Genomic DNA, 177,196 nt, shown 5'->3' on the forward strand with positions numbered 1-177,196 from the left:
CCCCGGGAGAGTCGACTCTCCCCCACGGGGAGGGGCGAGAATATCGACATGAACGGATTGCTCACGATCGGCGAGTTCTCGCGAATCACCCATTTGTCGGTGAAGACCCTGCGTCGCTATCACGAGTCGGGTTTGCTCGAGCCCGCGACGGTCGACGACTACTCGGGCTACCGGTACTACGCCACCGATCAGGTCGGGGTCGCGCAGATCATCGGTCGATTCCGGAAGATGCAGATGCCGGAGCGGGAGGTGCGGGCAATCGTGCAGACACCCGATCCCGATGCCCGCGCTCGACTGATCACCGAACATCTCACTCGACTCGAGCGTCAGTTGGACGACACCAGATCAGCGGTGACGGCGCTGCGCCGGTTGCTCGATCCCACTCCGCCCGCGATCGATGTCCGACGCATTCTCACTGAACAGTGTTCTGTCGCAGCCATTTCCGAGATGGTCGACGCGTCCGACGTGCTGGGCTGGTACTCGGACGCGATGGCCGAGATCGACGCGGTCGTATCGGACACCACGGGGCCGCCGGGCGGGTTGTACGACAACGATCTCTTCACCGACGGGCGGGGTGAGTTGACCGTCTACGTTCCCACCGTCGATGCGCCATCCGTCGGCAGAGTTCGGCCGATGACGCTGCCTCCCGTCGAACTCGCGGTGACGGTTCATCACGGACCCCACGACGACATCGACGTCACGTACGGTGCGCTCGGGGTGCACGTGGAGACCAACGGCCTCGCCATCGCGGGGCCGGTTCGCGAGGTCTATGTCGTCGGGCCGCGGGATACCGAGAATCCGACGCTCTGGCATACCGAGATCGGATGGCCGGTGTTCACGGCATCACCGGCCACGTAGCAGTCAGCGGCCCAGCTGCCGGCTTGCTCCGCCGATCTCTGCGTGGGCACCGATCTTCGCGTTTCGTCCCGCTCGATCTCCGGCCTTGCGTGCGCCCTCGGAGTACCCGGCGTTCGCGCTCTGGCCTCGCCAGTGCCCGCGTGCAGTGGACGTCTGCCGGTAGTAGTCGCGTAGCTCGATCTCCTTGTCTCGCAACACCAGAGCGGTTCCGGCACCGGAGGTCTCCTGCGCGATGGCCTTGGCCTCGGTGTCCTTCTTGACCTCCGCGAGCCGTTGACCGATGCGCGACGCGAATGCCGTCTGAAAGTTCAGACGCGCCGTCACGGCGGCGACGGGCACTTCCTCGCGTCGGGTGTAGCGGCGACGATTCTTGACCTCGGTGACGGTGCGGATGGCCGTCTCGGATTTGTAGGCACCGGACTTGATGTACGCGTCGGACACTCGGACCATCTGAATCAGCAAAGAGGAGTACAGGGCTTCGGTGGTCTCGATGTCCGAGTCGAAACCGTAGGCGAACACCTGCGTCGACGATCTGGCGACATCGCACCGGACATCGTTTGCATGAGCGATGGCGACGAACAGTTGAACGTAGGTCTTGAGTCCACGCTTGCCCGGTTCACCGATGGGGATGACCTTCTGAGTCGGCGTCGCCTGCCGTTCGCGGGATGCGCTGTGCGAACGCGCCACCGCCAGGTCCACCGACGCCGACGTGGCCAAACGCTGCGCGGCCTCCATGAAGGCCTCGGCCTCGTGGGGGTTGTCGGTGGACTCCGCCTGACGCAGCAATCCGCCGATTCGCGTCAGCATCTTGTCCGAACTCATGAGCGAAAGGGTACCGGGCACCTCCGACACGTCCGGGTTGACCGATTCAGGAACTCGATAATGACCCCTACGCGGTGAGTTGTGTGCCACAGTACCCATCGACATATGTGTCGGGGGAGCATCACAGCACGATTCTGCGTGCCCATCTCCGGGCGCATACCACCGCGTAGAAGTAAGTGGAGAAAACAATGGCGTCTTTGATCACGAAGGTGGCAGTGGTTGCGACAGCAGCCACGCTGCTGACGCTCACCGGATGTTCGAGCGACAGCGGTTCGAGCGGCGATTCGGGTGCTGCATCCGAAAATGCCGACGGCCGTGGACCTATCACGTATGTAGAGGGCCAGGACACCACCGAGACCGGTGTCGTCCAGCAGATCATCTCGGAGTGGAACGCCGCCAACCCTGATCAGCAGGTCACCTTCAAGGAGCAGTCCGCCGACGCCGATCAGGCCCACGACGACTTCGTTCAGCAGCTCCAGGCGCAGCAGAGCGACTACGACGTCATGGCACTCGACGTCGTCTGGACCGCCGAGTTCGCGGCCAAGGGCTGGCTCGTGCCGCTCGAGGGCGAATTCGCACTCGACAACGCAGGCGTTCTTCCGGCGACCGTCGCGAGCGCGACCTACAACGGCAAGCAGTACGCCGCACCGAAGAACACCAACGGCGGACTGCTCTACTACCGCAGTGATCTGCTCCCCGAAGCACCCACCACCTGGGCCGAGCTCACCGAGGACTGCCAGGTCGCCCGCGACAACAACATCGACTGCTACGCAGGGCAATTCGCCCCCTACGAGGGTCTGACGGCCAACGCGTCGGAGATCATCAACGCGCACGGCGGATCGATCGTCGGCGAAGACGGCAAGACCCCCACCGTCAACAGCCCGGAAGCCAAGGCCGGACTGCAGACTCTGGTCACCGCGTTCGAGACCGGCGTCATCCCGGCCCAGGACACCACGTTCAAGGAGTCCGACAGCCAGCAGGCGTTCCAGGACGGAAAGACACTGTTCCTGCGCAACTGGCCGTACGTCTACGGCACCGCCGCAGAAGAAGGTTCGGCTGTGGTCGGAAAGTATGCGGTCGCACCGCTTCCCGGCGTCACCGGAGTGGGCACCTCGACGCTCGGCGGATACAACGCCGCGATCAGCGCGTACTCCGAGAACAAGGCCACTGCTGCCGACTTCCTGCGCTTCATGCAGGGCGAGAAGGCGCAGCGCATCATCGCCGAGGGTGCTTTGCCGCCCGTGCTCTCCTCGCTGTACGACGATCCCGCACTGATCGCCGCGATGCCGTACCTTCCCGCATTGAAGGCATCCATCGAGAACGCCGTTCCGCGTCCCGTCACCCCGTTCTACCCGGCCGTCTCGAAGGCCGTGCAGGACAACGTCTCTGCCGCCATCAAGGGTGAGAAGAGCGTCGACCAGGCGATCACGGACATGCAGGCCGGTATCGAAACCGCCGGCGCCAACTGATTTCGGGAGAACCAATGGCTGTACCTGCTGGTGTGACCAGTGGGGCCGCCGCAACCACCGCGGCCGGGGGCTCGTCCCCCGGCCGCGGTCGGCATGTGCGGTCCAAGAACAAGCGGTTCGGCCTGACGCAGGGTCGGGCCTGGCTGTTGATCGCACCGACGATGGTGATCCTCGCGATCGTCATCGTCTACCCGGTGATCCGAGCCCTGGTGATGTCCTTCTCCAAGGATCCCGGTCTCGATCCCGCCACCGGCATGTTCGTCACCGGTGGATCTGCCGGCTTCGACAACTACACGCACTGGATTCTGCAGCAATGCACCTCGGCGTCGGGCACATCGGTGCCCTGCCCGCCGGGAACGCTGGGGTCGCAGTTCTGGGGTGCCGTCGGAAACACCGCGTTCTTCACGGTCGTCACGGTGTCCATCGAGGTGGTCATCGGCTTCGGAATGGCCGTCATCATGGGCAAGACCTTCGCCGGACGCGCCCTGTTGCGCGCGGCAATCCTGATCCCCTGGGCGATCCCGACGGCGGTCACGGCCAAGCTCTGGTACTTCATCTTCGCGTACGACGGTGTCGCCAATCGCATTCTGGGAACGAACATTCTGTGGACCGGTGACGCGTGGCCCGCTCGTTTCGCCGTCATCATCGCCGACGTGTGGAAGACGACGCCGTTCATGGCGCTGTTGATTCTGGCCGGGTTGCAGATGATTCCCGCCGACGTCTACGAGGCGGCTCGCGTCGACGGTGCGTCGGCGTGGCAGCGGTTCACCAAGATCACACTGCCATTGGTCAAGCCCGCGTTGATGGTGGCAATTCTGTTCCGCACCATGGACGCGCTGCGTATGTACGACTTGCCGGCCATCCTCACCGAGGGCAATCCCGCCACCCGGACCATCTCGATCCTGGTGGTGGATCAGATTCGGCAGGGATTCAACAGCGCTGCCTCGCTGTCGACGATCTCGTTCATCATGATCTTCGTCGTGGCGTTCATCCTGGTGAAGTTCCTCGGTGCCAATGCCGTTGCCACTCAGGACAATCAGCGCAAGGGGCCCGGCCGATGAAGCAAGCTCGCATCTATCTCGGCGTCGTCGTCATTCTCGTCTGGGGACTGGCACCGTTCTATTGGATGGTCGTCACCGCATTCCGCGACCCGCGCTACACCTTCGACACGACGCCGTGGCCGACGCACGTCACGTGGGAGAACTTCGAGAACGCGTTGTCGACGGCGAACGGCAACAACTTCCTGCGTGCGGTGGGCAACAGTCTGATCGTGGGCGGCGCGACCACACTGATCGCGTTGGTCATCGGCATCTTCACCGCATACGCACTCTCGCGCATCGACTTTCGCTTCAAGTACGTGGTGACGGGCATCATCTTGGGTGCGTCGATGTTCCCCGTCGTCGCATTGGTGACCCCGCTGTTCCAGTTCTTCACCAACATCGGCTGGATCGGCAGCTACCAGGCGATGGTCATCCCGAACATCTCGTTCGTCCTACCGCTGACGATCTATACGCTGGCGGCGTTCTTCGCCGAATTGCCCTGGGAGCTCGAAGAAGCCGCGCGGATCGACGGTGCCGGACGATTCCAGGCATTCCGCCTGGTGATGCTCCCGCTCGCCGCGCCTGCCTTGTTCACCACCGCGATTCTCGCGTTCATCGCCGCAGTGAACGAGTACCTGCTCGCCAGTCAGCTCTCGAGTGACAAGACCGAACCGGTGACCGTCGCCATCGCGCGGTTCACCGGCAACGATCCGCTCGTGGTGCCGTATGCCGCGATCATGGCCGCGGGCACCATCGTTGCGATTCCACTGGTGATCATGGTGCTGCTGTTCCAGCGCCGCATCATCTCCGGACTGACGGCGGGCGGCGTCAAGTCGTGACAGCGCAGGACCACCTGCAGTTGTTGGCAGGCATTCTCGGGTTCTTCGCGCTGGTAGCTCTCGGTTTCGCCGTAGCCGGGATCATCGGAGGTGATCCCGGCGTGCTGCCGTCCGTAGCGCTGCTCGGCTTGCTGGTCGCACTGTGGTTCACCGTCAAGAAGATTCGCTGAAACTCGTCGTCGCGATACCCACCAGTTCGGCCAGTGCCGGACTCATCGCGCTGCGCCACACCAGGGCCAGCAGGGCGGCGGTGTGCGAGTCGGTCAGCTCGATCGCGACGAGCCGGTCGCCGTAGAACTCGGCCATCGACCGGCTGAGAATCCCGACCCCCAAACCGCGGGCTGCGAGGTCTGCCACCGCGTCAGGTGCGCTGGCCTGCAACGTGATCGATGGTGTCAGACCTCCCCCGGCGCAGTCCCTGTCGAACACCGCACGAATTCCGGTGCCCGGCGGAAGGGCAACGATCGGATACTCGCACACCTCGGCGAGTGTCGCGTCCTTCTGCGCTGCCAGTGGATGCTCCGCCGGCACGGCTGCAACAATTCGTTCGTCGATCACCACCATCGATTCGAGTCCGGCGGGGGTCCGAGAAGCGAGACCGACCAACGCAAGATCGATCTCGCCGGATCGAACATTTGCGACGAGATCGTCCGAATTACCCTCGCGCAAAGCAATGTCGACGCCGGGATGTGCCGCGTGGAAGCCCGCCAACGCGTCGAACAGTGGGGGAACGGTGCAGGCGGTGACCATACCGATGCTCAGTGTGCCGCGCAGCAGGCCCGTCACATCGTCGACGGATTGTTTGACGGATCCGGCCGCGGCGAGTGTCGCGCGGGCCTGCGGCAACGCCGCGTGGCCGGCTGTGGTCAAAGTGGCTGTGCCACCGGATCTGTCGATCAGCTCGGTACCGAGTTCGCGCTCGAGCGCCCTGATCTGCGCGCTGACCCCCGATTGGCTGATGTGCACGCGGGCGGCAGCGCGGGTGAAGTTCGCTTCCTCGGCCACCGCGACGAAATACTCGAGCTGCCTCAGTTCCATTGCTGTACTCCGAGATCGGGACCTTCGCCGGCGTCGAGGCGGGCTATCGCGCGCTTCGGTGCGGTGACGCGGTAGCTGCAGTCGATCAGTTCGGCGGCTTCGGCCCAGACATCGCTGTCGGCCTTGTCTTTGCGGTCACTGCTCAGGTCGAATCCCACCCAGCCTGCGGGTCCGAGGTAGGCGGGATGGAAGTAGCGCGGCTCGAGTTCGCAGGCTCGCTGCTCCTCGGCGCTCTCGCATTTGACGATGATCGACAGATCGAACTGATCGCCGCCTTTGACGCCGCCGCCGAAGTAGACGAACACCGAGGTCGTGCGGAAGGTCGGCCTGCCGTGCGAAACCTTCTCGGTCACGTCGGGATACGCGAACGCCAGAGCGCGAACGCGTTCGAGGATCGGATGCTTCGAGGTGGGATCGATGGCCACGCGAGAACTTTAGCGCGTATTGTCTAGCTGCGGCTATGAGTAGAAGTTCTGGCGATGATCGGAACCAACTGTTGGACTTCTGAATGCGCCGGTTCGAGACTCGAATCCATGACACAGACACCCGCACAAATTGCAGCAACCTACTTCGAGGCCTGGAAGGCGAAGGACTTCGACACTCTGGCGTCGATCCTGCACGAAGACGCCACGTTTCGGGGGCCACTGGGCACCGCCGACAGCGGCGAAGAATGCGTCGCCGGGTTGAAGGGAATGTCGCAGATCGTCACCGACATCGACATCGCGCACGTCTTCGCCAATGGCCCGAACGTGCTCACGTGGTTCGACCTGCACACGTCCGTCGCACCCCCGGCCCCCACCGCGAACTGGCAACGAATCGAGAACGGCAAAATCACCGAAATCAGGGTGACCTTCGACCCGCGCGCCATCGTCGAGGCGGGATAGACGAACGCCCGCCGGTACTCAATGTGACATTTGGTGGCCTTTTCGGGGGTCAATGTCACGTTGAGTGGACCGGCGGGCGTCAGTGCCGCGGAGATTTACGCGTCGATGATGAATGCTTCGAGTTGTTCGCGAGCGACGTCGTCGGCCAGCTGCTTCGGCGGGCTTTTCATCAGGTAGGCGGAAGCCGGGATGACCGGTCCACCGATGCCGCGGTCCTTGGCGATTTTCGCGGCGCGGACTGCGTCGATGATGACGCCGGCGGAGTTGGGCGAGTCCCAGACCTCGAGCTTGTATTCGAGGCTCAGGGGAACGTCACCGAAGGCGCGGCCTTCGAGGCGGACGTAGGCCCACTTGCGGTCGTCGAGCCAGCCGACGTGGTCGGACGGTCCGATGTGGACGTCCTTGGCGTTGAATTCCTTCTGCAGGTTCGACGTGACGGCCTGGGTCTTGGAGATCTTCTTCGACTCGAGGCGGGTGCGCTCGAGCATGTTGAGGAAGTCCATGTTGCCGCCGACGTTGAGCTGCATGGTGCGGTCGAGCTGCACGCCGCGGTCTTCGAACAGCTTGGCCATGACGCGGTGGGTGATGGTGGCACCGACCTGGCTCTTGATGTCGTCGCCGACGATGGGGACGCCAGCGTCCTCGAACTTCTTGGCCCAGACGGGGTCGGAGGCGATGAAGACGGGGAGGGCGTTGACGAAGGCGACGCCTGCGTCGATGGCGGCCTGTGCGTAGAACTTGTCGGCTTCTTCGGATCCGACGGGGAGGTAGGACACGAGGACGTCGACCTTGGCGTCACGCAGTGCCTGTGCGACGTCGACTGCTTCGCCGTCGGCCTCGGTGATGGTCTCGCGGTAGTACTTTCCGAGGCCGTCGAGGGTCGGTCCGCGCAGGACGTGGACGTCCTTCGGGGGCACGTCGGCGATCTTGATGGTGTTGTTCTCGCTGGAGAAGATGGCCTCGGAGAGGTCGAAGCCGACCTTCTTGGCGTCGACGTCGAACGCGGCGACGAACTCGACGTCGCGGACGTGGTACTTGCCGAACATGACGTGCATCAGGCCGGGAACGGTGGCGTTCTCGTCTGCGTCCTTGTAGTACTCGACACCCTGGACCAGGGATGAGGCGCAGTTGCCCACACCCACAATGGCCACGCGGATTGCGTTGTTGTTCTCACCCATGGTCGGGTTCTCCTTCTGTCTTGACTGTCCTGTTTGGTGCTGTGTGGGACGGTGCTGGGTTGGGGGCGGCTTGCTCGGCTGCGATGACTTCGTTGAGCCAGCGCACCTCGCGTTCGCTCGATTCGAGACCGAGCTGGTGGAGTTGCCGGGTGTAGCGGTCGAGTGTTCCGTTCGCCTTGGCCACAGCGTCGCGGAGGCCTTCTCGGCGCTCCTCGACCTGGCGTCGTCTGCCTTCGAGAATGCGGACCCGAGCTTCTGCCGGGGTTCGACTGAAGAAGGCCAGATGTACGCCGAATCCGTCGTCGGTGTAGTTCTGCGGTCCGGTGTCGGCCACCAGTTCGGCAAATCGTTCCCTGCCGAGGGGGGTGAGCACGTACACCCGTTTTGCTCGTCTTTTCACGAGCAGTTCGGGACCGGCGTCCTCGGCGATGAGCCCGTCGGTTTGTAGTCGACGGAGCGCCGGGTACAGCGATCCATACGAAAACGCACGAAATGCTCCGAGCAGGCCGGTCAGCCGCTTGCGAAGCTCGTAACCGTGCATGGGTGATTCGAGAAGCAGTCCGAGAATTGCGAGCTCGAGCATGCAACTCCCCCTTCTCGAATCCAACTATCACATCCTGGCGATGCGATGAGCCACACTATCGGAGAATGTATCGCGCCGATACATGAAGTGACAAACCAATGGCCGGTTACATCGCGCGAATCGGCATTTGTGGGCGTGTTTTTCGGGGTCCTTCGCGGGTATCGACACAGGACGGCACTACATCGAAGGAGCGCATCATGCACGAATACGATCAACCGCCCCCGCTGTCGAACGGCGAGTCCGAGCGCGGTTCCCACGTGGCGGACCTGTCGACGGTGCAGCTGATCGAGCGACTGACTACTCAGGTCTCGACGCTCGTCCGGACCGAGATCGACGCCGGACTCGCCGAAGTCAAGAGCAAGGGAAGCCGCCTCGGGGTAGGCGTCGGAATCTCCGGCGCGGGTGCGCTGCTGCTGTTCCTCGGGCTCGCCACCTTGATCGCTACCGCAGTGCTCGGACTGGCGACAGTGCTGTCCGCATGGCTCGCAGCGCTGATCGTCGCGATCGTGGTGCTGGCGATCGGGGGCATCCTGGCCGCAGTCGGCGCGTCCCGGGCCAAGAAAGCCTTGCCACCGATTCCCGAGGACACCGCAGCACGTATCGGCGACGACATCACCGCGGTGAAGGAAGGAATCCGATGACCGACACACCGGCCCACAGCGTTCCCGGCAACTCCGATCAGCCGCCCAGCATCGAGGAGCAGCGTTCCGAACTGGCCGACACCGTCGCCGCTCTCGCGGCCAAAGCCGACATCCCCACCCGAGTGGGCAACGAGGCCTCTCGTCAGGCGACACGTGCCTCCGATGCGGTGCGCAGTAGGCCCGGCACTGCCGCAGGGGCCGTGGGCTTCGTGGTGACCGCAGTGTTGGTGACGGTTCTTCTTCGTCGCCGACGTGCGAGAAAGGTGTTTCGATGAGTGCAGTATCGAAGGCGTTCTACAGACCGATGTCGTTGGCGACGAGTGTGCTCGGCGGGCTGGCGGCCGGCGCGGTGTTCAAGCAGGTGTGGAAGCACGTCGGCGACGACGACGCGGCGGCCCCCGACCCGAAGGATCTGAATCGCTCCGTCGGAGAGGTGCTGATCGCGGCAGCTGTCCACGGTGCGGTGTTCGGCGTCGTCAAGGCCGCAGTCGACAGGGCAGGGGCAACCGGTTACCGCGCCATCACGCACGAGAGCCCGAAGTAGCTGACACGCAACATGATTCGCGGCGTCTATCGGCTTACTGAGACGATGTTGCCCGCGAAGTCCGCTTCGACACGGCCACCCTGATCGTCGTAGTTCTTTGCGGTGATCGAGATGCGCTGCTCACCGCGGGAGTCGGTGATCATGACGTACTCGACGGCGGCGTCCGGGACCCCGACGGCCTCGGGCGTTCCCGCGACGAGGCCTGCCAGAACCGCGGAATCGATTGTGGTCCAGTCGAAAAGAGCCTCCTGTGCGTCTGGCGCGTCGGTTTCGTGATACACCTCGAACCCCCCGGAGACGAACACGCGCTCTCGTCGGCCCTCTGCCGTCGGGCGATAGACGTCGGCACGGTTGCCGTCCATCTGAATGAACACCTCGAGAACCTGCGAACTGCCGAAACGTTGCACGTAGCGTTCTCGGAAATCGTCGAGTCCGGCTGCCGTGTCGAAAACTAACGGGCGAGCGACTATCGGGGTGACGTCGACCGGCAGGTCCATCGGCACGGTGGGGGTCACGCTGCGCGTCGTCGTGGACGCGACGACGGCAGCAGTCGGAACCGGTTCTTCGCTGGTCCTGGTCGACAGAAACACCACCAGCCCTACAGTCACGATGACGACCGAGCCGAGTGCCAGCAGTAGCCGGTTCTTCGGTTCGGATGTTCGCGGCGGTGGTTCCGGAAGGTCGACGTCGATTTGTAGGTCGGAGACCAGGCGTCGTAGGTCGCGCAGGGTGATGGCCACCCGCGCACGTTCGCTGCGTAGGCGGTGCTCGTCGAAGGTGAGCTGGCCGTCGGCGTATGCGGAATCCAGAACGGTGGCGGTCAGCGCGCGGTCGATTTCACGGGCGCGAAAATCGGGTCGTTGTGCCATCATGCGGCCTCCTTTCCGGACACATCAGCCGAACGAAAACGGCGTGACACGCAGGAAGTTGCCTGCGGGATCGAATAGGAGAGTTCCGCTTTCCTGGTCGGTGTTGTCGGCGGAGACGGAAATTTGCGGACCGTTGTCGCTGCCGTGGAAGCTCACGTTGTAGCTGTCGATGCGACTCATGTTCAAGCTCTCGCGGGCACCGGCGATGATTCCCGCTGCCTTCGTCAGATCGACCGTCGCCAGGTCGATCTGAGGTTCGTCGAAGTCGCGGGTGCTCGAGAAATTGTCGTCGTAGTCGTCGATCACGCCGTTGCGATAGGTGTAGCTGACCTGCTTCTGTGGCACCCCGGGTGCAGGTGCCGAAATGACGGCGTAGTCCTCGTACAGCCCGAGTCTGTCGACCACCGACGTGCCGATCTTCTGTTGCAGTGCATCGACGATATCCACGACGACTGCAGGATTCTTGTACCCAGCCGACCCGAGACTCGATTCGGGGTCATTGGTGTTCGAGCACGCGCGAATGCCGAATGTGAGCGCCACGAGTGCGGCAACGGCAGGGACCGCGACGGCCATGAAGCCCAGGCGTGAGCCCTTTGCCGTCGTGATCGGATGCGCGAACTCGATCGGGTCGGCCATCGGCGGCAGATCGGTGTCGTTCTGAAGGTCCTCGATGAGGGCGTGCAGATCGGCGATCGTGTCGGCTTCCTTCGCCAGATCGATCCTTGCGGCGTGCTCGAAATCGGACAGCTGGCCATCGGCGAGTGCTTCGTCCAACGTGGCGCAAGTATCGGTGCGATCCACATCACGCGCTCGCGTACTGGGTGACAGTCGCGTCGGCACAGGTGGAGCATAGTTTCTCGGCCAAGGAATGGGGGTCGATCGTCGTCCAGGCGGGGATCGCAGGTCTCCATCGACACTGCCGCACGTACTCTGGTTCTCGTGCGACTTCAGCGACAGGTGGTGGACTACGCCCTTCAGCGTCGGTCGCTGCTGGCCGAGGTCTACTCCGGTAGGACGGGCGTGGCAGCGGTCTGCGATGCAGATCCCTATCTTCTACGTGCCGCCAAGTTCCACGGCCGCGGCAGCGACGTAGTGTGCCCGATCTGCCGGAAGGAGCAGCTCACGCTGGTGTCGTGGGTGTTCGGCGAGAAGCTCGGACCCCTGTCCGGCTCCGCGAGAACGGCCGACGAACTCGGCCGGCTGGCTGCCACCCAAGAGGAATTTTCGGTCCATGTGGTCGAGGTCTGCCGCTCGTGCAGCTGGAATCACCTCGTCCAGTCCTACGTCCTCGGGGCCGTGCCCGCACCCAAGCAACCCCGTCGCCCACGATCGGGATCCCGTCAACCGAACCGTCGAACTGCGAGTGAATGACACAATCGCTTCGCTGAACCCAGCCACCGAGAATTCGACGCGGCCGCCGAGATTACTGGAGATTCGTACGTGAGTTCCCCCTACGACAACAACCCGGGTAACAACGAACCTGGCCGTAGCGACTCCGGACGGCGCCCCGACGTGCCCGGACCACCGCGCGGCAGCCGCCATTCCGATCCACCCGGACGTCGTCCGGTACCCCCACCGGGACAACGTCCGCTACCGCCTCCGGGTCAGCGCCCCGGACCGCCTCCCGGGCAGCGTCCGATGCCACCGCAGGGGCGACCGCCGATGCCACTTCCGGGCCAGCGTCCCGGGCCCCCTCCTGGGCAGCGTCCGATGCCACCGCAGGGTCGACCGCCGATGCCTCCCGCCGGCCAACGCCCGGGTCCGCCTCCCGGGCAGCGTCCGATGCCACCGCAAGGTCGACCGCCCGGTGACGGTCGCTACGCCGCGGCAGGTGTCACCCGATCGGGATCCGTCCCGCCGCCACACGAACCGAACGATCCATCAGCTAGCTCCTCGGGCAACGAACCGCCCGAGCCCCCCGAAAGAGGTTCCGCCGCGAAAACGAAGAAGAAATCCAAGTGGCGGGTAGTTCGACGCACGTTGTATGCGTTGGTCGCCTTGGGCCTGATAGTGCCGATTCTGCTGTTCATGGTGGCGTACACGCTGGTGGACGTCCCGCGGCCCGGTGACCTCAGGACCAATCAGGTTGCGACGATCTTCGCCTCCGACGGGTCGAGCGTGCTCGGCAAGGTGGTGCCACCCGAGGGCAACCGAACCGATGTCACGATCGACCAGATTCCGGAGCACGTACGTAACGCCGTGCTCTCGGCGGAGGATCGCGACTTCTATTCCAATCCCGGGTTCTCGGTGACCGGCTTCGGCCGTGCCCTGCGCGACAACGTGCTCGGACGTGACAGCGCGGGCGGTGGTTCCACGATCACCCAGCAGTACGTCAAGAATGCGGTGGTCGGCTCCGAGCGGACGTTGACGCGAAAGATGCGGGAGCTGGTCATCTCGTCGAAGATGGCTCGCCAATGGTCCAAGGACGACATTCTCGCGGCGTATCTGAACACCATCTATTTCGGTCGTGGCGCTTATGGCATCGCTGCCGCGTCGACGGCGTACTTCGGCAAATCCGTCGATCAGCTCTCGGTCGAGGAAGGCGCAGTACTGGCTGCGACCATCCAGCAGCCGTCCGGACTCGATCCGGAAGTCAACCCCACCGGGGCTCAGTCGCGGTGGAACTACGTGCTCGACGGCATGGTCTCGCAGGGCCAGCTCGATGCGACTCAGCGTGCGGCGATGCAGTATCCGCAGTGGGTCCCCATTTCTCAGGTCGATTCGGGTGATGCCGCCGACGCAGGTCCCAACGGTCTGATCAAGGCGCAGGTACTGCGTGAGTTGTCGGCTGTCGGGGTCAGTGATCAGGATCTGAACACCGAGGGTCTGCAGATCACGACGACGATCGATCCGAGGGCGCAGGCCGCCGCGGTCGAGGCCGTGGACAACAACCTGCAGGGTGAGCCGTCGGAGCTGCGCACGGCGTCGGTGTCGATCGATCCGCGCAGTGGCGCGGTCCGCTCGTACTACGGCGGCGCGGACGGGCGCGGTTTCGACTTCGCTCAGTCCGGGTTGCAGACCGGATCGTCGTTCAAGGTGTTCGGCCTCGCCGCTGCCTTGGACCAAGGCATTCCGCTGTCGAAGATGTACGACAGTTCCTCGCTCGACGTCAACGGCATCCAGATCAGCAACGTCGAGGGCGAATCCTGTGGCACGTGCACCATCGCCGAAGCCCTCAAGCGGTCGCTGAACACGAGCTTCTACCGCATGATGCTGGGCATGGACAACGGCCCGCAGGCGATCGCGGACATGGCACACAAGCTCGGTATCCCGCAGGAGATCGAGGGCGTCGGCCCCACGCTGACCGAGCCCGACAACGCGGGCCCGAACTACGGAATCGTGCTCGGCCAGTACCAGTCGCGGGTGATCGATATGGCGTCGGCCTACGCCACACTGGCAGCCTCCGGCGTCTACCACACCCCGCACTTCGTGCAGAAGGTCGTCACGGCCGACGGCACGGTGTTGCTCGATCGTGCACCCGAGGCCGGTCAGCAGGTCGTCTCGGCGGCGGTGGCCGACAACGTGACGTCGGCGATGCGTCCGATCGCCGGGTACTCCAACGGTCACAACCTCGCGGGTGGTCGTCAATCGGCGGCGAAGACCGGTACCGCGCAGCTCGGTGATACCGGGCAGAACAAGGACGCCTGGATGGTCGGGTACACCCCGTCACTGTCGACGGCGGTGTGGGTCGGTACCGAGCAGGGCTTGCCGCTCGAGAACAGTTACGGCGGTCCGATCTACGGATCGGGCATACCGTCGGACATCTGGAAGGCGACTATGGACGGCACGCTCGAGGGCACCTCGAACGAGACGTTCCCGACGCCCGAGGCCATCGCCGGTCAGGCAGGTGTCCCGCAGTACTCGGCACCGGCCGCCCCGGTCACGACGGTGGCTCCGTCCGCGCCGCCGCCCGTGACTCTGCCGATCCCGACGGAGATCTCGCCGCCGGTGGTCATCACGCCGCGTCAGGTCGAGATTCTGCCGGGCGTCACCATTCCGCTGCCGGGTCTGGCCCCGGCTCAGCCCGCACAGCCACCGGCAGCACCCGAGCCGGCAGCCCCCGAACCGGCGACTCCCGGCCAGTAGCACCGAACGGTGACGACCGAACCCGAGCGCAAGGGCAGAACCCTTGCCAGTCCTGGTCGCCTGGACACGGCGAGTGCAACGGACCGTGACGCACCCAGCCGTACCGATCCGATGACCGAGGAACTGTCCTCGGTCATCGGCGGGCCGGTGGGCGCGCACGCTCTGGTCGGTCGGCAACGGTGGTTCACTGCGCTGCGGGTCATCCTGTTGCTCGCGGTGGTCTTTCTCTGCTTCGGTTGGTTCGCCAAGGCGGCGTGCATTCAACAGGCACCGGTGGGTCCGAACGGTGAACTCGGTCTCGACTGGAGCGGCAGTCGCCAGTACGTGGCGATGTGCTACTCGGACACCGTGCCGCTCTACGGTGCCGAGCGGCTCGACCAAGGCGCGTTTCCGTACAAGAAGTCCTGGGAAGAAACGAAGGCCGACGGGTCGAGTCAGATCCGGTACATGGAGTACCCGGTCATTGCCGGCCTGTACCAGTACGGCTCGATGGTCGTCGGAAAGGCATGGAACTCACTGAGTTTCCTGCCGCAAGCCCTGCCTGTGGTCGTCTACTTCAACGTCGTCGCTCTGGGATTGGCCGTCGCGTGGCTGGTCACCGTGTGGGCGACGGCGATCTCGGCGGGACGACGCATCTGGGACGCTGCCCTGGTGGCTGCCTCACCGCTGGTGATCGTGCATGGATTCACCAACTTCGACGCTCTCGCAACGGCATTCGCGCTCACCGGTCTGCTGGCCTGGGCCAAGAAGCGGCCCGTACTGGCCGGTGTACTGCTGGGCCTCGGCGGTGCCACCAAGCTCTATCCCCTGTTGTTCCTCGGACCGCTGCTGGTGTTGTGCTGGCGGGCCGGCCGCATGCGCGAGTGGGGGCTGACCGCAGTGGCTGCCCTCGGGGCCTGGCTTGCGGTCAATCTTCCACTGGCCCTGCTGTATCCGACGGGGTGGTACGAGTTCTTCCGGCTCAACTCCGAGCGCGGAGCCGACCCCGATTCGCTGTACAACGTCGTCACTTCCTTCACCGGATGGACGGGCTTCGACGGCCCCCTCTATCCAGGGGACAAGCCGCTGGTTCTCAACGCAGTCACGCTGCTGCTCTTCGCCGCCGTGTGTGCGCTGATCGCCTACATCGGTACGACGGCTCCGACCCGGCCGAGGCTGGCCCAGTTGGTATTCCTGGTGGTGGCCGGGTTCCTGCTGACCAACAAGGTGTGGAGTCCCCAGTACTCGCTGTGGCTGGTCCCTCTCGCGGTCCTGGCTCTACCGCATCGTCGAATCCTGTTGGCGTGGATCGCAATCGACACGTTCGTCTGGTTCCCCCGGATGTACTACTACCTGGGCGTGGACAACAAGGGTCTGCCCGAACAGTGGTTCACAACCACCGTGGTCGTGCGCGATATCGCAGTGATCGGCTTGTGCGCGTTGATCGTTCGGCAGATCTACCGGCCGTCGGAGGATCTCATTCGAAACGGCAGCGCCGTCGACCCGCTCGGTGGCGTACTCGACGGCGCTGCAGATCGAACCGGTCGGCGTGCGGTCACATATAGCGGCCGAGTTGTTTGACGGCTTCACCGGCGTGCTTGGCCTGGATGCCGTCGCCGATGGCCTGTAGCTTCCATTCACTGCCCTGGCGGTAGACCTTCGCCATCACCAATCCGGTGAACGGCATGCCGCCCTGCAGGGTGAAGCGGGCGAGTTCGGTGTTGGTGGTGTTGTCGACCAGCCGGCAGAACGCATTGGCGACCTGCTCGAACGTCTGGCCGCGGTACGAGGTGACCGTGAAGACGATGCCGGTGACGTGCTGGGGTACTCGCGTCAGATCGACGACGATGACCTCGTCGTCGCCCTCACCCTCGCCGGTCAGGTTGTCTCCCTTGTGCGTGATCGACCCGTCCTTGGCGTTGAGCTGGCCGTAGTACACGACATCGTTGACGTTGCGATCTGCCAGCATGATTGCCGACGCGTCCAGGTCGATGTTCGCCGCACGGCCTCCGCCGCCGAACAGTCCACCCTTCTTCGGGGTCGTCACCGGGTCCCAGCCGAGGCCCATGCGAATCACCGTCAGGGCCACGCCGCCGTCCTTGCGGAGAGTGACCTTCTGGCCCTTGGACAGACTGACGGGCTTGGACTTGGTGAGGCTGACTTCCGGAGCTTCGGAGCGAACCGGGGCGGGAGGGGCTGCGGGAGGCGCGGCCGGGGCGGCCGGGGCGGGTGGCGTCGGCGGTGCAGGGGGCGGGGTGGGTGCCGGAGCCGGCGCGTCGTCCACGGAGACACCGTGATCGGTCACCAACGCAGCGAAACCGCCCGCGTATCCCTGCCCCACGGCGCGCACTTTCCAGCTCCCCTGGCGGCGGTAGATCTCCAGCGCGATGACGATGGATTCGGAGCTGAGACCGTCGATCGTGTACTCGTACAACACATTTCCCGCTGTGTCACTGACTCGCGCGACCGGGGGTGCCGATCGGCCGAAGTTGCTCGATGCGTCGTCGAGGGTGATGACCGCACGGATCTGCTCGATGTCGGACGGAACTGCGACGAGCGAGACGGCGAGCCGCGCCGGCCCGCCCTGCCCTGGTTCGAGGCGAACACCGGGACCGGTCGGCTGATTGAAGAACACGAAATCGGCGTCCGTGCGCACCTTTCCGGCGTCGGTGACCAGAAGTGCAGACAGATCGGCCGGCACTGCCAGGGCGATGGACACGACGACGTCGCCGACGGTGAGGGGGCCGTTCTGACCCTTGGACAACGGTTGACCGGCCGGAGCAGACAATGTGGTGGACTCTCTCTCGAAGTGCTGGTTACCGTCATCCAATGTACTTGGTCGATTTGTCCGACTGATGTGACCGCGAAGGCCTGTCGGTCAGATCTGGCGGAGGGTGAACAGGTCGCCAGGGGTGCAGCCGAGCACCCGGCACACGGCGGTCAAGGTGGAGAATCGGATGGCCTTGGCGCGGTCGTTCTTGAGTACCGACAGATTCACGACGCTGACCCCCGCCAGACGCGACAGCTCGGCGAGCGTCATGCCGCGGGCTTCGAGGATATCGCCGAGATGACACACGACGAGATGGTCGACGAACTCCTCGGCCATCAGACCAGACCATCGGCATCACGAGCGAGCTTGGAGCCCTGGGCGATGGTGGCGTAGACGAATTGCAGGAATGTGGACACGAAGATTGCGATCCAGAGACCGGTGGCCGGTCGAGCGGTGTCCACGGTCCCGCTCAGCTCGAGCGCACCGACGACGCTGTTGGTGCCCAGCATGTTCATGAACCCAGTGATGATGGGGTAGGCGAGAATGCACGCGCCGATCACTACGACGTCGGTGCGTGCGGCGTTGGTGAAGGGATTCCCGGCGATGACGCGATCGCAGAAGCGGTAGAAGAACAGCAGGCCCACCAGGATGATCACCAGTCCGACGGCGAGGGATCCGTAGCGCATCACGTCGATGAAGCCCAGCAGTCGTACGATTTCGGCTTTCGGGACGCTCAGCTCGACCGAGTTCCCCGGTTGCAACTGGCCTCCGAACAACTCCACCGGCGGGGTGTTCCACTCGGGTTCGACCGTGGCGCTGACGTAGTCCGAGGAGTGGTATTTCCACATTTTCCAGCCGGTCCAGCCCACGGCCAGTGCTCCGTAGAACACCATCGCCCACTTGTTGGTCCTCATGGAACCCAGTCCGTATGCCATCCCGCCGCCTCCATATCGATAGTCGATAACAACGAATATCGATAACCTATCGAAAATCGATACGGTGTCAAGGGGTGGGCTGTGTCATCGGCGTAAGGCCGACTCCAACTGCCGCCCGATTTCCGCGACCAATCGGGTGGAATCGGCGGGTACTACGTCGATCGACGCGTGGGACCGAACGAGGTAGCGGCCGTCCCCGTCGAAGTCCATCCAGAAGAACGAGACGGCATCGGTATCGCGGCGGTGGTCGTAGGTGGCGCCGCGCGCGACGATCACCTCGCCGACTGCCGATCGCGGTCGGGCGAAAAACGCCTCGAATTTCTCGTCCGCAGTCGCGTTTCGAGTGGCCGTGGACAGGATTGCTCCGCTCGATGTGGTTGCAGTGCAGGGATGTTCGAGGGTGGCGGCCGCACGGCGTCCGGCCTGCACGGTCGGCACGGACTCGGCGATCCGTACGGGGGCAGATGCCGGGGTCACCGTGTCGATCGTGACCGAACAGTCCGGCCCAGGTCGTTGGGTGAGGACGACCGCGAGATCGTGGGTCACCGCTGCATGAACGCGCACCGGGCTGTGCCCGAAGTCGTGTGTGTCGCTTCGGCATTCGATGCGCACAGCGGGGTCGATCACCACTCCGATGGCTGCCTCGAGCCGCTCGTCCACCAGCGCGTCGATCCTCGCCGACGCTTCGCACCGCAGCTGTCGGAGCTGATCCTCGGTATCGACGTCGACGGTGACGGCCAGAGGGTAGGGCAACCGATCCCGTCCGAATCGACTGCAGAGCATCGCGAAATCCATGCCGTGCATGGTCCACTGCGTCACCGTCAACCGCCGAGCACCGGGGGTGCGACGAGTGGCAGGTCACCGATCAGTTCGCTGCCGTTGCCGACGTCGATCAAATAGCCGGGGGTGGTGTGTTCTCCGTCGTTGTCGCCGGTGCCACGACCTCCTGCCGCGCCCATGCCGCCCACTCCGGGCATACCGTGAGCCCCTGCTCGACCGGCCGCCGCCGCACTCGCGCCGCCCGGGCCGCCGCTGGAACCGCCGGAACCGATCGGAGACCCGAGAACAGAGCCGCCGAAACCTGCACCGGAACCCACACCGCCACCGGATCCGTTGTAGCCCGAGCCGCCGTAGTTGGAGCCGCTGTAGCCCGAGCCGCCGTAGCCGGCACCCGGGGAGCCTGTCCCCGAGGAACCGCCGCCTCCCACGTTGCTTCCGAGTCCCCCGGGAGCATTTCCGGGGCCACCGGCTGCGGCGGCCCGGGTTTCCCCGGACCGATCTGCAGGCGGCAGCGGTCCGGATGGACTCGAACCCGGTTGCCCGGGGCCCGATTGTCCAGGCGTCGCGGTGCCGGCATCGGTCTGCTGCGCAGCCGACTGCGCTGCGGGATCGACGGCTCCTGCCGAGCCTGCGCCCCCACCGGACGTCGCACCGCCGCTCCCACTGGCGGCCGGGAAACTGCCCGGCGGGAAACCGCCTGCCCAGCCGCCGGTGGAACCACCGCCTCCGCCGTCGACGGGATTGTGCGCCGTCGGCAGCACCGGAACGTTGGTGTCCGACAGCACCACGCCCGGTACGTACACCGATCGCATGATCCGGCGCGCTTCGTTCTGCTGCTCCTCCTGCACAGCCGTCGCCGTTTTCGTGGCGAACGGAACGGGGAGCAGGGAACCGATCAGGGTGCTGCTCTCGGACGCGACCACCGGCGGCATTCTCGACTTGGTCTGCTCGAATCCCGCGTGTGCTTCGAGCAGCTTGTTCCCGATCAGACTCATCGACGTGGCCAGCGCGGACGCCGACGAGACGTAATCGCCCACGCCGCCCCGAACGGCGTCGGACATCGGCCCGGACCAGCCCGACGCCATGGCCGCCTCGATACCCGTTCGGAAGCCGTCGGATCCGGAGCCGGCGGCGGCCGAGAGGTCGTTCCAGTTCTTCGACGAAGTCGCAATGGGCCCGATGGCCAACGACCCGACCATGCCCGCGATGTCCTCGTGTGACATCACCTCGAACGGTTCGGTGATCGTCACTTCGTTGGGTTCGTAGTCACCGCGGTAGTCGAATGCCCCGTTCGCTTTCTCGAACGCCTCCCCGAGCATGGTGCCGACGAGCTCGGGCCCCACCGGGGTCACGAATATGTTGGTGACTATCCCGTCGATCGTCGCTTCGAGTTCCTCGTACGGATTCGCCATGCCCACCCCTTGCCACGCGCCTGTCCCCCGACGAAGTGTTAGACGCGGTGCGCGGTGGTTCGGTTCCGCAGCCACTCGAGAATTTCCTCGCTGGCCCGCACGCCGGAGGAATCGGTGACGGTCAACCCGGGCCGGGCGAACCCCAGCAATTCGAGCTCGCCGTGCCGCGGCCTAACTGCCTCGTCGGCGGCCATGAGCATCTCGGCGTCGAGTGCGCCGTCACCGGCAGCGAACACGCCGGCCTCGGCATCCAGGGAACCGTCCTGAACCAGCCTGGCACGGACCTCGGCCACGGCGGAGCTCTTGCACACCGCGTTGGGCATCGTGTAGATCTTGCGGCCTTGCTGGGAGACGTTCCAGTCGCGTGCCGCGCACCACTGCGACCAGTCCGAGACGAAGTCCGGCGGGACGGCGGTGACGTCGACGACGAGGTAGCAGAACAGGCCGTCGGCCTCGCGGTATTTGAGCACCCAGTCCTCGGAGACCCTCGATCTCAACTCTGCCCCGATGCCGGCCAGGTCCAGATCGAAGCCCTTGCGCCAGGCCGTATCCGGCTCACCGTCGACGAGAATGTTGCCACCGTTGCTGGTGATGGCGTACCGCCACGGGGCACCCGGCAGGTCGATACGCTGGAACTGTTCGATGGTTCGCGTCGTCGTCGGAACCACGGTGACGCTCTCGCTCAACCCGCGGAGCAGCCACATGGACCGAGTGCTCATGTACGACAACGGTTTACCCTCGTACACCTCCACGCACTCGAACGTCTCGTCCAGGGGCACACCGAGCGCGCCTTCGGAGAAGATCATCGTGCGATCGAGGTCGACGGCGACGAGGGCGCTCACGAGGCATCCTCGGTGGAGACGTTCTTGATCAGACCCATGCACGAGTAGGCGAGGTCGGGTACCACGTCGACCGGTACTCCCCTGGCTTCGGCGAGCATCCGAATATGTTGGTGCTCCGGAGCATTCGCGTCGCGCACCAACACGCGCCACGGTACTCGGCGTAGCAGCACCCGCGTGGTCTCGCCGACACCGGGCTTGACGAAGTTGACGTGCGAGATGCCGTACTCCTGGCGGACCTTCTCCACCGATGCCCATCCCGACCAGGTGGGAGTTCTGTCGGACGCGAGCACCGACGACACCGTCTCCGCGACCTCGTCACGCACGTCGTCGAATCGAGCCGTCACCGCGTCGAGTAAGTGCCGCGACACATCGTCGGGAGCAAGGTCTGCGTAGTATTTCGCGCCGTGGAAATCACCCGGCCGGATGAGACTGTCGTTGAGTACAGTTCGCGAAACGAGGCCCGAGACGGTCGAATTCAGGCAGGCCGATGCGATGAGGAAGTCGTCTCGGGTCCCGTAGGTGCGAGCGCAGTGTCCGGGATCGGCGAGCACGGCCAGATCGTCGTCGAAGTCCGCCCCAGGGAAGTCGCGTAGTGCCGCTGTGAGTTCGCGTGCGATGGCACCTTTGCCGGTCCAGCCGTCCACGAACACCACCGAGCGTGAATCGTGGTGCTCGGCGAGGTAGCGCAGAGCGACGCTGTCGATACCCCGATCACGCACGATCGAGACGGCGTAATGCGGTATCTCGATGCCGTGGGCCGCGAAAGCCCAGCGCCGCATCAGAATTCCCACCGGAGTACCGGCCCGCGCCAGTGATGCGAGCACGATGTCGTGTCCGCGCTCGGCGAGCACCACCTCGGTGACGGTTCCGACGGCGACCGCGAGCCGCGCCGCACTCTCGTGCAGTACCTTCTCGAACAGTTCGCGATACGCAAGATCGGGTTGGTATTCCACCGGCAGCGATTCGGCATAGTGCGCCGTGCCGGCCTGAATCGCCCTCTCGCGCTCCGCCGTTGCCGCTTCCAGCGAGATCCCCGACAGATCTTTGAGTAGCCAGGTCACCTCGTCCGGCGCGTACGAGCCGAACTCGGGCCCACGCAGCGGACGGGCGCGTCTGGCGATCTCGAGCGCCTGCGGATCGGCACCGGTCACGACCACGACCAGCACGTCGGTGCCCGCCGCCGCGAGTGTCTCCGCCGCGGCGGTGAGTGCGTCGGTATCCGCGGGGGCATCGGCGACGAACACCAGGGTCGAGCCGGCCGGCGCGTCGGCGTTGTAGAGGTAGCGCAGAGAGGATTCGTCCTCGGGCGCTGCGAACTCGAAGCCCCGGCGCAGTGGGTAGCCCGCCACGTCGAGTACGTAGGCGGGCGAGCGGGTGGTCGTCTGGAACAGGGCGCTGTGTCCGCGTCGTTGCAGCGCTGCCGCCAGGCGTAACGGCAGGTACATCAGCTCCTCGTGGCCGACGACCACGACGGCACCCGAGTCGGGGAGCGACGCGTCGACGGTGGCCGCGACTGCTTCGATCGCGTCGTCGAACCCGGCTGCATCAGACCTGAGGAAGCCGTGGCGGCCGCCGTCGGGTAGAGCTGCGGGCCAGTGCGCGTCGATGCGGTGTACCGAACCAGGTTGTACAGCAATCGGATTGAACGTCGGATCGGGAAGGTCCAGTACCGTCTCCACGAGCCCGGGTGCCAGCTCGACCGATCCCTGAGCGAGGCTGACGTTGTCGATCACGACGCCCAGTTCGGCGGCCGTTGCTGCGGTCGCGTCGAGATGCTCGGCGGTACGCATGTCCACCAGGGATGCGATGACGTAGTGGGAACGCGCAGCCGTGGAATGGATCTGGCGGAGCGCATCGAGTGCGGTGGCTCCGGTCGAGATCTCGTCGTCGACGAGAACGAGGGGTAGTTCGCCGCCGAGCAGGTCCGCCGAGGTCGGCATCAGCAGATGGTCGGTGGCGTGCGAGTGCCCTTCCTCGAACTCTCCGTGCACCGTCATGCCCGGGACCGTGCGGCGGGTCGAGTGCACATAGCAGCGCGCATCGAGGGCGGTGCCCACCGTGTGACCCAATCCCGTTGCCGTCTCGGCGAATCCAAGAACATCGACGTCGGAGCCGCCGACCGCCGCAGCGACCAGGCCGGCCAATTCATCGCCGGCACCGATGACGACGTCCGGATCCACGGGTATGTGTTTGCCGAGCACAGTGGACACCAACAGATGTGCCCGTCGGGGATTGCGGCGTAGGCCGGGACGCACCAGTTGTCGTGCCGTCCACGACGACGAGGAGCCGGTGTCGGTCAGGGCGATGCCGTCGGCCGGGTTGTCGGTCATCGCTGAGCCAGCGCCGTCAGTAGGTCCACGAACGTGATCCCTTCGTTGGTGACCCCGAATGCCCGGGCGCGAACCATCGTCTGTTTCGCCCAATTGCGATGTGGTCCCAGCTCGTTCATCTTGTTCCGGTAGCCGGAGGCCTGCGCGCCGCCCTGATCGGAGGCCAGAATGTCGAGGGCGTCGTGGTATTCCTCGTGCGTCACTGCGGACAATGCGTGCACGGCAGGAACGTGGGATGGATGGATGACCGTCTTGCCCTGGATACCGTTGGCGCGGTCGAGGGCGACCTCGCGCAGCAGTGCGTCCAAGTCGCTGCTGACCAGTTGCTGCCGGAAGCGCACGGCCTCCTGGTCGACGAACGGCGTCTGGCGCAGCAGTGGCCGGAACATGCGTTCGTGGTCTGCGAAGTACTCCCACACCGGCCCGGTGATGACGAATCCCGATCCGTCGTTGCGGCCCAGGTGATTGACGATCGCGCTGATGACGTCGGCTACGACGCGGACGTCGTAGATCGTCAGGTCACGGTCGCGGCGAATGCCGAAGGTGCCGCACATGTCGGTGGCTCCGATGCGGACGGCCAGCACGATGTCTCGGTATTTTCCCAGTAGTTCTCGGATGGCAACGAGTTCGGTGTCGCGTGTTTCGCGGTGGACCACCTCGGCCGACTCGAGAACCGGCATCGCCAACAAGCGGGTGTCGTGCGCAGTGGATGCGGCGAGAATCTCGTCGAGGTACTCGGCTCCGGTTGCCGAGGTGAACTTCGGTACGACGAATCCGGCAAGTCCAGCGGCCCCAGGAGCCAGACCGGCGCAGACCGTCCGAATCTGTTGGGCCGTGCGGGCTCGGACGAACACCAGTGCATTCGAACCCGAGAGTTCGTTCAGAGTTCGGATGGTGTTCTCCACCGCGTACTGCAGATCATGATCTGCGACTGCATCTTCGAGATCGATCACGATCGATCGAACGCCCTCGTCGGTGCGCTTGTGCACCGTCGCGGTCAGGTCCGCACGGGTCGCGGGAATGTACAGCGTCGCACCGAGTGCTGTTGCTACGACGTTGTTTCCGTCGCTGACCGCGATGTCCTCCGGTTGCAGGAAGAACATGCGTTCGCGGGTGTCGGCGTCGAGATGGCGAAAGTGTTGCACCATGATCCTTCGTGTGAATGCGGTCGGTGCTAGCTGCGCATGCGTTCGATCACGCCTGCGATGAAGTCCGAAATGGTAGCCAGATCCTGCAGATATGACCAGTAGTCGGGATGGGTACCCGTCAGTGCGTTGCTCGCCCTGTCGATCCGGGCGAGCTGAGCATCCAGCACCGAGCCCCATTCGGCAACCAGACCGCGATTGATCGCGAGTTGTTGAGCGTCACGAAGTTTGAACCGGACCTTGCTCTCGGTCTCGCTCGGATCGGCTTTGACTGCGCGCAGCAGGCGAACACGATCGGTGACGGCATCGACCAGGTGCTCGGCATCGGTCAGGTGCGACCGGGCCTGGGCGACGAGATCCAAGGCCTGCTCGGGGTTGCCCGTGTCGAGCGCCGAACGGGCCGCTCGCAGATCCTCGTCGGCCTGTTCGATGTGGCGTGTGCTCGATCGTTCGTTGTGCGATAGATCCGCCGAGCTCTTGGCATTGAATTCGCGAAGCAAACTCGAGAAGGCCGGCGCGATCCCCTCGGATCTCGTTCGTACGGCTTCGATTCGGGTCCGCACCGAGACCAGTGCGGTCCGGGCCTCCTGCTGGCGTCCGGGGGCCGAGCGAACCGCCTCGCGCAACGCAGTGGATCTGTCCCGGACGACGGCAGCCTGCTCTCGCGCACGCAGCGGATCCCGTCGAACATCGTTCAATTGTGTTGTGGCGGCGTCCAGTTCGTTCCAGGCCTGCCGTAGTGATGGATAGGTGGCGTACTGCTCGTCGACGGTGGACCGCGCAGCGTCCGCCTCGGCCAGTGCGTCCTGCACCAGGCGCGGGGTGGCCGCGAACTGTGCCGAGGCGTGCTCGAGAGTGCTGCGATGAGCCTCGTAGAAACGGTCGACGGCGACACTGGCGTCGTGGAGCAGTCGCGTCGCGTTGTCGAATGCCGACCTGGCGGCGGCAGTGGTGATTCCGTCGAACTGTTCGACGGCAGCGAGATACGCCGCTCCCGCGTCGAAACACAGCTTCTCGGTATCGAACCATCGGCGGGCGAGTCCGTCCTCCGGACGCAGCGCGGTGGATGCCTCGACGCCGGCGGATGCGATGGACTGTCGCTTGTCCATGTCGAGAAAGGCGGCGACAGCGGCGTCCTGGGAACGACGCGCGGCGGCGTCCGATTCGGAACCTCGGCGAAACACCCCAGGCCAGCGACTTGTCACCTGTTCGATACTACCGACGGGAACCTCCGCATCACCGCGCTCGTTGGTCGAGTACGTCCAGAAACCGGACATTCCCACTACGGTTGTACCCGTAACGGGAAACCAATTGCGAAAGGACCTCTCAATGGGCGTCAGCCTCAGCAAGGGTGGCAATGTCTCGCTCACCAAGGCAGCACCGAACCTGACCGCGGTCGTGGTCGGCCTCGGTTGGGACATCCGCACGACGACGGGCACCGACTTCGACCTCGATGCCAGCGCCATCGCATTGAACTCGACGAAGAAGGCCCTGAGCGACGGGCACTTCGTGTTCTTCAACAACTTGAAGTCTCCCGACGGCTCCATCGAGCACACCGGGGACAACACCACCGGTGAAGGTGACGGAGACGACGAGCAGATCAAGGTCGATCTCGCCGCTGTGCCGCCGGAGATCGAGACCATCACGTTCCCCGTGTCGATCTACGATGCGGACGCTCGCTCGCAGTCGTTCGGTCAGGTGCGCAACGCGTTCATCCGCGTCATCAACCAGGCCGACAACTCCGAGCTTGCTCGCTACGACCTCAGCGAGGATGCCTCGACCGAGACCGCGATGGTCTTCGGCGAGCTGTACCGCAACGGCGCGGAGTGGAAGTTCCGCGCAGTCGGCCAGGGCTACGCGTCCGGACTCGCAGGCATCGCCCGGGACTTCGGAGTAAACGTCTAGTAAAGGCACTCCCAAGATTGGGGATACCCCCGCCTCGTCATTCATGATGGGCGGGGGTTTTTCCGTTTCGTCCCCCAACTTGGTCGCGCCTGCGGGCTCTGCTCCTAGCCAGAAAGGCCACTGACGTGGTTATGAGAATCTTCGGCTGGTCGATTGCGGTCACCATCGTGTCCGTCATCGTGGCCTTCTTGTACGGCGGACTCGAGGCGATGATTCTCGTCCTCATCCTCGGTGTGCTCGAAGTGTCCCTGTCCTTCGACAACGCCGTCATCAACGCCACCGTGTTGCGACGGATGAGTGAGTTCTGGCAGAAGATCTTCCTCACCATCGGCATCGTCATCGCCGTGTTCGGCATGCGGTTGCTGTTCCCGCTGGTCATCGTCTGGGCTGCGTCGGGCCTCGGTCCGGTCGCCGCCATCGACCTGGCGCTCAACCCGCCCGCCGACGGTGCCGCGACCTTCCCGGACGGTTCGCCGAGCTACGAAACGCTGCTGACCGACGCACATCCGCAGATCGCAGCCTTCGGCGGCATGTTCCTGCTGATGCTCTTCCTCGGCTTCATCTTCGAGGATCGCGAGATCACGTGGCTGAGCTGGCTGGAGAAGCCTCTCGCCCGGATCGGTCGCCTCGATCAGCTGTCCGTTGTCGTCGCGGGCCTGCTGCTCGTGCTCAGCGCCGAATTCCTCGCCGACGACGACAAGATTTCCACCGTCATGGTCTCCGGCGTGCTCGGCATGATCACTTACATTGCCGTCAACGGTCTCGGCGAACTGTTCCACATCGAGGAAGAGGGCGAAGAGTCCTCCGGCGGCCCGAGCGAACTGGCGAAGGCGACCGGCAAGGCCGGCTTCTTCCTGTTCCTCTACCTCGAGGTCCTCGACGCATCGTTCTCGTTCGACGGTGTCATCGGAGCCTTCGCCATCACCGCGGACCCGATCATCATCGCGCTCGGCCTCGGCTTCATCGGTGCCATGTTCGTTCGCTCGATCACGGTGTTCCTCGTTCGCAAGGGAACGTTGTCGGACTACGTCTACCTCGAGCACGGCGCGCACTGGGCAATCGGTGCCTTGGCCCTCATCCTGCTCGTGTCGATCGGCGTTCACATCAACGAACTGATCACCGGCTTCGTCGGAATCCTCTTCATCGGTGCCGCGCTGATCAGCAGCATCCGACGCAACAAGCGTCTCGAGAGCGAAGGCGTGGACACCGAAGTCCACGTCTGACCTTCGCTTCGAACTACAACAGCTCGAAGACTCACAGCTCCGAGATGTCGATGAGTCCGTCCTGCAGGGCCCGGGCCACCAGGGCGGCCTTGGTCGGGGCGGACCGTCCGACGGAGGTGTATTTCGCGCGGATGCGCGTCAGGTGGGTGTTGACGGTTCCCAGCGACAGGAACAGTGCCTTGGCGACCTCGGTCTTGGAGTCGAGGCGAATCCAGCAGAGCAGTACCTCGATCTCACGGTCGGTCAGGCCGGGCCGCGTAGGGAACGTGTCCAGCTGCTCAGCGGGCGGCACCAGGCTGATCAGTCCGCGAGCGAGCGGTGCGGCAGAGATGGAGTCGCTTTGTTCCGAGGGCATGGGATCGAGCAGTGCGGACATCAGTTCTCCCGAGGGCCGAGGCAGGTTGAGACGGTCTAAACCTGAGTCGACTCATTCTCACAGGTCGATCACAGACTCGCTGCCCTGATTTCTATGGGCATTTGAACCGTCAACTCCGAGGATGCGTCATGAATCGCGTTCCAACCGGTCATCAGTCCTGCGAGGGGAGCTCGGGCATCGGGAGCCACCCGTCTTCGACCGCGCGTTTGTACAGGTCGGTTTTGGTCGGTGCCGGACGCCCCGCCTCGGCGTATTTGTTGCGGATGCGCACGAGGTAGTCGTTCACGGTCTGTTCCGACAGTCCGGCCAGGCGGGCGACGCGTCCTGCCTTCTCGCCCGACGCGTAAAGGGCGAGCACCTCGCGTTGACGTGGGCTCAGACCGACGTCGGGCAGTTGCGGATCGCCGTCGATCGCCGCGGCCCAGTCCGTGGTGACCACCTGCCCGCCGCTCGCGGCTCGCCGGATCGCAGACACGATGGCCGATGCGGGCGCGGACTTGCGCACCACGCCGAGTACTCCCGCGCGTGCAGCGGACCGAACCAGGAATGCGTTCTCGGCACCGGTGTACACCAGCACTCGTGATCCCGCGGCGTGCAACTGTTCCACGTTCGAGCGCGGAGACGATCCGTCGCCGAGGCGCAGATCGAGTACCACCAGGTCGAGCGGCTTTCGCTGGGCGAGCAATTCGTCCACGGTGGAGGCCATGATCACGAGATCGAGATCGGGTTCGTCCGCCAGCATGGCCTTGAGGCCGAGCGCGACGGATTCGTGGTCCTCGATCAAACCGATCCGACGTACCGCGGCAGTGCCGTCCTCGGTACTTCCCTGAGTTTGCGACACCTGTGCCATGTCCCCGCCCCGCTCTGCGCGCTATTTCCCCAGCGCCCTGTTGCCCGAAGCTTTAGTGCCTCGGTGATGCCGTCACAGATGTCGTCGACGAACGAGGCGACGTTACCGACTCCGAGTCGGTTTCGCCCGGTTGGGCGAACCGCAGGCGAGCGCGGGCGAACACCACGAACAGCACCACCAGCAGCAGCGCTCGCCCCCAGACTCCGACGAGGACGAAGAATTCCTCGTCGTTGGCGTCGACGCCGGAGGCCAGCGCAGCGAAGTACTTGAACACGCCGATCCCCATCGACAGATCGACCATCAAGTACGCGGCGACAATCCCCCAGGGGACCCGAAGCAACACGAGGAAGGGAAGCAGCCACAGCGTGTACTGGGGTGAGTGCACCTTGTGCAGCAGCATGAAGCCGCACAGCATCGACCCGCTCACGGCGACCCAGGGATAGGTGCCGATCACGTTCGCGCGCCGGAAGCCGAGCCACAGCGCGAGCGCGAACGCGACGAACACCAGGAGCGGCGAGGCCACGTCGACGACTTTCTGGAACGACGCTTCGGCGTCGTTGTACGCGTCGGGCGTCATGCGGTCGTTGACGTAGAGATGGCGCAGCCCCCAGTACCAGATGGAGTTCGTCGTCAGATCCGCCTGGCGCAGCGACTGGAAGGTGAAGGACGCGCGCCAGCCCTCGTAACCGATGACGGCGAACGGCAGGTTGACTGCGACGACGGTGGCGATCGCGGCTCCCGCGACCTGCAGGCCGCCGCGTATGTCGTAGCGGCCACGGACGGTCTCCGGTTTTTCTCGACCGTTCGTTCCGCCGGTGACGACATAGGCAATGAGCGGGAGCACGAACGCGCCCGGATAGATCTTGAGGCAGAATCCGATCGCCAGCAGTACCGAAGCCACAATTGCCTTGCGCCGCAATGCAATCGGCAATGTCATGACGAAGATCGCACCTACCGCAGAGGCGACGACCGGTAGTTCCCAGTTGTGGAAGGCGTACATCACCAGGGGTGGGGAGATGGACCACAGCAGCGCCGGCCAGCCGGCCATCCGCCCGAGCATCCAGGCGGTGAGAAGCCCGAACGGCGCAAGGATCAGTGCCGAGGTCAACAGGAACTGCGCGTCGGTGTGGGCCGGGATCGCGCCGAGCCACATCAGCAGACCGCTCAGAACCGGATACTCGACGGTCCCTCCGGTGAGGATTCCATCGCTCGTGATTGCCCCGTGGATGTAGGGAAATATGTGATTGTCGATATCGCGCCCGAGCCACAGGAACTGGATGTCGGAGTAGCAGACGGACGAGTCCTTGATGACGTCGAACACCGTGCTGCGTCCGGACTCGTCGAACGGTGCGACGGCGCAGCGGGCCTTGTTCAGATATCCCAGAATCAACCCGATTGCTGCCATCGCGACGACCACGACAACCGTCGTCGGACTGGCGCGGACCCCGGATCGCATGGTGCAAGAGTATGACGAGCGAATGCCCGACTGTGCGCCCAGAGGGAATTAGCAGGTCAGGGCCCTGTCGTGTATCTTCGAGGGGTTGCTGACGCAACGACCCTCCTGCCACGGATAGTCCGTGGCCGTTTTCACTAGTCCACAGGAGGTGATGAGGTCTTATGCGTCATTACGAATTGATGGTCATTCTCGACCCCAATCTGGACGAGCGCACTGTCGCTCCGTCGCTCGATACGTTCCTCAACGTCGTTCGCAAGGATGGCGGCACCGTCGACAAGGTCGATGTATGGGGCAAGCGTCGTCTGGCTTACGAGATCCTCAAGCATGCCGAGGGCATCTACGCCGTTGTGAACCTCAACGCCGAGCCTGCCACCGTCAGCGAGCTGGATCGTCAGCTCGGACTCAACGAGTCCGTGTTGCGTACGAAGGTCCTGCGACAGGGCAAGTAATTGTCGGTGTCCGGCCCTAGGCTGGCACTCACAACGCTTACTACTGAAAGAGGAACCATGGCAGGCGAGACCGTCATCACCGTCATCGGAAACTTGACGGCTGATCCAGAACTTCGATTCACCCCCGCCGGTGCGGCAGTTGCCAACTTCACGGTTGCATCCACCCCGCGCACATTCGATCGTCAGACGAACGAATGGAAAGACGGCGACGCGCTCTTCATGCGCTGCAACATCTGGCGCGAGGCAGCGGAGAACGTTGCCGAGAGTCTGACCCGAGGCTCACGAGTGATCGTGAGCGGACGGCTGCGGCAGCGTTCGTACGAGACGCGCGAGGGTGAGAAGCGGACAGTCGTCGAGCTCGAAGTCGACGAGATCGGACCTTCACTTCGCTACGCCACCGCAAAGGTCAACAAGGCCAATCGCGGTGGAGGTGGCGGCGGAGGCGGCTTCAACTCCGGCTCGGGTTCCTCCGGCGGATCGGGCGGCGGCCGCTCGAACTCCTCGTCCAACTCCGGTTCCGGTGGAGACGATCCCTGGGGCAGTGCCCCGGCGGCGTCGGGCTCCTTCGGCGGACGTGGCGGAGACGAAGAGCCACCGTTCTAGATCCTTCGATCGAGAACAACCAGATGTAACGGAGAAAGACCCATGCCCAAACCGCCATTGCGCGACAAGGTGCTCAAGAAGAAGGCGTGTTCCTTCTGCAAGGAAAAGAACACGGCGATCGATTACAAGGACACGACGTTGCTGCGTAAGTACGTCAGCGATCGCGGAAAGATCCGTGCTCGCCGTGTCACCGGCAACTGCGTCCAGCATCAGCGTGACGTGGCCGTTGCCGTGAAGAACTCGCGTGAGGTAGCACTGCTGCCCTACGCCGCGACGGCTCGATAGAAAGGGGCGATTGGTATGAAACTGATCCTCACCGCTGATGTGGACAACCTCGGTGCGCCTGGCGACACCGTAGAGGTCAAGGACGGCTACGGCCGTAACTTCCTGCTGCCCCGCGGATTGGCCATCCAGGCCACCCGTGGAGCTCAGAAGCAGGTCGACGGCATTCGCCGCGCTCAGGAAGCTCGGGCCGTTCGCGGCCTCGAGCACGCCAACGAGCTCAAGCAGGCCATCGAGGGCCTCGAGTCCGTCACGCTGTCTGTCAAGACTGCCGGCGACTCGGGCAAGCTGTTCGGCTCGGTCACCGCGTCGGACGTCGCTTCTGCACTCAAGGCTGCCGGTGGACCGGTCGTCGACAAGCGCAGCATCGATCTGCCGAAGGCTCACGTCAAGAGCACGGGCAAGCACGACATCGTCGTGAACCTGCATCCCGACGTGACCGCCAAGTTCAAGCTGGAGGTCGTCGGAAGCTGATTTTCAGCTTTCGGCCCGAAACGGCTGCAAGAAACCCCACGAACTTCGGTTCGTGGGGTTTTTTCGTGCCATCTCACAAAATTCAACTGTCACAACGGTTTCCAAATTGTGAAGGATCTCTCTCGGTGCCACCTTCGGCCGAGGTTTGCGTACCCTTTACTTGGGGGCGACATTCCAAGCCGGAACACGATCGACCGACCTGACGCCTAGACGCCCGGAGGAACTGCCGTGACAACGACAGCAGAGCACGATTCAGAACCCAGTCCGAAGACCCGATCCGAGCCGCCGTCTCGGGTCGGGTCGATAATCAAGTACGACCTACCGGCCTCGCTGGTCGTTTTCCTTGTGGCAGTGCCACTTTCGATCGGTATCGCTGTCGCCTCCGGCGCTCCCATCATGGCCGGCCTCATCGCCGCTGTGGTCGGCGGCATTCTCGCCGGTATTCTCGGCGGATCGCCGTTGCAGGTCAGTGGTCCGGCTGCGGGTCTGACTGTGGTGGTCGCCGAGTTGGTCAACCAATTCGGTTGGGCCACAACATGTGCCATCACGGTGTTGGCCGGCCTCGTCCAGGTTCTACTGGGCATGAGCCGCATTGCTCGTAGTGCACTTGCCATTTCGCCGGTGGTCGTTCACGCGATGCTCGCCGGCATCGGTATAACCATTGCGCTGCAACAGATTCACGTGCTGCTCGGTGGAGAATCCGAAAGCTCCGCGGTGCAGAACCTCCTCGCCATTCCGCGTTCCGTGGCCGACGGCCAATGGCCGTCCATCGTCGTCGGCGGCATCGTCGTCGTGCTGATGTTCTCGTGGCCGCGACTGGCCGGCGTGTCCAGTGTGCTGGCCAAGGTCTCCAAAGTGCCTGCGGCACTGGTTGCAGTGGTCACCGCAACCGCGGTCTCGATCTTCTTCTCGCTCGACGTCGAGCGAATCGAATTGCCGGGCAACCTCATCCAGTCTCTGAGCTTCCCGATCATGCCCGACGGTCAGTGGGGTGCATTCGCCACCGGTGTCATCACCATCGCGCTGATCGCCAGCGTCGAGAGCCTGCTGTCCGCTGTGGCCGTCGACAAGATGCACAGCGGTGAGCGCACCAACTTCGACCGCGAATTGATGGCGCAGGGTGCGGGCAACATGGCCTCCGGTGCCATCGGTGGCCTGCCGATCACCGGCGTCATCGTGCGTAGCGCGACCAACGTCAAGGTCGGTGCCAAGTCTCGTGCGTCGGCGATTCTGCACGGCGTGTGGATCCTGATCTTCTCGGTGCTGTTCATCTCGATCGTCGAGCTCGTACCCTTCGCGGCGCTCGCCGGGTTGCTCGTGATGATCGGTGTGCAGCTCATCAAACTGGCCGACATCAAGATCGCGAACAAGACCGGTGACATCGCTGTCTACGCAGTCACGGTGCTGGGTGTCGTCGCGCTCAACCTGCTCGAGGGAGTGCTGATCGGCCTGGCGCTCTCGATCATCCTGGTTCTGCGACGCGTGGTGCTGGCGAAGATTCGGGCCGAGGAAACGGTCGACGGAACCTGGCGGGTGACTATGGAGGGCTCGCTGAGCTTCCTCGCGCTGCCGCGACTGACTCGTGTGTTGGCCACGGTGCCCGCAGGCACGTCTGTCACCGTCCATCTCGGAGTCGATTTCCTCGACCATGCTGTGCACGACGCGTTGAACGAGTGGGTCCGCCAACACGAAACGACCGGTGGTTCCGTGCGCGTCGAGGAGGTGGGCACGGCGTCGATGGCTGCGGCCACCGAAGGGCCACCGCGGCGCGGATCTGCCACGGTGCGCAGCTCGTTGGCACCGTGGCGGGCGTGGCAGCTCAAGAGCGACGACACGCAGGAGGATTCGCCTGCCGCTCTGCGTCCGGTGTTGAGCGGAGTGGCCGAATACCACCGCACTCATGCCCCCAACATTCGTCCGCACCTGGAAGGACTGACCGAGTCTCAGGACCCGGACACGCTGTTCCTCTGCTGCGTCGACTCACGCGTCATGCCGAACACGATCACCAGCAGCGGCCCCGGTGACCTGTTCACCGTGCGCAACGTCGGCAACATGATCCCCACCCAAGGTCAGGATTGTTCGGTGGAGGCAGCTCTTGCCTTCGGCGTCGACGAAGTGGGTACGTCGTCGGTTGTGGTGTGTGGCCATTCCGGTTGTGGTGCCATGAAGGCGATTCTCGGCGGGGCGGAGAACGCCGCCGACCCGTCGGTGGCCGAGTGGCTCGGGCACGGAAGAGCCAGCCTGGAGGCGTTCCGCAGTGGGCACGCGGTGGGCCGTCAAGCGGCGGAGTTGGGCTTCGGCGAGGCCGACCAGCTCGCGATGGTCAATGTCGCGGTGCAGCTGCAGACGTTGACCCGTCACCGGGTGGTGGGACGCGCGAACGCGGAGGGTCGTCTGCGGATCACCGGTCTCTTCTTCGACATCCCGTCGGCCCGGGTGCTGCAGATCGGTACGAAGGAGATCACTGTTCTCGACCCGGCGCTGTGCCCGCAGAAGGCCGATCTCTGACGGTCTGTTCGAGCGAAGTACGAGGGCCCGATTCCCGACGGGGATCGGGCCCTTCGGCTCGAAAACCAGCATTAAGACTTTTTCGGTGCCAATTTCCAGCCGGTGTGACGTACTTCACCACGGAGTTCACTCGGCATTTACTCAACACGCCCGAGTTGTCAATTCGGCCGACACGCCGCCCCCAGAACGATGCACAGGCAAAAAACTTTATGTACACGCCTTGACGTGCGGGAATGGTGCAAAGTCCAAAAGTTATACCCAGGTTATCCCCAGACGGTCAACACCGTTGTTCAACCTCGTCCACATTTCATCCACAGATCCATCCACAGCCTGTGTTGTGACTCCTGGCGATACCGCTTAACGTCCCTCCAGCGTCTCTCTCGATGCCGTCGAACGGTGCCGGGGCAGCGCGGATCCGGTACCGAACAGGACCTGTCGGTGCCCGGGGGTAGAACTTGCTTGACCGCACGTCCGGGTGTTATCCGGCCGTGCTCGGACTATGGGGAGAGGACGGCCGGTTCGCGTGGCAGTTGTGGACGATCGAGGACAGTCCGACTACTCCGGCTCCTCCTCCAGCGAAGGTCCGGGCGAAGACTTCGGGCGACAGCCGCCACAGGACATGGCCGCCGAACAGTCCGTGTTGGGCGGCATGCTGCTGAGCAAGGATGCCATCGCCGACGTGCTCGAGGTGCTCCGTCCGGGCGACTTCTACCGGCCGGCACACCAGAACGTCTACGACGCCATTCTCGACCTCTACAGCCGCGGTGAGCCTGCCGACCCGGTGACCGTCTCGGCCGAGCTGGATCGCCGCGGCGAGCTCAAGCGCATCGGCGGCCCGCCGTACCTGATCACGCTGACTCAGACGACGCCCACCGCCGCCAACGCCGGGTACTACGCCGAGATCGTGGCGGAGAAGTCCATTCTCCGGCGGCTCGTGCAAGCCGGTACCCGCATCGTGCAGTTCGGTTACGCCGGAGCCGACGGTCAGGACGTCGCCGAGGTCGTCGACCGCGCACAGGCAGAGGTGTACGAGGTCACCGAGCGACGTACCTCCGAGGACTTCCTCCCCCTCGAAGAGCTGCTGCAGCCCACGATGGACGAAATCGACTCCATCGCCAGCCGCGGCGGCATCTCCCTCGGCGTGCCGACGGGATTCGCCGAACTCGACGAGATCACCAACGGCCTTCACCCTGGTCAGATGATTATCGTCGCGGCGAGGCCTGGCGTTGGTAAGTCTACCCTAAGTATGGATTTCATGCGTTCGTGCTCCATCAAGCACGGCATGCCCAGTGTCATCTTCTCTCTGGAGATGAGTCGCACCGAGATCGTCATGCGTCTGCTGTCCGCAGAGGCGAAGATCAAGCTCGGCGACATGCGTTCAGGAAAGATGACCGACGACGACTGGACCAAGCTGGCCCGTCGAATGAGCGAGATCAGCGAAGCACCGCTCTTCGTCGACGATTCACCCAACCTGACGATGATGGAAATTCGAGCCAAGGCGCGACGCCTCAAGCAGCGCAACGGCCTGAAACTCATTGTGGTGGACTACCTTCAGCTGATGTCGTCCGGCAAGAAGGTCGAGTCGCGTCAGCAGGAGGTCTCGGACTTCTCCCGTCAGCTCAAGCTGTTGGCCAAGGAACTCGAATGCCCGGTGGTCGCGGTCTGCCAGCTCAACCGTGGTCCCGAGCAGCGAACCGACAAGAAGCCGATGGTCTCGGACCTCCGTGAGTCCGGCTCACTCGAGCAGGACGCCGACATGGTGATTCTGTTGCACCGGCCCGACGCCATCGAGCGCGACGACCCCCGCGGCGGTGAGGCCGACCTGATCCTCGGCAAGCACCGTAACGGTCCGACGGCGACAATCACTGTGGCGCACCAGCTGCACCTGTCCCGATTCGTGGACATGGCGCGGGGCTAAGGCGATGTTCTTTTGGGCTGAGCGCGTTCGTACGTGCATTCAGGTCGTTGCTGTTCGTCCGACTGCCATTTGACTGCCTTGACGCAACTTTCGGATCAGTTTGTCGGACCACGCTTGGAGTTCGCATACATCGACGAGTCCGGTGACACCGGCATGGGTACTGGCGGTTCAACGACGTTCACGCTCGGATGTGTCTTAGTTCCAGCCGACGATTGGACGACAAGGCTAGATCGTGTGATCGAAATGCGACGGGCCGTGCGCGATTTGTACCAGATTCCGATGAGGCAGGAAGCGAAGGCGAACCATATTGTCGGGGTGAAAAAGGTCTACCGCGATCTCGGTCTAGGAGATGGGCAAATGCGCGACCTGTACCAGCGGCATTTTAGAACTCTGGTCGCCGTGTCGTCCGGAGTCTTCGCAATCTCGATTCGCAAGGACCTCGTGCAGAAGCGTGACCTCGACGTATTCGATAGATCTTGGACGTATCTATTGGAACGATTGCGTAAGCGTAGTGATTCGAGCGGCGTTCCGATCGTGATCGTCCACGACATCGGTCAGAACGACGAGGTGCGAAAGTTGGTTCGCCGGTTTCGGCGCATTACATGGTCCGCAGTAGGCGACCGAGTCAATGCGCGTCACATCATCGAGGATTCTGTGCCTAGGGATTCGCAGCAGTCCTATTTCATACAGCTCGCGGACCTGGTTGCCTACGCTGCTTCCGTAAAAGTGCTTCCCCGCAACGGACGAACGGCGAAGATCTGCAACGACGAGATGTGGGACCTGCTTGCGCCGATTCATGTCAACAAAGTCTCGCAGCGAGGCGACGGAATCTACTTGTTTCCGCCGAAATGAAGAGGGGCCTCCTCTCGGAGGCCCCTTGACGGCTAACCTACCTCGGCCATGCGGCCGGCTCAGCTAGCAACTTCAGGACACCATGCTGGAGCCAAATTAGTCAAGCGGTGGCGTCACGGAAGTTCCGGAACGAGGGGTGCAGCTCAACCTGCTACGTCAGCGACGTGCAAGGCTTACGGACCGACTTTCTCCCGTCAGCTCAAGCTGTTGGCCAAGGAACTCGAATGCCCGGTGGTCGCGGTCTGCCAGCTCAACCGTGGTCCCGAGCAGCGAACCGACAAGAAGCCGATGGTCTCGGACCTCCGTGAGTCCGGCTCACTCGAGCAGGACGCCGACATGGTGATTCTGCTGCACCGGCCCGACGCCATCGAGCGCGACGACCCCCGCGGCGGCGAGGCCGACCTGATCCTCGGCAAGCACCGTAACGGCCCGACGGCGACAATCACTGTGGCGCACCAGCTGCACCTGTCCCGATTCGTGGACATGGCACGGGGCTAGGGACAGCGGCGCTGGTCCAACGTTAGGTCGCGTATTCTTCATGGGGTTCAGACCCCAGCACCCAACGCAGCACATCGACGAAAGTAATCATGCCCGAGGACCAGAACACAGACGTTCCACCGAACCATCTCTCGATCGATCCGAGCAGCCGCTTCTACAACGAAGAGGTTCTTCGCCGCGACGTGGGCATTCGCTTCAACGGCGTCGAGAAGACGAGCATTCGCGAATACAACGTGTCCGAGGGTTGGGTGCGTGTCGAGGTCCCGACCGCGAAGGATCGCTACGGAAACCCCATGCTCGTCAAGCTCAAGGGCACGGTCGAACCGTACTTCCGCGACGCAAAGTAGCGAAGTAGGTACCGGACACCTCGCCCTGGCGTTCGGTACCTACTGATCAGAGTCGGTATCGGATCAATCGCGAACTGTTGCCGACCACCGCGACCGACGAGGCGTTGTGCAGGATTGCCGCCAGCACCGGGGACAGCGCACCACCGGCGCTGACCGCCAAGCCGAGAGCGTTGACGGCGATGGACATTCCGTAGTTCTGACGGATGACCGACACCGAGTGCCGGCCGAGGTCACGTACGTCGAGCAGACGCGACAAGTCGTCGCTTGCCAGTGCCACGTCCGCGGTCTCGACGGCAACGTCGGTGCCCGCCAATCCCATTGCGATTCCGATATCGGCGACGGCCAACGCAGGAGCATCGTTGGTGCCGTCACCGACCATCGCCACGACGTAGCCTGCGTCCTGCAGTTCTCGGACGGCTTCGAGCTTTTCGTCGGGCATCACTTCGGCACGCCACTCGGTGATACCGAGTTCCGCGGCGACCGCCGCTGCCGTCTTCGGGTGGTCGCCGGTGAGCATGATGATGCGTTCGACACCGTCGGCACGGAGTGCGTTCAGAACGGTGGATGCGTTGGTACGGACTTCGTCGCGGAGACTGATCAAGCCGACGAGTACGCCGTCGACGGCCAACAGCAGCGGAGTCTCGGCCTCGTCCTGCAGCCGCGAAACCCATTGCTGCGCATCCTCGGACACCGCGACGTCCTCGCTGCGGAGGAGAGATGGACTGCCCAGGAGCAGCGTCCGTCCGTCTGCGACCGTCCGCATGCCGAGCCCGACGATCACCTCGCACTCCTCGTGCGGAGGGATGACGATGTGCCGTTCCTCCGTACTCCGAATGACTGCCTCTGCCAGAGGATGTCGAGAGTGGATCTCGGAACTCGCTGCGTAGGCCAGCACCTGCTCCGGTTCCCAATCATCCTGGAACGACACGACATTGGTCACCACGGGGCGTCCCACCGTCAGGGTTCCGGTCTTGTCGAACACAAAGGCGTCGACCCTGCCGGCCTGTTCGAGGTGAGATCCGCCCTTGATGAGAATGCCTCTGCGAGCACCGTTTCCGATGGCTGCGCTGATGGCGGTCGGCGTGGACAACCCCACCGCGCACGGGCACGCCACGAGCAGCATCGTCATGGCACGTCGTACATCGCGGGTGACGACGAGGGTCAGCGCCGACAGGATGAAGGACGCAGGGACGAAGCGTCGTGAAAAGTTCTCTCCCACAGTCTGAATCGGCGCACGGTCCTCCTGTGCCTCCTCGACGCGAGAAATGATGCGGCCGATCGTGGTGTCGCGACCGACGGCGGATGCGCGCACGACGAGGCGGCCACGGACGACGACGGATCCCGCATGAATACGGTCTCCGGCGACGATCGATACCGGCAAGGTCTCGCCGGTGATCGCGGACTGATCCACCACTGCGTCACCGTCGACCACGGTGCCGTCGACGGGAACGCCCACGTGGTCGTGGACGACGACCTCGTCGCCGATCTCGAGTCGATCGACGTCGACGGAGATCTCGGAGCCGTCGGGCAGCCTGATCCAGGCGGTGTCCTGTGTGCCGGTCAGCAGATCGGAGATCGCGCGTCGAGTTCGCTTGAGGGTCAATTCCTGCAGGTACTCGCCGATGTTCAGGAGCCACAGCACGGTGAGGGCGACGACGTTCTCGCGCAGCACGAGGCTGGCCACGGTTGCGGCGCTGACGAGTGCGTCGGTTCCTGCGGTCCTGTTGCCGGCCAGCGAGCGCACGGCTCCCTTGAGGAACGGGTAGCCGGTGAAGATCGTTGCGCCGGTGGCAACGAGACGGCTGGTGGGGCCGAGGATGGGCGGCCGACGGAACGCGTAGCGGCGAAGACCGAGAAGGACCAGTGCCGCGCCGCCGATGGTCATCCGCAGCACGTCGCCGCTGGTGACGTCAGCTGAGCGCGGACTACGGACCGGTACCAGGGCCCAATTCGTCGAGCGCCCCGCATTCACCGCGTCGAAGAGTTCGGCCCTGTCGATTCGTGTGCGGGAGTACCAGATGACGACCGACGCCGTCCGCGGGTACGCATGAACGGCGCGCACTCCGCGGATCTTGTCCACGTGGTCCTCGACCGCAACGGCACGGCCCGGGCTCGAGCGGAGCCAGTCGACGCGGAGGCGCATACGGCCGGCGGCGTCTGAGAGGATCTCGATGCCGTCTGCCTGCGTCGCGTCGATGTCGAGGGGGCGTTGGGCGAGGGTCGTCATAATCGGAAGCAGTCCCGGTCAGTGCGCGTGGCCGTGGCCTGCATCGGAGGCCGTGGGCGGCGGAACCTCTTCACCTATCCGGTCCCGGGCCTCGGCGACGACGTCGGACACGGCCAGTCGGGCCGATTCCGCGTGAACCTCGGCCTTGCGCGCTGCGCGTAAACCGAGCTCAGTGGCCGATACCGCAGCCTTGCGGACGGGGGCCTTCTCGTACAGCTTCTTGGCACCGTTGTATGCGGCGACGCCGACTGCACCCGTCACGACCGTCGATACTGCCTTCGCGACGATGATCGGAAACGCCATGATTGAACTCCTCGGGATCGATCCGGACCGCTGTTATTGGCAATCGTATTCGTTTTCTCGGGCTGTGGCGATTCCTGGACGTTTCGGACTTCTTCTACGACAACCGATCATTCGAGTTCGAGTTCGTAGTACAGGGCCTTGGGGCCGCTTCCGCGTCCCTCGTGGCAGTCGAATCCGCGCTTCTCGTACACGTGTCGAGCTGCCTCGTCGTCCTCCGAGGTGTTCAGATCGAGGTAGGTCGCGCCACGGCTGCGGACGTGCTCGATGACGTCGTCGAGAAACGTCGTGCCGTAGCCCTTTCCGCGCTGGCTGGGCTGAACGTAGAACTCGGGAAGGTAAGCCTCGATGTTCGAGCTCCACGTTCCGATGCGAAATCGAAGGACCGCCACCCCGATCGCGGGAGACCCGAACGTCAGCACGCTGGTATCACCGGACTGCACCAGTCGATCGAGATGCGTTGCAAGCCAATTCGGTTCGGGTGCAGGGTCGTCGTATTCGCGATTGAAGTCGACCAGCAGTGTTGCGGCCTCGTCGAAGCCGTCCCGGTCACGAACTACGTGTGTACCGTCCATGTCCATCATCGCCCGTTCCTTCGTCAGAGTTCAGGTCGAACCAGGTTCTTCGCGTCGCCCAAGCCGAGACCGGGATGCAGTTCACGCAGCGAGCGAATGGCCTTGACGGTGCGCCCGTGTTCGTCGACAACGGCGTCGACGTCCTCGGCGGGTACGGACTCGGGGATGATCTTTTGTACGGTGCAGACAGGCGCGGGACGCCAATACCGGTACAGGAACCAGGGCACGGCCATGGCCAGTAGAGCCAGCTTGATCCAGGTCCAGATGGACGGCTCGGTCAGCACGTCGGAAATGACCAGGAAGGAGATGCACGTCAGCCAGATGACCAACAGATATCGAGTCCACGGTCGCTGACGGGCGTTCATCGGTCCATCGTGTCATCGCAGCCCTGTTCGGACAATGCGTCAGCGTCGCCGTCGTCCCAGACCTCCGTGGTGATGCAGAAGGGATGACCGGCCGGGTCCAGCAGCACCCTCCATCGGAGATCGGGCTGGTCGAGCGCTTCCGTCGCGCCGCAGTCCAGTGCGTATGCGACGGCTTCGGAGAGACGTCCGCCGGCGTCCAAGTCGAGGTGCACGATCGCCGCCGAGGGCCAGACGGGTGGTCGATAATTCTCGACTTTCTGCGCGACGATGCGAACACCGGACATCGTTTGTACTGCGGCACTGTCGTCGTTGTCCCACAGCACCTCGCCTCCAAGGAGCGCCAGGTAGAACTGTGCAAGTTCTCCTGGGTCTACGCAGTCGACGGATGTCCCTGCGACAGCGAGATGTGAAATCGGCATGTCAGGAGAATACGGACGTGCTGGATTCCTCACCTGTACAGTTCGTAGGTCTCGAATGCCCGAGCAGCTAGTTCCTCCCGAAATGCTTTGGGCTGCAGAACTTCTACGCCGGGTCCGCAGTTCCACAGTGCACCGAGGGCGTGATTGTGTCCGGAGAACACGATCACTACCAGTCGCTTTCCGTCGTTCCGGATCTTCTCGTCAATGACTCGTACTACGTTCTTGGACAACGAAAGCCACGCTGATTCCTCGACTGTGCAGGTGATTTCGGTCTCGACCAAACTCGCACGGAACGACTTCCAGTGTGCGGTGAAGGCGGCCTCCAGGTCCACGGTGGAAGCGCGGTGAGCCTGCTCGTCGAGCACGGTCAGTTCGTCGATCCGCGATACCCGGTAGACACGTTCGGTGCCCTCACGCCCGGCGAGTAGGTACCAATGATCGCCGGCGTAGACGAGCCCGATGGGGTCAAGAATTCGATCGTTCATCGAACCGCTGCGATCGCGATACGTGATTCTTATCCGCACACCGTCTATGACGACCCGTTGGAGTTCCACCAGATGTTCTTCCGGTTCGTGGGGATACGCGAAACCGTCGGGCCGGACCAGGATTCGTTGTGACGCAGTGTTTGCCGCCGCTCGGTGAGCGTCGGGTATCGCTGCGATCACCTTGCGCATGGCGCTTGCGAACGCTGGGGTGGCGACGCGTCCCGCGCCGGAAGCGAGCAATGCCGTCGCCTCGGCGGCCGTCAGACCGGTCAGCTCGGTGCGATAGCCCTGCAGCAGACTGATGCCACCACCGCGACCGCGATCGGTGTAGACCGGAATGCCCGTCGAAGACAACGCTTCGATGTCGCGCAACACGGTGCGCGTGGATACTTCGAGCTGGGCGGCGATGTCGGCAGCGTTCAGTCTGCCCCGATGTTGGAGCAGCATGACGATGGACAACAACCGGTCTGCGCGCACCCGAAAAGTCTCTCACCAAAACATGACAGAAGATGTCATGTTCACCCGATCTACTTCTACCCAGCAGGCCACACCCGGTGGCCGCGAAACGGAAGGATCGACAATGAACACCATCGAGACCACGCAGCAGACGGATCCGCGCGAGGTGTACTTCACGTCCGCCGCATGGGTGAGCGGTCTGCTCACAGGCGTGCGCGCCGACCAACTGGACCTTCCCACTCCGTGCGACGAGTTCGATGTCCGGACGCTGGCAGGCCATCTCGTTGCGACGGTCCGAAGGCTGATTGCGATCGCCGAACTCGGGAGTCCGGACTCTGTGTCGCCCTTGTGCTCCGATCATGACGCCGCATCCTTCGACACGTCGGTGACGCAAGCCCGTGCCGCGTGGGCAGACGATGCATTGCTCGATGCCCCGGTCGCGGTCCCGTGGGGTGAAGTACCGGGGCGATCGGCTGTGTGGGGATATGCGCGGGAGTTACTGGTGCACGGATGGGATCTTGCCGTTGCGACAGGACAACCGGCCCACGCCGACCCGGCTCTCGTCGATCCGGTCGCCGTGGAACTTCGAGCACTGCTGCCGGCGGAGAGTCGGATTCCAGGAGTCCCCTTCGGGCCCATCGTGGAACCCCGTTCCGAGGCAGGGCCGTTGGAACGCCTGGCGAACTTCGCGGGACGGTCGTCGGACGGCTGGGTGTAGTACGTCGCTCTTGACCTCGAGTGCACTCGAGGTTGCAGGGTGGTCCCATGCAGATGACTTTCGAAGAGTTGCCTCAACTCATGACGCTGATGACCGGCGACGAAAAGCACGGTGCGAGCGCCACATCCACGCTGGACGTGCTGTGGGTGCTGTACTCCGACATTCTTCGTCTCGACGCGGCACAGCCCGACGATCCCGATCGCGACAGGTTCTACCTCTCCAAGGGGCACGGCCCGATGGCGTACTACGCAGTACTCGCTGCACGGGGCTTTCTGACGCCGAACGAGCTTGCGTCGTTCGGCAGCTACCACTCACCGCTGGGCAATCATCCGGACCGCACGCTGATTCCCGGGGTCGACATCGGATCGGGATCACTCGGTCATGGTCTGGCGCTGGCAGCCGGAACTGCTGTGGCGCTGCAGATTCAGCGAAGCCAGGCTCAGGTGTTCGTACTGATCGGTGACGCCGAGCTCGACGAGGGCAGCAACATGGAAGCCATCCAATTCGCCGGCCGATCGCAGCTGGCCAATCTGACGACCGTGGTGATCGACAACGATTCGGCTGGTCTGGGTTGGCCCGGCGGCATCGCGTCGCGCTTCGCCGTCGAGGGGTGGTCGACCTCCGACGTCGACGGGAGGGACCACAGTGCGCTCCGGCGGGCGTTTCGCATCGATCACGGCGACCGGCCTCACGTAGTGGTCGCCCACGTGGAGGAGAAGGAGAACTGAATGACGTCGACGATGAAGAGGACCGCGGATCAACGCGAGTCCTTCTACCGACTGCTGCCGGAGTTGTTGGTGCAGGACGAGCGAGTCGTGCTGGTACTGGCCGAGATCGGCGCCGCCTATCTCGAACCGCACATCACTCCTGACATCCGATCGCGTGTGGTCAACGTGGGTATTCGAGAGCAGGCGATGATCGGTGTCGCAGGCGGTATGTCGCTCGCCGGAATGCGTCCGATCGTGCACACCTTTCCACCGTTTCTGATCGAGCGACCCTTCGAGCAGGTGAAACTCGATCTGGGACATCAGGATGTCGGCGCGATCCTGGTGAGCTCGGGCGGCTCCTACGGGTGGCCGCAAGGCGGTGAGACGCACTTCGGCCAACGCGATGTCGCACTGCTGGACACCCTGGACGGGTGGACGGTGCACGTGCCCGGGCACGTCGACGAGGTCGAATGGATGCTGCGCGGTGCCGCTGCATCCGACGACCGCGTTTACATCAGGCTTGACGGCGTCTCGAACGATCACTCGTACGGTCGACCCGGAGGTTCGATGACCGTTCTGCAACAGGGTAATTCGGGCACTGTGATCTCGGTCGGTCCGATGACGGACCGGGTCCTGGCCGCGGCCCGTGGACGTGACGTCACCGTGCTGCACGCGTCGACGATCAGGCCCTTCGACGGTACGACTCTTCGAGAAACGCTGACTGCGCCGGACATCATGATCGTCGAGCCCTATCTCGCGGGAACCTCTGTGCCGCAGATCGATCGAGCGGTGGCGGACATCCGGCATCGGGTGCTGGGGATCGGGGTGGAGCCTGGAGAGCGTAGGAAGTACGGAACGGTGGCCCAACACGACCGAGCCAACGGCCTCGACATCGAAGGACTATCCCGATCGATGGACGACTTCTTCGAGTGATCAGTGTCGGCGGCGCTCGTACCTGTCCTTGGTGACGCTGTACGCAGATTCGAGGAGTTCCCCGATCTGCGATTCGGTCTGCGAAGACGGGTTGACCACCGACAACCAGCCCGCAGTGCCGTACTGAGGGTGGGCGGCAAGGGTGTCGTCGGTATCGGCCTGGGGTGCGTGGGCTGCTTCGCGTGGGGGCACTCCCAATAGCCGCTCGAACTCCTGCTTTCCTGCAATGACATTGACACGGAACGCGTCGGGCCGGTCCAGGCGGGACAACTCGTCTCCCGGATAGTTCTTCGTCACGATGGTCGCGAACGGCTGGGTGGACGACGAAACAGCTCCGTCCGGCGAGTAGTAGAAGAACACATCGCCCCATGCGAGTTCCGGAGTCCCATCACCCTCCCGAGGCAGCTGCGCCAACGTGCCGTCGAAGCTGCCGACCAGATTCACGATGTCATCGAGTGTCATTCATCGATCGTCACATGTTCTGCGGTCTCTGCCCAGAGTTCAGCCGACTTTGTAGGTTCCCGTGCCGGTTGCGACGAGGCGGCCGGATTCGGTCCCGACGATGTCGACTCGACACGTCTTCAGGCTCCGACCCGCGTGTATCCGAGTACCGACTATATCGACGCCCTCGGCATATACCGGTTCCATGAACTGCACAGACATGGAGACCGTGACGCCCCGAAGCTTCTGGGGCACTGCGGATCCGGCCCATGCTGCGGTCATGATCCCGATATCGATACAGCCGGCGATCACGCCGCCGTGCAGCATCTGGCCGACGGTGGACAGCTCGTCGCGGTACGGCAGCCGCAGTCGAGCTGTGCCCTCGTCGATGTCGACCAGCTCGATGCCCAGTTGCTGCACGAACGGTGATTGCGGGAGAAACATGGTCATCGCGGCGCTGCCGCTGTCCGGTGTCAGTACTTCGTTGGCTGTCATCGCTACCCCTCTATCGTAATTGGATTCCGATATCGGAATCAGAGTACGATAAGCTTGTGGTCTTGGATACCCCCACCGACAAGCGGAAGCGTCGAACACACACTGCGGTGCTCGACGGCGCTCGTTCGCTCTTCCTACGCCACGGATATCGGGCAACGACGATCGAGATGCTGGCCACCGCAGCCGATGTGGCGGTGAGTTCGATCTACGCAAACTTCCCCGCCGGCAAGGTGGACATCTACGCCGCTCTCGCGTGGCGAACCGCCCAGAGCCACGCTGAGCAAATGACTGCCCCCACCGATGCGGTCGATTCTGCGCACGTCGTTGCCGAGTTCCTCGATCGCTACATCGCGTTTCACCGCGACGATCCATTGGCGTTGCGGCTGCTGGCGCTGACGGATGTGGACAAGTCCGAGTCCGCGTCGGTCGGTGAGGCGAAGGAAAAGATCGACACTGCGCTCGGTGAACTCACTGATTCGGTGACGCGTGCGGTGGAGGACGCCGGTGCCGACGTCCTCCCCCGTGCACTGGTTCTGAATGCCTGGGCGGCGATGAACGGTGCTGTGTCACTGCATCAACGACGCATCGTCGATCGATCCATGCTCGACGCCATGCTCGCGATCACGCGGGCGGATATGCTCCGCCACCTGAAGGGAACACCCGATGAAACCCGGTGAGCTGAGCGCAGGTCATCGTGCGCGAATAATGGCAGCTGCTGTGCGAGAACAACCCACTATGTTGCCCGGTACCGTGCTCGGTCCCCGGCGACGTTCGGCGGGTTCCGCATGGCACACAGTCGATGCTCCGGATTCACGGTTGTGCCGGGAAGCACTGGAGGAGGCCAGAGAGTGCCTCAGTGAGCCCATGTTGATGCACAGCGTGCGGTGCTGGCAGTACGCGTCGGCGTTTGCGGTCATCGACGGTCTACGGCCGGATCGGGAGGCGCTGTACGTCGCGTGCCTGTTGCACGACATAGCTCTCGGCGCAGAACAGAACCCGGTGGCTGGATGTTTTGCGGTGATCGGAGCCGGGAGAGCCGAAGAGTTCGTCCGCCGACACGAAGGCGACGACCGAACGGCGCAGATCGTCCACGAGACTGTAGCCAGGCACATGGACGTCGAGACACCGATGGGATCGGAGGCGGCCCTGCTGCACGATGCGGCACACCTGGACGTCAGTGGCCGTCGGATTCGAGACCTCGATCCGCACTGCGTGGATGTCATCGAATCCAGCTATACGCGAGAAGGTTTCGCTGCAGACTTCGCATCCAGGATGAAGATCGAATCGAGAAGGAGACCGCAGTCGACGGCTGCGACCTTGTGGCGCTCAGGAATGTACCCGGCGATGAAGGCGAACCCCCTGGAGCGCAGGGTCATATCGTCGAAGTAGCTGTTGCGCGATGGATGATCTGTTCGATTCGATCTGCGTCGTCGGAGTCTCTCGGTGCGTAGAGGAAGACGTAGGTTTCGGGAAGTCCGAGGCCAGGGCGTCCGGCGAGGGGGTGTAGCTCACCCCAGCCCGCGGAGATGACGGTTTGAGCATCGTCGGGCTGCATGACGACGTGCATCGATCCTTCGGTCTCGTGGACGTGGAGTATCTCGCCGTTGGTTCGCGAAATCCACGGTGCAGCAGCGGTGACATCCGTCAGATACAGCGCGTCCCCTCGCCTCTCGAAGTGGCTGCGCGCCAGGTGGTATCGATTGTTCGTGCGCGCTTCGGTAGCAACTGCGCCGGTGATCCTGTCTGTCAGTACGGGCGTAGCACGGTCGGTCAGCTGGCGATGTGGAATCGGGTACGGGGCGATCGTCGGACGTGGTCCTCGGCGCGGTTCGAGGTGCCAGTGCCGGCCTGCGCGCGACGCGCCGGCGACGGTCATAAGATCACGTCTGGACAACGGTCGTAGCGCGGTGGCGATCAACCACCCACCGACGTTGGCCGGTAAGCCACCCGGCCCCAAGGCCCTCCACGTCGTGTAGTCGTTCTTGACGGTCTGCACAAGTCCCCCCCCAGGTCGTATACGTCCGCACCACGGTAACTGCGCGACGACTCCGGCGGTAGGCCTACATCGTCCGATGTACGACGAGATACACGTGCAGACCGATGTGCAGGAACGTTCGGGTCCATAGCGTTGTGGTCGTCAACGAAACAGCGAAGAACAAGCACAGCAGAGGAACCGTCATGCACGCCGCAGTACTACTTTCACAACAACACTCGACCACCGAGCAGGTACTCGGGTTCGGGCTGGGAACCATCGTCTTGGTGGCAGTGCTCGGCGCGGTCGTTCTGTTCGTCGCCGCGCTCGTCAGCATCCTTCGCTCACCCAATTACAGTGTCGCAGGCCGTGCGGTGTGGATCTTCGTCGTGCTCGCGTTTCCGTTTCTCGGGCCTCTGGTCTGGTTCGTATGGGGCCGCACCTCGACGTTCGCCGTCGAAGCGTCGAACAGTCTCAGATGACCGATCCGATCGTGCGTGCCGCATCCGGGAACTCACCGGCGTTCGAGCCCGCGTAGTTCAACCGCAGGAACTTGCCGGTGGGTTCGGCCGGGAAGTAATCGTCTCCCGCACCGACGATGACACCCGCCAATTTGCATTTGTGCACAACGTCTTCCAGGTCGATGTCGTCACGCAGGCGCATCCACAGATTGAGTCCGCCCCGGGGTATCCGATCGAGATGACCGCGAGGAGCGAACTCGATCAGGCTGTGGGCCAATAGGTCTCGACGAGCTTCGAGTAGCGTGCGTAGGCGTCGTAGGTGTGTGCGCCAGGCGGGTTGAGTGACGACATCGAGAGCGACGGTTTGCAGGATGCCGCTGACGTACATCGATTCGGCTCCCGTGTCGGCGAGGATACGTTCGTGGGCCGGGCCACGAGCGATCAAGCCTGCCAATCGAATCGACGGTGATACGACCTTGGTCAGCGAACGCAGGTACACCACATGTCCGCCGTCGTCTCGTGCGGCCAATGGGCTGGGTTCGGCGGTGATCCCGAAATCGTGGGCGGAGTCGTCCTCGATCAGGAACGCGCCGTGTCGTCGAACGATGTCGAGCACACGTTCGGACAGGTCCGGAGACCACTGCGCTCCAGTGGGGCTGGCGAAGGTCGGTTGAGCGTAGAACGCCCGCGCGCCGGACTCGGCGAATGCCTGCTCCAGCGCGTCCGGGTCGGGTCCGTCGACCCCGGTGGGGACCGGGACCACGCGAACGCCTGCCTGCGTTGCCGCCAGAATCGCTCCCCAGTACGTCGGTGATTCCATGAGAAGTGGGCGTCCCGCACCGACGAGCGCCCGAAAGGCCGTGCTCAGGCCGGTCTGGCTGCCCGGGATGATGACCACGTCGCTGGCCGAGGGCGGCGTGACGCCCAGCGGGGTGGAAGCGCCGAGTTCCGCGGCGAACCAAGCTCGAAGCTCGGGCAGACCTGCGGTCGGTGGCCGGGCAACCACTGCGTCGGTGCGTGAAGCTCGGGTGAAAGCAGCGTGAACGAGTCGCTCCGGCAACAGCTCTCGGGCCGGGTAACCGGAATGCAGAGCGATCACGTCACTCGACGTGGACTGCAGTGCGGCGGGGAGTTGCAATCTGTTTCCGGGTGCACCGAGCGCGGCAGTCTGCCACCCGTAGTCGTTCGGGCGGGCCGTGTGCACGGTCTTGACGAATGTTCCGACGCCAGGCCGTGTTTCGATGACACCCTGCGACATGAGCGTGCGCAGTGCTTTCTGCACCGTCACGGGGCTGGCCGAATGCTGGGCCACCAGCGCCCGAGTGGATGGCAGCTTCGCCTCGGGCGGGGCGGTTGCGATCCAGGTTCGCAGTGCGGACACGATCCGGGAACTGCTATCGTCGGACATGACACAGCATAGTAGCGCTACCCAGCTCGCGCCGGGACTGCTATCCCGAGCCGGCCTCTTGTGGGGACTGTTGGGTGTCACGGCGTTCTCGTTCACCGTGCCACTGACTCGGATCGCCGTGACCGGTGGCCTGTCGCCGCTGTTCGTCGGGTCCGGACGCGCCGTCGTCGCCGCGGCTCTCGCTGCTGCCGCCCTGGCCCTGACCTCGCAACGGTTGCCACGCGGACGGCAATGGGTTCGACTGGGTGTCATCGCGGCCGGGGTCGTCATCGGTTTCCCCGTGCTCACGTCGTTCGCTCTGACCACCGCCTCCGCCGGCCACAGTGCCGTCGTCATCGCGCTTCTGCCGGCGGCGACCGCGGCCTTCGCCGTCGTCCGCGAGCGGCAACGCGTCCGGCCGATGTTCTGGTTGGTTGCGGCCATGGGTGCTGCGGTCGCTGTCGGATTCGCGGCCGTGCAGGGCGGCGAGGTCGCCGGACTGGCGTGGTCGGATCTGCTTCTCCTCGGAGCCGTCGTGGCGGCCGCGATGGGATACGCGGAGGGCGGGCTGCTTGCGCGTGAACTGGGAGCGTGGCAGACGGTCTCGTGGGCGCTTGTCGTCTCCGTTCCGGTGACCGGAGCGATGACGGCGTTCGCGTGGTGGCATCAACCCACGAGCGGAGGTGTCTCGGAGTGGGCTGCGTTCGCCTATCTGGCCGTCGTGAGTATGTACCTGGGGTTCTTCGCCTGGTATCGGGGGTTGGCCATCGGTCCGATGTCGAGCGTGAGCCAGGTGCAGCTCGTTCAGCCGGTGCTGACGATCTGCTGGGCCGCGATCCTGCTCCACGAGGGACTGACGTGGCCGGTGGTCGTGGGTGGAGCAGCGGTCATCGTATGTGCAACAGTGGCGGTCCGAACTCGGATGTCGCCGTCCGTTCGACAGGAGGAACTTTCGTCATGACGCGATCGATCGATCAGGCACGCAAGCTCGAGAATGTTCGCTACGACATTCGTGGCCGCATCCTGGACAAGACCGAGGAACTCGAGGAGCAGGGGCACAAGATCCTGCGCCTCAACGTGGGCAACCCGGCCCCGTTCGGTTTCGAGGCACCCGACGAGATCATGATGGCGATGATTCGCAATCTGCCTACCGCGCAGGGATATTCCGACTCGCGGGGCCTGTTCTCGGCGCGCACCGCGGTGGTGCAGTACTACCAGACCAAGGGCCTGAGCGACCTCGACGTCGGCGACGTCTACCTGGGCAACGGGGTCTCCGAGCTGATCACCATGACGATGCAGGCGCTGTGCAACCCCGAGGACGAGGTGCTGATCCCCTCCCCCGACTACCCGCTGTGGACGGGCTCGGTGGCTCTCGCCGGAGGCACACCGGTCCACTACTTGGCAGACGAGACTCAGGACTGGGCTCCGGACTTCGAGGATCTGGAATCGAAGATCACCACGCGTACCCGGGCCATCGTCGTGATCAATCCCAACAACCCCACTGGTGCGGTGTACTCACGCGACGTTCTGCAGCGTTTCGTCGACCTCGCGCGCGAGCACGATCTGATTCTGCTCGCCGACGAGATCTACGAGAAGATCGTGTACGACGGTTCCGAGATGACCAATCTCGCAACTCTCACCGGCAAAGATGTGCTGTGCCTGACCTATTCGGGGTTGTCGAAGGCCTACCGAGTGTGTGGATTCCGTGCCGGATGGCTGGCGATCACCGGTCCACGACGCCGTGCGGCGAGCTTCATCGAGGGCATCACGTTGCTGTCCAACATGCGCATGTGCGCGAATGTGCCTGCACAACATGCAATACAGACGGCGCTCGGCGGCCGTCAATCGATCGAGGACCTTCTGCTGCCGACGGGTCGGTTGACCGCACAGCGGGATCTGGCGCATCGAATGCTGAACTCCATCGACGGGATCAGCTGTGTGCAGGCTGCGGGCGCGCTGTACATGTTCCCCAAGCTTGACACCGACCGTTTCGGCATCGTCGACGACGAGAAGTTCGTCCTCGACCTGCTCGAATCCGAGAAAATCCTGGTCAGTCACGGTCGAGCGTTCAATTGGGATGTGCCCGACCACTTCCGGCTCGTCACTCTGCCCAACGTGGACGATCTCTCGACTGCACTCGAGCGGCTCGGTAACTTCATGAGTTCGTACTCGCAGTAGTGCTCAATTCTTATCGGGCTCGAACAGGTCCTCGATCGTGCAGTCGAAAGCTGCGGCAAGGCGAAAGGCGACGGGCAGGCTCGGGTCGAACCGCTCCTTCTCGATCGAGATGATCGTCAGTCGGGTGACGTCGATGCGCTCGGCCAATTCGCTCTGAGACCACCCCTTCTCGGTGCGACGACGTCGAACATCGTTCTTCACTCGGACAGGGCCCGGTAGCGCGCGAACGCGTACCGCGCAGTGAACGATGCGAACGCAGCCAGCAGCAAGCCCGTCAGAAGCAGCGTGGCCGGGGGATCGACTCTTGCGATGGACACCACCGCAAGAGTCAGACCCAGTACGGTCACCAGATCGGTGGCTGTACCGCTGGACGCGGATGTCGTCCAATGGCTTTCGATGCTGTCGCCCGAGGTGTAGGTCTGGTCGGCAGTGACCGGCGCGACGAACAGTATCCAGCCCAGCATCGCGCCGAAGGGCAGCGCGGTGACGCCGAACACCAGCGCGGAAACCCCTGGCGCGATGGGTGACACGAGCCAGGCGAGCAGTGCCGTCGCCGATGCAGTGGCCAGGCCGACAGCGGCGACCGATATCCATCTGAGTCTCACCTGAATGCTCCGTTCGTTGGTATAGCTCGCTATACGTATAGGAAACCATACATCCCACTCCGATGTGTGGTCCGCAGCGAGCTACTGGCGGTATGGTTCGAGCACGTGGATTGCCGGATTTCGGCGTCGTACTCAGCCCTAGGAGCCTGATCGTGCATTCGTCTTCACTCGGAGATCACTGATGGCCGGCGGACTGGTAGCCCTGCTCGACGACGTGGCCGCGCTGGCACGGCTGGCGGCAGCATCGATCGACGACGTGGGAGCCGCTACCGGCAAAGCGACGGCCAAGGCCGCCGGTGTCGTGATCGACGACGCAGCGGTGACCCCGCAGTACGTTCGCGGCCTTGCTGCCGAGCGGGAACTCCCGATCATCAAGCGCATCGCCGTCGGCTCGCTTCGCAACAAGCTGCTGATCATTCTGCCGATCGCCCTGCTGCTCAGCCAGTTCCTCCCATGGCTGCTGACGCCCATTCTGATGCTCGGTGGCTGCTACCTCAGCTACGAGGCAGCGCACAAGATCTGGGGAGCACTGTTCGGTCACGGCGATCATCACGCCGAGGCAGAGGACGAGCCGCGGGACGAGGACAGCGTGGTGTCCGGTGCCGTTCGGACCGACCTGATTCTCTCCGCCGAGATCATGGTCATCGCTCTCGACACCATTGCGAGCGAGGGCTTCTGGAGTCGCCTCATCATCTTGGCGGTCGTCGCGGTGGTCATCACCATCGTCGTCTACGGCGTCGTCGCACTCATCGTCAAAATGGACGACATCGGTCTGAAGCTGGCCGAGGGCTCATCCGGGTTCGTCGAGAAGTTCGGCCGCGGACTGGTCAAGGGCATGCCGAAGGTGATGGCAGTGCTATCGGTCGTCGGCACCGCAGCCATGCTGTGGGTCGGTGGGCACATCCTTCTCGTGGGCATCGACGAGCTCGGTTTTCACCCTATCTACGAGCTGGTGCACCACGGTGAGGATGCGGTGCGTGGGGTCGCGGGTGTCGGCGGAGTGCTGGCGTGGATTGTCAACACTCTCGCGTCGGCAGTCATCGGTGCGATCGTCGGCTGCATCATCGTCGTTGCGCAGCTCGGGATCTCGAAGGTGCTCGCCAAACGGGCCGCCGCGAAGTAGTGCCTGTATCGGCGACGTTCGCCGTCGTTCATCCCTCCTCGGAGCCGGCGCTCGACATCCTGTTTCGCTACAACGTCGATATCGTCGGACGCTTCTACGGCCGCGAGGCGTCGGACGAGGAAGTACGACGAGTCATGGTCGACGAGCCGAGTGACGATCTCGTGGGTGATTCGGGCCTGTTCGTGGTCGCATACCTGGGCGCGACGCTGGTCGGTTGCGGTGGTGCTCGCTTCGTCTCCGACGACATCGCAGAACTGACCCGGGTTTTCGTCGACGCGCGTGCCCGTGGAAACGGCGTCGGGGCGTCGGTCGTCGAGTTCGTCGAGGAATCGGTCCGCCAATCGCGCCGCAAGACAATGCGATTGGATACGCGAGCGGACCTCGTCGAGGCCCGGGGCCTGTACTCCAAGCTCGGCTATCGGGAGGTGCCGGCATTCAACGCCGAGCCGTATGCCGAGGTATGGCTGGAAAAGCGACTGCTTTGAACAGCTTTCGTCACCGACGAGCCAGCTCGAGGACCCGTCGCTCGGACAGGGAGACATCGGCGAGCGATGCGGTCAACTCGTCCCACGCCTTCTGAACGCGGAGTTCATCTCGGCGGAGGCGCTTCTGCGCAGCAGCGAGTCTGCGCCGCTCGGCCAGAAGCACATGCCGATCGCGATCTTGCTCGGCCAAGAGGAGGTACGTGTGCGGATCGAACGGATACATGCCAACTCCTAAGGTGTAGTGGGGAATCCATGCATCAGCACCATCACGTGTTCACGCTCCCCCGAGGTCGCGTTCTCGCCGTGTCGACGCCATTTGTCGATGACGGCACGCATCTCCGTGCCCATCTTCTTCGTCTCCTCGGCGGTGAGCCGCAGGACGTCGTCGGAGCTGAAGGCCGCCGATACCCACTCTTGGCCCCACGACTCGGAAGTCCGGTCGAAATCACGCAACCGAGACCACTGGTGCGCCAACCAGGAGTCCTTGGACGCCTTGGCGACCGACAGTGACTCGGGCGAGTCGGAGAAGTCGTTCTCGGACCAGCTGAAGCCCTCCTCATTGGCCTCCGACCACCAACGTTGGCGCTTGTCCGAGCCGTTCTCTACCTCCTTCACGAACCCGTGCTCGGCGAGTTTGCGCAGGTGATAACTCACCGAGGCGGGTGACTCGTCCACCAGATCGCCGAGCTGGGTTGCCGTCATCGACTTGTTGGCGCGGAGTGCATAGAGCAGACGTAACCGGATGGGATGCGTCAGCGCTTTCAGCTCGGACATGTCTGTCAGCTTGCGCGGCGTCCGGGACGGAGGTGGTGGGCTCATGCAACAACCATAACCCGAAAGAAATATTTCGCAATAGTTCTTTCGGGTCTGCGGTTGGGGTATCAGTCCCGCCAGATGGCCGAGAATTCGTACCAGGGACCGTCCAGGTGCGTGGCGGTGAAGTCGTCGAATCCCGCGGGCGGTCCACCTGGTGCATACGCCCAGCCCGAGGCGCTCATGAGGGAGAAGCCGCCGTCTTCGGTGAAGTAGACCTCGCCGCCAGATGTGGCGCGTGCCGAGCTGATGTCGAACGGGCCGATCTCGATGTGTTCGCGGCTACTCGAGGGCTGTGCACTCAATTCTCGCGCAACGGCCTCGAATTCGTCGCGATGGTCCAGCATATTGTCCGGTGGCAGCAGTACCAGAACAGCCGCTGCCAAGCCCACCACCACCGGAGCCGACGCTATCCACCACGACCATCTTCGATCCTGGCCGACGACGTGGAGGGTGCGAATTGCCCAGATGAGCCCGACGATCAGCAGCACCAGGATCGACGACGCGCCGGCGAGGAGCGGATCGAACCAGGCGAACTGTCCGTAGGGCGAGGGCCACCAGTTCCTGGACACGCATACCCACGTGACGGCGGCGATCGTGGTGAACACCAGCAGGATCGGCCCGGGCGGTTTCGAGGCTTTTCGAGGTGCGTTCGCCGACTCGATGAGGCGGTTCTTCAGGCGCTCGATGATGGTCGTGTTCCCTACGCGTCGGAGGTGGCATCCGCGCTCAGGGTCCCACATTTGTCGATGACTTCGGGGCTAACTGCTGTGCACGGTGACGGCGTATCCGTCGGGGTCACGTAGGACGAAGGTCTTTCCGAAGGGGCCGTCGAAGGGGGCGGTCACGATCGTCACGCCGGCGGCGACGAGATTTTCGTGGAGCGCTTCGGCGTCGTCGCACACCAGCCAGAGGGCAACTCCGAGTCCCGGCTGACCACTGTCGAGATCCGTTTCGGGAGCGGGGTTTCGGACGGCGAACGGTATCGGTGAGGTGGTGAACACCACTGCGCCGGGTGGTGCCTGGGGTGCGCGGACGAGGCCCAGCTGCGATTCGTAGAAGTCTGCACTGACGGCGAGGTCACGTACCTGGAGGGAGAGGAAGCTCGGTCCGGAAACGGTTGCAACGGTCATGTCGTGTCCTTTCGGTAGTTCGTCAAGTTCTTGACGAGATGAACGTATGTCAAGATGTTGACATGAGTCAAGTGGATGTCGACACCTCGATCGGTTACGCCCTCAAGCGGGCCACGTCCGCCCTGCGTTCGGCGATGGACGAGTGCCTACGCGATCTCGATATCACCGTCTCGCAGTACTCGAGCCTCGAACTCCTCGCGCACAAACCGGGACTGTCCAACGCCGAACTCGCGCGCGCGGTATTCGTCAGCAGGCAGGCAACCCATCAACTGCTGGCCGGGCTCACACGCGGCGGCCTGGTGGAGATCGAGGGGGTAGGTCGAGACCAGCGTCTGTACGTGACGACCCTGGGCAGGGAGCGCCTGCGGCAAGCGTCGGCCGCTGTCGCTGCGGTGGAACACGCCATGATTGCGTCGCTGTCCAAGAGTGAGCGAGAAGTGTTGCACCGCAGCCTTGTTACGTGTGCTGAGGCTCTGGACGGGCGCGAGCAGTCGTAACCTCAGTCGATCGAGTCGAGGAATTCCAGCATCGCTGCATTGAACTCCTTCGGCCGGTCCATGTTGGCAGCGTGACCGCAGTTCTCCAAGACCACAGATCGACCACCCGAATTGAGCTTCGCGGACTCGGAAGCATGTGCAGCAGGCCAGAACTGGCTGTCGCGTCCGGCGATCATGAGGTACGGCCTATCGGTACCGGACATGGTTGCGCGCCAGTCCTGCGCCGCATGATCGGCCAGTAGCGCCTTCATCGGGGCCGTGTCGGGTGATGCTATCTTCGGCATCGCGCGCAATGCAAACGCGAGTTTCAGTAGTGCAGGCACCGACTTCCACTGCGGTCGGCCGTGGCCCGTGTCGGGTATTCCGCTGTCGAAGAACGACGTTCGATTGCTGTCGGTCAGACCGTAGAAGCCGTTCGACCAATCGTCGCTGTTCGCCATCTTCGGTGTCTGATCCACCGACACGATGGCTCGAACGCGGTCGGTGCCGAACTGCGAGACGTACGACCAAATGGTGTTGGCCCCCATGGAACCTCCGATCAAGACGGCTTCGTCGACGCCCACCTCCGAGAGGAAATTCGCGATATCGCGTCCGTGCCGCTCCATCGACGCTCCGTGTGTCGGTGCATCGGAGGTGCCGTGACCCCGTCGATCGAGGGCCAGAACACGGTATCCGGCTCGCACCAACGCTTTCTGCTGCAACATCCAGGTGGTCGCCGGTGCGCAGAAGCCGGCGACGAGAACCACGGCCGGGCCGGTGCCCTCGTCGAGATAGTTCAGGGAGACGGCATCGTCGGTGACAACGGTTGGCATGGTGAATCTCCCTGTGTCAGAAGAACTCGGTCAGGCGAAGCCGGCGTGCATTTCCCAAATCAAGATCTCGCTCGCCGTCGATGCTGTCACACGGTGACCTCCGGTGGCGGTGAGTCGGACCGCGTCGCCCTGGGCAACGTCTCCGACGGTCTCGAACTCGGCGGAACCGTCGGCGACGAAGACGTGACCGTACGGCGCGTCAGGGACGGTGACGGACTCCCCCGGTGCGAGTCGGGCGGCATGCAGCGTCGCGTAGCGGTTGCCGATCCGAACGCCGCCGCGGCCCGGCATGCCGGACGCCACCGGAACCAGCTCGCCGTTCGCCAGCTGGTCCTGGACGTCCAGCTCTTCGTACGAGGGGTCGGTTCCATCGGTGTCGGGTGGGATCCACATCTGCACCACGCGCAGCTTTTCTCGGCTGGTCCGGCTCGACGCATTGGTCTCGGTGTGGCGAATTCCGGTTCCGGCACTCATGCGTTGAACGAGACCGGGGTAGACCATTCCCGAATTGCCCTCGGAATCAGTATGTTTCAGCGTCCCCTCCAACACCCACGTGACGATCTCCATGTTCTCGTGCTGATGGGAGTCGAACCCCTCGCCCGGGAACACCGTGTCCTCGTTGTGCACCATCAGTAGCCCGTGCGCATTGGCCGCGAGGTCGTAATTGCCGGTGGCGGGAAACGACTGCTTCGAGTCGAGCCACTCGTTCCACCAGTGATGGCGTTGTGCACCGCGTATGTGAGTCACGGTCACGATGCGTGGTTCCGCATCGCCGTGAAAGTCCGGGTCAGAGCCGCGAGATCGTTCGGGTCCACCAGATCGAACATTTTCCCTCGCACTGCTTCGACGTGTCCCGGGCTGGCGGCGGCGAGGGTGTTCATGCCCGCTTCGGTGAGTTCGGCGGACATTCCTCGCTTGTCGTCGTCGCATTTGACGCGCGTGACCCAGCCGTTGTCGACCAGTCGGCTGATGGCCCTGGTGACGCCGCTGCGAGTCGTGGTGACGGCGTCGGCCAGTTCGCTCATTCGTCGGCGACGGTCGGGCGCTTCGGACAGCACGACCAATAGCTCGAAGTCGGTGAAGGAGATCCCGGAGTCGCGTGTGAGTTGATTGTCGAGGTCGCGAAGCAGCAGCCGCGTCGCATCGAGGTATGCGCGCCAGGCCTGCTGTTCGTCGGCACCGAGCCACCGTGGTGAGTCCATGCCCCCATGCTAGTTGACAACGCAACTAACGGGTGTACTCTTCTCGGTAGTTGACGAAGCAACTACTTGACCGGAGGCTGAAGCGATGACCGAGACAGATCCACACACCACAGAGCGGGACCGCATCCGTCAGCAGTACATGAAGCCTGCTGGCGAGCGTCCGGCATCGTCTGCCCGCGGACTTCATCACACGGCATTGGTCAGCAGCGATGTCGAGGCGACCGTGCGGTTCTACCAAGACCTGCTCGAGTTCCCTCTGACCGAGCTCATCGAGAACCGCGACTACCCCGGCTCCTCCCACTTCTTCTTCGACATCGGCAACAGCAACCTGTTGGCCTTCTTCGACTTCCCGGGCCTCGACGTCGGTCCGTACGCGGAGGTGCTGGGCGGCCTGCACCATGTGGCCATCAGTGTCGAGCCCACCCGCTGGGAGCACCTGCGCACCAAGCTGATCGACGCGGGAATCGAATTGATCGAGCACAGCGAGGTCTCGCTCTACTTCCGCGATCCCGACGGCGCACGGCTCGAACTCATCGCCGATCCGCTCGGTGAGATGTACGGCTCGCACGTTCTCTGAGAACAAACCTACTTTCGAGATTCGAGGCAATGACATGACCTCTGCAGCAACCACACTCGACATCCGCCGCGCCGACGACCGATTCAAGACCAAGATCGGCTGGCTCGACTCCAAACATTCCTTCTCGTTCGGCAATCACTTCGATCGCGGTAACACCCACCACGGCGTCCTCATGGTCAACAACGACGACATCGTCACCCCGGGGATGGGATTCGATACCCATCCGCACCGCGACATGGAGATCATCACCTGGGTTCTGCAGGGATCGCTGGTGCACCAGGACTCGATGGGTCATTCCGGCGTCATCTACCCCGGCCTCGCGCAACGCATGAGCGCGGGCACTGGAATTCTGCACTCGGAGAAGAACGATTCGTGGCGACTCGGCGATACTGCCGGCTCGTATGCGGGTAAGCACGGCGATCCGGTTCGCTTCGTCCAGATGTGGGTCGTGCCCGACGAGCAGGGCATCACGCCCGGGTACGAACAGCTCGAGATCGACAACGAATTGCTCAGCGGTGGTTTGGTTCCCGTGGCCTCCGGCATGCCCGACCATGCTGATCACGCAGCCATCCGCATCAAGAACAAGTACGCCGCCATGCACGTGGCGCGCCTACAGCCCGGGCAGGCTCCGGTGGAGATCCCCGACGCACCGTTCGTGCACATCTTCGTGGCCGAGGGTGAGGCGATGCTCGAGGGAGTCGGACCCCTCGCGCAGGGCGACGCCGTGCGCGTCAGCGGAGGTGGCGGTCAGAAACTGAGCACTGCCAGTGGCGCCGAAGTGATCGTCTGGGAGATGCACGCCGCGATCGCCGGTTAATCGGTCTCTCGGTGTGGGCGGAACGAATGCTCCTCGTGGTCGAGTTCGTGTTCGAGGCTGCGCATGCTGTTGTCCGGTAGCCGGCCGGCATCGCGCCAGCAGAGCAACTCTTCTCGCTCCACATCGAGGATTCGGCGGCGCGTACTCATCGCGGCAATCTGTTCCGGTGAGATGACCGCGTCGCCGACGTCCGTCTCGTCGAGATGATCGAGTCGACGGTGGTAGCGGTCGATGCGATGCTCGAGCTCGCTCCGCAGGATCTCCCGGCCCTCGTCGTCGAGGTTCTCTTCGTCGGCGATGCGATCGAGCTGTGACAGTGCAGCTTTGGCCGATCCCTCACGTGCTTCGTTTCGCAGACGCGCCTCTGCGGCGGGGTCCGCGACGACGTTCAGCTTGCGGACCAGTGGAGCGAACGTGAGGCCCTGTCCAAGGACCGTCACCAGCACGACGAGAAATGCGCAGAACAGCAACAGGTCTCGGCTCTCGAACGGCTCGCCCGAGTCGATCGTCAGAGGGAGCGTGAACACCGCGGCGACGGTGATGACGCCGCGGGTGCCGGCCCAGCTCATCACCACCGCCTCGCGTGGGGACAGCCCGGTCGTGAGCAACCACAGCGGACGCAGCAGGAGCACGCCGGCCAGAGTGACCGTGACCGCGAGAGCGATGGTCGTTCCCGAGTAGGCCGAGAGGCCGCCGACCACGGTGGGCAGTTGCTCACCGATGAGCAGAAAAACGAATCCCTCCAGCAGCAGATCGATCAGTCGCCACACAGCGCTGGTCTGCAGTCGGCTGGCCCCGGAGATGGCGTGGCGGGTGTGGTGCCCGATCACCAGAGCCGCGACGACCACGGCGAGAACACCCGAGGCGTGAACTTCCTCTGCCGCCAGGTAGGCCACGAACGGCGTCGCCAGCGACACGATGTTGAGCAGCAGTGAATCGTGAACGTAGCGCTGTACGAGGCGAATAAGCAGGGCGACGACCAATCCGACGACGATTCCGCCGGCCGCAGCCAACACGAACAACCCACCCGCGTGGACGAAGGTCATGTCCTGACTGGATATTGCGGCGATCGCGACGGTCAGCATCGTCAGCGCCGTCGCGTCGTTCAGCAGTCCCTCACCTTCGATGAGGGTGACGAGTTTCGGTGGGATACCGGCGCGACGACCTACCGCAAGGGCGGCGACCGGGTCCGGCGGCGCAACCGCGGCACCGAGCGCCATACCGGCGGCCAGGGTGATGCCCGGAACGAGCAACCACATGCCGACGCCCACGAGGGCAGCGGTCGCCACCACGAGGGCGACCGACAGACTCAGGATCGTCCAGACGTTGCGGCGGATCGCGATCAACGAGGAGTTCAGCGCGGCGCTGTAGAGCAGCGGCGGAATCACCAGAGTCAGCACGACTTCGGGGTCGAGAACGATGTCGGGCAACGCCGACGCCGAGACGGCCAGGCCGGCCAAGGTCAACAACGCTGCCGCGGGCAGCGCCGTCTTCTTCGAGATCACCTGCGCGGCGACGATCAGACCCGTAGCAGCCAGGACCAGGCCCAGAGTTTCTATCACCCGGCTGTATTCCACCAGGTCAGGGGTTCAAACTATCTCTTCAGCCCGAACATCTTCGCGATCGTCTTCTCCATGAATGTCGCCGGCAGCAACCGTCGCGCCAGAAACACGACCGGTGCGTTGCTTCCTCTGGCGTACAAGGGTTTCGGCTTGTCGGCCTCGATGGCCTTCAGTACTACTTCGGCGACGTCCTCGGCGGAGATTCCGGTTCCTTCCTTACGATCCAGTGACGAGATCGCTGTGTGGAAGTCGTCACGGTGGACCGAATCCGCTGCGATGTACTTGGTGCGGCGTTCGCTGATTCCGGTGTTGATCGATCCCGGCTCCACGGTGGTCATCCACACGCCGAACGGAGAGAGTTCCAGCCGCGCTGCGTCGGAGAAGCCCTTGATGGCTGCTTTCGTCGACGCGTACGAGGAGCGGTAGGCGAGCGGAAAGCTCGCCAGCATCGACCCGACCATGACGATGCGGCCGTACCCGCGCTCACGCATGCCGGGAATCACGTTCTGCGACAGCGTCACTGCGCCGAACACGTTAAATTGGAACAATCGCTCGATGGCGTCGGTCGGCAGTTCCTCGAAGGGCCCGGACTGGCTCTCTCCGGCATTGTTGACCAGAACATCGACGGCGCCCAGCTCGGCAACGAATGCGCCGATCGACGTGGTGTCGGTCAGGTCCAGAGCTCGATACTCGACGCCTGCTGCCCGTTGATCGGAGGTCATCGAATCCGGATTCCGAGAAGTGCCGATAACTCGGTAGCCGCGGGCGACCAGCGCCGACGCGACGGCCCTTCCGATGCCCGACGAAGCTCCGGTGACCACTGCGGTGCGATTCATGCCCAGATGGTACCGGTGCAGTCGGTTCGTAGCGCATGACGAAACCGCCCATACCGGCTAGTCTGTTACCCGTGCAAACGAATCCTCCCGCTTTGCTGCTCGAGCACATGTGCATGGCCTTCGGCCCCAAGATTGCGGTCGACGACCTGTCGTTGATGGTTCCACCCGGGTCGATGTTCGGGTTGGTCGGCCCCAACGGTGCTGGTAAGACGACCTGTCTGTCCATGGCGGTCGGGCTGCTCAGACCGCAGTACGGCCGAAGCCTCGTTTTCGGGCGTGACGTCTGGGCCGATCCGATCGCGGCGAAGGAGCTGCTCGGCGTGCTACCCGACGGACTGACATTGCCTTCCCAGTTCACCGGCCACGAACTCCTGACCTACATCGGTCGACTGCGCGCGATGCCGGAGGACGTCATCGCGCAGCGTCGCGACGAGCTGCTGAACGCGTTGGGTCTCGCCGATGCCGGCGGAACCGTCATCGCCGACTATTCCGCCGGAATGACCAAGAAGATCGGACTGGCGTCGGCGCTGTTGCACGGGCCTCGCCTCTTGGTGTTGGACGAGCCCTTCGAAGCCGTCGATCCCATCTCGTCGACGACGATCCGCAACATCCTGATTCAGTTCGTTCGCTCCGGTGGCTCGGTGATCCTGTCCAGTCATGTCATGGCCCTCGTCGAACGGCTGTGCTCCCACGTCGGTGTCATCACCGGTGGTCGAGTCGTGGCGGCGGGAACGGTCGATGACGTCCGCGCCGGTGGCACCCTCGACGACGCCTTCGTGCGCCTCGTCGGCTCCCGAGACCAGAACCCGGACGGCTTGTCCTGGATGCGCTCGTGAAGTCGGTCGGTCGCACCGTCCTGCAGATGCGAATCACGCTCTACCGCAGGCAGTTCAAGGGCGGACAAGCAGTGGTCAAGACCGTGTTCGGGTTGCTGGGGCTGGCCCTCGCGGTTCTCGTATGCGTGATGGCGGCCCGAACCGACGCGTCGCAGGTATTGGTGGGCGGCACCGCAAGCCTCGGACTGACCCTGACGGGCCTGAGTTGGGTGCTCTTCCCGGTGCTGTCGGGTATCTCCGACGACAACATCCAGCCCCGCCACTTCCAATTGCTGTCCGTCGATCCTGCGCGACTGGCCCGTGCACTGCTGACCACGTCGGTGATCGGCATGGTGGTTCCGCTGACGATCGTTGCGGCGGCGTCCATTCCGATTTACGCCGCGTCCCGGTCGGTCGCAGCATTGCCTCTGGCTCTGGTGGCCTGGCCCGCGACGGTGGTGTTCTTCGTGACGCTGTCACGGGTGGTGACGCTGGCCATGTCGCAACTACTCAAGAGTCGCCGCAGCCGCGAGTTCGCGTTGCTGGCGTTCGGCGCTGTCTTCGGAGGCCTGTACTTCCTGCAGTTCCCCATCACGCAGAATCTGGATCGTGTGCTGTCGGGTGAGGTGACGTGGCCGCTCACACTGGCCCATTCGATTCCCTTCGGCTGGGGTATCACCGGCGTCGATGCTGTGCTGGAGGGCAATTGGCTGTTGGCGATCGGCGCGGTGGTGGGATTGCTGCTGCTGGACGTCACACTGGTGTGGGCCTGGCAGCGACTGGTTTTACGCCACTTCGAGGGGCGAGTCTCGACGTCGTCGGGATCGACCCGTAAGCAGACCGCAGAGAAGGGCCGCGACGGTGCAACAGGGTGGCGGGCAACGCGCGTCGGCGCGGTAGTGACGCGAGAGCTGTCTCTGTGGCGCGGTGACATGCGTCGTCGGAGTCAGCTGCTGTCGGTGCTGATTTTCGCGGTGCTGGCCGGCATCGGCCCGCTGGTGACCGACTCGATTCCGTTCAGCGCAGCCTGGGGTGCGTGGATCGCGATCTTCATGGCGATGGGTGCGGGATCGAATTCGTACGGTCTCGACGGTGGTTCGATGTGGCACCTGGTGATGATTCCGCAGGCTCTCCCCGACGACATCCGTGGTCGGCAGATCGCCTGGTTGCTGGTCGCGACCCCCTTCGCGATCGTGCCGGTCGTGGTGGTTCGAGTGTTCGGTGATCTCGGGCTCGACCGATGGGAGATCCCTGTTGCCGTGACGATCTCGATGCTCGGAGTCAGCGCCGGTCTGACCGCCGTGAACTCCGTACGCGGTGCCTACCCGGTGCCCGAAGCTACGAAGTCGTTCTCGATGAACACCCGAGGGTCGTTCACCGGAAATGCATTCGTATTCCTCATCCTCGGGATAGTGGTCCTGGCCGTGTCGGTCGTGCCCGCACTGCTTCTCGCACTGCTCCTTCCGGGAGCGTGGGCGTATCTGTCCATCCTGGTGGCCGTAGCGATCGGCTGGCTGGGGATGTGGTGGGGCGCGCGAATGGCAGTCGGCACGCTGGTTCGTGACTCCGACAGAATCCTGAACTCGGTGATCTCACGGTAGTGCGCGGATCGCCCGACACGGGTTCCCTGCAGCGAACGTATGCGGCGGTACGTCGCGGGTGACGACACTTCCGGCTCCGATCACCGAGTTCTCTCCGATCGTGACTCCGGGACAGACGATGACGCCTCCGCCGAGCCAGACATTGTCTCCGATAGCGATGGGAAGGGCGCTCTCCCAACGAGATCGACGAGCATCGTGGTCCTCCATGGGATGCAGCGCCGTCAGTAGCTGGGCCCGTGGACCGATCGAGACGTCGTTCCCGATGGTGATGGGCGCGCAGTCCAACAGAATGGCGTCGTAGTTCAGAAAGCTGTTGGACCCGATGGAAATGTATGTGCCGTAGTCGCATTGGAATCGCGGCATGATCCACGAGTCCGCTCCGATGGAACCAAGTAGTTCGCCGAGCAGTTCACGTCTTTCTGCGTCCTGGTCCGCCTCGGTTGCGTTGAATCTGTCGAGCAGCTTTCCACACGACACCCGAGACGCCACCAAGTCGGGATCATTGTCTCGATAGAGTTCGCCGCGCAACATCCGGTCCCGATTCTCGCTCATGGACCAGAGGCTATCTTTGTCCCGTGATCAATGTGCTCGTGGTCGAGAGTGATTCGGACCGAAAGGCCTTCCCGTCGATTGGCGGAGTCCACTTCCGGAGCTGCACGATCCCCGAACTCGTCGATGCGGTGTCGTGGGCGGAGGTTCTACTGTTTCGCACGTTCGAGGCAGTCGACCTGCAGAATGTGTGGCCGCACGCCGACAAGCTTCGCTGGATTCATGTGTCGAGCGCCGGGGTCGATCGGGTGCTGGATCCGGTGCTGCGGGACAGTCCGTGGGTACTGACCAACTCCGGCGGCATTCTCGACCGTGCGATCGCCGAGTACGTCGCTGCGGGCGTTCTGGCGTCGATGAAGAAGCTGCCCGAAGCGATTCGGCGACAACGTGAACGGGTCTGGGAGCATCGCCTCACCAGTGGAATCCACAATCGGAGGGTGCTGGTCGTCGGTCCGGGTTCGATCGGCCGCGCCATCGGTCGCGTTCTCGGTGCACTCGGCATGCGTGTCGACGCGGCCGGTACATCCGAGCGGCCGGGAGATGCGGAGTTCGAGAAAATTCGTTCGGTGGACGAGTTACCGTCCTACGCAGGTGAATACGACGTGGTGGTGCTGTCCGCGCCGCTGACCGAGAAGACTCGCGGGCTCGTGAATGCAGAGGTGCTCGGGGCGATGCGTCACGACGCGGGGCTGGTCAACATCGCCCGTGGTCCCGTTGTCGACGAACAGGCCTTGTGTGACGCGTTGGATTCCGGGGCGATCGGATGGGCTGTGTTGGATGTCTTCGAGGTCGAGCCACTTCCGGCGTCGAGTCCGCTGTGGGAGCTCGACAACGTGATTCTGACGGCGCATCTGGCCGGTGACGCCGACGACTTCGCCGATCGGCTGTGGACGCTGTTCGAGGACAATCTCGATAGGTACCGGCGGAACGAGTCCCTGGTCAATGTGGTGGACAAGCAGGCGGGCTACGTCCGCCGGTAGAAGCCGACGTCAATCTATGTGTAACACGCCGTCGCGTGTATTAGTGTCGGTGGAATGCGTGAGATAAACCATTCGGCGGTCGCGTCGACACCCCGCGATGCGGCTTTCGCCTACCTCGACGACTATCGAAACGTCCCGCGGTGGATGTTCGGGATCACGCGGTTCGAGCCGAGGAGTGAGACCACCTCCGGTCTCGGGGCGACATACGACGCAACCATGCAGATCGGCCCCAAATCGTTGAATTCGATCGTCCGCGTCACCGAATGGGTCGAGAACGAGCGACTCACGCTCGAATCGGTCGAAGGCCTGTCGAACTCCTCGACCTGGTCTTTCACGGACCTGGATGAGGGCCGGACCCGCCTCGATGTCATCTTCCGTTACAGCCTGCCCGGGGGCATCGCCGGTAAAGTTCTCGGGGCCGTCGTGGAGCCCGTCGTCGGGCAGGCGATTCGGCACACCGAGTCCACATTGCGGTCGCAGCTGGAATCGGCCGAACATCGGTAATCACGAATAATCGGTACTCTGGCTAACGTGACGGACGAGCCGGAACGACCCCGCGGACTGAGCTTCGGCAGAGTCGCCGAGGAGTACGACCGGGCTCGCCCTGGTTACCCGGCGGCGCTGTACACGGATGTTCTTGCCGGCGGTGCGACCCGCGTGTTGGAAGCGGGAGCCGGCACCGGAAAAGCCACCGTCGCGTTGGCCGAACGCGGCGCTTCGGTGGTTGCCGTCGAGCCGGATTCGGGTATGGCCGAGGTGATCCGACGCCGCACCGAGAACATGGACGTCGATGTTCAGGTCTCCCGGTTCGAGGATTTCGTCTGCGCGCCGTCATCGTTCGATGTCGTCGTGGCCGCTCAAGCGTGGCACTGGGTGGACCCCGATCGAGGAGCCGCGGTGGCGGCTCGTGCGTTGGTCCCCGGGGGATCACTTCGGTTGTGGTGGAACATGCCCGGTCAGCTCGACGGACCGGTGTGGGAGTCGGTACGGGCTGCGTACATCGCCACCGAGCCGGACGCCGCACCGCTGTTGGCGCACTCCCTCGGCGTGCAATCCGAGACCGCGGTACCCCGCGCGGCCGGCTTCGGCCCCTGGTCCACGTCGACGTACGAGTGGGTTCAGCGTTACTCCGCAGACGAATTCTGCGCGATGGCCGCGACGTACTCGAGTCACCTGATTCTCACCGACACACGTCGGCAGGAAGTGCTCCGAGCGGTTCATGCGGCTATCGACAGCCACGGCCACCTGGATTATCGGTACGTCACGCAGATGATGACGGCGACTCGAGGCTAGGCCACCGTCGTGGTGCAGACGACGAATTGCCGTGCTTCGTAGGCGAATCCGCCTTCGGGGCAGTCGTTGGGGTCCGCGGTACCGGTCTTGATCTCGGTGACCTTCTCGACGCTCGTCGCGCTGGGGTCTGCGCAATCGACTCGGGCGGGCTCGTCCATTCCGGTACTCGGCACGCTCATGCAGCCGTCGATCACCCAGTCGACGTCGAGGCACAGTGCGCCCTGCTCGACACCGTTCAGAGTCTCGTAGTACGTCTGGTTGACGTCGGTGGGGCACTGCTCGTTCTCTGCGGCTTTGGCGATGACCTTGTAGTTGGACTCCATGCTGCCGCATTCGGCGTTGTCGATTTCGGCGGCCGTCATCGTGCCACCGAGCTTGACGCACTGGCCGATCTCGACGTCGATGTCGGTGGAGCCACCGGCGTCGATGCCTTCCTGGCCGGACACGTTGTCGGTGGTGGTGGTGGGGGCTGCGGAGCTGCTGGAGGCGGTGGTGTCTGCGGCAACGGCGGTGCCGGCGTCGGACGACGAACAGCCCGCGGCGAGCATCAGCGTGAGGGCTGCACCCGCGGCGAGAAGGCCTCGAGATAGTGCGTGCATCGTGGCATGACCTTTTGGACTCGTCCAGGCGAAGGAGTATTCCTTCGTCGGCAGCCCCGCGGGCCACCGATGAAAGATTCTCGACCATCCGGGCGGTTTTGCAAAGTCACGAACGGAACACGATGCGCGCCACCCACTTGGTGTTGTGCACACCGGGAAGCCCGGGAACGATGACGCGTGCCGGGTAGCCGTGGTCGAGCGAGAGATCGACGCCGTTGACTTTCAATGCCAACAGTGAATCGGGATGGAGAGCTTGATTGCCCTGCAGCACAGCACGACCGAATGGGCCACCCTGTTCTATCGAGATGACTTCCGCGGACCTGGGTGCGGGTACACCTGCCAATGCTGCGAGTTCGGCCAACGGAACGCCCGTCCAACTCTGCGTGGTCGACCATCCTTCGACACAGGCGATGGGAAGTTCGGCGGTGTGCTGAGTCATCGACAGCAGCCTGCCGCGGGAGAGCACCACCGGTTCCATGTTCTCCGAGGTACTTTCGACGGACAGCGTCCAGTCTGCGTCCGTCTGTTCTTCGGTGACTCCGGCCGCCTCGGCAGTGCGATTGATCTGAAAGTCGTTGGGCCCGTCGCCGTACGAACGCCCCCGCGGAAGGAGAATCGCTGCCTTGCGTAGGACGCCGCCGACGGTCTGCCCCACCGTCAACACGGCCACGAAACCCATTCCAGCGGCGACCAATCCGATCGCACCGCGTCGGCTCATGGTCTGGTGTGGCCGGCTCGGCGCTTCGTTGCGGGCGCGCAGGACGTCCATCAACGATTCCGATCGAAGGGTCCGCCACATCAGCGGCACTTTGAGACCGAGGTGCACCAGGAATCCGGAGATGAACACCCAGGCACCGAAGTAGTGAGCGGCGTAGAAATCGAAGCCGAACACGTAGTCGTACTGGATGTTCAGCACGCCGGTGACGATCTCGAACAGCAGGCCACCGACGAGTGCCAGCAGCGACAGTCGTTCGAGTGCATGTGCGGGCGACCGGACCGGTGGCAGTTCGACGAGCTTGGGCATCACCGACCAGAGCTTGGCGATCACGAGCGGGACGATGATCAGACCCAACCCGACGTGCAGGCCCTGCGTCAGCTGGTACAGCCAGGCCGGGTTCGTCGGCCAGTCGAAGAACGGTAAACGCAACCACCCGACGGCACCTGGTCTGGCTTGGCCGAATTGCGGCCCGTAGGCACTGTAGGACAGCAGGCCCGTCAGAATCACGATCGGCAGCGCAACGAGCAGCACCGCGCCGAACACCGACGTCAACCACGTGCTGCGCAGCGGACTGCGAAAGCGCGCGAGCGGGTTGGGTGCGTCGGCCATGTATGGCATTCGCTGCCCGACCCGTCCCGGATGTGTGGCGGCGAGTTCCCCTTCCTGTTCCATGGCTCGGTAGAAGGCCTCGGCATCCTCGGCCGTCGACACCTTGGGGCGGCTCGACGCCCATCGGCGGAACAACATTTCGTATCGGTCGCCCAACGCCGAGGGCAGTGCCGGATAGCGTGCCGCGATCTCGGCCGCTCGCTTGTTCAGCAAAGCCGCTCGGACAGTGTCCACTGTCGCAGAATCGAATTCGGCGGGCAGTGGCCCACCTGCCACGAGAGCGCGCACCAACTCTTCTTGACGGCGAGCCAGGTCGTCGTTCACCTCGTGTACCCGGACGTCCGTACCCCGGTGATGCGATCGAGTCCCGCGGCATCCGCGATCTCATCCAGTTCTGCGAGTAGCTCGGCCTCGGGTGGATAGTGACCGTCGCGTTCGAGCATCAGGGGCGTGCGATGACCGGCCATCGCAAAGGTCCGTAGTAATTCGAGGACTTCGTCGGGCACGGGCGCAGTGTGGGTGTCGTGATAGATGCCGCCACGGACCGTGCCACCGGCGATGTGGCAGTAGGCAATTCGATCCAGCGGCAGGCGTTCGAGTTCGGTCCACGGGTCGCGGTCTCGATTGAGTGCGTTCGCGTACACGTTGGCGATGTCGAGCACCAGGCTCACGCCGGTCCGCTCGACGAGTTCTGCCAGGAACTCACTCTCGGTCAATTGGTCTTCCGGCCAATCGAAGAGGGCTGCAATGTTTTCCACCGCCAGCGGAAACGGCACACCATCCTGCGTTCGTGCGATGTTTCGCGCGAGCGCGGTCAGGGCCTCGTGGGTGCGCGGTACCGGGAGCAGATGACCGGCCTCTATGCCGTCGGCGCGGACGAAGGCGATGTGCTCGCTCACCAGCGGGGATCCGAGCATGGATGACACTCGTGCCAGTCGGTCGATACGGTGCTGTTCCACCGGCTCGGCACCGCCCAAGGACAACGAGATTCCGTGCGTGACGACGGGAACTCCCAATGCGACGAGGCGATCGGGTGCCTGCTCACCGATCGATTCGGCGATGACCTCGCAGAACGCCAGCCCCGGGAGTTCCGAGACGATGCCGGATATCTCCGAGCGCCAACCGATTCCGAGCCCGACGGGCACTGTGTCGATGTTCAACCTCCACACCCTCCGCCGCCGCATCCCCCACCGCCACCGCCGCAACTGCTACTGCCGCCGTCGCCTCCGCTGCCACCGCTGTCGGCGCCGAAGCCGAACGACGCGGCCCCACCGGCCTGGGCGGTGCCGTAGCTGAGTGCATCGGCCATCGCCGGATCGAGCATCAGCAGGGCCCCTGCTCCAAAGATGGCTGCAGACATTCCGGCACGAGTCGGCCCGTAGGCGGTGAAGGACGGTCGCGCGCGGGGTGAAAGGTAGTCGTTCTCGGCGCGGAGTCGGCGTAGTTCGGTATCGCCCGCAGCTGTCCGACGGCGTCGACGAAGCAGAACCGGCACCGCCGCGAACAGGACGAGCACGATCGCGACGAGAAACCAGACGGGCTTGCCGTTCGCGGTGCCGGCGAGGATGCGGGCAATTCCGACTGCGATGACGAAGAGCACCGGGAATACCCGTGTGACAGCGGAGCCGCGTGCGCCGTGCAGCAGACCCTCGTCGACGAGAGTGCTCCGCAGTTGCGCGCAGGTGCCGGACATGTTCGCCACCAGCCTGGAGCGAACCAGGGGTGCTTTACCGCTACCGAGGCGTTCGAGGACGGTGCGGGTGAACCAATCCAGTTGGGAGCGCTCGGTGCCGCTCAGATCGCGGCGTTTCCGCCCCTGCGAGTCGATGATCTCGGCACCGCGAAGTATCGCCAACGACGCCATCACCGCCTGGGAGTCGCTAGTGAGCACACCTACTTCGGGGGGTGTGAGCACGCGGCCTGCTGACGTCACCGGGGTCGATCGGTGAGCGGCTATCCAGTTCCCCGCCATCGTCAGGAGTATCGCGAGAACGGCCGCGAGCAGGTACCAGCGGAGAAAATCTGTGCTGGGGATGCCCCAGGTGTCCGAACCGCTCATGGCCACACCCACTTTCCGTCGGATCCAGCATCTGCTGCTCAGTATCGGGCCCGTGGGCGAGAAAGCAACCCCGACGACGTCCCCGCGGGGACGGGTGCACCGGTTTCCCGCCGTTCTTGTCGGCGCCTCGTCGTACTGTCGTCGAACATACATTCGACGAGTGGGGGCATTCACGGTCGAGATTGCAGACATCGAGACGGAGATATGCGCGCTGGCGGGCCAGATCGCGGCTGCATCTGCGCAGTATCTGATCCTGGTCGGTGAGTTCGATGCTCGACGTGGGTGGGCCGCGTGGGAGACGAGGTCCTGTGCGCACTGGTTGTCCTGGCGCGCGGGAGTCGATCTGCACACTGCCCGTGAGCAGGTGCGGGTGGCCAAGGCGATGCGCGAGCTGCCCCTGATCACCTCTGCGTACCTGAGCGGCACGGTGTCGTACTCGAAGGTGCGCGCGATGACCCGTGTTGCCACCGCCGACAACGAAGCGTCACTGCTGCAGAAGGCGCTCGATGCACCCGCCGCGCACATCGAACGTCTCTGCCGTGGTCTGAAGAAGGCGATGCGGCCGACCAGAGGCAACGGCGTCGACCTCGATCCGTGTGTGGGGCGGTGGCGCTGGGACGACGAGGACGGCTCGCTCGTGGTGACGGCGCGCTTTCGGCCCGAGGACGGTAAACGATTTCTGGCCGCGGTGACCAGGGCCGAGTACGAGCGCACCCGCACCGAGGTTGAATCAGAGGGTGACCGGTCGGCCCCGGCACCGACGAATCCCGTTCCTGCGCTCGTCGCAATGGCGGAGATGGTGTGTGACGCCATCGATTCGCCGGTCGTCTCACCTGCCGCGGAAGTGTTGGTACACCTCGGCGACAGCACCGAAGCAGGATGCGATCATGCTCATTTCGATGACGGGCCTGGTCTGGACGACGAAACTCTCGCTCAGGTGTTGTGTTCGTCGGTCATGCGAGTCGTCGGTCACGGCCGGTTGGGAAAAACTGTGCGGTGGAGTACCACGGCCAAGGCTCCGAGTCGAACCCAGTTGCGTCAGTTGATCATTCGTGATCGATGCTGCTCGGTACCAGGCTGTGGGCGCACCCGGTTTCTGCATGCTCACCACGTCACCTACCGCTCGCGGGGAGGTGCGACCTCGCTCGACAACTTGGTCCTGCTGTGCGGCGAACACCATCGAGCACTGCACGACGGCTACTTCCTCATCGAATCCCTCGGCCACCAACGATTCACGTTCCGGCACCCGTCGGGAGGAGAGATGGTTCACGCGCCGGCGCTGTCCGGAGACGCCGAGGTCCTCCGGCGGCAATATCAGCACATCGAACCCGACGCCATTGTCCCGAACTGGGGCGGGGAAGGCCTCGACCTGAGCTACGCGACCGACGTTCTGATCACCAACTGGCAGCAGGCTGCATGAAATCGTGCCGCTCAGGGCAAGTTAGTGTGACGGAAAGACTCGGACAAGAAGCGGTGGGATATGAGCGTCGACAGATCGATGGCGGACGAACAGTCCTGGCCGCTGGAACAATGGCCGAGCTGCGAGGATGCGACGAGGCCTGAGAACGACCCGTTCTACGCCGCGCCCGAGGGCTACGAAGCGGCTCTACCGGGGACGATTCTCAAGGTGAGGCCTGTCGAGGTCGCGATGTTCGGCCACGTGCGACAGCGAGTCGACGCATGGCAGCTGCTGTACCGAACCGCCGATCTGGGCGGTGTACCGCAGGCCAGTGTGACGACGGTGCTGCGGCCGCAGAATGCCGAACCGGTGTTGCTCTCGTACCAGTGCGCCATCGACGGCGTCGCGTCCTCGTGCTTCCCGTCCTACGCGCTTCGACGTGGCTCGAAGGCCCTCGGCGCAGTTCCCCAGTTCGAGTTTCTTCTGGTTCTGCATGCCCTGCGCCGCGGATGGACCATCTCGATCCCCGACCACGAGGGGCCGGACGGTCATTGGGGGTCGCCGCAGGAACCAGGATTCTGCACACTCGACGCGATCCGCGCGGCGCTGTCGTTCGAGTCGTTGGAGCTGCACGAGAGCACGCCCGTTGCATTGTGGGGATATTCGGGCGGCGGGCTCGCGACGTCGTGGGCCGCAGAAATGGCCCCTGAGTACGCACCGGAGCTCGAGCTCGTCGGTGCCGCCCTCGGCTCCCCCGTCGGCGACCCGGGTTCTGCGTTCACCAGGCTGAACGCAACGCTGCACGCGGCCTTGCCGACGCTTGTAGTCGCGGGATTGCGACGCACGTACCCCGACCTCGATCGCGTGGTGCGTCAGTACGTCAACGAGGACGGAATGCGCATTCTCGATTCCGTCGAATCCATGACGACCGTTCGCGCCGTCAGACGCCTGGCTCGGCACGATCTGGACAACTACATCGACATTCCGCTCGCCGACCTGCTCGCCCTACCCGAGATCGTGCAGGTGTTCCAGGACATCCAGCCCGGTTGCACTGCTCCGTCGGTGCCGCTGCTGGTCGTGCAGGCCGTGCACGACCAGATCATTGCCGTCGACGACGTCGATGGCCAGGTCGATCGGTATCTCGAAGCCGGCGCACACGTGACCTACCTGCGAGATCGGCTGAGCGAGCACCTGTCGCTGCATCCACTCAGTGCGCCCCTGACCCTCGATTGGCTGGCCGATCGATTCGCCGGGCTTCCTGTTGCCGAACCGGCGACCAGAACGGTGTGGTCGACGGCATTTTCGTTCGCGGCAGTACGTGGATTGATGTCTCTGACCTGGACCACCGCTCGTGCATTGACCGTCGGCGTCAGGGCGTAGCTACTCTCGGTGCGATGCAGCGAACCTGGGTACGGATTCTGACCGGAACGATCGCGACGCTGGGCATCGTCACCGGACTCGTCGCGATGGGGGCGTACTACACCGACACCCGCATCAACGTTCTGATCGCGCTGGCATCGTTCGTTCCCCTGATGCTCGTTGCTGTCGTGGTCGGTGCCGTCGTCGCGCTGATCGGTAGGCAATGGATTCTGGCGGCGGTGTCCGCGGTCGTGTTGGTAGCAGCCGCAGTGGCGTACGCACCTCTGTACGTGGCCGACGCGGCATCCCAGGACGAGGCGAGCGGCGATGCCGTCCGGCTGCGGGTGATGCAGGCCAACCTGATGGTGGGCAGCGCCGATCCGTCGGTCGTCGTCGGATCGGCACGCGACAACGCCGTCGACGTCGTGACGATCCAAGAGCTGACCGATGCGTCGGTGCTCGGGCTACGGGATGCCGGCATGGAGCAACTCTTTCCGTACAGCTACCTGCGAGCGTTGCCGACGGGTGGCGGAGGTGCCGGAATCTACAGTCGCACACCGCTGTCCGACAACCGCGAACTCGCCGGCTACGGGCCCGTGAACCTGGCCACCTCCGTCGACGTTCCCGGATCGGAGCCAGTGACGCTGCTGGCCGTCCATCCCGGCCCGGCATACGTCACCCCGGCCGATCTCTGGACCGCCGAATTGGACACGCTCCGTAGCGATCTCGAGGCGGTGTCGGCAAGCGGTCCCGTCATCGTCAGTGGTGATTTCAACACCACGTATTCGCACAAGAAGTTCAGGAACCTACTCGATGCCGGATATACCGACGCTGCAGCACAATTGGGGATGGGGCTGATCCCGACCTATCCCACGGACAAGGGCACTCCGGCCGTCGTCGGCATCGACCACATTCTCACCAATTCCGGGCACGCCCGATCACTGGAAAGAATCGACCTCCCGGGATCGGACCACCACGGTCTGATCGGGGAGATCGAGTTCTCCGGAGTCAGCTGACGCGCGCCGACTGCTTGCGAGACTTGCCGCACTGCAACAGAATTCGCACCTTGGCTGGAGTTCCGTCGAGTGAGGTCACGATGTCGTCACGGGTCCGTGCTGCGGCGTCGGAGACCTGCTCGAGGGACGTGACGGCTGGGTCGAGCGTCGCGACGATCTCGACCACGCGCTGTCCCCTGTCCGAGACAGAGCGACCGGAGGCCGAGACGATTCCGTCGTGACCTGCCAGCGACTTGGCTGCACTACGGGCGGCGGTGCCGAGGTCGACGCTGAGCCTGCCGTCGACCTGCTCTCCGTCCACGTTCGTGACGTCGGCCGACGTGGATCCGAAGGCCACGGTCCCGACCGATCGGCGCGGCAGATGCGCGAGCAACCACCACAGACCCAGCAGGATCAACACGACAGCGGCTACGCCGAGAGCCCAGGGCCACCAACCGGCGTCGACGGCGGTGTCGACGAACGCGGCGTCCAGCCGCTCGCGGCCGGGAAGCTCGCCACGTTCCCACGCGATGGCTCCGCCGCCGAGAGCGATCAGAGCCAGCCCGACGACGGCTGTGCCGGTGCGGTCGAGCGATGCGGTTGCACGTTTCACAGCTGCTGTCCTTTCATGAGGCCTGTCCTGTCGTTCGCACTCGGGTGCGCACCTTGGGTGCCGACGCGAGTGGGCGGAGGGCGTCGTCCACGGACGTCACGACCTCGGATTTCAGAGCCGAGGTGTCGGTACCGGCCACGGTGGATACGGCGACGGTGACCTTCTTGTTGCCCGCCTTGGCGGACGCGGTGTCGACGCCGACACTGTCCAGGGCGGCAGATCGCGCGACGGCAGCGACGTCGTCCTTACGAAGCCAGACGCCCTGCTCGTTGAGAGCACGGTGGGTGCGACGACGTGGGCGAATTGCCACGAACACGAGAACGAATCCGATGACGACGGCGGCGATACCTGCGGGCAGCATCCACTGCTGAGCTGTGAGCCCGTCGAGGTTCGATGCGGCCGGGCCGACCCACTCGGAGCCGTCGAGAGCGCCCAGCTTCAGCAGCGCCTCGCGGCCGAGTACGACTCCGGCGGCGATGAGAACGAGAGCGAACAGGACGGCCGGAACAGCTGCGGTGGGGTTGGCCACCGGCTTCTTGCTTGCTTGCTCTGTCACTGCACTCTCCCTTCTTCGCTGGTGGGCTCGGCCGGTATGCATTCGACCGTCACGTCGACTCGGTCGACGGTGTAGATACCGAGTTCGGACAGGTCTCTGGCCACGGCGGCGCGAACGTTCGCAGCCACTTTCGCCAACGGCGAGGGCCAGGTGACTACGACGGAGACCTTCGCTCTGACGCGCTCGCCGGTGATCGTCACATCGGCCTTCGGCAGATCACGCCCACCGAGGAGGTGCAGTCCGGGCTGGCGGTCGGTGACGGAGTCGGTGCCACGGGCCGCAAGAACGGCCAGGCGCTCGACTGCCTTGTGCTTGATCTCCAGGGAACCGCGATCGCCGGGGTCCGCGAGTGACCCCGGGGTTGCGGCCGGTGTCCCTGGGGTCGTGGGGGCTGCTGCTGTGTCAGTCACGACCGCGACCACGCATGATCGAGTTCAGATCCAGTTCACCGTCGATGTAGCGGCCGACGAAGAAACCGAGTCCGCCGAGGACGATGGCGATGAGGAAGCCGGTGAAGCCGCCGGCTGCTGCGGCGATGGCCAGCAGAAGTCCCACGAACAAACCGATGGTTGCAGTGGTCATGGTCTTGATCTCCAGTCAGAGTGTTCGGATTCCGAGGTATCGGATGTCGAGGGTTCAGATGTCGAAGTAGTTGCGTCGAGTGACGCGTTTGCGGAGCCGGGCGATGCGTTTCGGCAGTGTGCGCAGTGGCGTCGGTACCGAGGACGAACGGAACGCTGTCGGTGCGCTGGCAGTGTTGATCGGAGTCGACGGAAGTACGGCGAACCGGCGGTCGACTTCCGCGAGCTCTGCCATGTACCGGGCGGGATCACCACCGATGTCGGGGTGGTGTTCTCGGGCCACAGCGCGCCGGGCCGCCTTGTACGCGGCGGCCCGGTCGCGCGCTGAATGCTCGTTCACCTGGTCAGACTCGCACAATTCAGACCCGCACGACATCCTCGACTGTGACGTGCACGGGCCCGTCGACCATTGCCGCGACAGTGCTGCGCACTGCCTCGGCGGTCTCCCGTACGGCGTAGCCGAACTGGAGAATGACGTGTACCTCGGTGCCGTCGTCTGCGATCCGGATGCCGGCGACGCGGCGTCCGGGTAGGTAGGTCGCAGCCTCGCCGAACATGCCGCCGTGCAGCCCGACGACACCGTCGATCGCCTGCACGGCGTCGGCGATGTCCTCGGACTTGTCACGGTCCGTCGGGTTCGGGTCGGTCACTGCACTCGGGTGGAGGCGGTCTCGGTGGTCTCCTCTTCGTCCGAGCCGTCGTCCAGGTAGATGTCGTGAACGACGATGTTGACCTCGGTGACCTCGAGGCCCGTCATGCGCTCGACGGCGTTGATGACGTTGCGACGAATGCCTGCTGCGAGGTCTGCGATCGAGACGCCGTAATCGGCGACGATGTCGATGTCGACCGCTGCCTGACGCTCGCCGACCTCGACCGAGACGCCCTGCGACTGGTTGACGCGGGCACCCGGGATACGCTCGCGCAGGGCACCGATCGCGCGGCTCGCTCCGCCGCCGACGGCATGTACGCCCTGGACCTCACGGGTGGCGATGCCGGCGATCTTCGAGACGACGGTATCGGCAATGGTGGTGCGGCCCTGCGAGCTGACGAGCACGGAATCCGACTTCGTGGTGATGTCGGTCTTGCCTTCGCCTGCTGCGGATACGGTTGCCTTGGTGTCCGTCGTGGAGCTCATGACTGCCTCTCTTCGCTGAGTAGTGGTGCACAGTGTGTGTCAGGAGTTGGTCGTAGCTCGATCACCGAAACGCACGTACAAATAAAGTGACCTACGTCATAGATTACGTCTGGGGGCCCGATGGAGTGGAGAGATGCGTCGGACCGCGTACTCGTCGGCGCAGCCGCGCTCGGCGAGACGGATGCGTTCGAGGAGATCGTGGGCCGATACGGACCGGAGATGTTTCGGTACGCCCGAAACATGCTGTCCGATCAGGGTGCAGCAGAGGAGGTGGTGCAGGACGCGTTCGTCGCAGCGTGGAAGGGGCTCGACAACTTCCGTGGCGATTCGGCTCTGCGCACCTGGCTGTTCTCGTTGGTCTCGCACAAAGTGATAGATCATCGCCGGCGTCGCAGCGTTCCTCCTGCGGAAGACTGGGTATTCGAGCGCAAGAGCACGGGCGCGGGAAGTGATCCCGAGGCGGACGTCGAAGCAGACAGCTTCATGGCCGAATTGGGTGTGGCACTGGCGGAGTTGCCCTATCGGCAGCGGGCCTGCTGGTTGCTTCGGGAGGTCGAGGGCCTGACCCATCCGGAGATCGGCGCGATCATGACGTTGTCCGCAGGAGCAGTACGAGGTCAATTGACCAGAGCACGAGCAACATTGAGCGAAAGGTTGGCGTCATGGCGAACCCGGTAGAACCGAATGCGGTTCTTGCGCGTGCTGCCACCGAGCTTCGGGAGGCACCGCAGGAACCGAATTGGGTGGACATCAGCTCGTCCATCCTCGCGAAAGTGCGCAATACGACGCGTCGCACCTGGCCGATCGACAGCGCCTTCCCGGCGGGTTCAGCGGCCGATCCACGGGACTCACTGCGGATCAGCGATCACATCGTCAAGACGACGTTGCGCCGTGCTCTCGCGGGCGTACACGGTGCACAGCCCACCGAGATCGACCTCGACCTCGACGATCACGCCTGCACAGGTCTGTTCGTCGCGGTGATCGGCGTGTACGGCGACGATCTGCAGGCGGCAGGCGAAGAACTGGCATCGATCGCCATCGACGTGGTTGCGGACCTGCTCGGCGTCACCCTCGGCAGGGATGCGGTCGAAATCCGCGTCGACGACATCGAGGAGCGCTAGCGGAGGTCGGCGTAAAAACTCCGTCATGACCGCAGGTCGTGCGCGTAGGAAAGCGTAAGGAACGCGTTTTCGCTCGGTGGTGGGATTCAAGATCGAGCAATGACCGAATTGCTCTGTCTCACGGTGGCCGCGTTCGTCGCGGTCTACCTGTTCGTCGCTCTTCTCGATCCGGAGAGGTTCTGACGGCGCCATGAATCCTGCTCTGCTTGCCGGTCTTCAGATCGGCATCGTGATAGTCGTGTTGGCGGCGGCGTACGTGCCGCTCGGTGACTACATGGCCCGGGTGTTCGGTTCTACCCACGACACTCGCGTCGAGAGTCTGCTCTATCGGGTGGCCCGGGTGAACTCGTCGTCGGAACAGACCTGGGTCGGCTATTCCACCAGCCTGCTCGGGTTCTCGTTCGCCGGGGTCGTATTCCTGTTCGTACTGCAGCGAATTCAAGGTGTGCTCCCGCTGAACGGTGGCCTGTCGGGGGTGAGTCCGGCGATGGCGTTCAACACTGCGGCGTCGTTCGTCACCAACACCAACTGGCAGTCGTACGTTCCCGAGACCACGCTGTCGAATCTGACGCAGCCGCTGGGGCTGGCGGTACAGAACTTCGTCTCTGCTGCAGTCGGTCTCGCGGTGGCGATCGCCGTCGTGCGCGGCTTCGTTCGGGTGTCGACGGGCGGTGAGCTCGGCAATTTCTGGGTCGACCTCACGCGCGGGACGCTCCGTATTCTGCTGCCGCTCTCCGTGCTCGTCGCGGTGATCATGCTGACTCAGGGCACCGTGATGTCGTTCTCGTCAGGCTTCACCTCCACCGGTCTCGATGGGCAGACGGTCACCAATGCGCTTGCGCCCGTTGCCTCGCAGGAGGCTATCAAGGAGATCGGCACCAACGGTGGTGGCATTCTGGCGGCCAACTCGGCGCACCCGTTCGAGAACCCGACACCACTGACCAACATCGTGCAGATCATCTCGTTGCTGCTGATCCCGGTGGCCCTCACTCGTACGTTCGGCACGATGATCGGCAACCGCAAGCAGGGTCTGACGCTGCTGGCGGTGATGGCGACGCTGTGGGCGACGCTGTTGGCGGTGACGTTGTTCGCCGAATCCGGTACCCGTGGAGTGGCAGCAACGGCCGCGGGCGCGATGATGGAAGGCAAGGAAGTTCGCTTCGGCATCCCGGCTTCTGCGCTGTTCGCGGTGTCGACGACCGGAACATCCACCGGCGCAGTCAATTCGGCCCACGACAGTATGTCTGCGCTGGGCGGCGGAGCGGTGTTGCTGAACATGCTGTTCGGCGAGATCGCGCCGGGTGGCGTCGGCACCGGTCTGTACGGATTGCTGGTTCTCGCGGTCATCGCCGTCTTCGTCGGTGGTCTGCTCGTCGGCCGAACTCCGGAATTCCTCGGCAAGAAGCTGGGTCGACGGGCCATCACGATGGCCGCGCTCTCGGTTCTCGTGATGCCGATCCTCGTGCTCGTCGGCACGTCGATCACGGTGATACTCGAATCGACGACGAGCTATCAGGGCAACCCCGGCATCCACGGATTCACCGAGGTGCTCTACGCCTACGCCTCCGCTGCGAACAACAACGGCAGTGCTTTCGGCGGCTTGACGGTGACGAGCGACTGGTTCCAGATCTCCCTCGGTATCGCGATGCTGCTCGGCCGGTTTCTGCCGATCGTCTTCGTATTGGCCCTGGCCGGTTCGCTTGCGACGACCAAACGCAGCGCGCCCAACGCCGGCACCCTGCCGACCGATGGACCGTTGTTCGGCACGCTGCTGATCGGTACCTCGATCCTGGTCGCGGCCCTCACCTTCTTCCCCGCACTTGCTCTCGGACCCATAGCAGAGGCCATGCAATGAACCTGTCACTGAACACCGCTCTACCCGGCGCGTTCCGCAAACTCGATCCGCGTCACCTGGCCCGCAACCCGGTCATGTTCGTCGTCTTCCTCGGCTCGATCGTCACGACGATCCTGTCGAGTGCTCAGCCGTCGGTGTTCGCCTGGTTCGTCACCGGCTGGCTGTGGTTCACGGTGCTGTTCGCGAACCTCGCCGAATCCGTCGCCGAAGGTCGCGGCAAGGCGCAGGCGGCCAGCCTTCGAAAGGTGAAGCAAGACACTACTGCTCGACGACGCACGGCGTCGGGTGCCGAGTTCGTGATCACCGAGGTGGCCGGTGCCGAATTGAAGGTCGGCGACGAGGTCGTCGTCTCGGCCGGTGAGGTCATTCCCGGCGACGGCGATGTCATCGAGGGTATTGCGACCGTCGACGAATCTGCCATCACCGGTGAGTCGGCTCCCGTGGTCCGTGAATCCGGAGGTGACCGGTCGGCCGTCACCGGCGGCACGATCGTGCTGACCGACGAGATCGTCGTGAAAATCACTGCAGCGCAGGGCGAGACGTTCGTGGATCGGATGATCGCCCTCGTCGAGGGCGCGGCGCGGCAGAAGACGCCGAACGAGATCGCCCTGAACATCCTGCTCGCGTCGCTGACCATCGTCTTCCTGTTCGCGGTCGTCGCCATCGGACCGATGTCGAATTACGCGGGACAGCAACAGGATCCAATCCAGCTGATTGCCCTGCTCGTCTGCCTCATCCCCACCACCATCGGTGCTCTGCTCTCCGCCATCGGCATCGCAGGCATGGACCGCCTGGTGCAGCGCAACGTACTGGCGATGTCCGGCCGCGCAGTGGAGGCCGCGGGTGACATCGACACACTGCTGATGGACAAGACCGGAACCATCACGTTCGGTAACCGTCGCGCCACCGGCCTGCATCCGGCGACGGGCATCGCCGCCGCCGAATTGGCTCGTGCAGCTCGGCTGTCGTCGCTGGCCGACGGCACCCCCGAGGGGCGCAGCATCGTCGAACTGGTCGAGCGAGACTTCGACTCCGTTACGGCAGAAGGCGAATCCGAGCGCGGGGAGTTCGTGGCGTTCACGGCGCAAACTCGGATGAGCGGGTTGGATCTACCGGGCATGGAGATCCGCAAGGGTGCAGCGGATTCGGTCTACAGTTGGATTCGCGACGGCGGCGGGACGGCCGATCTGGATGGCACCGTGCACGACATCGCGCAGAACGGCGGCACTCCGCTGGTGGTCGCGGTACGCGAAACCGGTTCTGCTGCTCGGGCTCTCGGTGTCGTAGAACTCTCGGACGTCGTCAAACCCGGCATTGCCGAACGGTTCGCTCAGCTGCGGGCCATGGGCATCCGAACCGTGATGGTGACCGGTGACAATCCGCTGACCGCCAAAGCCATTGCTGCCGAGGCAGGTGTCGACGACTACCTGGCCGAGGCCACTCCCGAGGACAAGCTCACGCTCATCCGGCAGGAGCAGGAAGGCGGCAGGCTCGTTGCGATGACCGGCGACGGAACCAACGACGCCCCGGCTCTCGCGCAGGCCGACGTCGGCGTCGCGATGAACACCGGCACCTCGGCCGCCAAGGAAGCCGGCAACATGGTGGACCTTGATTCCGATCCGACCAAACTGATCGAGATCGTCGAAATCGGTAAGCAGTTGCTCATCACGCGCGGTGCTCTGACGACGTTCTCGTTGGCCAACGATTTGGCGAAGTACTTCGCGATTCTGCCGGCGATGTTCTCCACCGTCTATCCCCAGCTGGGCGGGCTCAACATCATGCACCTGGCGACCCCGGAATCGGCGATCCTGTCTGCGGTGATCTTCAATGCGCTCGTCATCGTCGCGCTGATTCCGTTGGCACTCAAAGGTGTTCGATACACCCCGGCGTCCGCAGCTGCGTTGCTGCGGCGGAACCTACTGGTCTACGGCGTCGGCGGCGTCATCAGTCCGTTCGTCGGTATCTGGCTCATCGACCTGCTCGTTCGACTCATTCCAGGGATTGGCTGACCATGCGTTTCGTACAGGGATTTCTCCGCCAGGTCGTTGCAGGCTTCGCAGTGCTGCTGGCGCTCACCGTGATCCTCGGCATCGCCTATCCGGCTGTGGTCTGGGGCATCAGCCGCATCGGCACCGACTCCGCCGAGGGGTCACCGCTGCGTGACGCACAGGGCTGCGTCGTCGGCAGCTCGCTGATCGGCGTCGATCCGCAGGTGGCTCCGGGAGAGCCGGATCCGTTCTTCCACACCCGCGTCACGGGCTCGGTATCGGACGACGACGCGTTCGCGCCCGGTGATCCGGCCGCGGCACTACCGACCAATCAGGGCCCGTCGAGCGAGGTACTCGCGTCGTTCGTCGAACAGCGTCGAGCCGCCATCGCCGCCCGGGAGAACGTCGACCCGTCCGCGATTCCGGCCGACGCCGTCACCGGCTCCGGATCCGGTATCGATCCCGATATCAGTCCCGCCTACGCGGCGCTCCAGGTCGCCCGCGTGGCGCAGGTCAACGGAGCGCCGGTGAGCGAGGTGGAGGCTCTGGTCGACGAGTACACCCGCGGCCCGCAGTACGGTGTACTCGGTGCCGAAGCGGTGAATGTCCCGGAGTTGAACCTGGCACTGCGGGACGCATACCGGCCGGGTGAGGAGACAGGCTGTGGCGGACAGGGGTGAGCTGCGGATCTATCTCGGTGCCGCGCCCGGCGTCGGCAAGACTTTCGCCATGCTCGGCGAAGCTCGTCGGCTGCAGGATCGCGGACGTGACGTGGTCGCGGCCGTCGTGGAAACGCACGGTCGGGCGCGAACCATCGAGGCACTCGAGGGCATCGAAGTTCTGCCGATGGCCACCGTCCGTTACCGAGGAGCCTCGGCGCAGGAACTCGATCTCGACGCGGTCCTGACGCGCCGCCCCGAGGTGGTGCTCGTCGACGAGCTGGCGCACACCAACACTCCGGGCAGCGTCCACGACAAGCGGTGGCAGGACGTCGAAGTGCTGCTCGACGCGGGCATCGATGTCATCTCCACCCTCAACGTGCAGCACCTCGAGTCTCTGAACGACGTGGTGCAGCAGATCACCGGTGTTCCGCAGCGAGAGACGGTTCCCGACAGCGTGGTTCGGGCCGCCGACGAAGTCGAGCTGGTCGACATCACACCCGAGGCGCTGCGGAGCAGGCTGCGGCACGGCAACGTCTACGCCGCCGACAAAGTAGACGCCGCGCTGAGCAACTACTTCCGCGGCGGCAACCTGACGGCTCTGCGTGAGCTCGCATTGCTCTGGATCGCCGACCAGGTCGACGCCGCATTGGTGAAGTACCGCAAGGACAATCGCATCACCGACACCTGGGAGGCGCGCGAGCGGGTGGTGGTCGCGGTGACGGGCGGCCCCGAGTCGGAAACCCTGCTGCGGCGGGCGAGTCGGATCGCCTCGAAGTCGAGTGCAGAACTGATGGTCCTGCACATCGTGCGCGGAGACGGCCTCATGGGCGTGTCCGCACCGCAGATGGGTTCCGTGCGCAAGCTCGCCGCCGGCCTCGGTGCGAGTGTGCACAGCGTTGTCGGGGACGACGTGCCCACCACTCTGCTCGATTTCGCGCGCGGAGTGAACGCCACGCAGTTGGTGATCGGTACCTCGAGAAGGTCACGCGCCGCCCGTATTCTCGACGAGGGTATCGGCGCGGCCGTGGTGCAGAACTCGGGAAAGATCGACGTGCACATGGTCACTCACGCCGAGCAGGCCCGTCGGCGGAGTCTGCAGGTCGATTCGGGGCGTCGACGGGTGATCGCCTGGCTGGCCGCGGTTCTCGTGCCTTGCTTGGCCGCTGCAGTGCTGAGCACGGTCGGTCCGGACTTCGATTCCAGCGGTGAGAGCGCCCTGTTCTTCATGGTGGTGCTGTGTGTGGCTCTGTTGGGAGGTGTTGCACCGGCGGCACTCTCGGCGCTGATCGCAGGATTTCTGCTGAACTATTTCTTCACCACACCCAGATACAGCCTGACGATCGCCGAGCCGGACAACTTCGTCGTGACCGTCGTACTGCTGCTGGTCGCTGTCGCGGTCGCGGCCCTGGTGGATGCGGCTGCTCGGCGGACGCGTCAGGCACGCCGGGCGACGCAGGAGGCCGAACTGTTGACCCTGTTCGCGGGGTCCGTCCTTCGCGGTGCCGATCTGGGCGCGCTGCTCGAGCGCGCACGGGAGACGTACCGCCAGTCTGGCGTAGCATTGTGGGACAACCAGTCCCGATCCATCGTGGGCAGCTCGGGCGAACACCCGCCGACCGATCGCAACGGGGCCGACACCGAGATCGACGCGGGCGATTTCACGCTGCTGCTCGTCGGCGAACGTACCCGCGCCCACGATCGCCGCGTCCTCGCAGCCGTCGCCAACCAAGCCGCGGGCATGGTGCGCCAAGCCCGTTTGGCCGAGGAAGCCAGCCGCGCCAACGCACTGGCCGAGGCCGACGCGTTGCGTCGAGCATTGCTCTCGGCCGTCAGCCACGATCTGCGGACGCCGCTGTCGGCGGTCAAGGCAGCCTCGTCGTCGCTGCGCAGCACCGACGTTCAGTTCTCGCCCGAGGACACCGACGAACTGCTCGCCACCATCGACGAGTCGGCCGACCAGTTGACGGCATTGGTGACCAATCTGCTCGACTCCTCGCGGCTGCAAGCCGGTGTGGTGCAACCCAGTCTGCGTCCCGTCTTCGTCGACGACGTACTGGCAGGCGCGCTGGTAGGGGCCGACGAGCGCGTGCGGGTCGAGGTGGGCGACGTCGAAGTGCTCGCCGATCCGGGTCTGCTCGAACGAGTGCTCGCGAACCTGGTGGCCAACAGTGCCCGCTACGCCCCCACCGGCGAGATCACCGTGCGCGCCGCAGTGCACGGTGACATGGCCGCCATCTCCGTCGTCGATCACGGCCCCGGCATCACCGTCGGGGCCGAAGCGACCATGTTCGACGCGTTCCAACGCCTCGGTGACCGTGACAACTCGGTGGGCGTCGGACTCGGCCTGTCGGTGGTGCGAGGATTCGTGCGGGCCATGGGCGGTACCGTCACGGCGTCGGACACCGTCGGCGGAGGGCTGACGATGACGGTCGAGTTGAAGGCGGCGAGCAGGTGAAGGTACGGGCGCTCGTCGTCGACGACGAACCACAGATCGTGCGGGCGCTGCGGATCAATCTGAACGTCCGCGGATTCGAGGTCGTCAGCGCGGCTACGGGTGGGGAAGCACTGCGGGTGGCCGCGAACTTCCACCCGGACATCGTGATCCTGGACCTCGGTCTGCCCGACATCGACGGTATCGACGTCATAGCAGGTCTGCGCGGATGGACCGATGTGCCGATTCTGGTGCTCTCGGCGCGCACCGACTCGGCCGACACCGTCGAGGCGCTCGATGCCGGAGCGGACGACTTCGTGACCAAGCCGTTCGGCATGGACGAGCTGCTGGCGCGACTGCGCGCGGCCCTGCGCCGCGGTCCGCAATCGGTGGCGGATCCCATCGTCGAGACCGCGGACTTCACGGTCGACCTCGCTGCCAAAACCGTTGTTCGACAAGGCGAGAACGTGCACCTGACGCGCACCGAATGGGGCGTCCTCGAACTGCTCGTCCGCAACGAGGGGAAATTGGTGTCGCAGAAAGAGATTCTGCGTACCGTGTGGGGACCCGGGCACGAGCGCGAAACGCATTATCTGCGAATCTATCTCGGCCAACTACGCCAGAAGTTGGAACGAGACCCAGCGGCACCGGTGCATCTGATCACCGAAACCGGCATGGGCTATCGATTCGTGAGCTGAGCGCTACCCGCGCCCGCACCTATCCACCCAATACCTCACCTTCGCGGCGTGGGTCCGCTCCGCCGATCCAGCCACCGTCGGTGCGTTGCAGCGCGCTCAGCCCGCTCGACTGGTCGGCAACCGAGACCTGGTGGCCCTTCTCGCGCAGCGTCTTCACGACCGGATCGTTCTCTCCAGTCACGTTGGGATGTTCGCCGCCGTAGTTGGTGGACGGGGTGTTGGCCGCTCCGAAGTCGACCATCGACACCGCCTGCTGCGGGTCCATTCCCCAATCGAGCAGTCCTACGAGTGTTTTGACGACGAACTGGATGATCACCGACCCGCCGGGTGAGCCCGCGACGAGAACGAGATCTCCGCGTGTGCCGTCGTCGCCGCGGTCGAACACCAGGGTCGGGGCCATCGAACTGCGCGGGCGCTTGCCTGGCTCGACACGGTTGGCCATGGGAGTTCCGTCCTCGGCCACCGGCGCGGCGGAGAAGTCGGTGAGCTGATTGTTGAGCAGGAAGCCGTCGACCATGTGGAACGAGCCGAAAGCCGACTCGACGGTCGTCGTCATCGAGGCTGCGTTGCCCTCGCCGTCGACGATGGAGATGTGGCTGGTGCCGTGCTCGGGATCGGTGGACGAGGCGAACTGCACCGGTCCGAAGTCGCCCGGTTTCGCGGTACCCATCGACTTGCCTTCGTCGATCAGTCCTGCTCTGCTGCTGAGGTACTCGGGGGCGAGCAGGGTGTCGGGCGAGCCGCCGGGTAGGGGTACGAAATCCGGATCGGCGACGTACTTGTCGCGATCGGCGTACGCCAGTCGCTCGGCCTCGGAGATCAGGTGCACGGCCTCGGCGGTCGGCTTGCCGCCGTTGGCGTCCATGTCCGTCGGGGCGTACTGCGCCAGATCGAAGTTCGACAGAATGCCCATCGTCGACGCCACCGCGATGCCGCCGGAGGACGGCCCCGGCATTCCGCAGATGTCGTGATCGCGGTACGGCGTGCACACTGCGGTACGGGTCTTCGGCTCGTAGCCGGCGAGGTCGTCCACCGTGATCTGCCCCGGGGTACGGCCGGCGGTGGTATCTGCTGTCGCGTCGACGATCGCCTGGGCAATGTCGCCGGTGTAGAAGGCATCGGCACCGTCGGTTGCGATGGCGGACAACGTCTTCGACATCGCCGGATTGTTCAGCACCGTGCCGGCAGGCTTACCGGTTCCGTCGGGCTGCAGGAAGTAGTCCTTCGACGCCGGGTCGAGTGCGAGCTTCGGTGCCGAGTCCGCGATGGACGAGGCCATGCGCGGGCTGATCTCGATTCCGTTGTCGGCGAGCTCGATCGCGGGTCGGAACAGATCCCCCCACGGCTTGTCACCGTGATCCTCGTGCGCCTGCTCGAGCATGCGCACAACACCCGGCACGCCGATCGATCGGCCACTGGACCGCGCATCGGGTTGCGGCACAGTGCGGTTGACGTCGTCGATGTACCGCAGGTAGTCGCCGGTGGCACTCATCGGCGCGGTCTCGCGGCCGTCGTAGCTCTGCACCTCGCCCGACGCGGCGTCGTAGTACATCAGAAAAGCGCCGCCGCCGATTCCCGACGACTGGGGTTCGACGAGCCCGAGCACGGTCTGCGCCACGATGAGGGCGTCGGCCGCGGTGCCGCCGTCGCGTAATACCTCGCATGCGGCCTCCGTGGAGACCGGGTTGGCGGTGGAGACCGAGTACGACGGCGTCTCCACCGGAGTCATGCTCGACCGATATCCGGTCGCCACTTCCGGATTGGTGGAGATGTCACCCGAGCCGGTGCTCGGGGTCTTTCCTACCGGGGTGCCGCCACTGGCACCGAGTACGCAACTGTCCGCCGCGGCGGTGTCGGTACCGGCGTCGTCGCTACTGCTGCACGCGACGAGCGGCACCAGCAGGAGAGCACAGGCGAGGGCGGTGTAGCGAACAGGGCGCATTCCGGTTGCAGACACCGCTCGACGCTAACACCGTGGTCACCGTTGCTGCGCGGATTCGAGAAGCCAATGCGCGATGGGGGCGGGCCTGCCGTACAGATAGCCCTGCGCGAAACGGCAGTCGAGTTGCTCGATGATCGCGGCCTGTTCCTCGGTCTCGACCCCCTCGGCGACGGTCGTCACGGAAAGCGCGGACGCCATGGCGGTGATGGCGCGAATCAGCTGGACGTCGGAATCGGAGACGCCGATCTCGTGGACGAAGGACTTGTCGATCTTGAGCAGCGCAATCGGCATCTTGCGCAACCGGTTCAGCGAGGAGTAGCCGATACCGAAATCGTCGAGGACGATGAGTACGCCCATGGCGGCGAGCCGATCGAGCACGGTCTTCGCTGCGCCGACGTCGTCGATCAGAACACTTTCGGTGATCTCGAGCGCCAGGTCCGCACCGGCGACGCCGAAGGTATCGAGCACCCGTTGGACGATGCCCGGCAGCGAGTCGTCGCGCAACTGCATCGGCGAGACGTTGACCGACATGGTGACGTCCTGCCCGTTCGCGCGCAGTGTCACCAGATCGGAGATCGCGGTGCGCAGTACCCACTCACCGATCTCCTCGATGAGATTGGTCGATTCGGCGATCGGGATGAACTCGTTCGGCGTCCGTACTCGGCCCTGCCAGTTCCAGCGCACGAGCGCCTCGTAGACAACGGTCTTGCGGGACTTCGTCGCGACGATCGGTTGGTAGTAGACCTCGAGTTCTCCGCGCCGGATCGCGCCGCGAAGTGCGGTGGCGGTCTCGATCGCCGATGTTGCTCGCGCACGCAAGGACTCGTCGAAGAACGCGTAGCGAGACGCCCCGAGAGATTTCGCGTGATACATCGCGGTGTCGGCCTCGCGGATGGCGTCGTGCAGTCGTTCGGCGTCGGCGATGCCCACCGAGGCCGAGACGTAGGCGGTGGCAGCACTGAGCGGGAACGGCTCGCTCAGTCGCTCGATGATGCGGCGCGCCAACAGTTCCGAACCGGAACGGTCGCGGCGGGTGAGCACCACGAACTCGTCGCCGGCATACCGAACGACGGTGTCGGCGGCACCGACGGCCGCGCGGATGCGACGTGCCGCGGCGACGATCAACTCGTCTCCGACGCGGTGGCCGTACGAATCGTTGACCATCTTGAAGTTGTCGAGGTCGACGAACAGAGTGCAGGTGCGTCCGGGTCGCTGAGCGCGTTCGTGTCGGGCGTACTCCGCGTCGAGCGTCGTGCGGTTCGGCAGTCCGGTGAGCAGGTCGTGTGCCGCGAGGTAGCGGGCATGCTCTTCGCCGGTCTGCACTCGGGCCAGGGCGCGTTCGCCGCGGAGGAAAGCACCGACCAGGATCGAGGCGAGCAACAGCGAGCGGACGATCAGGTCGCCGGTGGAGACCGCCGAACCGAGCAGCGGCACGGTCGCGCAGACCACCAACATCAACACCACGAAGACCACCCGACGGCTGCTGTGGGCGGGTGCGGGGGTCTGCCGGTGCGACACCGTGCGCATCGACGGGTCGAGCGCTGCCATCGCCAGCGACAGGTACGCGAACAGGTAGATGCCGTCGAGCAACCCCGAGGACGGAGCGTCGTCGGTCGTCGCCGCGAAGGCGTAGGACACGTCGCCGACGAACGTCGCCACCAGGGCGAGCAGCGCCCAGAACAGCGCGGCGGAGCGGGGTTTCGAGGAGAAGAGCAGATATGTCGTCAACGTGATCAGCGCCGCGTCGATCGCCGGATAGATCCCGTTCACCACCGTCGACACGGACGAACGCGGCAGGTCGAGGGCCGCAGAGATCAGCAGCAACCACGACAGGAACAGCGTGCCGAGGAAAATCAGGCCTGCATCGACTAGTGGGGTGATGTCGTCGATCGATCGGCGGTCTCGGATCCACCGAGACAGGGCGTATCCCACCAGGGCGTACCCGGTGAGAGTGAACAGATCCGGGAGCAGCGAGAACGATCGATCCAGCGCGTTCGGGTCGCTGCGAAACGAGACTCCGAACATGAACAGCACCGAGGCTCCGAACAGAGCCCACCAGCATCGGGCGTCGGTCGGGCGGTAGCGACGAATTGCCGCACTGATCGCCACGACCGATCCCACGGCGACGACGGCCAGAACGCCGGCACGCACGTCGGCACTGCCCTGGACGAACACCGTCACCGCGATGACGGCCACCGCAGCCAGGAACGCGGTCCGCACCGATGGCACGGCGAATGGCGCAGCGGCCTTCGCATTCATCGAAGGACCCCACTTCCCCTCGCTGTGCGGCGCTCGCACCTTCTCCGCTGACGCCTTCATCGGTGAATATACGTCTTTGCCAGCAAAAACGGTGATCAGGGTCACTATTTGACCCCGAACAAACTTCGACTCCACCGACCCTCGACGCAGAGTCGTCAACCGAGGGTTGACGACGGACTGGCGTCAACCTAGAGTTGACGTATGACCGAATCGACGAAGATCACCAACCCAGTCCGACTCGACGACCTGATCGCCGCCATCGAGAAGGTGCACACCGACGCACTCGATCAACTCTCCGACGCGGTGATCGCCGCCGATGCGCTCGGCGACATCGCCGACCATCTGATCGGCCACTTCGTGGATCGAGCGCGTCGGTCCGGTGCGTCCTGGACTGCCATCGGCGCGTCCATGGGCGTCAGCAAGCAGGCGGTACAGAAGCGCTTCGTGGCCAAGGGTGGCGACGACCCGGCCGAACTCGACGCCAGTCAGGGCTTCTCGCGCTTCACTCCACGCGCACGAAATGTGGTGGTGGGGGCCCAGAACGAGGCCCGGGCGACGAGCAACGATCACATCACCACCGGCCATCTGATCCTCGGCCTGCTCGGTGAGCCCGAGGGCTTCGCCGCGAAGCTACTGGGTGCGCAGGGGCTCACCGATGGGCAGATCCGTACCGCGGTGACGGCGACGCTGCCCGAACCGGCCGATCCCCTGCCGGCGCTGATCCCCTTCGACGCCGGTGCCCAGAAGGCACTGGAATTGACCTTCCGTGAAGCGCTTCGGTTGGGGCACAACTACATCGGCACCGAGCACATCCTGTTGGCGCTGCTCGAGAACGAGGATGCCACCCTGGCCGAACTCGGGGTTCGCAAAGACGCCATCGAGAGCGGATTGGCAACCGCGCTGGGAAGCTGATGTCCGACGTCAGGAGGCCATTGCTTCGGCCCGTTCCACGGCGAACCGTACGTCCTCCTCGATGAGGTCACCGTTGATCGCGGCACCGGCCTTCACGCCTGCCGCCGACGCCGCGACGACGGTGTCCATGGGTGCCGCCACGTTGCCGGCCACCCACACCCCCGGCACGGACGTCGCGCCGACCGGGTCGGCCTCGATGTGGGTGCCCAAGACGTGACCGTTCATCACCATCTCGGTCGTCTCGAGTCCCAATGACTCGAGAACGTCTGCGCGGGAAGTGAAGTTGGGGCCGACGACCACGGCGTCGAGCGCGACGGCGACGCCGTTCGCCAACGTGACGCCGACGATGGCGTCGTTCTCGACGTCGACTCGCGTGATCTCTTCTTCGACCACGACGATCCCGCGGGCGCGCATCCGCGTCAGCTCCTCGGGGCTCAATTCCGTTGCGGTGTGGGTGAATACGGTGACATTCTCGGACAGTTGACGCCACATCTGGGCCTGATGTCCGGACATGACGCTGCCGATGATGCCGATCGCCCAGTCTCGGACTTCCCATCCGTGGCAGTACGGGCAGTGCAGTACGTCGCGGCCCCAGCGCTCGGCGAGCCCGGGGATGCTGGGAAGAATGTCGGTGAGACCGGTGGTGACCAGGAGGCGACGGCCTCGAACGACGGTCCCGTCGGCGAGGGACACCTCGAACCCGGAGTCGGTCCGCGCAGCCGAGGTCGCGCTGCCGTCGACGATGCGGACGCCGTAGTGCTCGGCCTCGATACGGCCGAGTCGAACGAGCTCGAGCGGAGATTCGCCGTCGCGCGTCAGGTAGTTGTGGGAATGGGCGGCCGGAGCGTTGCGTGGATCGCCGGCGTCGACGATCGCCACGGATCGGCGGGAGCGTCCGAGAGCGACGGCTGCGCTGAGCCCCGCGACTCCGCCGCCGACGATGATCGCGTCGACGGGGACATTCTCGACGGGGGCTGGGTATGCGTTGTCTGAAGTCATGTCTGCAGTGTGCGGACAGGATTGCATGGCTGGCAAGAAATATTGCCAGGACAGCAACTTGTCGAAGGCGAAAATACCGCTGCTCCGACTCGCGCAGACAAAACGAGGTAGCTGCCCTGTTTGTCCCCGCGTCGGCCGAACCGACGGTTGCCATCGGTGGCAGTAAGCGCGGATCTACCGCTTGAACAGGCCGTTCGGGTGCGGTCTACTGATCGGCAGGAACAAATTGGGGGCGCAATGGGGCATTTCGAAATCGGGGATACGGTCGTCGCACTCAGAAATCTGGGACGCGTGCGTTGGCGAAGCGGCATTCCGAAGGGAACCGTGGGGATCGTCGTAGGCATCGACTGGCTCGGCGACGCCCGAGTGGACTTCACCGCCGACCCGTCGATGCGAGCGCGCGGAGAAGCGGTGGAGCACATCGTGGCCGACGGTGACGTCCGGACGGTGCGGTCGGCACCTCGCCGCTTGTTCGGCTAGCTGCCGTCGGTTCGCTCGTCGTCGGTGGCTGGGCCGGTTTCGATGGCCCCACCCTCGCTGGACCAGTCGTTGGTGTCTGCGTCCGCAGCCGGGTCGGACTGCACGTCCTTGTCGGCGTCGGGGGCAGAGTTCTCGTCGTGCTTCGGATCAGTCATGTGTGCGGTGTACCCGTGCGGTGCCGGACGAACCGTCGGCACCGCACGGATGGCGAACTGCCGGTCCTACAGTCCGAAGGGCAGCGTTCCCGGTGCCAGCTCGAAGCCGCTGCTACCAGCAGAAATGGAGCCGAAGCCGGTCAGGATCGCGTTGATGAAGTTGGTGATCATGCGATGTTCCTTTCCTTCGATGTGTAGACGTACTCGTGGGACAACCCGGTCGAGGTTACCGGCCGCGGTAGCGTCGAGCCTGTGAGGAACCCTGGGATCTACGTCGGGATTGCTGTTGCCGTGAGTCTGCTGGCGGCGTGTTCTTCGCCCAGTGCACCCGACGCCGACGTTCCGGACGTCCCGGCCTCGGCCTCACTGAACTATGTGGCGCTGGGTGATTCGGCGGCGTCGGGGCCACGTATCCCGGAGCAGGTGGGCGTACCGGGTTGTGAGCAGTCCGACTCGAACTACCCGCACGTCGTCGCGGCTCAGCTCGAGGTCGCGTCGTTCGTCGACGTCACGTGCGGCGGGGCCGTGACCGAGAACCTCGTCTCGACGCCCCAGAGCACCTCCAGCGGGGATCAGCCCGTCCAACTCGACGCGGTGACGCCCGAAACCGATCTGGTGACAGTGACGATCGGTGGCAACGACATCGGGCTCGTCTCGACCGCGGTGGGCTGCCTGACGTTCGCGAATTCCTCGACAGGCAACGTCTGCAAGGACCGGCTCACCGCCGGCGGCGTCGACACCGTCGCCGCCGCCATCGCGGACAAGTCTCCGGGTTGGGGCGCGATGCTCGACGCGCTGGCCGAGCGTGCGCCCGACGCGCGGATCCTCGTCGTCGGATACGGAACGTATCTCCCCGACGGCGGCTGCTTCCCCACTCAGCCGGTTCTCCCCGAGGACGCCGACTACATCCAGAGCAGCATCACCGCCATGAACCAGGCGCTGAAGACACAGGCCGAGGAGCACGGGGCCGAGTTCGTCGATACCGAGGCGCTCAGCGTCGGCCACGATGTCTGTGCGGCAGTCGATCAGCGGTACTTCGAGGGCGTCATCCCGGAGAACCCCGCTGCGCCATTGCACCCGACGGCAGCCGGCATGGCCGCCATCGGTGACGAGGTCGCCTCGATCGTGCGAAGCGAATAGGTGTCCACGGGAAGGTAACTGGCTCTACCCGGGCGTTCGACTATCGGGAAGTGTCGACCGTATGGTCTCGTGGTCTGCAGTATTCGGCGTGTTCGCCGTCGCCCTCGTGTTGGTTCTGACACCGGGTCCCAACATGATCTACCTCGTCTCGCGCAGCATTTCGCAAGGCAGGCGGGCGGGGATGGTGTCCCTCGTAGGTGTGGCTGTCGGCTTTCTGGTCTATCTGACGGCCACCAATCTCGGCCTGGCAGCGGTGTTCACGGCCGTGCCCGCGTTGTACATCGCGGTCAAGCTCGCCGGTGCGGTCTACCTCGGTTGGCTTGCCGTGCAGGCGCTACGCGGAACGGCCTCCACTTTCGAGCCGACTGCGCTGCAACAGGATTCGAACCGTCGACTGTTCACGATGGGTCTGGTGACCAACCTGCTGAACCCGAAGATCGCGATCATGTACATCTCCGTGATTCCGCAATTCGTCGATCCTGCGGCCGGCCGCCTTCTGCTGCAGGGCTTCACGCTCGGCGGCGTACAGATCGCCGTAGCGGTGGTGGTCAATCTGGTGATCGTGGTGTTGGCCGGATCGATCGCCCGATTCCTCGCCGTCCGGCCCACCTGGCTGAAGATGCAGCGCTACCTCATGGGCACCGTGCTCGGGCTACTGGCGGTCCGTGTCGCCACCGACGGCAGCAGGCCCGTTCCCGCGTGAGCAGTATGTGCGCCACCCGCCGAATTCGGTGATGTCGGTGCCGTTCTCGGCCGCGTCGTGGGCGCAGCAGAACCCGGTGACCCAGCGTCCGTCCGACAACTCGACCGGACCGAGGCCCATCGGCGCGGGCAACCCGGCGAGGAAGGTGCCGAGCGCGGCAGCGGACATCCGATACAGCTCTCCGGCAATGGGTGCGCCGTTCCCTTCGCGCCGCACCAGACCGGGCTTGGGCGGTGTGGTGTGCAGATCCACGAGTCGGTAGTCCGCAGATGTGGTCACCTCGCCGCTGAACCGTGCGCCCCGATCGGTCAGTTGGTTGTGCACCGGGAACCCGCGTAGGTGTGCCCCTACGGCCAGCACCTCGATGCCGTCGTCGATCAGCGAGGGTGACGGCGTGCCACTGAGCCGAGCAGCCAGGTCGATGGCGATCTGATCCTCGAACGCAGGCACGACGAACATGACGCCGAACGGGTTGCCCTCGTGCGTCGGGGTGCCAGGAACGGCCACCGCGGCCATGTCGAGCAGATTGCAGAAGTTGGTGAACGTGCCGAGTCGGCGATTGATGCCGAGCGGATCTGCCTGCACTGCAGCGATACTCGGGTGTTCGGTGGTGGTGGGCAGCAGCAGACCGTCGACGTCGCGTAGCAATTCGCGGGCAGCAGTCTTGGCCTGGGTGAGTGTGCCCAGATCGTCCACGTACCGGTGCGCGGACGGGCCGGCTGCAGAGCGGACGATGGCAGCGACCGTGGGATCGGCACCGTCCGGCGCGGTGTCGAGAAATTGGCCGACGGCCGAATAGCGCTGCGCCACAATGGCTCCGTCGTACAGCAGCGTCGCCGCGTCGAGTAGCCCCGAGATATCGACCTCGACGTGGGTGAAGCCCTTCTCGGCCAGGCCTGCCACCGTCTCCTCGAATGCCCGACGGTATGCCGGGCTCAGCGATACCAGATCTTCGGCACGCGGAACGGCGACCCGGGGTTCCGGTGAGGCGGCCAGTCGTACGTCGGCGGGCCAGGCCCGGCTGCGTGGATCGGTCTCGGTAGGGCCGGCCATCACCTTCATGGCCGCCGCGGCACTGTCGAGGTCGTGAGCCAGCACGGTGACGCAATCGTAGTCGGCGCACGCGGGCACTACCCCGGTGTTCGGCACGATCCCCAGTGAGGTCTTGATGCCCACCAGGCCGTGGAACGCGGCGGGGACTCGCCCGGATCCGGCTGTGTCGGTGCCGATTCCGATGTCCGCGATCCCCAGCGCCACCGCCACCGCCGAGCCGGAACTGGATCCGCCCGAGACCAGCGTGGCGTCCCAGGCGCAGCGCACTGCTCCGTAGGGGCTTCGGGTGCCGACCAGTCCGGTAGCGAATTGGTCCAGGTTGGTCTTGGCGAGTATCAGTGCGCCCTGGCTCGTCAGTCGCTCGATGGCGACGGCGGAGACTGCTGGTGTGTAGGCGAATTCGGGGCACGCCGCAGTAGTGGGCAGACCGGCGACGTCGATGTTGTCCTTGACCGCAACCAGCACGCCGGCGAGCGGCAGATCTGCACCTGCCTCCAGTGCGCGTTCGATCGCCACCGCCTCGGCCAGTACGTCGTCCTCGTCGCGCAGGGTGATCCACACCTCGGGTCGGTCGACCTCCGCGATTCGCTTGTACGCCTGCAGAACTCGTTCTCGTACCTCAGGCAGCATCGATCTTGCCTCTCTTGTCGAATTCTCCGGCTGCCGACCACGCGTCCCGCTCGGCCCCGAAGGCCACGGCCTGAGTCGCGCGGAACTCCGCGATGGATTCGGCGTTGGACTCGAGGAAGTTCTCGTGCTCGGCGAGCGAGAACTCACCGTCGGTGATCTCGACTCCACCGCCTCGGCCTGCCGCGAGATCCGCGCGCAGGTCCATCAGCTCCTCGGGTTCGACCGAGTACCAGGAGACTCGGTCGAAGAACCGCAACAGCCACGGGGTTCCTTCCTCGAACGGGCCTCCGCTGTACGTGGCACTGTGGTTCCACACCTGCGTGGTTCGGCCGACGAACTGGTATCCGCCGGGACCCTCCATGCCGTAGATGCAGAGGTATGCCCCGCCGATGCCGACGGCATTCTCCGGCGTCCACGTGCGTGCCGGGTTGTACTTCGTCGTCACCAGACGGTGCCGAGGATCGAGTGGAGTCGCCACCGGGGCACCCAGGTAGACGTCACCGAGTCCGAGCACCATGTAGTCAGCAGCGAAGACCGTGTCGAAAACTTCTGCGACGGAACCGAGTCCGTTCATCCGCCGGATGAACTCGATGTTCCAGGGACACCACGGGGCGTCGGCGCGCACACCGTGCATGTATCGCTGGGTCGCTTCCCTGGTCGACGGGTCGTCCCACGAGAGCGGGAGCCGAACCTGACGGCTGGGGACCACGAGCTCCGAGGCTGCGGGCAGATCGTCCTCCACCTCGGCGAGCAGTCCCATCAGCGAATCGATCGACAGCACATCGGGATTCACCTTGACCTGCAGTGAGCGGATGCCGGGGGTCAGATCCAGCAGGCCTCGGGGCGCGATGGCCTCGACGCGCTGATGCAGCGCGTGCACCCGTGCTCGCAGGGTGAGGTCGAGCTTCATGTCGCCGTATTCGACGAGCACGTTGTCGTCACCAGATCGCCGGTAGGTGACGCACGTATCGGCGTCGCGCCGAGCGATGACGCCGTCGTCCCCGTCGCCGCCGGCGGAGAAGACTGCGGGCAGTGATGCGCGCCGTGCGAGGCCGAGCGATCCCAGCGGCGCGGTGGCTGCAGCCCGGACCGGCACGAATCGGATGGTGTCGCCGGGACGAAGTTGGCCGAGCTTCCAGCGTTCGGCCGCGACAACGGTGACAGGACAGACGAATCCGCCGAGACTGGGTCCGTCGGGGCCGAGCAGGATCGGGGTGTCGCCGGTGAAGTCCAAGGCACCGACGCTGTAGGCGTTGTCGTGGATGTTCGACGGGTGCAACCCCGCCTCGCCGCCGTCGGCGCGAGCCCACTGCGGCTTGGGTCCGATCAGCCGAACTCCGGTGCGATCGGAATTGAAATGCACCTCGTAACGGGTGGCGTACAGGGTGTCGATGTCGTCGCGGGTGAAGAACTCGGGTGCTCCGTGTGGGCCTTCGGTGACGGCGATGTCCCAGTTGGACGTGAGCACCGGCAGGTGTTCCATCGGGATCGGTCCGAGGACGGCGGAGTTGTCGGAGCGGCCGGCCAGTCCGATGATGTCTCCCTCGCCCAGGATGCCGCCGCGATGTCCGCCGAACTTGCCGAGCGTGAATGTCGCTGCGCTGCCGAGGTAGTCGTCGACGTCGAGGCCGCCCTGGATCAGGACATACACCCGCAGACCGTGTCCGGTGGTGGTACCCACGTCCAATGTTGCTCCGGCAGGTACCAGAACCGGTTTCCACTGCGCGGCCGATCGGCCGTCGATGCGCACCGGAACGGAGGCGCCGGTCACACAGACGTAGGTATCGGCGTCGAACGTCAATGCCGGCCCGGCCATGGTCGATTCGAGTCCCGGTGCACCCTCGGGATTGCCGAGCGCGGTGTTGCCGAGCCGGAACGACAGATCGTCCATCGGACCCGACGGCGGCACGCCCACCTTCCAATATCCGACGCGTCCCGGCCAGTCCTGGACCGTCGTGATCATGCCGGGCCGCTGCACGGTCATCTTGGCGGCCTTACTGTTCACAGCGGTCATGATCGCGTCACGATCATCTGCACCGCGGTTGGGTCGAACCCGTTGCAGGGGTTGTTGATCTGCGGGCAGTTCGAGACCAACACCAGGGTGTCGATCTCTGCGCGCAGCGAGAGCGTCTTGCCGGGGGCCGACAGACCGTCGACGATGCCGAGGGTGCCGTCGGCGTCGACGGGGACGTTCATGAAGAAGTTGATGTTGGGGGCCAGATCTCGCTTGCCGAGTCCCCACTTGGAACCCTCGATGAGGAAATTCTCGACGCACGCGTGCTGGTGTTGGGTGTGATGGCCGTAGCGCAGGGTGTTCGATTCCTTGGAGCACGCACCGCCGACGGTGTCGTGGTTGCCGACCTCATCGTCGATGATCGTCATCAGAGGTGTCGAATCATCGCTGCGAAGAACGGTTCTGGTGGTCAGGAACAGGTTCTGTTGCGCGGTGACGGTCGCGGCCGCGGAGTATCGCAGTGAGTGATCGTGTGCGGCGTACAGCAGGGTGTCCACGGCCTGATTGCCGTAGAGGTCGACGATGGTCAGGACGTCGCCGGCCTCGACGATTGCCGACCAGGGGCCGAACGCGGGAGCGATCTCGTCTCTCACTGTCACCGTGTTCACTGTGCTGGTAGTCATTGCGCTGCCTTCCATGCGTTTTCGGTGTTCTGCACTGCTCGTTGGTATTCCGGCTCGGTGTTGTCGAGTGTGAGCAGCTCTTCCGGTGCGCGCCAGGCCAGTACGTCGAGTGTCGTCGTGTCGTACTCGGGACTGGGGTTCAGTGGGTGAGCGGTGTTGGCGAGCAACACGATCACCGGCAGGTGGATGAGCAGATCCACCGAGCGGCCGGGTCCGGCAGAGCCGGTGCTGACGAGGCTCCCGTCCGCGTCGACGGTGATGCCGTGGAAGAACGACAGTGACGGTCCGACGTCGCGCGGCTCGAGTCCGTGCTTGGCCGCGGCAAGGGTGAACAGCTCGCGGCCGGCCGGAGCGGACGAATGCGGTCCGTTCACTCCGTATTTGGCGATGTTCGTCGCCGTGGACGTGGTACCGCACAGCGCGTCGTGGTGACCGGAGGTGTCGGCCACGATGGTTGCCAGCACGCGGCCCTGATCCGAGAGCAGGGGGTGGCCCGCGCTCAGGTACGCCTGCCACGGAACCTTGACGGTGTCGGCGGTGTTCAGGCGCTCCCACGGTGCGTCGACGCGATAGAGCAGCAGGTTGGCACAGGCGGCACCGTCGACGTCGACGAGGCGCAAGCGGGTTCCGCGAGCCAGAACCTTCGTGGTGTAGCTGCCGCCGGGCACCGATTCTGCCCACGTCAGTTCCGACACGCCCTCCGGTGCGGTGGGGGCCGGTGCGAGGGTCGCCTGCGACCGCGCGTGTTCCTTGGCCGAATGGGTGGTTGCTGTGCTCATGAGACTTCAGGCTCCGATCGTGACGGGCTTCGGGTGGGCTTTGCCGCGGGGCAGGCAGGCGATGCCCACGACGATCACTGCGAGGACGGTCAGGGGTGCGGCCCAGCGCAGCAGCGGGAATTCGCCGGTGGGGTCGAAGATTTCGGCTCGTGGCCACGACAGGTTGACCACCATGAGCCCGCCGTAGAGAACTGCGGCGATGTTGACCGGCAGGCCGAGGCGGCCGAGGGTGAAGAGCTTCTCGCCGTCGCTGTCCTTCTGCACGCCGCCGTGCGGCCAGCCCTTGAGTCGCTGGATCAGCAGCGGGACGGTCACCATCATGTAGGCGAGGTAGATGAGCACGATGCAGACGCTCGACAGGGTCGTGAAGATCGCGGAGTTGCCGACGTTCACGGCGAGGATGGCTACGCAGGCCAGGCCGATCAGCACCGAGGGTGCGATGGGAGTTCCGGTGCGCGAGTTGACCTTGGCCAGTGCAGCGGATGCGGGCAGTCGTCCGTCACGGGCCATGGAGAACATCAACCGGGAGGCTGCGGTCTGGATGGCGAGGGTGCAGATGAACACGGCGATGGCGACGTCGACGAGCAGGACCTTGCTCCACGGCGAGGTGAGAATCGAATCGATGACGTACGGAAGTCCCTGCGTCGCAAGCGCACCGTCGGTGAGGCTGGGTGCGGCCATCAGTGCGCCGACGATCATCAGGCCACCGCCGAGTGCCGATGCCGACAGCGCGAGGCGAATGGTGCGCGGTGCGACGCGTCGGGGATTGCGGGTTTCCTCGGCGAGCTCGCCCGCCGAGCCGAAGCCGACCATGACGTAGGCGGCCATCAGACCCGAGACGATCCAGGCCCCGATGTAGCCGGGATCTGCTCCGGCACTGCCGGTGTCGAAAACCACCTGCGGGCCGCGCTCGGCATGGGTGAAGAACACCAGCACGAGAGCGATGACGCCGACGATCTCGCAGGTGACGCCGATGCTGTTGATGCGCGACATCCAGTTCACGCCGATACAGTTGATGGTGGTCGTGAGTACCAGCAGAATCGATCCCAGCACAACGGCATTGGCTGCTCCGCTCGACGAGGTCAGCGCGGTGTCCTCACCGATGAACTGGAATCCGCCCCAGATGCTGGGCAGCACCACCTGCAACGCGATTGCGGCGGCGGAGGCGGTGACGATCTGCGCGATGATCATGAACCACCCGGCGAACCACCCGACCAGTTCACCGCCCATGCGCCGGGACCAGTGGTAGATGGCCCCCGAGATGGGGTAGCGCGCGGCGAGTTCGGCGAAGTTCAAGGCGACCATGAACTGGCCGAGGAACACCAGCGGCCAGGTGAGGAAGAAGGCCGGGCCGCCGAAGCTGAAGCCGAGGCCGAAGAGCTGGAAGATGGTGGTCAGGATCGAGACGAACGAGAAGCCGGCGGCGAACGACGCGAACTTGCCGAGGCTACGGTGCAGCTGCTGGTCGTACCCGAGGGACGCAAGATCCGAATGGTCCGTCGTACGAACCGGTTCCGATCCCGCGCCGGGGGCCGGCAATGTTGTCGAGCTCATGTTCACTCCTACGGGCGAGGTGGGTGGTGAGTGACCGCCCGCTGCATCGCCGAGGCGGGTTTCTGTCAGTTGATAGTTTTCGGCACCGCCGTTCCCGGGCGGTGTCCGCCGTGAAACAAGCTCGTTTCGTCTATTTCGATCAGATGACAGAAATCTCACCGTCACGTGGACCTGACAAGATGCAGTCATGACCGGCGCAGGCAGACCACGGCTGAGCACAAAGAAGCGGGCAGGAGACACCGCTCGCGAGGAAATACTCGACGCCTCGGCTGAGCTGTTCACCACGCGCGGATTCACCAACACCTCGACCCGCGTCATCGCCGACGCCGTTGGATTGCGTCAGGCCTCGCTCTATCACCACTTCGCCACCAAGGACGACATCCTCGACGCCCTGCTCAGTGGCACCGTCGACGCGCCGTTGGCCGTTGCGCAGCGAATCCACGATTCCGGAGCCGAGGCCCCGACCCAGATGTACGCCCTCGCCTACTTCGACGCCGGGCAGCTGGCCGCGTCCACCTGGAATCTGGGCGCCCTCTACCTGCTGCCCGAGTTGCGCAGTGAGCGTTTCGAGGCCTTTCGAGACCACCGCTACACACTGATGAGCCTGTATGCGGCCATCGCGTCCGACACGGTGGTTCAGCTCGGTTCCGAGCGTCGGCCGGGCACCGAGGACCTGCCGTTTCGCCTGGTGGAGACCGTGGTGAACGCGCGTGCCGACCGCGAGAACGGACGCCGCGACCCGACGGTGGATGCGGCGGGGATTGCCGAGGCCGCCCTGCGGGTGCTCGGCTGGACCGCGGATGTCACCGCGTTGCACGACAGTGCGGAAGCCCTGCTCGAGACGGTCGTCGGAATAGTCGAGGATTCTCGCTCCTTGCATTCGACATGACATCGATAGCAATAGTCGGAGCAGGTGCAGGTCTCGGAGCAGCAGTGGCGCGTAAGTTCGGCGCGGAGGGCTTCTCGGTCGGCCTCATCTCCCGCAACCGGTCCCGTGTCGACGCACTCGCTGATCAGCTCGCTGCCGACGGTGTATCCGCCAAGGGATTCGTCGCCGATGTGCGCGATCCGGCCTCCATCGCCGCAGCGCTCGAGCAGGTCACAGAAACCCTCGGCCCCATCGAGGTGCTGCAGTACAGCCCGCTTCCGCAGAAGGACTTCATGCGGCCCGTGCTCGAGACCACCCCGGCCGACATGGTCGGTCCGGTCGAGTTCTCCATCTACGGACCCATCGCCGCCGTTCATCAGGTGCTGCCGGGAATGCGCTTCCTCGGCAAGAACAAGGGCACGATCCTGTTCGTCAACGGCGGCTCTGCCGTGAAGCCCGGTCGTACCGTCACCGGCACATCCATCGCGTTCGCAGGTCAGGCCGCCTATGCGCAGCTGCTCAACGAGGAGTTGGCCGCGGAGGGAATCCAGGTGTCGCAGTTGATCATCGGTGGTGCCATCGACGGTAGCGATCCGCAGAAGAGCCCGGAGGCTCTCGCCGAGCAGCTGTGGAGCCTGCACACCGAGCGCGACAGGTTCCGGGTTCAGGTCGCCACGGACTGACTAGGCTTGCCGGCATGACATCGTTGCCCGACTGGGCTCAGAGCCTGGACCTTGCACCCCACCCGGAGGGTGGATGGTTCAAGGAGACCTGGCGCAGCGAGGTCACGATTCCACAGGCAGCTCTGCCCGACGGTTATCCCGGTCCCCGCGTGGCAGGGACGGCAATTCTGTTCCTGCTCATGCCCGGTCAGCAGTCGGCCTGGCACACCGTTCGCGGCACCGAGATGTGGCTCTATCACCGGGGCAGTCCGGTGCAACTCGACCTGGGCAGTGATGGAACCCAGCCGGGTGAGGTGACCTCGCTGCTGGTTGCACCCGAATCTCCGCAGCAGATCGTGCCACCGTCGGTGTGGCAGCGGGCGCGTCCGATGGGCGACGAGCCGAGCTTGGTCAGCTGCACCGTCACCCCGGGATTCGATTTCGAGGACTTCCGGCTCGAGGACTCCCATGGGTAGGAAGCGTGAGTCCGCTGGAGGGCTGAAGCCCGGCCTGTTCGAAATCGACTCGGGCACCTGCGAACTGGTGCGCGATACCTTCTCCGACGACGGGTGGGTCGTCAACGTGAACGACGTCCCGAGCTCGCACATCGACATGAACGACCCGACCGTGCTGGAGTTCGAGTACATGCGGTGGATCTCGGGACTGGTTCGGGCGCAATGGGATTCGAGCTTCGCGCTGCGGGCGCTGCATCTCGGGGGCGGGGCCTGCACGCTGGCGCGCTCGTTCACCGCCGAGTTCCCCGGTGCACGTCAGGTGGTGGTGGAGCTCGACGGGAAGCTCTCGGAGCTGGTTCGTGAATGGTTCGACTTGCCGCGGGCACCGCTGCTGCGTATCCGCGTGGGTGAAGCCAGAGCGGTCACCGAGACCTTGAGTGAGAACAGTCGTGACCTGATCGTGCGAGATGTGTTCGCGGGAGCGGTTACTCCGCCTCCGCTGCTCACCGCCGAGTTCACCGAGCATGTTCGACGCGTTCTCTCGCCCGCCGGCATGTACGTCGTCAACTGCGGTGATCGACGCGATCTCTCGCTCGCGAAGCAGGAGGCGTCGACCGTCGGAAGTATCTTTCCGCACACGGCTATCGTCGCCGATCCTGCGATGCTCAAGGGCAGGCGCTACGGCAACATCATCATTGCCGGCAGTGACGTCCCGATCGGAGACTCCCCGGCTCTGGCGCGGGAGCTTCTCGGCGGAGCAGTTCCGGCGCATGTGTGGTTGACCGACGAGGTCACGACTTTCGCGCGTGATGCAAAGGTGTTGCGGGATTGAAGTACTGGGTTCCAAGACCCGCTCACAGCACGTCCTGCGCGAGTGTCATCAGGCGACGGTGCGCATCGGCTCCGGCGCGGCCTATTTCGTCCTGCGGTGCGCTGATCAGGACGTCGTTCTCGACGATCGTTCGACCGCCCACCATCAAGCGAGCAAGCGGTGGCGTCTGCCCGTAGGCGAACGCGACCACAGGGTCGTCCACGGCCGAGTAGAAACCATCGGTGCGCCAGATGGCGATGTCGGCCAGCTTGCCGACCTCGAGCGAACCGATCTCGCTCTGCCGTCCCAGTACCTTTGCACCGCCCAGGGTTCCGATCTCGAGTGCCTGACGCGCGGTCAGTGCTGTCGGACCGTACTTGGCTCGCTGCATGTACATCGCCTGGCGGACCTCGCCGGCAAGCGGCACCATCTCGGCCGAAGCGGAACCGTCCACACCGAGGCCGACGGGTGCGCCGGCCGCGAGCAGGTCCGAGATTCGCGCGATGCCTGCGCCCAGACGTGCATTGGAACTCGGGCAGTGCGCAATGCCGGTGCCGGTGGCCGCCATCTTCGCGATGTCGGAGTCGTGCAGGTGTACCGCATGGGCGAACCACACGTCGTCACCGAGCCAGCCGACCTGCTCCATGTATTCGACCGGGGTGCAGTTCATCTGAGCGAGGCAATGCTCCTCCTCGTCCAGAGTCTCGGCCAGATGGGTGTGCAGCCGAACACCTTTTGCGCGGGCGAGTTGTACGGACTCGACGAGCAGTTGCTTGCTGATCGAGAACGGGGAGCACGGCGCGACGGCGATGCGGAGCATAGAGCCGAAGGCGGCGTCGTGATAGGTGTCGATGGCCTCGGCGGTAGCGGTGAGGATGTCGTCGAGCGTTTCGACCACCTCGTCGGGCGGCAGACCGCCGTCGGAGACACCCCGGTCCATCGAGCCGCGGCACGGCTGAAATCGGACGCCGATGCGCTGAGCCGCGTCGATCTCGGCGGCGAACAGGTCGCCCCGGCCCTTGGGGAAGATGTAGTGATGATCGGTGCTCGTCGTGCATCCCGATTTCGCCAGCCAGCCGAGGCCGGCAGCAGCTGCGCCACCGACGACCTCGGCATCCATCTTCGACCATGGCTTGTACAGCGCCACAAGCCATTCGAAGAGCGTGTTGTCCTTGGCGAGACCTTGAGAGGCCCACTGATAGAGGTGGTGATGGGTATTCACCAGTCCAGGCGTGACGAGGCAGCCGGACGCGTCGATGTTCTCTGCCCCGGCGAGGACCGGTGCCGAGCCGGATCCCACGGCGGTGATCTTCGTTCCTTCGATCACGAGATAGCCGGAGGGAATCTCGTCGCCGACAATGGGGGCGATATACGCATTGGAGATCACGGTGGTCATGTGTCGTCGGCCTTTCGAGTTGCTGCGACATCGTAAGCCCGCCGGAGCGTCGGCGCAGCGGAGCGGGTCTAGGGTGACGGTATGGCTCTCATTGCACAGTTGGATCTGACGTTCAAGCCCGAATCCCTCGCCGAAGCACGGGCGCTGCTGCGGACCGTTCTCGCGGACACCCGCGCGTTCGAGGGGTGCCTCGGCGTCGAGGTGTGGGTCGACGAAGAGAACGAAGCGCACGTCGTCGCGCACGAGACGTGGGAATCGGCGGAGGCCGACGCGAAGTACCGCGAGTTCCGCGCCGGACCGGGCAAGATCGTCGAATTGCCGCCGCTGCTCGCCGCAGCACCGTCGTTGACGAAATTCACCGTCGATTCCTCGGTGTAGCGGATTCGTCGATCCGGCCACCGGCCACGGTGGCCGGTTGTGGTCGACCGGTGAGGAACCCCTGCACCATGTCGGCACCGAGATCGGCCGCCACCCGCAATTCCGCGTCGGTCTCGACACCCTCCATGATCACGCCGGCACCGATCTGTCGGGCGAAGTCGATGATCGCCGTGGCCGCGGCGCGACGGAACGAGTCCCGATCGATTCCGTGCACGAGTGCGTAATCGATTTTGAGGGTGTCGGGCCTGAGCTCGACGATGTGGCGCATACCGGCGAATCCGGCTCCGACGTCGTCGATGGAGATTTGGACCCCCGCGTCGCGCAGACCCTCGATGGCGCGGGTCACCGCACGGTAGTCGTCGACGCGTTCGTGCTCGGTGATCTCGAGGTGGAAGGTTCGGGTTGCCAGATGCGGACGCAACCGGTCGAGTAGGTCGGTGGTGCGGATGGTGTCGGCCGACGCATTGAGCGACACGAACGGCCCCGGTGGCAGCAGGTGAACATCCGCTAGTGCCCGTTCCAGTGCGGCGCGTTCGAGCCGTGGACCGACGCCGGCCTCGGCTGCGTCGCGGTACCACGACAGGGGCGATCCGTGGCCGAACGGGAACCGCGACAGTGCCTCGTAGCCGACGGTCGAACCGGTGACCGTGTCGCAGATGGGCTGAAAAAAGATGTCGGGACCGCCGGATGCGATGAGCGCATCGATTCTCTGCCTGGCCTGTTCGCGGGCGTCCGCTGCGGACAGTCCCGTCTCCGGAAACTTTCCCGAGGTCCGTGCTTTGAAGCGATACATCTCGATGTCGGCGAGAGCGATCAACCGTCGGACCAGTACATGTAGGCCGGTGTCGGCGGGTGGCGTCTCCACGGCCGAGCCCACACTGGTGGTGAACGGCGGGCCGTCGAACGATTCCTCCAGCGATGCGCGAATCCTGTTGTCCGATTCGGCAATGGACTCTCTGGTTCCGACGCTGACGACCACGAACTCGTCGCCGCCGAGTCGTGCGACCGCGGACTTGTCCCCCACCGCATAGGACAGGCGACGGGCGACCTCGACGAGCACTGCGTCACCGGAGGGATGGCCGAACCTGTCGTTGATGTGCTTGAACCGATCGATGTCGAGGACGGTCACTCCGACCGCTTGCTGTGCGCGATCCTCGGCTGGGGACAGGCGCAACGAGTCGACGGTATCGAGCAGCCCACGTCGGTTCCACAGGCCGGTCAACGGATCTCGCAATGCCCTCGCCGCGCTCGTTCGCAGCTGACCGATGTACGACTTGATCATGAAGGGTGCGGCGTAGAGGGATCCGATGGTGACCATTCGAGAAGTGGTGGACCATGGATCGGCGCCCTCGGAGACAGCCAGAGCAGCGAGGCCCGCGAGGGTCAGTGCGCCGATTGCCAAGTGAATCAACATGACACGGTGCGAGCTCGCGACGACGATGAACGCCGCGACGATCGAGAACATCGCGCAGCCCGGCATCGCGTCGAAGTGGGTTTGGAAGGCGAACAGAACGGTCACGATGCCGACGTCGGCGTAGAGGATGTAGACGATCGCCATCCTCGGGGACGCCCACGGCCGGAGGTACCAGGCAATCGCCACCGGCACCGTGGTGACGGACGCCAGGAGCACGGCGATCGACATGGGGTCGGAGAACTGACCGGCGGGGACCATCAGGGCCCCGGCGAGGCCGAACGTGAGCGTCATTCCGCTGATGAACAGCCGCACCCAGCGTTCCTCCGCGGTGGGTGCGAAGTCTCCCGGTTCGGAAATGGTGACGCCCTCCGTAGAACCAGCCACTAACCTGCGTGAACGCTAGCACCCACAACGGGCGCCGTAGTGGGGATGCAGCCGTTCAGACCATGTCGTGCTTGGTGAGCCAGCGCAACGTCGGCCAGCCGAGAAACACCGGTAACCAGCAGGTCAGTACGCGATAGAGCAGCACGGACGGGACTGCGATGGAGGCGGGGAGACCGAACGCGGCAAGCCCGCCGATGAGGGCTGCTTCCACGGCCCCCACACCGCCCGGCGTCGGGGCGGCCGAGGCCAATGTGCCACCGATCATCGTCACCACTGTCACCGTCACGAACGTCGTTCCGCCGCCGAACGCCTCGACACTCGCCCACAGGGCGAGCGCAGCACCCAAAGTGGTTGCGGCGCAACCCAATATGATGATCGAGAACCGTTTCGGGTCGCGGGCGAGTTCGCCGAGCTCGGTGAGCACTTCGGCAACCTGGGGCCGGACGGCCACTTTCAGCCACAGTCGCAGCTTGGGCACGAACATGAAGGTCCCGACGACTCCGAATGCGACGCCGGCGATGAGGTACAGCACGGTGTTGCCCGGCACCATGTTGGACAGCCCCGACGACGTTCCGGCGACGACGCTGAAGAAGATCAACAGGCTGACATGGGTGATCACCTGAACCGACTGTTGCAGTGCCACAGCGGCCGTCGCGCGGACGGTACCCAATCCACCCTTTTGCAGAAAGCGAACGCTCAGGGCCAGGCCACCGACGCCCGCAGGTGTCGTGGTCGCGGCAAAAGTGTTCGCTACCTGCATGATCGTCAGATTCCGGAAGCTGACCTTGCCGAATGCGCAGGCCCACAATGCGGCACCCGCACCGATGTAGGTCAGTGCGGAAACGGCCAGACCGAGAAGTGCCCACCACCAGTCGACCGAGCCCAATTCGACGACGAACGCGGGAACTGCACTGATGAACGGGTAGGCGACGTAGACCAATCCGATCAGCAACACGAGCGAGATGATCTGGTTGCGACTGAACCGAGTGACCTGCTCGGCCTCGATACTCGCGGCGCCGGTCTGATCGAGCACTTCGAGCCGGACGGACTTCATCGTCTTCCCGGCATCGGCAACCGACTGGCGCACCCGAAGGGGGATGGCGGACTTGGTCAATCGACCGGACGCCGCGATCACGACGTCGATTCCCAATACCTCGACGGCGGTGGCCACGGCGCGATGGGAGCCGAAAAGGTCTGCGGTGGTGAGTAACAGCTGTGCGACGTCGGATTGCATCTGGGCGTCCGACGCGCCGAGTTCTGCGTGCCCGAACCCGCAGAACAGTGCCGCGCCGTTGTGGAGCCGCAGTTCACCCCGATGCAGGTCACCGTGCGAGATCTGGTTCTCGTGCAACGTGTTCAGAGCCGACCAGAGAGCTCTGAGCGCGGCATCGTCGAGCTCGGCTTCGATGGGGTCGCCGATGGGCTGGCTGTGTGCGTACAACGTCCAGCCGCGGTCGAGTGCTGCTACCGCCAACGGGTCGCTGCCTGCGGCGTTCATACTCTTGATGGCCAGGCCCATCAATGCGCGATGCTCGACGGCGCGGCGCATGGACGCGTGCAACGGCGCTGTCTCGCTGCCGCGGCGGGTGATCCATCGCCAGAACTGGCGCAGCGCACCGCCACTGCGTTGGTTCTGTCCGTAGAGCTCGACCACCACATCGGCGTCCGGGGTGTGTGCGTTCAGCACCAACGGGCCCGGGCCCGCAGGGCGCACGACGGTGAAGCTGCGGACGTCGACGCCCCGGCTGCGGAACAGGCGCACGGCCGCGTCGAGTGGAACCTCCAGTGCCGGGGTGCCGACCAGCAGCACGATGATCGCACCGACGAGCCAACCGACGGCCAGCCCGAGCAGCGAACGGGCCGGGACCACCGTGGACACGACCAGGTGTATCGGTACGAAGGCGAGCAGCAGTGCCCACCATGCTCGACGCCACCGCGCGGGCAGGCCCGGGCCCGACACCGTGAGCGCCGCGGCGAGCATGGCGATCCAACGTGAATCGTCGAGGAATTGCGACAGGAACGTGTCGAGTCGCTCGGGCACGTCCAGGTCCCACGTCGGAGTCGAGATTCCGGTACCGGTGATGGACAGAGCCAGCGCGGCGATCAGAGCTGCTGCCGCGTACCCGGCCAACAGTTTCCATTTGCGTCCGGCGATCAGCCCGATCAACACCCCGAACGGGAGGGCGAGGATCGCGACGCCGTAGACGATGTAGACAGCGTTGGACTGATCGGGGCTGAGCACGCCGACGATGTTGGACACCGATTGTTCGAGTGCATCCCACTGATTTCGGGTGATGAGCGAGCCGGCGATGACCAAGCTCAAGAACACCGAGGCGGCAACGACCCGAATGATGTCACTGGTTCTTCTCACCAGCGGCTGCAGCAGGTTTCCCGCTACGGGAACGTCCCGCCCATCCACGCGCATGGGCTCAACTTACCGTGCGGTACGTCGACGGAGTTCGTTGCGCACGGCGGGCCATTCGGATTCGATGATCGAGAACACGACGGTGTCGCGCAGTGAACCGTCGGCCATGCGTTGGTGATTGCGCAGAATGCCGTCCTGCTTGGCTCCGAGTTTCGCGATGGCCGTCCGCGATTGGAGGTTCATCCAGTGGGTGCGGAATTCCACCGCGATACAACCGAGTTCCTCGAAAGCGTGCGTCAGCAACAGGAGTTTGCTCGACGCGTTGGTACCGGTTCCGTGGGCGGAGCGCGCATTCCAGGTGTACCCGATCTCGACGCGACGGTTGTTCGCATCGACGTTGCAGAAGGTCGTCGCGCCGAGAATCTGCCCGGTATCGTTGCGCCGCAAAGTGAATGGAAGCATGGTTCCCGCGTCGAGCAGTCCGAGCCGGCGATCTATCTCTGCGGCCATGTCTTCCGGTTTCGGAACGCTCGTGTACCAGAGGTTCCAGAGCTCGCCGTCGCGGGCGGCATCGCACAGCCCCTCGAGGTGATCGCGGCTCAGCGGCTCGAGGGTCACGAGGTCGTCAGTGAGGGTCACCGGTTGCAGAAAGGACATTGGCCGACGATACGTCCCGGCGTGGTGTTCGCAACAGCGAGAAGATCACCGCCGCGGTCACGACGAGAGCTACGACGACGATCGACACGACCTCGGTGTAGGCGTGCGCGTAGGCGTCGGCAAACCCGGGTCGTCCGGCTGCTGCGGCGTCGGCGTCGGCTCGGTCGGGTAGCTCGCCGCGGACCAGGACGGTCAACAACCAGGCATATCCGGCCACCATCAGGGCCTCGCTGCCGATGCGAAACAGGTTCAGCACGCCCGCAGCGGTACCGCTGCTGTGCGGCGGTACCGCAGCCAGTGCCTCGCCGTCCACCAAGCCGATCGGGAGTCCGAATCCGAGCCCCAACGCGATCATCGGGACCACGACGGCACCGAGCGGGACACCTGGTTGCAGTGCCAGCATGCCCAGATTGCCGAGGACGAGGCAGCCGAGGCTGACCAGCACGACCCGAGTGGGGGTGATGGCGTCGAACATGCGGCTCAGGCGGGCAACGGTCAGCGGAGCGAGCAGAACGGGGATGGTCATGGCCAGCATGAACACTCCGGCAAGCCCCGGCGTCAGCGACGCGACAGCGCTCAGCGCAGCGGGCAGATACGTGAGCAGCGTGACGAATCCGATGGCTCCGGCCACCGGAACGAGGCACAGGGCCAGGAATCTCCGGTTGCGCAGTAGCGAGAAATCGAGCAGGCGGTGCGCCGTCGATTCGGTTCGCAGAGGCGGCAGAGCGACAGTTCCGATGGCCGCCGCAGCCAGGACGACCGCCTGGGCGGCGAACACGCCCCGCCACTCGAACGCCGCGACGAGCAGCCCGGAGATGGTGGGCCCGAGTGCCAGACCGAGACCGTTCACGGTGCCGAACAGTGCGAACGCGGTTGCTCTGGCCGTGCCGTGGAAGTGAAGCGAGAGAATGGAAGTGGAGCCCACCAGAACCGCTGCGGCTCCGATGCCCGCGAACACCCGCGCGACATCGAGTAGGTACAACGACGGCGCGACGGCGCTGACCGCACTCGCGACGGCCGTCAGCACCACCCCGATGCGGAACGACGTGCGGTGACCGATTCGATCCGACACCGCGCCCCAGACGACGGTGAACAGCGCGAACGCGATGTTGAAGCCGTTGACGACCCACTGCAGAGGCGTCGGATCGGTGCCGAGGTCGCCGGCGATGACCGGGAGGGCGAGTGCAGTACCCGAGATGGACATCGGTACGACGAATTGAGCCGCGAGTACGACCGGTAGCACTGCTTTCATGTGTCCCCCTGAACCGTAGGTACGATGGTTGTCGTACTAGACCAGGTTTAAAGGTACGGCGCAAGTCGTACCTTGTAGGAGGAGCGCATGGCGGACAAGGACGGGCATCCCGAGCCCGAGGAAATGCAACTGGGTGCGGTGATGTCCGCGTTGGCCGATCCGTTGCGTCGCCAGGTGGTCACCGAACTCGTCGGCGACGACGACGGAGCCGAGCGGACGTGTATGTCGTTCGAGCTCGGTGTCACCAAATCGACTCTGACGCACCATTTTCGAGTGCTACGCGAGGCAGGCCTGGTGTTCCAGGTCGATCGCGGAAACAGTCGCAAAGTGACGCTGCGCCGCCACGAGCTCGAAGAGCGATTCCCCGGTCTGCTCGATCTGATCGCCAACGAAAACCGGTAGCCCCGCACCCTCTCCGCGTCCTACGGTGGGCGGCATGCACTTCGCGATGATCGGCACGACGGCGCCGAGTCACATCTACCCCTCGCTTGCCGTCGTCGCCGAATTGGTCCGACGCGGGCATCGTGTCACCTATGCCGTCGGTGAGTCGTTGCGGCACTTGGTGGAACCGGCTGGAGTCGAGGTGGTGGCGTTCCCCTCGATACTTCCCGACGGTGAGGGCTCCTGGCCGGACGACCCGGCGTCGGCGATGCAGGTGTTCCTCGACGAAGCGATCGCGTCCTTTCCCGTGCTCACCGCGTTCTACGACGACGATCAGCCGGATGTGATCCTCTACGACATCGGCGGCCTGACCGCCCCGATCCTCGGCGTCCGGTACGGGGTGACGGCCGTGCAGCTCTCCCCCACGTACGTCGCCTGGGACGGCTACATCGAGGATCTCGGTGACGGGATGACCTCTATCCGCGAGTCGACAACCGGAGTTGCGTATCGCGATACCTATGCGACCTGGTTGCGAGAGAACGACATCGACGCAGACCCGTGGGACTGGATCACGTACCCGGAGCACTGCCTGTCGTTGATCCCGAAAGTGATGCAGCCGAACGCCGATCGAGTCCCCAGCTCGGTGCAGTTCGTCGGCCCGTGTCTCGATCCGGTGCGACTGCACGACCGATCGTGGTCCGCGCCCGAGGGGCCCGTTCTCTACGTATCGTTCGGCACCGGGTACAACGAACGCCCCGACTTCTACCGGCTGTGCATCGAGACGTTCGCGAACACGGACTGGCACGTGGTGATCTCCATCGGCCGTCGCGTCGACCCCGCCGTACTTGGGGATCTATCCGCGAATGTCGAGGTCCACGAACATGTTCCGCAGCTCGCGGTGCTCGACGCCGCCACCGTGTTCGTCACCCACGCCGGAATGGGTGGGTGCACCGAAGCCCTGTGGTTCGGCGTACCGACAGTTGCCCTACCGCAGGCGGTCGACCAATTCGGCAACGCGGCGATGCTCACCGAACTCGGGGTGGGAGTGCACGTCGACTTCGACGGGGTGACGGCGACAGGACTGCGCCACGCCGTCGAACAAGCCCGGGGACTCGCGCCGCGCGCACGCGAGATCAGCGCCGAGGTACGTGCGCACGGCGGCGTCGACCAGGCCGCGAATGCGATCGAAGCATTCGGCGTCGATGCCGGCGGAGCGGCTACGTAGCCAGCGTCGCCAATTCCTCGAACGTCTCGGCGTACGTGTCGCGGACCTGATCCCAGGAAGCCGTCATCTCCACACTCTCCGGACCGGCGATCGGCAGCGCATAGCCGTACTGCGAGCGCGGCACCGGGCTACCGGGCAGAACGAGTACCTGCGTGAATGCCGCAGAATCGGGGTTGAACGTCAGAGTGTGCGAGGCGACGTTGCGTCCCCAATCCTCCGACGGCCACGACAGGAAGATCACGTGCCGAGGACTCTCGGCGGGGTCGGTGTACGAGACGTAGCTTCCGTAATGGTCTTCTCCCGGAGACATGATCTTGTACGCGCCGTTGTCGGTGTAGATCAACAACGCCTCGGCGAACGGCTTCTGATCGAACAGTGCGGTGTACCTCAGCGCCTGAACGAACACGGGCCGGCCCAACGGAATCGAGATTGCATCCTGCTGTGTAGTCACGAGAATCAAAGGTACCGATTCAGTCCTCCAGAACGCTGACGCTCACGCCGTAGGGCAGGAAACGAACCCGTCGACGCGGGTCGGTGTTGTCCTTGTGTGCCCGCAGCGCATCGAGTTCGGTGGCGTAGAGCTGATCGATCTGCGCCGAGCCGGCATCGTCGACGCTGTAGATCGCCCAGACGCCATCACCCTTCTGGCCTGTGGTTTCCGGCTCCGGCGGGGCTTTGGGTGCTCCCGTGTCGGCGAACAGCGAGCCGACCACCTCGCGCAGGCCCTCGGTTGCTTCACGCGCGAACTTGTCGAAGTCGTCGGATCCGAATCCGAAGGGTCCCTGGTTGGCCATGGCGCTACCTCCTGAGTGAAACTCCAGTATGCGCGCTTTCTCCGAACGGACGAGAAGCTACTGCTGCAGTCGGGCCCCGATGGTGTTGTGCAGAGCCCGCAGTGAGTTCTGGCCGAGCGAGACCGTCTGCGATTCGATGTGCCGCAACAGGTGGGTGTCGTTCAAAACCTTCTCGCTCGACTGGATCAGCACGGTGCCGGCGCCGGTGAAATCGAACTGACGCTCTTCGCCGCTGTTGGCCCCGAGGAATCCGCGCGCGGCGCCGAGGAAGTTCTGCATCCAGGCGGCATCGAAGTGATGCGAGGGTGACGGGCAATCTGCCCATCCGACAAGCGCTTCCGGGTCGATGCGTAGTGGCGGCTCGGCGAACATGACCGTGCCGTTGGACGAGGCCAAGAACTTACCGGTACCGAGCAGGGTCAGGAAGCCGGGCACGATGGACTGCTTGAGGTCCAGAGTCGGCTCGAAGGCCAGCAGATTCGCGGCTCGGATCGTCAGGTTGCCGTCGTCGAGGTCGTAGCTGTTGATGTTGAAGCCGCGATCCCCGAGGATCAGCTTGCCCTGCCCCTGCGCCAGCACCCAGTCGTTCGAGTACAGCGGCGACGAGAACCGCGCCGCCACGATGGCGGGCATGGACGTCTGCCCGAGTGGTTCGAATCGGACGTTGCCGTAGTACGCGATCATCGCGCCTTTGGACGTGAACCACGGCTGGCCTGCGAGTTCGACGCAGAACGCATAGTCGTTGCCGGGCACGTTGTCGTTGACCGGCAGGGTGTACGGGGTGTGAATGTCCAAACTCATTGCCGCTCCCTAGAACTTCTGCTCGGACGCCTGCACCCACACGGTGCCCATGCCGGTCATCTTCAACTGGATCGCCTCGCCGCTGCCCTTACCGACGGCGTCACGCCAACCGACGTTGGCGGAGATGTCGACGTTGATGTTGCCGATGTGGCAGACGTACGCCTGCGGATCGACCACGACCATGGGGTTGTTGGGCCCGACCTGCAGCGGAGTCGCGCCGCCGTGCGAGAGAACCGCGACGCTGCCCTGGCCGGTGAGTTGCGTCGTGAACAGACCCTGCCCGGTCATGGCACCGCGCACTGCTCCGCGAACGCCGCCCTGGGAGGTGAGCGCAACGATGGAACTCTGCAGGTAGCCGTCGTGCACCAGGAGCCGGTCGGCCTCCACTGTGAGCATGGACGAGCCGTCGAGATGGATCACTTCGACGTACAGCCCGGCGTGGCCGTAGAAGACCTCGCCCTGACCCTCGGCGGCCATCATCGCCACGTGCTCGCCTGCCATCATGCGGCCGGCCATCCCCGCGACGCCGCTCATGCCGGGCATGGCACCCGCGCCGCCGCCCATGGAATGCGGGACGAACCGGACGTCGCCGGTGTAGTAGAGCATCGATCCGCGTCGAGCGAGCACGCTCTGATTCGGTGCCAGAACGGATTTGACGACTTTGCTGTTGACGAGTTCGAGCGGCACGTCAGCGCTCCTCGGGTTGGATGTAGACGACGCCCTGGCCGTCGAAGCGGAGGGAGAACGCCTCGCCGCTGCCGCCGCCGATGGCGGAGCGCCACGTGACGTCGGTGACGAAGCTCTGGTTGAGCTGTCCGCGATGGGCGACGAAGGCGTCGGGGTCGACGACGAGCGGGTACTGCGGGTCGACGGCGAGCGCGATGATCGGCCCACCCTTCGACAGCAATGCCACCGTCCCCGAGCCGCTGACGACGGTGGTGAAAAGCCCCTGCCCCGACGTCGCACCACGAAGGCCGGAGAACTTCACGTCCGTCTTCAATTGACCTGTGAGAGCCAGCAATTGAGACGATTCGACGTGCAGGTTGTCGCCCTGGACCTCCACGAGAGTGATGTCCTGGGCGTCGACGGCGAAGTACACGGTGCCTTTGCCGGACACGTCCATCAGCGACAACGACTCGCCGGTCACCTTTTGTTTGAGCGCGGCGCGAAAACCGCCGCCACCGCCCATGCCTGCGCTCTTGAAGGCGACATCGCCTTCGTAGGCAACCATCGAACCCGACATCGCGCGCAGAGAGTCACCGGTCAGGTCTGCGACCAAGACACGGTGCCCGTTCATCCTCAGCTGAGCCACGGGGGAACTATGCCACCGCTCGCACCCCCGCGGCTACTGCTGGAGAAAATCTAGACGAGCGGCTTCAGAGCCTTGCCCGCCAATTCGACGGCACCGGGCTGGTGTCCGTTGGTGATCAGGTTGATGATGACGCCGTCGATGCCCTGATCGAGTACGCGCTTCTGCACCTGCTCGGCGACATCGTCGGGGGTTCCGCAGAAGTGGCGGTCGGTGGCCTTCGCTGCGTCCTCCTCGGACAGGTTCGTCAGATCGAGGCCCTGCTTCAGCACGAACTCCCGCTGCAACTCCTTGGCCTTGTCGCCGTCCTCGTCGATGATGACGAAGGCGAGGAAGCTCGTCTCGAGATCCTTCGGATCGCGGTCGACTTCCTCGCACCGGGCCTGAACGGCGGCCATCTTGCGGGGCAGTTCGTTTGCGTCGCAGATGATGTTGAGGTGATCGGCGAACTGTGCGGCCAGGCCGAAGGTCTTCTTCTCGCCGCCACCACCCAACATGATCGGCAGATCATCGCGGATGCGGGGCTCGTTCATCGCGTTCTCGACCTGGTACCACAGGCCGTCGAACGTGGGACGCTGGCCGCGGAGCATGGGTTCGATGATCTGCAGGGCCTCGTCGAGGCGCTCGAATCGGTCGGTGAACGTACCGAATTCGAGTCCGAAGCTCTGATGCTCGAGTTCGTACCAGCCGGCACCGATACCGAGAATGGCCCGGCCGCCGCTGACGACGTCGAGCGTGGTGACGGTCTTGGCCAGGATCGCCGGGTTGCGATACGTGTTGCCGGTGACCAAGGCGGAGAGCTGGATGGTGTCGGTGGCCGTCGCGAGCGCCGACAGGGCGGAGTAGGCCTCGAGCATCGGCTCGTCGGGCTTTCCGATTCCGGGGAGTTGGTAGAAGTGATCCATCACGAATGCAGTGTCGAACCCGGCCGCTTCGGCCTCGCGCGCCTGCGCGATGACCTGGGGAAAGAGTTCCGCGACCGAACCGTCGTAGCTGAAGTTGGGCATCTGGTAACCGAGGCGAATAGTCACGGGAGCCACGCTACTCGGATATCGGCCCACAGCACGTGGGAGAGCGCGATAATTCGTCCATGACCACCATCGATCTGGCCCGAGCACCGTTCTCCGGATTCGCCGTCGACGACCTGCCGGCAGCTCGCACGTTCTACGCGGACACCCTCGGTCTCGAGGTGACCGAGAACGAGATGGGGATGCTCGAACTTCACCTGGGAGCTGCGGCGGTACTGATCTATCCCCGGCCCGGTCACGTGCCGGCGCAGTACACCATCCTCAATTTCCCGGTGACCGACATCGAGGCCGCAGTCGATGCATTGATCGCCAAAGGGGTGGTGTTCCAACAGTATCCGGACATGGGCACCGACGAGAAGGGGATCTTCCGGCACGGCGGACCGCTCATCGCCTGGTTCACCGATCCGGCGGGCAACGTGTTGTCGGTGCTGCAGGACTGAACTCGACCGCTCAGGCAGCCGGGGTTCCTTCCGTCAAAGCCGTTGTAGCGGAACGTCGTACGCCCTGGGGATCGACCCACTCGACGACGGCGACATCACCGGGGTGCCGTCCGATGAGGGCCTGGGCCAGATCCGAGGACGAACCGACACCGGCACCGTCGAAGGCGACGATCACATCGTCGCCGGACAGTCCGATTGCCGAGGCCGGAGAATCGGTAGCCACCGTCACCACCTCGGCACCCATCGCCGGCTTGTTGTCGAACACGGACACATCTCGCACCGACACCCCGAAGTACGGGGTCGGACCCACATGAACCGTCCCGCCGGACTGCCCCGTGACGACCTGATCGAGCACGGCAGCAGCCTCCGTGATGGGAACCGCATACGCCTCGGGGGCCTGCGGAGGCCTGCTCTCGGAGCCGGTGCGCGCCTCGTCCGAGAGGCCCGCTGTATTGACGCCCACCACACGACCCCAGGCATCGAACAGTGGGCCACCCGAATCACCCGCTCGCACATCGGCATCGACTCGAATCATCCGATCCAGAGTGTTCCGCGAACCGTCCACCGAACTACGGGTACGCACCTGCTGATCCAGAGCCGTCACCGCACCCGGGGCAGGCACCAGAACACCTGCGCCAGCGGCATTCCCGACGGCAGTGACCGCATCCCCCACCTCGGGAGGTGAGTCCGGAGCGAACTCGACCACCGGCAGGTCGGCCGCGGAAATCAACTGCATGACCGCCAGATCACGAGATTTGTCGTAACCGAGCACGGTGGCGTCGTAGATCAGTCCGTTGCCCATGTGCACGGCGCTGATCTCGGTCGCGTTTTCGACGACGTGAAAGTTGGTGAGCACCAGGCCGTCCGGGGCGACGACGAAGCCGGTACCTGCGACGCCGGAGTAGCCGGCCGTGGCCGAGATCGTGACGACGGTGGGGTTCACTCGCGCCGAGAGGTCCTCGAGAGTGAGCGGGGGCGGTTCGACGACGGGGACGGACGTGACCGCGGGGGCCTGCAGCTGGACGTCGGTGCCGACAATCCCGGGACTCAGCATTCCGGGACTCAGCACTCCGGGACTCAGCGGCGTGGCGAGGAACCAGACACCGGCGGCGACCAGCGTCAGTACCCACGCTCGCCCACCCGACTGCATGAAAACCGATTATGGTCCGATGCCGAGCGCCGTGCCAGTCAGTCTGCGATCACGGCTCGGGGAACGTCGGCGCGCAACGTGAAGTCGGTGACGAATTCGCCGTCTTCGGGGCCGTATCGATTCTTGATGTCGTAGCTCTCGACGTCGAATGCGTCGAGGGACGGCGAATGGGTGGTGACGGCCATCGAGCCGCCGTCGATATCGAACTGGAGCAGACGTTGGAAGCCGGTACTGCGTTCGCCGTCGACCTCGAAGTACTGGTAGTCGGCCAGCAGTTGCACGACGGTGCGGTCGGTCTCTCCCACGTGCTCGTCGACGACCGCGACCTGGCCGTCGACGTGCCCGGACAGGACGAGGAAGACGGTCTCGTGTGGAACGACCAGTCGATTCCAGATCTGTTGGCCGGAGCTCGACCCGATGTCGCCGAACCCCATCAGTTTCTTCTCGCCGAGTTCGTCGAGGTAGTAGTGCGTGCCGATGACGACATTGCGGTCGGGGTTCTCGTCGAGAACTCGTTCGGCCCACTGCATGACCTTCTCCGGCGGGTTGTAGCCGATGTACAGCATCAAGAATTTGGCACCCGCGATGTCGACCAGGTCGTAGTGCGCCGAATTGTCCTCGTCGGTGAACGAACCGCCCCAATAGGGTTGATCCCGATAACGCTGAGGGCCGAAGTACTCGTTGTAGAGCGCGTGGTTCTTCTCGTGCTCCCCCGGGACCAATTTGCCCGCAACGTTCCAGATGTTGTCGTGGTTACCGGGCAGAACGCCGTGGGCGATGCCCGCATCCTCGAGGATCTGCATCGATTCGCTGGCGGCCTCGAACTCCTTGCGCGCCTGAGTATCCGGACGCCCCGGGCTGATCCAGCTCTGAATCAGGTCGCCGGTGTGCATGCTGTAGTCGATCTTCAGCTCGTCGGCGTTGTCGGCGGTCCACTGCGTCATCTCCGAATACACACCGGGATCGTCGCGGGCTATGTACTGCGTGTCGGTGATGTGCTGAAGCGCGAAATCGTACGTGCTCGGATCGGCGAAGCTGCTGTCGGGGCGCGCGTTGGTTTCTGCGAAAGAACGATCTGCACGCGGGTTGTCGATGACCAGTACTTCGACAGTGCCTCTCTCGGTGGAGATCTCGGCATTCAGTTCCACCTGACCGCCGGGCGCAACCGGGTCGGCCGTGGCAATGGCCGGACCCCACGTGTTGCCCGACTCGTCCCATACATGCAACGCCAGATCGTTGGTGTTCACCGATCTGCCGGACCACGTCAGCGTCGCCGTGTCCGTACCCGGCGCGAACGTAGCGGTGTAGCGGAGGTAGGGATATTCGTCCCACCCCGAGGTTCGCATCTCCGTCGTCGACGATTCGACACCGACCTCGTGAGTCGGCGGATTCGGCGCGTCTGCGACACCCGCGACCATGGACGTGGTGATCGCCGCGGGCACCGTCGTCAATCCGATCCCCGGTACCGCAGCCGCCTGGCGAGGCGTCGGCTGGTCGCGGCGCTCGGCAGCCGCATCGGCGCCGGTGAGGGCGAGCAGCACACAGGTCAGCGCCAGGGAGCCGAATGCCGATGGGCGCTTCATGCCATCGAGGTTACCGATACCAGCGCCAGAGCCGCGGAGTTGCAAAGACGAGGGTCACTGCTAGGGCGGTGACCACAGCCTGGCCGATAAGGCCTGCCGTCACACCCTCGGACGGGCCGTGCAGTGGGTAGTTCACGACGGCATTGGCCACGGCATCGAGCACCAATGTCGTGGAACCGATCAGCAACCCGATCCGTCTGCGCTGTGCGATGAGAACCGCCGCAAGCGGATCGAGGACGACGAGCGCAACGAAGAACCACGCGATCACCGCGGGTGTGCCCGGGTAGGGGTTCTCCCCGCCGCCGGCCAGCTGCACCAAGTGAACCGCTGTGCCGTAGGCGAAGACTGCGGCGAAGAGGTACGTCAAAATCCGGACGTGTCGAGGGTCTGATCGCACGAGTCCGACGCTACTGCCCGTCTACAGTCGGCTCATGTCCGCGCAGCATCGCCCTCGGGTTCTGATCGGTATCTCCGGCTGGACGTACGCGCCGTGGCGAGGGGATTTCTATCCGAGCGGTCTCGCGCATCGCAAGGAACTCGGGTACGCGTCCGAGCACCTGACGTCGATCGAGATCAACGGCACGTTCTATGCGATGCAGAAGCCGTCGAGCTTCACCAAGTGGTACGACGAGACTCCGGATGACTTCGTGTTCTCCATCAAGGGTGGGCGGTACGTCACGCACATCAAGCGGCTCGTCGGCGTCGAGTCGGCATTGGCGAACTTCTTCGCCACCGGGGTCCTCACCCTCGGTGACAAGCTGGGGCCATTCTTGTGGCAGCTCCCACCCAATCTCGAGTTCGACGCGCAGAAGATGACGGACTTCTGCGCCCTGTTGCCCAGAACTGTCTCTGTAGCAGTAACTCTGGCGGAGTCGCGGGACGACAAACTGGCCGAGGATCGAGTGCTGTTGCCGGCTGCGTCGTCTCGGCCACTGCGGCACTGTATCGAGGCCAGACATGCAAGCTTCGCCTCCGACGAGGCAGTGGAACTGTTGCGCGAGAACGATATTGCGATCGTGGTTGCCGACACCGCCGGAAAGTACCCGTACATCGACACCCCCACAGCGGATTTCATGTATGCCCGACTGCACGGAGACGAAGAGTTGTACGCCAGCGGCTACACCGACGACGCTCTCGATCGATGGGCCACCAAGATCTCCGAGTGGACGTCGGCGGGCCGGGACGTCTTCGTGTACTTCGACAACGACATCAAGGGCTACGCACCCTTCGACGCCATGAAACTCATCGAGCGCGTCGGTAGCTGAGTATTCGTCTCTCTAGGATCGAAGCTAGAGGAGCGAATACTCGTGTAGCTACTGACTCGATGCAGGTAGAGCCTCTGCGACACGTGAAAGGCTGCGCGCCGCCGCGAGAATCGTCTCCACCTTGTCCGTCAAGGCGTCGCCCTCGAATGTCTCCACGCGGCCGCCGACGCTGATCGACGCGACGACCACCCCGTCGCGTCCGAGAATCGGTGCGCCCACCGCCGCGACGCCGGCCAGGTAGTCGGAGTTGCTCAGCGCGTATCCCTGCGTTCGGATCCGGTCGAGATGATCCATCAACTGGTCTGGTGACGTCAGTGTTCGGCTCGTGTATGCAGCAAGCTCTCCGCCGAGCCAGCGGTCGCGAATGCGAGCGGAGAACGCGAGCATCGCCATCGGCCCGGCCGTGGCGTGATACGGAAGAACGGATCCAATCGAAATGCCAGCTACCACAAGGGGATTGCTGCCCTCGTGGCGGTCGATGCACACCGCGCCCTCGTCAGCGGGAACCATCAGATAGGCGGTGTCGCCGAACTTTTGGGCGATGTCCGACAGATACGGCTGGGCGGCACCGCGGATGTCGAGCTGTGTCAACGCGGACGATCCGATCTCGAACACCGGCATGGCGATCCGGTACGAACCCTCCGCTGTTCTGTCCACCCAGCCGGCATGGATCAACGTCGTCATCAGGCGATGCACGGTCGTCTTGTTCATTCGACTCGCCGTCGTCAGGTCGTTGAGCGTCCACACAGGATGCGTCGTGTCGAAATGGTCGAGCAGAGCGCATGCCTTCACGACGGCACCGACGATGTCGCGGCCGGCCTGGGCGTCGGACTCGGTGGGAACTGCCACGAGTTGTTCCTTCCGGTCGGGTGGAGCGTCGTCGCCATCCTACGAACCGACGCGCGATGCGCTATCGATCCACGGGTATTGACTTGTGATCCGAGCCACTCTAAATTCGGAAGGCGTTCCGCAATACGAAACGGAGAGTGCTCGTGACGATGACTTTGAGAGGCCTGACCGAACAAGGCCTGGTGTATGCGCCCGGCGTCTGGGACGGGTTGACGGCCAAGCTGGCCGAGCAGGCGGGCTTCTCGGCGCTGTGCGCGTCCGGCTTCGCCGTATCGGCTGCGCTCGGACTGCCCGACGCCGAGCTCTACACCATGACCGAGAACCTGCAGGCCGTCCGGACCATTCGCGAGGCATCGTCTCTGCCCCTCGTCGCGGACATCGACACCGGCTACGGAAACGCCGTCAACGCCGCGCGCACCGCGACGCGGTTCGCCGAGGCCGGCGTCCAGGGTGTGTTCATGGAGGACCAGCTGTCGCCGAAGAAATGCCCGATCTGCGTTGGCGAGCCGGTGGACTTGATCTCCGTCGAGGAGGCGTCGGGCAAGGTTCGGGCGGTGCGTGATTCCATGCCGGACGACGTTCTGCTCATCGCACGCACCGACGCACGTGGCGACGAGGCGATCATGCGCGCACAGGCCTACGTCGACGCCGGAGCCGACATGATCATGCCGGTGACGAAGACGTTCGAGACCGTCGAGCAGTGGGAGAACTGTCACCGAGCGGTCGGGGTTCCGCTGATGGCCACGCTCACCGCGTCGACCTGGACCGAGCGGGAGTTCACTCCGGAGGTTCTGGCACAGATCGGAGTACGGCTGGCCCTGCTGCCCACTCAGGTGCTGATGGCCGCAACCGGTGCCGCACGCGAGACTCTGCGTCGCCTGGCCGCAGGCGAAGCTCCCGCCGACGTCAGTGCCGACGCGCTGCAGCACCACGAGTTCGTGGACCTCATCGGTTTTCCCGAAGTCGAAGCGCAGCAGCGTAAGTACCTTCCTGCGGAGGCGAACCGATGACATCGGCCGCGTTCACGATGGTCGAGAAGATCCTCGGTAGGACCTGTGGCGGTGACCCAGTGCGTGCCGGTGAGAACCATGCGGTACGACCGGCGCGGATGATCGCGTACGACTTTCCCGGGTACACCGATGTGATGTTCCGGCAGATGCGCGACGACTTCGGTATCACCTCACTCGAGGACCCGTCTCGGTACGTCGTCTTCATCGATCACATGTTGACCAAGCGCAACGACCGGGAACAAGAAGTACACCAGGTCACCCGAGACTGGTGCGAGTACTACGGAATCGAGTTGCACGAGGGCCGCGGCATCGGACACCAACTCACCGCCGAACTCGGCCTGGCCATCCCCGGTGACTTCCTCGTCCACTTCGACGGCCACATCAGCGGAATCGGCGCGTTCGGTGCGTTGGGCTGGGGTATCCGCCGAGATCTGATCGAGGCATGGGTGACCGGCCAACTCTACGTGGACATTCCGGCGACCACTCGGTTCGACCTGTACGGAGAATTCGCGCCGGGGGTGGACAGCCGCGATCTGGTGCACACCATCATCGACCTCGTCGGGGCAGACGGGTGCGCACACCAGGTGATGGAATTCGGCGGCCCCGGTGCCCGGTCGATGAAAATCGATCACCGGCAGGGATTGTGCGGCATGGCGATGTTCACCGGAGCCGTGTCCGCGATATTCGAACCGGACGAGACCTCACTCGCCTACGCCAACGATGTTGCGCGACAGTCGTTCACACCGGTCCACCCAGACTCCGATGCGACCTACGCAGCCCGGCACACCATCGACCTCGCCCAGGTCGTGCCGCAGGTCGTGCAGCCCGGCTCGGCGCGTGCAGCCAACACCCACACTGCAGCCGAACTCGCCGGCACTCCGATCACCAAGGCGTTCATCGGATCCTGTGCCAGTGGACGAATCGAGGATCTGCGGGCCGCGGCACTCGTGCTCGACGGACGCACCGTGGCTCCCGGTGTGGAGCTCAATGTCGTGCCCACGTCGCAGAAGGTGCACGATCAGGCCGAGCAAGAGGGGCTGCTCGACGTACTGCGCGCGGCGGGTGCACACATTGCAGTGTCGAGCTGCGACTTCTGTTTCGGCTATCAGAAGCCGTTGGCGGCGGGCGAGAATTGCATATCGACCGGCGTGCTCAACATCTCCGGCCGGATGGGTAGCTCCGACGCCAACATCTACATGGGTTCTCCGTACACCGTCGCCGCCAGCGCGCTGGCCGGCACCATCCAGCAGGTGGGCTCGTGAGCGCCTACCCACCCCCGCCCGACGTCATCTCCGGCCGAGTTGCCTGGGTCTTCGGCGACGACTTCGACATCGATCTCGTTGTCGGCGTTGCGAATATCAAGTCGTACGATCCCGAGCATCTGAAGTCGGTCTGCATGACCGCATACGATCCGGGTTTCGTCGATCGCGTTCGGTCGGGCGACATCATCGTCGGCGGCCGCAACTTCGGGTACGGCCACCCGCACTATCCGCCGATGGTGGCTCTGCGCAACGCCGGTATCCAGGCCATCGTGGCCGAGTCGTTCTCGCCGGGATTCTGGCGCGGAGAGACGTTCAACGGGGTACCCCTCATCACCATTCCGGAAGTCTCCGGCGCGGTCGTCACCGGTGACGCCGTCGAACTCGATTGGCGACGAGCAGCATTGACCACCGCCGACGGTCGATCGATGGTGGGCAGTGCGCCCAGCCCTCGTACTGTCGCAGTCATCGAGGCCGGCGGATCGTACGAATTACTTCTGGCCGAACACCGAAGCAAGCAACCACTCACAGGACAGGGAACAGCGCGATGACGAACGTCGACCAGCCTTCTGCGGTCACCAGCGCACCGAAAGTCGACACCACCACCGCGCGCCGTGCCGCGCTCGCCGGTGGCGTCGGCACGCTCATCGAGTACTACGACTTCGCCGTCTACGGATTTCTCGCCGTAGTCATTGCGCCACTGTTCTTTCCGTCCACCAGCCCCGGCGTATCCATACTCGCGACCCTGGCAGTATTCGGCGTCGCATACGTTGCACGTCCGCTCGGAGGCATCTTCTTCGGCCGCCTGGGCGACAGAAAGGGCCGTCGGCAGGCTCTGGTCGTGACAGTGGTCTGTATGGGTATCGCGTGTGGAGTCCTGGGAATGCTGCCCACACACTCGAGTGTGGGCGTGCTGGCACCGATTCTGCTCGTCATCATCCGACTCGCCCAAGGATTCTCTGCAGGAGGTGAAATCGGCGGTGCAGCAACCTATATCGCAGAGTCTGCACCGCCGAACCGTCGCGGCTTCTTCGGATCGTTCACGCCGATCGGTTCCACCCTCGGATTCGCGGTCGCCGCAGCCGTTGTCGGAGTGGTCGCCCTCATCACCACCGACGACCAGATGTCGTCGTGGGGCTGGCGCATTCCGTTCCTGCTTGCTCTCCCGCTGGCATTCGTCTGTCTTCGAGTGCGGCTGAAGCTCGAAGACAGCCCGGAGTTCGAGGAAATGGCGGCGAAGAACGAGGTTGCGAAAAGCCCGTTGAGCGATGTCGTGAAGAAGCAGCCGTGGTCGGTGCTACGTGTCGTCGGAATTGCGATCGCGATGAACGGATCCGGTTACATCGGTCTGACGTACTTCAGCGTGTACCTGATCAACGACCTCGGATTCTCCAAGGACTCGGTCTACTGGACATCGGCGATCGCAATTGCGTTGGCCTGTGCCACCTTCCCGCTCAGCGGCATGCTCACCGACAGATTCGGGCGTAAACCGGTACTGCTCAGCGGCTACGTTGCGTATGTCGTCATTGCGTTGCCGGTGTTCATGATCCTCGGCGCGACGTCGTCGATCATCGTGGTGGGCTGTGTGTACTTCGTCTACATGGTTCTCAACGGAGTCGTGCAGGTACCCGCGTTCCCACCGTTCACCGAGCTGTTCCCTCGGGCAGTTCGATACACCGGAGTGTCGTTGGGCTTCAACATCGGTACCATCGCCGCAGGCGGAACAGCACCGTACGTCGCCGCTCAACTGGTCGAGTCGACCGGCAACGCCATGTCACCCGCCTACTGGGTCATGGGTGTCTGCGTGATCGGCGTACTCACGGTGCTGACCATCAAGGAAACCGGACGCGAGAAACTCCCGGTGTAGTGCGGCGTAGATGCCGGCCGTAGTTCGAGACTCGCCCCACCACGTGCACTCATCGTGGTGGGGCGTCCCGCGTGTGTGCGGTCGAGGACGCAGCCGACCGGGGTGACAAACGCGAGCGCACTTGCCAGATGCGCGCAGAATAGCGACGTGATCGGTGTCTACTTTGTGCGCGTCTGGCAAACGCGCGCGCGTTTGCGGAAATGGCGGCCGCTACCCCACTATTCCGCACTCTTGCGTCAAAGCTAGATATCGATAGACAGCGCTACGGAGCGCAGAGTCGACGCACGGCGGCTTCGATTTTCGACGCCCGACGCTGAATTTCGGCGTCGTCGGCAGGCTCGCAGTGCGGGCTCGGCGCGGTCATCCACGCCGAAGTGATGCCGAACATCATGGTGATCAGATCCTCGACGGTGAAGGCGTCGGAGATCAGTCCGTCTCGCTGGGCGTCGGCCATGGCCCTGTGTCGCTCGGCGATGACCGAGTGGATGTCGTCGGTGCCCGAGGTCGCCATACCGCCCTGAAGCTGAGTCCACAGCAGGAGGCGGTGCTCCTCGGGATGCGCAGCGAGGTGCAGGTATTCGCGCGCTGCGTATCCGCCGAGGTCGTCGACGGCGAAGGGTACTTCGTCGATGAACCGCGCGAACCCGTCCTCGACGACGGCCCGGAACAGGGCTTCCTTGTCCCCGAAGTACGCGTACAGACGTTCCTTGCTGGCCTTGGCTGCGGCCGCGATCCGATCGACGCGGGCCCCAGCCAGCCCGTGTACCGAGAACTCGTCCCGGGCGGCGACGACGATGCGGGCGCGGGTCGCACTGGCGTCAGGTTTCATGGCGGTCACCATACCCCCAACCAACTAGTTCGTTTGACTATTGGTTCTGGGTCGCCTACCTTTTTGCTCGGGACATTTTTCGTGCCCAGAATCAACGAGTACGAGTGGGGTAGAAACATGTCGCAGCTCTCCGAGCGCGAAGCGCCGGATCTGAATCCGAACTACGAGCGCCGATGGCTGGTGCTGTGCATCGTCGCCATCACGCAGCTCACGATCGTGCTCGACGGCACGATCGTCAACATTGCGCTGCCGCAGGCTCAGCTGGACCTGGGCATCAGCGACAGCAGCCGCGCCTGGGTCATCACCGCCTACGCGTTGTCGTTCGGCGCACTGCTGCTGCTCGGCGGACGCATCGCCGACTACTGGGGACGCAAGCGCTCGTTCATCGTCGGCATGGCAGGCTTCGCCGTTGCCTCCGCTATCGGCGGACTCGCCCAAGAAGGCTGGCAGCTGTTCATCGCGCGCGCCGGCCAGGGTGTGTTCGCTGCACTGCTCGCCCCGGCAGCACTGGCCATCCTGACGGTGACGTTCACCGACACGAAGGAACGCGCCAAAGCGTTCGGCGTCTTCGGCGCCATTGCCGGTGGCGGCGCAGCGGTCGGCCTACTCCTCGGCGGAGTGCTCACCGAATACGCGAACTGGCGCTGGTGCCTGCTGGTCAACATCCCGGTCGCAGTGTTCGCCATCGCTGCAGCGGTGCCGCTGGTGAAGGAGAGCAAGGCTCACGGAGACACCCGCTACGACCTGCCCGGCGCGATCCTCGTCGCTCTCGGTCTGGCCTCGCTGGTCTACGGCTTCACCGAGGCCGAAGACGGCTGGGCGACGGTACCCACCATCTCGTTCATCGCGCTCGGCCTCGCTCTGCTGGCCGCGTTCGTCGTCGTCGAGTCCAAGTCCGCCAACCCGCTGCTGCCCTTGAGTGTGTTGCTCGACCGTGACCGCGGTGCCGCGTACATCGGCTCGGCCGTCATCGGCGCTGCCCTGCTCGGTGGCACGTTGTACCTCACGTTCTACTTCCAGATCGTGCTGGAGATGAGCCCGGTCATCGCCGGCGTCGCGTCGCTGCCGATGACCGGCGGCATTTTGATCACGGCCGCGCTCGCTTCTGCGCTCGTGCCGAAGATCGGACCCAAGCCGCTGATGGCCGTCGGTCCGGTCGTGTCCGCAGTCGGCCTGCTGCTGCTGACCCAGATCGGCGTCGACACCTCGTACTTCACGCACGTCCTGCCGGGCGTCGTGCTGCTCGGCCTCGGCCTCGGTCTGCTGATGGTTCCGATGCAGAACGTCGCACTGATCGGCGTTCCCGATCACGACGCAGGTGCCGCATCGGCGCTGATCAACGCCACCCTGCAGGTCGGTGGTGCACTCGGTGCTGCGGTGTTCACCACCGTCTACACCTCGTCGAAGACCTCGTACCTGGCCGAGAATCCGGCACCGACTCCGCCCGCCGGAGTTCCCGCGGAAGCTCTCGCCGGCCAGGAAGTGCCCAGCGACGAGATGTTGGCCGCGCTGCCGGAGCCGATCCGCAACTTCGTGCTCGCGACCATCGACCACGCGTTCTCGGCCGAGGTCTCCGGCTACGCCTGGGCATTCGGTACCGCCGCGATCCTCGTCGCGCTGGTGAGCCCGGTCGTGTTGCTGCTCGTCCGCGCGAAGAAAGACGACCTGCCCGTCGGCGACACCCCGGTACATATCGGATAACGCAGGCACGAACCGACAACCCCGCTGCTCAGCCGTCGAGCAGCGGGGTTGACGTTCTTCGAAGGCATCGTCAGTCCGGGTCGATTGCTTCGGCCTGCGCGGTGAGCAACATGTGCAGCAGCTCGGGAGGCAATGCCATCGGAGGCATCGCGCCGAGAGTGATGGAGTTGTCGGAGTCGCCGTTCAGTTCCTCCACCTCGTCGTGCAGGCTTTCCATCTTCTCGTCCAGCGTGTTGGCCGTCTCGGCGGCCTCGGTCAGTTCCGCCAACAGGGTGGGCGGAATCTGGCCGCGGTACTTGTAGAAGATCTTGTGCTCGAGGCTCGCCCAGAAATCCATGGCAATCGTGCGGATCTGGAGTTCGACCAGGACCGGTTGGACGCGATCGGACATGAACACCGGAATTTCGACGATGAGGTGCAAACTCTTGTAGCCGTTGGCTTTCGGGTTCGCGATGTAATCCTTGACCTCGACGACTCGAACGTCGGTCTGACTACTGAGCATGTCCGCGATGCGGTAGGTGTCGGAGATGAAGCTGCACGTGATGCGGACACCTGCGACGTCGAAGATGTTCTCGCGAATGGCGTCGAGCGTCAGTGCGCACTTCTTGCGCTGAGCCTTGTCGACGATGCTCTCGGGCGTCTTGAGTCGCGACGAGACATGCTCGATGGGGCTGTAGCGGTGGATGTGAGTGAATTCCTGCTTCAGGATGTTGATCTTGGTGATCAGTTCGTCGATTCCGAACTTGTAACTCATCATGAAGCGGGTGAAATCGTGCCTCAGCTGCACCAGGTCGACGACGGCTTCACTGTTGCTCATGCCCCCGATTGTCCACGATCGCCGGACGTGACCGCGCCGCGCGAGAATCGAAGCTGGCGTCGCTGCACGTGGCACCGAGTTCTGGGGTGAACCGCACGAGATTGCACCTCTGGCACTGATGGGTACGGTGATGCCCCCGCTCACACGAGCAAGCACGCGAACCCACCAGTACCGAACCGGCGACAAGCGGATGGCCGTTGGTGCAGTGAGTAGGTGCTCGTTCTGCCCACCGATCGCCGACGCGGTAGAGCGAGCCGGCAACCGGGTCGGTGTCGCGCTCGTCGGATGCCATCGCGCGCAACCGCCTTCGACACTGTCTACCGCCCGATTTGGACCGCCCGAAGTGGCTCCGCTGGCCGCATCGCCAACTCCGGGGGCCCGCTCAGACTAACAGAAATCGAACGTATGTTCTAACGTGGATGTCAAAACCACGTCTTGCGGCCACCGACTGCGCGCCCCATCGAACCGAGCAACGTCAGAACCGCGCCGACGACCACCAGAATGATGCCGATAGTCGTCAAAATTGAAATGCCGGCGAAATAGCCGATGAGGGCGAGGATGATTCCGAGAACGATCATGACTACTCCTGGTGCCAAAGTGAGCCCACTATCGACGAATTGTCGATGGGACCGAACCTACTCGGGCGCGTGGACGATTGCTCACAATTGTCGCTATTTTCCGGCATCCACTTTCGCCGCGAGGAAAGCCTCCGGATCGATCAGATCCGCCTGCCCCACGATCGATCCCAGATCCGCGATGCGCTCGATCCCGGTGAGCACCATCTCCTCCTCGACGGTGCCCTCGGCGTAGCCGTAGTAGCAGGTCGACGTGGTGTGGTTGTGGTCCTTGTCGATGCGGTTGGCGCGGCCCTCGATCTGCCTGATGTCGATGGGTGTCCACCGAGGATCGTGAATCAGCGTCACGCGCGGTGCGAGTGTGGAGACCGTCCCCTCCGGGAGCAGTAACTCGTTGGTGTGCAGGTTGATCGCGCTCGTGGTGGTCGAGACGATGACCGACGCGTCGCCGGTCTGAAATCGGCGAATCGACGCCTCCTGCTCGGGACTGCTCATGCTCCCGTCGACCACGGCGACCTCGAGCCCCTCGTCTCGAAGTGTCTGGGCCAGAGCAGCGACCGACTCGCGGTAGAACATCGAGACGAACACCTGATTGCCTGCCTTGACCCACGTCCGGACTTGATCCGCAGACGCGGGAATGCGCAGGTACGAGCACTTCTGGCGAAATCGCAGCGTCGCCGCACGGGTACTCGGATTCTTCTGCAGCACTCGCTTTCCGCCGACGGCCTTCCAGATCGGCAGGCCGACTTCCTTGCGGTAGTCCACCCACGCCGAGTTGTACAGCCGCTTCTGCGCGGCCGTGAGTTCCTGACCGAGGGGCTCCCGCGGCGTCGGTGGGGACGGCCGCGAAATAGACCACGGCACAGCGCCTCCCGACAACCAGCCGTGCACAGACGCGATGTCGCGGGCTCGCTTCGTCGCGTCCTCGGGCTCCCACCGCCACGTGGTCAACCCCGTCGTCGCCTTGCCTGCCTTGACGGCGAAGCCGGACTCGATGAGGAACTCCGCCCACTTCATCGTCACGGCATAGCCGAGATACTCGTCGTCACCGAGGATCTCGACGCCGCGGCTGCGTTCCACGGCACGGGCCATGTACGCGAAATGCAGCGGCTGATAGCCGGGAGTGGCAGACATCCACACGACGGATCGAGCCGCCTCCTGATACCGCCAGAGGATCTGCGACTGCTGCGACTCGATGTTCATCAACGCATGCGACTCGTCGGCGATCACCACGTCGATGTCGAACCGCAGCTCTCCCAGCGAGATGGTCCGCTTGTTCTGCGTCCGTTTACGTTTGCCCAGATCGGTCTCGGGGGGAACCGACAGCAGCTTCTTGGTGGACTGATAGGTGATCAGCAACCAACGCTTGCGGTCGGACGGCTCGATGTCGGCCTCGCTGTCTGCAATGGTGCGACGCCACCCCGGCAGCGCACCCTTGGGTGCCACCACCAGAACCGTGCCGATCTCGGCGGCCGACATCTGCCGCACGGCCTCGCACACGGCCAACGTCTTACCCAGACCCGTCGAATCCATCTGCGCGAAGTACGGGAAGCCGGCGTCGAGCGCGGCCAGATGGCGTCGGACCGATTCGAGTTGGGTGTCGCGAGGCTGCATCGCCCGTTCGCGCACCTCTTCGTCGCGCCAACTGTCGTTCGCGTCGTCCTCGAGCCACCGCTGCAGGCTGTACGGCATCGATTCGTACGGCTGCAGGTACTCGGGCAGTTCGGTTCCGTAATACGCGAACACGCGCGGTCCGGGGTACCAGCGCGCCCCCGCTGCGCCCGCCGCGGACCGATCCTCGAACGGCACGTCCAACACCCAGACGCGCTCGCCGGGATCGGGCACCCGAAGATCGGGGGCGGCGGACTTACGGGGCGAGGTCTTGCGCGGGGCTGCTCTCTTGCGAGGTGCGGCCTTCTTCGGGGCAGCTTTCTTCGCCGCAGGCTCACCGTTTCTCGCAGCCGCGAACTTTCGCGCAGCGCTGCTCTGCCCGGCCTTGACGGTGCGGGCAGTGGTGGATCGGGCAGTGCGTTTACGAGGTGGCATCGGATCCAGTCTGTCGTACGGTGTGCACGAACACCGTAAAGGAGCCCTGTGACATACCCGAACGACCCGCGCGCCGTAGTTCTCGTCCACGACCGGGACCCGTCCCTGGCGCGTCGCGATATCGGCACCCTCGCCGCCGAATTGCGCACCAGGGGTTTCCTGTTGGACGTGCATTCCTTCGACCACAGTCCCGATGTCGCACCACCGACGCTGTCCGACGCGCAGGTGGTCGTGGTCATGGGCTCACCCGACGCTGCGTACGACGACACCCTGACGTGGCTCGCGCCGGAGATCGCGTACGTGCAGCAGGCGATCGATGCGCAGGTCCCGGTTCTGGGTGTGTGCTTCGGCGGCCAGTTGCTTGCTCGCGTGCTCGGCGGATCCGTCCGCAAGTCCGAGTACCCCGAGTACGGATTCGTCGACGTCGAGACCTCCGATCCCGAGCTCGTCGCCTCGGGCCCGTGGATGGAATTCCACGGCGACACGTTCGTCGCGCCGCCGGAGGCCACGGTCATCGCCCGCAACGCGGCTGCGCAGCAGGCCTTCGTCTGCGGCCCGCACCTCGGGTTGCAGTTCCACCCCGAGATCGACCTCGACACCTACGATGCATGGGCGGCCGCGTGGGACCGCGACGGCGTCGAACACGCGGTGGACGTGCACCAGATCAGGCAGGACATTGCCGACTCCGAAGCTGCAGCTCGTGAGCGGTGCTCGGCGCTGCTGGACGCATTTCTCGCCCGATCCTCGGCGGTGCCCCGGTAGGGTCGAACGATGACCGAGGCCAGGCCCAGCAACTTCAGCGATCACCAACTCGGCATCTACGCCGCGGGGATGTTCGCTCAGCAGACACCGTCGATCACCACCAACCTGGCGCGGCTGGAGGACCAGGCTGCCGAGAAGCTCTCGCCCGAGGCTCTTGGTTACATCGTCGCCAGTGCGGGCAGTGGCTCGACGGCGCGGGCGAACCGGGCCGCTTTCGACAGGTGGGCCATCACGCCGCGGATGCTGCGCAGCTCGGCCTCGCGTGATCATGCGTGCACCGTGCTCGGCACCGACATGCCTGCACCGCTGTTGATCGCGCCGGTGGGCATTCAGACTCTCGCCCATCCCGACGGTGAACTCGCGACGGTTCGGGCGGCTGCGGAACTCGGTGTGCCGTACATTCATTCGACGCAGGCATCGCATTCGTTCGAGCAGATCGCCGAGGCGGGCGGAGATGCGCCGCGCTGGTATCAGTTGTACTGGCCGACGGACGAATCGGTACTGCTGAGCTTCCTGCAGCGCGCGAAGGACACCGGATTCACCACGTTGGTGCTGACGCTCGACACGACGTTGCTGGGCTGGCGGCCCGCCGATCTCGACCGCGGGTACCTCCCGTTCTTGGCGAACCTCGGCATCGAGAACTATCTGAGCGATCCGGCGTTCCGAGCCGGACTCGCTCAGCCCGTCGAGGAGAATCCCGTTGCCGCCGCGATGCATTGGGCGCAGATGTTCCCCAATCCCGGCCTGTCGTGGAAGAACCTGGCGTTCCTGCGCGAGCATTGGGACGGCCCGATCGTGCTCAAGGGCATCTGCACCGTCGGCGACGCCCGAGAGGCGGCCGCCCATGGAGTCGACGGCATCGTGGTCTCCAACCACGGTGGACGTCAGATCGATGGTGCCAGGCCGTCTCTCGACGCGTTGCCGTCCATCGTCGAGGCTGTCGGCGACGAACTGACGATCCTGTTCGATTCCGGTGTGCGCACCGGTGCCGACATGGCCAAGGCGCTGGCGCTCGGGGCCGATGCGGTTCTACTCGGCCGCCCGTTCCTCTACGGACTCGCGCTCGGCGGGCAGGAGGGTGTTGCGCACGTACTACGTTGCCTGCTGGCCGAATTCGACTTGGTGACCAGCCTGTCCGGTCATACCGGCGCGGGCGAGCTCGGTCGCGACTCGATCGAGGCGTCCTGATGGAGTGGACGAAGCACGCCATCTGGTGGCACCTGTACCCACTCGGCTTCACCGGCGCTCCGGTGCACGGGTGGGACGGTGAATCCCAATCGGATCTGCACCGGCTCAACAGAATCGAGAAGTGGCTCGACTACGCCCTCGAGCTCGGGGCCTCGGGCATCGCCCTGGGGCCGATCTTCGAGTCGGAGAAGCACGGCTACGACACGGTCGACTTCTACCATGTCGACGGTCGGCTCGGCACCGACGAGGATATCGATTCGCTGATCGCTGCGGCGCATTCCCGCGGTCTGAAAGTGATGTTCGACGGCGTCTTCAACCATGTGGCGCAAAGCTTCCCGAAGTTCCATGAGGCCCTGGCCGAGGGCCCGGATTCCGAGGCCGCGGAGTGGTTCCACCTCGACTGGTCCGGGGACGAGCCGACGCATCGCAATTTCGAGGGCCACGACGAACTGGTCGCGCTCAACCACGAGAGCCCGCACGTGCAGCAGTACGTGGTGGACGTGCTGTCGCACTGGCTCGAACGCGGCGTCGACGCCTGGCGGCTCGACGCGGCCTACGCGGTACCGCCGCGCTTCTGGGCCGCGGTGCTGCCGAAGGTTCGCGAGAAGCATTCGGACGCATACTTTCTCGGCGAAGTCATCCACGGTGACTACGACCGGATCGTCTCGGCCTCCACGTTGGACTCGGTCACCCAGTACGAACTGTGGAAGGCGATCTGGAGTGGGCTGAGCGAGAAGAATTTCTTCGAGCTCTCGCATGCCCTCGAGCGTCACAACGGCTGGCTCGACGCCTTCGTGCCCGCCACGTTCGTCGGAAATCACGACGTCAATCGCATCGCCAGCGTCATCGAAGACGAGCGACATCTGCTGCACGCGTTGGTGGTTCTGTTCACCGTGGGCGGGATGCCGATGATCTACTACGGCGACGAGCAGGCATTCCGCGGCATCAAGGAAGATCGCGTCGGCGGTGACGACGAGGTGCGTCCCGAATACCCCGACACCTCCAAGGATCTGGCACCGTACGGCTGGCCCATCTACCGAGTGCATCAGGAGTTGATCGCAGTACGGCGTCGCAATCCGTGGTTGTACTCCGCCCGCACCGAGACACTCGAGCTCACCAACACCGCGCTGCTCTACCGCGTGTACGCGGACGACAATTCCATGACGGTGGCGCTCAACCTCGGCGACGAGGCCATCGATTACCCGGCCCAGGGCAGCGAAGTACTGGCCGGTGAGGCGCACCTGAACGACGGACGGGTAAGCGTTCCTCCCCACGGCTGGGCTGTCATCGGCTGATCGCTGCATACGGTTGTATTCGGCTGTCTACGTCGAGCGTAAGAAAGCGGTAGAGAGACCTACAGGTACAGTCGACCGCGACACGGGGTGCCCGTCAGGGCTGAGATCACACCCGTCGAACCTGATCTGGTTAGGACCAGCGAAGGGAATGTCGTGATGTTTCGGTATTTCCTGTCCCTCGCGACGGTCCCGACCTCGAACGAGAGGCGAAGCGCATGAGACTCGACGAGCAGACAGTGTTGGTCACCGGGGGTGGACGCGGGCTGGGAGCAGCGATTGCCGCGGCGTTCGCCGGTGAGGGCGCGCGTGTGGTGATCGACTACCGCACCAGCAAAGAGGCAGCGGAGGCGTTGGCGGACAGGCTCGGCGACCGTGCATTTGCTGTTCAGGGCGACGTGACCGACGAGAGCGCGGTGGCCTCGGTGTTCGACTCGGCCCGTGCGCATTTCGGCACCCCGATCACCACCGTCGTCAACAACGCACTGGCCGACTTCTCGTTCGACGGGGATGCTCGACCGAAGGCCGACACCATCACCTGGGATCGGTTCGACGCGCAGTTGCGTGGCAGTGTTCGCGCGGCGCTGCTCACCACGCAGGCGGCCCTGCCGGGAATGCGTGAGGCGGGCTTTGGCCGAATCATCAACGTGGGCACCAACTTGTTCCAGAATCCGGTGGTGCCGTACCACGACTACACCGCGTCCAAGGCCGCCCTGCTCTCACTGACGCGTACGTTGTCCGCGGACCTGGGGGCGGACAACATCACCGTCAACATGGTGTCGGGCGGACTGCTGCGCACCACCGATGCCAGTGCCGCGACCCCGGCCGAGGTGTTCGACTTCATCGCGGCCTCGACCCCGCTGCAACGCGTCACCACGCCCGAGGAGTTCGCCGATGCTCTGCTGTTCTTCGCCTCCCCGTGGGCGCGGTCGGTGACCGGTCAGAACCTCGTTGTCGACGGCGGTTTGGTCAAGAACTGATATGCACCTCAACGCGTTTCTGTACGGCTGCGGACATCACAGTGCAGCGTGGCGGCATCCCGATTCGCGAGTGGAGGACCTGGGCGACATCGCGTACTACGAGGAACTTGCGCAGCTGGCCGAACGGGGAAAGTTCGACGCGGTGTTCTTTGCCGACGGGCATTCCGTTCGCGATCCGGCCGGCGCAGGAACCTGGTTTCTCGAACCGATCACGGCGCTGTCGGCCATGGCCAGAGCGACCACCCACATCGGTCTGGTCACGACTGTGTCGTCGACGTTCTACACCCCGTTCCATGCCGCGCGCATGCTGGCGTCGTTGGACCACATCAGCGGCGGACGGGCCGGCTGGAACGTCGTCACCTCCATGTTCGACGCCGAAGCACGCAATCACGGAATGGACGCCATCCCGGCTCGGGAGGAGCGCTACGCACGCGCAGCAGAGTTCGTCGATACGGCTCTGGCACTCTGGGATTCGTGGGATGCCGATGCCCTGACGCTCGATCGGACGGGGATGTACGCCGATCCGGCCAAGGTGCACTCGATCGACCACGACGGCAAGCACTTTCGCGTCGACGGCCCGCTGACGGTGCCGCGGTCGCCGCAGGGCAGGCCGGTTCTGTTTCAGGCCGGGGCGTCGGGCCCGGGCCGCGACCTGGCGGCGAAGTACGCCGAGGCGATCTACGCCGTCGCCTACGATCTCGTTGCCGCGCAGAGCTATTACGACGACGTGAAGGCGAGAATCGATCGAGCCGGTCGTGACAGTGCGGCAGTGGGCATCATGCCGGGTTTGGTGACGTACGTCGGATCGACGATGGAGGAGGCTCACCGGAAGAAGACCGAACTGGACGTCTTACTGCCGACGGAACAATCCCTGGCGATGCTCTCGACGTTCACCGGGCAGGATTGTGCTGCCTGGGAACTCGATGAACCGGTGCCCCCGCTACCGCCGGCAGCAGAGTTCACCGGACCGCAGGGCCGCTACGAGACGATCCTGCGCATCATCGAGAAGGATCGCCCCACCGTGCGTCAGTTGCTGGGCACCCTTGCGGCCGGCGGTGGGCATGCAACGATGATCGGCACGCCGGATTCCATTGCCGACGAGATGGAATCGTGGACGGGCCGCGGTGCCGATGGCTTCAACCTGATGTGCCCGCGCTACCCCGACTCACTCGCCGATTTCGTCGAACACGTGATCCCGATCCTACAGCAGCGCAGCCTGTTTCGATCCGAATACACGTCGTCCACGCTGCGCGGGCATCTGACCGGGTGACCTGAATATTCAGTCCAGCGATTCGATGAATTCCGTTGTCAATCGGGCAATGTCGTCGGCGTGGGAGATCGGCGACCAGTGACCCGCCGGAATGTCGTTGCGCGTGAGGTTCTTCACCCACTTGCCGGTGTCGTCGTAGTGGTACGGCCGCACCGCGACGTCCTCGGTGTTGACGATGAGATGCACCGGGATGTCGATGTATCGATCCCGCGGATTGGTCAGCAGCGGAATGATGTTGGCGCGGTACAACTTGGTGCCGTTGGTTGCGTCCGACCACAGTGTGGGGTTCTGGGTGACGAGCTTCGGATCGACGCCCGAGAACTCCTGGAGGAATGCCGGCCAGCCCTTGGCGAACTGTCGCTTGATGCGCAACGTCGACAGGCCGGGGATGTGGAAGGTGACGGTGTACCAGGACGCTCGGGTCTGCGCGAGAACCTGCTTGATGCCGGCAAGAGTGGGACGACGTAGCCGCGACTGCGACCACTTACCGAGGTGATCGAGGTTAGGTCCCGAAATCGATGTGTACGAACGGATTCGATCCTTCGCCTGGGGCTGGGCTGCGGCTTCCCAGACCTCCACGGCACCCCAGTCGTGAGCGAGTACGTGAACGGGAGCGTCGGGACTGACCGCATCTGCCACGGCATAGAAGTCCGCCGCCAACCGGGCCAACTTGTACGCCGACTGCTCGACGGGGACCGTGCTCTCGCCGGCTCCACGCGAGTCGTAGCTGATCACCCGAAAACGGTCTTCGAGTTGCGGCACGATGTGGCTCCACAGTTCGTGAGTATCGGGCCACCCGTGAACGAGGACGATGGGTTCGCCGTCGGGGTTTCCGCTCTCGAACACCGCCAACCGAATGCCCTCGTTGACGACCGTCGTACGAACTGCGTTGCTGCTCACTGTCTTTCCGTTCTATAGATCGAGTACGAGACGGGCACTTCGAGCGCGCGAGACGCAGATGAGCATGTGATCGCGCTGCTCCTCCGGGGTCAATCGCGACTCCAGGTGTTCGGGCTCGCCGGCGAGCACCCGCACCTTGCAGGTACCGCAGAAGCCCTGTTGGCACGAGTACGCGATATTGGGCTTCTGCTGCTTGACGGCCGTGAGCACGGAGGTGTCGGCGGCGACGTCGAGCACAGCGCCCGTGCTGATCAGCTGCACCTCGAACGGTGTGCCGTCGAGGATCGGCGGCGGGCCGAAGCGTTCGAAATGCAGTGCGGTGGCGGGGCACTGGCCGAAGTCGCGGCGAACGGCATCGAGCATGGGGGTAGGACCGCAGCAGTAGACGGCACCGCCTGCGGGTGCGCGCTCGAGCAATTCACCCTCGGTGGGGTACCCGTGCACGTCGTCGGTCCGGACGAACACGCGATCCGATTCCCAGCTCTCGATCTCGTCGAGAAAGGGCATCGTGTCCCGGGAGCGACCGCAGTACACGAACTGCCAATCCATCCCGAGAATCCGTGCGGCACGGACCATCGCGATGATGGGGGTGATGCCGATGCCGCCGGCGACGAACAGCGCGCTGCCCTCGGCGACGAAGGGAAAGCCGTTCCGTGGGCCGCGTACGGTGACCTCGGTGCCGGGCTCGAGTGCATGCATCTCGATGGATCCACCTGCGCCGGTTGGGATTCGGCGCACGGCGATCCGGTAGCAACTGCGGTCGGACGGATCGCCGCACAGCGAGTACTGCCGACGGCGACCCGACGGCAGATGTAGATCGAGGTGGCAGCCGGGATGCCAGGTCGGCAGCTGCTCCCCCGTCGGCGAGGCGAGGGTCAGAGCGGCGACGTTCTCGTCCTCGGCGATGATCTCGCGGTCGACGACCACCAGCCGCAGCGCGGAATCGGGATTGTGGCCGGCTACCGCGTCGTCGTACTCCTTGCCGGCAGTCGCATGCATGTAGCCGTTGAGGAACGTTCCGAGCATCTGCATCGAGCGATCGGCGCGAGGGCGTCCGCGGAGATCCGGTGGCGCGTCCTTGGGCAACAGCCGCGGAACGCGACCCGTCGAGAGCTTCACCGCGCCGCAGCCTGCGCGGCCGGGGACGACGCCAGGTAGCGCACGGCCTGAGCCGTCGAGCCTTCCTGGCTCGGGTGATACGACTTCTTCAGGTAGCGAGACATACTGCGGCCGACGTGCGTCAGCGCCGGCAGCGTGCCGCGGCGAACAGACTTGCGCCACAGGGCCGATCGGGGCTTGCGGACCGACTTCGGGGCGCTCTGCAGCTCGGGGTCGTTCTTCATCAGGAAGATGATGCCGCGCATCCAGATGTACCCCATCAACGGAACGACCACGACGAACGTGCGCAGGCGACGTACCTCGCGCTTGTCGAAGTAACGAAGGGTGTCGTACGCAACCGAGCGGTGTTCCACTTCCTCGGCACCGTGCCACCGCAGCAGATCGAGCATCGTCGGATGGATGCCGGCGCGGTCGAGACCGTCGGCATTGAGTACCCAGTCACCGAGGAACGCCGTCACGTGCTCGATGGCTGCGATCAGGGCCAGCCGCTCGACGAGGTTGTTCTTCGATCGCAGACTCGTCACCGAATCCGATCCGAGGACCTTGCCGAAGGCCCATTCCATCTGATCGGTGAACGGAGTGGGGTCGAGTCCGTTGTTCTGCAGATGCACGAGGACGCCGGTATGAGCCTCGGCGTGTACGGCTTCCTGCCCGATGAAGCCGATGACGTCGTCGCGCAGCTTCTCGTCGTCGATGTAGGGCAGGGCCTCCTTGAACGTGTCGACGAACCAGTGTTCGCCGGCCGGGAGTAGTAGATGCAGCACGTTGAGGACGTGCGTGGTGTACGGATCGCCGGGCACCCAGTGCATCGGCAGATCGCTCCAGTCGAACTTGACGTTCCTGGCCTGAAGCATCACTTCGCCCGGGTCCGATGCGACGGCGTTGCGCTCGTTCATCGAGTCGACCTCCTCCACGTCCGCGATGTGGCCGCTGCCACAGTGCGCGACTTAGTATAAACATCGGTTACAGGTAAAAGGAACCATGTCGGTGGACAGTGAGAGACTTGTGCGATGACCGACCCCTCCCCAGAGGCTGTTCCCCCGAGCAGCGTGCCCGTGGCCTGGCCCACCGAGTGGCCCGTCGATGTGCGTCGAATCGCGGACGCCACGGTCGATGCCCTTGCTGCTGTCGTGGCGCAGGATCCGATCGCGTTCGACGAGGCCGTCGAACTGTTGGACCGCTCGGACGCGGCCAAGGCCGGGAACGTGCATGCGGAGATGGTACGGAGTTTGCTCGAAGAGGTATACAGCGATGGCTTGACCGGGGATAACGTCCAGGAAGTACTCGGCCGAACCGTCCGCGGAGCCGAGTGGCTTCCGAGCGTGGACATCGCCGGATTCGTCGAAGTGCTCACCGGCGCGCTGGGTGTGACGGACGTCGACGAACAGTCACGTTCGCGGCCGCGGCCTGCGCACGCCCTGCTGGTGGTGGCGGATCTGCTCGCGATTCGTCGAAGCCGCGCCGAAACGTATGTGCGCCGCGCACTGGCCGAAATTCACCGCGCGCAGACAGTGGAGATGCCCTAGCAAGATATTCCCCTCTCTTGCGCCGATGCTAGAGAGTCGTAGAAGGCACTACCGACGCCGACGGCGAACTCGAAGTTATGGACACTTTTCGACGGATTTTCGGCCTCAACTTCGAGTTCGCGGGGTCGGCTGCAGCTACCGGTGCAGCAGATTGGCCCCGGCGACGATGGCCCGGATCGACGACAGGGTTGCGTCGGGCTCGATGGACATCGACCATTCGCGGCGACCGTCGTGCTCGGCCAGGACGAAGGTGGCGGTCTCGTCGCCGATGCGCTGTTGGTGGAACGAGAGGATCTCGATGCGGAATCCGGCGTCGTGGAGCATCGACGTCAACGCCTCGATCGGTCCGTATGTTGTTGTGGCACAAGCGAAGATGGTGTCACCGATACCGAAGGTGGCGTCGAACGACATCTTGCCCCCGGTGGCCCCAGTGCCGGACCAGGAGCCCAGTCGGAGAGGCCCGGTGGTGGGCGAGAAGCGGTCGAGGAAGGCCGTCCACGACATGTGTTGCCCGGTGATCTCGTCGCGCATCGTGCGCGGCAGGGCGCAGCCGAAACGGGCATGGAACGGATCGGTGGCGTAGGTGGAAGCAAGTGAGTTCATGAGGGTGGTCTTCCGAATGTGAAGGGAGGACCGAGAGAGCACGACGACCCGCAGCGAGGGGTCGGTCCGAATCAGACCCCGCTACGGCGGCGTACTACGAGAATGCGCTTCACGGAGCCGACAGTAGCCCCGGCCTCGGGCGTCCCGCAAGTATCGAACGAATACGGATCTCTAGGACACGAGCTAGATGTCCGCATATATCGCACGATTCGTTGTAACTTTGGCCTCATGGACCCCGTGCGTAACCCTTACGCTCCCGGCGCAGGCCAGCGCCCACCCGAGCTCGCCGGTCGAAAGAAGCAGCTCGACGCCTTCGACGTCGTCCTCGAACGCATCACCCGCGGCCGACCGGAACGCAGCGTCGTGCTCACTGGGCTGCGCGGCGTCGGCAAGACGGTGCTGCTCAACCACCTCCGATCCGCGGCCATCGCGCGCGGTTGGGGCACCGGCAAGATCGAGGCTCGCCCCGACCAGGAACTGCGCCGGCCCCTGTCGTCGGCGCTGCACATGGCGGTACGCGGCATTGCGGCCTCGCATCGAGACCCCGAACGCGTCGACGAGTTTCTCGGCGTCCTCAAGGCCTTCGCGCTGCGCGCCACCGCGGACAAGGGGATGCGCGAGCGGTGGCAACCGGGCATCGACGTCCCGGCGAAGACCGGCCGCGCCGACTCCGGTGACATCGAGATCGACCTCGTCGAACTGCTGCTCGATGCCTCCGCGCTGGCCGGGGACGTGGGTGTGGGTATCGCCATCTTCATCGACGAGATGCAGGACCTCGGGCCCGCAGACATCTCCGCACTGTGCGCGGCCTGCCACGAACTCAGTCAGGACACCGCGCCGCTGATCATCGTCGGGGCCGGACTACCGCACCTACCGGCTGTGTTGTCGGCATCGAAAAGTTACTCCGAGCGCCTGTTCAGCTACCACCGAATCGGCAGGCTCGAGCGAGCCGCAGCAGACCTCGCGTTGATCGCGCCGGCCGACCGCGAGGATGTCGAATTCACCCCCGAGGCACTCGACGCGCTGTACGCAGCCGCCGATGGCTACCCCTACTTCGTGCAGGCCTACGGCAAAGCGACCTGGGATCTCGCCGCCGACAGCCCGATTTCCGCCGAGGACGTGCGTGTTGCCGCTCCGACAGCGGAGGAGGAACTGGCCGTCGGATTCTTCGGTTCGCGCTACGAACGCGCGACACCCGCCGAACGTGAATACATGCGCGCGATGGCCGAACTGTCGGTGGACGACGGCTCGGTGCCGACCTCGGCCGTGGCGACCGAACTCAAGCGCAAGCCGGCATCACTGTCTCCGGCCCGTGACGGCTTGATCAAGAAGGGCCTGATCTACTCGGCCGAGCGCGGCACGATCGCGTTCACCGTGCCGCATTTCGGGCGCTACCTGAGAGCGCAAACCGACGAGCCCGCCGCGGTCTGAGGCGTCGACCTTACGACTGCGCTCGCGCCCCGGTCAGCTTCTCGAGGCGGCGGACCGCTGTGCGATCGGCGCGGTCGACGTTGACGAGGCTCGGGTCGCCGTCGTAGAAGTCCATCAGGCGCTGATCCATCACCTTGCGCCACAAGGGCGGAACCATCGAGCAGAAGATCATCACCGCGTATCCGGCCGGGAGTTGCGGAGACTCGTCGACGGTTCGTAGTGCTTGGTAGCGGCGTACCGGATTCGCGTGATGGTCGCTGTGGCGTTGCAGGTGGTACAGAAACAGGTTGCTCCACAGGTGATCGCTGTTCCAGCTGTCGCGGTGCGAGGGCTTGGCGTAGCGCCCGTCCGGACGCCTGGTGCGCATCAGACCGTAGTGCTCGAGGTAGTTGGCCGCCTCGTACAGGACGATGGCGATGGCGGCCTGAATCAGTAGGTACGGCAACACGATCCAACCGAACACTGCGATCAGTGCCCCGAACAGAACGATGCTCATCGCGGCCGCATTGAAAAGGTTGTTGCGCAGCGTCCACGGTGACGAGCCCGACCGCGCGAGTCGACGGGATTCGAGATCCCAGGCCGAATGCAGACCGTGGATCATCGTGCGTGGCAGAAACTTCCAGAACGATTCACCGAATTTCGCCGACGCCGGATCCTCGGGGGTGGCGACGCGCAGATGGTGGCCGTGGTTGTGCTCGACGTAGAAGTGGCCGTACAGCGTCTGCGCCAGAGTGACTTTGGAGAGCCACCGCTCGACGTTCTCGCGCTTGTGCCCCAGTTCGTGCGCGGCATTGATGCCGACGCCGCCGACGACGCCCACAGTGACGGCCAGACCGATCCTCTCCGGTGTGCCGAGTGGGCCGTGGGCCCACAGGTAACACGCGGCCACCAGGCCGGCGTACTGCAGCGGGAGGAAGAGGTAGACGCACCACCGGTAGTACTTGTCCTTGTCGAGTGCTGCGAGAGCCTCGTCGGGTGGATTGCTGCGATCGACGCCCGCGAACTTGTCGACCAACGGCAGCGCGATGCCCATGATCATCAGCCCGAGTGCCCAGAATGCGCCGGGTCCGAGGAGTGACACCAAGCCCCACGCCAGGAACGGGCTCAGCGGAATCGTCAGGCCGAGCGGCCAGAGATAACGCTTGGGATCGCGCCACGTCGGCGAGGCCCCTGCGGCGTCCTTGTCGGGCATGCGTGAACTCACTCCTGATCTTCGAGGCTGCCCACGCGGTACGAGGGGGTGCGGTAGTGGTCTGTCACAAGTACATCGCCACGCATCTGAGGATAGTTACCTAGACGAATCTGTGGGGTTCGAGCGATGGGCCGTCGAAGGCGTCGCGGTCCTTGTACGGTGACCGAATGCAGCATGTCGAGTCGTCGTTCGCCGGGGTACACGGAACTCGCATCGTCTACGACGTCTGGACCCCGGACGCCGCCGCCGATAACTCCCCTACCGGCGTTCTGGTGCTGGCCCACGGCCTGGCCGAGCACGCAGGTCGGTACCGACACGTGATCGAGCGGCTCGGCTCGCTCGGCCTCGTCGTCTACGCACCCGACCACCGCGGGCACGGGCGATCCGGCGGCAAACGAGTCTCTTTGGCGAAGTGGTCGGACTTCACCGACGACCTGCACACACTGTTCTCGATCGCGGCTGACGAGCACCCCGGCAGCCGCACCTTCCTCCTCGGACACAGCATGGGCGGTGCCATCGCGCTGTCCTACGCCCTCGACCATCAAGGTGATCTGGACGCACTGATGCTGTCCGGGCCTGCGGTCAACCCGTCCGTAGGTCAGCCGAAAGCGTTGGTCGCGGTGGGTGCAGTACTCGGCAGGTTCCTGCCCTCGCTGCCGGTTCTGAAACTCGACCCCAACGACGTCTCCCGCGACAAGGCCGTCGTCGACGCCTATGTCGCCGATCCGCTGGGCTATCACGGCAGCGTCACGGCCGGGCTCGCTGCAGCGTTGTTGCAGGAGAGTCGTACGTATCCCGCCAGATTGCCGTCGCTGACCATTCCGGTGTTGCTGCAGCACGGAACCGCAGACCGGTTGGCCGACGTCTCGGGCAGCGAGCTGATCGCCGAGCTGGCGGGATCCGAGGACCTGACCTTGAAAACCTACGACGGGCTGTTCCACGAAGTCTTCAACGAGCCGGAGCAGGAACGCGTGCTCGACGACCTGATCACGTGGTTACGGCCGCGGGTCGGCGGCGGGGCTGTAAGTTCCTGACGGGTCCAGCGGAAGAACGGGGTTACGACCATGGCCAGACGAGCGCTCGTATTGGGCGGCGGCGGTGTAGCGGGCATTGCGTGGCAAACAGGCGTCCTTCTGGGACTGGCCGAGGCCGGGGCCGATGTCAGCGACGCCGAGATGTTGCTCGGAACGTCGGCCGGTTCTTCGGTGGCTGCTCAGATCTCGAGCGGCACCCCGGTGTCGGAGTTCTTCGAGCGTCAGGCGGACGAGTCGAAGCAGGACAACGAGCCACACGCCGAGGCCACCATCGACGAGCTCGTCACCATGTTGGCCCGAGCAGCCCAGAACTCGGACGGCAGTGCGCTGGACACCCGCAGGCGCATCGGTGCCGAAGCTCTGGCGACAGCGACGATCAGCGAACGGGAACGACGAGCCATCATCGCCCGTCGACTGACGAAGCACTCGTGGCCCGACCGCGATCTGCGGATCGTCACCGTGGACGCCCTGACGGGGCGCCATCGAGTTCTGGACCGGGGATCGGGCGTCGAGCTCATCGACGCCGTGGCCGCGAGTTGCGCGATCCCGGGCATGTGGCCGCCGGTGACGATCGGCGATCACCGCTACGTCGACGGCGGTATCCGTGCGAGCGAGAACGCCGATCTGGCGGTGGGTTTCGAGAAGGTGCTGGTGCTCAAGGTCGGTGCACTCGACCTGGAAGGCGACCCCTTCGAGGTCGAACGGGGAAAATTGGTCAAGGGCGGCTCGAAGGTGGAAGTGATCGTTCCCGACGCGGCTTCGGCGGCTGCGATCGGACCCGACCCCACCGACATCGCCGTGCGCGCAGCGGCGGCAATAGCCGGCCGGGCGCAGGGCACCGCCATCGCCGAGCGTATCGCCGAATTCTGGGTGGGCTGAGACCCGCGAACGGGACTCAGCCGAACAGGGCCGCGCCGTTGCTCCAGCACACGGCGCGGACCCACTCGTCACCGAGTCCGAGACGGCTCACCGCCTGCAGCGAGTCCAGGTAGGGGTACGGGATGTTCGGGAAGTCGCTCCCGAACAGAATGCGATCCTGTAGGTCCAACAGCCGCGGCATCTCGTGCCGGGGAAACGGCGCAGCGGCTTCGGAGAAATCCGTGAAGGCCATGGTGGTGTCCAGGCGTACGTTCTCGTATCGATCGGCCAGATCGAGAAAGTCGACGTACTCGGGCATGCCCATGTGCGCGACGATCAGCGGTAGCGTCGGAAACCGCTGCAGCAGAGCGGCGATCGGCTCGGGGCCGGTATACGAGCCGGGTGCCGGTCCGGAGCCGCAGTGGATGACCACCGGAATCTGCGCATCCGAAATGGTGCCCCAGACGCCGTCGAGCAGCGGGTCGTTGGGCGAGTAGTTCCCGACCTGGATGTGCGACTTGAAGATTCGGGTTCCGTTCGTCACCGCCTGCTCGACGTACTGCGTTGCTCCGTCCTCGGGATAGAACGTGGCAGTCTGCAGGCAATCGGGGGTGCGGGCCGCGAAGTCGGCACCCCAGGAGTTCAGCCAGGCCGCCATGGCAGGTTTGTGCGGGTAGATCATCGACGTGAATCGCCGCACGCCGAACCCTCGAATCACCTGCAGCCGTCGGTCTTCGGCGAAGCGGTACGAGATGGGCCAGGCGCTGCCCGTCAGCGGGCCTGCGCTGTCGAAGTAGCTCCATACCTTGTCCATCACGTTCTTCGGCATGAAGTGCGTGTGGACGTCGAACAGACCGGGCAACGCCAGCTCGGTCCAGAAGGCGACGATGCGTTCGGTCTCCGCCGCCAGTTCGGCGTCGGAGCGAGGGTGCTCAGCGTGCGACATGCGCGTCGAACCACTCGAGGGTCTTGGTCCACGCGTCGCCTGCGGCTGCGGCATCGAATACGGCAGGGCGGTCGTCGCAGTGGAAGCCGTGCTTGCCGTAAGGGTATCGGGTGATCTCGGTGCCGACCGGTGCCGTGGCGGTGATCTCCCGCAGTGTCTCGACGTCCTGGAACGGAATGCCCTCGTCCAGATCTCCGAAGAAACCGTGCCACGGTGTCTGGAGAGCGTCGCCTACCGAGGCCATCGCGGGATAACCGAAGCGGCCCTTCGTGATTCCGCCACCGTAGAACGTGGCGGCCGCACCGAGTTGCCGTCGAACCGCGGTGTGGAAGGCCACGGTCCCGCCCATGCAGAAGCCGACGATCGCGATGGACGAGGGCTCGAACCCCAGTTCGGCCAGCGCACTCGCCGCCGCGTCCACATCGGAGTCCACCTCGTCCGCCTCGAGTTTCCCGATGGCCGCCATGGCGGAATCCATGTCCGAATAGTCGAGCACGCTCACACCTTCCTGCCGGTGGAACAGATGCGGAGCCACGGCTACCCAGCCTGCGGCCGCGACCCGATTGCAGACGTCGACGATGTGGTCGGTGACCCCGAAGGCTTCTTGGATGACGATGACGCCGCCGCGGGCGGTGCCGTCGGGCGAGACGACGGTGAGGGGAGTGGTGTTCACCCCTCGATTGGAGCACATCACCACGAGTGGATGCCGGTAGCGGCGGTGAGTACGGCAGTTTTGTACCGTGGCAGGCAGGGAACGATCCCGACCGAGAGGACACTTCATGCGCGCGGTACAGATCTCCAGTCTCGACGGACCCGATTCGGTGACCGTTGCCGATATCGACGAACCCACCGCGCGTGATGGGTCGGTGGTCATCGAGGTCAGGGCCGCGGGCGTCGCGTTCCCCGACGCGTTGCTCACCCGTGGGCTGTACCAGTACAAGCCCGAGTTGCCGTTCGTTCCGGGCAGCGAGATCGCCGGCATCGTGCGGTCGGCTCCGGCCGATTCCGGCTTCTCGGCCGGAGACCGCGTGGCAGCGTTGACGGGGCTCAGCGACGGTATGGCAGAGGTCGCCGTCGTCTCGCCCGACACGGTGTTCGCGTTGCCCGAGTCCGTCTCGCTCACTGCGGGCGCGGGCTTGCTGTTCAACGATCTGACGGTGCACTTCGCGTTGCGCGAGCGCGGCCGCTTGGCGCAGGGCGAGACGGTGTTGGTGCACGGCGCGGCGGGCGGGATCGGAACCTCCGCTCTGCGAATGGCTCCGGTGCTCGGGGCAGCGCGGGTGATCGCAGTGGCGAGCTCGGAAGCAAAGGCAGACATCGCGCGAGCCGCCGGAGCCACCGACGTCGTACTGGTCGACGGCTGGAAGGACGCGGTCAAGGAGCTGACCGGCGGCCGTGGCGTCGACGTGGTCGTCGATCCGGTAGGCGGTGACCGGTTCACCGACAGCATCCGTTCGCTCGCGCCGTCGGGCCGAATCCTGGTGCTGGGCTTCACCGGTGGCGAGATCCCGACCGTCAAGGTCAACCGGTTGCTGCTGAACAACGTCGATGTCGTCGGCGTCGGCTGGGGTGCATGGTGGATGACGCGCCCCGGCTACCTGGCCACTCAGTGGGCCGAGATCGAGCCGCTGCTCGCGGACGGTTCGCTCGTGGCTCCCGAGCCGTCCGTCTTCCCCGTCTCCGACGCGGCAGCAGCGATCGCCTCGCTCGAAAACCGAACGGCAGCAGGGAAAGTGGTACTCGACTTCAGTATGTGATCGGGTGCGCGGGCTGCCGGATCACTCCGGCAGTTCGATGCCCCGTGCTTCGGACAGCGCAGCGATCTCGGCGGGAAAGACGTTCTTGAACACGAACGGGTCGGTGCCCAACGCCCAGTTCGGTGCGAGTTCGATGGCATACCTCTCGAAGTAGCCGAGCTGCTTGGCCACCAGGATCAGTTCCTCGGGGCTCGACGTCTTGTACTGCTTGCCCATGCCCACCAACGCCCGGATGAAGTCCGCCAGGCTGAAGTGGGCGAGGGTGGCCGAGAGCATCGGCGCGAACACCGACTGCAGAATCGCGCCGACTTCGGCGTCCGAACCCATTTGCGGGGCAACGATTCCCAGACGTTTGACGGTACTGGCGAGGCGGGTGAAGTCGCCGTCGATCACCGTGGCGTGGAAGAGGTCGAGCAACAACGCGCGCCACTGCTCGTCCACCTCGCCCATGACGCCGAAGTCCAGAAAGGCCACTCTGCCGTCGTCGAGCACCCAGACGTTTCCCGCGTGCACGTCGCCGTGGAACAGGCCGTGCAGTACCAGGGCCTCCATCCAGACCTTGGCGGCACGGCGAACGATCAGCTCCGATTGCTCACCGGGCCGGTACCGGTCCAGCGGAGAGCCGTGCATGCGTTCCATGCAGATCACGCGTCCACCGCAGTAGTCGAGAAACACCTCGGGTGCGGTGACGTGCTTGTTGTCGCCGAATGCCCCGATTGCACTGCGAAAGCTGTGCTGGCGCTTGGCTTCCACTGCGCTGTCGAGTTCTGCGAACGTCGCGGCGTGCAGGTCGACGATGATGGCCGACGCATTGGCCGTGGCGAAGAACGGAATGAACTTCTCGAGACCGCGCGCGATGAGATATGCGATTCGCAGGTCGATCTTCATGCGGTGGTAGATGCCTCGCCGCTGCACCTTCATGACCACTTCGCGGCCGTCATCGCGGCGCACGCACAGGTGTACCTGGGCGACCGACGCCGACGAGAGAGGTACGTCGTCGAACGAGGAGAACAACTCCTCGACGCTCCGGCCCAGGTCTGCCTCGATCACCGCGCGGGCCTGCGACCCGGGAAACGGCGGCACCTCGTCCAGGCATCGCAGACAGGTGTCGGCGAGGACCTTGGGAAACAGTCCGGGCGACGAACCCATCAGTTGCCCCACCTTGACGAAGGTGGGGCCGAGCACGAAGAACGCGTCGACGACGGCTTTGGAGGCGTGAACCGGCCAGCCGCGCCGCGGCGCACGAACCCAGCGGCCGACTGCGATGAACTGAAAGTACGTCAGCACCGATCCGATCACGATCAGTCGCAACAACTCTCGTATACCGAAGGTCTTCAGCTCGGGTGCCGGCTTCGGCGTCGTGTCGTCAGGTGTCATGCGTGCACCCCCGCCGACACGCGTGCGGCCGAGGCTTCGAGTCGGGCCAGCACTCGGTCGAATCGTGTGGCATCGTCGAAAGCCCGTGCCAGCACCAACGCCCCCTGGATTCCGGCGACGATCTCTTCGGCCAGTTCGGCCGCCGAGTCGCCGTGTCCGAGCCGCTGCAGCACCGGAGTGAGTGCCTCGATCCACTGAGTGAAATGCGCGGCGACACGGCTGGAGAAGGTGGCACGCTCGAGCCCGAGCGTGAACGCGCCGAACAAACACACCAGGCGATTGGACCGAAAATAGCGGGCGGTCTGCTCGAACATGTCGTGGGTCGTCGACGCCGCGTCGTCTCCGTGCCGCAGCGGCTCGAAGACGTTGTGGTGGAACCACAGCTCGACGTCGTCGAGGACTGCCTCGGCCATTTCCTGCTTTCCCCGCGGAAAGTAGTGGTACAGACTGCCTTTGCCGAGTCCGGTGCATCTGCTGATGACCGCGAGGGACGACCCGTCGAACCCGTGGTCGCGGAACACTCCTGCGAGTATCGGCACCACGTCGTGGCGATCGCTCATGAGCCGGTATTGTACCAATCGGTACAAGCCCGGTGCATCGGGGTGGCCGGGAGTGGAGCCTGCGGAATGACCCATCGGGTATCGGGCAGTGAATACTGCAGTGGTGAAGCGATCGACAGTTCTGGCCGCCGCGGCGTTCGTCGTCGGTGGGTGTACCTACCTCGCTGCCGAAGCGATTTCGGCGCGCGGCTGGACCGACCGACCGTACAGCTACGCGCGCAACAACATCAGTGACCTCGGGATTCCGGATATCTCACCGTGGCACCCGGTGATGAACACCGGCTTTGTGGTCGACGGCACGCTGTTCGTTCTTGCCGGCCTCGGATTGTCGGTGTTGTTCGAGGGTCGAGCGCGCTGGATCGTGCTGGGCACGTCGGTCGTGCACGGCGTCGGCAGCATCGTGGTCGGGCTCGCGCATGCTTCGGTCGACGGAGCATCGACTCCGCATGCGGCGGGCGCGGGTATGGCGATCATCGGTGGAAACCTGGTGCTCCTGGCTGCAGGCCGGTACGGCGGACGCGTCGGCGCACCTCGGTGGTACACAGCGGCCAGCGCCGTCGCCGGTGTCGTGGGGCTGGCCGGTTTCGCATTGTTTCTCGCCGATACCGGCATCCTCGGCGGTGGAGCGTTCGAGCGGATTTCCGTCTACACCATCATCGGATGGGAGATCGTCACCGGTGCAGCACTTCTCGCGCGGGCCCGGCTATCGAAAGCTCGGTGATTCCTTGGCGAGGAAGGCCCGTACGCCCTCTCGGCCGTCGGCCGACTCGAAGGCTTCCTCGAACACCGGCAGTGCGCGTCGTGCCGGTTCGTGTGGTGACTGCCCGAATGTGAGCGCGAGAGCTCGCTTGTTCGCGTGCACGGCCGAGCGGGACTTCGCGGCCAGCAGGTGTGCCAGGTCCAGTGCCATCGACAACGACCCACCGCGTGGAGCCACCCTGTTGATCAGACCCCATTCCAGAGCTGTCTCGGCAGAGATGGGCTCGCCGAGCAACACCAGTTCGGCTGCGCGCGACTGACCCACCCGCCGCAACGCACGCATGGTCCCGCCACTGCTGGGGACGAGCCCCAGATCGATCTCGGGCAAGCCGAGGCGGGCACCCGCGTCGGCAACCACGAGATCGCAGCACAGCGCCATCTCGAGCCCACCGCCCAGGGCGAACCCGTCGATCGCAGCGACCGTCGGGAGCGGTAGGTCGGCCAGTAATTCGAGGGTCGCGTTCTCGACATTGCTCTTGCGTTCGAGGACGTCGCCTGCCGCCTGCATCGCGGGCATTTCGGAGATGTCCGAACCGGCACTGAACACCCGGTCGCCGGTGAGCACGACGGCCCGGACGGAGGAGTTCTCGGCCAGCTCGCGAAGCATCGCCCGCAGACGTCGCGTCGCAGACTGGGTCAAGGCGTTCACCGGAGGGTTGCTCAGCGTGATCTGTGCGACCGTCTGGTGTGGAAAAGACAGGACGGGTGACGACTCGGTGGGCATGAAAGAACCGTAGAGCGTTGACCTGGCGATTGGGAGTCTGCCACGACGGCATGTACCGTGGGTATCACCCGACGCGGGGTGGAGCAGCTCGGTAGCTCGCTGGGCTCATAACCCAGAGGTCGCAGGTTCAAATCCTGTCCCCGCTACTACGAAGATCAGGTCCGGCACCGATGGTGCCGGGCCTGATTTCTTTTCTGGGTTCGCCGGACTGGCTCCGGTCAGGGCTGAAGTCTGAATTGCACGACGGCCGTGACGTTTTCGATCGCGTCGTCGAGTGCCTTCAAGCGCGACGGGGCGTCCGGTGCCGACAGGATGTCGAGTCGGTCGGACTGGCCCATCGGGATCAACGAGGCCAGTGACCAGATCTTCTCGGCGGCCGAAATCGGGAGGCTCAGAAAATCCGGAACGCCCGGCGTCACGATGTCCCCGGAGGATTCGAGCCGACCGATCAGCTCGTACAGATCCTCGACCTTGGCCCAGGTGGCGGCGAATTGCGTGTCGGCGATGACGGCATCGACGTCTGCGTCGGGCCACGCGCGGACGTCGGCCAGTGGGTAGGGGTCGTCCGGGAGCCACGCGTCGATACGGATCCGTTCGCCGCCGACGCACTCGAGCAGATACCTGCCGTCTCCGATGGCCTCGTGACCGATGATGTGGGCGATCGTCGCCACATCGTGTCGGACGTCGCCACCGCCTGCTTCGTGCCCCCGGGCAATGAGAACGACGCCGAAACGGGGATCGTCCATCTTCAGACAGTCCTGTACCAGTGCCTGGTATCGCGGCTCGAAGATGTGCAACGGGAGACGTTCGCCCGGTAGCAACACGCTGCCGAGCGGGAACATCGGGATGACGCTCACGGGCGCTGGAGCGGCATGGCTGCCGGGGTGATCTCCGTCGGCGCGCTGTGGTCCGCGTCGCTCGAGTCGGTGTGGTTGGCGGCCAAGAACTCGTCCAGTAGCCGGAAGAAGAAGTCCGGCTCGTCGAGCTGCGGGAAGTGGCCGGCGTCGGGAAAGATCTCGACGCGACTGTTGGGTACCTCGCGTCGGATGTTGTCCGCATGCTTGGCGGGAATCATGCGGTCCTTGCCGCCCCAGATCAGCAGCGAGGGAATGGACTCGAACTTCTCGAAATGCTGCTTGGCGCTGACGGTTTGGCCGCGAGGACCCACGACGGCCCGCGTCGACGCCAGAAATGCCTCCCGCGTCGACCGGTCTGCGACCGATCGGAACGAGCGCCAGGTCTCGGCCATGCTGGGGCCGGGCTCTACCGGAACCCCCCACTTGCCCAGTCGAGCCAGCACTCCTTCGGTGTTCCTGCGGAACCAATCCGAGGCCAACATCGGAAGCACCAGTTCGCTGCCGGGTAGCGTCGCGGCCTTGAGTAGCAGGCTGACCTCCGGGCCGAGTCCACCGCTGCTGACCAGCACGAGGCGATCGACCCGTTCGGGAAAGAGGTACGTCATCTGCATGACGATGCCGCCGCCGAGCGAGTGGCCGACCAGTGGTGCCGAGTCGATGTTCAGGTACTCCATCAGGTCGCGGATGGTGGCCGCGTGCGAACTGAGCGAATAGTCGCCGGACGGTTTGTCGGAGTCACCGTGCCCGAACAGGTCGGGTGCGATCACCCGATACCGGTCCGACAGTCGCTCGATCTGCGGGCCCCAGGACTTGTGCGATCCGAGCAGCCCGTGGACGAGAATCACGGGCGGCCCGTCGCCGATATCGACGTACCGCAAGACGTCCTTGTGTAGTTCCACCGACTGCAGTTCGTACGATGCGCTCATGGTCGACCTCCCTGTCTCGGTTCGGGCCGGTGGCTCGGCTGATTAGCCGTCCGGCACAAACGTACAAGCTGTGCCGCCACCGCGACAGGCCGTCGCGGGTGATATTCCCAGTCAGCGCGCGTTGTCGACGGTGCCGTCGATGATGTCGGCCAGTTCCTTCGCCATCGGTCCGCGCAACATGTTCGCGTGGTGGCCGGTGATATCGACGAATGTCAGCTCGCCGTGAGCGACTGCTCGCCACGACCGGAGGTCCTTGACGTTCTCGGTGGTGCGAACCACAGTCATCGACCCCGACCACGGAGTCGGCACATGCTTGTTCAACGCCACGTACCCGATGCTGGCGAACACCAACCATTCCATGGTCGTCGGATACTGCAGCAGCCCAGCGAATTGCATACGCAGCCACAGCGCGGCCGTACCGACACGGCCCAGATGGAAGCCGGCGTCTTCTCTGGTCGGTGCGGGCGGCGCTGCCGGGACAGACGTACCCCCGGGAAGCCGGTCCAGGAGATGACGGAACAGCCGGGTGTCGAGAAGTAGCAGATGCGGGGTACCGACGCCGGAATCTCTGATCTCCTCTGCCATCGCGATGGCGATCCAGCCGCCGAGCGAGTGGCCGACAAGATGGAACGGGCCGTCGGGGGCCACCGTGCGGATCGCGTCGACATACCGTGCCGCAGTGGCTCTGATGGTCCGGTCCGGTCGCCCGCGTGTGCCTCGGCCGTGTGCCTGCAGGGCATAGACGGGACGGTCGGCGTCGAGGTGCTTGACCAGATCGAGAAACGCCATCGCGCCCACGCCGGCACCACCGATCAGGAAGATCGGAGCTCCGGTACCCCCGGTGCGCAGCGGGACCAGAACGTCGTGGACACCGGACGAGCGCCGACGTGCGGCGGCGGTGTCGCGAAGCCGAGCGTCGACGGTGGTCGCCAGCGTTCGCACGGTGGTCGACGCGAACACGTCCTGCGGATCGAGTTCGATCTTCAGGTTCTCGCGCAAGTGGGCGAGCATCGCCGTCATGGTCAGCGAGTTGCCACCGAGTTCGAGGAAATCCTCGTCCCGCCCGATGGCGTCCAGTCCGAGTGCAGTGCGAGCGGCCTCCGCGACGATGTATTCGGTGGGGCCGACCGCGGTGCGTTCGACGCGTCGGTCGGACGGCTCGGGCAGTGCTCTGCGGTCGATCTTGCCGCGTTCGTTGCGGGGCATGGCGTCGAGCGCAACGATGTGGGTGGGCACCATCCATTCCGGCAGGGTTCGGCGCAGGGCGGCCCTGATGTCGGCCTGGCTCGCCCGGACGGCCCGGTCGGAGCAGATGTACGCGACGAGGTCGGTATCGGCGCCGGATCTCCTACCGATCACCACGGCATCGTCGATGTTCGTCAGCGCGCGCAGTGCTGCCTCCACCTCGGCCGGTTCGACGAGGTAGCCGCGTACCTTGACTGCGTCGTCGATGCGCCCGGCGAGCTGCAATGTTCCGTCCTGATCGAACCGGCCCAGGTCGCCGGTGCGATAGCGGAACAGGCCGTCGCCGAGGGCAGCGAATTTCTCCGAGTCCACGCCGACATCCTCGAGATAGCCGTCGGCCAGGCACGCCGACGTGACGCGCACCTCGCCGATGACGTCGGGTTCGCACGGGGAGCCGTCGGCAGCAACGACCTCGACGAGCTTTCCTGCGACGGGAGTGCCCGCGGGCAGAAAGCCGGACGGTAGCGCACGGTCGAGGGGGTACTCGCTGAACGCGACGGCCCCGGCCTCGGTGGTCGCGTACCAATTGACGAGTGTGGCGCGGTTGTCGGAAGCCAGGCGGAAGCGGCGCGCGTCGTCGGCGTGCAGTGATTCCCCGTAGGTGGTGACGACGCGCAGCGTGGGTACGGTGACCTGGCCCGCGACGGCGCGCAGCAGCGACGACGAGCAGTGCAACGTGGTCAGCGAGTGCTCCGATACCCACTCTGCGATGCTGCCGACCGTGCCGGATCGAGGGTCACGGCAATGAACGGTGGCACCGCTGAGCAGCCCGGCGAACAGAGTGTTCAGGCCCGCGCCGAAACTGACGGGAAGGGCATCGCCGACGCGATCGTGGGTGCCCAACCCCAGCGCGGTCGACACCTCGTACGCCTTGGTCAGGCACATGCGATGACTGAGTACGACGCCTTTGGGCGTACCGGTGGATCCGGACGTGTAGTTGATCACCGCGGTGTGGCCGCCCGAGACCGTCGGCAGCGGTACGCAGGAATCGACCGCTGCGTCGACGGTCGCCGAATCGAGGGTCGAGGCCTTGGCCTGTTCGACGATGCGGTCGCGGCGCTCGTGGGGGAGTTGCGGATCCAGCGGAACCAATGGATGGCCTGCGGCGATGACGGCCAGCATCAGCACGATCGAGTCGACCGACGCGTCCGCCTCGACGGCGACGGGCCGGTGATCGGACGGGCGCAGGGCAGCGATCTTGCGTGCCTGCGAATACACGCGATGCAGCAGCTCGTCGAAGGTCAGTGACGTCCCCGCCGCGTGCAACGCTGCAGCGTCCGGCATGGCGTGCGCTACCTCGCGGTAGCGAGCCATCAGCGTGTCGCGGCCGTCGGGACGACACAGCGGGGCGAGCGCGGATCGCGTCGGCACAGCTCGACTCGACACGGGTCCCGTCGGCTCAGATCGGGTCGACACGGATCCCGTCGGCACAGCTCGGGTCGGCGCGTAGGCGTCCTGAATCGTCATGATTCTCCTTGCACGAGCCCGACCCGCGAGGTAAAGGTTCGTTTGCGGTACACAAACCTACTTGAAGACTGTTTTACCACCCCTAAAGTAGACGCGGGCCGTCTTTCCGCGCAAGCCGAAAACCGGACATTTCGTAACGAACGGGTGTCGTTACGAAATGCCCGGTGTCGGGGCGACCCAGATCAGAGGTCGGCTATCGCCTCCAGCGGTTTGGTGCGCGCGGCCCGAACGGCAGGCCACAGAGCAGCCAGCACTCCGACGACCGCGGACCCGAGAAGCATCGCGACGACCTGCCCCCAGGGCACCGTCATGGCACCCAGGCCCTCGTCGCGCAGGGTCTGGACGAAGCCCCACCCGAAGGCGATGCCGAGGGCGACGCCGACGATGGCACCGAACAGGGCGATGAGCAGCGACTCGAGGTAGATGATGCGCCGCACCTGCGGTCGCTGCATTCCTATCGCCCTGAGCATGCCGATCTCGCGTCGACGTTCGACGACCGACAGCGCGAGGGTGTTGACGATGCCCAGCACCGCGATGACCACGGCCAGGGCGAGAAGTCCGTACAGCACCGCGAGCAGTGTGTCGATCTGCTGGCCTTGGCTGCCCTTGAACTCTTCGACGTCCTGTACCTGCACCACCACGGACGGTTTGGTCGCGGCTTCGAGGTCGGTGCGCAGCGTACCGAGATCGGTTCCGGGCGCGGCCTTGACCAGGACCAGCAGATCCGACCGCGTGATGGACGGCGTCACCTTCTCGTAGATGTCGCCCGAGACGATCCAACTGCCGATCAGTGGGTTGTCGGTGAACACACCGGTGACGGTGACGGGAACCGAAGCTCCGTCGACGGAGTCGAACACGACCTGGGTGCCGATGTCCCAGCCCTTGGTGGACGCTTCGGTCTCGGACACCGAGAAGCCGTTGCTCTCGAGGTCTGCGGTGCCCCGAACCATGGACAGGTCGAGCAGTCCTTCCGGTGAGCCGTCGATGGCAGCGCCGAATTCTTCTTCTCCGGCGATCGTGACGAACACCGGATGCAGCACAGCGGTTCGTTCCACCCCGTCGACCTGTTGTGCGGCCGCCGTGGCTCCGGCCGGGACACCGATCGACTGTGGACCGGACAGGATGTAGTCGGCTTCGACGCCGGTGTCGACGAGCGAATCGACACTCGCCTTCGCCGTCGACCCGAGTACCCCGATGACGGTGACGAGCATGAGGCCGAGCATCAACGCGAATGCGGTGGCTGCCGTGCGGCGCGGATTGCGCACCGAGTTGGTTCTGGCCAAGCGACCGATCGCACCGAACGGCCGGGTGAGGACGGCCCCGAGCGCTCCCACGACGGGCCGTGACAACGACGGTGCGGCCAGGGCCGTGGCCACGATCGCCGCCACCGCGCCGACGCCGACGGTTGCTGCGGCAGCGCCGCCGGTCGACTGAGCGCCGATGACTATCGCTGCCGCTCCGGCAATACCCAGTCCGACGCCGACGAACGTCCGGGTTCGCAGGGTGTCGCCGGCGGACGCGAATTCCTCGCGCATTGCGGCCACCGGTGGAATCTTGGCTGCTCGCCGCGCCGGTGCGTAGGCGCTGAGGACGGTGACGATGATGCCCACCGCGAAGGCGACGACGACGGTGCGTGGTTCGAGGGCGAGTGGGCCCGACGGCAACCCGAGGTCGAAGGCATTGAGCAGAGCGCGCAATCCGTACGCCAGTCCGACGCCGCCGGCGAAGCCCAGCACACTTCCGATGACGCCGACGACGACCGCTTCGAGTACGACCGAGCGACTGACCTGCCCGCGGCTGGCTCCGATGGCGCGAAGCAGCGCCAGTTCGCGTACCCGCTGAGCGACGATCATCGAGAACGTGTTGTAGATGATGAACGTGCCGACGAGCAGTGCAATAGCGCCGAACGCGAGGAGGAAGTACGTGATGAACGACAGTGCCGACTCGACCTCGGCCTTGGTTTCGGCCTGGACGTCGGCAGCGGTCTGCACTTTCAGATCCGGGAACGCGGCGGCGATCTCGTCCCTGAGGTCGCTCTGCGTCTTATCCTGTGCCGCGAGATCGTTGCCCGCGACGTCGATGTACTGCACGTGCGCACCGTCGGTGAACAACTCGTTCGCCTGGCTCTGCACAAACTGAATCCCGATGAAACCACCGGATTCTGTTGCAGTGGAATAGATTCCGGAGACCGTGATGTCGGTGATTCCCTTGGATGGCACGAGTACCTGGGTCGCGTCGCCCACCTTCAGGCCCGCTCGATCGGCGCCACCTGCGTTGATCGCGACCTGGCCGGGCGCGGTAGGGGCCGAGCCGGAGACGAATGTCGCCGGATCGCCGAGCCGCTGCTCGTCCGGCAGGTAGGACTCACCGATCGTCGGTGCTCCGCCGGATTGCACTGCGGCACCGTCTTTACCCAGCAGAACGAGTTGTCCTCCTACATACGGAGAGACAGCACGCACGCCGGGAAGCGCCGAGATGGCGGCGATGTCCTCGTTGGGTACTCCGCTCGATCGCGCATCCTCGGGGGCGACTCGAACGTCGGCTCCCTGTGCGGTGTCGGCGAACAGTGACGAGAACGTGCGCTGCAGCGTGTCGGTGAAGACGAACGAGCCTGCGACGAAAGCGGTTCCGAGTACGACGGACAGAACCGTCAGTGCCAGCCGAACCTTGTGGGCGGCAAGGTTTCGCAGCGACACCTTGCGCATGGGGTTGCCCGACGCGGCCCGCGTCGGGGCCTTGTCGGGATTCGATTTCTTGGCGACCGAGTGCGACATCAGTGGACCGTTTCCAGCTTCTTCATGCGCTCGAGGACGGCGTCGGCGGTGGGCGACGCCAGTTGATCGATGACAGCTCCGTCGGCCAGGAACACGACGCGGTCGGCGTAACTGGCCGCTCGTGGGTCGTGGGTGACGATGACGACGGTCTGATCGAATTCGTCTGCGGCCGTGCGCAGAATCGACAGCACCTCACCGGACGAACGAGAGTCCAGGTTGCCCGTCGGCTCGTCGCCGAACACGATGTCGGGTCGACCGGCCAGTGCACGAGCGCACGCCACGCGCTGTTGCTGCCCACCCGAGAGTTCGCTCGGGCGATGGCCCAGGCGGTCGCGCAGTCCCAGTCGGTCGACGACGGTATCGAGCCAGCCCTGATCCGGGGTGCGTCCGGCGATGTCGAGCGGCAGAGTGATGTTCTCGAGCGCGGTCAGGGTGGGCACCAAATTGAAGGCCTGGAACACGAAACCGATTCGGTCCCTTCGTAACCCGGTCATCTCCTTGTCGGACAGCGCCGTCAGCTCGGTGTCACCGATCGTGACCGTGCCCGAGGACGCGGTGTCCAACCCGGCCAGGCAATGCATCAGTGTGGATTTGCCCGAGCCGGACGGGCCCATGATGGCGGTGAATTCTCCGCGGGCGAACTCGACGTTCACCCCGGACAGTGCGTGCACCTGGGTGTCGCCAGAACCGTAGACCTTCGATACGTCGACCGCACGTGCGGCAATGTCGCTCATGGGTGCCAGTGTTTCAGTGTTCGGGCCCGGTCGCTATCAGGGGAGACCCTGAACTCGACCCCTATGATGGGCGTCATGCGCATCGGAGCACATGTCCGCGACAGCAGCGACCCTCTGGGCACGGCCGAGACGCTCGGCGTCGACCTGGTCCAGATGTTTCTGACGGATCCGCAGAAGTGGAACAAGCTCACCCCGCACCCCCAAGGTGAGGCTCTGTTGACCGGAGACGTCGATGTGGTGGTGCACTCGTCCTATGTTCTGAACGTGGCGAGCCTGAACAATCGCATCCGAATCCCGTCCCGCAAAGCGGTCGTCGAACAGGCCGCAGCAGCTGCCGAGATCGGTGCGATCGGTTTGGTGGTGCACGGCGGTCACGTCCGAGAGGGCGAGGACACCGCCAAGGGAATCGACAACTGGCGCAAGCTGTTCGAGCGTCAGGCCGAGCAGGGTGGTTTCGGCGTACCGATCTTCGTCGAGAACACTGCCGGCGGTGACTCGGCGATGGCGAGGCGCTTCGACGACATCGCGCGGTTGTGGGACGCCATCGGGGAGTTCGGTGCCGGTTTCTGTCTCGACACCTGTCATGCGTGGGCCGGCGGCGAAGACCTGATCGACGTGGTCGATCGCATCAAGGCGATCACCGGACGAATCGACCTGGTGCATCTGAACAATTCGCGCGACGAGTTCGACTCTGCCCGCGACCGGCACGCGAACCTGGGCACCGGAACGATCGACGCGGACATTCTGACGGCCGTCGCGCTCGCCGCCGATGCACCGGTGATCCTCGAAACCCCGGCAGAGGGAATCGACGACGACGTGAGGCTGCTGAAAAGCCTGTAGCGAATCCGGCGGTTACGAGGGCGCTGCCGTCAGCTCGGTGGTCGCTGCGGCCCACAGCCGGACCAGTTCGTCCATTCCCTCGATGCCGGTGGACCAGGTGATTCGGGCCGACACGAGCCCTGATTCCGTCTCGCCGATCGCGATGTCGATGGCGTAGCCGCTGGGCTCGCCATGGCCGGCGTCGGCTTCGGATACATCGTGGCGGAACAGAATCTGCGCTCCCGGGCGGCAGGCCAGCGCCGGGTAGTTCCGGGTCAGCGGGTAGTCGCGGCCACCGTGAGGTGCCGAGTCCAGCCGTCTGCAGACGTCGTCGACGAGGTACGAGGCGCGGGCGGATTCGGTGAGGGCGTCGACCGGAACGGCGGGGAGCCGGACGGGATGGACGAATCCGGTGTCGTCGACGTCGATATCGACCAGGACGCCCGACGACGAGCCGCGGCGGTTGTCTCGCTGCCACGTGGACACCGCAGATCCGAGCGCGGCGAGCAGCCGAGCGTCGAGCCGGTGCGTGTTCGTGGGAACGGGCAGCGTGACCGTGGTGCGCTCACGGAGCGGAGACGGCGTGACCTGCAGCGGACGTTCGGCCGGGGTCAGGACAGCGACCCAATAGGGAACCTGTTCGGCGACCTCGGTGCAGAAGGTACGTCCGAGCTGAGCTGGGCTGATCGTCTCGCGATGGGCGAGTTTCAGCGGTGCGAACACGGTCACGCCGAGGAACCCCACTTCCGGTGAAGATTGTCCTAGCCTTACCTAATTCCCTCAGGCTAGCTCGAGTCCGGCCGGTGTGCCAGGACGCCCCCGTCCGATCCCGATTCCACCGCCCGGCGCAGTGCGGGAACGCCTGGTGAGGTCGGTAGCGTTCCCGTCTCCAGGTCCTCGAGCAGGTCCTCGGACCAGCCGAGCAGACCCGTCACGTCGATCCGGTGCGGGGGCTCGACCTCGTAACCGATCAGGCGGTCGTGTCCTTGGCGGAGCAACGAAGCGGCACCTACGCGGTTTCCTCGCATCAGGTGCGTCAATCCGACGGCCAGTTGCGCGAGGCCCTGCCAAAGCTCGCGTTCGTCCGGGACGCAGCTCTTCCACGTGCCCTCGAGTACCTCGTGGGCGTGAAACGGCATACGTGCGTCCAGGAATCGCTGCGCTTCGGTGAGGGCGGCGTCCGGTGGAAGACGGAGATCGTCGGGAACCCGGGGTGTTCCGGTACCGCCGCGGGCCAGCGGGCGGCCGAGGCCGTCGCGCGGCCGGGCGTTGAGGGGCTTGCCCTGCGGGTCGCGCTCGCGTTCGGCCATGGCGGTCACCCTAGTGGGGTGACCGCCATGGCCCACACGATGACGCGAGTGAGGTCACCGACGTGCGGACAGGACGGTCACCGACCCGAGTGCGATCAGCGCTGCCGCCGAGGTGGCGACCATCGTCGTCGAGACGGCGATCGCGTCGTTGCCCAGTGCACCGACGATCGGTGCGACGATCGCCCCGAGTCCGAACTGTGCGGCACCGAGTAGTGCAGCTGCGCCGCCTGCCGCTTCACCGTGGCGGGACAGCGCCAGCGCGGGCGCGTTGGGCATGACGAACCCGACGGCCCCGAGTACGAACCACAGCGGGACGACGAACCCAGCCATGCCGCCGACGTCGGTGACCGCCAGGACGACCATGATCGCGCCGGCGACGACGCCGAAGGACAGCGCCGACAGGACGATCTGCACCGGTGCGAAGCGTCCCAACAGCAGGACGTTGAGCTGGGATGCGCCGATCAGAGAGATCGCACCGGCCGCGAAGACGATGGCGAATTGTTGCTCGTCGAGGCCGAACTCCTCCTGCAGGACGAACGACGAACCGGCGACGTACGCGAAGAGCGCCGACATGGCCAGGGCAGCGACCATGACGAGGACGACGAACTGTGTGTCACGCAGCAGCGATCGGTAGGTCCACAGAACGGGCATGATGCCACTGGCTCGACGACGCTCGGGCGGCAGGGACTCGCGCAGCGACACGATTGCCAGCGTCATCAACGCCACGCCCATGATCGCCAACGCGGCGAACACGAGCCGCCAGGAACCGACGAGAAGTACCGCACCGCCGAGCGACGGTGCCAGCACCGGAGCGACGCCCATGACGAGCATCAGGCGAGACAGGACGGTCGCGGCGGCTCGCCCGCTGAACAGATCTCGGACGATGGCCATGGCGACCACGGCAGCAGCTGCGGCACCGAGGCCCTGAATCACACGCAGGCCGCCGAGTACGGCGATGTTGGGAGCAACGATGCAGGCGAGCGACGCCAGGATGTGCACTCCGGTGCCCACGATGAGGGGCAGTCGTCGGCCGACGATGTCCGACAGCGGCCCGATGACCAGTTGGCCGAGCGCGAGGCCGACCAACGTACCCGCGAGCGTGAGCTGCACTGCAGACGACGGGGTGTTCAGATCCTCGGCGATGGCAGGAAGTGCCGGCAGGTACATGTCGATGGTCAGTGGACCGAGGGCGATGAGCGCGCCGAGTACGAGGATCACCCGGAGGCGCTCGCGTGACGTCGGCTCGGTTGTGGGAGCCGACGTGCTGCTCTCGCGCGTGTCGGTCACCTGCGCGCTGGTTACGGATGTGTTCGATGCTGGGGCCACCCGAAGGTCAGCAGCGTAGGAGTTGATTCTGTTCCCGTTGCTGACTACAACTTTCGTGTCCTATGCCACCGCGTCGGACAGTCCGGTGAGTGTGTCCACCTCGTGGCTGGTCAGACGCAGTGTCGGCGCGTCGAGCAGAGCCGGTACCTGAGCGAGCGAGCTCGCGCTCGCGATCGGTGCGGTGATGCCCGGTCGAGCGAGCAACCAGGCGAGAGCCACACTCGACAACTCGGCCGAGCGGGAGTCGGCGATCTCCTGCAGGCCCTGCACCACAGCCAGGCCTGCGTCGGAGAAATAGCCCGTCGTCAGTCGCTCGCGCTGAGTACCGGCCAGATCCTCCCGGGTGCGGTACTTACCCGTCAGGAAGCCGGCGGCGAGGGAGAAATACGGAAACACCCCGAGGCCGTTGTCGACGGCGAGGGCTTGCAGTTCACCCTCGTAGTCGCGACGGGCAACGAGGTTGTAGTGCGGTTGCGCGGTTGCAGTGCGATCGGTGCCGCGAAACCGTTGTCTTTCGCCAGGCCCAGCCACTCGCGAACCCGCGCGGGGGAGTAGTTCGAGATGGCGACGTGGCGAACTTTGCCTGCCCGGACCAGGTCGTCGAACGCGGCCAGGGACTCGGCCAACGGCGTCTTGTCGTCGTCGTAGTGCGCGTAGTAGACGTCGATGTGATCGGTCTGCAGCCTGGCCAGGGAGGCGTCGGCCGCGGCCCGAATGTTGCCCGGTGCCAGACCGCGGAACTCGGGATGCTGGCTCACCTTGGTCGCGAGAACGACGTCGTCGCGGTTGCCACGGGCCGTCATCCACTTGCCGATGATCGTCTCGGATTCGCCGCCGGAGTTGCCGTCGGCGAAGGCAGAGTACGAATCGGCCGTGTCGACGAAATTGCCACCTCCCGCGGTGAACGCGTCCAGGATGTCGAAGGACGTGTCCTCGTCGCTGGTCCAGCCGAAGGTGTTCCCGCCGAGGGCAAGCGGAAAGATGTCCAGATCGGACGTACCGATAGCAACCACGAACTACTCCTTAGGTCGGCGAACAACTAGACTGTACGAGTAGGCCGGGATCAGTGCCAGGTGTGGTCCACCAGCGCGGTCCGTGGCCCGAATTTCGGCTTGGTCGCCTTGCCGCTGAGATACAGGAGCCGAATCGCGCGATGACGATGCGGTGCCAAGGGCTGCAGATACTCGACCATCTCCGCGTCGTCGATCGGTCTACCCAACAGCGACCACCCCACCACCGCGGCCAGGTGGTAGTCGCCCACCGACAACGCGTCGGGATCCCCCAGGGCGCGCTGCGCGGTCTCGGCCGCGGTCCAGATGCCGACACCCGGGATCGCGCGCAGCCTGCGTTGCGCATCCTCGGGCGTCATGTTCGACGCCTCCTCCAGCCGTCCGGCTGCGCGCGCGGCACGGACGATGGTCTTCGACCGAGCCGGGTCGACGTTGGCGCGGTGGTAGTCCCACGACGGGATGCGTCGCCACACGTCGGCGGTGGGAAACACGAACATCGTCTTCGGGGTCGGGCCCGGTGCGGGGTCGCCGAACTTGCTCACCAGGTACCGCCACGAGCCGAACGCCGAAATGCCGTGTACGCGTTGCTCGATGATCGCCGGTATCAGGGCCTCGAGCACCAGCCCGGTCCGGCCGAGGCGTAGGTGCGGAAGTTGTCTGTGTGCCTCGCGCAGAATCGGATGCTCGGGCGCGAAACTCGAGGCGTCGTCGTCCCGGCCGAGCAGAGCCGGGGCAACGTCGAGCAGTTCGTCGGCACCGGGCCCCCAGGCGCGCACCATGACGCTGCTCGGTGAGGCCTGCACCAATCGGTACGTGACCGGGCCGGAAATCATGCGCGACGTCCGCCACACGGCACCGTCCGGCGTGGACTCGTAGGTGGGATCGCCGCGGCCCCGACGCAGCGGTGACATGGACATTCGGATGTCGACGCGCTGCTCGAAGTCGACAAGGCGGGTGACGCCGTGATCGGTAGGGCCGGAGGAGGCGTTCTCGGTCATCGCTCGGGTCACCTCCGTCGCAGTCGTGGTCGGCCGGTTCAGTGTGTCCCTGCCAGGGCCATATTCAACACCCTTGCGCAGACACGGGTGAAAATATATTGGACGAATGCCCACATCACCGGATCGCGACGCAGTGCTGCGTGAGGGCCGCTCGTGTTTGTCCGCTTCGCCGGAGAACCGGCGGATCCTGGTGATCTCGGGTGCGCGAGGCATCGGCAAGTCCACGGTTGCCAACACCATCGCGGACGAGGCGACAGCGCTGGGTTTCCGGGTGGTGGATCTGCCGTGCCTCGCGTACTCCCCTGCGGCCGCGCTCGATCAGGGGCTGCTCGATGAGGGGCTGCTGGGTGATCTGGTGGCGGCCGACGTAGATGTGAAGCCGACGCTGCTGGTAATCGACGACCTGCATCTGTTGCCCGCGGGCTCGCGTGACCGACTCGCTCGTGCGGTGAAGGCGGCGGTACGTACCCCGCATGTCCGGTGTATCGCCACGACCGTCGACACCGTCCCGCCGCCGTTGTGGCGGGAGTTCGCCTTCCACCGTGTGCGACCGCTGCCCGACGACGCGGTGCGCGATCTGTTGAATGCTACGGAAACGGCAGCGGCGCAACGACAATCGATTATCGAGTTGTCGCAGGGAAACCCTCTCGTCGCGACCGAACTCGCTCGCGCTGCGCCGATCTGGCGCCGGGATCCATCCGTCGGCGGTGCGATGCTCGACCGCGCCCACCTCACCGATACGCTCGCCGACATCGGCGCGTTCGAGGTCGCCGGGCTCGACGAGGAGTCCAGGCGTCAAATTCTCGGCGATGCGGTGCGACACATCGTCTCTAGCGAGCACGGCAGCGACTCCGCGGCCGTCCACCCACATGGCGACACTGTCGCACAACTGTGGATTCTTGCCTCCTCGACCGCCGAGGAGCGCATCGCCGTTCACCTCGAATCCGCTGCCGACGGTCGGCTGACGCCCGACGAGCGTCTGGTGCATCGGGCACTCGCAGCCCGAGCGCCCGATGCGCACCTCGTCACTGCACTCGACGAGCGGGCGCACGACCTGGCGTCGCTGCAGCGCTACCGCCGGGCAGTGGCGTTGCTCTGCCGTGCAGCAGCGCTCGAATCCGATCGTGGACGCGCCCAGGCCCTCGAGGTGCGGGCGGCGTCCATAGCGGCATTCGCCGGCTTCGTCGATCTCGCGGTAGCGGTCTTGGACCGTATGCGGTCTGGACATCCCGATGCGGCCCTGTCCGAGACCGTTCCGGCCCGAGCCTTTGCCGTCGTGGCCCGGGGAGGCGACCCCCGTGCTGCGTTCGGCGTCGTCGTGCAGGCTCTCGATCGATTGCCGGATGCGGTCGCCCCTGACGTCGTCGATCAGTTGATCGGTTCGGTTCTGGCGTACAGCGCACTGAGCGGTGACAGCGAACTGGTTGCGCAGGCCCTGCAATGGGCGGTCAAATACGAACAGCATCTCGATCCGGTCAACGTGCTCGTCGCGCGGTCTCTCGGCGTCTCGGGTTCGAGAGTGCACGTGAGGGCACTCGAGAGCCCGGCGCTGATGGACGCGGTACGAGCCTCGCTGCGCACCGGAGACCCGTGGAAACCGGTACTGCTGCAGCTGGCGATGCCCACCTTGCTGTGGGATCCTAACGACAGTTGTCGGCTGTCGGACGTGGTGGACTCTGTCGCAGCTGGGTTTCCGGCCGCCGAGTCTCTGACCCGGCTGCGGCACCTCGCCGCACTCGCCGCTCGAGGACAGTTCTCTGCGTTCGTCGAGGCCGTCTCCTCGGGACTGCCGGATGGCCTCTTCGACGAGCAGGAGGGCCTGCTGAAATCCTCGGTGGCAGCTGTCGCTGGTGGCGAGAAGAGCTGTACTGCAGCCGAATCGGTGGCACTGGGCCGCTTCGACGTCGCCTACGAGCGGATGCGCCGCCGCGATCTCTCGGCGGAGCACTGTTCGATCACTCCGTACGGACCACTCGAAATACTGGACTACGTCGAATCCTGTGTACGGCTGCGGCGGTCGGACGAGGCGCGCACGTATCTCGACCGACTGCGCCGAACCCGGCCCGATTTCTGGGGAGCCCGCCACAGTGCACTGCTGACTGCAGCCGAAGCGATGCTGGCGGAGGCCGGAGCCGAGGCGCTCTTCGAGGCGAGTCTGCATGAACTACGCACCGCAGGATGGTATTTCGATGCGCCGCGGGTTGCGCTGGTCTACGGCGAGTGGCTGCGCCGCCACCACCGGGTGATCGAAAGCCGCGGTCGGTTGAGGTACGCCGCAGATTTGTTCGCAGAACTGGGTGCACGCACGTGGCTGCGCCGAGCCGAGGACGAATTACGGGCGGCAGGAGCCGGCCCGCGCCCGCGTGAGGGTGATGCGGGCTCGGGGTTGACCGGGCAGGAATTGCGCATCGCGTCTCTTGCTGCCGCCGGTCTGACCAACAAGGAGATCGGCGAACAGCTGTATCTCTCGGCTCGTACTGTCGGCGGTCATCTGTACCGAGTGTTTCCCAAATTGCAGATCACCACGCGGTCCGCGCTGCGGGACGCACTCCTTCGTTACGAGGGCGGTGGACGGTGAGTGAGCACGTACTCGCCGGCTCTGGTTCGATCTCCTTGTCGACGGCACAGGACGGACGGCCCTTGCAGAACAGGAGATCAGCGTGACCCGATCGGACGAAAAGTCGTCGCCCCGCATGTCGTCGCCCCGCATGTCGGTGTCGAGTGCGACGGCATTCGTCGGAGTTGCCTTCGCGTTCGTGGTGGCGATGATGGGCACCACCATGCCGACGCCGCTCTATGCGCTCTACGAGGTCGAGTTCCACTTCTCCGTCTTCGTCGTCACCCTCGTGTTCGCGGCGTATGCCGTCGGTGTACTCGCAGCTCTGTTGGCGTTCGGCCGCTGGTCCGACTCGTTGGGACGACGCCCGATGCTGTTGGCGGCCATAGCATTCGGATTGATCAGTGCCGTGGTGTTCGTCACCGCCGGCTCGCTGACGGCCCTGGTGATCGGCCGCGTGTTGTCGGGAATCTCGGCCGGCATCTTCGTCGGTACCGCGACGGTGACGTTGATCGAGTTGGTACCCGACCGATGGCGTGACCGTGCATCGGCGATCGCTACCGCAGCGAACATCGGGGGCCTCGGCCTCGGACCGTTGGTGGCCGGAGTGCTCGCGGAGTATCTACCGCAACCGTTGCGTCTGACGTTCGTCGTCGACATGGTTCTGCTGGCTGCGGCAGCAGTGGCGGTGTTCCTCGCACCGGAGACGGTGCGGGTGGACGGCGGAGCACGCCCGCACATGCAGCGGCTGTCCGTTCCACCGGAGGTGCGCGGCACCTTCGTGCGCGCCTCGATCGGAGGTTTCGCCGGCTTCGCCGTACTGGGTCTGTTCACTGCCGTCTCGCCGGGATTCATCGGCGGTGTGTTGGGAGTCGACAATCACGCCGTCACCGGGGTGGTGGTGTTCACGGTCTTCGCTGCGTCGGCGACGGCCCAGATTGCTTTGCGCGCAGCCGATCCCGCGTCGGCGCAGCGGTGGGGATGCGCGCTGCTGCTGCTCGGTCTGGTGTTCCTGGCCGCGTCGCTGCTGCTTACCTCGTTGGCCGTTCTGGTGGTAGCGGCGCTGCTCTGCGGCGTCGGTCAGGGCATGACATTCGCCAACGGCATGTCCACGATCGGTGCCGAGCTTCCTCCGCACCGTCGGGCAGAGGTCACCTCGACCTTCTTCGTCGTGTTGTACATCGCCATCTCGGTACCGGTGATCGGGGCCGGAGCCGTGGCGACCGGATGGGGCCTGGTGACGGCGGGAGTGGTGTTCGCCGTCGTGATTGCGGTGCTCGCGGCGGTGGCGTTCGTGCTGTTGACCATCGATCTGCGCAAGTCTCGGGCTGCCGTGTCCTGAAACGGTCGACAGTGGGCCGGATTCGCACTCGATTCGGGACGGCGGGTAGGAGATGATGGTTGTCGACAGGAGGTCCTGACGATGGCCGAACGCTCGTTGCTTGCGGACTTCCTTCGGGTGCGCCGGGAATCGCTGCAACCCGAGCAGGTGGGTCTGGTGCGCGACGGCAACCGCCGAGTGCGCGGCCTGCGACGAGAAGAGATCGCCCGGCTCGCCGATATCAGCGCCGACTACTACCTGAGGCTCGAGCAGGGGCGCAATCATCAACCCTCCGAGCAGGTTCTGGCTGCGCTGAGTCGGGCTCTGCGTTTGGACGAGGACGAGCGGGCGTACTTCCACCGGGTGGCGCGCGCGCAGTCCGGCCCGGCCGTGGTCGAGGCGCTTCCGCCGCGAGTGACCGAGGCGTCGGCCCGGGTGTTGGAGCAGTGGGTCCACACGCCGGCGTACATCACCGACCGCCATCACGATCTGCTTGCGCTCAACGGTCCGGCTGCGCTGATGACGCCGGGCCTGAAAGTGGGTACCAACCTGATGCTCGATGTGTTCGCGCACGAGCACAGTGCCGCCTCGCCGGAGGACTGGGCCGTCACGGCGCAGCGAATGGTGTCGGCGCTGCGATTCCACGCGGCACCGGGTCACCCGCGACTGACGGAGTTGGTGGGCAGATTGTCGGTGGAGAGCCGCGCTTTTCGCAGGATGTGGGCCAAGCACGACGTACGGCCGTTGTCGTCGAGCATCTCCGTCGTCCCGGTGGAGCCGTTCGGTCTGGTCGAATTCCGTTCGCAGACATTGGAGATCGTCGGCGAGGGTGGGCAATTCATCACCACCTACTTCGCCGATCCCGGTAGTCGGTCGGCATCGGCGATCCGGCATCTGGTTGCCGGAGTCCCCGGCCGCGACACTCAGTTCGTTGTGCCTCGGTCCGATTCGGACGATCGGACCGCGTCGGCCAGTTGACGTAGAGCTGCCCTCGACTGTGCTGTTCGGGGCCGCAGCACCATCAGTACGTGGTCCTCGGCGGCAGGCATCAAAAGGTAGTCGAGCATCAACGGACCGACGACGGCATGTTCGATCGTCACGGTTCCGGTTTTTCTCGCGCTGGTCTCACCGGCCCACTTCTGCGCGAATGCCGAACTACGGGTGGACAGTTCGCCGACGATGCGGCGAAAGGAGTCGTCTGGCTCGTGCCGATCCAACGACTCACGAAGCATGGCGACCACCTGATCCGCCGACGATTCCCACCCGGCAGGCGGGTCGGCGGCGGGATCGTCTCGATCGCCGCAGAGCGAACCGGCGTCGACGAATGTGAACACGGCCAGATTGACCCCCTCGGCGAAGCTCGGCGACACCGCACGAGCGAGCATCGTGGACGATTCGACGGTCAGATGCCGATCCAGCAGTACCGCAGGCGAATACGCCCAGGACTCGAGCGCCTCCACGTTGTGCATGATTCGACCATAGATCCAGGCGGTTGCCGGTCCGGTAACCCTGCCAGGGCCACCTTAGACCGGCGGTGTTCGATCCTCCCGAGGTGAACGAAAGCGTTGGGGCCGAGTATCACTGGGCTGGATCGGTCGTGCGGAACTTTCTCTGGTAGTCCGACGGTGTCACCCCGAACTTGGTGACGAACGCACGCCGAAAAGCAGCGGGCGTGCCGAATCCTGCGTCGGCAGCGGCCCGGGCCACGGAATAGCCGGACTCGAGTGCGGCTACCGCGATATCGAGACGCATCGCGGTCACGTAATCGAGAGGCGTCGTGCCCAGTTCCTCGCGCACGATGCGATTGAGATGCCGCACACTGACATTGGCGTGTGCCGCGAGAGCGCTCAGGTTCGCGGGTCGTGTCGGGTCGGCATGGATGTAGTCGGTGATAGCGCGAGAGACCTGGGTCCGCGGCGGCGGACCTTTCAGCGACACCGAATACTGAGACTGGCCGCCGGAGCGCTGCATGTACACCAGCAGTAGTTGCGCGACCGTTCTGGCTATCGGGGCACCGTGATCACTTTCGACCAACGCCAACGCCAGATCGATTCCGGCAGCGACCCCGGCCGAGGTGTAGATGTCGCCGTCGCGAACGAAGATCGAATCCGGTTGGACACGCGTGTCGGGAAAGCGTTCCGCCAGAGCCGACGTGAACTTCCAGTGAGTGGTCGCACTCCGGCCGTCGAGCAGACCGGATCCCGCCAGCGCGAACGCCCCACTGCAGATCGACGCCACCCGTCGCGCTCGGGGCGCGAGCAGCGCCACCGCGTCGAGCAACGCCGGGTCCTCGAAGACGGCCGGAGCCGATTCGCTACCGGGAACGATGAGGGTGTCGAAGTCGCCGCTGTCGGCGACGGCGGCGTTCACCGACACCGTCATTCCCATCGAGGTCACCACGTCACCGCCGTCGATCGAGAGGAAGACGATGTCGTAGCCGTCGACTCGCTGGTTCGCTTCGAGGAAGACCTCGGCCGGGCCGACGAAGTCGAGCATCTTGACCTGGTCGAAGAGCAGAATGCCGATGCGCCGACGCTGGGTCGGACCACGCCGAGACGGGTCGTCGTTCACCCGAGTGGTCGAACGCGTCACGATGCTCGGATTCCGGCCTTCATGCCCACGGCACCCGCTTCACCGCGGGTCTTGACCTCGAGTTTCTTCAGAATGCTTGCGACGTGGAATTTCACCGTGCTCTCGCCGATGTTGAGGCTCACGGCAATGTCCTTGTTGCGCTTGCCGTATGCGAGGTAGCCGAGAACTTCTCTCTCGCGACGGTTGAGGCCGGCGAGAAGTTGTTCGTCGGCTCGTGCGGGAGGCGGGTCGAGAGGAATCGCGATGCTCACACGTGATCCCCACCCAGCGGTGGATTCGAACGAGATCGATCCCCGGAGGGTGTGCACGCGTCCGGAGAGCTGTTGGGTCAGAGTCTCTGTGTCGCAGACGTGCAGGCCGTCGTTGCGGACTTCGAGCAGCAGGTTGGTTCCGTCGCAATTCCACGCGATACGTACCCGTCGAACATCCGGCTGAGCCACGTAGGCGAGTACGACGGTCCGAACCACGGCTCGCGCCGCGCGTGCGATCTCGCCGGGGACCGGTCTTCCGTCGACTGGGGGAGCGACATATTCGACGTCGATCGAGGACTGGTCCAACACCGTGGCGAGCTCCCCTTGCAGCCTGGCGAAGGCGGTGGTCACTGCTTCCTGCCCCAGCTCACGGTTGGCTTCTTCGATGGAGCGAAGCTCGATCAGTGCCGCCGACGCGGTATCGCTGGCGGTTGCGCGTGCTCGCGCGTCATCGAGGTCCTTCGAGCGCAGCGTGGACAGCACGGACGTGAGGGTATCGACGTGGGCGTCGACCATCTCCGAGATCACCCGAGCACGCTCGCTCGAGGCCGCCAGGGATTCGGCGAGATACGCAGGACTCGCCTGGACCACCTGATGGCGTATGGAGGTGGCTACGATTCCGAAGGCAACGCCGACGTCGGAGTCCGGGTCGAACTGCGGCGCAGCCGATTTGGGCACCAGGACCAGCAGGGTGTCGGTCGTGTCGTCGAGTTGCGTCGCGAGACGTCGCTGTGCACCGGCCAGGCGCCCCGGGCCGTCCAGAGCTCGGCGCCCACTCTGCTGCACCGACTGCTTGAGGTCGTCGAGCTCCTTGATCGTCACGCGGCTCGTCATCGACTCGTCGCCACCGACTTTTCTCGGACGGCCGGTGCATTCCCTGGTGAAAATGATCATCGCCGAGTGCGGATACCGCTGCGACGACCACCACGAAAAACGAGCAGCTATCTCGACCAGCGGACCGGTCAGGACCTCCCGAAGCGCGGCGAGCGAGTCGGTCGGTTCGGACCTGGCGGGGGTCGACGGGGCAGAGCTGCTCACGTGCGCATCCTAGTACTCGGAGCGGCGTCGTGTGATGTCCGTTCGGCCAGTGATTGCTAGCCGTTGTGCGTGGTTCTTTTCTCGCGGTAGGACGACAACCTGGACATCGGATTCATCGACGAAGGGAACACCGTTGAGGACGACCACCGAAACCCTCGCGTCGACTCTCGGCTGCCCGGAAACGAAGCGCATGATCGACTTCGCGACCCGGTGGATGCCCTACGGCGGCGGGCCGGCCGAGGACATTCTGGTCGGGTTCGGAATCAGCCCGACCGAATACTTCACCAGGCTCGCCGCAGTGCTTCGCGAACCCGACACAGAATCGACCCTCGACCGCGACACGATGTCCGCGTTGCTCGAGGTGTGCCGCCGCAGGCTCTGGCTCGGCGAGTGAATCGTCCTCCGTACATCACCTGACCTCAGGAGTGCTTGTGTCACAAACCGTTCATGCCGTCGTCGCCAAGGCGAAGGGTGAGCCCGTCTCGATCGAGACGATCACCATTCCCGATCCCGGCCCGAACGATGTCGTGGTCACCATCGCCGCGTGCGGGGTGTGTCATACCGATCTGCATTACCGCGAGGGCGGCATCAACGACGAGTTCCCGTTCCTGCTCGGCCACGAAGCCGCAGGCACCGTCGAAACCATCGGCGATGCCGTGACTCATGTCGAGGTCGGTGATTTCGTGGTGTTGAACTGGCGTGCGGTGTGCGGGGAATGCCGAGCCTGCAAGAAAGGCACCCCCTGGTACTGCTTCGACACCCACAATGCCTCGCAGAAGATGACTCTCGCCGACGGCACCGAACTCTCCCCGGCGTTGGGGATCGGGGCGTTCGCCGACAAGACCCTCGTCCACGAAGGCCAGTGCACCAAGGTCGACCCGGACTCCGATCCGGCGG

General features: G+C 64.7%; 188 protein-coding genes, 1 tRNA gene, 2 pseudogenes and 1 riboswitch. Of the genes and pseudogenes, 88 read left to right on the forward strand and 103 right to left on the reverse strand.

Annotated elements, in window-relative coordinates; translation table 11 throughout:
* Positions 1–48 precede the first annotated feature (48 nt).
* The gene (locus VF34_RS14315) at positions 49–858 is read left to right on the forward strand and encodes a MerR family transcriptional regulator (protein WP_082079192.1); all 810 of its coding nucleotides are present in this window, start codon (positions 49–51) and stop codon (positions 856–858) included.
* A 3-nt stretch (positions 859–861) separates the two neighbouring features.
* Here the strand turns inward: VF34_RS14315 and VF34_RS14320 are convergent, their stop codons facing one another.
* Positions 862–1,680 (reverse strand): DUF2786 domain-containing protein, encoded by an 819-nt coding sequence (locus VF34_RS14320; RefSeq protein WP_045841706.1) that lies wholly within the window; start codon positions 1,678–1,680, stop codon positions 862–864.
* Positions 1,681–1,868: 188 nt separating this feature from the next.
* On the opposite strand from VF34_RS14320, the gene VF34_RS14325 reads away from it, so the two are divergent.
* The 4 genes from VF34_RS14325 to VF34_RS25310 are packed head-to-tail and all read left to right on the forward strand — an operon-like array spanning position 1,869 to position 5,198.
* A complete protein-coding gene (locus VF34_RS14325; RefSeq protein WP_032370043.1) occupies positions 1,869–3,149 on the forward strand; it encodes an ABC transporter substrate-binding protein in 1,281 nt (426 codons plus the stop codon).
* A gap of 14 nt (positions 3,150–3,163) precedes the next feature.
* A complete protein-coding gene (locus VF34_RS14330) occupies positions 3,164–4,210 on the forward strand; it encodes a carbohydrate ABC transporter permease (RefSeq protein WP_196248930.1) in 1,047 nt (348 codons plus the stop codon).
* The gene (locus VF34_RS14335) at positions 4,207–5,028 is read left to right on the forward strand and encodes a carbohydrate ABC transporter permease (protein ID WP_032367661.1); all 822 of its coding nucleotides are present in this window, start codon (positions 4,207–4,209) and stop codon (positions 5,026–5,028) included. The genes VF34_RS14330 and VF34_RS14335 overlap by 4 nt, the downstream gene beginning before the upstream one ends.
* The gene (locus tag VF34_RS25310; RefSeq protein WP_167327633.1) at positions 5,025–5,198 is read left to right on the forward strand and encodes a hypothetical protein; all 174 of its coding nucleotides are present in this window, start codon (positions 5,025–5,027) and stop codon (positions 5,196–5,198) included. The genes VF34_RS14335 and VF34_RS25310 overlap by 4 nt, the downstream gene beginning before the upstream one ends.
* Here the strand turns inward: VF34_RS25310 and VF34_RS14340 are convergent.
* Positions 5,182–6,066: a LysR family transcriptional regulator gene (locus VF34_RS14340; RefSeq protein ID WP_045841553.1), complete on the reverse strand. Its 885-nt coding sequence runs from the start codon at positions 6,064–6,066 to the stop codon at positions 5,182–5,184. The two genes, VF34_RS25310 and VF34_RS14340, sit on opposite strands and share 17 nt — an antisense overlap.
* A complete protein-coding gene (locus VF34_RS14345) occupies positions 6,057–6,491 on the reverse strand; it encodes an MmcQ/YjbR family DNA-binding protein (protein ID WP_032385219.1) in 435 nt (144 codons plus the stop codon). Before VF34_RS14345 ends, VF34_RS14340 begins: the two co-directional genes overlap by 10 nt.
* Before the next feature lie 108 nt (positions 6,492–6,599).
* Between VF34_RS14345 and VF34_RS14350 the strand changes: the two genes are divergently transcribed.
* Positions 6,600–6,950: a nuclear transport factor 2 family protein gene (locus tag VF34_RS14350; RefSeq protein WP_045841554.1), complete on the forward strand. Its 351-nt coding sequence runs from the start codon at positions 6,600–6,602 to the stop codon at positions 6,948–6,950.
* Between the two features lie 95 nt (positions 6,951–7,045).
* On the opposite strand, the gene VF34_RS14355 is transcribed toward VF34_RS14350, so the two are convergent.
* Both VF34_RS14355 and VF34_RS14360 read right to left on the reverse strand, forming a co-directional pair.
* The gene (locus VF34_RS14355) at positions 7,046–8,128 is read right to left on the reverse strand and encodes an inositol-3-phosphate synthase (RefSeq protein ID WP_027495057.1); all 1,083 of its coding nucleotides are present in this window, start codon (positions 8,126–8,128) and stop codon (positions 7,046–7,048) included.
* A complete protein-coding gene (locus VF34_RS14360; RefSeq protein ID WP_027495058.1) occupies positions 8,121–8,711 on the reverse strand; it encodes a PadR family transcriptional regulator in 591 nt (196 codons plus the stop codon). Before VF34_RS14360 ends, VF34_RS14355 begins: the two co-directional genes overlap by 8 nt.
* A gap of 197 nt (positions 8,712–8,908) precedes the next feature.
* Between VF34_RS14360 and VF34_RS14365 the strand changes: the two genes are divergently transcribed.
* The 3 genes from VF34_RS14365 to VF34_RS14375 are packed head-to-tail and all read left to right on the forward strand — an operon-like array spanning position 8,909 to position 9,896.
* Positions 8,909–9,352: a phage holin family protein gene (locus tag VF34_RS14365; protein ID WP_231578221.1), complete on the forward strand. Its 444-nt coding sequence runs from the start codon at positions 8,909–8,911 to the stop codon at positions 9,350–9,352.
* Entirely contained in the window at positions 9,349–9,627 is a 279-nt protein-coding gene (locus VF34_RS14370; protein WP_045841555.1) for a DUF3618 domain-containing protein, read from the forward strand. The genes VF34_RS14365 and VF34_RS14370 overlap by 4 nt, the downstream gene beginning before the upstream one ends.
* Positions 9,624–9,896 (forward strand): DUF4235 domain-containing protein, encoded by a 273-nt coding sequence (locus tag VF34_RS14375; RefSeq protein WP_045841556.1) that lies wholly within the window; start codon positions 9,624–9,626, stop codon positions 9,894–9,896. Before VF34_RS14370 ends, VF34_RS14375 begins: the two co-directional genes overlap by 4 nt.
* 26 nt (positions 9,897–9,922) lie before the next feature.
* Here VF34_RS14375 and VF34_RS14380 read toward each other — a convergent pair whose 3' ends face one another.
* Together VF34_RS14380 and VF34_RS14385 are read right to left on the reverse strand one after the other, a co-directional pair.
* Positions 9,923–10,768, reverse strand: coding sequence for a DUF1707 SHOCT-like domain-containing protein (locus tag VF34_RS14380; RefSeq protein ID WP_156158524.1), 846 nt, complete (start codon positions 10,766–10,768; stop codon positions 9,923–9,925).
* Between the two features lie 21 nt (positions 10,769–10,789).
* Entirely contained in the window at positions 10,790–11,605 is an 816-nt protein-coding gene (locus VF34_RS14385) for a DUF1707 SHOCT-like domain-containing protein (RefSeq protein ID WP_231578222.1), read from the reverse strand.
* A 99-nt stretch (positions 11,606–11,704) separates the two neighbouring features.
* On the opposite strand from VF34_RS14385, the gene VF34_RS14390 reads away from it, so the two are divergent.
* The 3 genes from VF34_RS14390 (at position 11,705) to VF34_RS14400 (ending at position 16,411) form a co-directional block, all read left to right on the forward strand.
* Positions 11,705–12,136 (forward strand): DUF5318 domain-containing protein, encoded by a 432-nt coding sequence (locus VF34_RS14390; RefSeq protein WP_027495064.1) that lies wholly within the window; start codon positions 11,705–11,707, stop codon positions 12,134–12,136.
* 339 nt (positions 12,137–12,475) lie between these two features.
* Entirely contained in the window at positions 12,476–14,851 is a 2,376-nt protein-coding gene (locus VF34_RS14395; protein ID WP_442970658.1) for a transglycosylase domain-containing protein, read from the forward strand.
* 111 nt (positions 14,852–14,962) lie between these two features.
* On the forward strand, positions 14,963–16,411 hold the full coding sequence (locus tag VF34_RS14400) for a glycosyltransferase family 87 protein (RefSeq protein ID WP_045841711.1): 1,449 nt from the start codon (positions 14,963–14,965) through the stop codon (positions 16,409–16,411).
* On the opposite strand, the gene VF34_RS14405 is transcribed toward VF34_RS14400, so the two are convergent.
* The 9 genes from VF34_RS14405 to VF34_RS14445 all read right to left on the reverse strand — a co-directional run bounded on the left by VF34_RS14405 (position 16,386) and on the right by VF34_RS14445 (position 26,153).
* A complete protein-coding gene (locus VF34_RS14405) occupies positions 16,386–17,618 on the reverse strand; it encodes a TerD family protein (RefSeq protein WP_231578224.1) in 1,233 nt (410 codons plus the stop codon). The genes VF34_RS14400 and VF34_RS14405 overlap by 26 nt on opposite strands.
* A 90-nt stretch (positions 17,619–17,708) precedes the next feature.
* Complete coding sequence (locus VF34_RS14410) at positions 17,709–17,936, reverse strand: helix-turn-helix domain-containing protein (protein ID WP_045841557.1); 228 nt, start codon at positions 17,934–17,936, stop codon at positions 17,709–17,711.
* Entirely contained in the window at positions 17,936–18,535 is a 600-nt protein-coding gene (locus VF34_RS14415) for a hypothetical protein (protein WP_231578225.1), read from the reverse strand. Before VF34_RS14415 ends, VF34_RS14410 begins: the two co-directional genes overlap by 1 nt.
* Positions 18,536–18,619: 84 nt before the next feature.
* Entirely contained in the window at positions 18,620–19,354 is a 735-nt protein-coding gene (locus tag VF34_RS14420; protein ID WP_032370034.1) for an ESX secretion-associated protein EspG, read from the reverse strand.
* Positions 19,355–19,356: 2 nt separating this feature from the next.
* On the reverse strand, positions 19,357–20,727 hold the full coding sequence (locus VF34_RS24365) for a PPE domain-containing protein (protein WP_052718672.1): 1,371 nt from the start codon (positions 20,725–20,727) through the stop codon (positions 19,357–19,359).
* Positions 20,728–20,765: 38 nt separating this feature from the next.
* Positions 20,766–21,569 (reverse strand): HAD family hydrolase, encoded by an 804-nt coding sequence (locus tag VF34_RS14430; RefSeq protein ID WP_052718673.1) that lies wholly within the window; start codon positions 21,567–21,569, stop codon positions 20,766–20,768.
* Positions 21,566–23,899: a phosphoribosyltransferase gene (locus VF34_RS14435; RefSeq protein WP_082079194.1), complete on the reverse strand. Its 2,334-nt coding sequence runs from the start codon at positions 23,897–23,899 to the stop codon at positions 21,566–21,568. The genes VF34_RS14430 and VF34_RS14435 overlap by 4 nt, the downstream gene beginning before the upstream one ends.
* Positions 23,896–25,044: an HpcH/HpaI aldolase/citrate lyase family protein gene (locus tag VF34_RS14440; protein WP_032367983.1), complete on the reverse strand. Its 1,149-nt coding sequence runs from the start codon at positions 25,042–25,044 to the stop codon at positions 23,896–23,898. The genes VF34_RS14435 and VF34_RS14440 overlap by 4 nt, the downstream gene beginning before the upstream one ends.
* A gap of 29 nt (positions 25,045–25,073) precedes the next feature.
* Positions 25,074–26,153: a hypothetical protein gene (locus VF34_RS14445; protein WP_045841717.1), complete on the reverse strand. Its 1,080-nt coding sequence runs from the start codon at positions 26,151–26,153 to the stop codon at positions 25,074–25,076.
* A 220-nt stretch (positions 26,154–26,373) separates the two neighbouring features.
* On the opposite strand from VF34_RS14445, the gene VF34_RS14450 reads away from it, so the two are divergent.
* Both VF34_RS14450 and VF34_RS14455 read left to right on the forward strand, forming a co-directional pair.
* Positions 26,374–26,949, forward strand: coding sequence for a TerD family protein (locus VF34_RS14450; protein WP_027495074.1), 576 nt, complete (start codon positions 26,374–26,376; stop codon positions 26,947–26,949).
* 125 nt (positions 26,950–27,074) lie between these two features.
* Positions 27,075–28,172, forward strand: coding sequence for a DUF475 domain-containing protein (locus VF34_RS14455; protein ID WP_032373439.1), 1,098 nt, complete (start codon positions 27,075–27,077; stop codon positions 28,170–28,172).
* Between the two features lie 31 nt (positions 28,173–28,203).
* Here VF34_RS14455 and VF34_RS14460 read toward each other — a convergent pair whose 3' ends face one another.
* The 3 genes from VF34_RS14460 to VF34_RS14470 all read right to left on the reverse strand — a co-directional run bounded on the left by VF34_RS14460 (position 28,204) and on the right by VF34_RS14470 (position 30,854).
* A complete protein-coding gene (locus tag VF34_RS14460; RefSeq protein ID WP_045841558.1) occupies positions 28,204–28,548 on the reverse strand; it encodes a response regulator transcription factor in 345 nt (114 codons plus the stop codon).
* 151 nt (positions 28,549–28,699) lie between these two features.
* The gene (locus tag VF34_RS14465; protein ID WP_045841559.1) at positions 28,700–29,398 is read right to left on the reverse strand and encodes a response regulator transcription factor; all 699 of its coding nucleotides are present in this window, start codon (positions 29,396–29,398) and stop codon (positions 28,700–28,702) included.
* A 52-nt stretch (positions 29,399–29,450) separates the two neighbouring features.
* The gene (locus VF34_RS14470; protein ID WP_045841560.1) at positions 29,451–30,854 is read right to left on the reverse strand and encodes a glycosyltransferase family 87 protein; all 1,404 of its coding nucleotides are present in this window, start codon (positions 30,852–30,854) and stop codon (positions 29,451–29,453) included.
* 161 nt (positions 30,855–31,015) lie between these two features.
* On the opposite strand from VF34_RS14470, the gene rpsF reads away from it, so the two are divergent.
* The 9 genes and pseudogenes from rpsF to VF34_RS14515 all read left to right on the forward strand — a co-directional run bounded on the left by rpsF (position 31,016) and on the right by VF34_RS14515 (position 38,785).
* Positions 31,016–31,303 (forward strand): 30S ribosomal protein S6, encoded by a 288-nt coding sequence (gene rpsF / locus VF34_RS14475; RefSeq protein WP_008711385.1) that lies wholly within the window; start codon positions 31,016–31,018, stop codon positions 31,301–31,303.
* Positions 31,304–31,360: 57 nt separating this feature from the next.
* Complete coding sequence (locus VF34_RS14480; RefSeq protein ID WP_027495079.1) at positions 31,361–31,906, forward strand: single-stranded DNA-binding protein; 546 nt, start codon at positions 31,361–31,363, stop codon at positions 31,904–31,906.
* A 42-nt stretch (positions 31,907–31,948) separates the two neighbouring features.
* Positions 31,949–32,191 carry a 30S ribosomal protein S18 gene (gene rpsR, locus VF34_RS14485; protein WP_027495080.1) on the forward strand — a complete coding sequence of 81 codons (243 nt, stop codon included), beginning with the start codon at positions 31,949–31,951 and terminating at the stop codon, positions 32,189–32,191.
* Between the two features lie 15 nt (positions 32,192–32,206).
* Positions 32,207–32,662: a 50S ribosomal protein L9 gene (rplI, locus tag VF34_RS14490; protein ID WP_027495081.1), complete on the forward strand. Its 456-nt coding sequence runs from the start codon at positions 32,207–32,209 to the stop codon at positions 32,660–32,662.
* Between the two features lie 228 nt (positions 32,663–32,890).
* Entirely contained in the window at positions 32,891–35,170 is a 2,280-nt protein-coding gene (locus VF34_RS14495; protein WP_045841561.1) for a SulP family inorganic anion transporter, read from the forward strand.
* A gap of 523 nt (positions 35,171–35,693) precedes the next feature.
* Positions 35,694–37,088: a replicative DNA helicase gene (gene dnaB, locus VF34_RS14500; RefSeq protein WP_027495083.1), complete on the forward strand. Its 1,395-nt coding sequence runs from the start codon at positions 35,694–35,696 to the stop codon at positions 37,086–37,088.
* A 114-nt stretch (positions 37,089–37,202) separates the two neighbouring features.
* Complete coding sequence (locus VF34_RS14505; protein WP_231578226.1) at positions 37,203–37,940, forward strand: DUF3800 domain-containing protein; 738 nt, start codon at positions 37,203–37,205, stop codon at positions 37,938–37,940.
* A 186-nt stretch (positions 37,941–38,126) separates the two neighbouring features.
* Positions 38,127–38,438: pseudogene (locus VF34_RS24705) on the forward strand (DnaB-like helicase C-terminal domain-containing protein); the annotation flags it as partial.
* Positions 38,439–38,527: 89 nt separating this feature from the next.
* Positions 38,528–38,785, forward strand: a complete 258-nt coding sequence (locus VF34_RS14515) for a DUF3297 family protein (RefSeq protein ID WP_032367678.1) — start codon at positions 38,528–38,530, stop codon at positions 38,783–38,785.
* A gap of 46 nt (positions 38,786–38,831) precedes the next feature.
* On the opposite strand, the gene VF34_RS14520 is transcribed toward VF34_RS14515, so the two are convergent.
* From VF34_RS14520 to VF34_RS14545, 6 genes are all read right to left on the reverse strand, one after another.
* Positions 38,832–41,012, reverse strand: coding sequence for a heavy metal translocating P-type ATPase (locus tag VF34_RS14520; RefSeq protein ID WP_045841563.1), 2,181 nt, complete (start codon positions 41,010–41,012; stop codon positions 38,832–38,834).
* An 18-nt stretch (positions 41,013–41,030) separates the two neighbouring features.
* Entirely contained in the window at positions 41,031–41,315 is a 285-nt protein-coding gene (locus VF34_RS14525; RefSeq protein WP_032373443.1) for a DUF1490 family protein, read from the reverse strand.
* Between the two features lie 107 nt (positions 41,316–41,422).
* Positions 41,423–41,896 (reverse strand): GNAT family N-acetyltransferase, encoded by a 474-nt coding sequence (locus tag VF34_RS14530; protein WP_045841564.1) that lies wholly within the window; start codon positions 41,894–41,896, stop codon positions 41,423–41,425.
* Positions 41,897–41,910: 14 nt separating this feature from the next.
* Positions 41,911–42,252, reverse strand: a complete 342-nt coding sequence (locus tag VF34_RS14535) for a hypothetical protein (RefSeq protein ID WP_032389413.1) — start codon at positions 42,250–42,252, stop codon at positions 41,911–41,913.
* The gene (locus VF34_RS14540; protein WP_045841565.1) at positions 42,249–42,671 is read right to left on the reverse strand and encodes a VOC family protein; all 423 of its coding nucleotides are present in this window, start codon (positions 42,669–42,671) and stop codon (positions 42,249–42,251) included. Before VF34_RS14540 ends, VF34_RS14535 begins: the two co-directional genes overlap by 4 nt.
* 29 nt (positions 42,672–42,700) lie before the next feature.
* Positions 42,701–43,633 carry a helix-turn-helix transcriptional regulator gene (locus VF34_RS14545; protein WP_045841566.1) on the reverse strand — a complete coding sequence of 311 codons (933 nt, stop codon included), beginning with the start codon at positions 43,631–43,633 and terminating at the stop codon, positions 42,701–42,703.
* Between the two features lie 103 nt (positions 43,634–43,736).
* Here VF34_RS14545 and VF34_RS14550 point away from each other — a divergent pair, with 103 nt between their 5' ends.
* The 3 genes from VF34_RS14550 to VF34_RS14560 are packed head-to-tail and all read left to right on the forward strand — an operon-like array spanning position 43,737 to position 45,970.
* Positions 43,737–44,330: a TIGR03086 family metal-binding protein gene (locus tag VF34_RS14550; protein ID WP_045841567.1), complete on the forward strand. Its 594-nt coding sequence runs from the start codon at positions 43,737–43,739 to the stop codon at positions 44,328–44,330.
* Positions 44,331–44,377: 47 nt separating this feature from the next.
* Complete coding sequence (locus VF34_RS14555) at positions 44,378–45,058, forward strand: thiamine pyrophosphate-dependent enzyme (protein WP_045841568.1); 681 nt, start codon at positions 44,378–44,380, stop codon at positions 45,056–45,058.
* The gene (locus VF34_RS14560; protein ID WP_045841569.1) at positions 45,059–45,970 is read left to right on the forward strand and encodes a transketolase family protein; all 912 of its coding nucleotides are present in this window, start codon (positions 45,059–45,061) and stop codon (positions 45,968–45,970) included.
* On the opposite strand, the gene VF34_RS14565 is transcribed toward VF34_RS14560, so the two are convergent.
* A complete protein-coding gene (locus VF34_RS14565; RefSeq protein WP_045841570.1) occupies positions 45,971–46,432 on the reverse strand; it encodes a DUF6194 family protein in 462 nt (153 codons plus the stop codon).
* Positions 46,433–46,471: 39 nt separating this feature from the next.
* Positions 46,472–46,906 (reverse strand): PaaI family thioesterase, encoded by a 435-nt coding sequence (locus VF34_RS14570; protein ID WP_045841571.1) that lies wholly within the window; start codon positions 46,904–46,906, stop codon positions 46,472–46,474.
* 56 nt (positions 46,907–46,962) lie between these two features.
* Between VF34_RS14570 and VF34_RS14575 the strand changes: the two genes are divergently transcribed.
* Positions 46,963–47,583: a TetR/AcrR family transcriptional regulator gene (locus VF34_RS14575; protein WP_045841572.1), complete on the forward strand. Its 621-nt coding sequence runs from the start codon at positions 46,963–46,965 to the stop codon at positions 47,581–47,583.
* 187 nt (positions 47,584–47,770) lie between these two features.
* The gene (locus VF34_RS24710) at positions 47,771–48,295 is read left to right on the forward strand and encodes an HD domain-containing protein (RefSeq protein ID WP_157889867.1); all 525 of its coding nucleotides are present in this window, start codon (positions 47,771–47,773) and stop codon (positions 48,293–48,295) included.
* On the opposite strand, the gene VF34_RS24370 is transcribed toward VF34_RS24710, so the two are convergent.
* A complete protein-coding gene (locus VF34_RS24370; protein WP_156158525.1) occupies positions 48,279–48,902 on the reverse strand; it encodes a luciferase domain-containing protein in 624 nt (207 codons plus the stop codon). The genes VF34_RS24710 and VF34_RS24370 overlap by 17 nt on opposite strands.
* Before the next feature lie 182 nt (positions 48,903–49,084).
* Here VF34_RS24370 and VF34_RS14590 point away from each other — a divergent pair, with 182 nt between their 5' ends.
* Entirely contained in the window at positions 49,085–49,360 is a 276-nt protein-coding gene (locus tag VF34_RS14590) for a PLD nuclease N-terminal domain-containing protein (RefSeq protein ID WP_027495096.1), read from the forward strand.
* Here VF34_RS14590 and VF34_RS14595 read toward each other — a convergent pair.
* Positions 49,353–50,747: an aminotransferase-like domain-containing protein gene (locus VF34_RS14595; protein ID WP_045841573.1), complete on the reverse strand. Its 1,395-nt coding sequence runs from the start codon at positions 50,745–50,747 to the stop codon at positions 49,353–49,355. The genes VF34_RS14590 and VF34_RS14595 overlap by 8 nt on opposite strands.
* On the opposite strand from VF34_RS14595, the gene VF34_RS14600 reads away from it, so the two are divergent.
* Positions 50,746–51,687 carry a DMT family transporter gene (locus tag VF34_RS14600; protein WP_045841574.1) on the forward strand — a complete coding sequence of 314 codons (942 nt, stop codon included), beginning with the start codon at positions 50,746–50,748 and terminating at the stop codon, positions 51,685–51,687. The genes VF34_RS14595 and VF34_RS14600 overlap by 2 nt on opposite strands.
* Entirely contained in the window at positions 51,684–52,904 is a 1,221-nt protein-coding gene (locus VF34_RS14605) for a pyridoxal phosphate-dependent aminotransferase (protein ID WP_027495099.1), read from the forward strand. The genes VF34_RS14600 and VF34_RS14605 overlap by 4 nt, the downstream gene beginning before the upstream one ends.
* Positions 52,905–52,907: 3 nt before the next feature.
* On the opposite strand, the gene VF34_RS14610 is transcribed toward VF34_RS14605, so the two are convergent.
* Together VF34_RS14610 and VF34_RS14615 are read right to left on the reverse strand one after the other, a co-directional pair.
* Entirely contained in the window at positions 52,908–53,105 is a 198-nt protein-coding gene (locus VF34_RS14610) for a helix-turn-helix transcriptional regulator (RefSeq protein WP_027495100.1), read from the reverse strand.
* The gene (locus VF34_RS14615) at positions 53,102–53,509 is read right to left on the reverse strand and encodes a hypothetical protein (protein ID WP_094621841.1); all 408 of its coding nucleotides are present in this window, start codon (positions 53,507–53,509) and stop codon (positions 53,102–53,104) included. Before VF34_RS14615 ends, VF34_RS14610 begins: the two co-directional genes overlap by 4 nt.
* 181 nt (positions 53,510–53,690) lie before the next feature.
* On the opposite strand from VF34_RS14615, the gene VF34_RS14620 reads away from it, so the two are divergent.
* Together VF34_RS14620 and VF34_RS14625 are read left to right on the forward strand one after the other, a co-directional pair.
* On the forward strand, positions 53,691–54,632 hold the full coding sequence (locus tag VF34_RS14620; protein WP_032367693.1) for a DUF808 domain-containing protein: 942 nt from the start codon (positions 53,691–53,693) through the stop codon (positions 54,630–54,632).
* Positions 54,632–55,117 (forward strand): GNAT family N-acetyltransferase, encoded by a 486-nt coding sequence (locus VF34_RS14625; RefSeq protein ID WP_045841575.1) that lies wholly within the window; start codon positions 54,632–54,634, stop codon positions 55,115–55,117. The genes VF34_RS14620 and VF34_RS14625 overlap by 1 nt, the downstream gene beginning before the upstream one ends.
* A 10-nt stretch (positions 55,118–55,127) precedes the next feature.
* Here the strand turns inward: VF34_RS14625 and VF34_RS14630 are convergent, their stop codons facing one another.
* From VF34_RS14630 to VF34_RS14645, 4 genes are all read right to left on the reverse strand, one after another.
* Positions 55,128–55,340 carry a hypothetical protein gene (locus tag VF34_RS14630; protein ID WP_032373455.1) on the reverse strand — a complete coding sequence of 71 codons (213 nt, stop codon included), beginning with the start codon at positions 55,338–55,340 and terminating at the stop codon, positions 55,128–55,130.
* 8 nt (positions 55,341–55,348) lie between these two features.
* Positions 55,349–55,936: a helix-turn-helix domain-containing protein gene (locus VF34_RS14635; protein WP_032373456.1), complete on the reverse strand. Its 588-nt coding sequence runs from the start codon at positions 55,934–55,936 to the stop codon at positions 55,349–55,351.
* A gap of 62 nt (positions 55,937–55,998) precedes the next feature.
* The gene (locus VF34_RS14640; protein ID WP_230593519.1) at positions 55,999–56,673 is read right to left on the reverse strand and encodes a DUF1109 domain-containing protein; all 675 of its coding nucleotides are present in this window, start codon (positions 56,671–56,673) and stop codon (positions 55,999–56,001) included.
* Positions 56,674–56,691: 18 nt separating this feature from the next.
* Positions 56,692–57,063 carry a VOC family protein gene (locus VF34_RS14645; RefSeq protein ID WP_032367695.1) on the reverse strand — a complete coding sequence of 124 codons (372 nt, stop codon included), beginning with the start codon at positions 57,061–57,063 and terminating at the stop codon, positions 56,692–56,694.
* Between the two features lie 62 nt (positions 57,064–57,125).
* Between VF34_RS14645 and VF34_RS14650 the strand changes: the two genes are divergently transcribed.
* Positions 57,126–57,560, forward strand: coding sequence for a MarR family winged helix-turn-helix transcriptional regulator (locus VF34_RS14650; RefSeq protein WP_032373608.1), 435 nt, complete (start codon positions 57,126–57,128; stop codon positions 57,558–57,560).
* A gap of 2 nt (positions 57,561–57,562) precedes the next feature.
* On the opposite strand, the gene VF34_RS14655 is transcribed toward VF34_RS14650, so the two are convergent.
* Genes VF34_RS14655 through VF34_RS14665 form a run of 3 tightly spaced genes read right to left on the reverse strand, consistent with a single transcriptional unit; the run spans position 57,563 to position 59,574 of the window.
* Entirely contained in the window at positions 57,563–58,372 is an 810-nt protein-coding gene (locus tag VF34_RS14655) for an alpha/beta fold hydrolase (RefSeq protein ID WP_045841576.1), read from the reverse strand.
* 30 nt (positions 58,373–58,402) lie between these two features.
* Entirely contained in the window at positions 58,403–59,125 is a 723-nt protein-coding gene (locus VF34_RS14660; protein WP_032373458.1) for a pirin family protein, read from the reverse strand.
* Positions 59,122–59,574 (reverse strand): MarR family winged helix-turn-helix transcriptional regulator, encoded by a 453-nt coding sequence (locus VF34_RS14665; protein WP_032373459.1) that lies wholly within the window; start codon positions 59,572–59,574, stop codon positions 59,122–59,124. The genes VF34_RS14660 and VF34_RS14665 overlap by 4 nt, the downstream gene beginning before the upstream one ends.
* A gap of 85 nt (positions 59,575–59,659) precedes the next feature.
* Here VF34_RS14665 and VF34_RS14670 point away from each other — a divergent pair, with 85 nt between their 5' ends.
* Positions 59,660–60,151 (forward strand): VOC family protein, encoded by a 492-nt coding sequence (locus tag VF34_RS14670; RefSeq protein WP_032373460.1) that lies wholly within the window; start codon positions 59,660–59,662, stop codon positions 60,149–60,151.
* 34 nt (positions 60,152–60,185) lie between these two features.
* Entirely contained in the window at positions 60,186–60,968 is a 783-nt protein-coding gene (locus VF34_RS14675) for a pirin family protein (protein WP_045841577.1), read from the forward strand.
* On the opposite strand, the gene VF34_RS14680 is transcribed toward VF34_RS14675, so the two are convergent.
* Together VF34_RS14680 and VF34_RS14685 are read right to left on the reverse strand one after the other, a co-directional pair.
* Positions 60,965–62,530, reverse strand: coding sequence for a Na+/H+ antiporter (locus VF34_RS14680; RefSeq protein WP_045841719.1), 1,566 nt, complete (start codon positions 62,528–62,530; stop codon positions 60,965–60,967). The genes VF34_RS14675 and VF34_RS14680 overlap by 4 nt on opposite strands.
* Positions 62,531–62,562: 32 nt before the next feature.
* Entirely contained in the window at positions 62,563–63,366 is an 804-nt protein-coding gene (locus tag VF34_RS14685; protein WP_045841578.1) for an SDR family oxidoreductase, read from the reverse strand.
* Between the two features lie 35 nt (positions 63,367–63,401).
* Between VF34_RS14685 and VF34_RS14690 the strand changes: the two genes are divergently transcribed.
* Together VF34_RS14690 and VF34_RS14695 are read left to right on the forward strand one after the other, a co-directional pair.
* Entirely contained in the window at positions 63,402–64,202 is an 801-nt protein-coding gene (locus VF34_RS14690; protein WP_045841579.1) for an ABC transporter ATP-binding protein, read from the forward strand.
* Complete coding sequence (locus VF34_RS14695; RefSeq protein WP_045841580.1) at positions 64,199–65,782, forward strand: hypothetical protein; 1,584 nt, start codon at positions 64,199–64,201, stop codon at positions 65,780–65,782. The genes VF34_RS14690 and VF34_RS14695 overlap by 4 nt, the downstream gene beginning before the upstream one ends.
* Here VF34_RS14695 and VF34_RS14700 read toward each other — a convergent pair.
* Positions 65,774–66,334 (reverse strand): sugar O-acetyltransferase, encoded by a 561-nt coding sequence (locus tag VF34_RS14700; RefSeq protein WP_045841581.1) that lies wholly within the window; start codon positions 66,332–66,334, stop codon positions 65,774–65,776. The two genes, VF34_RS14695 and VF34_RS14700, sit on opposite strands and share 9 nt — an antisense overlap.
* Before the next feature lie 23 nt (positions 66,335–66,357).
* On the opposite strand from VF34_RS14700, the gene VF34_RS14705 reads away from it, so the two are divergent.
* Genes VF34_RS14705 through VF34_RS24375 form a run of 3 tightly spaced genes read left to right on the forward strand, consistent with a single transcriptional unit; the run spans position 66,358 to position 68,604 of the window.
* The gene (locus VF34_RS14705; protein ID WP_045841582.1) at positions 66,358–67,311 is read left to right on the forward strand and encodes a D-2-hydroxyacid dehydrogenase; all 954 of its coding nucleotides are present in this window, start codon (positions 66,358–66,360) and stop codon (positions 67,309–67,311) included.
* 54 nt (positions 67,312–67,365) lie between these two features.
* Positions 67,366–67,815: an SRPBCC family protein gene (locus VF34_RS14710; protein WP_032367705.1), complete on the forward strand. Its 450-nt coding sequence runs from the start codon at positions 67,366–67,368 to the stop codon at positions 67,813–67,815.
* Positions 67,816–67,842: 27 nt separating this feature from the next.
* Entirely contained in the window at positions 67,843–68,604 is a 762-nt protein-coding gene (locus VF34_RS24375; protein ID WP_052718676.1) for a class I SAM-dependent methyltransferase, read from the forward strand.
* On the opposite strand, the gene lppU is transcribed toward VF34_RS24375, so the two are convergent.
* From lppU to VF34_RS14735, 4 genes are all read right to left on the reverse strand, one after another.
* Complete coding sequence (lppU, locus tag VF34_RS14720) at positions 68,601–69,203, reverse strand: LppU family putative lipoprotein (protein WP_032370001.1); 603 nt, start codon at positions 69,201–69,203, stop codon at positions 68,601–68,603. The two genes, VF34_RS24375 and lppU, sit on opposite strands and share 4 nt — an antisense overlap.
* A gap of 106 nt (positions 69,204–69,309) precedes the next feature.
* A complete protein-coding gene (locus VF34_RS14725; protein ID WP_045841720.1) occupies positions 69,310–70,539 on the reverse strand; it encodes a molybdopterin-dependent oxidoreductase in 1,230 nt (409 codons plus the stop codon).
* 311 nt (positions 70,540–70,850) lie between these two features.
* On the reverse strand, positions 70,851–71,714 hold the full coding sequence (locus tag VF34_RS14730) for an MbnB/TglH/ChrH family RiPP precursor modification enzyme (RefSeq protein WP_045841583.1): 864 nt from the start codon (positions 71,712–71,714) through the stop codon (positions 70,851–70,853).
* Positions 71,687–72,589, reverse strand: a complete 903-nt coding sequence (locus tag VF34_RS14735; RefSeq protein WP_045841584.1) for a TIGR04222 domain-containing membrane protein — start codon at positions 72,587–72,589, stop codon at positions 71,687–71,689. Before VF34_RS14735 ends, VF34_RS14730 begins: the two co-directional genes overlap by 28 nt.
* Before the next feature lie 160 nt (positions 72,590–72,749).
* On the opposite strand from VF34_RS14735, the gene VF34_RS14740 reads away from it, so the two are divergent.
* Genes VF34_RS14740 through VF34_RS14750 form a run of 3 tightly spaced genes read left to right on the forward strand, consistent with a single transcriptional unit; the run spans position 72,750 to position 76,363 of the window.
* Positions 72,750–74,009 carry an HNH endonuclease signature motif containing protein gene (locus VF34_RS14740; protein ID WP_045841585.1) on the forward strand — a complete coding sequence of 420 codons (1,260 nt, stop codon included), beginning with the start codon at positions 72,750–72,752 and terminating at the stop codon, positions 74,007–74,009.
* Between the two features lie 60 nt (positions 74,010–74,069).
* The gene (locus VF34_RS14745; RefSeq protein WP_045841586.1) at positions 74,070–75,368 is read left to right on the forward strand and encodes a lipase family protein; all 1,299 of its coding nucleotides are present in this window, start codon (positions 74,070–74,072) and stop codon (positions 75,366–75,368) included.
* 14 nt (positions 75,369–75,382) lie between these two features.
* A complete protein-coding gene (locus VF34_RS14750; RefSeq protein ID WP_045841587.1) occupies positions 75,383–76,363 on the forward strand; it encodes an endonuclease/exonuclease/phosphatase family protein in 981 nt (326 codons plus the stop codon).
* On the opposite strand, the gene VF34_RS14755 is transcribed toward VF34_RS14750, so the two are convergent.
* The 7 genes from VF34_RS14755 to VF34_RS14785 are packed head-to-tail and all read right to left on the reverse strand — an operon-like array spanning position 76,356 to position 79,227.
* Positions 76,356–76,955 (reverse strand): hypothetical protein, encoded by a 600-nt coding sequence (locus VF34_RS14755; RefSeq protein ID WP_052061626.1) that lies wholly within the window; start codon positions 76,953–76,955, stop codon positions 76,356–76,358. The two genes, VF34_RS14750 and VF34_RS14755, sit on opposite strands and share 8 nt — an antisense overlap.
* Positions 76,956–76,968: 13 nt before the next feature.
* Positions 76,969–77,511 (reverse strand): DUF6286 domain-containing protein, encoded by a 543-nt coding sequence (locus tag VF34_RS14760; RefSeq protein WP_045841588.1) that lies wholly within the window; start codon positions 77,509–77,511, stop codon positions 76,969–76,971.
* On the reverse strand, positions 77,508–77,921 hold the full coding sequence (locus VF34_RS14765) for an Asp23/Gls24 family envelope stress response protein (RefSeq protein ID WP_197077470.1): 414 nt from the start codon (positions 77,919–77,921) through the stop codon (positions 77,508–77,510). Before VF34_RS14765 ends, VF34_RS14760 begins: the two co-directional genes overlap by 4 nt.
* Positions 77,914–78,093: a hypothetical protein gene (locus VF34_RS14770; protein WP_027495126.1), complete on the reverse strand. Its 180-nt coding sequence runs from the start codon at positions 78,091–78,093 to the stop codon at positions 77,914–77,916. The genes VF34_RS14765 and VF34_RS14770 overlap by 8 nt, the downstream gene beginning before the upstream one ends.
* A 54-nt stretch (positions 78,094–78,147) precedes the next feature.
* Entirely contained in the window at positions 78,148–78,432 is a 285-nt protein-coding gene (locus tag VF34_RS14775; RefSeq protein WP_162182897.1) for a hypothetical protein, read from the reverse strand.
* A 19-nt stretch (positions 78,433–78,451) separates the two neighbouring features.
* Positions 78,452–78,742: an Asp23/Gls24 family envelope stress response protein gene (locus VF34_RS14780; RefSeq protein ID WP_032369996.1), complete on the reverse strand. Its 291-nt coding sequence runs from the start codon at positions 78,740–78,742 to the stop codon at positions 78,452–78,454.
* A complete protein-coding gene (locus tag VF34_RS14785; RefSeq protein WP_027495128.1) occupies positions 78,739–79,227 on the reverse strand; it encodes an Asp23/Gls24 family envelope stress response protein in 489 nt (162 codons plus the stop codon). The genes VF34_RS14780 and VF34_RS14785 overlap by 4 nt, the downstream gene beginning before the upstream one ends.
* Positions 79,228–79,347: 120 nt before the next feature.
* Between VF34_RS14785 and VF34_RS14790 the strand changes: the two genes are divergently transcribed.
* From VF34_RS14790 to VF34_RS14820, 8 genes are all read left to right on the forward strand, one after another.
* Positions 79,348–79,905: an RNA polymerase sigma factor gene (locus VF34_RS14790; protein WP_045841589.1), complete on the forward strand. Its 558-nt coding sequence runs from the start codon at positions 79,348–79,350 to the stop codon at positions 79,903–79,905.
* On the forward strand, positions 79,890–80,348 hold the full coding sequence (locus VF34_RS14795) for a hypothetical protein (protein ID WP_045841590.1): 459 nt from the start codon (positions 79,890–79,892) through the stop codon (positions 80,346–80,348). Before VF34_RS14790 ends, VF34_RS14795 begins: the two co-directional genes overlap by 16 nt.
* A gap of 99 nt (positions 80,349–80,447) precedes the next feature.
* The gene (locus VF34_RS24715) at positions 80,448–80,531 is read left to right on the forward strand and encodes a potassium-transporting ATPase subunit F (RefSeq protein ID WP_072691966.1); all 84 of its coding nucleotides are present in this window, start codon (positions 80,448–80,450) and stop codon (positions 80,529–80,531) included.
* 7 nt (positions 80,532–80,538) lie between these two features.
* Positions 80,539–82,203, forward strand: coding sequence for a potassium-transporting ATPase subunit KdpA (gene kdpA / locus VF34_RS14800; protein ID WP_045841591.1), 1,665 nt, complete (start codon positions 80,539–80,541; stop codon positions 82,201–82,203).
* Entirely contained in the window at positions 82,200–84,212 is a 2,013-nt protein-coding gene (gene kdpB / locus VF34_RS14805; protein WP_045841592.1) for a potassium-transporting ATPase subunit KdpB, read from the forward strand. Before kdpA ends, kdpB begins: the two co-directional genes overlap by 4 nt.
* Positions 84,213–84,214: 2 nt before the next feature.
* Complete coding sequence (locus tag VF34_RS14810; RefSeq protein ID WP_045841593.1) at positions 84,215–84,871, forward strand: potassium-transporting ATPase subunit C; 657 nt, start codon at positions 84,215–84,217, stop codon at positions 84,869–84,871.
* Positions 84,855–87,308: a sensor histidine kinase gene (locus VF34_RS14815; protein WP_052053615.1), complete on the forward strand. Its 2,454-nt coding sequence runs from the start codon at positions 84,855–84,857 to the stop codon at positions 87,306–87,308. Before VF34_RS14810 ends, VF34_RS14815 begins: the two co-directional genes overlap by 17 nt.
* Positions 87,305–87,982, forward strand: coding sequence for a response regulator (locus tag VF34_RS14820; protein ID WP_032367717.1), 678 nt, complete (start codon positions 87,305–87,307; stop codon positions 87,980–87,982). Before VF34_RS14815 ends, VF34_RS14820 begins: the two co-directional genes overlap by 4 nt.
* Before the next feature lie 19 nt (positions 87,983–88,001).
* Here VF34_RS14820 and ggt read toward each other — a convergent pair whose 3' ends face one another.
* Positions 88,002–89,924 carry a gamma-glutamyltransferase gene (gene ggt, locus VF34_RS14825; protein WP_032373476.1) on the reverse strand — a complete coding sequence of 641 codons (1,923 nt, stop codon included), beginning with the start codon at positions 89,922–89,924 and terminating at the stop codon, positions 88,002–88,004.
* A 36-nt stretch (positions 89,925–89,960) separates the two neighbouring features.
* Entirely contained in the window at positions 89,961–92,183 is a 2,223-nt protein-coding gene (locus tag VF34_RS14830) for a putative bifunctional diguanylate cyclase/phosphodiesterase (RefSeq protein WP_032373617.1), read from the reverse strand.
* Positions 92,184–92,384: 201 nt separating this feature from the next.
* Between VF34_RS14830 and VF34_RS14835 the strand changes: the two genes are divergently transcribed.
* Positions 92,385–93,095, forward strand: coding sequence for a Clp protease N-terminal domain-containing protein (locus tag VF34_RS14835; RefSeq protein WP_196249528.1), 711 nt, complete (start codon positions 92,385–92,387; stop codon positions 93,093–93,095).
* A 9-nt stretch (positions 93,096–93,104) separates the two neighbouring features.
* Here VF34_RS14835 and VF34_RS14840 read toward each other — a convergent pair whose 3' ends face one another.
* Positions 93,105–94,094 (reverse strand): NAD(P)/FAD-dependent oxidoreductase, encoded by a 990-nt coding sequence (locus tag VF34_RS14840; RefSeq protein WP_032401034.1) that lies wholly within the window; start codon positions 94,092–94,094, stop codon positions 93,105–93,107.
* 237 nt (positions 94,095–94,331) lie between these two features.
* On the opposite strand from VF34_RS14840, the gene VF34_RS14845 reads away from it, so the two are divergent.
* On the forward strand, positions 94,332–94,574 hold the full coding sequence (locus VF34_RS14845; protein ID WP_032400982.1) for a hypothetical protein: 243 nt from the start codon (positions 94,332–94,334) through the stop codon (positions 94,572–94,574).
* Here VF34_RS14845 and VF34_RS25315 read toward each other — a convergent pair.
* Positions 94,571–94,729, reverse strand: coding sequence for a hypothetical protein (locus VF34_RS25315; RefSeq protein WP_167328122.1), 159 nt, complete (start codon positions 94,727–94,729; stop codon positions 94,571–94,573). The two genes, VF34_RS14845 and VF34_RS25315, sit on opposite strands and share 4 nt — an antisense overlap.
* A 252-nt stretch (positions 94,730–94,981) precedes the next feature.
* Between VF34_RS25315 and VF34_RS14855 the strand changes: the two genes are divergently transcribed.
* Together VF34_RS14855 and VF34_RS14860 are read left to right on the forward strand one after the other, a co-directional pair.
* A complete protein-coding gene (locus VF34_RS14855; protein WP_197077471.1) occupies positions 94,982–95,869 on the forward strand; it encodes an SGNH/GDSL hydrolase family protein in 888 nt (295 codons plus the stop codon).
* Between the two features lie 61 nt (positions 95,870–95,930).
* Positions 95,931–96,572, forward strand: coding sequence for a LysE family translocator (locus VF34_RS14860; RefSeq protein ID WP_032373479.1), 642 nt, complete (start codon positions 95,931–95,933; stop codon positions 96,570–96,572).
* Here the strand turns inward: VF34_RS14860 and atzF are convergent.
* From atzF to VF34_RS14885, 5 genes are read right to left on the reverse strand one after another with little or no spacing between them, the layout of a single operon-like run.
* A complete protein-coding gene (gene atzF / locus VF34_RS14865) occupies positions 96,522–98,255 on the reverse strand; it encodes an allophanate hydrolase (RefSeq protein WP_045841594.1) in 1,734 nt (577 codons plus the stop codon). The genes VF34_RS14860 and atzF overlap by 51 nt on opposite strands.
* On the reverse strand, positions 98,245–100,269 hold the full coding sequence (locus VF34_RS14870; protein WP_032373481.1) for a 5-oxoprolinase/urea amidolyase family protein: 2,025 nt from the start codon (positions 100,267–100,269) through the stop codon (positions 98,245–98,247). The genes atzF and VF34_RS14870 overlap by 11 nt, the downstream gene beginning before the upstream one ends.
* Positions 100,266–100,892, reverse strand: coding sequence for an urea amidolyase associated protein UAAP2 (locus VF34_RS14875; protein WP_032373482.1), 627 nt, complete (start codon positions 100,890–100,892; stop codon positions 100,266–100,268). Before VF34_RS14875 ends, VF34_RS14870 begins: the two co-directional genes overlap by 4 nt.
* Positions 100,889–101,671: an urea amidolyase associated protein UAAP1 gene (locus tag VF34_RS14880; RefSeq protein ID WP_032400984.1), complete on the reverse strand. Its 783-nt coding sequence runs from the start codon at positions 101,669–101,671 to the stop codon at positions 100,889–100,891. The genes VF34_RS14875 and VF34_RS14880 overlap by 4 nt, the downstream gene beginning before the upstream one ends.
* Positions 101,672–101,677: 6 nt before the next feature.
* Positions 101,678–103,225: an amino acid permease gene (locus VF34_RS14885; RefSeq protein ID WP_032373484.1), complete on the reverse strand. Its 1,548-nt coding sequence runs from the start codon at positions 103,223–103,225 to the stop codon at positions 101,678–101,680.
* Between the two features lie 187 nt (positions 103,226–103,412).
* Here VF34_RS14885 and VF34_RS14890 point away from each other — a divergent pair, with 187 nt between their 5' ends.
* Genes VF34_RS14890 through VF34_RS14905 form a run of 4 tightly spaced genes read left to right on the forward strand, consistent with a single transcriptional unit; the run spans position 103,413 to position 106,042 of the window.
* Positions 103,413–104,114 (forward strand): TetR/AcrR family transcriptional regulator, encoded by a 702-nt coding sequence (locus VF34_RS14890; RefSeq protein ID WP_032367727.1) that lies wholly within the window; start codon positions 103,413–103,415, stop codon positions 104,112–104,114.
* A complete protein-coding gene (locus VF34_RS14895; RefSeq protein ID WP_032367728.1) occupies positions 104,111–104,776 on the forward strand; it encodes an SDR family NAD(P)-dependent oxidoreductase in 666 nt (221 codons plus the stop codon). Before VF34_RS14890 ends, VF34_RS14895 begins: the two co-directional genes overlap by 4 nt.
* A 14-nt stretch (positions 104,777–104,790) precedes the next feature.
* On the forward strand, positions 104,791–105,231 hold the full coding sequence (locus tag VF34_RS14900) for a cupin domain-containing protein (protein ID WP_032373485.1): 441 nt from the start codon (positions 104,791–104,793) through the stop codon (positions 105,229–105,231).
* Positions 105,224–106,042 carry a spermidine synthase gene (locus VF34_RS14905; RefSeq protein WP_032373486.1) on the forward strand — a complete coding sequence of 273 codons (819 nt, stop codon included), beginning with the start codon at positions 105,224–105,226 and terminating at the stop codon, positions 106,040–106,042. The genes VF34_RS14900 and VF34_RS14905 overlap by 8 nt, the downstream gene beginning before the upstream one ends.
* Positions 106,043–106,064: 22 nt before the next feature.
* On the opposite strand, the gene VF34_RS14910 is transcribed toward VF34_RS14905, so the two are convergent.
* Positions 106,065–107,417: an 8-oxoguanine deaminase gene (locus VF34_RS14910; protein ID WP_176457184.1), complete on the reverse strand. Its 1,353-nt coding sequence runs from the start codon at positions 107,415–107,417 to the stop codon at positions 106,065–106,067.
* Between the two features lie 81 nt (positions 107,418–107,498).
* Here VF34_RS14910 and VF34_RS14915 point away from each other — a divergent pair, with 81 nt between their 5' ends.
* Positions 107,499–107,795 carry a putative quinol monooxygenase gene (locus tag VF34_RS14915; RefSeq protein ID WP_027495153.1) on the forward strand — a complete coding sequence of 99 codons (297 nt, stop codon included), beginning with the start codon at positions 107,499–107,501 and terminating at the stop codon, positions 107,793–107,795.
* On the opposite strand, the gene VF34_RS14920 is transcribed toward VF34_RS14915, so the two are convergent.
* Genes VF34_RS14920 through VF34_RS14935 form a run of 4 tightly spaced genes read right to left on the reverse strand, consistent with a single transcriptional unit; the run spans position 107,773 to position 113,867 of the window.
* The gene (locus VF34_RS14920; protein WP_230595188.1) at positions 107,773–109,593 is read right to left on the reverse strand and encodes a bifunctional diguanylate cyclase/phosphodiesterase; all 1,821 of its coding nucleotides are present in this window, start codon (positions 109,591–109,593) and stop codon (positions 107,773–107,775) included. The genes VF34_RS14915 and VF34_RS14920 overlap by 23 nt on opposite strands.
* Before the next feature lie 55 nt (positions 109,594–109,648).
* Positions 109,649–112,018, reverse strand: a complete 2,370-nt coding sequence (locus VF34_RS14925; RefSeq protein WP_032373487.1) for a lysylphosphatidylglycerol synthase transmembrane domain-containing protein — start codon at positions 112,016–112,018, stop codon at positions 109,649–109,651.
* A gap of 9 nt (positions 112,019–112,027) precedes the next feature.
* Positions 112,028–112,615, reverse strand: coding sequence for a GNAT family N-acetyltransferase (locus VF34_RS14930; RefSeq protein WP_032367733.1), 588 nt, complete (start codon positions 112,613–112,615; stop codon positions 112,028–112,030).
* Positions 112,584–113,867: an MFS transporter gene (locus VF34_RS14935; protein ID WP_032373488.1), complete on the reverse strand. Its 1,284-nt coding sequence runs from the start codon at positions 113,865–113,867 to the stop codon at positions 112,584–112,586. The genes VF34_RS14930 and VF34_RS14935 overlap by 32 nt, the downstream gene beginning before the upstream one ends.
* Positions 113,868–113,954: 87 nt before the next feature.
* Here VF34_RS14935 and VF34_RS14940 point away from each other — a divergent pair, with 87 nt between their 5' ends.
* Positions 113,955–114,269, forward strand: a complete 315-nt coding sequence (locus VF34_RS14940) for an ArsR/SmtB family transcription factor (protein ID WP_027495157.1) — start codon at positions 113,955–113,957, stop codon at positions 114,267–114,269.
* A gap of 34 nt (positions 114,270–114,303) precedes the next feature.
* Positions 114,304–115,473: a macrolide family glycosyltransferase gene (locus tag VF34_RS14945; RefSeq protein ID WP_045841724.1), complete on the forward strand. Its 1,170-nt coding sequence runs from the start codon at positions 114,304–114,306 to the stop codon at positions 115,471–115,473.
* Here the strand turns inward: VF34_RS14945 and VF34_RS14950 are convergent.
* The 6 genes from VF34_RS14950 to VF34_RS14975 form a co-directional block, all read right to left on the reverse strand.
* On the reverse strand, positions 115,466–115,924 hold the full coding sequence (locus VF34_RS14950) for a hypothetical protein (RefSeq protein WP_052718678.1): 459 nt from the start codon (positions 115,922–115,924) through the stop codon (positions 115,466–115,468). The genes VF34_RS14945 and VF34_RS14950 overlap by 8 nt on opposite strands.
* Before the next feature lie 19 nt (positions 115,925–115,943).
* Positions 115,944–116,267, reverse strand: a complete 324-nt coding sequence (locus tag VF34_RS14955) for a hypothetical protein (RefSeq protein WP_032373490.1) — start codon at positions 116,265–116,267, stop codon at positions 115,944–115,946.
* A 57-nt stretch (positions 116,268–116,324) separates the two neighbouring features.
* Positions 116,325–117,068, reverse strand: a complete 744-nt coding sequence (locus VF34_RS14960; protein WP_027495161.1) for an AIM24 family protein — start codon at positions 117,066–117,068, stop codon at positions 116,325–116,327.
* A gap of 9 nt (positions 117,069–117,077) precedes the next feature.
* Positions 117,078–117,755 carry an AIM24 family protein gene (locus tag VF34_RS14965; protein ID WP_027495162.1) on the reverse strand — a complete coding sequence of 226 codons (678 nt, stop codon included), beginning with the start codon at positions 117,753–117,755 and terminating at the stop codon, positions 117,078–117,080.
* Between the two features lies 1 nt (position 117,756).
* On the reverse strand, positions 117,757–118,365 hold the full coding sequence (locus tag VF34_RS14970) for an AIM24 family protein (RefSeq protein ID WP_027495163.1): 609 nt from the start codon (positions 118,363–118,365) through the stop codon (positions 117,757–117,759).
* 65 nt (positions 118,366–118,430) lie between these two features.
* Positions 118,431–119,408, reverse strand: a complete 978-nt coding sequence (locus VF34_RS14975) for an LLM class F420-dependent oxidoreductase (protein WP_032368006.1) — start codon at positions 119,406–119,408, stop codon at positions 118,431–118,433.
* Positions 119,409–119,467: 59 nt separating this feature from the next.
* Between VF34_RS14975 and VF34_RS14980 the strand changes: the two genes are divergently transcribed.
* Positions 119,468–119,845, forward strand: coding sequence for a VOC family protein (locus VF34_RS14980; RefSeq protein ID WP_027495165.1), 378 nt, complete (start codon positions 119,468–119,470; stop codon positions 119,843–119,845).
* Positions 119,846–119,855: 10 nt separating this feature from the next.
* On the opposite strand, the gene VF34_RS14985 is transcribed toward VF34_RS14980, so the two are convergent.
* The 3 genes from VF34_RS14985 to VF34_RS14995 are packed head-to-tail and all read right to left on the reverse strand — an operon-like array spanning position 119,856 to position 122,975.
* Positions 119,856–120,995, reverse strand: a complete 1,140-nt coding sequence (locus VF34_RS14985; RefSeq protein ID WP_052062932.1) for a S1C family serine protease — start codon at positions 120,993–120,995, stop codon at positions 119,856–119,858.
* A 38-nt stretch (positions 120,996–121,033) separates the two neighbouring features.
* Entirely contained in the window at positions 121,034–122,578 is a 1,545-nt protein-coding gene (locus VF34_RS14990; RefSeq protein WP_045841596.1) for a metallophosphoesterase, read from the reverse strand.
* 10 nt (positions 122,579–122,588) lie between these two features.
* On the reverse strand, positions 122,589–122,975 hold the full coding sequence (locus VF34_RS14995) for a hypothetical protein (protein WP_032373492.1): 387 nt from the start codon (positions 122,973–122,975) through the stop codon (positions 122,589–122,591).
* Positions 122,976–123,009: 34 nt separating this feature from the next.
* Here VF34_RS14995 and VF34_RS15000 point away from each other — a divergent pair, with 34 nt between their 5' ends.
* Entirely contained in the window at positions 123,010–123,843 is an 834-nt protein-coding gene (locus VF34_RS15000; protein ID WP_045841597.1) for a DUF72 domain-containing protein, read from the forward strand.
* A 48-nt stretch (positions 123,844–123,891) separates the two neighbouring features.
* On the opposite strand, the gene VF34_RS15005 is transcribed toward VF34_RS15000, so the two are convergent.
* Entirely contained in the window at positions 123,892–124,692 is an 801-nt protein-coding gene (locus VF34_RS15005; protein ID WP_032382426.1) for an IclR family transcriptional regulator, read from the reverse strand.
* Positions 124,693–124,841: 149 nt separating this feature from the next.
* Here VF34_RS15005 and VF34_RS15010 point away from each other — a divergent pair, with 149 nt between their 5' ends.
* From VF34_RS15010 to VF34_RS15025, 4 genes are read left to right on the forward strand one after another with little or no spacing between them, the layout of a single operon-like run.
* The gene (locus VF34_RS15010; protein ID WP_027495170.1) at positions 124,842–125,702 is read left to right on the forward strand and encodes an isocitrate lyase/PEP mutase family protein; all 861 of its coding nucleotides are present in this window, start codon (positions 124,842–124,844) and stop codon (positions 125,700–125,702) included.
* A complete protein-coding gene (locus VF34_RS15015; protein WP_442970661.1) occupies positions 125,699–126,964 on the forward strand; it encodes a 3-isopropylmalate dehydratase large subunit in 1,266 nt (421 codons plus the stop codon). The genes VF34_RS15010 and VF34_RS15015 overlap by 4 nt, the downstream gene beginning before the upstream one ends.
* A complete protein-coding gene (locus VF34_RS15020; protein WP_045841598.1) occupies positions 126,961–127,512 on the forward strand; it encodes a 3-isopropylmalate dehydratase small subunit in 552 nt (183 codons plus the stop codon). Before VF34_RS15015 ends, VF34_RS15020 begins: the two co-directional genes overlap by 4 nt.
* A complete protein-coding gene (locus VF34_RS15025) occupies positions 127,509–128,828 on the forward strand; it encodes an MFS transporter (protein WP_045841599.1) in 1,320 nt (439 codons plus the stop codon). Before VF34_RS15020 ends, VF34_RS15025 begins: the two co-directional genes overlap by 4 nt.
* Before the next feature lie 262 nt (positions 128,829–129,090).
* Here VF34_RS15025 and VF34_RS15030 read toward each other — a convergent pair whose 3' ends face one another.
* A complete protein-coding gene (locus VF34_RS15030; RefSeq protein WP_032368008.1) occupies positions 129,091–129,657 on the reverse strand; it encodes a TetR family transcriptional regulator in 567 nt (188 codons plus the stop codon).
* A gap of 81 nt (positions 129,658–129,738) precedes the next feature.
* On the opposite strand from VF34_RS15030, the gene VF34_RS15035 reads away from it, so the two are divergent.
* Positions 129,739–131,358, forward strand: coding sequence for an MFS transporter (locus tag VF34_RS15035; protein WP_230591034.1), 1,620 nt, complete (start codon positions 129,739–129,741; stop codon positions 131,356–131,358).
* A gap of 70 nt (positions 131,359–131,428) precedes the next feature.
* On the opposite strand, the gene VF34_RS15040 is transcribed toward VF34_RS15035, so the two are convergent.
* From VF34_RS15040 to VF34_RS15050, 3 genes are all read right to left on the reverse strand, one after another.
* Positions 131,429–132,175, reverse strand: a complete 747-nt coding sequence (locus VF34_RS15040) for a GTP pyrophosphokinase (protein WP_027495176.1) — start codon at positions 132,173–132,175, stop codon at positions 131,429–131,431.
* A 422-nt stretch (positions 132,176–132,597) separates the two neighbouring features.
* Complete coding sequence (locus VF34_RS25320) at positions 132,598–132,753, reverse strand: DUF6131 family protein (RefSeq protein WP_094611554.1); 156 nt, start codon at positions 132,751–132,753, stop codon at positions 132,598–132,600.
* Between the two features lie 93 nt (positions 132,754–132,846).
* Positions 132,847–134,796, reverse strand: a complete 1,950-nt coding sequence (locus VF34_RS15050) for a helicase-related protein (protein ID WP_045841600.1) — start codon at positions 134,794–134,796, stop codon at positions 132,847–132,849.
* Positions 134,797–134,844: 48 nt separating this feature from the next.
* On the opposite strand from VF34_RS15050, the gene VF34_RS15055 reads away from it, so the two are divergent.
* The 5 genes from VF34_RS15055 to VF34_RS15075 all read left to right on the forward strand — a co-directional run bounded on the left by VF34_RS15055 (position 134,845) and on the right by VF34_RS15075 (position 140,288).
* The gene (locus tag VF34_RS15055) at positions 134,845–135,558 is read left to right on the forward strand and encodes a type 1 glutamine amidotransferase (protein WP_032382432.1); all 714 of its coding nucleotides are present in this window, start codon (positions 134,845–134,847) and stop codon (positions 135,556–135,558) included.
* A 9-nt stretch (positions 135,559–135,567) separates the two neighbouring features.
* A complete protein-coding gene (locus tag VF34_RS15060) occupies positions 135,568–136,746 on the forward strand; it encodes an alpha-hydroxy-acid oxidizing protein (RefSeq protein WP_032373500.1) in 1,179 nt (392 codons plus the stop codon).
* Complete coding sequence (locus VF34_RS15065; protein ID WP_045841601.1) at positions 136,746–138,041, forward strand: alpha-amylase family glycosyl hydrolase; 1,296 nt, start codon at positions 136,746–136,748, stop codon at positions 138,039–138,041. Before VF34_RS15060 ends, VF34_RS15065 begins: the two co-directional genes overlap by 1 nt.
* A gap of 73 nt (positions 138,042–138,114) precedes the next feature.
* A riboswitch (TPP riboswitch) is annotated at positions 138,115–138,207 on the forward strand.
* 49 nt (positions 138,208–138,256) lie between these two features.
* Entirely contained in the window at positions 138,257–139,018 is a 762-nt protein-coding gene (locus VF34_RS15070; protein ID WP_045841602.1) for a 3-oxoacyl-ACP reductase, read from the forward strand.
* A 1-nt stretch (position 139,019) separates the two neighbouring features.
* Positions 139,020–140,288: an LLM class flavin-dependent oxidoreductase gene (locus tag VF34_RS15075; protein ID WP_045841603.1), complete on the forward strand. Its 1,269-nt coding sequence runs from the start codon at positions 139,020–139,022 to the stop codon at positions 140,286–140,288.
* Positions 140,289–140,297: 9 nt separating this feature from the next.
* On the opposite strand, the gene VF34_RS15080 is transcribed toward VF34_RS15075, so the two are convergent.
* Genes VF34_RS15080 through VF34_RS15090 form a run of 3 tightly spaced genes read right to left on the reverse strand, consistent with a single transcriptional unit; the run spans position 140,298 to position 143,203 of the window.
* Positions 140,298–141,188: an alpha/beta fold hydrolase gene (locus VF34_RS15080; RefSeq protein ID WP_045841604.1), complete on the reverse strand. Its 891-nt coding sequence runs from the start codon at positions 141,186–141,188 to the stop codon at positions 140,298–140,300.
* Between the two features lie 12 nt (positions 141,189–141,200).
* Positions 141,201–142,307, reverse strand: coding sequence for a PDR/VanB family oxidoreductase (locus tag VF34_RS15085; RefSeq protein WP_032389355.1), 1,107 nt, complete (start codon positions 142,305–142,307; stop codon positions 141,201–141,203).
* Positions 142,304–143,203, reverse strand: coding sequence for a metal-dependent hydrolase (locus VF34_RS15090; protein ID WP_027495186.1), 900 nt, complete (start codon positions 143,201–143,203; stop codon positions 142,304–142,306). The genes VF34_RS15085 and VF34_RS15090 overlap by 4 nt, the downstream gene beginning before the upstream one ends.
* A 114-nt stretch (positions 143,204–143,317) precedes the next feature.
* Here VF34_RS15090 and VF34_RS15095 point away from each other — a divergent pair, with 114 nt between their 5' ends.
* Positions 143,318–143,833 (forward strand): hypothetical protein, encoded by a 516-nt coding sequence (locus VF34_RS15095; RefSeq protein WP_045841605.1) that lies wholly within the window; start codon positions 143,318–143,320, stop codon positions 143,831–143,833.
* Positions 143,834–143,968: 135 nt separating this feature from the next.
* Here VF34_RS15095 and VF34_RS15100 read toward each other — a convergent pair whose 3' ends face one another.
* Positions 143,969–144,436 (reverse strand): 2-isopropylmalate synthase, encoded by a 468-nt coding sequence (locus tag VF34_RS15100; protein WP_045841606.1) that lies wholly within the window; start codon positions 144,434–144,436, stop codon positions 143,969–143,971.
* A 228-nt stretch (positions 144,437–144,664) separates the two neighbouring features.
* On the opposite strand from VF34_RS15100, the gene VF34_RS15105 reads away from it, so the two are divergent.
* Positions 144,665–145,867: an ATP-binding protein gene (locus VF34_RS15105; RefSeq protein WP_032367752.1), complete on the forward strand. Its 1,203-nt coding sequence runs from the start codon at positions 144,665–144,667 to the stop codon at positions 145,865–145,867.
* 10 nt (positions 145,868–145,877) lie between these two features.
* Here the strand turns inward: VF34_RS15105 and VF34_RS15110 are convergent, their stop codons facing one another.
* Entirely contained in the window at positions 145,878–147,059 is a 1,182-nt protein-coding gene (locus VF34_RS15110) for an alkane 1-monooxygenase (RefSeq protein ID WP_045841607.1), read from the reverse strand.
* Positions 147,060–147,226: 167 nt separating this feature from the next.
* Between VF34_RS15110 and VF34_RS15115 the strand changes: the two genes are divergently transcribed.
* Positions 147,227–148,093 (forward strand): alpha/beta hydrolase, encoded by an 867-nt coding sequence (locus VF34_RS15115; RefSeq protein ID WP_045841608.1) that lies wholly within the window; start codon positions 147,227–147,229, stop codon positions 148,091–148,093.
* 30 nt (positions 148,094–148,123) lie between these two features.
* The gene (locus tag VF34_RS15120; RefSeq protein ID WP_045841609.1) at positions 148,124–148,972 is read left to right on the forward strand and encodes a patatin-like phospholipase family protein; all 849 of its coding nucleotides are present in this window, start codon (positions 148,124–148,126) and stop codon (positions 148,970–148,972) included.
* A gap of 16 nt (positions 148,973–148,988) precedes the next feature.
* Here VF34_RS15120 and VF34_RS15125 read toward each other — a convergent pair whose 3' ends face one another.
* Together VF34_RS15125 and VF34_RS15130 are read right to left on the reverse strand one after the other, a co-directional pair.
* On the reverse strand, positions 148,989–149,897 hold the full coding sequence (locus VF34_RS15125) for an amidohydrolase family protein (protein ID WP_196251045.1): 909 nt from the start codon (positions 149,895–149,897) through the stop codon (positions 148,989–148,991).
* Positions 149,884–150,570: a dienelactone hydrolase family protein gene (locus VF34_RS15130; protein ID WP_231578227.1), complete on the reverse strand. Its 687-nt coding sequence runs from the start codon at positions 150,568–150,570 to the stop codon at positions 149,884–149,886. The genes VF34_RS15125 and VF34_RS15130 overlap by 14 nt, the downstream gene beginning before the upstream one ends.
* Before the next feature lie 106 nt (positions 150,571–150,676).
* Between VF34_RS15130 and VF34_RS15135 the strand changes: the two genes are divergently transcribed.
* Complete coding sequence (locus tag VF34_RS15135; protein WP_045841611.1) at positions 150,677–151,654, forward strand: NADPH:quinone oxidoreductase family protein; 978 nt, start codon at positions 150,677–150,679, stop codon at positions 151,652–151,654.
* 21 nt (positions 151,655–151,675) lie between these two features.
* On the opposite strand, the gene VF34_RS15140 is transcribed toward VF34_RS15135, so the two are convergent.
* Positions 151,676–153,031 (reverse strand): ABC1 kinase family protein, encoded by a 1,356-nt coding sequence (locus VF34_RS15140; RefSeq protein ID WP_045841612.1) that lies wholly within the window; start codon positions 153,029–153,031, stop codon positions 151,676–151,678.
* On the reverse strand, positions 153,028–153,591 hold the full coding sequence (locus VF34_RS15145) for a TetR/AcrR family transcriptional regulator (protein WP_045841613.1): 564 nt from the start codon (positions 153,589–153,591) through the stop codon (positions 153,028–153,030). The genes VF34_RS15140 and VF34_RS15145 overlap by 4 nt, the downstream gene beginning before the upstream one ends.
* Before the next feature lie 103 nt (positions 153,592–153,694).
* Between VF34_RS15145 and VF34_RS15150 the strand changes: the two genes are divergently transcribed.
* Positions 153,695–154,312, forward strand: a complete 618-nt coding sequence (locus VF34_RS15150) for a DUF998 domain-containing protein (RefSeq protein ID WP_197077472.1) — start codon at positions 153,695–153,697, stop codon at positions 154,310–154,312.
* Here the strand turns inward: VF34_RS15150 and VF34_RS15155 are convergent.
* Entirely contained in the window at positions 154,295–155,074 is a 780-nt protein-coding gene (locus tag VF34_RS15155; RefSeq protein WP_045841615.1) for an enoyl-CoA hydratase/isomerase family protein, read from the reverse strand. The genes VF34_RS15150 and VF34_RS15155 overlap by 18 nt on opposite strands.
* Before the next feature lie 72 nt (positions 155,075–155,146).
* Between VF34_RS15155 and VF34_RS15160 the strand changes: the two genes are divergently transcribed.
* Positions 155,147–155,220: transfer RNA gene (locus VF34_RS15160), tRNA-Met, on the forward strand.
* A 72-nt stretch (positions 155,221–155,292) separates the two neighbouring features.
* Here the strand turns inward: VF34_RS15160 and VF34_RS15165 are convergent.
* The 5 genes from VF34_RS15165 to VF34_RS15185 form a co-directional block, all read right to left on the reverse strand.
* On the reverse strand, positions 155,293–155,931 hold the full coding sequence (locus VF34_RS15165) for an LON peptidase substrate-binding domain-containing protein (RefSeq protein WP_027495199.1): 639 nt from the start codon (positions 155,929–155,931) through the stop codon (positions 155,293–155,295).
* Entirely contained in the window at positions 155,928–156,857 is a 930-nt protein-coding gene (locus VF34_RS15170) for an alpha/beta fold hydrolase (RefSeq protein WP_027495200.1), read from the reverse strand. Before VF34_RS15170 ends, VF34_RS15165 begins: the two co-directional genes overlap by 4 nt.
* Before the next feature lie 111 nt (positions 156,858–156,968).
* The gene (locus tag VF34_RS15175) at positions 156,969–159,569 is read right to left on the reverse strand and encodes an alpha/beta fold hydrolase (RefSeq protein WP_231578228.1); all 2,601 of its coding nucleotides are present in this window, start codon (positions 159,567–159,569) and stop codon (positions 156,969–156,971) included.
* Between the two features lie 182 nt (positions 159,570–159,751).
* A complete protein-coding gene (locus VF34_RS15180; RefSeq protein WP_045841730.1) occupies positions 159,752–162,274 on the reverse strand; it encodes an ABC transporter permease in 2,523 nt (840 codons plus the stop codon).
* A gap of 68 nt (positions 162,275–162,342) precedes the next feature.
* A complete protein-coding gene (locus VF34_RS15185) occupies positions 162,343–163,077 on the reverse strand; it encodes an ABC transporter ATP-binding protein (RefSeq protein ID WP_032367760.1) in 735 nt (244 codons plus the stop codon).
* Positions 163,078–163,152: 75 nt separating this feature from the next.
* On the opposite strand from VF34_RS15185, the gene VF34_RS15190 reads away from it, so the two are divergent.
* Positions 163,153–163,917: a deoxyribonuclease IV gene (locus tag VF34_RS15190; protein WP_027495204.1), complete on the forward strand. Its 765-nt coding sequence runs from the start codon at positions 163,153–163,155 to the stop codon at positions 163,915–163,917.
* A gap of 12 nt (positions 163,918–163,929) precedes the next feature.
* Here the strand turns inward: VF34_RS15190 and VF34_RS24380 are convergent, their stop codons facing one another.
* The 5 genes and pseudogenes from VF34_RS24380 to VF34_RS15215 all read right to left on the reverse strand — a co-directional run bounded on the left by VF34_RS24380 (position 163,930) and on the right by VF34_RS15215 (position 168,540).
* A complete protein-coding gene (locus VF34_RS24380) occupies positions 163,930–164,625 on the reverse strand; it encodes a condensation domain-containing protein (RefSeq protein ID WP_155288737.1) in 696 nt (231 codons plus the stop codon).
* A 56-nt stretch (positions 164,626–164,681) separates the two neighbouring features.
* Positions 164,682–165,206 (reverse strand): DUF309 domain-containing protein, encoded by a 525-nt coding sequence (locus tag VF34_RS15200; protein WP_045841731.1) that lies wholly within the window; start codon positions 165,204–165,206, stop codon positions 164,682–164,684.
* Positions 165,207–165,260: 54 nt separating this feature from the next.
* Positions 165,261–166,493, reverse strand: coding sequence for a multidrug effflux MFS transporter (locus tag VF34_RS15205; protein WP_082079201.1), 1,233 nt, complete (start codon positions 166,491–166,493; stop codon positions 165,261–165,263).
* A 99-nt stretch (positions 166,494–166,592) separates the two neighbouring features.
* Positions 166,593–167,545: pseudogene (locus VF34_RS15210) on the reverse strand (aldo/keto reductase).
* Positions 167,546–167,595: 50 nt separating this feature from the next.
* On the reverse strand, positions 167,596–168,540 hold the full coding sequence (locus tag VF34_RS15215) for a DNA-3-methyladenine glycosylase family protein (protein ID WP_045841617.1): 945 nt from the start codon (positions 168,538–168,540) through the stop codon (positions 167,596–167,598).
* 106 nt (positions 168,541–168,646) lie between these two features.
* Between VF34_RS15215 and VF34_RS15220 the strand changes: the two genes are divergently transcribed.
* From VF34_RS15220 to VF34_RS15230, 3 genes are all read left to right on the forward strand, one after another.
* Positions 168,647–171,118, forward strand: a complete 2,472-nt coding sequence (locus VF34_RS15220) for a LuxR C-terminal-related transcriptional regulator (RefSeq protein ID WP_082079202.1) — start codon at positions 168,647–168,649, stop codon at positions 171,116–171,118.
* 82 nt (positions 171,119–171,200) lie between these two features.
* Positions 171,201–172,439, forward strand: a complete 1,239-nt coding sequence (locus VF34_RS25715) for an MFS transporter (RefSeq protein ID WP_269431376.1) — start codon at positions 171,201–171,203, stop codon at positions 172,437–172,439.
* Positions 172,440–172,520: 81 nt separating this feature from the next.
* A complete protein-coding gene (locus VF34_RS15230) occupies positions 172,521–173,396 on the forward strand; it encodes a helix-turn-helix transcriptional regulator (protein ID WP_045841619.1) in 876 nt (291 codons plus the stop codon).
* Here the strand turns inward: VF34_RS15230 and VF34_RS15235 are convergent.
* The 3 genes from VF34_RS15235 to VF34_RS15245 all read right to left on the reverse strand — a co-directional run bounded on the left by VF34_RS15235 (position 173,342) and on the right by VF34_RS15245 (position 176,299).
* Positions 173,342–173,887, reverse strand: a complete 546-nt coding sequence (locus VF34_RS15235; RefSeq protein ID WP_045841620.1) for an MmyB family transcriptional regulator — start codon at positions 173,885–173,887, stop codon at positions 173,342–173,344. The genes VF34_RS15230 and VF34_RS15235 overlap by 55 nt on opposite strands.
* Before the next feature lie 109 nt (positions 173,888–173,996).
* A complete protein-coding gene (locus VF34_RS15240) occupies positions 173,997–175,010 on the reverse strand; it encodes a GlxA family transcriptional regulator (protein ID WP_255182268.1) in 1,014 nt (337 codons plus the stop codon).
* The gene (locus tag VF34_RS15245) at positions 175,007–176,299 is read right to left on the reverse strand and encodes a helix-turn-helix domain-containing protein (RefSeq protein WP_045841621.1); all 1,293 of its coding nucleotides are present in this window, start codon (positions 176,297–176,299) and stop codon (positions 175,007–175,009) included. The genes VF34_RS15240 and VF34_RS15245 overlap by 4 nt, the downstream gene beginning before the upstream one ends.
* A gap of 133 nt (positions 176,300–176,432) precedes the next feature.
* Here VF34_RS15245 and VF34_RS15250 point away from each other — a divergent pair, with 133 nt between their 5' ends.
* Both VF34_RS15250 and VF34_RS15255 read left to right on the forward strand, forming a co-directional pair.
* Positions 176,433–176,693, forward strand: coding sequence for a DUF3263 domain-containing protein (locus tag VF34_RS15250; protein WP_230074136.1), 261 nt, complete (start codon positions 176,433–176,435; stop codon positions 176,691–176,693).
* A gap of 37 nt (positions 176,694–176,730) precedes the next feature.
* The coding region (locus VF34_RS15255) for an alcohol dehydrogenase catalytic domain-containing protein (protein ID WP_045841622.1) at positions 176,731–177,196 on the forward strand (466 nt) is incomplete at its 3' end.

Source organism: Rhodococcus sp. PML026, from assembly GCF_000963615.1.
Taxonomy (GTDB): domain Bacteria; phylum Actinomycetota; class Actinomycetes; order Mycobacteriales; family Mycobacteriaceae; genus Rhodococcoides; species Rhodococcoides fascians.

What these genes read in the sequence shown, in the direction of transcription:
- VF34_RS14315 (WP_082079192.1), top strand. Translation starts at nt 49, where the DNA reads ATGAACGGATTGCTCACGATCGGCGAGTTCTCGCGAATCACCCATTTG.
- VF34_RS14320 (WP_045841706.1), bottom strand. Translation starts at nt 1,680, where the DNA reads ATGAGTTCGGACAAGATGCTGACGCGAATCGGCGGATTGCTGCGTCAG.
- VF34_RS14325 (WP_032370043.1), top strand. Translation starts at nt 1,869, where the DNA reads ATGGCGTCTTTGATCACGAAGGTGGCAGTGGTTGCGACAGCAGCCACG.
- VF34_RS14330 (WP_196248930.1), top strand. Translation starts at nt 3,164, where the DNA reads ATGGCTGTACCTGCTGGTGTGACCAGTGGGGCCGCCGCAACCACCGCG.
- VF34_RS14335 (WP_032367661.1), top strand. Translation starts at nt 4,207, where the DNA reads ATGAAGCAAGCTCGCATCTATCTCGGCGTCGTCGTCATTCTCGTCTGG.
- VF34_RS14340 (WP_045841553.1), bottom strand. Translation starts at nt 6,066, where the DNA reads ATGGAACTGAGGCAGCTCGAGTATTTCGTCGCGGTGGCCGAGGAAGCG.
- VF34_RS14350 (WP_045841554.1), top strand. Translation starts at nt 6,600, where the DNA reads ATGACACAGACACCCGCACAAATTGCAGCAACCTACTTCGAGGCCTGG.
- VF34_RS14355 (WP_027495057.1), bottom strand. Translation starts at nt 8,128, where the DNA reads ATGGGTGAGAACAACAACGCAATCCGCGTGGCCATTGTGGGTGTGGGC.
- VF34_RS14360 (WP_027495058.1), bottom strand. Translation starts at nt 8,711, where the DNA reads ATGCTCGAGCTCGCAATTCTCGGACTGCTTCTCGAATCACCCATGCAC.
- VF34_RS14365 (WP_231578221.1), top strand. Translation starts at nt 8,909, where the DNA reads ATGCACGAATACGATCAACCGCCCCCGCTGTCGAACGGCGAGTCCGAG.
- VF34_RS14370 (WP_045841555.1), top strand. Translation starts at nt 9,349, where the DNA reads ATGACCGACACACCGGCCCACAGCGTTCCCGGCAACTCCGATCAGCCG.
- VF34_RS14375 (WP_045841556.1), top strand. Translation starts at nt 9,624, where the DNA reads ATGAGTGCAGTATCGAAGGCGTTCTACAGACCGATGTCGTTGGCGACG.
- VF34_RS14380 (WP_156158524.1), bottom strand. Translation starts at nt 10,768, where the DNA reads ATGATGGCACAACGACCCGATTTTCGCGCCCGTGAAATCGACCGCGCG.
- VF34_RS14395 (WP_442970658.1), top strand. Translation starts at nt 12,476, where the DNA reads ATGCCACCGCAGGGTCGACCGCCGATGCCTCCCGCCGGCCAACGCCCG.
- VF34_RS14400 (WP_045841711.1), top strand. Translation starts at nt 14,963, where the DNA reads ATGACCGAGGAACTGTCCTCGGTCATCGGCGGGCCGGTGGGCGCGCAC.
- VF34_RS14410 (WP_045841557.1), bottom strand. Translation starts at nt 17,936, where the DNA reads ATGGCCGAGGAGTTCGTCGACCATCTCGTCGTGTGTCATCTCGGCGAT.
- VF34_RS14415 (WP_231578225.1), bottom strand. Translation starts at nt 18,535, where the DNA reads ATGGCATACGGACTGGGTTCCATGAGGACCAACAAGTGGGCGATGGTG.
- VF34_RS24365 (WP_052718672.1), bottom strand. Translation starts at nt 20,727, where the DNA reads ATGGCGAATCCGTACGAGGAACTCGAAGCGACGATCGACGGGATAGTC.
- VF34_RS14435 (WP_082079194.1), bottom strand. Translation starts at nt 23,899, where the DNA reads ATGACCGACAACCCGGCCGACGGCATCGCCCTGACCGACACCGGCTCC.
- VF34_RS14445 (WP_045841717.1), bottom strand. Translation starts at nt 26,153, where the DNA reads ATGGACAAGCGACAGTCCATCGCATCCGCCGGCGTCGAGGCATCCACC.
- VF34_RS14450 (WP_027495074.1), top strand. Translation starts at nt 26,374, where the DNA reads ATGGGCGTCAGCCTCAGCAAGGGTGGCAATGTCTCGCTCACCAAGGCA.
- VF34_RS14460 (WP_045841558.1), bottom strand. Translation starts at nt 28,548, where the DNA reads ATGTCCGCACTGCTCGATCCCATGCCCTCGGAACAAAGCGACTCCATC.
- VF34_RS14465 (WP_045841559.1), bottom strand. Translation starts at nt 29,398, where the DNA reads ATGGCACAGGTGTCGCAAACTCAGGGAAGTACCGAGGACGGCACTGCC.
- VF34_RS14470 (WP_045841560.1), bottom strand. Translation starts at nt 30,854, where the DNA reads ATGCGATCCGGGGTCCGCGCCAGTCCGACGACGGTTGTCGTGGTCGTC.
- rpsF (WP_008711385.1), top strand. Translation starts at nt 31,016, where the DNA reads ATGCGTCATTACGAATTGATGGTCATTCTCGACCCCAATCTGGACGAG.
- VF34_RS14480 (WP_027495079.1), top strand. Translation starts at nt 31,361, where the DNA reads ATGGCAGGCGAGACCGTCATCACCGTCATCGGAAACTTGACGGCTGAT.
- rpsR (WP_027495080.1), top strand. Translation starts at nt 31,949, where the DNA reads ATGCCCAAACCGCCATTGCGCGACAAGGTGCTCAAGAAGAAGGCGTGT.
- rplI (WP_027495081.1), top strand. Translation starts at nt 32,207, where the DNA reads ATGAAACTGATCCTCACCGCTGATGTGGACAACCTCGGTGCGCCTGGC.
- VF34_RS14515 (WP_032367678.1), top strand. Translation starts at nt 38,528, where the DNA reads ATGCCCGAGGACCAGAACACAGACGTTCCACCGAACCATCTCTCGATC.
- VF34_RS14520 (WP_045841563.1), bottom strand. Translation starts at nt 41,012, where the DNA reads ATGACGACCCTCGCCCAACGCCCCCTCGACATCGACGCGACGCAGGCA.
- VF34_RS14525 (WP_032373443.1), bottom strand. Translation starts at nt 41,315, where the DNA reads ATGGCGTTTCCGATCATCGTCGCGAAGGCAGTATCGACGGTCGTGACG.
- VF34_RS14530 (WP_045841564.1), bottom strand. Translation starts at nt 41,896, where the DNA reads ATGATGGACATGGACGGTACACACGTAGTTCGTGACCGGGACGGCTTC.
- VF34_RS14535 (WP_032389413.1), bottom strand. Translation starts at nt 42,252, where the DNA reads ATGAACGCCCGTCAGCGACCGTGGACTCGATATCTGTTGGTCATCTGG.
- VF34_RS14540 (WP_045841565.1), bottom strand. Translation starts at nt 42,671, where the DNA reads ATGCCGATTTCACATCTCGCTGTCGCAGGGACATCCGTCGACTGCGTA.
- VF34_RS14550 (WP_045841567.1), top strand. Translation starts at nt 43,737, where the DNA reads ATGAACACCATCGAGACCACGCAGCAGACGGATCCGCGCGAGGTGTAC.
- VF34_RS14555 (WP_045841568.1), top strand. Translation starts at nt 44,378, where the DNA reads ATGCAGATGACTTTCGAAGAGTTGCCTCAACTCATGACGCTGATGACC.
- VF34_RS14560 (WP_045841569.1), top strand. Translation starts at nt 45,059, where the DNA reads ATGACGTCGACGATGAAGAGGACCGCGGATCAACGCGAGTCCTTCTAC.
- VF34_RS14565 (WP_045841570.1), bottom strand. Translation starts at nt 46,432, where the DNA reads ATGACACTCGATGACATCGTGAATCTGGTCGGCAGCTTCGACGGCACG.
- VF34_RS14570 (WP_045841571.1), bottom strand. Translation starts at nt 46,906, where the DNA reads ATGACAGCCAACGAAGTACTGACACCGGACAGCGGCAGCGCCGCGATG.
- VF34_RS24710 (WP_157889867.1), top strand. Translation starts at nt 47,771, where the DNA reads ATGTTGATGCACAGCGTGCGGTGCTGGCAGTACGCGTCGGCGTTTGCG.
- VF34_RS14590 (WP_027495096.1), top strand. Translation starts at nt 49,085, where the DNA reads ATGCACGCCGCAGTACTACTTTCACAACAACACTCGACCACCGAGCAG.
- VF34_RS14600 (WP_045841574.1), top strand. Translation starts at nt 50,746, where the DNA reads ATGACACAGCATAGTAGCGCTACCCAGCTCGCGCCGGGACTGCTATCC.
- VF34_RS14595 (WP_045841573.1), bottom strand. Translation starts at nt 50,747, where the DNA reads ATGTCCGACGATAGCAGTTCCCGGATCGTGTCCGCACTGCGAACCTGG.
- VF34_RS14605 (WP_027495099.1), top strand. Translation starts at nt 51,684, where the DNA reads ATGACGCGATCGATCGATCAGGCACGCAAGCTCGAGAATGTTCGCTAC.
- VF34_RS14620 (WP_032367693.1), top strand. Translation starts at nt 53,691, where the DNA reads ATGGCCGGCGGACTGGTAGCCCTGCTCGACGACGTGGCCGCGCTGGCA.
- VF34_RS14630 (WP_032373455.1), bottom strand. Translation starts at nt 55,340, where the DNA reads ATGTATCCGTTCGATCCGCACACGTACCTCCTCTTGGCCGAGCAAGAT.
- VF34_RS14635 (WP_032373456.1), bottom strand. Translation starts at nt 55,936, where the DNA reads ATGAGCCCACCACCTCCGTCCCGGACGCCGCGCAAGCTGACAGACATG.
- VF34_RS14640 (WP_230593519.1), bottom strand. Translation starts at nt 56,673, where the DNA reads ATGTGGGACCCTGAGCGCGGATGCCACCTCCGACGCGTAGGGAACACG.
- VF34_RS14645 (WP_032367695.1), bottom strand. Translation starts at nt 57,063, where the DNA reads ATGACCGTTGCAACCGTTTCCGGACCGAGCTTCCTCTCCCTCCAGGTA.
- VF34_RS14650 (WP_032373608.1), top strand. Translation starts at nt 57,126, where the DNA reads ATGAGTCAAGTGGATGTCGACACCTCGATCGGTTACGCCCTCAAGCGG.
- VF34_RS14655 (WP_045841576.1), bottom strand. Translation starts at nt 58,372, where the DNA reads ATGCCAACCGTTGTCACCGACGATGCCGTCTCCCTGAACTATCTCGAC.
- VF34_RS14665 (WP_032373459.1), bottom strand. Translation starts at nt 59,574, where the DNA reads ATGGACTCACCACGGTGGCTCGGTGCCGACGAACAGCAGGCCTGGCGC.
- VF34_RS14670 (WP_032373460.1), top strand. Translation starts at nt 59,660, where the DNA reads ATGACCGAGACAGATCCACACACCACAGAGCGGGACCGCATCCGTCAG.
- VF34_RS14675 (WP_045841577.1), top strand. Translation starts at nt 60,186, where the DNA reads ATGACCTCTGCAGCAACCACACTCGACATCCGCCGCGCCGACGACCGA.
- VF34_RS14685 (WP_045841578.1), bottom strand. Translation starts at nt 63,366, where the DNA reads ATGAATCGCACCGCAGTGGTCACCGGAGCTTCGTCGGGCATCGGAAGG.
- VF34_RS14690 (WP_045841579.1), top strand. Translation starts at nt 63,402, where the DNA reads ATGACGAAACCGCCCATACCGGCTAGTCTGTTACCCGTGCAAACGAAT.
- VF34_RS14700 (WP_045841581.1), bottom strand. Translation starts at nt 66,334, where the DNA reads ATGAGCGAGAATCGGGACCGGATGTTGCGCGGCGAACTCTATCGAGAC.
- VF34_RS14710 (WP_032367705.1), top strand. Translation starts at nt 67,366, where the DNA reads ATGCGTGAGATAAACCATTCGGCGGTCGCGTCGACACCCCGCGATGCG.
- lppU (WP_032370001.1), bottom strand. Translation starts at nt 69,203, where the DNA reads ATGCACGCACTATCTCGAGGCCTTCTCGCCGCGGGTGCAGCCCTCACG.
- VF34_RS14725 (WP_045841720.1), bottom strand. Translation starts at nt 70,539, where the DNA reads ATGCCATACATGGCCGACGCACCCAACCCGCTCGCGCGCTTTCGCAGT.
- VF34_RS14730 (WP_045841583.1), bottom strand. Translation starts at nt 71,714, where the DNA reads ATGCGGCGGCGGAGGGTGTGGAGGTTGAACATCGACACAGTGCCCGTC.
- VF34_RS14735 (WP_045841584.1), bottom strand. Translation starts at nt 72,589, where the DNA reads ATGAGCGGTTCGGACACCTGGGGCATCCCCAGCACAGATTTTCTCCGC.
- VF34_RS14745 (WP_045841586.1), top strand. Translation starts at nt 74,070, where the DNA reads ATGAGCGTCGACAGATCGATGGCGGACGAACAGTCCTGGCCGCTGGAA.
- VF34_RS14750 (WP_045841587.1), top strand. Translation starts at nt 75,383, where the DNA reads ATGCAGCGAACCTGGGTACGGATTCTGACCGGAACGATCGCGACGCTG.
- VF34_RS14770 (WP_027495126.1), bottom strand. Translation starts at nt 78,093, where the DNA reads ATGACCACTGCAACCATCGGTTTGTTCGTGGGACTTCTGCTGGCCATC.
- VF34_RS14785 (WP_027495128.1), bottom strand. Translation starts at nt 79,227, where the DNA reads ATGAGCTCCACGACGGACACCAAGGCAACCGTATCCGCAGCAGGCGAA.
- VF34_RS14790 (WP_045841589.1), top strand. Translation starts at nt 79,348, where the DNA reads ATGGAGTGGAGAGATGCGTCGGACCGCGTACTCGTCGGCGCAGCCGCG.
- VF34_RS14795 (WP_045841590.1), top strand. Translation starts at nt 79,890, where the DNA reads ATGGCGAACCCGGTAGAACCGAATGCGGTTCTTGCGCGTGCTGCCACC.
- VF34_RS24715 (WP_072691966.1), top strand. Translation starts at nt 80,448, where the DNA reads ATGACCGAATTGCTCTGTCTCACGGTGGCCGCGTTCGTCGCGGTCTAC.
- kdpA (WP_045841591.1), top strand. Translation starts at nt 80,539, where the DNA reads ATGAATCCTGCTCTGCTTGCCGGTCTTCAGATCGGCATCGTGATAGTC.
- kdpB (WP_045841592.1), top strand. Translation starts at nt 82,200, where the DNA reads ATGAACCTGTCACTGAACACCGCTCTACCCGGCGCGTTCCGCAAACTC.
- VF34_RS14810 (WP_045841593.1), top strand. Translation starts at nt 84,215, where the DNA reads ATGCGTTTCGTACAGGGATTTCTCCGCCAGGTCGTTGCAGGCTTCGCA.
- ggt (WP_032373476.1), bottom strand. Translation starts at nt 89,924, where the DNA reads ATGCGCCCTGTTCGCTACACCGCCCTCGCCTGTGCTCTCCTGCTGGTG.
- VF34_RS14830 (WP_032373617.1), bottom strand. Translation starts at nt 92,183, where the DNA reads ATGAATGCGAAGGCCGCTGCGCCATTCGCCGTGCCATCGGTGCGGACC.
- VF34_RS14835 (WP_196249528.1), top strand. Translation starts at nt 92,385, where the DNA reads ATGACCGAATCGACGAAGATCACCAACCCAGTCCGACTCGACGACCTG.
- VF34_RS14840 (WP_032401034.1), bottom strand. Translation starts at nt 94,094, where the DNA reads ATGACTTCAGACAACGCATACCCAGCCCCCGTCGAGAATGTCCCCGTC.
- VF34_RS14845 (WP_032400982.1), top strand. Translation starts at nt 94,332, where the DNA reads ATGGGGCATTTCGAAATCGGGGATACGGTCGTCGCACTCAGAAATCTG.
- VF34_RS25315 (WP_167328122.1), bottom strand. Translation starts at nt 94,729, where the DNA reads ATGACTGATCCGAAGCACGACGAGAACTCTGCCCCCGACGCCGACAAG.
- VF34_RS14860 (WP_032373479.1), top strand. Translation starts at nt 95,931, where the DNA reads ATGGTCTCGTGGTCTGCAGTATTCGGCGTGTTCGCCGTCGCCCTCGTG.
- atzF (WP_045841594.1), bottom strand. Translation starts at nt 98,255, where the DNA reads ATGCTGCCTGAGGTACGAGAACGAGTTCTGCAGGCGTACAAGCGAATC.
- VF34_RS14870 (WP_032373481.1), bottom strand. Translation starts at nt 100,269, where the DNA reads ATGACCGCTGTGAACAGTAAGGCCGCCAAGATGACCGTGCAGCGGCCC.
- VF34_RS14875 (WP_032373482.1), bottom strand. Translation starts at nt 100,892, where the DNA reads ATGACTACCAGCACAGTGAACACGGTGACAGTGAGAGACGAGATCGCT.
- VF34_RS14880 (WP_032400984.1), bottom strand. Translation starts at nt 101,671, where the DNA reads ATGAGCACAGCAACCACCCATTCGGCCAAGGAACACGCGCGGTCGCAG.
- VF34_RS14885 (WP_032373484.1), bottom strand. Translation starts at nt 103,225, where the DNA reads ATGAGCTCGACAACATTGCCGGCCCCCGGCGCGGGATCGGAACCGGTT.
- VF34_RS14890 (WP_032367727.1), top strand. Translation starts at nt 103,413, where the DNA reads ATGACCGGCGCAGGCAGACCACGGCTGAGCACAAAGAAGCGGGCAGGA.
- VF34_RS14895 (WP_032367728.1), top strand. Translation starts at nt 104,111, where the DNA reads ATGACATCGATAGCAATAGTCGGAGCAGGTGCAGGTCTCGGAGCAGCA.
- VF34_RS14900 (WP_032373485.1), top strand. Translation starts at nt 104,791, where the DNA reads ATGACATCGTTGCCCGACTGGGCTCAGAGCCTGGACCTTGCACCCCAC.
- VF34_RS14905 (WP_032373486.1), top strand. Translation starts at nt 105,224, where the DNA reads ATGGGTAGGAAGCGTGAGTCCGCTGGAGGGCTGAAGCCCGGCCTGTTC.
- VF34_RS14910 (WP_176457184.1), bottom strand. Translation starts at nt 107,417, where the DNA reads ATGACCACCGTGATCTCCAATGCGTATATCGCCCCCATTGTCGGCGAC.
- VF34_RS14915 (WP_027495153.1), top strand. Translation starts at nt 107,499, where the DNA reads ATGGCTCTCATTGCACAGTTGGATCTGACGTTCAAGCCCGAATCCCTC.
- VF34_RS14925 (WP_032373487.1), bottom strand. Translation starts at nt 112,018, where the DNA reads ATGCGCGTGGATGGGCGGGACGTTCCCGTAGCGGGAAACCTGCTGCAG.
- VF34_RS14930 (WP_032367733.1), bottom strand. Translation starts at nt 112,615, where the DNA reads ATGTCCTTTCTGCAACCGGTGACCCTCACTGACGACCTCGTGACCCTC.
- VF34_RS14935 (WP_032373488.1), bottom strand. Translation starts at nt 113,867, where the DNA reads ATGAAAGCAGTGCTACCGGTCGTACTCGCGGCTCAATTCGTCGTACCG.
- VF34_RS14940 (WP_027495157.1), top strand. Translation starts at nt 113,955, where the DNA reads ATGGCGGACAAGGACGGGCATCCCGAGCCCGAGGAAATGCAACTGGGT.
- VF34_RS14945 (WP_045841724.1), top strand. Translation starts at nt 114,304, where the DNA reads ATGCACTTCGCGATGATCGGCACGACGGCGCCGAGTCACATCTACCCC.
- VF34_RS14955 (WP_032373490.1), bottom strand. Translation starts at nt 116,267, where the DNA reads ATGGCCAACCAGGGACCCTTCGGATTCGGATCCGACGACTTCGACAAG.
- VF34_RS14960 (WP_027495161.1), bottom strand. Translation starts at nt 117,068, where the DNA reads ATGAGTTTGGACATTCACACCCCGTACACCCTGCCGGTCAACGACAAC.
- VF34_RS14970 (WP_027495163.1), bottom strand. Translation starts at nt 118,365, where the DNA reads ATGAACGGGCACCGTGTCTTGGTCGCAGACCTGACCGGTGACTCTCTG.
- VF34_RS14980 (WP_027495165.1), top strand. Translation starts at nt 119,468, where the DNA reads ATGACCACCATCGATCTGGCCCGAGCACCGTTCTCCGGATTCGCCGTC.
- VF34_RS14985 (WP_052062932.1), bottom strand. Translation starts at nt 120,995, where the DNA reads ATGCAGTCGGGTGGGCGAGCGTGGGTACTGACGCTGGTCGCCGCCGGT.
- VF34_RS14990 (WP_045841596.1), bottom strand. Translation starts at nt 122,578, where the DNA reads ATGAAGCGCCCATCGGCATTCGGCTCCCTGGCGCTGACCTGTGTGCTG.
- VF34_RS15000 (WP_045841597.1), top strand. Translation starts at nt 123,010, where the DNA reads ATGTCCGCGCAGCATCGCCCTCGGGTTCTGATCGGTATCTCCGGCTGG.
- VF34_RS15010 (WP_027495170.1), top strand. Translation starts at nt 124,842, where the DNA reads ATGACTTTGAGAGGCCTGACCGAACAAGGCCTGGTGTATGCGCCCGGC.
- VF34_RS15015 (WP_442970661.1), top strand. Translation starts at nt 125,699, where the DNA reads ATGACATCGGCCGCGTTCACGATGGTCGAGAAGATCCTCGGTAGGACC.
- VF34_RS15025 (WP_045841599.1), top strand. Translation starts at nt 127,509, where the DNA reads ATGACGAACGTCGACCAGCCTTCTGCGGTCACCAGCGCACCGAAAGTC.
- VF34_RS15030 (WP_032368008.1), bottom strand. Translation starts at nt 129,657, where the DNA reads ATGAAACCTGACGCCAGTGCGACCCGCGCCCGCATCGTCGTCGCCGCC.
- VF34_RS15040 (WP_027495176.1), bottom strand. Translation starts at nt 132,175, where the DNA reads ATGAGCAACAGTGAAGCCGTCGTCGACCTGGTGCAGCTGAGGCACGAT.
- VF34_RS25320 (WP_094611554.1), bottom strand. Translation starts at nt 132,753, where the DNA reads ATGATCGTTCTCGGAATCATCCTCGCCCTCATCGGCTATTTCGCCGGC.
- VF34_RS15050 (WP_045841600.1), bottom strand. Translation starts at nt 134,796, where the DNA reads ATGCCACCTCGTAAACGCACTGCCCGATCCACCACTGCCCGCACCGTC.
- VF34_RS15060 (WP_032373500.1), top strand. Translation starts at nt 135,568, where the DNA reads ATGACCGAGGCCAGGCCCAGCAACTTCAGCGATCACCAACTCGGCATC.
- VF34_RS15065 (WP_045841601.1), top strand. Translation starts at nt 136,746, where the DNA reads ATGGAGTGGACGAAGCACGCCATCTGGTGGCACCTGTACCCACTCGGC.
- VF34_RS15070 (WP_045841602.1), top strand. Translation starts at nt 138,257, where the DNA reads ATGAGACTCGACGAGCAGACAGTGTTGGTCACCGGGGGTGGACGCGGG.
- VF34_RS15075 (WP_045841603.1), top strand. Translation starts at nt 139,020, where the DNA reads ATGCACCTCAACGCGTTTCTGTACGGCTGCGGACATCACAGTGCAGCG.
- VF34_RS15090 (WP_027495186.1), bottom strand. Translation starts at nt 143,203, where the DNA reads ATGAACGAGCGCAACGCCGTCGCATCGGACCCGGGCGAAGTGATGCTT.
- VF34_RS15095 (WP_045841605.1), top strand. Translation starts at nt 143,318, where the DNA reads ATGACCGACCCCTCCCCAGAGGCTGTTCCCCCGAGCAGCGTGCCCGTG.
- VF34_RS15100 (WP_045841606.1), bottom strand. Translation starts at nt 144,436, where the DNA reads ATGAACTCACTTGCTTCCACCTACGCCACCGATCCGTTCCATGCCCGT.
- VF34_RS15105 (WP_032367752.1), top strand. Translation starts at nt 144,665, where the DNA reads ATGGACCCCGTGCGTAACCCTTACGCTCCCGGCGCAGGCCAGCGCCCA.
- VF34_RS15110 (WP_045841607.1), bottom strand. Translation starts at nt 147,059, where the DNA reads ATGCCCGACAAGGACGCCGCAGGGGCCTCGCCGACGTGGCGCGATCCC.
- VF34_RS15115 (WP_045841608.1), top strand. Translation starts at nt 147,227, where the DNA reads ATGCAGCATGTCGAGTCGTCGTTCGCCGGGGTACACGGAACTCGCATC.
- VF34_RS15120 (WP_045841609.1), top strand. Translation starts at nt 148,124, where the DNA reads ATGGCCAGACGAGCGCTCGTATTGGGCGGCGGCGGTGTAGCGGGCATT.
- VF34_RS15125 (WP_196251045.1), bottom strand. Translation starts at nt 149,897, where the DNA reads ATGTCGCACGCTGAGCACCCTCGCTCCGACGCCGAACTGGCGGCGGAG.
- VF34_RS15135 (WP_045841611.1), top strand. Translation starts at nt 150,677, where the DNA reads ATGCGCGCGGTACAGATCTCCAGTCTCGACGGACCCGATTCGGTGACC.
- VF34_RS15140 (WP_045841612.1), bottom strand. Translation starts at nt 153,031, where the DNA reads ATGACACCTGACGACACGACGCCGAAGCCGGCACCCGAGCTGAAGACC.
- VF34_RS15145 (WP_045841613.1), bottom strand. Translation starts at nt 153,591, where the DNA reads ATGAGCGATCGCCACGACGTGGTGCCGATACTCGCAGGAGTGTTCCGC.
- VF34_RS15155 (WP_045841615.1), bottom strand. Translation starts at nt 155,074, where the DNA reads ATGCCCACCGAGTCGTCACCCGTCCTGTCTTTTCCACACCAGACGGTC.
- VF34_RS15170 (WP_027495200.1), bottom strand. Translation starts at nt 156,857, where the DNA reads ATGAGCGCATCGTACGAACTGCAGTCGGTGGAACTACACAAGGACGTC.
- VF34_RS15175 (WP_231578228.1), bottom strand. Translation starts at nt 159,569, where the DNA reads ATGACGATTCAGGACGCCTACGCGCCGACCCGAGCTGTGCCGACGGGA.
- VF34_RS15180 (WP_045841730.1), bottom strand. Translation starts at nt 162,274, where the DNA reads ATGCGCAAGGTGTCGCTGCGAAACCTTGCCGCCCACAAGGTTCGGCTG.
- VF34_RS15185 (WP_032367760.1), bottom strand. Translation starts at nt 163,077, where the DNA reads ATGAGCGACATTGCCGCACGTGCGGTCGACGTATCGAAGGTCTACGGT.
- VF34_RS15190 (WP_027495204.1), top strand. Translation starts at nt 163,153, where the DNA reads ATGCGCATCGGAGCACATGTCCGCGACAGCAGCGACCCTCTGGGCACG.
- VF34_RS15200 (WP_045841731.1), bottom strand. Translation starts at nt 165,206, where the DNA reads ATGGCCGAACGCGAGCGCGACCCGCAGGGCAAGCCCCTCAACGCCCGG.
- VF34_RS15215 (WP_045841617.1), bottom strand. Translation starts at nt 168,540, where the DNA reads ATGACCGAGAACGCCTCCTCCGGCCCTACCGATCACGGCGTCACCCGC.
- VF34_RS15220 (WP_082079202.1), top strand. Translation starts at nt 168,647, where the DNA reads ATGCCCACATCACCGGATCGCGACGCAGTGCTGCGTGAGGGCCGCTCG.
- VF34_RS15230 (WP_045841619.1), top strand. Translation starts at nt 172,521, where the DNA reads ATGGCCGAACGCTCGTTGCTTGCGGACTTCCTTCGGGTGCGCCGGGAA.
- VF34_RS15235 (WP_045841620.1), bottom strand. Translation starts at nt 173,887, where the DNA reads ATGCACAACGTGGAGGCGCTCGAGTCCTGGGCGTATTCGCCTGCGGTA.